General features: G+C 50.9%; 233 protein-coding genes and 4 tRNA genes (2 of these 237 only partly in view). 71 read left to right on the plus strand and 166 right to left on the minus strand.

Translation table 11 applies throughout. The annotated features are described in order from the left end of the window. Positions 1–441 carry the 5' portion of a hypothetical protein gene (locus AC8GE9_RS11495; protein ID WP_506677308.1) on the minus strand. Its footprint begins 156 nt before the window's first position, so only the first 441 of its 597 coding nucleotides appear in the window; it begins with the start codon at positions 439–441; its stop codon lies beyond the left edge, outside the window. Between the two features lie 10 nt (positions 442–451). Next, positions 452–1,432 (minus strand): glycosyltransferase, encoded by a 981-nt coding sequence (locus AC8GE9_RS11500; protein WP_506677309.1) that lies wholly within the window; start codon positions 1,430–1,432, stop codon positions 452–454. A 115-nt stretch (positions 1,433–1,547) separates the two neighbouring features. On the opposite strand from AC8GE9_RS11500, the gene AC8GE9_RS11505 reads away from it, so the two are divergent. The 5 genes from AC8GE9_RS11505 (at position 1,548) to AC8GE9_RS11525 (ending at position 4,855) form a co-directional block, all read left to right on the plus strand. After that, the gene (locus AC8GE9_RS11505; protein WP_506677310.1) at positions 1,548–2,423 is read left to right on the plus strand and encodes a DMT family transporter; all 876 of its coding nucleotides are present in this window, start codon (positions 1,548–1,550) and stop codon (positions 2,421–2,423) included. A 155-nt stretch (positions 2,424–2,578) separates the two neighbouring features. Then, a complete protein-coding gene (locus AC8GE9_RS11510; protein ID WP_506677311.1) occupies positions 2,579–2,884 on the plus strand; it encodes a hypothetical protein in 306 nt (101 codons plus the stop codon). Positions 2,885–2,890: 6 nt separating this feature from the next. Next, complete coding sequence (gene clsB, locus AC8GE9_RS11515; RefSeq protein WP_506677312.1) at positions 2,891–4,174, plus strand: cardiolipin synthase ClsB; 1,284 nt, start codon at positions 2,891–2,893, stop codon at positions 4,172–4,174. 89 nt (positions 4,175–4,263) lie between these two features. Continuing rightward, complete coding sequence (locus tag AC8GE9_RS11520) at positions 4,264–4,539, plus strand: BrnT family toxin (protein ID WP_506677313.1); 276 nt, start codon at positions 4,264–4,266, stop codon at positions 4,537–4,539. Beyond that, positions 4,520–4,855: a helix-turn-helix domain-containing protein gene (locus AC8GE9_RS11525; protein ID WP_506677314.1), complete on the plus strand. Its 336-nt coding sequence runs from the start codon at positions 4,520–4,522 to the stop codon at positions 4,853–4,855. The genes AC8GE9_RS11520 and AC8GE9_RS11525 overlap by 20 nt, the downstream gene beginning before the upstream one ends. Positions 4,856–4,865: 10 nt before the next feature. Here the strand turns inward: AC8GE9_RS11525 and AC8GE9_RS11530 are convergent, their stop codons facing one another. The 7 genes from AC8GE9_RS11530 to msrC form a co-directional block, all read right to left on the minus strand. Beyond that, positions 4,866–5,741 carry an endonuclease/exonuclease/phosphatase family protein gene (locus AC8GE9_RS11530; RefSeq protein ID WP_506677315.1) on the minus strand — a complete coding sequence of 292 codons (876 nt, stop codon included), beginning with the start codon at positions 5,739–5,741 and terminating at the stop codon, positions 4,866–4,868. Then, entirely contained in the window at positions 5,742–7,538 is a 1,797-nt protein-coding gene (gene aspS / locus AC8GE9_RS11535; RefSeq protein WP_506677316.1) for an aspartate--tRNA ligase, read from the minus strand. A gap of 86 nt (positions 7,539–7,624) precedes the next feature. Further along, the gene (locus AC8GE9_RS11540) at positions 7,625–8,257 is read right to left on the minus strand and encodes a DUF502 domain-containing protein (protein ID WP_506677317.1); all 633 of its coding nucleotides are present in this window, start codon (positions 8,255–8,257) and stop codon (positions 7,625–7,627) included. A 48-nt stretch (positions 8,258–8,305) separates the two neighbouring features. Then, on the minus strand, positions 8,306–8,749 hold the full coding sequence (locus AC8GE9_RS11545; RefSeq protein ID WP_506677318.1) for an FmdB family zinc ribbon protein: 444 nt from the start codon (positions 8,747–8,749) through the stop codon (positions 8,306–8,308). Positions 8,750–8,873: 124 nt separating this feature from the next. Beyond that, the gene (locus AC8GE9_RS11550) at positions 8,874–10,289 is read right to left on the minus strand and encodes an amidase (protein WP_506677319.1); all 1,416 of its coding nucleotides are present in this window, start codon (positions 10,287–10,289) and stop codon (positions 8,874–8,876) included. A 23-nt stretch (positions 10,290–10,312) separates the two neighbouring features. After that, the gene (locus tag AC8GE9_RS11555) at positions 10,313–11,944 is read right to left on the minus strand and encodes a GMC family oxidoreductase (protein WP_506677320.1); all 1,632 of its coding nucleotides are present in this window, start codon (positions 11,942–11,944) and stop codon (positions 10,313–10,315) included. Further along, entirely contained in the window at positions 11,941–12,435 is a 495-nt protein-coding gene (gene msrC, locus AC8GE9_RS11560) for a free L-methionine (R)-S-oxide reductase MsrC (RefSeq protein WP_506677321.1), read from the minus strand. Before msrC ends, AC8GE9_RS11555 begins: the two co-directional genes overlap by 4 nt. A gap of 125 nt (positions 12,436–12,560) precedes the next feature. Here msrC and AC8GE9_RS11565 point away from each other — a divergent pair, with 125 nt between their 5' ends. The 3 genes from AC8GE9_RS11565 (at position 12,561) to AC8GE9_RS11575 (ending at position 14,150) form a co-directional block, all read left to right on the plus strand. After that, the gene (locus AC8GE9_RS11565) at positions 12,561–13,358 is read left to right on the plus strand and encodes an IclR family transcriptional regulator (RefSeq protein WP_506677322.1); all 798 of its coding nucleotides are present in this window, start codon (positions 12,561–12,563) and stop codon (positions 13,356–13,358) included. A gap of 73 nt (positions 13,359–13,431) precedes the next feature. Next, complete coding sequence (locus AC8GE9_RS11570; protein WP_506677323.1) at positions 13,432–13,842, plus strand: nucleotidyltransferase substrate binding protein; 411 nt, start codon at positions 13,432–13,434, stop codon at positions 13,840–13,842. Beyond that, positions 13,839–14,150 carry a nucleotidyltransferase family protein gene (locus AC8GE9_RS11575; RefSeq protein ID WP_506677324.1) on the plus strand — a complete coding sequence of 104 codons (312 nt, stop codon included), beginning with the start codon at positions 13,839–13,841 and terminating at the stop codon, positions 14,148–14,150. The genes AC8GE9_RS11570 and AC8GE9_RS11575 overlap by 4 nt, the downstream gene beginning before the upstream one ends. Before the next feature lie 12 nt (positions 14,151–14,162). Here AC8GE9_RS11575 and AC8GE9_RS11580 read toward each other — a convergent pair whose 3' ends face one another. Beyond that, positions 14,163–15,395: a TIGR03862 family flavoprotein gene (locus AC8GE9_RS11580; RefSeq protein WP_506677325.1), complete on the minus strand. Its 1,233-nt coding sequence runs from the start codon at positions 15,393–15,395 to the stop codon at positions 14,163–14,165. Then, on the minus strand, positions 15,395–15,748 hold the full coding sequence (locus AC8GE9_RS11585) for a RidA family protein (RefSeq protein WP_028817105.1): 354 nt from the start codon (positions 15,746–15,748) through the stop codon (positions 15,395–15,397). The genes AC8GE9_RS11580 and AC8GE9_RS11585 overlap by 1 nt, the downstream gene beginning before the upstream one ends. Before the next feature lie 105 nt (positions 15,749–15,853). On the opposite strand from AC8GE9_RS11585, the gene AC8GE9_RS11590 reads away from it, so the two are divergent. After that, positions 15,854–17,956, plus strand: a complete 2,103-nt coding sequence (locus AC8GE9_RS11590) for an acetate--CoA ligase family protein (RefSeq protein ID WP_506677326.1) — start codon at positions 15,854–15,856, stop codon at positions 17,954–17,956. Positions 17,957–17,959: 3 nt separating this feature from the next. Here the strand turns inward: AC8GE9_RS11590 and AC8GE9_RS11595 are convergent, their stop codons facing one another. From AC8GE9_RS11595 to AC8GE9_RS11610, 4 genes are all read right to left on the minus strand, one after another. Further along, positions 17,960–19,726 (minus strand): IlvD/Edd family dehydratase, encoded by a 1,767-nt coding sequence (locus AC8GE9_RS11595; RefSeq protein ID WP_506677327.1) that lies wholly within the window; start codon positions 19,724–19,726, stop codon positions 17,960–17,962. A 79-nt stretch (positions 19,727–19,805) separates the two neighbouring features. Next, the gene (locus AC8GE9_RS11600; protein ID WP_028817108.1) at positions 19,806–20,585 is read right to left on the minus strand and encodes an SDR family oxidoreductase; all 780 of its coding nucleotides are present in this window, start codon (positions 20,583–20,585) and stop codon (positions 19,806–19,808) included. Between the two features lie 186 nt (positions 20,586–20,771). Then, positions 20,772–21,251 (minus strand): single-stranded DNA-binding protein, encoded by a 480-nt coding sequence (gene ssb / locus AC8GE9_RS11605; RefSeq protein ID WP_506677328.1) that lies wholly within the window; start codon positions 21,249–21,251, stop codon positions 20,772–20,774. A 120-nt stretch (positions 21,252–21,371) separates the two neighbouring features. Then, entirely contained in the window at positions 21,372–22,307 is a 936-nt protein-coding gene (locus tag AC8GE9_RS11610) for a LysR family transcriptional regulator (protein WP_506677329.1), read from the minus strand. 125 nt (positions 22,308–22,432) lie between these two features. Between AC8GE9_RS11610 and AC8GE9_RS11615 the strand changes: the two genes are divergently transcribed. Continuing rightward, positions 22,433–23,308, plus strand: coding sequence for a TauD/TfdA dioxygenase family protein (locus AC8GE9_RS11615; protein WP_506677330.1), 876 nt, complete (start codon positions 22,433–22,435; stop codon positions 23,306–23,308). A gap of 56 nt (positions 23,309–23,364) precedes the next feature. Further along, positions 23,365–24,342, plus strand: coding sequence for a Bug family tripartite tricarboxylate transporter substrate binding protein (locus AC8GE9_RS11620; protein WP_506677331.1), 978 nt, complete (start codon positions 23,365–23,367; stop codon positions 24,340–24,342). Positions 24,343–24,381: 39 nt separating this feature from the next. On the opposite strand, the gene AC8GE9_RS11625 is transcribed toward AC8GE9_RS11620, so the two are convergent. Next, positions 24,382–25,572: an MFS transporter gene (locus tag AC8GE9_RS11625; protein WP_506677332.1), complete on the minus strand. Its 1,191-nt coding sequence runs from the start codon at positions 25,570–25,572 to the stop codon at positions 24,382–24,384. Positions 25,573–25,657: 85 nt separating this feature from the next. Between AC8GE9_RS11625 and uvrA the strand changes: the two genes are divergently transcribed. Continuing rightward, complete coding sequence (uvrA, locus tag AC8GE9_RS11630) at positions 25,658–28,555, plus strand: excinuclease ABC subunit UvrA (RefSeq protein WP_506677333.1); 2,898 nt, start codon at positions 25,658–25,660, stop codon at positions 28,553–28,555. Here the strand turns inward: uvrA and AC8GE9_RS11635 are convergent. Genes AC8GE9_RS11635 through AC8GE9_RS11650 form a run of 4 tightly spaced genes read right to left on the minus strand, consistent with a single transcriptional unit; the run spans position 28,552 to position 32,350 of the window. Further along, entirely contained in the window at positions 28,552–29,385 is an 834-nt protein-coding gene (locus tag AC8GE9_RS11635) for a hypothetical protein (protein ID WP_506677334.1), read from the minus strand. The two genes, uvrA and AC8GE9_RS11635, sit on opposite strands and share 4 nt — an antisense overlap. A 16-nt stretch (positions 29,386–29,401) precedes the next feature. Next, positions 29,402–30,541, minus strand: coding sequence for a deoxyguanosinetriphosphate triphosphohydrolase (locus AC8GE9_RS11640; protein ID WP_506677335.1), 1,140 nt, complete (start codon positions 30,539–30,541; stop codon positions 29,402–29,404). 13 nt (positions 30,542–30,554) lie between these two features. After that, the gene (gene aroB / locus AC8GE9_RS11645) at positions 30,555–31,643 is read right to left on the minus strand and encodes a 3-dehydroquinate synthase (protein WP_506677336.1); all 1,089 of its coding nucleotides are present in this window, start codon (positions 31,641–31,643) and stop codon (positions 30,555–30,557) included. Further along, complete coding sequence (locus tag AC8GE9_RS11650; RefSeq protein ID WP_506677337.1) at positions 31,631–32,350, minus strand: shikimate kinase; 720 nt, start codon at positions 32,348–32,350, stop codon at positions 31,631–31,633. Before AC8GE9_RS11650 ends, aroB begins: the two co-directional genes overlap by 13 nt. A 79-nt stretch (positions 32,351–32,429) precedes the next feature. Between AC8GE9_RS11650 and AC8GE9_RS11655 the strand changes: the two genes are divergently transcribed. Continuing rightward, positions 32,430–34,847 carry a penicillin-binding protein 1A gene (locus AC8GE9_RS11655; protein WP_506677338.1) on the plus strand — a complete coding sequence of 806 codons (2,418 nt, stop codon included), beginning with the start codon at positions 32,430–32,432 and terminating at the stop codon, positions 34,845–34,847. A 15-nt stretch (positions 34,848–34,862) separates the two neighbouring features. On the opposite strand, the gene cyaY is transcribed toward AC8GE9_RS11655, so the two are convergent. Then, positions 34,863–35,192 (minus strand): iron donor protein CyaY, encoded by a 330-nt coding sequence (gene cyaY, locus AC8GE9_RS11660; RefSeq protein WP_506677339.1) that lies wholly within the window; start codon positions 35,190–35,192, stop codon positions 34,863–34,865. Between the two features lie 32 nt (positions 35,193–35,224). Here cyaY and lptM point away from each other — a divergent pair, with 32 nt between their 5' ends. Further along, positions 35,225–35,437 (plus strand): LPS translocon maturation chaperone LptM, encoded by a 213-nt coding sequence (lptM, locus tag AC8GE9_RS11665; protein ID WP_506677340.1) that lies wholly within the window; start codon positions 35,225–35,227, stop codon positions 35,435–35,437. A 58-nt stretch (positions 35,438–35,495) separates the two neighbouring features. Next, positions 35,496–36,797 carry a diaminopimelate decarboxylase gene (gene lysA, locus AC8GE9_RS11670; RefSeq protein ID WP_506677341.1) on the plus strand — a complete coding sequence of 434 codons (1,302 nt, stop codon included), beginning with the start codon at positions 35,496–35,498 and terminating at the stop codon, positions 36,795–36,797. A 9-nt stretch (positions 36,798–36,806) separates the two neighbouring features. Here lysA and AC8GE9_RS11675 read toward each other — a convergent pair whose 3' ends face one another. The 6 genes from AC8GE9_RS11675 to AC8GE9_RS11700 all read right to left on the minus strand — a co-directional run bounded on the left by AC8GE9_RS11675 (position 36,807) and on the right by AC8GE9_RS11700 (position 44,266). Beyond that, complete coding sequence (locus AC8GE9_RS11675; protein ID WP_506677342.1) at positions 36,807–37,832, minus strand: histone deacetylase family protein; 1,026 nt, start codon at positions 37,830–37,832, stop codon at positions 36,807–36,809. Positions 37,833–37,845: 13 nt separating this feature from the next. Beyond that, on the minus strand, positions 37,846–38,772 hold the full coding sequence (locus AC8GE9_RS11680) for a DMT family transporter (protein WP_506677343.1): 927 nt from the start codon (positions 38,770–38,772) through the stop codon (positions 37,846–37,848). Between the two features lie 14 nt (positions 38,773–38,786). Then, on the minus strand, positions 38,787–39,992 hold the full coding sequence (locus AC8GE9_RS11685; protein ID WP_506677344.1) for an MFS transporter: 1,206 nt from the start codon (positions 39,990–39,992) through the stop codon (positions 38,787–38,789). Next, entirely contained in the window at positions 39,989–41,320 is a 1,332-nt protein-coding gene (ccsB, locus tag AC8GE9_RS11690; protein WP_506677345.1) for a c-type cytochrome biogenesis protein CcsB, read from the minus strand. The genes AC8GE9_RS11685 and ccsB overlap by 4 nt, the downstream gene beginning before the upstream one ends. Before the next feature lie 22 nt (positions 41,321–41,342). Next, complete coding sequence (locus AC8GE9_RS11695; RefSeq protein ID WP_506677346.1) at positions 41,343–43,415, minus strand: cytochrome c biogenesis protein ResB; 2,073 nt, start codon at positions 43,413–43,415, stop codon at positions 41,343–41,345. 137 nt (positions 43,416–43,552) lie between these two features. Then, positions 43,553–44,266 carry a c-type cytochrome gene (locus tag AC8GE9_RS11700; protein ID WP_506677347.1) on the minus strand — a complete coding sequence of 238 codons (714 nt, stop codon included), beginning with the start codon at positions 44,264–44,266 and terminating at the stop codon, positions 43,553–43,555. A gap of 96 nt (positions 44,267–44,362) precedes the next feature. Between AC8GE9_RS11700 and yihA the strand changes: the two genes are divergently transcribed. Both yihA and hemB read left to right on the plus strand, forming a co-directional pair. Next, positions 44,363–44,986: a ribosome biogenesis GTP-binding protein YihA/YsxC gene (yihA, locus tag AC8GE9_RS11705; RefSeq protein WP_028816436.1), complete on the plus strand. Its 624-nt coding sequence runs from the start codon at positions 44,363–44,365 to the stop codon at positions 44,984–44,986. Continuing rightward, positions 44,983–46,002, plus strand: a complete 1,020-nt coding sequence (gene hemB, locus AC8GE9_RS11710; protein WP_506677348.1) for a porphobilinogen synthase — start codon at positions 44,983–44,985, stop codon at positions 46,000–46,002. Before yihA ends, hemB begins: the two co-directional genes overlap by 4 nt. On the opposite strand, the gene AC8GE9_RS11715 is transcribed toward hemB, so the two are convergent. The 21 genes from AC8GE9_RS11715 to rplN all read right to left on the minus strand — a co-directional run bounded on the left by AC8GE9_RS11715 (position 45,986) and on the right by rplN (position 58,650). Next, positions 45,986–47,230: an MFS transporter gene (locus tag AC8GE9_RS11715; RefSeq protein WP_506677349.1), complete on the minus strand. Its 1,245-nt coding sequence runs from the start codon at positions 47,228–47,230 to the stop codon at positions 45,986–45,988. The two genes, hemB and AC8GE9_RS11715, sit on opposite strands and share 17 nt — an antisense overlap. A gap of 34 nt (positions 47,231–47,264) precedes the next feature. Beyond that, positions 47,265–49,274: a protein-disulfide reductase DsbD gene (gene dsbD, locus AC8GE9_RS11720; RefSeq protein WP_506677350.1), complete on the minus strand. Its 2,010-nt coding sequence runs from the start codon at positions 49,272–49,274 to the stop codon at positions 47,265–47,267. After that, a complete protein-coding gene (gene cutA, locus AC8GE9_RS11725; protein ID WP_506677351.1) occupies positions 49,271–49,606 on the minus strand; it encodes a divalent-cation tolerance protein CutA in 336 nt (111 codons plus the stop codon). The genes dsbD and cutA overlap by 4 nt, the downstream gene beginning before the upstream one ends. A 142-nt stretch (positions 49,607–49,748) precedes the next feature. Then, complete coding sequence (gene rplQ, locus AC8GE9_RS11730) at positions 49,749–50,141, minus strand: 50S ribosomal protein L17 (protein ID WP_506677352.1); 393 nt, start codon at positions 50,139–50,141, stop codon at positions 49,749–49,751. A 162-nt stretch (positions 50,142–50,303) separates the two neighbouring features. After that, positions 50,304–51,287 (minus strand): DNA-directed RNA polymerase subunit alpha, encoded by a 984-nt coding sequence (locus AC8GE9_RS11735; RefSeq protein ID WP_506677353.1) that lies wholly within the window; start codon positions 51,285–51,287, stop codon positions 50,304–50,306. Positions 51,288–51,418: 131 nt separating this feature from the next. Next, positions 51,419–52,042, minus strand: coding sequence for a 30S ribosomal protein S4 (rpsD, locus tag AC8GE9_RS11740; protein WP_506677354.1), 624 nt, complete (start codon positions 52,040–52,042; stop codon positions 51,419–51,421). Positions 52,043–52,053: 11 nt separating this feature from the next. After that, positions 52,054–52,455, minus strand: coding sequence for a 30S ribosomal protein S11 (gene rpsK / locus AC8GE9_RS11745; RefSeq protein WP_028816443.1), 402 nt, complete (start codon positions 52,453–52,455; stop codon positions 52,054–52,056). Between the two features lie 13 nt (positions 52,456–52,468). After that, positions 52,469–52,834 (minus strand): 30S ribosomal protein S13, encoded by a 366-nt coding sequence (gene rpsM / locus AC8GE9_RS11750; RefSeq protein WP_028816444.1) that lies wholly within the window; start codon positions 52,832–52,834, stop codon positions 52,469–52,471. Positions 52,835–52,851: 17 nt separating this feature from the next. Next, positions 52,852–52,965, minus strand: coding sequence for a 50S ribosomal protein L36 (gene rpmJ, locus AC8GE9_RS11755; RefSeq protein WP_003805360.1), 114 nt, complete (start codon positions 52,963–52,965; stop codon positions 52,852–52,854). A gap of 34 nt (positions 52,966–52,999) precedes the next feature. Next, entirely contained in the window at positions 53,000–53,218 is a 219-nt protein-coding gene (gene infA, locus AC8GE9_RS11760) for a translation initiation factor IF-1 (protein ID WP_028816445.1), read from the minus strand. A gap of 9 nt (positions 53,219–53,227) precedes the next feature. Next, on the minus strand, positions 53,228–54,553 hold the full coding sequence (secY, locus tag AC8GE9_RS11765) for a preprotein translocase subunit SecY (RefSeq protein WP_506677355.1): 1,326 nt from the start codon (positions 54,551–54,553) through the stop codon (positions 53,228–53,230). 13 nt (positions 54,554–54,566) lie between these two features. Next, on the minus strand, positions 54,567–55,007 hold the full coding sequence (gene rplO / locus AC8GE9_RS11770; RefSeq protein WP_506677356.1) for a 50S ribosomal protein L15: 441 nt from the start codon (positions 55,005–55,007) through the stop codon (positions 54,567–54,569). Between the two features lie 11 nt (positions 55,008–55,018). Beyond that, a complete protein-coding gene (rpmD, locus tag AC8GE9_RS11775) occupies positions 55,019–55,204 on the minus strand; it encodes a 50S ribosomal protein L30 (protein ID WP_481934573.1) in 186 nt (61 codons plus the stop codon). A 3-nt stretch (positions 55,205–55,207) separates the two neighbouring features. Beyond that, on the minus strand, positions 55,208–55,726 hold the full coding sequence (rpsE, locus tag AC8GE9_RS11780; protein ID WP_481934575.1) for a 30S ribosomal protein S5: 519 nt from the start codon (positions 55,724–55,726) through the stop codon (positions 55,208–55,210). Positions 55,727–55,741: 15 nt separating this feature from the next. Beyond that, positions 55,742–56,107, minus strand: a complete 366-nt coding sequence (rplR, locus tag AC8GE9_RS11785) for a 50S ribosomal protein L18 (protein WP_506677357.1) — start codon at positions 56,105–56,107, stop codon at positions 55,742–55,744. A gap of 21 nt (positions 56,108–56,128) precedes the next feature. Further along, on the minus strand, positions 56,129–56,662 hold the full coding sequence (gene rplF, locus AC8GE9_RS11790) for a 50S ribosomal protein L6 (protein WP_506677358.1): 534 nt from the start codon (positions 56,660–56,662) through the stop codon (positions 56,129–56,131). 12 nt (positions 56,663–56,674) lie between these two features. Further along, positions 56,675–57,070, minus strand: coding sequence for a 30S ribosomal protein S8 (gene rpsH / locus AC8GE9_RS11795; RefSeq protein ID WP_506677359.1), 396 nt, complete (start codon positions 57,068–57,070; stop codon positions 56,675–56,677). 11 nt (positions 57,071–57,081) lie between these two features. Beyond that, a complete protein-coding gene (gene rpsN / locus AC8GE9_RS11800) occupies positions 57,082–57,387 on the minus strand; it encodes a 30S ribosomal protein S14 (RefSeq protein ID WP_481934585.1) in 306 nt (101 codons plus the stop codon). Positions 57,388–57,398: 11 nt separating this feature from the next. Beyond that, a complete protein-coding gene (gene rplE / locus AC8GE9_RS11805) occupies positions 57,399–57,938 on the minus strand; it encodes a 50S ribosomal protein L5 (protein ID WP_506677360.1) in 540 nt (179 codons plus the stop codon). 12 nt (positions 57,939–57,950) lie between these two features. After that, on the minus strand, positions 57,951–58,271 hold the full coding sequence (gene rplX, locus AC8GE9_RS11810) for a 50S ribosomal protein L24 (protein WP_506677361.1): 321 nt from the start codon (positions 58,269–58,271) through the stop codon (positions 57,951–57,953). Between the two features lie 10 nt (positions 58,272–58,281). Continuing rightward, on the minus strand, positions 58,282–58,650 hold the full coding sequence (gene rplN, locus AC8GE9_RS11815) for a 50S ribosomal protein L14 (protein ID WP_028816428.1): 369 nt from the start codon (positions 58,648–58,650) through the stop codon (positions 58,282–58,284). A gap of 287 nt (positions 58,651–58,937) precedes the next feature. Between rplN and AC8GE9_RS11820 the strand changes: the two genes are divergently transcribed. Next, positions 58,938–60,365 carry an NAD-dependent succinate-semialdehyde dehydrogenase gene (locus tag AC8GE9_RS11820; protein ID WP_506677362.1) on the plus strand — a complete coding sequence of 476 codons (1,428 nt, stop codon included), beginning with the start codon at positions 58,938–58,940 and terminating at the stop codon, positions 60,363–60,365. An 81-nt stretch (positions 60,366–60,446) separates the two neighbouring features. Here AC8GE9_RS11820 and rpsQ read toward each other — a convergent pair whose 3' ends face one another. The 21 genes from rpsQ to AC8GE9_RS11925 form a co-directional block, all read right to left on the minus strand. Further along, a complete protein-coding gene (gene rpsQ, locus AC8GE9_RS11825; protein ID WP_028816426.1) occupies positions 60,447–60,725 on the minus strand; it encodes a 30S ribosomal protein S17 in 279 nt (92 codons plus the stop codon). Between the two features lies 1 nt (position 60,726). After that, positions 60,727–60,918, minus strand: coding sequence for a 50S ribosomal protein L29 (gene rpmC / locus AC8GE9_RS11830; RefSeq protein WP_028816425.1), 192 nt, complete (start codon positions 60,916–60,918; stop codon positions 60,727–60,729). Positions 60,919–60,927: 9 nt separating this feature from the next. Next, on the minus strand, positions 60,928–61,344 hold the full coding sequence (rplP, locus tag AC8GE9_RS11835; protein WP_028816424.1) for a 50S ribosomal protein L16: 417 nt from the start codon (positions 61,342–61,344) through the stop codon (positions 60,928–60,930). Between the two features lie 2 nt (positions 61,345–61,346). Then, positions 61,347–62,144 carry a 30S ribosomal protein S3 gene (rpsC, locus tag AC8GE9_RS11840; RefSeq protein ID WP_506677363.1) on the minus strand — a complete coding sequence of 266 codons (798 nt, stop codon included), beginning with the start codon at positions 62,142–62,144 and terminating at the stop codon, positions 61,347–61,349. A 9-nt stretch (positions 62,145–62,153) separates the two neighbouring features. Continuing rightward, entirely contained in the window at positions 62,154–62,483 is a 330-nt protein-coding gene (rplV, locus tag AC8GE9_RS11845) for a 50S ribosomal protein L22 (RefSeq protein WP_028816422.1), read from the minus strand. A gap of 3 nt (positions 62,484–62,486) precedes the next feature. After that, entirely contained in the window at positions 62,487–62,762 is a 276-nt protein-coding gene (gene rpsS, locus AC8GE9_RS11850; RefSeq protein WP_028816421.1) for a 30S ribosomal protein S19, read from the minus strand. Between the two features lie 11 nt (positions 62,763–62,773). Continuing rightward, positions 62,774–63,601 carry a 50S ribosomal protein L2 gene (rplB, locus tag AC8GE9_RS11855; protein ID WP_028816420.1) on the minus strand — a complete coding sequence of 276 codons (828 nt, stop codon included), beginning with the start codon at positions 63,599–63,601 and terminating at the stop codon, positions 62,774–62,776. Further along, complete coding sequence (gene rplW / locus AC8GE9_RS11860) at positions 63,602–63,898, minus strand: 50S ribosomal protein L23 (RefSeq protein ID WP_028816419.1); 297 nt, start codon at positions 63,896–63,898, stop codon at positions 63,602–63,604. It abuts the gene before it with no gap. Beyond that, the gene (gene rplD / locus AC8GE9_RS11865) at positions 63,895–64,515 is read right to left on the minus strand and encodes a 50S ribosomal protein L4 (protein WP_506677364.1); all 621 of its coding nucleotides are present in this window, start codon (positions 64,513–64,515) and stop codon (positions 63,895–63,897) included. The genes rplW and rplD overlap by 4 nt, the downstream gene beginning before the upstream one ends. Before the next feature lie 3 nt (positions 64,516–64,518). Continuing rightward, positions 64,519–65,208 carry a 50S ribosomal protein L3 gene (gene rplC, locus AC8GE9_RS11870; protein WP_506677365.1) on the minus strand — a complete coding sequence of 230 codons (690 nt, stop codon included), beginning with the start codon at positions 65,206–65,208 and terminating at the stop codon, positions 64,519–64,521. Between the two features lie 193 nt (positions 65,209–65,401). Further along, positions 65,402–65,713, minus strand: coding sequence for a 30S ribosomal protein S10 (gene rpsJ, locus AC8GE9_RS11875; RefSeq protein ID WP_003806903.1), 312 nt, complete (start codon positions 65,711–65,713; stop codon positions 65,402–65,404). A gap of 54 nt (positions 65,714–65,767) precedes the next feature. Continuing rightward, the gene (tuf, locus tag AC8GE9_RS11880; RefSeq protein ID WP_506677366.1) at positions 65,768–66,958 is read right to left on the minus strand and encodes an elongation factor Tu; all 1,191 of its coding nucleotides are present in this window, start codon (positions 66,956–66,958) and stop codon (positions 65,768–65,770) included. Between the two features lie 53 nt (positions 66,959–67,011). Beyond that, positions 67,012–67,086: transfer RNA gene (locus AC8GE9_RS11885), tRNA-Thr, on the minus strand. 141 nt (positions 67,087–67,227) lie between these two features. Further along, positions 67,228–67,301: transfer RNA gene (locus AC8GE9_RS11890), tRNA-Gly, on the minus strand. A gap of 37 nt (positions 67,302–67,338) precedes the next feature. Further along, positions 67,339–67,425 (minus strand) — tRNA-Tyr (locus AC8GE9_RS11895). Positions 67,426–67,571: 146 nt separating this feature from the next. Next, positions 67,572–69,164: a rhodanese-like domain-containing protein gene (locus AC8GE9_RS11900; RefSeq protein ID WP_506677367.1), complete on the minus strand. Its 1,593-nt coding sequence runs from the start codon at positions 69,162–69,164 to the stop codon at positions 67,572–67,574. After that, on the minus strand, positions 69,161–70,066 hold the full coding sequence (locus tag AC8GE9_RS11905) for a ParB/RepB/Spo0J family partition protein (protein ID WP_506677368.1): 906 nt from the start codon (positions 70,064–70,066) through the stop codon (positions 69,161–69,163). Before AC8GE9_RS11905 ends, AC8GE9_RS11900 begins: the two co-directional genes overlap by 4 nt. Before the next feature lie 14 nt (positions 70,067–70,080). After that, on the minus strand, positions 70,081–70,878 hold the full coding sequence (locus AC8GE9_RS11910; protein WP_506677796.1) for a ParA family protein: 798 nt from the start codon (positions 70,876–70,878) through the stop codon (positions 70,081–70,083). Next, positions 70,875–71,558, minus strand: coding sequence for a 16S rRNA (guanine(527)-N(7))-methyltransferase RsmG (gene rsmG / locus AC8GE9_RS11915; protein ID WP_506677369.1), 684 nt, complete (start codon positions 71,556–71,558; stop codon positions 70,875–70,877). The genes AC8GE9_RS11910 and rsmG overlap by 4 nt, the downstream gene beginning before the upstream one ends. Continuing rightward, positions 71,558–73,471 carry a tRNA uridine-5-carboxymethylaminomethyl(34) synthesis enzyme MnmG gene (gene mnmG / locus AC8GE9_RS11920; RefSeq protein ID WP_506677797.1) on the minus strand — a complete coding sequence of 638 codons (1,914 nt, stop codon included), beginning with the start codon at positions 73,469–73,471 and terminating at the stop codon, positions 71,558–71,560. The genes rsmG and mnmG overlap by 1 nt, the downstream gene beginning before the upstream one ends. Positions 73,472–73,757: 286 nt before the next feature. Beyond that, on the minus strand, positions 73,758–74,849 hold the full coding sequence (locus tag AC8GE9_RS11925) for an AbrB family transcriptional regulator (RefSeq protein ID WP_506677370.1): 1,092 nt from the start codon (positions 74,847–74,849) through the stop codon (positions 73,758–73,760). Between the two features lie 26 nt (positions 74,850–74,875). On the opposite strand from AC8GE9_RS11925, the gene AC8GE9_RS11930 reads away from it, so the two are divergent. Next, on the plus strand, positions 74,876–76,045 hold the full coding sequence (locus AC8GE9_RS11930) for a methionine aminotransferase (protein WP_506677798.1): 1,170 nt from the start codon (positions 74,876–74,878) through the stop codon (positions 76,043–76,045). Positions 76,046–76,425: 380 nt separating this feature from the next. Here AC8GE9_RS11930 and mnmE read toward each other — a convergent pair whose 3' ends face one another. The 5 genes from mnmE to rpmH are packed head-to-tail and all read right to left on the minus strand — an operon-like array spanning position 76,426 to position 80,449. After that, a complete protein-coding gene (gene mnmE / locus AC8GE9_RS11935) occupies positions 76,426–77,778 on the minus strand; it encodes a tRNA uridine-5-carboxymethylaminomethyl(34) synthesis GTPase MnmE (protein WP_506677371.1) in 1,353 nt (450 codons plus the stop codon). Between the two features lie 41 nt (positions 77,779–77,819). Continuing rightward, positions 77,820–79,538, minus strand: a complete 1,719-nt coding sequence (gene yidC / locus AC8GE9_RS11940) for a membrane protein insertase YidC (protein ID WP_506677372.1) — start codon at positions 79,536–79,538, stop codon at positions 77,820–77,822. A 47-nt stretch (positions 79,539–79,585) separates the two neighbouring features. Then, the gene (gene yidD / locus AC8GE9_RS11945) at positions 79,586–79,873 is read right to left on the minus strand and encodes a membrane protein insertion efficiency factor YidD (RefSeq protein ID WP_506677799.1); all 288 of its coding nucleotides are present in this window, start codon (positions 79,871–79,873) and stop codon (positions 79,586–79,588) included. Beyond that, positions 79,873–80,256, minus strand: coding sequence for a ribonuclease P protein component (locus tag AC8GE9_RS11950; protein ID WP_506677373.1), 384 nt, complete (start codon positions 80,254–80,256; stop codon positions 79,873–79,875). Before AC8GE9_RS11950 ends, yidD begins: the two co-directional genes overlap by 1 nt. Positions 80,257–80,314: 58 nt before the next feature. Next, the gene (rpmH, locus tag AC8GE9_RS11955) at positions 80,315–80,449 is read right to left on the minus strand and encodes a 50S ribosomal protein L34 (protein ID WP_006578231.1); all 135 of its coding nucleotides are present in this window, start codon (positions 80,447–80,449) and stop codon (positions 80,315–80,317) included. 178 nt (positions 80,450–80,627) lie between these two features. Between rpmH and dnaA the strand changes: the two genes are divergently transcribed. The 4 genes from dnaA to AC8GE9_RS11975 are packed head-to-tail and all read left to right on the plus strand — an operon-like array spanning position 80,628 to position 86,810. Next, complete coding sequence (gene dnaA, locus AC8GE9_RS11960; protein ID WP_506677374.1) at positions 80,628–82,055, plus strand: chromosomal replication initiator protein DnaA; 1,428 nt, start codon at positions 80,628–80,630, stop codon at positions 82,053–82,055. Between the two features lie 3 nt (positions 82,056–82,058). After that, on the plus strand, positions 82,059–83,168 hold the full coding sequence (dnaN, locus tag AC8GE9_RS11965; RefSeq protein WP_506677375.1) for a DNA polymerase III subunit beta: 1,110 nt from the start codon (positions 82,059–82,061) through the stop codon (positions 83,166–83,168). A 2-nt stretch (positions 83,169–83,170) separates the two neighbouring features. Continuing rightward, positions 83,171–85,636, plus strand: coding sequence for a DNA topoisomerase (ATP-hydrolyzing) subunit B (gyrB, locus tag AC8GE9_RS11970; protein ID WP_506677376.1), 2,466 nt, complete (start codon positions 83,171–83,173; stop codon positions 85,634–85,636). Between the two features lie 19 nt (positions 85,637–85,655). Continuing rightward, the gene (locus AC8GE9_RS11975; protein ID WP_506677377.1) at positions 85,656–86,810 is read left to right on the plus strand and encodes an iron-containing alcohol dehydrogenase; all 1,155 of its coding nucleotides are present in this window, start codon (positions 85,656–85,658) and stop codon (positions 86,808–86,810) included. Positions 86,811–86,821: 11 nt separating this feature from the next. Here AC8GE9_RS11975 and AC8GE9_RS11980 read toward each other — a convergent pair whose 3' ends face one another. Next, a complete protein-coding gene (locus AC8GE9_RS11980; protein ID WP_506677378.1) occupies positions 86,822–87,169 on the minus strand; it encodes a DUF1840 domain-containing protein in 348 nt (115 codons plus the stop codon). A 156-nt stretch (positions 87,170–87,325) separates the two neighbouring features. Here AC8GE9_RS11980 and argS point away from each other — a divergent pair, with 156 nt between their 5' ends. Genes argS through AC8GE9_RS11995 form a run of 3 tightly spaced genes read left to right on the plus strand, consistent with a single transcriptional unit; the run spans position 87,326 to position 90,365 of the window. Then, complete coding sequence (gene argS / locus AC8GE9_RS11985; RefSeq protein WP_506677800.1) at positions 87,326–89,011, plus strand: arginine--tRNA ligase; 1,686 nt, start codon at positions 87,326–87,328, stop codon at positions 89,009–89,011. A 9-nt stretch (positions 89,012–89,020) separates the two neighbouring features. Continuing rightward, complete coding sequence (locus AC8GE9_RS11990) at positions 89,021–89,698, plus strand: SPOR domain-containing protein (RefSeq protein WP_506677379.1); 678 nt, start codon at positions 89,021–89,023, stop codon at positions 89,696–89,698. Between the two features lie 28 nt (positions 89,699–89,726). Continuing rightward, the gene (locus tag AC8GE9_RS11995; RefSeq protein ID WP_506677380.1) at positions 89,727–90,365 is read left to right on the plus strand and encodes a thiol:disulfide interchange protein DsbA/DsbL; all 639 of its coding nucleotides are present in this window, start codon (positions 89,727–89,729) and stop codon (positions 90,363–90,365) included. Between the two features lie 38 nt (positions 90,366–90,403). Here AC8GE9_RS11995 and metC read toward each other — a convergent pair whose 3' ends face one another. Both metC and AC8GE9_RS12005 read right to left on the minus strand, forming a co-directional pair. Next, positions 90,404–91,591 (minus strand): cystathionine beta-lyase, encoded by a 1,188-nt coding sequence (metC, locus tag AC8GE9_RS12000; RefSeq protein ID WP_506677381.1) that lies wholly within the window; start codon positions 91,589–91,591, stop codon positions 90,404–90,406. 10 nt (positions 91,592–91,601) lie between these two features. Beyond that, positions 91,602–92,660: an MBL fold metallo-hydrolase gene (locus tag AC8GE9_RS12005; RefSeq protein WP_506677382.1), complete on the minus strand. Its 1,059-nt coding sequence runs from the start codon at positions 92,658–92,660 to the stop codon at positions 91,602–91,604. Positions 92,661–92,757: 97 nt separating this feature from the next. On the opposite strand from AC8GE9_RS12005, the gene AC8GE9_RS12010 reads away from it, so the two are divergent. The 9 genes from AC8GE9_RS12010 (at position 92,758) to AC8GE9_RS12050 (ending at position 105,217) form a co-directional block, all read left to right on the plus strand. Continuing rightward, complete coding sequence (locus tag AC8GE9_RS12010; protein ID WP_506677383.1) at positions 92,758–94,365, plus strand: carboxyl transferase domain-containing protein; 1,608 nt, start codon at positions 92,758–92,760, stop codon at positions 94,363–94,365. A gap of 21 nt (positions 94,366–94,386) precedes the next feature. Next, positions 94,387–96,405, plus strand: coding sequence for an acetyl/propionyl/methylcrotonyl-CoA carboxylase subunit alpha (locus AC8GE9_RS12015; RefSeq protein ID WP_506677384.1), 2,019 nt, complete (start codon positions 94,387–94,389; stop codon positions 96,403–96,405). Positions 96,406–96,500: 95 nt separating this feature from the next. Then, positions 96,501–97,463, plus strand: a complete 963-nt coding sequence (locus tag AC8GE9_RS12020; RefSeq protein ID WP_506677385.1) for a TAXI family TRAP transporter solute-binding subunit — start codon at positions 96,501–96,503, stop codon at positions 97,461–97,463. 133 nt (positions 97,464–97,596) lie between these two features. Then, positions 97,597–99,615 (plus strand): TRAP transporter permease, encoded by a 2,019-nt coding sequence (locus AC8GE9_RS12025; protein WP_506677386.1) that lies wholly within the window; start codon positions 97,597–97,599, stop codon positions 99,613–99,615. Between the two features lie 108 nt (positions 99,616–99,723). Beyond that, positions 99,724–100,182 (plus strand): Smg family protein, encoded by a 459-nt coding sequence (locus tag AC8GE9_RS12030; RefSeq protein ID WP_506677387.1) that lies wholly within the window; start codon positions 99,724–99,726, stop codon positions 100,180–100,182. Next, positions 100,160–101,113, plus strand: a complete 954-nt coding sequence (gene gluQRS / locus AC8GE9_RS12035) for a tRNA glutamyl-Q(34) synthetase GluQRS (RefSeq protein ID WP_506677801.1) — start codon at positions 100,160–100,162, stop codon at positions 101,111–101,113. The genes AC8GE9_RS12030 and gluQRS overlap by 23 nt, the downstream gene beginning before the upstream one ends. Positions 101,114–101,175: 62 nt before the next feature. Beyond that, positions 101,176–103,857, plus strand: coding sequence for a DNA topoisomerase III (locus AC8GE9_RS12040; RefSeq protein WP_506677388.1), 2,682 nt, complete (start codon positions 101,176–101,178; stop codon positions 103,855–103,857). A gap of 13 nt (positions 103,858–103,870) precedes the next feature. Continuing rightward, complete coding sequence (gene panB / locus AC8GE9_RS12045) at positions 103,871–104,692, plus strand: 3-methyl-2-oxobutanoate hydroxymethyltransferase (protein ID WP_506677389.1); 822 nt, start codon at positions 103,871–103,873, stop codon at positions 104,690–104,692. An 18-nt stretch (positions 104,693–104,710) separates the two neighbouring features. Next, positions 104,711–105,217 (plus strand): SET domain-containing protein, encoded by a 507-nt coding sequence (locus AC8GE9_RS12050; protein ID WP_506677390.1) that lies wholly within the window; start codon positions 104,711–104,713, stop codon positions 105,215–105,217. A gap of 26 nt (positions 105,218–105,243) precedes the next feature. On the opposite strand, the gene AC8GE9_RS12055 is transcribed toward AC8GE9_RS12050, so the two are convergent. Next, positions 105,244–105,723, minus strand: coding sequence for a DUF3429 domain-containing protein (locus tag AC8GE9_RS12055; RefSeq protein ID WP_506677391.1), 480 nt, complete (start codon positions 105,721–105,723; stop codon positions 105,244–105,246). Positions 105,724–105,767: 44 nt separating this feature from the next. On the opposite strand from AC8GE9_RS12055, the gene AC8GE9_RS12060 reads away from it, so the two are divergent. Then, on the plus strand, positions 105,768–106,586 hold the full coding sequence (locus AC8GE9_RS12060; protein WP_506677392.1) for a ferritin-like domain-containing protein: 819 nt from the start codon (positions 105,768–105,770) through the stop codon (positions 106,584–106,586). A 5-nt stretch (positions 106,587–106,591) separates the two neighbouring features. Here the strand turns inward: AC8GE9_RS12060 and leuA are convergent, their stop codons facing one another. Next, positions 106,592–108,262, minus strand: a complete 1,671-nt coding sequence (gene leuA, locus AC8GE9_RS12065; RefSeq protein WP_506677393.1) for a 2-isopropylmalate synthase — start codon at positions 108,260–108,262, stop codon at positions 106,592–106,594. A gap of 380 nt (positions 108,263–108,642) precedes the next feature. After that, on the minus strand, positions 108,643–109,278 hold the full coding sequence (locus AC8GE9_RS12070) for a hypothetical protein (RefSeq protein WP_506677394.1): 636 nt from the start codon (positions 109,276–109,278) through the stop codon (positions 108,643–108,645). 16 nt (positions 109,279–109,294) lie between these two features. On the opposite strand from AC8GE9_RS12070, the gene rpoN reads away from it, so the two are divergent. Continuing rightward, entirely contained in the window at positions 109,295–110,788 is a 1,494-nt protein-coding gene (gene rpoN / locus AC8GE9_RS12075; RefSeq protein ID WP_506677802.1) for an RNA polymerase factor sigma-54, read from the plus strand. A gap of 1 nt (position 110,789) precedes the next feature. Here rpoN and AC8GE9_RS12080 read toward each other — a convergent pair whose 3' ends face one another. The 5 genes from AC8GE9_RS12080 to AC8GE9_RS12100 all read right to left on the minus strand — a co-directional run bounded on the left by AC8GE9_RS12080 (position 110,790) and on the right by AC8GE9_RS12100 (position 116,563). Next, the gene (locus AC8GE9_RS12080; protein ID WP_506677395.1) at positions 110,790–111,416 is read right to left on the minus strand and encodes a hypothetical protein; all 627 of its coding nucleotides are present in this window, start codon (positions 111,414–111,416) and stop codon (positions 110,790–110,792) included. A 23-nt stretch (positions 111,417–111,439) separates the two neighbouring features. Then, complete coding sequence (locus AC8GE9_RS12085; protein WP_506677396.1) at positions 111,440–113,050, minus strand: peptide chain release factor 3; 1,611 nt, start codon at positions 113,048–113,050, stop codon at positions 111,440–111,442. Between the two features lie 47 nt (positions 113,051–113,097). Beyond that, on the minus strand, positions 113,098–114,507 hold the full coding sequence (locus tag AC8GE9_RS12090) for a DEAD/DEAH box helicase (protein ID WP_506677803.1): 1,410 nt from the start codon (positions 114,505–114,507) through the stop codon (positions 113,098–113,100). 239 nt (positions 114,508–114,746) lie between these two features. Beyond that, positions 114,747–115,760, minus strand: a complete 1,014-nt coding sequence (locus tag AC8GE9_RS12095; protein ID WP_506677397.1) for a D-2-hydroxyacid dehydrogenase — start codon at positions 115,758–115,760, stop codon at positions 114,747–114,749. A 14-nt stretch (positions 115,761–115,774) separates the two neighbouring features. Beyond that, positions 115,775–116,563 (minus strand): class II aldolase/adducin family protein, encoded by a 789-nt coding sequence (locus AC8GE9_RS12100; RefSeq protein ID WP_506677398.1) that lies wholly within the window; start codon positions 116,561–116,563, stop codon positions 115,775–115,777. Between the two features lie 87 nt (positions 116,564–116,650). Between AC8GE9_RS12100 and AC8GE9_RS12105 the strand changes: the two genes are divergently transcribed. After that, positions 116,651–116,995, plus strand: a complete 345-nt coding sequence (locus tag AC8GE9_RS12105) for a hypothetical protein (protein WP_506677399.1) — start codon at positions 116,651–116,653, stop codon at positions 116,993–116,995. Positions 116,996–117,016: 21 nt separating this feature from the next. Here the strand turns inward: AC8GE9_RS12105 and AC8GE9_RS12110 are convergent, their stop codons facing one another. Genes AC8GE9_RS12110 through AC8GE9_RS12130 form a run of 5 tightly spaced genes read right to left on the minus strand, consistent with a single transcriptional unit; the run spans position 117,017 to position 122,232 of the window. Further along, positions 117,017–117,670 (minus strand): FMN-binding negative transcriptional regulator, encoded by a 654-nt coding sequence (locus tag AC8GE9_RS12110; protein WP_506677400.1) that lies wholly within the window; start codon positions 117,668–117,670, stop codon positions 117,017–117,019. A 2-nt stretch (positions 117,671–117,672) separates the two neighbouring features. Then, positions 117,673–119,247 (minus strand): gamma-glutamyltransferase family protein, encoded by a 1,575-nt coding sequence (locus AC8GE9_RS12115; RefSeq protein ID WP_506677401.1) that lies wholly within the window; start codon positions 119,245–119,247, stop codon positions 117,673–117,675. A 3-nt stretch (positions 119,248–119,250) separates the two neighbouring features. Beyond that, positions 119,251–120,144: a polysaccharide deacetylase family protein gene (locus AC8GE9_RS12120; RefSeq protein ID WP_506677402.1), complete on the minus strand. Its 894-nt coding sequence runs from the start codon at positions 120,142–120,144 to the stop codon at positions 119,251–119,253. Then, a complete protein-coding gene (locus AC8GE9_RS12125; RefSeq protein WP_506677403.1) occupies positions 120,141–121,190 on the minus strand; it encodes a tripartite tricarboxylate transporter substrate binding protein in 1,050 nt (349 codons plus the stop codon). Before AC8GE9_RS12125 ends, AC8GE9_RS12120 begins: the two co-directional genes overlap by 4 nt. A 34-nt stretch (positions 121,191–121,224) precedes the next feature. Beyond that, entirely contained in the window at positions 121,225–122,232 is a 1,008-nt protein-coding gene (locus AC8GE9_RS12130) for a Gfo/Idh/MocA family protein (RefSeq protein ID WP_506677404.1), read from the minus strand. 114 nt (positions 122,233–122,346) lie between these two features. On the opposite strand from AC8GE9_RS12130, the gene AC8GE9_RS12135 reads away from it, so the two are divergent. Both AC8GE9_RS12135 and AC8GE9_RS12140 read left to right on the plus strand, forming a co-directional pair. Further along, complete coding sequence (locus AC8GE9_RS12135; RefSeq protein ID WP_506677405.1) at positions 122,347–123,321, plus strand: tripartite tricarboxylate transporter substrate binding protein; 975 nt, start codon at positions 122,347–122,349, stop codon at positions 123,319–123,321. Positions 123,322–123,334: 13 nt separating this feature from the next. Then, a complete protein-coding gene (locus AC8GE9_RS12140; RefSeq protein ID WP_506677406.1) occupies positions 123,335–124,135 on the plus strand; it encodes an alpha/beta fold hydrolase in 801 nt (266 codons plus the stop codon). 7 nt (positions 124,136–124,142) lie between these two features. On the opposite strand, the gene AC8GE9_RS12145 is transcribed toward AC8GE9_RS12140, so the two are convergent. Continuing rightward, entirely contained in the window at positions 124,143–124,979 is an 837-nt protein-coding gene (locus tag AC8GE9_RS12145) for an alpha/beta fold hydrolase (RefSeq protein ID WP_506677407.1), read from the minus strand. A gap of 108 nt (positions 124,980–125,087) precedes the next feature. Between AC8GE9_RS12145 and AC8GE9_RS12150 the strand changes: the two genes are divergently transcribed. Continuing rightward, on the plus strand, positions 125,088–125,426 hold the full coding sequence (locus tag AC8GE9_RS12150; protein ID WP_506677408.1) for an ATPase with chaperone activity: 339 nt from the start codon (positions 125,088–125,090) through the stop codon (positions 125,424–125,426). Here AC8GE9_RS12150 and ppa read toward each other — a convergent pair. After that, on the minus strand, positions 125,423–125,962 hold the full coding sequence (gene ppa, locus AC8GE9_RS12155; protein ID WP_506677409.1) for an inorganic diphosphatase: 540 nt from the start codon (positions 125,960–125,962) through the stop codon (positions 125,423–125,425). The two genes, AC8GE9_RS12150 and ppa, sit on opposite strands and share 4 nt — an antisense overlap. A 205-nt stretch (positions 125,963–126,167) precedes the next feature. Between ppa and AC8GE9_RS12160 the strand changes: the two genes are divergently transcribed. Together AC8GE9_RS12160 and AC8GE9_RS12165 are read left to right on the plus strand one after the other, a co-directional pair. Next, positions 126,168–128,228 carry a sodium-translocating pyrophosphatase gene (locus tag AC8GE9_RS12160; protein ID WP_506677410.1) on the plus strand — a complete coding sequence of 687 codons (2,061 nt, stop codon included), beginning with the start codon at positions 126,168–126,170 and terminating at the stop codon, positions 128,226–128,228. Positions 128,229–128,408: 180 nt separating this feature from the next. After that, a complete protein-coding gene (locus AC8GE9_RS12165; RefSeq protein ID WP_506677411.1) occupies positions 128,409–128,906 on the plus strand; it encodes a TlpA family protein disulfide reductase in 498 nt (165 codons plus the stop codon). Between the two features lie 5 nt (positions 128,907–128,911). Here AC8GE9_RS12165 and AC8GE9_RS12170 read toward each other — a convergent pair whose 3' ends face one another. The 9 genes from AC8GE9_RS12170 to soxC all read right to left on the minus strand — a co-directional run bounded on the left by AC8GE9_RS12170 (position 128,912) and on the right by soxC (position 136,974). Then, positions 128,912–129,850, minus strand: a complete 939-nt coding sequence (locus AC8GE9_RS12170; RefSeq protein ID WP_506677412.1) for an MBL fold metallo-hydrolase — start codon at positions 129,848–129,850, stop codon at positions 128,912–128,914. A gap of 11 nt (positions 129,851–129,861) precedes the next feature. Beyond that, positions 129,862–130,308 carry a DsrE family protein gene (locus tag AC8GE9_RS12175; protein ID WP_506677413.1) on the minus strand — a complete coding sequence of 149 codons (447 nt, stop codon included), beginning with the start codon at positions 130,306–130,308 and terminating at the stop codon, positions 129,862–129,864. Positions 130,309–130,311: 3 nt separating this feature from the next. Then, positions 130,312–132,030 carry a thiosulfohydrolase SoxB gene (soxB, locus tag AC8GE9_RS12180; protein WP_506677804.1) on the minus strand — a complete coding sequence of 573 codons (1,719 nt, stop codon included), beginning with the start codon at positions 132,028–132,030 and terminating at the stop codon, positions 130,312–130,314. 46 nt (positions 132,031–132,076) lie between these two features. Beyond that, entirely contained in the window at positions 132,077–132,709 is a 633-nt protein-coding gene (gene soxX, locus AC8GE9_RS12185; protein ID WP_506677414.1) for a sulfur oxidation c-type cytochrome SoxX, read from the minus strand. A 16-nt stretch (positions 132,710–132,725) separates the two neighbouring features. Continuing rightward, positions 132,726–133,526: a sulfur oxidation c-type cytochrome SoxA gene (gene soxA / locus AC8GE9_RS12190; protein ID WP_506677415.1), complete on the minus strand. Its 801-nt coding sequence runs from the start codon at positions 133,524–133,526 to the stop codon at positions 132,726–132,728. Between the two features lie 68 nt (positions 133,527–133,594). After that, positions 133,595–133,909 (minus strand): thiosulfate oxidation carrier complex protein SoxZ, encoded by a 315-nt coding sequence (gene soxZ / locus AC8GE9_RS12195; RefSeq protein WP_506677416.1) that lies wholly within the window; start codon positions 133,907–133,909, stop codon positions 133,595–133,597. An 86-nt stretch (positions 133,910–133,995) separates the two neighbouring features. Next, complete coding sequence (soxY, locus tag AC8GE9_RS12200) at positions 133,996–134,448, minus strand: thiosulfate oxidation carrier protein SoxY (RefSeq protein ID WP_506677417.1); 453 nt, start codon at positions 134,446–134,448, stop codon at positions 133,996–133,998. A gap of 65 nt (positions 134,449–134,513) precedes the next feature. Next, positions 134,514–135,623 (minus strand): c-type cytochrome, encoded by a 1,110-nt coding sequence (locus AC8GE9_RS12205; protein WP_506677418.1) that lies wholly within the window; start codon positions 135,621–135,623, stop codon positions 134,514–134,516. After that, positions 135,607–136,974, minus strand: coding sequence for a sulfite dehydrogenase (gene soxC, locus AC8GE9_RS12210; protein ID WP_506677419.1), 1,368 nt, complete (start codon positions 136,972–136,974; stop codon positions 135,607–135,609). The genes AC8GE9_RS12205 and soxC overlap by 17 nt, the downstream gene beginning before the upstream one ends. A 219-nt stretch (positions 136,975–137,193) precedes the next feature. Here soxC and AC8GE9_RS12215 point away from each other — a divergent pair, with 219 nt between their 5' ends. From AC8GE9_RS12215 to AC8GE9_RS12225, 3 genes are read left to right on the plus strand one after another with little or no spacing between them, the layout of a single operon-like run. Beyond that, positions 137,194–138,093 (plus strand): dienelactone hydrolase family protein, encoded by a 900-nt coding sequence (locus AC8GE9_RS12215; RefSeq protein WP_506677420.1) that lies wholly within the window; start codon positions 137,194–137,196, stop codon positions 138,091–138,093. A gap of 54 nt (positions 138,094–138,147) precedes the next feature. Further along, the gene (locus AC8GE9_RS12220; RefSeq protein ID WP_506677421.1) at positions 138,148–138,477 is read left to right on the plus strand and encodes a c-type cytochrome; all 330 of its coding nucleotides are present in this window, start codon (positions 138,148–138,150) and stop codon (positions 138,475–138,477) included. Positions 138,478–138,489: 12 nt separating this feature from the next. After that, positions 138,490–139,767: an FCSD flavin-binding domain-containing protein gene (locus AC8GE9_RS12225; protein WP_506677422.1), complete on the plus strand. Its 1,278-nt coding sequence runs from the start codon at positions 138,490–138,492 to the stop codon at positions 139,765–139,767. A gap of 134 nt (positions 139,768–139,901) precedes the next feature. On the opposite strand, the gene AC8GE9_RS12230 is transcribed toward AC8GE9_RS12225, so the two are convergent. The 4 genes from AC8GE9_RS12230 to AC8GE9_RS12245 all read right to left on the minus strand — a co-directional run bounded on the left by AC8GE9_RS12230 (position 139,902) and on the right by AC8GE9_RS12245 (position 144,092). Next, positions 139,902–141,407: an amidohydrolase family protein gene (locus AC8GE9_RS12230; protein ID WP_506677423.1), complete on the minus strand. Its 1,506-nt coding sequence runs from the start codon at positions 141,405–141,407 to the stop codon at positions 139,902–139,904. 5 nt (positions 141,408–141,412) lie between these two features. Then, a complete protein-coding gene (locus AC8GE9_RS12235; protein WP_506677424.1) occupies positions 141,413–142,210 on the minus strand; it encodes an ABC transporter permease in 798 nt (265 codons plus the stop codon). Further along, positions 142,203–143,012 carry an ABC transporter ATP-binding protein gene (locus AC8GE9_RS12240; RefSeq protein ID WP_506677425.1) on the minus strand — a complete coding sequence of 270 codons (810 nt, stop codon included), beginning with the start codon at positions 143,010–143,012 and terminating at the stop codon, positions 142,203–142,205. Before AC8GE9_RS12240 ends, AC8GE9_RS12235 begins: the two co-directional genes overlap by 8 nt. A gap of 66 nt (positions 143,013–143,078) precedes the next feature. Further along, positions 143,079–144,092 carry an ABC transporter substrate-binding protein gene (locus tag AC8GE9_RS12245; RefSeq protein ID WP_506677426.1) on the minus strand — a complete coding sequence of 338 codons (1,014 nt, stop codon included), beginning with the start codon at positions 144,090–144,092 and terminating at the stop codon, positions 143,079–143,081. Between the two features lie 1,124 nt (positions 144,093–145,216). Here AC8GE9_RS12245 and AC8GE9_RS12250 point away from each other — a divergent pair. Further along, positions 145,217–145,795, plus strand: a complete 579-nt coding sequence (locus AC8GE9_RS12250) for a recombinase family protein (protein ID WP_506677427.1) — start codon at positions 145,217–145,219, stop codon at positions 145,793–145,795. Here AC8GE9_RS12250 and AC8GE9_RS12255 read toward each other — a convergent pair whose 3' ends face one another. Continuing rightward, on the minus strand, positions 145,796–146,203 hold the full coding sequence (locus AC8GE9_RS12255; RefSeq protein ID WP_506677428.1) for a hypothetical protein: 408 nt from the start codon (positions 146,201–146,203) through the stop codon (positions 145,796–145,798). It lies immediately after the preceding gene. Positions 146,204–146,452: 249 nt separating this feature from the next. On the opposite strand from AC8GE9_RS12255, the gene AC8GE9_RS12260 reads away from it, so the two are divergent. After that, the gene (locus AC8GE9_RS12260) at positions 146,453–146,677 is read left to right on the plus strand and encodes an HU family DNA-binding protein (RefSeq protein ID WP_506677429.1); all 225 of its coding nucleotides are present in this window, start codon (positions 146,453–146,455) and stop codon (positions 146,675–146,677) included. Between the two features lie 6 nt (positions 146,678–146,683). Beyond that, positions 146,684–148,093: a Druantia anti-phage system protein DruA gene (locus AC8GE9_RS12265; RefSeq protein ID WP_506677430.1), complete on the plus strand. Its 1,410-nt coding sequence runs from the start codon at positions 146,684–146,686 to the stop codon at positions 148,091–148,093. Between the two features lie 591 nt (positions 148,094–148,684). Here AC8GE9_RS12265 and AC8GE9_RS12270 read toward each other — a convergent pair. Next, positions 148,685–149,266 (minus strand): hypothetical protein, encoded by a 582-nt coding sequence (locus AC8GE9_RS12270; protein ID WP_506677431.1) that lies wholly within the window; start codon positions 149,264–149,266, stop codon positions 148,685–148,687. A gap of 1,294 nt (positions 149,267–150,560) precedes the next feature. Here AC8GE9_RS12270 and AC8GE9_RS12275 point away from each other — a divergent pair. Next, the gene (locus AC8GE9_RS12275; protein WP_506677432.1) at positions 150,561–150,875 is read left to right on the plus strand and encodes a hypothetical protein; all 315 of its coding nucleotides are present in this window, start codon (positions 150,561–150,563) and stop codon (positions 150,873–150,875) included. A 964-nt stretch (positions 150,876–151,839) separates the two neighbouring features. Here the strand turns inward: AC8GE9_RS12275 and AC8GE9_RS12280 are convergent. The 13 genes from AC8GE9_RS12280 to petA all read right to left on the minus strand — a co-directional run bounded on the left by AC8GE9_RS12280 (position 151,840) and on the right by petA (position 163,075). After that, on the minus strand, positions 151,840–153,393 hold the full coding sequence (locus AC8GE9_RS12280) for a DUF2147 domain-containing protein (RefSeq protein ID WP_506677433.1): 1,554 nt from the start codon (positions 153,391–153,393) through the stop codon (positions 151,840–151,842). A gap of 239 nt (positions 153,394–153,632) precedes the next feature. Further along, positions 153,633–154,019, minus strand: coding sequence for a hypothetical protein (locus AC8GE9_RS12285; protein WP_506677434.1), 387 nt, complete (start codon positions 154,017–154,019; stop codon positions 153,633–153,635). Positions 154,020–154,333: 314 nt separating this feature from the next. Next, positions 154,334–154,744 (minus strand): hypothetical protein, encoded by a 411-nt coding sequence (locus AC8GE9_RS12290; protein ID WP_506677435.1) that lies wholly within the window; start codon positions 154,742–154,744, stop codon positions 154,334–154,336. Next, positions 154,741–155,748 (minus strand): HIT family protein, encoded by a 1,008-nt coding sequence (locus AC8GE9_RS12295; protein WP_506677436.1) that lies wholly within the window; start codon positions 155,746–155,748, stop codon positions 154,741–154,743. Before AC8GE9_RS12295 ends, AC8GE9_RS12290 begins: the two co-directional genes overlap by 4 nt. Then, positions 155,745–156,311, minus strand: coding sequence for a hypothetical protein (locus AC8GE9_RS12300; RefSeq protein ID WP_506677437.1), 567 nt, complete (start codon positions 156,309–156,311; stop codon positions 155,745–155,747). Before AC8GE9_RS12300 ends, AC8GE9_RS12295 begins: the two co-directional genes overlap by 4 nt. Before the next feature lie 13 nt (positions 156,312–156,324). Further along, on the minus strand, positions 156,325–157,287 hold the full coding sequence (locus tag AC8GE9_RS12305) for an endonuclease NucS domain-containing protein (protein WP_506677438.1): 963 nt from the start codon (positions 157,285–157,287) through the stop codon (positions 156,325–156,327). Between the two features lie 153 nt (positions 157,288–157,440). Next, the gene (locus AC8GE9_RS12310) at positions 157,441–158,700 is read right to left on the minus strand and encodes a tyrosine-type recombinase/integrase (RefSeq protein WP_506677439.1); all 1,260 of its coding nucleotides are present in this window, start codon (positions 158,698–158,700) and stop codon (positions 157,441–157,443) included. Positions 158,701–158,816: 116 nt separating this feature from the next. After that, positions 158,817–158,892: transfer RNA gene (locus tag AC8GE9_RS12315), tRNA-Thr, on the minus strand. Positions 158,893–158,969: 77 nt separating this feature from the next. Beyond that, positions 158,970–159,407, minus strand: coding sequence for a ClpXP protease specificity-enhancing factor (locus AC8GE9_RS12320; RefSeq protein WP_506677440.1), 438 nt, complete (start codon positions 159,405–159,407; stop codon positions 158,970–158,972). An 11-nt stretch (positions 159,408–159,418) separates the two neighbouring features. Beyond that, positions 159,419–160,030, minus strand: a complete 612-nt coding sequence (locus AC8GE9_RS12325) for a glutathione S-transferase N-terminal domain-containing protein (protein WP_028817551.1) — start codon at positions 160,028–160,030, stop codon at positions 159,419–159,421. Positions 160,031–160,119: 89 nt separating this feature from the next. Next, positions 160,120–160,977 carry a cytochrome c1 gene (locus AC8GE9_RS12330; protein ID WP_506677805.1) on the minus strand — a complete coding sequence of 286 codons (858 nt, stop codon included), beginning with the start codon at positions 160,975–160,977 and terminating at the stop codon, positions 160,120–160,122. A gap of 19 nt (positions 160,978–160,996) precedes the next feature. After that, the gene (locus AC8GE9_RS12335) at positions 160,997–162,376 is read right to left on the minus strand and encodes a cytochrome b (RefSeq protein ID WP_506677441.1); all 1,380 of its coding nucleotides are present in this window, start codon (positions 162,374–162,376) and stop codon (positions 160,997–160,999) included. Between the two features lie 57 nt (positions 162,377–162,433). After that, positions 162,434–163,075 (minus strand): ubiquinol-cytochrome c reductase iron-sulfur subunit, encoded by a 642-nt coding sequence (gene petA, locus AC8GE9_RS12340; RefSeq protein ID WP_506677442.1) that lies wholly within the window; start codon positions 163,073–163,075, stop codon positions 162,434–162,436. Between the two features lie 133 nt (positions 163,076–163,208). Here petA and mscL point away from each other — a divergent pair, with 133 nt between their 5' ends. Then, positions 163,209–163,658 (plus strand): large conductance mechanosensitive channel protein MscL, encoded by a 450-nt coding sequence (gene mscL / locus AC8GE9_RS12345; protein ID WP_506677443.1) that lies wholly within the window; start codon positions 163,209–163,211, stop codon positions 163,656–163,658. A 24-nt stretch (positions 163,659–163,682) separates the two neighbouring features. Here the strand turns inward: mscL and AC8GE9_RS12350 are convergent, their stop codons facing one another. From AC8GE9_RS12350 to AC8GE9_RS12480, 27 genes are all read right to left on the minus strand, one after another. Continuing rightward, on the minus strand, positions 163,683–164,441 hold the full coding sequence (locus tag AC8GE9_RS12350; protein WP_506677444.1) for a Nif3-like dinuclear metal center hexameric protein: 759 nt from the start codon (positions 164,439–164,441) through the stop codon (positions 163,683–163,685). Continuing rightward, the gene (locus AC8GE9_RS12355; protein WP_506677445.1) at positions 164,438–164,797 is read right to left on the minus strand and encodes a helix-turn-helix domain-containing protein; all 360 of its coding nucleotides are present in this window, start codon (positions 164,795–164,797) and stop codon (positions 164,438–164,440) included. Before AC8GE9_RS12355 ends, AC8GE9_RS12350 begins: the two co-directional genes overlap by 4 nt. A 267-nt stretch (positions 164,798–165,064) precedes the next feature. Then, positions 165,065–165,802: a twin-arginine translocase subunit TatC gene (tatC, locus tag AC8GE9_RS12360; protein WP_506677806.1), complete on the minus strand. Its 738-nt coding sequence runs from the start codon at positions 165,800–165,802 to the stop codon at positions 165,065–165,067. 47 nt (positions 165,803–165,849) lie between these two features. After that, on the minus strand, positions 165,850–166,308 hold the full coding sequence (gene tatB, locus AC8GE9_RS12365; RefSeq protein ID WP_506677446.1) for a Sec-independent protein translocase protein TatB: 459 nt from the start codon (positions 166,306–166,308) through the stop codon (positions 165,850–165,852). Between the two features lie 63 nt (positions 166,309–166,371). Continuing rightward, the gene (gene tatA / locus AC8GE9_RS12370) at positions 166,372–166,623 is read right to left on the minus strand and encodes a Sec-independent protein translocase subunit TatA (RefSeq protein WP_506677447.1); all 252 of its coding nucleotides are present in this window, start codon (positions 166,621–166,623) and stop codon (positions 166,372–166,374) included. 14 nt (positions 166,624–166,637) lie between these two features. Further along, positions 166,638–167,006, minus strand: a complete 369-nt coding sequence (locus AC8GE9_RS12375; protein WP_506677448.1) for a histidine triad nucleotide-binding protein — start codon at positions 167,004–167,006, stop codon at positions 166,638–166,640. A 14-nt stretch (positions 167,007–167,020) separates the two neighbouring features. Beyond that, positions 167,021–167,383 carry a phosphoribosyl-ATP diphosphatase gene (locus AC8GE9_RS12380; protein WP_506677449.1) on the minus strand — a complete coding sequence of 121 codons (363 nt, stop codon included), beginning with the start codon at positions 167,381–167,383 and terminating at the stop codon, positions 167,021–167,023. Further along, entirely contained in the window at positions 167,380–167,805 is a 426-nt protein-coding gene (gene hisI / locus AC8GE9_RS12385; protein WP_506677450.1) for a phosphoribosyl-AMP cyclohydrolase, read from the minus strand. Before hisI ends, AC8GE9_RS12380 begins: the two co-directional genes overlap by 4 nt. Position 167,806: 1 nt before the next feature. After that, positions 167,807–168,610 carry an imidazole glycerol phosphate synthase subunit HisF gene (gene hisF / locus AC8GE9_RS12390; protein WP_506677451.1) on the minus strand — a complete coding sequence of 268 codons (804 nt, stop codon included), beginning with the start codon at positions 168,608–168,610 and terminating at the stop codon, positions 167,807–167,809. Further along, the gene (hisA, locus tag AC8GE9_RS12395) at positions 168,607–169,347 is read right to left on the minus strand and encodes a 1-(5-phosphoribosyl)-5-[(5-phosphoribosylamino)methylideneamino]imidazole-4-carboxamide isomerase (RefSeq protein ID WP_506677452.1); all 741 of its coding nucleotides are present in this window, start codon (positions 169,345–169,347) and stop codon (positions 168,607–168,609) included. Before hisA ends, hisF begins: the two co-directional genes overlap by 4 nt. Positions 169,348–169,376: 29 nt before the next feature. Continuing rightward, entirely contained in the window at positions 169,377–170,033 is a 657-nt protein-coding gene (hisH, locus tag AC8GE9_RS12400) for an imidazole glycerol phosphate synthase subunit HisH (RefSeq protein ID WP_506677453.1), read from the minus strand. Positions 170,034–170,036: 3 nt separating this feature from the next. Continuing rightward, positions 170,037–170,624 carry an imidazoleglycerol-phosphate dehydratase HisB gene (hisB, locus tag AC8GE9_RS12405; protein WP_506677454.1) on the minus strand — a complete coding sequence of 196 codons (588 nt, stop codon included), beginning with the start codon at positions 170,622–170,624 and terminating at the stop codon, positions 170,037–170,039. Positions 170,625–170,660: 36 nt separating this feature from the next. Further along, entirely contained in the window at positions 170,661–171,968 is a 1,308-nt protein-coding gene (gene hisD, locus AC8GE9_RS12410) for a histidinol dehydrogenase (RefSeq protein WP_506677455.1), read from the minus strand. A 50-nt stretch (positions 171,969–172,018) separates the two neighbouring features. After that, positions 172,019–172,699 (minus strand): ATP phosphoribosyltransferase, encoded by a 681-nt coding sequence (gene hisG / locus AC8GE9_RS12415; protein WP_506677456.1) that lies wholly within the window; start codon positions 172,697–172,699, stop codon positions 172,019–172,021. 10 nt (positions 172,700–172,709) lie between these two features. After that, complete coding sequence (gene murA, locus AC8GE9_RS12420) at positions 172,710–173,966, minus strand: UDP-N-acetylglucosamine 1-carboxyvinyltransferase (RefSeq protein ID WP_506677457.1); 1,257 nt, start codon at positions 173,964–173,966, stop codon at positions 172,710–172,712. Continuing rightward, complete coding sequence (locus tag AC8GE9_RS12425; protein WP_506677458.1) at positions 173,967–174,209, minus strand: BolA family protein; 243 nt, start codon at positions 174,207–174,209, stop codon at positions 173,967–173,969. A 40-nt stretch (positions 174,210–174,249) separates the two neighbouring features. Further along, positions 174,250–175,041, minus strand: coding sequence for an ABC transporter permease (locus tag AC8GE9_RS12430; protein WP_506677459.1), 792 nt, complete (start codon positions 175,039–175,041; stop codon positions 174,250–174,252). Then, the gene (locus AC8GE9_RS12435) at positions 175,038–175,829 is read right to left on the minus strand and encodes an ABC transporter ATP-binding protein (protein ID WP_506677460.1); all 792 of its coding nucleotides are present in this window, start codon (positions 175,827–175,829) and stop codon (positions 175,038–175,040) included. The genes AC8GE9_RS12430 and AC8GE9_RS12435 overlap by 4 nt, the downstream gene beginning before the upstream one ends. 5 nt (positions 175,830–175,834) lie before the next feature. Continuing rightward, complete coding sequence (locus tag AC8GE9_RS12440) at positions 175,835–176,461, minus strand: MlaC/ttg2D family ABC transporter substrate-binding protein (RefSeq protein ID WP_506677461.1); 627 nt, start codon at positions 176,459–176,461, stop codon at positions 175,835–175,837. 14 nt (positions 176,462–176,475) lie between these two features. Then, the gene (locus AC8GE9_RS12445) at positions 176,476–177,261 is read right to left on the minus strand and encodes an MlaA family lipoprotein (protein WP_506677462.1); all 786 of its coding nucleotides are present in this window, start codon (positions 177,259–177,261) and stop codon (positions 176,476–176,478) included. 14 nt (positions 177,262–177,275) lie between these two features. Next, positions 177,276–177,779, minus strand: coding sequence for an outer membrane lipid asymmetry maintenance protein MlaD (gene mlaD, locus AC8GE9_RS12450; RefSeq protein ID WP_506677463.1), 504 nt, complete (start codon positions 177,777–177,779; stop codon positions 177,276–177,278). A gap of 13 nt (positions 177,780–177,792) precedes the next feature. Continuing rightward, positions 177,793–178,572, minus strand: coding sequence for a lipid asymmetry maintenance ABC transporter permease subunit MlaE (gene mlaE, locus AC8GE9_RS12455; protein WP_506677464.1), 780 nt, complete (start codon positions 178,570–178,572; stop codon positions 177,793–177,795). A gap of 2 nt (positions 178,573–178,574) precedes the next feature. Then, positions 178,575–179,408: an ABC transporter ATP-binding protein gene (locus AC8GE9_RS12460; RefSeq protein ID WP_506677465.1), complete on the minus strand. Its 834-nt coding sequence runs from the start codon at positions 179,406–179,408 to the stop codon at positions 178,575–178,577. Between the two features lie 137 nt (positions 179,409–179,545). Next, entirely contained in the window at positions 179,546–181,012 is a 1,467-nt protein-coding gene (locus AC8GE9_RS12465) for a glutamate synthase subunit beta (protein WP_506677466.1), read from the minus strand. 9 nt (positions 181,013–181,021) lie between these two features. Beyond that, positions 181,022–185,758, minus strand: a complete 4,737-nt coding sequence (locus tag AC8GE9_RS12470; RefSeq protein WP_506677467.1) for a glutamate synthase-related protein — start codon at positions 185,756–185,758, stop codon at positions 181,022–181,024. A gap of 144 nt (positions 185,759–185,902) precedes the next feature. After that, positions 185,903–186,589 (minus strand): transposase, encoded by a 687-nt coding sequence (locus tag AC8GE9_RS12475; protein ID WP_506677468.1) that lies wholly within the window; start codon positions 186,587–186,589, stop codon positions 185,903–185,905. A gap of 19 nt (positions 186,590–186,608) precedes the next feature. Further along, positions 186,609–187,553: an SdiA-regulated domain-containing protein gene (locus AC8GE9_RS12480; RefSeq protein ID WP_506677469.1), complete on the minus strand. Its 945-nt coding sequence runs from the start codon at positions 187,551–187,553 to the stop codon at positions 186,609–186,611. Positions 187,554–187,737: 184 nt separating this feature from the next. Here AC8GE9_RS12480 and rpoH point away from each other — a divergent pair, with 184 nt between their 5' ends. Continuing rightward, positions 187,738–188,619, plus strand: coding sequence for an RNA polymerase sigma factor RpoH (gene rpoH, locus AC8GE9_RS12485; protein ID WP_506677470.1), 882 nt, complete (start codon positions 187,738–187,740; stop codon positions 188,617–188,619). A gap of 78 nt (positions 188,620–188,697) precedes the next feature. Continuing rightward, a complete protein-coding gene (locus AC8GE9_RS12490; RefSeq protein WP_506677471.1) occupies positions 188,698–191,226 on the plus strand; it encodes a cation:proton antiporter in 2,529 nt (842 codons plus the stop codon). Here AC8GE9_RS12490 and AC8GE9_RS12495 read toward each other — a convergent pair. Further along, positions 191,192–192,037, minus strand: a complete 846-nt coding sequence (locus tag AC8GE9_RS12495; protein ID WP_506677472.1) for an NUDIX hydrolase — start codon at positions 192,035–192,037, stop codon at positions 191,192–191,194. The genes AC8GE9_RS12490 and AC8GE9_RS12495 overlap by 35 nt on opposite strands. 220 nt (positions 192,038–192,257) lie before the next feature. Here AC8GE9_RS12495 and coxB point away from each other — a divergent pair, with 220 nt between their 5' ends. The 5 genes from coxB (at position 192,258) to AC8GE9_RS12520 (ending at position 196,426) form a co-directional block, all read left to right on the plus strand. Next, a complete protein-coding gene (gene coxB, locus AC8GE9_RS12500; RefSeq protein WP_506677473.1) occupies positions 192,258–193,412 on the plus strand; it encodes a cytochrome c oxidase subunit II in 1,155 nt (384 codons plus the stop codon). A 105-nt stretch (positions 193,413–193,517) separates the two neighbouring features. Then, entirely contained in the window at positions 193,518–195,146 is a 1,629-nt protein-coding gene (ctaD, locus tag AC8GE9_RS12505) for a cytochrome c oxidase subunit I (RefSeq protein ID WP_506677474.1), read from the plus strand. An 8-nt stretch (positions 195,147–195,154) separates the two neighbouring features. Then, a complete protein-coding gene (locus AC8GE9_RS12510) occupies positions 195,155–195,271 on the plus strand; it encodes a hypothetical protein (RefSeq protein ID WP_028817143.1) in 117 nt (38 codons plus the stop codon). A 21-nt stretch (positions 195,272–195,292) separates the two neighbouring features. Further along, complete coding sequence (locus AC8GE9_RS12515) at positions 195,293–195,517, plus strand: DUF2970 domain-containing protein (protein ID WP_506677475.1); 225 nt, start codon at positions 195,293–195,295, stop codon at positions 195,515–195,517. A gap of 33 nt (positions 195,518–195,550) precedes the next feature. Beyond that, positions 195,551–196,426, plus strand: a complete 876-nt coding sequence (locus AC8GE9_RS12520; protein ID WP_506677476.1) for a cytochrome c oxidase subunit 3 — start codon at positions 195,551–195,553, stop codon at positions 196,424–196,426. A gap of 84 nt (positions 196,427–196,510) precedes the next feature. Here AC8GE9_RS12520 and AC8GE9_RS12525 read toward each other — a convergent pair whose 3' ends face one another. Continuing rightward, a complete protein-coding gene (locus AC8GE9_RS12525; RefSeq protein WP_506677477.1) occupies positions 196,511–196,714 on the minus strand; it encodes a twin transmembrane helix small protein in 204 nt (67 codons plus the stop codon). A 35-nt stretch (positions 196,715–196,749) separates the two neighbouring features. On the opposite strand from AC8GE9_RS12525, the gene AC8GE9_RS12530 reads away from it, so the two are divergent. The 5 genes from AC8GE9_RS12530 (at position 196,750) to AC8GE9_RS12550 (ending at position 200,884) form a co-directional block, all read left to right on the plus strand. Then, positions 196,750–197,544, plus strand: a complete 795-nt coding sequence (locus AC8GE9_RS12530; RefSeq protein ID WP_506677478.1) for an SURF1 family protein — start codon at positions 196,750–196,752, stop codon at positions 197,542–197,544. Between the two features lie 175 nt (positions 197,545–197,719). Beyond that, positions 197,720–198,298 carry an SCO family protein gene (locus tag AC8GE9_RS12535; protein WP_506677807.1) on the plus strand — a complete coding sequence of 193 codons (579 nt, stop codon included), beginning with the start codon at positions 197,720–197,722 and terminating at the stop codon, positions 198,296–198,298. Further along, the gene (locus AC8GE9_RS12540; RefSeq protein ID WP_506677479.1) at positions 198,299–199,324 is read left to right on the plus strand and encodes a COX15/CtaA family protein; all 1,026 of its coding nucleotides are present in this window, start codon (positions 198,299–198,301) and stop codon (positions 199,322–199,324) included. 90 nt (positions 199,325–199,414) lie between these two features. Further along, positions 199,415–200,311, plus strand: coding sequence for a heme o synthase (cyoE, locus tag AC8GE9_RS12545; RefSeq protein ID WP_506677480.1), 897 nt, complete (start codon positions 199,415–199,417; stop codon positions 200,309–200,311). Further along, complete coding sequence (locus tag AC8GE9_RS12550; protein ID WP_506677481.1) at positions 200,312–200,884, plus strand: SCO family protein; 573 nt, start codon at positions 200,312–200,314, stop codon at positions 200,882–200,884. Here AC8GE9_RS12550 and AC8GE9_RS12555 read toward each other — a convergent pair. Next, a complete protein-coding gene (locus tag AC8GE9_RS12555; protein WP_506677482.1) occupies positions 200,881–201,120 on the minus strand; it encodes a DUF3717 domain-containing protein in 240 nt (79 codons plus the stop codon). The two genes, AC8GE9_RS12550 and AC8GE9_RS12555, sit on opposite strands and share 4 nt — an antisense overlap. 129 nt (positions 201,121–201,249) lie before the next feature. On the opposite strand from AC8GE9_RS12555, the gene AC8GE9_RS12560 reads away from it, so the two are divergent. From AC8GE9_RS12560 to AC8GE9_RS12580, 5 genes are all read left to right on the plus strand, one after another. Beyond that, the gene (locus AC8GE9_RS12560) at positions 201,250–201,843 is read left to right on the plus strand and encodes a PhaM family polyhydroxyalkanoate granule multifunctional regulatory protein (protein WP_506677483.1); all 594 of its coding nucleotides are present in this window, start codon (positions 201,250–201,252) and stop codon (positions 201,841–201,843) included. A gap of 57 nt (positions 201,844–201,900) precedes the next feature. Then, positions 201,901–203,277 carry a bifunctional UDP-N-acetylglucosamine diphosphorylase/glucosamine-1-phosphate N-acetyltransferase GlmU gene (gene glmU / locus AC8GE9_RS12565; RefSeq protein WP_506677484.1) on the plus strand — a complete coding sequence of 459 codons (1,377 nt, stop codon included), beginning with the start codon at positions 201,901–201,903 and terminating at the stop codon, positions 203,275–203,277. Continuing rightward, positions 203,274–204,662 (plus strand): MFS transporter, encoded by a 1,389-nt coding sequence (locus tag AC8GE9_RS12570; RefSeq protein WP_506677485.1) that lies wholly within the window; start codon positions 203,274–203,276, stop codon positions 204,660–204,662. Before glmU ends, AC8GE9_RS12570 begins: the two co-directional genes overlap by 4 nt. Positions 204,663–204,799: 137 nt before the next feature. Then, entirely contained in the window at positions 204,800–206,311 is a 1,512-nt protein-coding gene (tcuA, locus tag AC8GE9_RS12575; protein WP_506677486.1) for an FAD-dependent tricarballylate dehydrogenase TcuA, read from the plus strand. A gap of 18 nt (positions 206,312–206,329) precedes the next feature. Beyond that, complete coding sequence (locus AC8GE9_RS12580) at positions 206,330–207,820, plus strand: MmgE/PrpD family protein (protein ID WP_506677487.1); 1,491 nt, start codon at positions 206,330–206,332, stop codon at positions 207,818–207,820. A 104-nt stretch (positions 207,821–207,924) separates the two neighbouring features. On the opposite strand, the gene AC8GE9_RS12585 is transcribed toward AC8GE9_RS12580, so the two are convergent. The 11 genes from AC8GE9_RS12585 to AC8GE9_RS12635 form a co-directional block, all read right to left on the minus strand. Beyond that, positions 207,925–208,998 (minus strand): ABC transporter ATP-binding protein, encoded by a 1,074-nt coding sequence (locus AC8GE9_RS12585; RefSeq protein WP_506677488.1) that lies wholly within the window; start codon positions 208,996–208,998, stop codon positions 207,925–207,927. A gap of 26 nt (positions 208,999–209,024) precedes the next feature. Beyond that, positions 209,025–210,803: an ABC transporter permease gene (locus AC8GE9_RS12590; protein ID WP_506677489.1), complete on the minus strand. Its 1,779-nt coding sequence runs from the start codon at positions 210,801–210,803 to the stop codon at positions 209,025–209,027. A gap of 74 nt (positions 210,804–210,877) precedes the next feature. After that, a complete protein-coding gene (locus AC8GE9_RS12595) occupies positions 210,878–211,972 on the minus strand; it encodes an ABC transporter substrate-binding protein (protein ID WP_506677490.1) in 1,095 nt (364 codons plus the stop codon). 237 nt (positions 211,973–212,209) lie between these two features. After that, positions 212,210–213,625, minus strand: a complete 1,416-nt coding sequence (locus AC8GE9_RS12600; RefSeq protein ID WP_506677491.1) for an MmgE/PrpD family protein — start codon at positions 213,623–213,625, stop codon at positions 212,210–212,212. Further along, a complete protein-coding gene (locus AC8GE9_RS12605; protein WP_506677492.1) occupies positions 213,622–215,043 on the minus strand; it encodes an amidase in 1,422 nt (473 codons plus the stop codon). Before AC8GE9_RS12605 ends, AC8GE9_RS12600 begins: the two co-directional genes overlap by 4 nt. Next, positions 215,040–215,231 carry a hypothetical protein gene (locus AC8GE9_RS12610; RefSeq protein WP_506677493.1) on the minus strand — a complete coding sequence of 64 codons (192 nt, stop codon included), beginning with the start codon at positions 215,229–215,231 and terminating at the stop codon, positions 215,040–215,042. The genes AC8GE9_RS12605 and AC8GE9_RS12610 overlap by 4 nt, the downstream gene beginning before the upstream one ends. Before the next feature lie 46 nt (positions 215,232–215,277). Continuing rightward, positions 215,278–216,786, minus strand: coding sequence for a tripartite tricarboxylate transporter permease (locus tag AC8GE9_RS12615; protein WP_506677494.1), 1,509 nt, complete (start codon positions 216,784–216,786; stop codon positions 215,278–215,280). A gap of 15 nt (positions 216,787–216,801) precedes the next feature. After that, on the minus strand, positions 216,802–217,293 hold the full coding sequence (locus tag AC8GE9_RS12620) for a tripartite tricarboxylate transporter TctB family protein (protein WP_506677495.1): 492 nt from the start codon (positions 217,291–217,293) through the stop codon (positions 216,802–216,804). A 3-nt stretch (positions 217,294–217,296) separates the two neighbouring features. After that, positions 217,297–218,274, minus strand: a complete 978-nt coding sequence (locus AC8GE9_RS12625; RefSeq protein ID WP_506677496.1) for a Bug family tripartite tricarboxylate transporter substrate binding protein — start codon at positions 218,272–218,274, stop codon at positions 217,297–217,299. Between the two features lie 87 nt (positions 218,275–218,361). Beyond that, positions 218,362–219,726 (minus strand): amidase, encoded by a 1,365-nt coding sequence (locus tag AC8GE9_RS12630; RefSeq protein ID WP_506677497.1) that lies wholly within the window; start codon positions 219,724–219,726, stop codon positions 218,362–218,364. Beyond that, entirely contained in the window at positions 219,714–219,917 is a 204-nt protein-coding gene (locus AC8GE9_RS12635; RefSeq protein WP_506677498.1) for a hypothetical protein, read from the minus strand. Before AC8GE9_RS12635 ends, AC8GE9_RS12630 begins: the two co-directional genes overlap by 13 nt. A 118-nt stretch (positions 219,918–220,035) precedes the next feature. On the opposite strand from AC8GE9_RS12635, the gene AC8GE9_RS12640 reads away from it, so the two are divergent. The 3 genes from AC8GE9_RS12640 to AC8GE9_RS12650 all read left to right on the plus strand — a co-directional run bounded on the left by AC8GE9_RS12640 (position 220,036) and on the right by AC8GE9_RS12650 (position 223,208). After that, the gene (locus AC8GE9_RS12640) at positions 220,036–221,409 is read left to right on the plus strand and encodes an acyclic terpene utilization AtuA family protein (RefSeq protein WP_506677499.1); all 1,374 of its coding nucleotides are present in this window, start codon (positions 220,036–220,038) and stop codon (positions 221,407–221,409) included. Between the two features lie 2 nt (positions 221,410–221,411). Further along, on the plus strand, positions 221,412–221,717 hold the full coding sequence (locus AC8GE9_RS12645) for a DUF4387 domain-containing protein (RefSeq protein ID WP_506677500.1): 306 nt from the start codon (positions 221,412–221,414) through the stop codon (positions 221,715–221,717). A 72-nt stretch (positions 221,718–221,789) separates the two neighbouring features. After that, entirely contained in the window at positions 221,790–223,208 is a 1,419-nt protein-coding gene (locus AC8GE9_RS12650; protein ID WP_506677501.1) for an MmgE/PrpD family protein, read from the plus strand. A gap of 71 nt (positions 223,209–223,279) precedes the next feature. Here AC8GE9_RS12650 and AC8GE9_RS12655 read toward each other — a convergent pair whose 3' ends face one another. The 5 genes in view from AC8GE9_RS12655 to AC8GE9_RS12675 are tightly spaced (at most 56 nt apart) and all read right to left on the minus strand, a layout consistent with a single transcriptional unit that may run on beyond the window. Next, positions 223,280–223,975, minus strand: a complete 696-nt coding sequence (locus AC8GE9_RS12655; RefSeq protein ID WP_506677502.1) for a GntR family transcriptional regulator — start codon at positions 223,973–223,975, stop codon at positions 223,280–223,282. Positions 223,976–224,019: 44 nt separating this feature from the next. Then, positions 224,020–225,057, minus strand: a complete 1,038-nt coding sequence (locus AC8GE9_RS12660) for a D-2-hydroxyacid dehydrogenase family protein (protein WP_506677503.1) — start codon at positions 225,055–225,057, stop codon at positions 224,020–224,022. Positions 225,058–225,098: 41 nt separating this feature from the next. Further along, positions 225,099–226,091 carry a quinone oxidoreductase family protein gene (locus tag AC8GE9_RS12665; protein WP_506677504.1) on the minus strand — a complete coding sequence of 331 codons (993 nt, stop codon included), beginning with the start codon at positions 226,089–226,091 and terminating at the stop codon, positions 225,099–225,101. Positions 226,092–226,096: 5 nt separating this feature from the next. After that, a complete protein-coding gene (locus AC8GE9_RS12670) occupies positions 226,097–226,870 on the minus strand; it encodes an SDR family NAD(P)-dependent oxidoreductase (RefSeq protein ID WP_506677505.1) in 774 nt (257 codons plus the stop codon). Between the two features lie 56 nt (positions 226,871–226,926). Continuing rightward, positions 226,927–227,750: the 3' portion of an FAD-dependent oxidoreductase gene (locus tag AC8GE9_RS12675; RefSeq protein WP_506677506.1), read on the minus strand. Its footprint extends 616 nt past the window's final position; 824 of the gene's 1,440 nt are visible here — the last part of the coding sequence; its start codon lies beyond the right edge, outside the window; the stop codon is at positions 226,927–226,929.

A 227,750-nucleotide genomic window follows, 5' to 3' on the forward strand; every position in this document is an offset into this window, starting at 1 on the left:
GACACAACCCTTTTCAATCACGATCGTCCCTGACTGCTGTTGCTCGGTCAGGCGGATATCGACGAGGCGGTGTTCTTTCATGTACTCCTCTTTGAAAACCGTATCAAAGGCCGCAAGCTTGATACCACCCCCGCGTTGTTGGAGTTTTTCCAGAATGTACATGGACAGCGAGCGATCAATGACCGTCGGCACGGAAATGGCAAAACCATAGCCTAGGAGCAGACAGATCACAAAGGTCTGTAGCTTTTCAAAGCCGGTAAAGCTTTTGAAGCACTTGACCGTCAACGCCACGATGAGGGTCAACACTGCGGCCAGCACACCATCGGCAATCGCGCTGTAAAACACCACATCAACTTTGAAAAACCAGCTGTGTATAACGTAAATCGCCGATAGGGAGATCGCGAAGACCAGCATGAGGACTAAGAATTTTAGGTATTTCATGAGGCGTGCTTCACTTTGTATAACTAATCCGATCAATATAGTGACGATACTGCTGCGGTGACTCAGGCGACCCACGGGCCACGCCGCTCAGCATCAATGCGACAAGGGTCAACGCACCAGTTTGCAGAAAAACAATCATTAAAATCCCGAGCGTGACAGAAAACCATCCTGGTGTTGCAAAGCCAATGATTTTCAATATCGTTGCGATGAGTCCTGCCATGATCGAAAGTGCAGTCACCACCGAACACACAATCCCCACGCGCACCAACACATCCTCAGCAAAGATCATCACAGCTCTGAATCCGTGCAATGCCAGTCCGGTGAAATTCATCTTGCTCTTACCAGCGTAACGTCGGCCGCGATCAATCGGCTCGGCTTGAGTACGTAGTTTAGATAACAACACACAACCCGCGAGATGGGTCCAGAGCTCTTGCATCGAAGTGAGGCGTCGAACGGCTGCGGGCTTAAGCGCTACAAAATTACCAAAGTTGATCGTGCGACCAGTCAGCAGCCGAAAGAGAAACTTGTAAATCATATAAAACAATTTGAAATGTACGCTCTCCATCCGGCTCTTGCGCTGCGCGACGACGGCATCGATGTCCTCGGACTCGAGTGGCGCGATCAGCTGCGGAATCGTGGTCGGCATATCCTCGCCATCCGAATCCATCACAACGGTGCGCGGGGTATTGGGGAAGTTTTCTGCGACGTAATGCAGGCCGATTGCAATCGCGCGCTGATGTCCGACGTTGCGGCGCAGGTGAATAACCGCCCCCGGCAAACCGATCTCATCGAGGTGTTCGACATTGACAGGGTGCCTCAGTGATCCATCATCGACCGCGACCACAAACACTGCGGTGCCGTATTGCGCGTACAGCTCGCGAAACAGCTGACCAGAGGCCTCTCGATCCTCGTACACAGGCATGACGATGACGAGGTCATAGTTTGTTGTGGTTGGAACTAACGAGGGGGTTTGACGGATGGTGTTGGACATGAGGGTGTGGGGTGCTCGTTTAAGTGAGGTGCTTGTTTATTTACTCTATTAATCATTCCATCGCTCTAGTTTATAGTGTCTTAGTCGTATTAACCCCCTAAAGCCTCACCCTCCTATGCGTCGAATAGATGTCTACGACCTGCTGTTACTTGCCGCGATCTGGGGAGGCTCTTTTCTGTTTATCCGCCTATCGGTAGGCGATTTTGGACCGATTGCCCTTTCTGGGATGCGTACGCTCATTGCGGGCGCGGCTTTGCTGCCGGTGCTGCTCTGGCGCAACAAAATCGCCATGCTCCGCGACTATTGGCGCTCAATCATCTTTGTGGGGCTTTTTAACTCGGCCTTACCGTTTATCTTTTTTAACTTCGCCACGATGACCTTGCCTGCGGGCACGATGTCGATTATCAACGCTCTCACGCCTCTCTGGGGTGCGGTGATCGCCTGGGTCTGGATCAAGGACACACTGCCCCCGCTACGTATGCTTGGGCTCATGGTGGGCTTTTCCGGCATCCTGGTGCTGGTCTGGGACAAACTTTCTTTTCACGACACAGCTTCGATCTATGCGGTGATTGCCGGGGTCGCAGCACCGATCTTTTATGGAATTGCGGCGAGTTACACCAAAAAATACTTGATGAATACCGATCCAATCGCAACAGCGGCAAGCTCGCTAATCGCCGCTGGGATCGTGCTGCTGCCCTTCACGCTCTACACGTGGCCCACGACGCCCATCTCCATCACAGCCTGGGCGGCGTTAGTCGGTCTTGGCTTAGTCTGTACCGCGATTGCTTATATTCTGTATTACCGACTCTTGGTCCGGGTAGGGCCACCTCGCGCCATGACCGTGGCGTTTTTAATCCCAGTGTTTGGCGTGCTGTGGGGCTGGCTGTTTTTAGACGAGAGCATTACGTTGAGAATTGTGCTGGGTGGCGGGGTTATTTTGCTAGGGACGGCACTCGCGACGGGGTTTGTGGGTGGGCGAAAGAAAGCCTAAGTACTGTAGGTGTCAATAGGCTAGCAACATCTAGTTGCAAATCTTGTACTGTGGTGTTTACGTACGTAACTGTCCGAAGGTATTGAATCTGTGGTGCTATTGGCGCAGACTGAAGGGAGTCATTGTTTGTCCAACAATTTATGCCGCCCCTACACATGCCAATCATCAACACTCTTAAATATTCAGCTCAACTCGAAGAGGCAGGGATACCTAGCAAGCAAGCTGAGCTCCAAGCAATGGCATTAAGTGATGCGCTTGATCACTCAAGCGCTTGCTATGTGACTCAAACAGATCTTGCCAATGCGACTACAAAGTTAGAAAAAGCCATCCTTGAATCAACCATGGAGCTTAAATCTGACTATCGAATTTTTAAATGGTGTTTCAGCATTATGTTGCCGGCAATCATCACACTACTACTGCCTGTCCTGTATAGCGCTTATCAGCAGTTGCTAGGTCAATAGCCCATCATGCCGCGTGTGCACCCTCATCTGCGCTGGAAGACTGGCAACGATATTTCTCTTTTAGAAAACGGCGTTCAGCTTTTCCCTGCGCTCTGCGCAGCCTTTGACGCCGCAACGACCAACATCCATGTCGAAATGTATATTTTTCGTCTTGATCTTGCAGGAAAGCAGCTTATCCATCATTTGTCACTAGCCGCTCAACGCGGTCTCAAAGTCAGAGTGCTGATTGATGGTTATGGCAGTGCTGCCGAGGACGAGGCTATTGCGCGGATGCTTCACGATGCGGGTGCACACTGCAGAGTCTATCGACCTGAACCGAAACGTTTCACGCTGAAATCTTTTGACTTCATGCGCCTACGCAGATTGCACCGCAAGATTGTGGTGGTCGATGCTACGGTGGGTTTTGTGGGCGGCATCAATATTGAGGATGACTACTCGACCGCCGATCCCGATGTGCGCACGACGGACCCTCGCTTCGACTATGCGGTGCGTGTGGTGGGTCCGATCGTGTCAGATCTGGTCGAGGCTTTGGATCTGTTGTGGTTGCGCACGCGTCATTGGCGACAGACTCCTCTGAGAAATTTACGTTCTAGGCTCAGATACTTTAAACGCCACAGAGCATCCTCTCACATAGTTTCTACCTCTTCATCTCTCTCTTCATCTGTGTTTCCTTCTGCAACATCTCCTCCGGTTTTCTCTCCGACAACCGCCAACATGCGCGCGGCATTTATCCTGCGCGACAACTTACGCTATCGACGTACGATCGAAAAAGCCTATCTGTTTTATATCGCGTCGGCTAAAACTGAAATCTTCATCGCTAATGCCTATTTTCTACCTGGCGGACAACTACGCGGCGCGCTGATCGACGCGGCAAAGCGTGGCGTCAAGGTTCGCCTCCTCTTGCAAGGCAAAATCGAATACCAAATGCAGTATCACGCGACACGTTGGATCTACGACTTGTTCTTGCGTGAAGGCATTGAGATCTATGAGTACCTGCCGAGCTTTTTACACGCCAAGGTCGCTGTGATCGATGACATGTCGATTGTGGGCTCGTCCAATCTGGATCCTTTTAGTCTGCTGCTCGCGCGCGAGGCGAATGTGCTGGTTGATGATGCGGGCTTTACGGCTCAACTGCGCCAGTCCCTTGAAAACGCCGTGACGCGCGGCAGCCGTATTGTCGAACTCACCCTCTATGGTCATCGTCCCTTTCTTGGGCGCATTGCAGATGGGCTTTGTTATTTGCTGCTACGTATTGGCGTGACGCTATATGGCAAAAGTGATCAGTACTAGCTAAGTCGTCAGACGATCACATCTCATTATTTACACAGTAGTTCACTATTTTTTACGCCAAGGGTAGTCCAATGGACTATAATTAATTCATGTTGTTTGAGTGGGATGCATCTAAAAATGATGCTTGTTTTGTAACGCGTGGCTTTGACTTCGAGTTTGCTGGTCAAGTTCTTTTTGATCCAAAGCGATTGATGTCCCTAGACAATCGTCGAAGCTACGGTGAAGACAGATACCAAGTCATTGGAATGATCGACGGAAAGTTGTACGTTGTAGTGTTCACTCCTCGACGTGCATCACAAAGGATCATTTCAGCCCGAAAAGCGAATCAACGAGAGATTAAACGCTATGAAAACAGTAAAAATTAAAATTTCACCTCCTACCTCTAATTCAGGCAGGGTGGGCCGAATAGACATCGCTCGCGTTAACGCTACAACAGAGGCAGAAATTCAAGCTCACATAGCGGAAGACGAAAAAGAAGCCATGCTTGACGCAGCTAAATTTGCACGTCGCGTGCGCAAACGTCTAGGTCTCAGTCAAACCGAATTTTCCGCGCGAATCGAAGTTTCGGTTGAGACTATCAGAAACTGGGAACAGGGACGTCGTTACCCAACTGGCGCCGCGAAGACATTACTTAAAATTTTATATCGTGTTCCCGAAGCTTCACTTTCTGCATTGCACTGACCCGATACACTCAAGGCAACTCTAACTCAGCCAAAATAGGCGAATGATCCGAAAGCTGTGACCAAGGACGACCTCTGAGCACGCGCGCACTTCTGACCGCAAAGCCGCGCTGATAAATGCGATCCAGCCTCAGCATTGGAAACGCAGAAGGGAATGTCCTGGGAGGCGGCAACATACTTTGCTGACCTGGCATCATCAGTTGATTACGACGCTCGAGTTGTCGTCCCATCACTCCTGCTCTGAGTTCGTCGACACTTTCTCCGCGCCACACGCCCTTCAAATGATGCATGGACTCTTTGAGCCTAGGTGCGACCCCTTGCGTGCGCGGTGAGTTCGCAAACACCTCGTACACACCAAGCTGCTCGACAAAGAGCGGCGCAAGCGTGTCTTTCCAGTCGTTAAAGTCGCCGGCGATGAGGATCGGCGCGCCCTCAGGCACCATGCGGTTGATGCGCTCGGCCATCACTTCTATTTGCCGCTTGCGACCCCCCGCAAACAATCCAAGGTGCACGACAAAGCAATGCACCTCCCGACCTTGCACCTCAATCACGCCATGCAGCAGGCCGCGTTGCTCGAGGCGATGATCCGAAATGTCCTGGTTTTCGTAGGTAAGGATGGGATGGCGCGAGAGCAGCGCGTTACCATGATCTGATTTGCTACGGATGGCATTACAGCCATACGCGCATTCCATATGCAAAGCGGCCGCCAGCGACTCGTGCTGAGCATGCAGGCGCAAATGTTTATCATTGCGCCCCTGCACTTCTTGCAAAAACATCACGTCGGGTCGCAGTCCATGCAGGCCGAGTCGCAGCTCCCCCATCGAGTCGCGTCCCGCGAGGGAGCGACCTTTGTGGATGTTGTAGCTTACGACACGAAGCAGGGACATTTAACCCTGTTTGACTTCAGGCTGACGCAAACGGATGTGTAATTCGCGCAATTGCTTTTCATCCACAGGCGAGGGCGCTTGTGTGAGCAAGCACTGTGCACGCTGCGTCTTGGGAAAGGCAATCACATCACGGATCGACTCGGCACCGGTCATCATGGTGACAATACGATCTAGACCGAAGGCGATACCACCGTGCGGAGGCGCGCCATACTGCAACGCGTCGAGCAAGAAACCAAACTTAAGCTGCGCTTCTTCAGCGTCGATTTTGAGAGCACGGAACACCTTGCTCTGGACTTCTTCGCGGTGAATACGCACGGAGCCACCGCCGATCTCCCAGCCGTTGAGCACCATGTCGTAGGCTTTGGCGATTGCCTTGGACGGGTCAGTGGTGAGGAGATCTTCGTGACCGTCTTTTGGACTGGTAAAGGGATGGTGAGCGGCGACGTAGCGATCAGCTTCTTCGTCGTATTCAAACATTGGAAAGTCCACGACCCACAGTGGCTTCCAGACGCTTTCAAACAACCCGTTGGCTTTGCCAAACTCGCTGTGGCCAATTTTGACGCGCAAGGCGCCAATAGCATCGTTGACGACTTTGGCACGATCCGCGCCAAAGAAAATCAAATCACCATTTTGTGCGCCTGTGCGTTTGACCATCTCGGCCAAGGCTACATCGTGGATATTTTTGACAATCGGAGACTGCAAACCATCGCGGCCTGCGGTGATGTCGTTGACCTTGATCCAGGCCAAACCTTTTGCACCGTAGATGGCGACAAACTTAGTGTAGTTGTCAATTTCACTACGCGAAATTGCACCGCCACCAGGGATACGCAAAGCAACCACTCGGCTGCCTTCGGTGGTCGCGGCTAGTGCAAACACTTTAAAGTCCACGTCCTGCATCACGTCCGTCAGGTCGGTGAACTCAAGCTTGACGCGCAGGTCGGGCTTGTCCGAACCATAGAGACGCATGGCTTCGCTGTAGGCCATGATCGGGAAAGTCGCATCGAGCTCGACATTTTGTACAGCTTTAAAGACATGACGAATCATTTCTTCAAAAATCGCACGGATCTCGGTCTCATTCAAAAACGATGTTTCGCAATCGATCTGCGTAAATTCAGGCTGACGATCAGCACGCAGATCTTCGTCGCGGAAACACTTTGTAATCTGGTAGTAACGATCAAAACCGGACACCATCAACATCTGTTTAAAGAGCTGGGGCGACTGGGGCAAGGCAAAGAACTCGCCCGCGTTAACGCGCGAGGGCACGAGATAGTCACGTGCACCTTCGGGTGTGCTCTTGGTGAGCATCGGTGTTTCGATATCGATAAAACCCAGTTGATCGAGGAACTTGCGCACCTCGATCGAGACGCGATAGCGCAGCATCATGTTGCGTTGCATCTGACCGCGACGCAAATCCAACACACGATGCGTCAAACGCGTCGTCTCGGAGAGATTTTCATCGTCGAGCTGGAAAGGTGGCGTCACCGACGGATTGAGGATCTCGACTTCGCGGCACAGAATCTCGACTTCGCCAGAGGCAAGGTCAGAATTGGTTGTGCCTGCGGGACGCTCGCGCACCAAGCCGGTGATACGAATACAAAACTCGTTACGCAGGCGCTCGGCCGTGGCAAAGCCCTCGGCATTGTCAGGATCAAACACGATCTGGGCCAGACCCGCGCGGTCGCGCAGATCGATAAAAATCACGCCACCGTGATCGCGGCGACGATGCACCCAACCAAATAGGGTGACGGTTTGACCAAGGTGGTCACGACAAACCTGACCGGTGTAGCAGGTACGCATGCAAACTCCAAAAGATCGTACAAATAGATCTGACAAAAATTAATCGGTAAATTCGTTAAAACCGTGACAACATGACAACTTAGATATTACTCATTTGGCGGCGAAGGCTTTCTTTTTGCAGCCGCTGTGTTTGGTGCGGGCGCCACGACACCCATCGAAACAATATATTTCAAGGCGGCATCGACCGACATCTCCAAGGGCTGAACCTCGCTGCGCGGCATCATCAGAAAAAAGCCTGAGGTCGGGTTAGGCGTCGTAGGTATGTAAACACTCACATGCTCGCCGGGGAGCAAGCTTGCAACCTCTCCGCTCGGCGCCCCCGTCAACAAAGCAATAGTCCAGCTGCCCTGACGCGGATACTGCACCAGCACAGCTTGGCGGAAAGCCTGCCCGTTTGGCGCAAGCAGCGTATCGCTGACTTGCTTGACCGAGTTGTAGATCGAGCGCACGAGAGGAATACGACCGAGAATGTTTTCCCAGAGTTGAACAATCCCGCGACCTAGAAAATTAGCCGCTAGGAGGCCCGTGACGAGAACAACCGCGATCACAACGGCGACTCTAAAGCCCGGAATATCGCGCCCAAACAGGGACTGGGGTGACAAAAATGTCGGCACTACGCTCTCAAGCGTGCTGACCGCAAGGCCCAAAACCCAAACAGTGATGACCAACGGCACCCAAATGAGCAAACCTGTAATGAAGTACTTTTTAAAGGATCGCATGATGAGGGTGGGCTTTAAGTAAACGCTGACGTGTGGTTTTCAGCGGCCTCAAGCCCCTGAGCCACCTGCAGCAGGCTTGCTTGACGAGGGCGTCGAGCTTGCAGAGGTTGGGGAGCTTGAGGCGCCAGAAGTGCTGGTGGAGGTGTTTGAGGCTGTGGATGAAGCAGGTGCAGACGCAGAGCCATTGGAAGTGTTCGATGCGCCCGATGCGCTCTCCGAACCCGTCGAAGCAGATGACGCAGCACCATCGGTCGCCGTCTCAGCGGGTGCGGGCTCGCTTGTCTTTGCGCTGCCCTTGTCACCGCCCCCGTTATTACGAAAATCAGTGACATACCAGCCGGAGCCTTTAAGCTGAAAGCCCGCTGCGGTGACCTGTTTGGCATAGGTCTCCTGATGACATTCGGGGCAGACCGTTAAGGGCTTGTCTGAAATCTTTTGCAGCGCGTCTTGGGCATGACCACAAGCGGTGCATTTATAAGCGTAGATAGGCACGATGAAACTCTTGGACGCGAAAACGATGGAAAGCTTTGTATTTTAACGGCTTTTCAGCCGAAACCCTCAGTAAATACGTCGCTAACTCTGTTTTCACGCCCGCATCATCGTGCAATCCTGCCTTTTAGAGGCCGAGCGATGACAAATCAGGGCGTTTCAAGTGCCACTGCGTCGCCGCCTGGAAAGCCATCCCAATCGTCACCAAGGTGCCATCGTCAAATGGCTTGCCCAGCAACTGGGCGCCCAGCGGCATGCCGTTATCAGCAAAACCAGCCGGCAAGGACATCCCAGAGCAGCCCATGTAATTACCGGCACGAGTAAAGGCGGCCATCGGCGTCTTGGACTCGTCCACCTCGGTCAGCGGGCACGCACCAATAGGTGCGCTTGGTGACAACAGTGCGTCAACATTGCTCATCCAGTCGGTCCAGGCCGCAATCGTCTGGCGGTGATGCGTGATCGCGTCGATATAGTCAGCGCCGGAAATTTTCCGACCAGACTGCACGCGCTTGCGCACAAACTCACCGAACGGGCGCTCCACATCATCGATGTAGGCGCGGTGGATGGCATAGGCCTCGGAGGCAATAATCTGTCCGTTGCGCAGCATCATGTCGTTGAAATCAAACGGGAAGGGCTTTTCAATCACTTGAGCACCCAAGTCGACCAGCACGCGTCGGGTGTCGTCGAGCCTGTTGACCACATCCTGACCCAACACAATCGGATAGTGTTCGGGCGGAAACATCGCAATACGGAAACCCGCCAACGGCTTTGGACCCGCTGCAGGTGCTTTCCAGTGAAACATCGGACGGTTGCAGCTGGTGGGATCAAGCGGATCCTCGCCCGCCATCAAAGCAGTCAAGATCGCCGAGTCCTGCACATCGCGCGTCATCGGCCCAATCGAATCAAGGGTCCCGGACAAGGCCAGCGCACCATGCAAGCTAATCAGACCACGGGTGGTTTTCTGACCGGTGATACCGTTGAGTGCCGCGGGAATCCGGACCGAACCGCCCGTATCCGAACCTAGCGCAGCGGGTGCAAGAGCCGCTGCAACCGCCACGCCAGAACCGCTCGAAGATCCACCCGGCACGCGCTGTGTCTTGAGGTCCCAGGGGTTCCAAGGCGTGCCCATCACGGGGTTAGTGCCCCAGCCACCAAAGGCAAACTCGACCATGTGTACCTTACCCAAGGTCACCATGCCGGCGCGCATCAGGCGCTCGACAGCTGTACATGTGGTGGGGCTGCGACGATTAATCCAGTCCTGAGAACCCCCCGTCGTGATCTGCCCCTCGATTTCACATAAATCCTTGACCGCTAGGGGCAAACCATCGACTGGACTCAAGGTGTAGCCCGCAGCACGACGCAAGTCCGCAGCACGCGCTTGCTGTAGCGCGCTTTCTTCATTCACGCTCACGTAGGCATGAAGCTTGCCGTTGGCTTTTTGAATGCGGGTCAAGTACTCCCTTGTAATGTCTTCGGAGCTGTATTTTTTTTGCTGTAGGCCCTGGGCCAGCTGGGTGAGGGACGAAAAAGCGAGATCTGACATAGTGCGCTCCTAGAGATTTAAATTTAAGTGTTTTGCAAAAGAATAAGTCTGGCCGCTTTTTCCGCGATCATCATCGTGGGCGAATTGGTATTGCCAGAGGTGATGGTCGGCATGATCGAGGCGTCCGCCACACGAATCCCGGTTAATCCATGGACGCGCAACGCATCGTCCACAACCGCCATCGCATCGTGACCCATTTTGCACGTCCCAACGGGATGAAAAATCGTGGTGCCAATATCGCCCGCGGCTTGGGCAAGCGCCTCTTCTGTATCCTGCGCACCGTGCGTATCGATGGTGATGCCGGGTTTAATTTCCACAGGTTTAAACCGTGCCAATGCCGACTGTCCAACAATGCGACGTGTCAGCCTAATGCTATCCGCTGCGACATGTCGATCCTCCGCCGTTGATAAATAGTTACAAAGAATTTCAGGTGCCTGTGCGGTATCAGGCGACACAATATTGACATGGCCTCGACTGGTCGGACGCACGTTACAGATCGATGCGGTAAACGCAGGAAAATCATGCAGCGGCTCGCCGAAACGCTCGAGCGACAACGGCTGGACGTGGTACTCGACGTTGGCACGCGTCTGCTCAGGCCCAGACTTGGCAAATACACCTAGCTGAGAGGGTGCCATACTCATCGGACCGCGACGCGTCAACAGATACTCCAATCCTATCCGCGCCTTGCCGAGCCAAGAGTTGGCCAAGGTGTTGAGCGTACGCGCGCCCTCAATGCGATAAATCATGCGCAACTGAAGATGATCCTGCAAGTTTTGACCGATGCCAGGCAAGTCATGCACTAGCGGGACACCCAAAGGACCCAACACCTTTGCAGGACCAAGGCCCGAGGCTTGCAAAATTTGTGGCGTACCAATCGCACCGGCCGCCATCACGACCTCGCGACGCGCTTGGGCAACATGAACCTCGCCCTCACGGATGAATTCGACGCCCGTCACGCGCTTGCCTTGCATGGACAAACGTGTGGTGCGTGCGCCCGTCAGTACGGTCAAATTGCGACGGTGTTTGATCGGCCGCAAAAAAGCCTTGGACGTATTCCAGCGAAAACCGGCGCGCTGATTCACCTCGAAATAGCTACTGCCCTCGTTGTCACCGCGATTGAAATCTGGTGTCGGTGCGATCCCGGCCTGCGCCGCCGCATCCCGAAACGCATCGAGGATCTCCCAGGACAAGCGAGCGGGCTCCACCCGCCACTCGCCACCAGCGCCATGAAAAGGGCTCGCGCCGGCGTGATGGTCTTGCATGCCTTTAAACAAAGGCAAAACATCGTTCCAACCCCAACCCGTATTGCCCAGCGCAGCCCAACCGTCGTAGTCCGCGCTCTGACCACGCATATAAATCATGCCGTTAATCGATGAGCAACCGCCCAACACACGACCGCGTGGATAACCGAGCTCACGCCCATTGAGCCCAGGATCGGCTTTGGTGCGATAACACCAGTCCGTGCGGGGATTACCGATGCAGTACAAATACCCGACGGGGATATGAATCCAGTGCCAGTTGTCCGGCCCGCCCGCTTCGAGTAACAACACACGATTGTTTGGATCGGCAGAAAGACGATTAGCTAATAGACACCCAGCAGAACCTGCGCCAACGATGACGTAATCGAACTCAAGATGATGTGTTGTTGTGCTCATCGAATACCAAAAACCGAATCGAGATAAATATGGCACAGCGTCTCCATGCCGCTTTGATCTTTTACATCAAAGCGCGCTGCAATGGGGCTGTCAACGTCCCAAACTCCGATCAAACGACCTTGGTGGACCAGGGGCACTACGATTTCTGAGCGCGAAGCCGCATCGCAAGCGATATGCCCGGGAAATGCATGCACATCTGGTACTAGCTGCGTCTGACGCGTAGTCGCTGCGGCACCGCACACACCACGCTCGAGCTGGATACGTAAACAAGCCGGCTTTCCCTGAAACGGTCCAAGCACAAGCTCGGTGCCATCGAAAAAATAAAACCCTGCCCAATTGAGGTCTGGCAGGGCGTGCATGACTAACGCAGATAAATTTGCAGCATTGGCGATCCGGTCCGACTCCCCCTCCATCAACACCCGCGCCTGTTGGGCAAGCTGCTGATATTGCTCGTTTTTAGACAAATGCGTGAGTGAGGGGGCATCGAACATGGTCGTTTCGCTAAAAGGAGAATCGTGTACCGATTTTAGCCAGCTTGAATCTGTAGACAGGGGTGAGACCTCACGCCATAATGTGGAACACTAGCTCATATATTGAACTGTGATCATTACACCTTATGAATACCGCCTCACCCGCCAATAAATCAGGCACCCAAGTGGTCCAACGCGTCGCAGCCCTTATGCGTGGTGTGTCCGCACGCAATCGCGTTGGTGCCCGACTCATCGATCTCTGCACGGAAATCAACATCGAGCGCCCGACTGCGCACAGGATCTTGCAAGGCTTGGTGTCTGAAGGGCTGATCCGTCAGGACGAGTCCACTAAGCGGTATTTCCTGGGTAATGTGATCTACGAGATGGGCTTAGCCGCCAGTCCTCGCACCAATATGCGAGATCTTTGTCACTCGCATTTACAACAAATCGCGCAATCCACGGGCGATACCGTCTTTTTGACCATCCGCGCGGGGTTTGACGGCGTATGCATCGATCGCGCCGAGGGCGCGTTTCCAATCAAAGTCTTTGTCCTCGAGGTCGGCCGTCGTCGCCCCATTAATATTGGTGGCGGTGCCATTGCGATCCTGAGCTTTCTGGATGACAACGAGATCGAGCGCATTCTCAAAATCAACAAAGACCGTTGCGTGGAAAAGTTTGCCAATTATTCCGAGGCCGAGGTCCGCAAAAACATCGTGCGCGCGCGCGGCCGCGGCTACGTCGTCAGCGACGTCGTCGAGTTGCCCGGCGTACGCACCATCGCCGTCCCCATCTTCGACAAAAACAACCATCCCGTCGCCGCGATCAGTGTTTCAACATTGAGCACCCGCTTGGACAAAGATCGCACAGAACTTGTCCTTGATTGTCTCAACGAAGCCATCGCACAGATTCAACCAAACTTGTTAAATATTGAAACAGAGAATTGATACCAATTGGTGAGGCGCGCTGCCTCGCCTAAAATGTAAGGTTGATAACGATTTGACTTTAGGGCTGCAAAGAATGCCGATACCTCTTGATCTGTCTGCCTTAACGAACGCTGTCAATCGACTAGATGCGGGTTTGACCCGTCATTTTTCCGAGCCACTCGACTCGCAATTGCGAGACGGCCTCGTTCAGCGCTTTGAGTTCACCTACGAGATCAGTCACAAAATGCTCAAACGCTACCTCGAGATGCGGTCAGCCGACCCAAGTCAATTCGATGTTACGCCATTTGCAGATTTAATTCGTACGGCCAACGAACAAGGACTGCTTAAAGGCGACTGGAACGATTGGCGCGTTTACAGAGAAATGCGCAGTAAAGCAAGCCATACCTATGATGAAACGATCGCCGTCCAAGTCGTGAAAAGCATTCCAGGTTTTTTAGATGAAGCCAAAGCCCTGCTAAAGTCCCTTCAGGAGCGTATCGCATGATCTCCCACTCAGCCCTTGCGATGACCGCAGAGGAGCTAAGCCTTCTTCAAAGCATTTTGAAGAGATATGCCCCGGACTTTAAAGTGTGGGCTTTTGGCTCCAGAGTGACGGAAACTTACAAACCCTACTCAGACCTCGATCTGGCTTTAGTGGGAGATAAACCGATTTCTATCGAAATGCGTGCGGCGCTCAGTGAGGCGCTTTCAAACTCTGCGCTCCCTTATAAAGTTGATATCGTAGACTGGGCATCCACCTCAGAGGCATTTCAACAGCTTATTGAAAAACAAAAACTCGTCATTCAACTTTAATTCTGTTTAACCTTAGGGTCTGCTCTCAAGCCACGCCAATAGCCCTTTAGCCGTCACTTGCCCCGATGCCATGACGCCGTTTAACAAGTAACCCCCTGTCGGCGCTTCCCAGTCCAGCATCTCACCAGCACAAAACACGCCAGGCAGATTTTTCAACATGCCGTGCGCAGTCAGCCCCTCGAACTGGACACCCCCTGCTGTACTAATTGCTTCATCAATTGGACGACATGCACTCAACACAATCGGCAGATTTTTAATTCCGTACGCGAGCTTTTGCGGATCATTAAACACCTCTGCCGACAAACGCTCACGCAAGAGCGCCGCACGCACACCCTGCAAGCCAAGTCGTGTGCGTAAATGCGAAGACATTGAACGCGTGCCGCGTGCGCGCGACACTTCGTCCAATACGCGCTGAGGACTATGGTCTGGCAATAAATCTAACGACAAGGTTGCCTTGCCGCGCGTCAAAATCCTATCGCGTAGCGCGGCCGACAAGGCATAAATCGCGCCACCCTCAAGTCCGTGCTGCGTCACCATACATTCACCACGCAAAGGTGCAGCCTTGCTGCCCTCAATGCGAAACTGTGCAGGCTTAATCGGCTCGCCCGCACACTTTTCCAGAAAATGCGTGGACCACTTTGTCTCAAAACCACCATTGCTCGGCAACAAGGGGCTCAACGGTACGCCCCGCTCTTTGAGCCAGGGCCACCAAGCACCATCGGAGCCAAGCCTGGACCAGCTCCCACCCCCAAGCGCCAAGACCGTGGCATCAGGCGCGATCGTGATCTCGCCCTTGGGTGTATCGAATCGCAACTGCTGCGTATTGTCCCAACCCAGCCAACGATGACGCATCAAAAACTGCACACCCTCGATACGCAAGCGATGCATCCAGGCGCGCAATAAAGGCGCGGCCTTCATTTCGTCGGGAAACACTCGTCCCGACGAACCCACGAAAGTTTCAATGCCAAGTGCATGAACCCAGGAGCGCAAGGCCTCGGCATCAAACTGCTCAAGCATGCGTCCCATTTCAGGCGCACGGGCACCATAGCGGGTAACAAATTGATCGGAGGGTTCGGAGTGGGTGATGTTGAGCCCACCCCGTCCCGCCATCAGGAACTTGCGGCCTACTGAAGGCTTTGCCTCATAGACCCGCACTGTCATGCCCTCTCGAACCAGCGTTTCCGCAGCCATTAAACCTGCGGGACCTGCTCCGATGACGGCAATGACAAAACTCTTTTTTGACATTACTTTTTAGCCGCAGACACAATGACCTCGACCAGCAAGTCTGGTGCGGCCAGTTTGACTTCGCCTGTTGCGCGAGTCGGTAATGCGTTTTTAGGCGCCCACTCGGCCCACACTGAGTTCATGCCCTCAAAGTCCTTAGTGATGTCTTTTAACCAAATCTGAACAGTCAGCAGATGATGTTTGTCTGTCCCAGCACTCGCCAGATGACCATCAATTTTTGCGAATACGTCGCGCGTCTGCGCCACAACGTCACCTTTAACACTCGAGGTAATGCCTGCGACATACACGGTGTCACCATGCACTACAACACGGCTCAAACGCTCGTTAGAATCAATGCGAGTAATTGCACCCATGGTTATTCTCCTGATTAATTAAAAATAAAGACAAAGTAAAAGCTAAAAGTCAGTGTAGCTGTAATATTTACTCAAATATTTACGCACAGTTAAATCGAGACAACAATGCGCCCCAATGATCCTGCCCGGCTCGCCAAACTCCTCAATCCTCAATCCGTCGCCGTCATCGGCGCCTCCGACGATCCCTCACGGATTGGCGGCAGACCCATCGCCTTCATGCGCGGCCAGGGCTATCAGGGTAAGATTTTTCCCGTCAATCCCAACCGAACGACGGTGCAAGGCCTCACGGCCTACCCCAATGTCGCAGCGCTACCCGAAACGCCCGATGTCGCCATCGTGATCGTCCCGGCCTCGGCGGCACTCGAGTCAGTCATCGCACTCGCGGCGCGCGGTTGCGCAGCGGCCATTTTATTTACCGCTGGTTTTGCCGAAACCGGTCCAGAGGGCGCACTTGAACAGCAAAAATTAGTCGATGCCGCGCACAAGTACGGCATGCGCCTGATTGGTCCCAACTCGCTTGGTGTCATCAATCCGTGCAATCATTTTTATGGCACGTTTGCAACGGGCTGTGAGTTGGCCTTTCCTAAAGCGGGTAGCGTGGCAATCATTAGTCAATCTGGTGCGTATGGTGCCCATTTGATGGCCGTATCAACTGCCAACGATATCGGTCTCTCAGCCGTGATCTTGACCGGCAACGAAGCCGATCTGACAGTCGGCGATATGCTGCAAATGGTTGTCGAGGATCCCGCCACCAAAGTCATCATGCTTTACTCCGAAGGGATCAGAGAGCCTGCGGGCTTGCTCGCGGGCCTCGAGGCCGCACGTCGCGCACGCAAACCCGTGTTGATGATGAAAGTCGGTCGCAGCGCCGTGGGCAGTGCAGCTGCCCAGTCACATACTGCCTCGATCGCAGGGGACGATCGTGTCACAGACGCAGTGTTGAAGGAGTTTGGCGTTGTCCGGGTGCAAACGACCGAGCAAATGCTCGACATCGCCCGCCTCGCGACACGCGGCATTTACCCGGCCAACAATACACTCGGCGTCATTACCGTCAGCGGCGGTGCAGGGGTGATCATCTCGGATGCAGCAGATGCCATTGGCCTACCCATGCCTGAAATGCCTCAGGACTCCCAAGAGCGTTTACTCAAACTGCTTCCTTTTGCCGCCCCCCGCAACCCCGTCGATGTCACGGCACAATTTCTGAATGAAATGTCGTTGATCAGCACCTTTACCAATGCGCTGATCGCCGAAGGCAAGTACACCTCTATCCTTGGGTTCTTTACTTACACGGGCGGTGCAGCGAGTGTCGCACCGCGCCTGCGTGAACAACTCAAGATCGCACGCAGCAAACATCCCGACTGTATCTTTGTGTTGTCGCTGATGGCCTCTCGCGAACAGATTCGCGAATACGAAAGTGATGGCTTTATTGTGTTTGAAGACCCTTCGCGCGCCGTCGTGGCGATCGAAGCCATGGGACAGTTTGGTCGCGCTTTTGCTAAACAATCTGGTTTACCCTCACCCAAACTGACGCCTATCACTTTGCCATCTCACAATCCCTCGGAGGCGCAAGCCAAACAGCTACTCGCACATGCTGGCATCGCCTCCGCCCCCGAAGAGGTTTGCGTTGAAACCGAAGCTGCTGTGATTGCTGCAAAAAAGATCGGCTTTCCTGTTGTCATGAAAATCGTCTCGTCCGACATCCTGCACAAATCAGAAATCGGCGGTGTCCTGCTCAACATTAATGATGAAGCAGGTGTGCGTGAGGGTTTTGCACTGTTGATACAGCGTGGCAAAACCGCTGCGCCACACGCACGACTGGATGGTGTGCTTGTCGCCAAACAACTCAATGGCGGCGTCGAATGCATCCTGGGCATTCATCAAGACCCCGTATTCGGTCCGGTTGCGATGTTTGGGCTTGGTGGGATTTTTGTTGAAATCCTGCAAGACGTCGTGCTGCATCGCTGTCCTTTTGGACCCGATGTCGCCGAGAAAATGATTCGCTCGATCAAAGGCGCACCTTTACTGTTAGGTGCGCGCAGACTTCCCGTGGCAGATATCAAAGCACTCGCCGAGATGCTCTCCCAACTCTCGGCCTTTGCCATAGCCGCTGGCCCACGCCTGCAATCCATCGACCTCAACCCTGTCCTCGCGATGCCGCAAGGCCAGGGTGCCTATGCCGTTGATGCCGTGATTGAAGTAAAAGAATAAGGCTTACTTCGCCTTAGGCACTTTACCCGTCATCGGCGGCATCAAAAAGTCAAAGTCGACGCCTTTGTCCGCCTGGGTGACGGTCTCGAGGAACAGCTTGCGATAGCCACGCTGTGCGGTCGGGATCACGACAGGCTTGGCCGCGCGACGCTTGGCAAGCTCTTCGTCGCTGACCAGCAATGCCAGCTCACGATTTGCAACACTCAATCGGATACGGTCACCGTTTTGCACATAGGCCAACGGTCCGCCAATCGCAGACTCTGGCGTGACGTGCAACACGATCGTGCCAAAGGCTGTGCCGCTCATGCGACCATCGGAGATCCGCACGATATCCTTGACGCCTGCTTTAGCCAGCTTTTTAGGAATCGGCATATAACCGGCCTCGGGCATCGTGGCACCTTTGGGACCAATATGCTTGAGTACCAAAATATCCTCTGCGGTCACATCCAGATCCGGCAAGTCAATTCGGTTTGCCATGTCTTCGAGGTTTTCAAACACCACTGCACGACCCTCGTGCTCCATCAGTTTGGGATCTGCCGCCGACTGCTTGATAATCGCTCCGCCTGGCGCGAGATTGCCCTGCAACACCGCGATACCACCTTGTGGGTAGATGGGATTGCTCGCGGTACGCACCACGTCTTGTTTGAAACCAGGACCTGCGGCTTCGATTTCCTCACCAAGCGTGCGCCCGGTCACGGTCATCGCATCCAGGTGTAGCAACGGCTTGAGCTCACGCAACAATGTCGCCATGCCGCCCGCATGGTGGAAGTCTTCCATGTAGTGCTGACCCGAGGGTTTTAGATCCAGCAACACAGGCGTGTCACGACCCATACGATCGAGTGCCTTGAGATCCATTTCCAAGCCCATCCGACCCGCGATCGCGGTCAGATGGATGATGCCATTGGTTGAGCCACCAATCGCAAGCAACACGCGCATGGCGTTTTCAAAAGCTTTTTCTGTCAGGACCTTGTCGATCGTCAAACGCTTGCGTGCGATCTCAACGGCCAACGCTCCACTGCGCTCGGCCACACGAATACGATCTGCGGTGACCGCCGGTGGTGAAGCACCGCCCGGTACGGTCATACCAAGGGCCTCAGCGATACAAGCCATGGTGCTGGCCGTCCCCATCACTGAACACGTTCCTACGCTCGCCACGAGCTGGCTATTTACGTCCGCGATTTCTTCGGCGTCGATTTCCTCGGCGCGGAACTTACCCCAATAGCGACGGCAATCCGTACAGGCGCCCACGCGCTCGCCGCGATGCGAACCGGTCAGCATCGAACCCGTAATCAACTGCACCGCAGGCAAGCCTGCAGAGGCCGCACCCATCAATTGGGCAGGGACTGTTTTGTCACAGCCACCGATCAATACCACCGCATCCATCGGCTGGGCGCGCAACAACTCCTCTGTGTCCATCGACATCAGGTTGCGCAAATACATACTGGTGGGATTGGAAAAACTCTCGTGAATCGAGATCGTCGGAAAATCCATCGGCAAGCCACCGGCCAGCATCACACCGCGTTTGACGGCCTCAATTAGCTGAGGCGCGTTGCCATGACAGGGGTTGTACGCGCTCCCCGTGTTGGTGATGCCAACGACGGGACGCTCAAGTGCTGAGTCGGTATAGCCCGCACCCTTAATGAACGCTTTACGCAAAAACAAAGAAAAGCCACGGTCGCCATAGTTCGCCAGGCCTTTGGACATTCCTTCGCTACTCGCGGCGGGATTAAGCGAATGGCCTTTGTTTTCTTTGTTCTTGTCGTCTGACATAGATCACACCTGAAATGAAATGGATGAAATGATTAAATCAAAATAACCGCATTAAATTGACAGCACTCAGTGAATTAAATCAAAGTGTACCGGGATAAATACCACCGTCCAGCACAAGGTTTTGACCCGTCATAAAACCGGAACTCGCGCTACACAAAAACGCACAGGCCTGGCCAAACTCAGCCGTCGTGCCAAAGCGCTTAGCAGGAACCACCGCCATACGTGCTGTCAAAATCTCATCGACCGTCTGACCACTATCTTTGGCGCGTGCTGCCGCAGTTTGCAAAATACGATCCGTCGCAAAAGGACCTGGCAAGAGATTATTAATCGTCACGTTATGCGAAATAATCTGACGTGCCAGACCCGCCACAAAACCAGTCAACCCAGCACGTGCACCATTGGACATCCCAAGACTTTCGATCGGATGCTTGACCGAGGCCGAGGTGATGTTAACGATGCGACCAAACTTGCGCGCGATCATCTTGTCGACCGTCGCACGAATCAGCTCGATCGGGGTCAACATATTGGCGTCCACCGCGGCGATCCAGTCTTCACGGCTCCAGTCACGAAAATCGCCAGGCTTGGGTCCTCCAGCGTTGGTCACGAGAATATCGGGATCCGGACAGATCGCCAAGACTTTGGCACGACCCTCGGGTGTCGTAATGTCGGTGGCAACGGTTGTTACCTTGACGCCCGTCTCGGCACGAATCGCCGCAGCCGCAGCCTCAAGTGCCTCTTGACCTCTCGCGAGCATCACAAGCTCGACGCCCTCGCGCGCGAGTTGTTGAGCACAGCCCAAACCCAAACCCTTGCTTGATGCACATACGATTGCACGACGACCACGAATGCCTAAGTCCATTTTTTTCTCCTGGGATTTTATTTTGTGTGGGTGATACAGCAGCTTAATTCAAAAGAGGTGAGCGAGTTTGGTCATCGCGCTCATGATTGCAAGAATGACTGTGCATAAAAACGGCGATACAACCCTAAAGCTGCATCGCCGAACCCGTACTATCTATCACCCTAAAACAAGAACTAACAATACCCATTAAAAAGGAATGTCGTCATCCATATCCGTCAGATTAGCGCCACTCGCCGCAGGAGCCGCTGGGCGCTGCGCCTGAGCTGCACGAGCTGCTGGACGAGGCGCGCTTTCGCCACCACCGCCGCCCATTGAGCCGCCGTCGCCTCCATCGCGGCCGCCGAGCATTTGCATCTGATCTGCCACAACCTCAGTCGTGTACTGATCGACGCCTTCTTTGTTTTGCCACTTGCGTGTTTTCAGACGGCCCTCAATGTACATAGGGCGGCCTTTTTTCATGTACTCACCCACCACCTCGGCCAGACGGTTGTAGAACACCACGCGGTGCCATTCCGTTTCTTCGCGGCGCTCACCCGTCGCCTTATCTTTCCAGCTGCTGGTGGTTGCAACCGACACATTACAAATGGCGCCGCCATCCGGGCTATAGCGGACTTCGGGGTCACGCCCAAGGTTGCCAACGATTATTACTTTATTGACCGATGCCATGCCGATCTCCGTTTTAAAAAATGTATTGATTCATTAGTGCCCGGTGGGGCTCGTTCCAGACGTCATCATCGCCTAACTGATCATTCAGCGCTAGACGCAAAACTACGCATTTCAGACAGTTTACGGCACGTTTTGATAGGCATGCCAGTCTGCGGCGACAAACCATTGTCGTAAAAAGTCTAAAAATGTCCGTACGCGGACAGGCAGGTTTTTTCGGCTGGGGAAAACCGCATAAATATCAACCCCTACGGGGCGAAACTGCGGCAAAACACTGACCAAACGGCTCTCTTGGAGATCCTGCATCACCATATAAGTAGGGTGCATGGAAATCCCGTGGCCGAGCAAGGCGGCATGGCGCAACGGTTCGCCATAATTGGCCCGAATCGACCCATGCACGCGGACCGCCGTTTTTCCGATCGTCTCTTTTCCTTGTGCTTCGCCCATAAACGTCCAGATATTCGTGGGTGACTTCAGGGCATGCACCATGCATTCATGTTTGGCAAGATCCGCGATCGTCTGCGGCATCCCACGGCGGTTTAGATAATCAGGCGAAGCAACCAGCAGCTGTGGTACCACCGCAAGGCGCTGCGCCACCTGTGAGGTGTCCTTGAGCGAGGTCGCAATCCGCACCGACATATCCAGCCCTTCGGCAACCAGGTTGGTCCGTCCATCATCCAGATATAGCACCACCTGGATGTCGGGATGCACTGAGGAAAATGCCGTAATGATTGGGACTAAATGAAACGCACCGAACGAGGGCGGCGCCCCGAGCCTGAGCATGCCCTTGGGCTCTTTGACGGACTGGCGAACAGCGGCATCGATGTTTTCGACCCGGTCAAGCAGCTCACGACCGTTCTCAAGCAAGGATAGTCCGGACTCGGTCAGGCTCACGCTTTTGGTTGTTCGGGTCAGAAGCTGGACACCCAAGGACTGTTCGAGCCAGGCGATATGCTTGGTCACGTTGCCTTTGGCCATGCCAAGGCGCTGGGCTGCGCCCGAAAAGCTCAGGCCCTGTGCCACCTCGATAAAAACCTCGATCGCTCTGAGTTTATCCATAATCACTGAGATTGTACGATGATTGTTTCCATTCTGAGAACACTTATTTCACAATTCAACGCTATTGCGCGCAGCGCTAAACCGCTAGACTCATGTAAGTTAAATCATAAAAATGGGAATCCATCATGCAAGTGACACCTAGTGGACAAGGCCTCGGCGCGCGCGTTGAGGGGTTTGATATTTCCCAGCCTCTTTCGCACGAACATTACAAAAAAATCGAAGGTCTTTTAGGTCAATATGGTGTTTTGTGTTTCAAAAAGCAGAACCTGACAGGCCAACAGCTCAAAGAATTCAGCAGCAAGTTTGGCACCCTAGAGGTCAACGTCGCCAATATGTATCAGGAACCCGGTCATCCCGAGGTGATGATTCTGTCCAATAAAAAAGTCGACGGTAAGCCGATCGGACTCGGCGATGCGGGACAAGACTGGCACACGGATATGTCCTATAGCAAGATGATCGCCTTTACCAATGTGTTGTATGGCCTTGAAATCCCGCATCGCGATGGTCAGCCGCTAGGCGGTACTGAATTTTCAAATATGCGCGCGGCCTATCTCAACCTGCCCGAAGAGCTCAAGAAAAAGCTTGATGGCATGACGGTGCTGCATGATTTCAACAAGTTTTGGGAAAACATGCGCAAGCAACCAGGCTGCACCCGTCCTCCGTTGACGGAGGCGCAACTCAAAGCCAAACCGCCTGTCTCGCACCCGATCTTTTTGACGCATCCGATTACAGGCGAAAAGATTTTGTATGCCAACCCAGGTTATTCGATCCAGATTAATGAGTTGCCAAAACAAGAGAGCGACGAGATTCTGGAGTTTTTATTCGCGCATCAGTTGCAACCACAGTTTCGATATCAGCACCGCTGGACGGCGGGGGACGTGCTGATGTGGGACAACATGGGCACGATCCACAATGCTGTTGCCGATTATGGTCCTGATGAGTACCGCTTTATCAAGCGTTGCCAAGTCATGGCGGATCGGTATTTTCCCTTGGCAGCGTAGCGCGACGGCTGAGCGGACTGTTAAGCTCACCTCACTATTTCATATCAGGAAGACAAATGAAAAAATTAATCCTTGGCGCCTGCCTTGCGCTCACCACAGCATTGCCTCTGACAAGCGCGGCACAGGGCGCCACCTATCCCAATCAAACCGTCAAAATGCTGATCGGGTTTGCCGCAGGCGGCCCTACCGACGTGATCGGCCGCCTTTTGGCCCAACACATGACGACGGATCTGGGCCAGTCGGTTGTGGTGGAAAACCGCACCGGTGCCAACTCCCTGATCGCCACGCGCGAAGTCGCCAAGGCCAAGCCTGACGGGTATACCGTGTTGTTCGCTTCGCTCTCGCACAACGTCAACAAACTCTTGTTGGGTGACAAGTCTGATTACGATCCACTCAAAAGCTTTGCGCCTATTTCATTGGTCGCCAACTTGCCCTTGGTCATCGTGACCGCGTACGACTCGCCATACAAAAATCTCAAAGACTTGCTCGACAAGGCTAAAAGTGCTCCGGAGGCCATCAGCTACGGTTCTGCTGGCAATGGTGGCTCGGCTCACCTCGCAGGGGCAATGATGGGCACCATGGCAAATGTCAAAATGACCCATGTCCCGTTTCGTGGCAATGCACCTGCACTGACCGAGGTGATGTCAGGCCGCGTGTCCTTCATGTTCTACCCAATGGTCGGCATCGCAGGTCATGTTGAAAGCAAGCGGATCCGTGTTTTAGCGGTTGGCTCTTCACAGCCCATGCCTGAGTTCCCAGGCGTGCCCACCATGAACGCCTCTGGCTTTCCAGGCTTTGAACAAACAGCGCCTTGGATTGGCATGTTGGCGCCAGCCGGCACCCCACAGCCTATTGTCGACAAGCTGAACGCTTCGATCAAAAAAGCCATGGCCAACCCTGAAGTGATTAAGCGCATGAAAGACTTAGGCGCCCAACCCGTTGGTGACACGCCCGCTGAGTTCCGTCAGTTTCTGGTCAAGGACATGGAGCGCTGGGATCGTGTGATTAAGGCTTCTGGCATCAAAGCTGATTAAATGGTGATCAACTCCGCACAGCTGCCTGTGCGGAGCTATTTAGTGCTTCTGTCCCAGCGGCTTTAAACCCCAAGTCACCATAAGCCATAACGCCGCGAGTCCACAGGACGCCCAAAAAACGCTGCTTGTGCCGCTCAAAACGGCGAGTGCGCCGCCCAACATACCGCCTAAAAACAAACCTGCGGCCTGGGAGGTATTGTAGAGGCCAAGGGCCAAGCCCTTGAGCTCAGGGGGCGCGACGCGTGAAACGAGCGAAGGTTGTAGGGCCTCGAGCACGTTGAACATGACAAAAAATCCAGTGAGTCCGAAGGCCAACAAATAAAAATTGTGACTCGCCCAAGGCAAAAAGGCACAGACAACTACCAAGCCTGCAACGGCCATCCGCAACATAGCTCGATGGGCACGCCGCTTTTCTGCAACGAATATCGCGGGCACCATGAACACAAAGGAGCCAAAAATAACGGGTAAATACACCTTCCAAAGCTCTGCAGCGTCCAGATTTCCCAATTTGAGGAACAGCGGCGGAATCACCACAAACATCGCGATCTGGATCAGGTGAAGGCAAAACACACCAAAATTGAGTCTCAACAAATCTGTGTGAGTAAGCACTTGCATCGGACGGGCAGGATGCAAAGGTTTGGGTGTCGGTGCCACAACGGGTACGACAAAACGAGCGACCGCGAGGCAAACCACGCCCAACAGGGCGATTGTCCAGAACAAACCCGCCAATCCGGTCGCACCCACAATCAAGGGCGCGATCACCAAGGACAAGGCAAAGGACAAACCAATCGACCCGCCCACCATGGCCATAGCACGGGTACGGACCTCAGGTCGGGTCGCATCCGCGAGCCAAGCCGTCACGGCCGCAGAAATGGCGCCAGAACCCTGAATCGCCCGACCGATCGTGACCCAGAAAATATCGTCTGACAAGGCACAAACCACACTACCGGCGACAAACAGGCACAGCCCGGCTAGCACCACCGGACGACGCCCCCAACGGTCCGAGGCCAGACCAAAAGGGATTTGCATGAATGCCTGCGTCAAACCATACATCCCCAAGGCCACACCGATCCACAAGGGATCATGGCCCCCCTTAAGCCCCTGTGCCGCCACAGCAAACACGGGCAACAGCAGAAACAAGCCGAGCATCCGCGCGGCAAACAAGCTGGCTAAGGCCATGCTGGCACGGCGTTCGGTCGGGCTCAGAGATAAAGGCGTCGGTTCGGACATCAAAGACTTGAATCAGAGTGAAGGGCTATCCGGCGATTGTTGCGCCAGCACGGTATAGTACCAAGTTGGCTTTCAAAAACGTGTCATGGACGAAATTCGAATCCGGGGTGCACGCACCCACAATCTCAAAAACGTGTCTCTGGACCTGCCCAGGCACAAACTCGTGGTCGTCACGGGACTGTCCGGCTCGGGCAAATCCTCGCTCGCCTTCGATACTTTGTACGCCGAAGGACAGCGTCGCTACGTCGAAAGTCTCTCGGCGTACGCCAGGCAGTTTTTGCAGTTGATGGATAAACCGGATGTGGACCTGATTGAGGGCCTATCGCCGGCGATTTCAATCGAGCAAAAAGCTGCGGGCCATAATCCGCGCTCAACGGTTGGCACCATTACCGAGATTCATGACTACCTGCGTCTGTTGTATGCACGTGTCGGCACCCCCTATTGCCCTTCACATGGTTTACCGCTCGCCGCACAAAGCGTAAGCCAAATGGTTGATAGCGTGCTGAACTGGCCTGCCGAGCGCAGGCTGGCGATCCTAGCTCCAATCGCACGCACACGCAAAGGCAGTTTTGAGGATGAGTGCGCGAGTCTGCAGGCACAAGGCTTTGTCCGCGTGCGTGTAGATGGAGAAATGGTTGACCTCGACAGCATGCCCGAGCTCAATAAAAACGAAAAACATGACATTGACGTTGTCATTGATCGTCTGCGCATCAAACCAGAGAGCAAGCAACGTCTAGCCGAGAGCTTTGAAACCGCGCTGACCTTGGCGCAAGGCCGTGTCGTGGCTCTTGACATGGACACCAACGAGGAGCATCTTTTTTCCAGTCGCTACGCGTGTCCGGTTTGCAGCCATAGCCTGCCCGAACTTGAGCCACGACTATTCAGTTTTAATAACCCGGTCGGCGCTTGTCCAAGCTGCGACGGTCTCGGTCATGTGGGCTTTTTTGATCCCAAGCGTGTGGTGGCCTTTCCCGAGCTCAGTCTCGGTTCAGGCGCGATCCGCGGGTGGGATAAACGCAACGCCTTTACTTTCTCTATGTTGTCGAGTCTGTCGACACACTATGAATTCGATATCGAAGCCACCTGGGAAAGTCTTTCCGAAGACATCCGTCAGATCGTGCTGTCCGGCTCCGGCACGGTTGAGATTCCATTTTTTTACTTAAATGAAAACGGTCGTAGCACCGTCAAGCGCCACGCGTTCGAAGGCGTGATTCCCAATCTCGAGCGTCGCTGGAAAGAAACCGACTCCTCCGCCGTCCGCGAAGAGCTCGGCAAATATCGCGCTGTTCAAACCTGTCCGGTTTGTCATGGTTCGCGCCTGCGCGCCGAAGCTCGACATGTCAGGATTGGTGACGAACGCATTGCGCCTCCTCAACCATTGCTCGATACGCCTGAGGGTCGTAACTGGCAAGAGCAAGGCCTCGCCATTTACGAGGTTGAGGCTCAACCGCTCTCAGCCTGCCTGAAATGGTTTCAAGACCTCAAACTGACCGGTGCACGTGCAGAAATCGCACAGCGTATTGTCCGAGAGATCGAAGCGCGTTTAAGCTTTCTTAACAACGTTGGCCTGAACTATCTCTCTCTGGATCGCAGCGCCGACACGATCTCCGGTGGAGAAGCGCAGCGTATCCGTTTAGCCAGCCAGATTGGCTCTGGACTGACCGGCGTGATGTATGTCTTGGACGAACCCTCGATTGGTCTGCATCAACGTGACAATGACCGCCTGATCGCCACGCTGCATCATCTGCGCGACTTGGGTAATAGCGTCATCGTTGTCGAACACGATGAAGACATGATTCGCCAAGCTGACTGGGTTGTCGATATGGGGCCGGGCGCTGGCGAGCACGGCGGTCAAATTGTTGCACAAGGCACCCCCGCGCAGATCGAGCAAAATCCTAACTCGCTCACGGGCCAGTATATGAGCGGGGGACAAAAGATCGCCGTGCCTAAACGTCGCCCACTCGACCCAGAACAAAAGTGGCTTGAGCTAACGGGCTGCACTGGCAATAACCTCAATTCTGTTGATCTACGTATTCCTGCGGGCAAATTTGTCTGCATCTCCGGAGTTTCCGGCTCGGGAAAGTCCACTCTGATCAATGACACGCTTGCCATCGTAATGTCTCGTGCCTTGCATCATGCACAATCCGAACCAGCGCCCTACACAGGTCTAAATGGTCTAGAGCATTTCGACAAAATCATTAGTGTCGACCAGAGTCCCATCGGGCGCACGCCACGTAGTAACCCGGCAACCTATACCGGTATGTTCACACCGATTCGAGAGTTGTTCGCCGGCGTCCCCGAATCACGCACGCGCGGTTACGATCCTGGACGTTTTAGTTTTAACGTCAAGGGAGGTCGCTGTGAAGCCTGTCAGGGCGATGGCGTGGTCAAGGTGGAAATGCATTTCCTGCCCGACATGTATGTGCCCTGCGATGTTTGCATGGGCAAGCGCTACAACCGTGAAACACTTGAAATCCGCTATCGTGGCCGTAATATCCACGAGGTACTCGAACTCACCGTCGAACAAGCACTGGCGTATTTCGAAGCGGTCCCAGCCGTAGCGCGTAAATTACAAACCTTGATGGATGTGGGCCTTTCCTATTTGCGTCTAGGACAAAGTGCCACTACGCTTTCGGGTGGCGAGGCGCAACGCGTCAAGCTCTCTCTGGAACTCTCCAAACGCAGCACCGGTCAAACACTTTACATCTTGGACGAGCCCACTACGGGTCTGCATTTTCACGATATCGCCTTGCTCTTACGCGTACTGAATCAGCTGGTCGAGGCAGGCAACACCGTAGTGGTGATCGAACATAATCTTGATGTGATCAAAACTGCCGACTGGGTGGTCGATATGGGACCTGAGGGAGGCAATGGCGGTGGACATATTGTGGCGCAAGGCACGCCCGAAGCGATCGCTGCAAGTACAGCGAGTCACACCGGACGCTACCTCGGCAAGGTGTTGTCGCGAAATAAAACGGCTTAAGGTAAGCCGAGTAAACGCAACGGTACTGCGGCGCTAGACGGACATACCCCGGACTCTATGAGTGGTAGTGTCGATTCGCACATATGCGTGTCGGAAAAACGATCGACGGAATAAGGGCGTCCGATATCCGCCTCAGTACCAGGCGTGAGCTTGCCATCCCAGTAACCCCAGGCTACGTTGAGCGATGTAGACTGACGGCAACCGCCTTGCGTCTGCGCATCGCAGGCATTAAATAAGGCCGTCAGTGCCTGGCCTGGCGAGGGATGTCCACACACAGCGGCTTGTGTCTGCAAGACGCCGCCGCCCTGGACTGTACCTTGTGATGAAACAACCGTCGCGAGCCAGCCAGGGGAACAGTAGTTGTCAAAAGACACTTTAGGTGCAAGGCTCGCGCTGGTCGACAAGAAGTAGGACTGTACCTGGCTGGGCACCTCCCGGCCAGTTCGCGTATCTGCAAAACCCATCGCGCATTGGTCACGTACGCCCATGGCATTGGCCTGACACACTTGAACGAGTGCCAACTGATGCTCGCCTTCTTGCGCCTGTACACCCGCCACGACAGCACTCGCCGTGGTGGGTTCCTGTGCTGACGCGGTCGTCCATGAAGGCGCTTGCGACTGTGCTGCGGGCTGCGCCGATTGGGGTGTGGCAGCACCTGCACCGGTATCAAAGTTTGTCGTCGGGGGCGCTACTGGAATCGCAACAGGCGCGGCAGGTGCGCTATCGCGATCGACCGTTCGAATCGGTGCAGCAGCCTGTTGTGTGCAAGCGCTCAGCACGCCCATGCTCACGATACTCAATGCCAACACAAATTTGCGGATGGTTGTCATTACGTTCTCCCAGATACTAGTCAAACTGATTGCCCATCCGAAATAGCCGGTGGTGCTCGCGAATCGCATAACGATCCGTCATTCCTGCAATGTAATCGGCGATCGCGCGCGCCTGTGCGGCAGCATTTTCATGTCGATAGTCGGGTGGTAATAAACGAGGCTCATGCACGAAGGCGTCAAAAAGCTCTCGCACAATTCGTCGCGCCTTATTTGTCATCCTCATCACCTTGTAATGACGATAAAGATTTTCAAATAAAAATTTTTTCAAGGCATCGGCCTCTGCGCGCAGTGTAGGGGAAAATGCGACCACCGGTCCGCAACGTCGGGCTGCATCCGCATCCGCAGGAGCAGCCGCGACAAGCTTAGTCTGAGTGGTCTGTGTGACATCGACGATCAATGTATTGATCATACTGCGAATCGTTTCAGCCACCACACGACGCTCATTCAAAGCGGGCCATTTATGCACCATCGCTGCGTAGTGGCGCGCGAAAATAGGCACCGTCTGTAACTGCTCGATGGTCAACAATCCGGAGCGCAGGCCATCATCGATATCATGATTGTTGTAGGCGATTTCATCGGCCAGATTCGCGAGTTGCGCTTCAAGCGAAGGTTGTGTGCGATCGATAAAACGCTGACCCACATCCCCTAACAAGCGCGCGTGTATCAGGGAACAATGCTTGAGCACGCCTTCGCGCGTTTCAAAACACAGGTTTAAACCATTAAACGCTGCATAACGTTCCTCAAGCTCATCGATCACACGCAAGCTTTGGAGGTTGTGCTCAAAACCTCCGGCCTCTGGCGCAAATTCGCGCATGCACGCATTAAGTTCGTCCTGACCCGCATGACCAAAAGGCGTGTGCCCCAAATCGTGCGCGAGTGCGATGGCTTCGGTGAGGTCTTCGTTTAAACGCAAACTTCGCGCAAGCACCCGAGCAATCTGCGCGACCTCTAAGGAGTGCGTCAGCCGTGTGCGAAACAAATCGCCTTCGTGATTAATGAAGACCTGTGTTTTGTACTCAAGCCGTCTGAAGGCGCCGGCGTGGATAATCCGGTCACGATCGCGTTGAAACTCGCTTCGATTAGTAGGCGCAGGCTCTGCGTGCCGACGACCACGACTGGTCTCGGACCGCGAAGCGTAGATAGCGAGTTCGGACATCACGCACCCCTGTTCAAATGGTATTGCGCAAAATCACACGCTCCACCAGCTCAGCCGGTGCGCCGCGACGAACGGCCTCGCCAATTTTAGGCATCAAAACAAACGTAATTTCACCCGCGCGGGTTTTTTTATCACCCCGCATCAGGGACATCCACTGTTCGACACCACCCAGTCGAGGGCCTATCGTCGGACAACCAATCTCCTCGACCAGTTTGCGTACGCGATCGACACCCGCTGTGGGAAATCCTAGTAATTCCGCAGATAAGTCCGCCGCCATAATGAGACCCGTACCAACTGCCTCGCCGTGGAGCAGCGCGCCATAACCAGAACCCGCCTCGATCGCGTGGCCAAAGGTATGGCCCAGATTCAAGATCTCTCGCAAGCCGCTTTCACGCTCGTCTTGCGACACCACCCAGGCCTTGAACTCACACGAGCGACGGATAGCCGTCGCTAATAAATCAGGATCGCGCTCACGCAAACCGACCGCGTTTGTCTCACACCATTCAAAAAAGGGCGCGTCCAAAATTAATCCGTACTTAATCACCTCGGCCAGACCTGCAGACATTTCGCGGTCAGGCAACGTTTTGAGGACGTCAGTGTCAATCTCAACTGCGATCGGTTGATAAAACGCACCGATCATATTTTTCCCATGCGGATGATTGACTGCAGTCTTACCACCTACCGAGGAGTCTACCTGTGACAATAAAGTCGTGGGGACTTGCACAAAGCGCACGCCACGCATGTAAACCGCTGCGGCAAACCCCGCCATATCGCCAATGACGCCGCCTCCGAGCGCGACAATCACGGTGCGCCGATCCAATTGCGCCCCCAACAGAGCATCAAAAATCTGATTGAGTGTTTCCCAAGTTTTATGCGCCTCACCATCCGGCAAAATAACCGGTACGATCCGCTTGCCTGTTTGTCCGAGTACCCGCATCACCTCATCACCGAGCAAAGCATGAATGACAGGGTTAGTCACAAGAGCAATGGAGGTCGCATCCGAGGGGATGGCCGCCGCGAGCGTCGCCAGACGTCCGGGGGCGATATTGATCGAATAGTGACCACTCGGGGTCGCGACCTTTACGGTTTCTAAGGTGTGCATGGTTTGTTCTCTTCTTTATGACTGGCGGCGAAGTCGGCGCGCATACTAGCAGAAGAATTGCCGGGACGACTTTGAGCGCTGCGATCAATCGCCTTGTCGACCTGCCTGAGTCTCTCGACAATCTGAGCGACGAGGTGGTTGACGGAGGTCGTTCCCGTATCGACCACGATATCGGCCACGGATGCGTACAAAGGCTCCCGCATTTCAAGTAGCGCCCGTAAGGTCGCCTTAGGATCCGGGGTCGCAAGTAAAGGTCGATTACGGTCTCTGCTCGTGCGGCGATACAACTCCTCAATGCTCGCACGCAAATAAATCACAATGCCTCGGCTCTTTAGCGCTCGGCGGTTTTCCTCGGCCAACACAGCGCCGCCTCCGGTCGCCATCACCAAATTAGGCTGCACCGTGCAGTCATCAAGCACTTGGCATTCACGTTTACGGAACCCTTGCTCACCTTCGATCTCAAAGATCACAGGAATTCGAACGCCGCAACGCGCCTCAAGCTCGTGATCGAGATCGATAAACTCTCTGACCAACGCCCTGGCCAAGGCCCGACCGATAGTCGTCTTGCCAGCGCCCATCATTCCGACCAGAAAAATCGGGCTGTCATGGGTCAACGGACCTGCGCTTTGGGGCAGATCCTGCACCTCAGCAGAGGGATTCGTGTCGCCAGAGGAGGTTGGCTCGGGTCCAAGCGCTTCATTATTCATGCCTTCATTATCCCATTGACCGCCAATAGTCTCAAACTGATCGGGGCAAACCCTCATAAAACCTTTAAAATGTTTGGCAATGAGCAAATATAACCACCCCCACGACAACGAAGATCAGACCCCAGACAAGCCCAAAGGCTCGTTTATTGTCCGGTTTTTACTGAAACTCTCGATTCTCACAGCGGGTCTCGCGCTGTGTGGCGCCCTGCTTCTTGGGATGGCGCTTGCGCTGGCATGGCCCAACCTGCCAGACCTCAACGCGATGACCGACTATCGGCCGCGTGTTCCGCTGCGCGTATTTACTTCAGACAAAGTATTGATTGGTGAGTTTGGCGAAGAGCGTCGCAATGTCCTACGCTTTAACGAGATTCCGGATGTGATGAAATCGGCTGTTCTCTCAGCCGAGGATGATCGCTTTTATCAACATGGGGGAATTGACTGGATTGGCGTCGTGCGCGCAGGTCTGACCAACTTGATTTCGATGCAAAAAAGTCAGGGCGCCAGCACGATCACCATGCAAGTTGCGCGAAACTTTTATCTTTCCTCTGAAAAAACGTGGTCACGCAAGTTTTATGAGCTGTTGCTTACCTTCAAAATCGAGGCCAGTCTCTCCAAAGACCAGATTCTCGAGCTTTATCTCAATCAGATTTATTTGGGTCACAGGTCTTACGGCTTTGCAGCGGCCTCGCGCGTTTATTTAGGCAAAGAACTATCGGAAATCACACCGGCTGATGCCGCACTTTTAGCTGGCATCCCCAAGGCGCCTTCTCGCTTTAACCCGATCGCCAACAAGCCTCGCGCCGTCTTGCGTCAGCGCTATGTGCTCGGACGCATGCATTCTCTGGGCTACCTGACCGACGCCGAATACAAAGCAGCACTCGCTCAGCCCGTTATCATCAAGCCCTCGCAAGGCACCCCTGCGGGTGGTTACGCTGTGAACGGCGAATACGCAGCCGAGCTCGCTCGACAGCTGATGATCAGCATCTACCCAGACAACGTCTACACGCGCGGACTGAATGTTTACACGACCATTCATTCCAAGGATCAAAAATGGGCCTATGACTCGCTGCGTGAGGGTGTGTTGGACTACACCCGTCGGGCACCCTATCCAGGTCCCGAAGCTCAGGTGGTCCTGCCTGCCGGGCTTGAAGCCGACCCCGCCAAATTCGATGAGTTTCTAGATGGCGTCTTCGACAAACACCCAGATCGGACAGACATGCCGACGGGTGTGGTGCTTTCAGTCAAACCCAACGAAGTTCGCGTTGCCCGCAGCTCGACGGATATTGTCGTGGTTAACGATAAAAAAGCGCTAGCCATTATCGCGCGCGCGCTCAACCCCAAGGCACCCGCAGCCCTGCGCATACAGCGCGGCTCAGTGGTGTACCTGCACAAAACACCAGCCTATTGGGAAATCCTGAATATGCCCACGGTGCAGGCGGCCTTTGTGTCCATGATTCCACAAGACGGTTCGCTGCGCGCCATGGTCGGTGGCTTTGACTTTTTTCATGGTAATTTCAACCGGGTCACGCAAGCGTGGCGCCAGCCTGGCTCCGCCTTCAAGCCGTTTATCTATGCAGCCTCTCTTGAGCGCGGCCTGACGCCAGGGACGATGATTTCCGATCAGCCGTTTGAGCTAAGCGCTGAGCAAACCGGTTCGGGCAAAGCCTGGGCGCCCAAAAATTATGGTGACGAGTACGGCGAAATGATGTCCATGCGCGAAGCGATTGCCCGCTCAAAAAATATGGTCTCGATTCGTATTCTTCAGTCGATTGGTCCGAAATATGCACAGGACTTCGTGACCCGCTTTGGCTTTGACAAGGCAAAGCATCCCGCATTCTTGCCCATGGCTCTTGGCTCGGGCGCCGTCACACCCATGCAACTGGCCACGGGATTTTCGGTGTTTGCCAACGGCGGCTTTCGCGTCACGCCTTATCTGATCGATCATGTCACCGATGCGAGCGGTCAAGTACTCATGCGTGCCAAACCCATTATTGCGGGCGACTCAGCTGCGCGCGCGATTGATGCTCGCACCGCCTATGTGATGGATGATATGTTGCGCGGCGTGGCGACATCCGGTACTGCAGCCCGATCCAGACAGGTACTCAAACGCACCGACCTTGCCGGCAAGACAGGTACGACTAATGACTCTGTTGATGCCTGGTTTGCAGGCTACACCCCTCAGCTCGTCGGAGTGGCGTGGCTAGGTTTCGATCAGCCTAAATCGCTTGGCTCGCGCGAAACCGGTGGCGGTGCCTCTTTACCCGTCTGGTTGGGTTATATGACAAATGCCCTCAAAGAATTCCCAGAGCAAAAGCGTAGCCCCCCGCCCGAAGGACTCATCATCGAGGGGGGCAATATGTATTTCAAAGAGTTCCCCCCCAAAGAGGCGGTAAAGAGCCTAGGTGATCCGAAACAAGATTCGCTTGGCGACTTGCTCGATAGTCTTGGCGGTAGCGAAAGGAGTAGAAACAACCGCCGTGAGCCTATCGGCAACTAATGACTCACAATACCGTCAAAGTTTGACGGTGAGCGTTTGCCCAGTCTCGTCAGAACAGATTTTAGAAAGCAGGTCATGTAGGTCGCTGCCGCCTCGCGTGTCCTTCCAATGTTGACCGTCGTACTTGTAGTGAAACCCCCCCGAGCGCGCAGCCAACCACATCTCGTGGAGCGGCGCTTGACTATTAATCACCACTTGATGTCCGCTTTCAAAAATAAGGTTGAGTACATTGCCGTTGCGTTTGGTTTCAACATCAAGGTCCAATTGTTCAAACCAATGGTCGGCTTGGGCCTCTATTGCATCTAGAATGGCGGTTGCCCGTGTATGAAATTCAGTATCGTTCATAATCCTTATCCTCAATGTTGAGGGAGTGTGCAGTGACCCGCAAAATCCATCATCGCCGTTTTGCTCGCATTGTAGCGATGCTCGCCCTGACTGGCTGGTTGGCAGGTTGTGGCTTTAAAGGCCCTCTGTATTTACCGCCACCCAAACCTCAGGCGCCTAAACCAACCCCTGCCGCTGAGGCACCTGCCACATCCGTTTCGCCTGCTACCGCAGTTCAGACCATGCCTGTCCCAGAACCAAAATAGCCAGTACCATATTGTGCTTGAGCTTACTTATTAACGACCGAATACCCACAGCCACGACATGACCGCCTCAAACACTATGACTTCGACCGCCACACCAGCAGGATCGCCACATTTTCACTACCGCAACGGTGAGCTTTTCGCCGAAGGTGTTGCGCTCTCCACCCTTACCGAGCAACTCGGCACACCTTTGTATGTCTATTCACGCGCAGCCTTGTCTACAGCGTGGGCCTCTTACCAAGAAGCGATCGGTACCCACCGCGTCCTAGTCTGTTATGGCATGAAGGCCAACTCAAACCTAGCCGTACTCAAAGAATTTGCCCGTTTGGGCAGTGGTTTTGATATCGTTTCGGGCGGTGAGCTCGCACGTGTTTTAGCAGCCGGCGCCAATCCCGCTAAAGTTGTGTTTTCCGGCGTGGGAAAGCAGGACTGGGAAATGCGAGCAGCGCTTGATGCAGGCGTAAAGTGTTTTAACGTCGAGTCTCTGCCTGAACTCAAGCTCCTGTCGGAAGTCGCGACGCAGGTCGGCAAGGTAGCCTCTGTGTCTCTGCGCGTCAATCCCGATGTCGATGCGCAGACACACCCCTATATTTCGACCGGCCTCAAAGAAAATAAGTTCGGTATCGCGATCGAAGAAGCGCCCGTAGCCTATCAACTTGCCATGACCCTGCAAGGCATTCAGGTGGTCGGGGTAGATTGTCACATCGGCTCACAAATCACCGAAGTCAGCCCTTATCTTGACGCCCTCGACAAACTCCTCAAGCTGATTGAACAACTGGTCAGCCTAGGCATTACCCTCAAGCATTTGGACCTGGGCGGTGGTCTAGGTATTCGCTACGACGATGAGACGCCGCTCGCCCCCAAAGTCTTGCTCGACAAAGTATTCGCTGAGCTCAGTGCGCGAGGTTTTGATCACCTTGAGCTCGTGCTCGAGCCTGGTCGATCGCTGGTCGGAAATGCCGGCGTGCTATTGACCTCCGTGCAATACCTCAAGCACACCGAAGCGCGTAATTTTGCGATTGTGGATGCGGCGATGAATGACCTGATGCGTCCCGCGTTGTACGAAGCCTGGCACGGCGTTTTACCGCTCAAGCCGCGCTCAAGTGCTCCTACACTCTATGACGTAGTGGGTCCTGTCTGCGAAAGCGCCGATTGGCTTGCCCGCGCGCGCAAACTGGCTCTCAACCAAGGCGATGTATTGGCGATCGAATCAGCGGGAGCCTATGGCTTTGTGATGGCAGGCAATTACAACAGTCGCCCGCGTCCCGCCGAAGTCATGGTGGATGGCGAACATGTTTATGTCGTCCGCCAACGAGAAACCTTTGCCGACCTGATTCGCGGTGAAAGCTGCCTACCGGATTAACCGGCCGAATTAATTTTCTCGCGACAGAAAACCATTAAAAAAACTGACGGTGTTGGTGGCGAGTGTTTCCAGGTGGTAACCACCTTCTTGCACCACCAATGTAGGCAAACTCAGTGCAGCCACCTGTTTGCCCAGACGATTAAAGCCCTCGGTCGTCACTGCGACCTTGGTCTGCGGATCATCCTTATACACATCAAAGCCCAAACACAGTACCACCGCGTCGGGCTTGAATGCTTCGATCGCCTTGAATGCTTGGTGAACACGCTCAAAAAAGACCTCTTCACTTGAGCCATGCGGCATCGGCAGGTTTAGGTTATAGCCCGAACCAGTATCTGCGCCTGTTTCATCTTCAAAGCCTGCGGTCACAGGGTAAAAATTCGTCGGATCGCCATGCACCGATACGTACAGCACATCGTCACGTTCATAGAAAATTTCCTGAATACCTTGACCATGATGCACATCGGTATCCAGTATCACCACGCGTTGGTATTTTTCACGTAACAACTCAGCCGCAATCGCCGCATTATTAAGGTAACAAAATCCTCCTGCCGCGTCTTTACGGGTGTGATGCCCTGGGGGACGACACAAAGCATACGCCTTGTCATCGCCCGCCAAGAGGGCTTTAGCGCCTGCGATCGCAGACTGGGCACCCCAGTAGGCCGTCGTCCATGTGTGCTCGCCAACGGGACAACTCCCATCAGCAAGGTACTTGCCCGCTTTGGCCAAAATGCCACGCAACGCATTGGGTTCGCGCACGAAGACGTTAGGAATCACCTCGTCGCCCCAATCCGGTCCGACTTGCTTCCATTCAGCATGCGCAGTTTGTAAAAACGACAGGTAGGCCGCATCGTGGACGCGTAACAGTGGCGCCATGCCATAATCGTTTGGCTCGGTCACAGGAAGGTTGAGTGCCGCAAGTCCCTTCAAAATCTGTTCGGCACGCTCCGGGATCTCTTGAGGTACACGCATCTTTCCGCGAGACAGATAGGTTTGTGGATGATGCAGTTTTTGCTTAGAGTGAAAAAAGCTCTTCATCAAATCTCCTGTGTTAACGTGCACGCCGAAGTGAGCTGGCCTTCAAGGATGCAATCAGCAGGGGCAAGGTCAACGCCAAGCCTGCGGCGACGATCAGTGCGATCCCTGCAAAAGATTGTAAATTAGGCATTTGGCCAAAAAGGAGTTCGCCCCAAATGACGGCAAGCGCCAGCTGAAAATAATTGAGCGGGGCGAGCGTCGATGCAGGCACACGCTTAAAGGCGAGAATCAGTAAATACTGACCTGTACCACCGCATGCGCCCATCACAAGCATCTCAAGCAGATCACGACCCGTTGGCCAGACTTGCGGCCAAAAAACCATCATCACCGCTAGCCCCATAAACCAACACGTACTGGCTGCATAGACGAACATTTGTTCGCTCTCAACGTGATTGGCCAGCTTGCGTGTCAACAGTTGAACGACCGCATAAGCACACGCAGAGGTGAACATCAACGCGCTACCAATCAAGGAGAGATCGCCACCAGGATTGACGATGAGCAGCATCCCCGTCATGCCCACAAGCACCACAGCGTATTGTTTCCAGCCCACGCGTTCGCCCAATACAAGGGGCGCAAAGATGATCACTAGCAGCGGTGCGACAAAATAGATCGCCGTACCTTCGGCGAGCGGTAAGTATTGAAGCGCGGGAATAAAACAGATACCGACGATGCCAAGCATCGCGCCACGTAACACCAGCAAAAAGCGCTTGTCTTTACGCGCATGAATAGACACGCCTTTGGCGCGCATCACTGCAAAAGCAAGCACGACAATCACAGAGTAGCGCGCCATGTTGACAAGCGGTGCTGAGTAGCGATGCACGAGGTCTTTAGCCAGTGCGTCTAGGAGAGAAAAGCATGTCAAAGCACATAAAAAAATGCCGCAGCCCACCAACCATTGTCGCTGTTGAGACAGCGCAGTCGGCTCTGACGAGGTTTCCAAAACAACGCGGCGAATCAGGTTGAGCTCGCTGTAGGATGACGGTAGAGCGGTATCAACAACATCAAAATTAACATGCCAAGTACCGCCATTGCGCCATAACTTAAACCATAACTACCCAGGACGCTCGCTAACACACCAAACAAGGGGGGGCCGATCATAACGCCCAAAAAGGTAATGCAAAGCGTGCCGCCAGTTGCGACACCCGCCTGTCCCTTAGGTGCCTGTCGCGCGATCTCCGCCAAAAACACCCCGTTCCAACCAATCGCCGATGCGCCAAAAATCACCAAGACGGGAAATAAGAACCACGGCGAAGACTCAGGCCCGAGCAGGACGATTCCCAGCGACCCAATCACCAAGAGCACCGCGATCACGATCAACATCATGGTTGCACCTAGCCAGCGATCAGACACATAACCCCATAACATCCGGCCGGAGACTCCAGCGGCTTGGGCCACGGTCAGCGCGCCACCCGCCGCCACAAGACTCCACCCCAAGTCCTCATACAAAAATGTCACCAAATAACCCATGAGGGCCATCTGTGCGATCGAGAACATAAAGGACATATAAGACAGCTGACGCAGGGTGCGGTGGCTGAAAATCACCGTGAGGGGCAAAACAAAGCTTGTCACTAAAGACGGCCTGACCGTGGGATCCCGATCATCATCCAAGCCTTCGCGCAAAGGCTGCACAGCCCAAGCGCAAATGAGGCACGCAATGCCTGCGCAGATAAACGCCAACTGCCATCCAATCAAAATATCCAGAGAAGGCACGGTCGCGCCCGCAAGCATGCCCCCGAGCGGCACGCCTGTCTGTTTGATAGAAAAAACAAAAGATAGTTTTTCAGGGGGTGTTGATTTGATCAACAAATGTGAGCTTGCTGGAGTGATCGGTCCATAGCCAGCACCAATAAACAGCGCGCCCAAAGCGATCGTTTCAACATAGGGCATCGAACAGAGAAAGAGACCACTCGCCGCCAACACCAAGCCCGTCTGGCTCAAACGTATCGCACCCCAGCGTTTGACCGCGGCACCGCCCAATAAGGTGGCCACCATCGCGCCAAAATAAGCCAGCGCAACATAGGCTCCCAAATAGTTTGTAGAAATTCCGACATCTTTGGCCACTGCCGGCGCAACCACCGGCAGATTTAACATGGCCATCGCGACAAGAGACTGTACTGTAAGGGTCGCGAGCAACACGACCCAGGGTTTAGCAGGCGTCAAAGCGCACCATAAGAATGAAGACCTGAAAGGAACATGTTAACGCCCAAAAAGGCGAAACAAGTGACCAACAGACCCACAAGTGCCCAATATGCGGCCATCGTGCCACGCAAGCCTTTCATGAGGCGTAAATGCAACCATGCGGCGTAGTTCAACCAGACGATCAGTGCCCACGTTTCCTTGGGATCCCACTGCCAGTAGGCCCCCCAAGCATCCGCGGCCCACAAGGCGCCGAGAATCGTTGCCACGGTAAAAAAGGCAAAGCCGATGGCGATGGCCCGATACATGATGTCATCGAGCACTTCAAAGGAGGGTAAGCGCGCGCCGATCTGAGCACGAAACAACAAAATCGTACCCACAATCAAAGCACCGATTCCGAAATAAATCATCCAAGTTGCGGACAAACCTTCTGTACGAAACACCATCGGCTCGGCAGCCAACAAGACACCCAAAATAAACAGCGGCGCAAGCTTGAACCAGGATTTAGTTTGAGCGTGCTGCTTGACCAGATAAGCAAAGCCCACCATGGCCGCTAGCGAAAACGTGCCATAACCGATGAAGTTTGCGGGCACATGAATTTTCATCCACCAGCTTTTGAGTGCGGGTACTAGGGGCTGGATTTGATAAGCCTCGCGCGTGAACGAATACCAAAGCAAAAATATGACCGACGAGGTCACGACCAACATCACAAAACCACCCAGCGCGCGTGTGCCGTAGCGACGCTCGTAATAGAGATAAAAGAGAGATGTGACGAGCGCGAATAGCACAAACACTTCGTACAAATTGCTGACAGGAATATGGCCCAAGTCGGGACCCATCAAATGCCCTTCATGCCATCGCACCAGCATACCCGTCGAGCCTGCAAAAACGGCGCCCCAGGTCAACGCCGTACCAAGCCAGGCTGCCGTTGTGCTCACAAAGCCGGCCCAATAACAAAATGTCGCGATCACAAACAACACCGACATCCAGAGAATGGCCGACTGTGAAGAAAATAAATATTTCAAAAAGAATACTTGCTCAGCACGCGCCAAATCCCCTTGATACAACCAAATCGCAAACAATGAGGCCGCCCCCATTGCCATCATCAGGGTACGCAAGGGACGCCACAACCAGCCCAGCCAAACCAATAAAGGAACCGTGAGAACTAGGATTGTCTTCTCATAGACATCCATCGCATGGCTGTATTGCTTGAGAGCAAAAGCCGCTCCAAGCGCTAGCAATACAAAAAACAATAAATCGGTCCAATCGGGACGACCACGCTCGATGCGTCCGTCACCCGACTCTCTCAAATCATCCCAATCATTCGCAACAGCAGCAACTGGCTCATTCATAGCAATATCTCAATGGTCAGTGTTAGGGCTTGCCGGTCGGCTCGCCTTGATTCAGGCGTAGCAACGCCTGTTTGAAACGATCGAACTCCCGATTGAAATCGAGTGTCCGCTTTTGCGAAGTCATGGCTGCCATGACCTTCGCACCCCCAGTTTCAGCAGGGCGAAGCCAAACCCAAATTCGACGATCTCTGACATAAAACATCGTAAAAATACCGATGATTAAAAGCAGACAACCAATATAAACCGTGCTCTTGCCTGGCGTACGACTCACTTGGAAAACACTCGCCTGAACGTGCTCAAACGTCTTGAGCGTCATCATGATCGGCGAGGGATAAAGTGCGAGATCCGACAAAGCCGCGACCGCGAGCCTAGACCACTCAGCGGCGGCCTCCATGTTGCCCGGAGCATTAAGCATGGGCGCAAGGCCCGCACGCTCGCGACCAATGTCACGCAACTCGGCGATCGAAGATCCTAGTAGGCGGATAATGACATCAGCCGCACGGCGTTGCTCAGCCACTGGAACATTTTTTTCCAAAAAGTTTGAAATCGCGACCAAGCCACCGTTCGCAAAGGTATCAAGCGCTCGCTCAGTCGATATTTGAAGCGCCCTGCGTTCTTCGAAACCCCCACCATAGTTGCTCACCAAGCGCTCAGCTGCCAATTTTCTTGCTGCTGGATCGGCTAGCGCCGCTCTCAAACGAACAAAGTCGACCATCGAGCTATCGTCGTCAACAGGAAGACGCAAATAACGGAAACCGGAGGTGCCCGTTTCTTGAACACCGGCCAGCATGACACGGGAGCCATCTAGCTCAACGGGAACCATATAGTTGTGAAACAAGGTCGCTTGACCGCTCGCATCGATCACGCGGTACTCAACACTCGGTCCGATATTGCGCAAATTTTTATTTGTTTTCCCTGCGGCACTTCCCGTAACGGCTGCGACATGCTCACCGAAAGGCTTTGAAACAGAAGTAGGATCACCACCAGACAAGTCCTCGACATTAATCGGACGCAGCTTTGTCACCTCTACCTTGAACTCGACACCTGCGGATTTCATGGTGACATCATTGGATTGGCCGACACGCGCTTTGATTTCAAAAGGCTTATCACTCGGACCGGCAAGAGGGTAGCCCACCAACTCGACTAAACTGCCCCCATCGTCGAAGCTGGACTGATACACCGTCACACCCTTGAAATGCAAAGGCTCATTGACCTCAATGGTCGCATCAAACGTTTTGCCCGTGTCGGGGTCGGTCACTTTGACCAAGCTAGCAAAGCGACTTGGCATTCCCGTGGAGTAATAGTCAACGATAAATTTTTTCAGCTCGATACTAAAGGGCAAAGGCTGCACCAATGCACCATCGTCAATATTGACCACGGCCGAATCGCGCGCACTACCCTCTGGAATCAAAACATTCGCGCGAAAGCTCGGATTATTGATCGATAAACGTCCACGCTCTGGCACGTCTGCGATCAGCATATTTTCAACAATAGGGGTCTTGCCCATGAGCCATACCTGCATCCGCACGGGCAACTCACTATCAAGCAAACCTCCCACGCAAATAATCACAATAGAGGCATGCGCAAAAATATAGCCAAGCCGATTACCGCTGCCACGCTTTGCCGCCAGTAAGACCGCGTCGCCCTCATCGCGCTGCTTGACCGCATAACCCTCACGCTTGAGCCAGGCCTGAACCGAGGCAGTCGCGGCCGGTACACCCCGCCCCGTATCTAACGCAATCCGATGATGAAAAGACTGCAGACTTGAGGTGCGGATATTCTCACGGAAAGAGCGTGCCTCCTTGAGCATCTTTGGTGCATTGCGGATCAAACATAAGCTCGTCGAGGTCACGAGAAAAGCCATCGTGACCAAGAACCACCAGTTGTTATAGATGTGCCAAATGGAAAACCGATTGAATACATCAAACCAGAATGGCCCAAACTGATCGATGTAAGCGTTGACTGAACGACCTTGCGGGATCACTGTACCGATAATGCTGGCTAAACAAATAAAAACCAACAAACTGATCGCAAAGCGCATCGAGCTCAGGAGCTCGAGAAAATTTGCCAGCGGTCTAGTTGCGGTCTTTATCATGATTACGTGATTGCCCAGTGAGCGAAGTTGCTAGAGCGACTTACAAGGTGCGTAAAAAAGGAGGTCTTTAGACCTCCTTTTTTACTATATCTTTGGCGCCAAACGAGTTAAAACATTACAACTGTTATTTCGTTTTTTTAGCGCAAACCGGCTGCATAGTCAGAAACTGCCTTAATGTCTGAATCTGACATACGGTCAGCGATTTGGTTCATCATGGGCGAATTACCTCGATGACCTGAGCGAAAGAGCTTGAGCTGATCTTCGATGTACGAGGGGTATTGCCCACTGAGACGTGGGTATTGCGCCGGAATACCAGCACCATTGGCAGAGTGACACGCAGCACATGCAGGGACATTACGCTCAGGAATCCCTGCTCGCCAGATTTTTTGGCCTCGCTCCACCAACTTTTCGTTGGTTGCGGTCGCAGGCTGAGCCAAGGTTTGCAAGGACAAGAAATAGGCAAGATTATGCATATCCGCGTCGTTCAGCGGCGTCGCCAGCGCTTGCATCACAGAAGGCGCGCCCTCAGCGCCCTTGCGCAACGCGGTCTTAGCGCCTGCTTTGATACGGAACTCAACGAGCTGTTTGTATAAATACTCGTGTGACTGGGCGGAAAGATTGGGGTTGGCAGGGATTGTACTGTTGCCAGCCGCGCCGTGACAGGAGGCACAGGCCACGATGCCACGCGCTGCATCACCCTGTTCATAGAGCTGAGCACCCTTTGTGGCGTCAGGCTTTGCTGGCCCCTTGACAGGGCCTGCTGCCATACTGGTTGATACGGCAGACACCCCAAGCAGTAACCCGCTCACAAGCACTATCTTGGACACTACCTTGGACAGCACACGCTTCATTAAAGACCTCGACGCTTGTAATCTTTCTATAAATCAACAACTTCTAAACCCAAGATTATACAATAGCGCTTGAGCTTATTCTTAATGGCCCTCCTTGTGTCAATCCTGCATCGCGCTTCGTTTTTCACTTCAGCCGCTCGGCTGGATCAACTACCTTTTCCCGGAGCCCCTGAAGTCTGCTTCGTGGGTCGCTCCAATTCGGGCAAATCCACGGCGATTAACGTCCTGACCAACCAGAGAAGACTGGCGTTTTCAAGTAAAACACCCGGCAGAACAAGACTCATCAATATGTTTGGTTTACCCGATCCGCTCGACCCCGAAGGACAACTGGGATTTCTGGTTGATTTGCCTGGCTACGGCTATGCCTCGGTCGCGCAACGCGCCAAAGAGGAATGGGCTGATATTTTGGGTGGCTACCTCCAAAGCCGCGAGTCTCTCGCCGGCATCGTGCTGCTGATTGACATTCGTCGTGGTGTGACCGAGCTCGACCGGCGTCTCGCCAACTGGATCGCCCCAACCCGACGACCCGTAATGGCCTTGCTCACTAAAGCAGACAAGTTTCCGTACGGGCAGCGCATCAAAGCTGTCTTTGCCGTTAAAAAAGAACTCGAAGACATCGGAGCGCTCAATGCGGTCCCGTTCTCCGCCACTGCCCGCATCGGACTCGAAGAAGCCACCCTCCAAATCGAAAACTGGATTTCACCCAAGGTCGTACCATGACAACTCCACATCTCATCCTTGCCGACTTTCCTGCCAATCGTCCGCGTCGTCTGCGCCGCGATGACTTTTCTCGACGACTTGTTCGCGAGCACTCACTATCAGTTGATGACCTCATTTATCCTGTATTTATTGTTGAGGGTACGGGTGTGCGTCAACCTATCGCCTCTATGCCTGGCGTGTTGCGCTACTCTCCAGACACGATTCTGGAGGTTGCGCGCGAATGCGTCGAACTCGGCATTCCCGTGATGGCGCTGTTCCCGGTCGTTGATCCCTCACTCAAAGCGCTGGATGGCGCCGAAGCAATCAACCCCAAAGGGCTCATTCCACGTGTGGTCGCGAGCCTTAAAAAGCACTTTCCCGAGCTCGGCCTGCTGACAGACGTGGCGCTCGATCCCTACACCAGTCATGGCCAAGATGGCGTGATTGATGAAAACGGCTATGTCATGAATGACATTACCGTCAAAATCTTAACGCAACAGGCTTTAATCCAAGCCGAAGCAGGCGTGGATATCGTGGCACCTAGCGACATGATGGATGGTCGCATTGGTGCCATTCGCACGGCACTTGAAGCCAACAACTTCATCCACACTCGCATCATGGCCTATTCAGCGAAGTTTGCTAGTGCATTTTATGGTCCGTTTAGGGATGCTGTTGGCTCCGCCGCCAATTTGGGTAAGTCCAATAAGCTGGTCTATCAAATGGATCCAGGCAACATCGATGAAGCGCTACGCGAAGTCGCGGCCGACCTGCGCGAGGGCGCCGACATGGTAATGGTCAAGCCAGGCATGCCTTATCTGGATGTACTGCGCCGTGTTAAAGACGCCTTTCATGTGCCGACCTTTGCCTATCAAGTCAGCGGTGAATACGCGATGCTCAAAGCGGCAGCCGCCAATGGCTGGCTTGATCACGACAAGGTCATGATGGAGACGTTACTAGGCTTTAAACGCGCAGGAGCAGATGGAATTTTGACTTACTTTGCCCCCGCCGCTGCGAAACTCCTTAAGGACTCAACCTAGCTTGCTCAGCCTGGCGCAGTCGCAAGCGCCCGGCAAAAAACCAAGCAAGCAATGGCAAACCAATAATCCCTACAGGAAACACCGCAGACAAACCAAAGCTATCACCCAACCAGGCACAGGCCGCCACCCCGAGCGACTGGCCTAAAAACAAACAAGACGCAAATAATGACACTGCTGATCCACGGGCTGACGGTGCCATTTGCGTCGCATGCGTTTGCAACACGGCGTGCAAAAAGTAATAACCTAAACCAGACAAGACGCTCGCCAACACACCCCAATACCAAACTGTTGAAAGCATAAAGACGCCATAGGCAACTGCCATGGTGATCCCACCTATCAGCGCCAATCTGCGCTCACCCAACCACGTCACAAACTGGTTCGCACGAATCGCATAAATAAAAGCGCCAAGTGCGAAAAAACCACTAATCATGCCTGCCCACGAAACTGGGATGCCATGACGCTCATGCAAAAAAGCGGGCACAAAAGCAAGAGGGCCAAAGACAAAAATACCTTCGATACACACGATCACCAAGACCATAACGGCCCAGCGCGTAGACACCACTTGTTTCAGGGGGCCGAGAATACTCGAGCTTTGAGACGGTACATGAGGCGTTTCAGGCACACTGCCGCGTCGCGAAATCAACAAGCCGCCCACAATAAAATACACAACAGCCATCCAGACAAAGGCCCAACGCCAACCAATCGTATCAGCGAAAATTCCCCCGAGTAATTGACCGAGCGCAAGACCAGAAATCGAGCCGAGCAAAAATCGCGCAAGCGTTGCCTGCCTCTGCTCATAGGGGACATGGTCGCCAATCCAGGCCATCGAGAGAGGCACAATTGCAGCGGCGATTGCACCTGAAATCAACCGGCCAAGCTCAATCACCTCCAAACTGGGTGCGAATACAACAATCAAAGCGCCAATCGCGCAACCAAGCGTTGCCCAAGACACCACACGAAACTTGCCATAACGATCGCCAAGCGGTCCGTAAAAAAATTGCATAATTCCATAAGCAATCGCAAACCAAGTCACTGTGCCAGATGTCTGCGCCGTTCGAACACCAAACTCTTCTGCGAAAACAGGTAACAACGGATCACAAATCCGAAAAGAAGTGGTTGCCGCACAGGCTGCCAAGGCAAACAAAATAATGACCGAGGTTGTCGACTTTGGGTTTTCGTTCTTTGGTTGATCCGTATTGGCCAAATCGTGGTCCCGTGCTTGCGTCATGTTGTCTCTGATTTAAGTCTTTTATTTATTATTTTTACTTTAGTGCACGATCCAAGGTCGCGGTAAACCGTGTGGCATCCTGAAAACCTACCACTCTCACATCTTTTCTTTCGTGACCGCCAGGGCTAAAGAAAATAATACCCGGAGGTCCAAACAGACGAAATTTTTTCATCAAAGCACGATCATCCGCATTGTTTACGGTGACATCGACCTTTAACAACAGCATCTGATTCATGCGTTGCATGACGCGCGGATTAACAAATGTAAAGGCTTCCATTTCTTTGCATGAAACACACCAATCCGCATAAAAATCCAGCATCACGGGGCGCGTCGACAGTGCAAGTAATTGCTCAAGCTCCGCGACGGTTCTAACAAGTTGAAAACTTGGAGGGCCCGCTTTTAAAGCTCCAGGACTTTGCGCCGTTATTCCGCTGTTATTGACGCTGGGTGTGCCAAGAAGTTGCTGCTTGCCTGTTAAGCTCATGCCGGCGGGCATCGGTCCTTGCGCCGCCACGGGAGTCGCCGTAGGGATACCCGTCATCACGGGATTGCTCATCGACAACGACAAATGATTTAAAGGCTGAAGTAACGAACGTCCTCCGCTCGCAACACCTAGAATCCAGAGCGTGCTCAACACGATCAGCAACAAACCCAAGGTTTTACGGCATGCTCCACTCACACCAGACTCACTCGTGATGGGTTCGAAAGGTCGCAGCAATACGGCTGCAAACATTGCCAGCACAGCCCAGCCCAAAATTTGTACCCAGGTGGGCATCAATGGCGTCACCATCCACCATGCCGTTGCCAACAATAACAAACCAAAAAACTGCTTAACGCCTTCCATCCAGGAGCCTGCGCGCGGCATGAGCTTTCCAGCTGATGCGCCCATTAAGAGTAATGGCACCCCCATACCCCAGGCCATCGCAAATAATGCCGCACCTCCCAGAAAGACATCCCCTGTTTGGGAGATGTATAACAATGCGCCCGCCAAAGGTGCGGCGACACACGGTCCGACAATCAGCGCGGATAGCGCGCCCATCAAGATGGCCGCACTCATCTTTCCGCCAAGGATATGTGAGTTTTTAGCCATCAACCGTGTCTGAATGAACGAAGGCATTTGAAGCGTATATACATCGAACATCGCAAGCGCCAACACCGCGAGTAGTAAGGCAAACAATCCCAACACCCACGGAGTTTGTAACCAAGCGGCTAGTCCCGCACCACTCAAACCCGCTGCAATACCAAGCGTCGTATAAATCACTGACATGCCGGCTACGTAGCCAAGTGCCAAGGCGAATCCTCGCGCTTTAGAAACATGCTGTTGCTCACCGACCAATAGCACGGAAAGAATCGGCAGCATCGGCAACACACAAGGCGTCAGAGCAAGCAATAAACCCAACACAAAAAACAATAAAACAATCTCTACAGTCCCTGTCGAAGACAAAATATCTGCGAGACCGACGTCATTGCTCCCAAAAAAAAGTTCAGACCACTGCCCTTGCTGGATGCGATCAAAAAGTCCCAGCGCACTAGCGGGAGACGGCAACAAGTATCCAATCACTTCAGATGTTGCCTGCATAGGGACAATAAAGTCCATCGGCGGATAGCAAATACCTGCTTCAGCACAACCTTGCCCCGTCACCGTCAACACGAAAGGGGTTGTTGGGAGGTCTTTTGGCCAAGCTGTGATCGGCAACGTGATGACGGCTTCTTTGAAATACAGCTCCATCTTTCGATCAAACGTCGGATCGTGTTTAACCTGACCGACTGGAAATTTGCCCTCACCGAGTTTCACATTCTGCGTGTCGAGCTTGAACGCAAACTGTTCACGGTACATGTAGTAGCCCTTGGCGATCTTAAATTGGAGCTGAATGGCGCCAGGTCCAGCCATTTGAACGCGGAGGATAAAAGCCTTTTCCGGATCTAAAAAGTCTTGTTGCTGAGCCCGCACCATTGAAGTCAAAAAAATACTCGACAATACAAACAACATCGCCAGTATTGAATATGTTTTGGAACACTTACGTGTGTTTATTGCTGTGCTCATGGTGGCGCTCCTGCCGTCAAACTTCGCACCCAATCGAGATAGGGGCCATATCCACCAATAGCGGGTAGTACAACGACCTCTGGAATATCATGGGGATGGAGTTCAACCAGGCGCTCAATCAGCGCATGTTGTTTATTTGCGGTCGTTTTAATAATCATGGGGATTTCTTCGGCACCCTCGATCTCGCCCTTCCAGCTATAAACGGAAAGCATCGGCGTACCAATATTGACACACGCTGCGAGCTGTTCTTCGATGAGCAAATGCGCAATGCGTTTCGCCAACAAAAGATCTGGCGCATTGGTCATCACCATAACTACATCTTGCTCAGGCATGTTGATCCGTCTCAAATGACTATAGCTACAATTGTATCGACATACAGATTACTACGGACACAAAAAAGCCTCGGCGGTGCCGAGGCTTTTAAGTTTAAGCGCCAACATGAGCGCTTAGAACAGAATATTTTTGCAGTATTTATTATGCTTCTTCTGTACCTGCCGCTTCATCAACGATAGGACGGTCAACCAACTCCATAAAGGCCATTGGTGCATTGTCGCCCTGGCGATGACCCATCTTCAACACACGCGTATAACCACCGTTACGACCTACATAACGTGGGCCAATCTCAGCAAACAACTTAACAACGAGCTCACGGTCACGCAAACGCGCAAATGCCAGGCGCTTGTTTGCCAATGTTGGGCTCTTGCCCATTGTGATTAAAGGCTCAACGATGCGACGCAATTCTTTTGCTTTTGGCAACGTTGTCTTGATTGCTTCGTGGGTCAACAGCGCAACAGCCATGTTGCGAAACATCGCAAGACGGTGGCTGCTGGTGCGGTTAAGTTTACGTAATCCATTACCGTGACGCATGATACTTTCCTTATTGAATCTATTAAGAGCAAAATCGCTCAATGTATTCAGCTCTTCGATCAGCAAAAGATGCTGCGGGCCGATTTGTACTAAGACAACACTAAAATGCTACTCGACTTCATTAAGACTCAGAGGGCTTACAGACCTCTGAGTCTTATGGCTTTATGGACGCTCGAGGCCCATAGGTGGCCAGTTTTCCAATTTCATGCCCAGTGTCAAACCACGTGCGGCAAGCACTTCTTTAATCTCATTGAGTGACTTACGACCCAAGTTAGGTGTCTTAAGAAGCTCATTCTCAGTACGCTGAATCAAGTCACCGATATAGTAAATGTTTTCAGCCTTGAGGCAGTTAGCAGAACGAACGGTCAACTCAAGATCATCGACTGGACGGAGCAACACTGGATCGATTTGTGGCGCACCACGGCTTGGCGCTTCATAAGAATCACCAGCACCTTCGAGTGCTGCAAACACAGAGATCTGATCCATCAAAATGCGTGCCGATTGACGCACTGCTTCTTCTGGACTGATCACACCATTTGTTTCAACATCTAGTACGAGCTTGTCGAGGTCGGTACGCTGTTCGACACGTGCGTTTTCTACAGAGTAGCTGACGCGACGCACGGGGCTAAACGAAGCATCCAAAACGATGCGGCCAATGGTATGGGCACGATCATCGATTAGCGCACGAACGTTACCTGGAACGTAACCACGGCCTTTTTCCACCTTGATTTGCATTTCCAGTTTGCCTGAGTCTGTCAGAGTCGCGATCACTTGTGAGGGATTCACGATTTCTACATCATGCGGCAGTTCGATATCTGAGGCCAAGACTAGCCCTGCGCCTTGCTTACGAAGAGTCAGCGTCACTTCATCACGGCTATGCAGTTTAAACACCACGCCTTTCAAATTCAGCAAGATATCAACGATATCTTCGCGCACACCAGGAATTGTCGAATACTCATGAACAACGCCAGTAATCTGAACTTCGGTCGGCGCGTAACCTGACATCGAAGACAGCAGAATGCGGCGCAACGCGTTTCCAAGCGTGTGGCCGTAGCCGCGCTCGAAAGGTTCCATAATGACTTTGGCATGATTGGGACCGACGATTTCGACTTCGATCGAGCGAGGCTTGAGAAAACTTTGTGACATAGCGAAGGTCCTTTTTCAATACCCTCGGCTCGTTACGCCGATAAGGCTGATGGAGAAGACTAAAAAATACGTCTGACTAAAATACATATGGCGTATGCGGCAAAAGCTGCATACGCCATTAAGACTTTGAATTAGCGTGAATACAATTCCACAACCATCGATTCATTGATGTCGCGAGCTACATCCGCGCGATCAGGCACTTGTTTGAACGTACCCACCAACTTCGCGGTATCAACTTCACACCATTGGGGAATGCCATTGCCTGAAGCCAAGACCATCGATTCGCGAATGCGAGACTGAGATTTTGACTTTTCACGAATTGCGATCACGTCACCAGACTTGATCAACATCGAAGGAATATCTGCTTTATGACCATTCAACTCAATCGCACGATGTGTGACGAGCTGGCGTGCTTCTGCACGAGTCGAACCAAAACCCATACGATAAACAACGTTGTCAAGACGTGACTCAAGCAATTGGATCAACTGCTCGCCTGTGTTGCCTTTACGACGCTCGGCTTCTGCGAAATATTTACGGAACTGCTTTTCCATAATGCCGTACATACGCTTGAGCTTTTGCTTTTCGCGCAGCTGCAAGCCATAGTCAGAAGTACGTGCACCCGAGGTGCGACCATGCTGACCTGGCTTTGAGTCAAGCTTACACTTTGACTCAAGCGAGCGACGTGCGCTTTTTAGGAAGAGATCAATGCCCTCGCGACGCGAGAGTTTGCATTTGGGACCGGTATAACGTGCCATGTGGGTTCCCCTTAGATACGACGACGCTTAGGTGGACGGCAACCGTTGTGCGGGACGGGTGTGATATCGGCAATGCTCGAAATCTTAATACCCAACGCGTTCAACGCACGCACTGAAGATTCGCGACCTGGGCCTGGGCCCTTGATGCGAACTTCAAGTGTCTTAATGCCGTATTCAATTGCCACTTTTCCAGCTGTTTCTGCGGCAACCTGAGCTGCAAACGGCGTAGATTTACGTGAGCCTTTGAAGCCTGCACCACCAGACGTTGCCCATGACAAGGCATTGCCCTGACGGTCCGTAATAGTGATGATCGTATTGTTAAAAGATGCATGAACGTGCGCAATGCCGTCCGAAACATTCTTTTTGACCTTTTTGCGTACGCGATTCGCGACGCCGGCAGAAGCTTTAGCCATCTTCTAATCCTCTTTATTTCTTTAGGCTAGCAGCAGCGCGACGCGGTCCCTTGCGGGTGCGGGCGTTGGTGCGAGTGCGTTGACCACGTACGGGCAAACCGCGCTTATGACGCATGCCACGATAGGTTCCCAGATCGATCAATCGCTTGATCGAGAGCTGAACTTCACGTCGCAGATCTCCTTCGACCGAAAACACACCTACGTGTTCACGGATACGCTCGAGTTCTACGTCGGTAAGATCCTTGACCTTTTTGGTAAAGGGCACACCAGCAGCTTCACAAATTTTGCGAGAGCGAGTGCGACCGATGCCAAAAATGGCGGTCAGGCCGATCTCGGCGTGCTGATGTGGCGGAATGTTGATGCCAGCAATACGGGCCATGACTGTTCCTTGATGTATTAACCTTGACGCTGCTTGTGACGCGGGTCGGTGCAAATGACTCGCACCACTCCGTGACGTTTAATAATTTTGCAGTTGCGGCAAATCCGCTTAACCGATGCCATTACTTTCATGGTTGACTCCTGTTATCTTTCGAGACCCGGCCGCTCATTTGGAGCGGAATACGATTCTGGCGCGCGTTAGGTCATAGGGTGTGAGCTCCACTGTGACCTTATCGCCCGGCAAAATCCGGATGTAATGCATACGCATCTTGCCAGAAATATGACCTAATACAACGTGGCCATTTTCTAACTTGACACGGAATGTTGCGTTAGGGAGATTCTCAAGAATCTCACCTTGCATCTGAATGACGTCGTCCTTTGACATTGCTCTCGCTTATCTCATTGGTATATTCGCGCCCTTGAAGTTAGCCTTCTTGAGCAATGAATCGTACTGGTGAGACATCATGTAGGCCTGAACCTGTGCCATGAAGTCCATCGTAACTACAACAATAATCAGCAAAGAGGTGCCGCCAAAGTAAAACGGTACATTCCAACGCATGACTAAAAACTCTGGAACCAAACACACCACTGTGATGTACAAAGCACCAGCGAGCGTCAACCGCATCAAAATCTTGTCGATAAATCGTGCTGTTTGCTCACCAGGACGAATCCCTGGAACGAAGGCACCACTTTTCTTCAAGTTATCTGCTGTCTCTCGGCTATTAAAAACAAGCGCGGTGTAGAAAAAGCAGAAGAAAATAATTGCCGTTGCGTAAAGCGTAAGATAGAGCGGTTGACGTGGGGCCAAAGCAGCAGCCAAATCACCGAGCCATCGCATACTCTCCGCGCTGGAAAACCAGCTTGCTATCGTCGCTGGAAACAAAATGATCGATGAAGCAAAAATCGGTGGGATCACACCCGCCATATTCAACTTCAATGGCAGATGTGAAGTCTGACCGCCGTAAACCTTATTTCCCACTTGTCGCTTGGCGTAGTTCACAGTGATTTTACGTTGTCCACGCTCAACCAACACAACAAACGCTGTTACTAGCACAGCTAAAGTGATAATAAATAGGGCGGAAAAACCCGACATTGCATTTGTTCGAACCAAATCAAGCAGCCCTGCTACTGCGCTCGGTAAACCAGACACAATACCTGCAAAAATTAGAATCGAAATACCATTGCCCAAACCACGCTCAGTGATTTGCTCACCCAACCACATCACAAACATCGTACCTGTTACAAGAGTCACGATAGTTGTCAGGCGGAACATTACACCCGGCTCAATGACCAAGCCTGGCTGAGACTCCAAGGCAACTGATATACCAACCGCCTGAATCAAAGCCAATACAACCGTTCCGTAACGTGTGTATTGTGTAATCTTTCGACGGCCAGCTTCACCGTCCTTTTTAATCGCTTCGAGTGTTGGTACCACCACAGACATCAACTGCATAATGATGGATGCAGAAATGTAAGGCATGATACCTAAAGCAAAAATCGAGAAACGCTCGAGCGCACCACCTGAAAACATATTGAACAGGCCGAGAATTCCGCCCTGATTTTCACGAAACAAGTCTGCCAAGGAATCTGGGTTGATGCCTGGAACAGGAATATGCGTACCCAGGCGGAAAACCACCAGTGCGAGCACCAAGAACACTAGACGGCGCTTTAAATCGCCATAACGTGAACCTGATTTTCCTGCGGACTGTGCTGTTGCCATTCTTTAATCCGTCTTAAGCGATCGAGCCACCGGCGGCTTCAATTGAAGCACGCGCACCAGCTGAAGCACCAATACCCTTGAGGGACACTTTACGTGAAAGTTCGCCAGATTTAAAAACTTTGACGTAACGCACTTGCGTACCCACTACACCTGCCTGCTTAAGCACTTGCACGTCGACTTCTTCGACAGGCAATGACTGTAAGTCAGACAAACGAATCTGTGCATACAGATGACCGTCTAATGTAGAAAAGCCACGCTTTGGTAGGCGACGTTGCAAAGGCATTTGACCGCCTTCAAAACCGACTTTATGAAAACCACCCGTACGTGACTTCTGGCCTTTGTGGCCGCGACCGGATGTTTTACCTAAGCCTGAACCGATACCGCGACCGACACGACGTTTTGCGTGTGTTGAGCCTTCGGCTGGCTTGATTGTGTTTAATTGAGTAATCGACATCGTGATTCCTTTCAGACGTCCGAAGCAGTCACGAGATAATCAACTTTGTTGATCATTCCGCGAACTTCAGGAGTGTCTTTGAGCACTTTGCTGCTGTTGACACGACGCAAACCAAGGCCACGAACGGTGTCGCGATGGTCTTGCTTGGTACCGATGGTCGAACGGACCAGGGTGACTTTGACTTGTTTTTCAGCCATGACTTACCCCAAAATCTCTTCAACGGTCTTGCCGCGCTTGGCAGCAACATCCGACGGTGTGAGCGAATTGCGCAGGCCGTTAAGCGTGGCACGAACCATGTTGTAAGGGTTGCTTGAACCGAGGCTCTTTGCCACGACGTTACGCACACCCATCACATCAAAAATAGCGCGCATTGGGCCACCGGCAATCACGCCAGTACCTTCAGCTGCCGGCGAAATCAGTACTGTCGATGCGCCATGCTTTCCGACGACTGTATGGTGGAGCGTACCGTTCTTTAGGGCAACCTTGAACAGTTCGCGACGCGCCTGCTCCATTGCCTTTTGAACTGCCACGGGCACTTCACGTGCCTTGCCCTTACCCATACCGACTCGGCCGTCACCATCACCGACCACGGTCAGTGCAGCAAAACTCATGGTACGACCACCTTTAACGACTTTACTGACGCGGTTAACCGCGATCATTTTTTCGCGAAGGCCGTCATCACGCTCTTCAGGAGCGTTCTTGCGTTGTTCTTTAGCCATTTGACTGTTCCTCGCTTAAAACTTCAGACCGGCTTCACGCGCGGCATCGGCCAAGGCTTTTACACGGCCGTGGTAACGGAAACCTGAACGATCGAAAGCCACAAGCTCAATACCAGCAGCTTTAGCTTTCTCTGCAACACGTTTACCGATCAATGAAGCTGCAGCGGCATTACCACCTGCTCCTGATTGACCTGCGAGTTGCTGACGTACTTCTGGTTCAACAGTAGATGCTGAAACCAGAATACGATCGCCTTCGGGCGAAATAATGTTTGCATAGATGTGCGAGTTCGAGCGGAAAACCTGAAGGCGATTAACTCGCAACTCAGCGATTTTCTTACGCGTCGGCACTGCGCGACGCAAACGGGAAATTTTTTTGTCCATGATCTTTCCTTGTTTGCGCGATTATTTCTTCTTGGTTTCTTTGATGATGACATGCTCATCGACGTAACGCACACCCTTGCCCTTGTAAGGCTCTGGCGGACGATAAGCACGAATTTCAGCAGCCACCTGACCAACTACCTGCTTGTCCGAACCCTTCAGAACGATTTCAGTCTGGGTTGGGCATTCGGCTTTTACGCCTTCAGGCATGGGATGGACAACATCATGTGAAAAACCAAGTTGCAATTTAATCGCGTTACCCTGGATTGCGGCGCGGTAACCCACACCAACCAGAGTCAACTTACGCTCAAAGCCTTTGCTAACGCCTGTCACCATGTTCGCAACGAGTGCGCGCAGAGTTCCGGACATTGCTTTTGCTTCGCGGGAGTCATTCGCAACGATAAAAGAAAGCTTACCGCCGTCTTCGTTTACGATGACGTTGCCAATTAGTGTCTGGTTCAATGTGCCCAAAGGTCCTTTTACGGAAATTTGATTGGCAGTGATTGTCGCCTCTACACCTTTTGGCAACTCGACTGGATATTTAGCAATACGTGACATTTGGTTTTCTCCTTAAGCCACGTAGCAGAGGACTTCGCCGCCCACGCCATTGGCGCGTGCTTTACGATCAGTCATCACACCACGTGAAGTGGAGACAATTGCCACACCCAAGCCATTCATCACCTGAGGAATGCTTCCATTGCCTTTGTAAATACGCAAGCCAGGGCGCGAAACACGTTCGATGCGCTCAATAACTGGACGACCCGCGTAATACTTAAGCGTGATTTCAAGTTCAGGCTTTTGGACTGTACCTTTAATCGTAAATCCATCAACATAACCTTCGTCCTGAAGCACGGCAGCAATGGCTACCTTGAGCTTGGAGGAGGGCATGGTCACCGATGTTTTGTCTACCTGCTGCGCATTACGAATGCGTGTCAGCATATCGGCGATAGGGTCGCTCATGCTCATATTTTATTCTCCTACCAGCTAGCTTTGGTCATGCCGGGGATTTCACCCTTCATAGCCAATTCACGCAGTTTCATACGGCCAAGTCCGAACTTGCTGAACACGCCACGCGCACGTCCTGTAATCGCACAGCGATTACGCTGACGACATGGGCTCGAATTACGTGGAAGTTGCTGAAATTTCAGCCGCGCTTCGTAGCGCTCTTCGTCGGTCTTGGATGAATCATCGATAATCGCCTTGAGAGCAGCGCGCTTGGCAGCAAATTTCTCTGCTGTCATTTTGCGCTTGATATCGCGATTGATCATTGAAAGTTTAGCCACGTCTGCGCTCCTTAGTTGCGGAACGGGAAGCTAAAGGCTGTTAACAGCGCCTTGGCTTCTTCGTCTGTCTTAGCGGTTGTGGTGATGCTGATATTCATCCCACGCAACACGTCGATTTTGTCGTATTCAATTTCAGGGAAAATGATCTGCTCTTTAACCCCGATGTTGTAGTTGCCACGACCATCAAACGCACGACCTGAAATACCACGGAAGTCACGGACGCGAGGCAGTGCCACGGAAACTAGACGATCGAGGAATTCATACATACGCTGACCACGCAATGTCACCATACAACCAATTGGGTAATCTTCGCGGATTTTGAAACCTGCGATCGCCTTTTTAGTTTTGGTAATCACTGGCTTTTGGCCGGCAATCTTTGTCAGATCTGAAACCGCATGATCAATGACTTTTTTATCAGCAACGGCTTCGGAGACGCCCATGTTCAAGGTGACTTTCGTCACACGAGGAACCTGCATCACGCTCTTGTAGCCAAACTGCTCTGTCAGTGCTGGAGCAATCTTCTGCAAATAGAGTTCTTGGAAACGAGACATTTTATTCGCCCCTTAAGCTTTCACGCCAACGGTCTCGCCGCTGGAACGAAAAATACGCACGTTGCGACCGTCTACTTCTTTGAACCCAACGCGATCACCTTTTCCGGTGGCTGGATTGAAGAGCGCAATGTTCGAAATATGGATCGGCATTGTTTTTTCGATAATGCCGCCTGTTGTTCCCTGCATCGGATTGGGCTTGACGTGCTTTTTAACCATGTTGATGCCTTCAACCAATACATGGTCTTCATCAAGACGGGCCAACACAGTACCACGACGCTTTTTGTCACGTCCTGTCAGCACGACGACTTCGTCGCCTTTACGGATTTTGTTCATTTACGGCTCCTTACAGCACTTCGGGCGCCAAGGACACGATCTTCATGAACTTTTCGCCACGCAATTCGCGCGTAACGGGTCCAAAGATACGCGTGCCAATGGGCTCGAGTTTGGCGTTAAGCAAAACGGCAGCATTACCACCGAAGCGAATACGTGAACCGTCTTTACGACGAACACCATGTGCCGTACGAACGACAACAGCGTTATAAATCTCGCCTTTCTTGACACGACCACGTGGGGCCGCATCCTTGACGGTAACCTTGATAACATCGCCGATAGCAGCATAGCGGCGTTTTGAGCCACCTAGCACCTTGATACACATGACTGAACGTGCGCCAGTGTTATCGGCCACGTCTAACGTGGTCTGCATTTGGATCATGATTTTTCCTGTTCCAACTTAACCAAAAAAACTACTTGCCTCAGGCTTGTAGTTCAATCAGTCAGTTTTGGTCCCGTTAGGTGCCACATAGCACCCTAGGTTGAAATCTGCTAATTATTCCTTTGATCACACTCTGTATTCCAGCTGTTTGGCTTTAAATACCCAATGCGAATTGCGGGAGAGCTGTGCAGTATATCCTAGTATTTTTTTTTGTGCAAGTCTGCTTAAGATATGTCATATTATCTACCTACCTTTAATACCTTTTTTATTGTTGTATTGGAAACCTTATGTACCCAAAACAGTCTTTGTATATCAATGGTGAGTTTATCTCCGGCGAAGGCCGACAGACCCAGACCATCATCAATCCTGCTACTCAGGAAGTTCTTGGTCATCTCCCACATGCTAGCCAGGCCGATCTTGACATGGCACTTCAGTCAGCTGAATTGGCTTTTGCAAGCTGGAAAAAGTCCTCTCCCATGGATCGCTCAGCTATTTTGCGTAAGGTTGGTCAACTTACTCGCGATCGTGCGCAAGAAATTGCCCGCAATATGACGCTCGATCAAGGCAAACCCCTCGCCGAAGCTCTTGGAGAGGTTGTTGGCTGCGCGGATCATTGCGATTGGCATGCTGAGGAATGTCGTCGTATTTATGGACGCGTCGTTTTGCCTAGAAATCCTGATGTTCGTCAGCTTGTTTTGAAAGAACCGATTGGTGTTTGTGTCGCCTTCACTCCTTGGAACTTCCCCTATAACCAGGCTATTCGTAAAATTTGTGCCGCTGTTGGTGCTGGTTGTACAGTTATTCTAAAAGGCCCTGAAGACTCTCCTAGCGCTGTCATGGCGATTGCTCAAATGTTCCACGATGCTGGCCTTCCTCCTGGCGTGTTGAATCTTGTTTGGGGTGAGCCTGCCAAGGTTTCAGACTATTTGATTCGTTCGCCTATTAGTCGCAAGGTTTCGTTTACTGGCTCGGTTCCGGTTGGCAAGCAGCTTGCAGCCCTCGCTGGTGCCCATATGAAGCGCGTGACCATGGAGCTTGGTGGCCACTCGCCCGTCATCGTTTTTGATGATGCAGATATTGATCGCGCTGCAACCATGCTTGCGAAATTCAAAATTAGAAATGCTGGCCAAGTTTGTGTATCACCAACGCGCTTTTATGTTCAGAAAAAGTCCTACGATAAGTTTCTCGCCAAGTTTCTTGATGTTCTCAAGAGCGTCAAAGTTGGTAATGGTTTGGATGAGGGCGTTGAGATGGGCCCACTCGCCCATGAGCGTCGTGTGCCCGCGATCAGCAGATTTGTCGAGGATGCGCGCAAAAGAGGTGCAACAATCGAGCTTGGTGGTGATGCGATGAGTGGTAAAGGTTTCTTCTTTCCACCCACAGTTATTACTGGCCTGAAAGATGACGCTTTGTTGATGACCGAAGAACCTTTTGGTCCGATTGCACCTATCGTACCTTTTGACAATCTCGACGAGGTCATTACCCGTGCTAACAGCTTGCCATTTGGGCTGTCTTCTTACATCTTTACCAACTCTTTACAGACCGCAACAAAGATTTCAAATTCTATTGAAGCAGGTATGGTCAACATTAATCATTTTGGTAGTGCCTTGCCAGAAACACCCTTTGGGGGAATCAAGGATAGCGGCATTGGAAGTGAAGGCGGTTCAGAAACATTTGATGGATACCTCGTCACCAAGTTTGTCACACACATTTGATGACTTTGCCGTGCGCTCTTTATGAGCGCACAAAAAAAAAGCGACGATTAACTCGTCGCTTTTTTTCATACAGATCGGACTTTAGATTTCGCGAGCTGCTTCGATCAATTTCGTTGCTGTCCAAGATTTGGAGCGTGAAATGGGTCGGCCTTCTGCGATTTCTACCGTATCGCCTTCGTTGTACTGATTGGTTTCGTCATGCGCCTTGTATTTTGCAGAGCGCATGATGATCTTGCCAAGCATTGGATGCTTAACACGACGCTCGACCAGCACCACGATAGTTTTATCCATCTTGTTGCTAACGACCTTACCAACCAACGTACGCTGACGCTTTGGTTTTGTAGCTTGAGCTGTGGTCATATTATGATCCCGCCTTCTCAGTCATCAGTGTACGAACGCGGGCAATATCGCGACGCACTTTGCTGATCTGAGTGTGATTGGTGAGCTGCTGAGTAGCCCGCTGCATACGCAGACCGAACTGAGCCTTCAGCAGGCTTTCGAGCTCTTGTCCGAGCTCGGCGGTTGTTTTTGCACGAAGTTCGCTTGCTTTCATATCGATTCCTTAAGATCCGAGGTGCCGCGCGACGAACGTTGTGGAGATTGGAAGCTTAGCAGCCGCCAGGCGAAACGCCTCACGCGCAATTTCTTCACTCACACCTTCCATTTCGTACAACACTTTACCTGGCTGGATTTCAGCAACCCAATACTCTGGATTACCTTTACCGTTACCCATCCGCACTTCAGCCGGTTTCTGTGAAATAGGCTTATCAGGGAAGATACGGATCCAAATACGTCCACCACGTTTAATGTGGCGGTTAATCGCACGACGTGCAGATTCGATTTGACGGGCAGTTAAACGACCACGACCAGTGGCCTTTAAACCGAACTCGCCAAACGAAACGTCAGCGCCGCGCGTAGCGAGACCCGTATTACGGCCTTTTTGCTCTTTGCGATATTTCCTGCGTGCTGGTTGCAGCATGCTTATTCTCCTTCGGGCGCAGGCGCAGCGGCATCAGCCTTGCGCGGTGCGCGACCACGTCCAGCGGGACGAGCTGCCGGACGACCACCTTCGGGCTTGTCAGCACGAGGGGCACGACGCGGACGGCGCTCTTCTTCGCGGGGCGCAACGGTTTCAACAGGCATTTCGCCGTTAGGTAACATGTCGCCTTTATAGACCCAGACTTTGATGCCGATCACACCATAGGTGGTATGGGCTTCTGAAGTACCGTAGTCAATATTTGCACGCAACGTATGGAGTGGCACGCGACCTTCGCGATACCATTCTGTACGAGCAATCTCGATACCATTCAATCGGCCTGCGCTCATGATCTTGATGCCAAGGGCACCCAGACGCATTGCATTTTGCATGGCGCGCTTCATAGCGCGACGGAACATGATCCGCTTTTCTAGCTGTTGCGAAATAGAATCCGCAATCAGCTGAGCATCGGTTTCTGGTTTGCGAATTTCTTCGATGTTGACGTGAACGGGCACGCCCATCAAACGCTGCAAATCAGCCTTGAGGCCTTCGATGTCCTCGCCACGCTTTCCAATTACGACGCCCGGACGAGCCGAGTAAACCGTAATACGCGCGTTTTTAGCAGGACGCTCGATGACCACACGGCCAACGGATGCGCTTTTAAGTTTCTTTTTGAGGTATTCACGAACGCGGATATCAGAGACAAGCATGCCACCGAAATCTTTATCGTCTGCGTACCACTTCGAGCCCCAATTACGTGTAACCGCAAGGCGGAACCCAATCGGGTGAATTTTCTGACCCATCGTGACTCCTTAGGCTCCGACCTTCACAGTAATGTGGCAGGTCTGCTTTTCAATCTGGTTACCGCGCCCTTTGGCTCGTGCGGAAAAGCGCTTCATCGACTCGGCCTTATCCACAAAAATCGTGGTGACCTTAAGTTCGTCGATATCTGCACCGTCGTTGTGCTCGGCATTGGCGATTGCTGACTCAACAGCTTTCTTCAAGATGCCGGCGGCCTTCTTATTTGTGAAGGTCAGGATATTCAAAGCCTGAGCAACAGACTTGCCACGGATAAGATCCGCAACGAGTCGTGTTTTCTGGGCTGAGATATGCACCCCACGGATAATGGCTTGAGTTTCCATGAATTACCTCTTGGCCTTTTTGTCTGCTGCGTGACCTTTAAAGGTACGTGTCAACGCAAACTCACCGAGTTTATGTCCAACCATGTTCTCATTGATATAAACGGGAACGTGTTGGCGACCGTTATGAACAGCAATCGTCAGACCTATGAAGTCTGGCAAGATCGTTGAACGACGTGACCAAGTTTTGATCGGCTTCTTGCCCTTTTCGGCGATTGCAACCTCGACCTTTTTGATCAAGTGTGCATCGACGAATGGGCCTTTCTTGACTGAACGTGACATGATTCGCCCTCTTATTTACGCTTGCGGCGCTGGACGATCATATTGTCCGTCCGCTTGTTACTACGAGTCTTGTAACCCTTAGCTGGGGTACCCCATGGACTGCGTGGCTCGCCGCCTTCGCCGGTACGACCTTCACCACCGCCGTGTGGGTGATCAACCGGGTTCATTGCGACACCACGTACCGTGGGACGAATACCGCGCCAACGAACTGCACCGGCTTTGCCAATTTGACGCAAGCTGTGCTCTTCGTTGCCAACTTCACCGATCGTAGCTCGGCATTCAATGTGCACACGACGGACTTCACCTGAGCGCAGGCGAACCTGAGCGTAAGTACCTTCGCGAGCCAACAGAACTGCCGAGGCGCCAGCTGAACGTGCCATTTGGGCACCTTTACCAGGCAACATTTCGATACAGTGAATTGTTGTACCCACCGGAATATTGCGAATAGGCAGTGTATTGCCTGCGCGGATGGGGGCTTCGATACCCGACAACAGCGTAGCACCTACCTCAAGACCTCGAGGAGCAATAATGTAACGACGCTCACCATCTGCATAACAAAGCAAAGCGATGTGTGCCGTGCGGTTTGGGTCGTATTCTAAGCGTTCGACTTTTGCTGGAATGCCGTCTTTGTTGCGACGGAAATCCACAAGTCGGTAGTGCTGCTTATGACCACCGCCACGATGACGAATTGTGATGTGGCCGTTGTTGTTACGACCAGAACCACGAATCTGTTTTTCAAGCAACGAAGCAACCGGTTTGCCTTTGTGCAGCGTAGGTGTGACCACCTTTAGCATGCCTCGACGACCGGGCGAGGTTGGCTTAACTTTTAAGAGAGCCATTTAGTTGACCTCCGCCAGGTTGATTTCTTGACCTTCTTTGAGCGAAACATAGGCCTTGCGCTCGTTGCGACGGCGACCGACGAAACGACCGAAACGCTTTGCTTTACCTTTGCGGTTTAAAACCTGAACTGCGTCGACTTGCACTTTGAAGAGCAACTCAACAGCAGCTTTGATTTCAGGTTTAGTCGCATCGGCAATAACGCGAAAAGCGACCTGATTATTCTTCTCTGCTACAAACGTGGCTTTTTCCGTCACGATTGGTGCCAAGATGATTTGCATTAGACGATGATCGTTCATGCCAGCATCTCCTCGAGTTGAGCGATGGCCGACTTTGTGATCAGTACTTTTTTGTAGTGGATCAACGAGAGCGGATCGGCATTGCGCGGCTCGACGACAGCAACATGCGGCAAATTGCGCGTCGCGAGGTAAAGGTTTTCATCGACTGAATCGGTGATGATCAACACGGACTCCATTCCCAAGCTTTTGAGCTTTTCAGCTGCCAGCTTGGTCTTTGGCGACTCGAGCGTGAACGAATCAACAATTGAAATACGGTCTTCGCGAGCTAACTGGGAAAGAATCGAACGGATACCCGCACGATACATTTTCTTGTTCACTTTTTGACTGAAGTTTTCTTCAGGCGAATTTGGGAATGCTCGACCACCACCACGCCACAAGGGAGATGATGTCATACCAGCACGGGCGCGGCCTGTGCCTTTTTGATTAAATGGCTTTTTAGTCGAGTGACGAACTGCATCGCGACCTTTTTGAGCACGGTTACCTGAGCGCGCATTCGCCTGAAAGGCAATAACGATCTGGTGGACGAGTGCTTCGTTGAAATCACGACCAAAAACGGTGTCAGGGGCTGCAAATATTGCCGAAGACTGACCTTGGTCATTTAGGAGCTTGATATCCATATATTAGGCTCCCTTTTTAGCAGGTGCTTTGACTGCCGGATGCACGAGAATGTCTCCGCCAGCATAGCCAGGGACAGCGCCCTTGACCATCAGGAGACCACGCTCAGCGTCAACACGGACGACGTCAAGGTTTTGCACGGTACGGGTGTCATCACCAAGGTGGCCAGACATGCGCTTACCGGGGAAAATACGACCAGGATCTTGAGCTTGACCAATCGAACCAGGTACGCGGTGCGAACGGCTGTTACCGTGCGATGCGCGCTGTGATTTGAAGTGGTGACGCTTGATCGTGCCGGCGAAACCTTTACCAATCGTGGTGCCAGTGACGTCGACTTGCTGGCCGGCTTCGAACACGCTCTCAACAGCGACCACGCTACCAGGCGTGAATTCGGCTGCGCGAGCAGGATCGAGACGGAATTCTTTGAGGATACTACCGGCCTCTACACCAGCTTTGGCGTAATGACCTGTTTGTGGCTTGGCTACACGGGAAGCGCGACGAGCGCCGTAAGCGACTTGAATGGCGGCATAGCCGTCAGACTCAAGTGACTTTACCTGGGTGACGCGGTTGTTCGACACGTCCAGTACAGTTACAGGGATGGACTCGCCATCTTCCGTAAAAATACGGGTCATGCCGACCTTGCGGCCCACCAGCCCAAGCCGATGTGCGGCAGGCGTGGGTGTCGATTTCGACATCATTTTCTCCGGGGTAAAAACCCGATTCCCGACTTCGATTGGTCGGGGCTGATAAAACCCGAATATTTCGGGTGCTCATTTTTTTTCTTACCGAATTTCGGCAAGTCTTGCATTCTAGCACCAATCTTTGCTGCATTGCAAGCCAAACCGGCTTGTAATGCAGCACTCATGCGGCACTAAAGTCTAAATTTAATTATTGCAATGCGATTTCAACATCGACACCTGCAGGTAAATCAAGGCGCATCAGTGCGTCAACTGTTTTATCGGTTGGATCAACGATGTCCATCAAGCGCTGATGTGTACGGATCTCGAACTGATCACGAGATGTTTTGTTCACGTGTGGTGAACGTAACACGTCGTAACGACGAATACGTGTTGGAAGAGGAACCGGTCCTCGTACCACTGCACCGGTACGCTTGGCCGTATCAACGATCTCTGCAGCCGACTGATCGATAAGTTTGTAATCAAACGCTTTCAGACGGATTCGGATTTTTTGATTTTTCATGTCGATTCTCAAAGAGCGATATGCTGCGAGGGATTAAGCTCGCAGCGAAACAATTTACTTCAGGATTTTAGCAACAACTCCGGCGCCGACGGTACGGCCACCTTCGCGAATTGCAAAACGCAGACCTTCTTCCATCGCAATCGGTGCGAGCAGCTTAACTGTCATCCCAACGTTGTCACCTGGCAGCACCATTTCTTTGTCTGCTGGCAACTCGATCGTGCCCGTCACGTCCGTTGTACGGAAGTAGAACTGGGGACGATAGCCGTTAAAGAATGGCGTGTGACGGCCACCTTCGTCTTTCGACAGAATGTACACCTCGGCGGTAAAGTCCGTGTGTGGCTTGATCGAGCCGGGCTTGGCCAACACTTGACCGCGCTCGATTTCTTCACGCTTGGTGCCACGCAACAAGATGCCAACGTTATCGCCCGCCATACCCTGGTCAAGCAGCTTGCGGAACATCTCAACGCCTGTGCACGTTGTCTTCAGTGTGTCGTGGATACCGATAATTTCGATTTCCTCACCAACTTTGACAATCCCGCGCTCGATACGTCCCGTCACCACGGTGCCGCGACCCGAGATCGAGAACACGTCCTCGACTGGCATCAGGAACGTGCCGTCAACGGCGCGCTCTGGCGTAGGAATGTAGTTGTCCAGCGCATCAGCCAGCGCCATGATGGCCTGCTCACCGAGCTCGCCTGTGTCGCCTTCGAGGGCCAGCTTAGCTGAGCCTTTAATGATAGGTGTGTCGTCACCTGGGAAGTCGTATTTTGAAAGAAGCTCGCGCACCTCCATTTCAACCAACTCAAGCAACTCTTCATCATCAACCATGTCGGCCTTGTTCAGGAACACGATGATGTAAGGCACGCCCACCTGACGCGACAGCAAGATGTGCTCGCGTGTCTGTGGCATTGGGCCGTCAGCTGCGGACACCACCAAGACTGCGCCGTCCATCTGCGCAGCACCCGTGATCATGTTCTTGATGTAGTCGGCGTGGCCGGGGCAGTCAACGTGTGCGTAATGACGGTTAGCCGTCTCGTACTCCACGTGCGCTGTGTTAATCGTAATACCGCGTGCACGCTCTTCGGGAGCGGCATCAATCTGCGCGTAGCCTTTTGCTTCGCCACCAAACTTCTTGGACAGAACTGTTGTGATCGCTGCGGTCAACGTCGTTTTGCCGTGGTCAACGTGGCCGATTGTGCCGACGTTAACGTGTGGTTTGGTACGTTCAAACTTGCCTTTTGCCATGGCTGACTCCTGACCTGAGTTGAAGCTATTGTGAAATTAAAATGAAAATCTTCTGGTGCCCATGACGCGGATCGAACGCGTGACCTCTCCCTTACCAAGGGAGTGCTCTACCACTGAGCCACATGGGCGCATTCGCCGGGCACGCCCCACGAACCTAAAAAATCGGTATTACTAACTAGGCATTAACATCTTGGGCACTTTTTACTCAATACTTTTTACTTCTTTTGTCTAAGATCGCTTGCAAACTTTTAACCACCTGCACATTCCGCTGGAGCGGGTGAAGGGAATCGAACCCTCGTCGTAAGCTTGGAAGGCTTCTGCTCTACCATTGAGCTACACCCGCCCGTATCAAGTCTGCGTCCGTTTAAACAGTCGCCCCTTGGTGGAGAAGGTTGGATTCGAACCAACGTAGGCGCAAGGCCAACAGATTTACAGTCTGCCCCCTTTAACCACTCGGGCACCTCTCCACAAGAGAACCAACGATTATGAACGAACAATTCCCTATTGTCAAGAGCTTAGGCAATCTATATGACGCACTTTATATAGAGAATCGACTTCATAACGCAAGATTTTCAGCTAAAAATACCTTATCTCCTAAAAATTATTTTGTTTTTTAGTGTGGCAATTTAAAGCCCGCTTTTTCTTGCTCATCGATTTGAGCAAGCAGATTTATTTCCCAGGCTAAATACTGTCTAGCTGCGACTTTATTGCCATCGTGCCTATCGTGCACAAAGAACAAATAATCAATACATTTCTCGTCTGGCGGGTTGTTAGGAGTATTTTCAACGGGTAAATGTGCAGCTTCCCAATCGGTTGTCTTTTGCGCGTTGATATAAATTGTTTTTGCTCCCAGTTCTTTTAAATCAATCGCCGCGAGGCTTGCGATCGTTTTTTCCTCCGAAAACAAAATCACAGTTTGTTCTTTTATTTTTTCAGCCATTTGATGAAGTTGTGGCCTAATCGACCAGATCGCCGACTTAATATGTCCCGCGCGGTACTGCATGCTAGGTCTCAAATCGATTAATAATGCACCCGCTTTTAAATGCTTTTCTATTTCCTCTGCCAGCAAGTCTATTGAGTCAGGAGTTTGTGTTTCTATTTGCGCTTGGTTTTGCTGATGGTTTGTCGCCTCAAAAGCATCGTCCCACACTGAAACATCCCAACCTAACATGGCGAGCCAAGAGGCCATCGCTGGCGCACGAACTCCCTCATGATCAATGAGAACTAACCTTGCTCCTCTAATCCCAACATACTGATCCGTTGCTTGAACAAGCTGACCTCCCGGGCAGTGCTGTGCGCCGTGCACCGTACCTTGGGCATACTCTTCAGGGGTGCGTACGTCACAAATAAAAGTCGTGCGCTGCTCATCCTTTAGCCATTGCTTGACGACTGCGCAATCTACAAACTTAACGCCATGTTTTAGTGCCAGTGCGCGCGCGCGTGATTTACGCTGCGCAAGAGTGTTTTGCTCAATATTAAGTGCGTGTTTCTTCGTTTGACCATGGTCGAGTTTAAGATCTGCAAGATACCAACCTTGTGTACCATTTTCGAGTGCAAGAACTTTATTTGGTATGCCAAGATTAATCAGCGTTTGTGCACCGATAATACTTCGGGTGCGGCCTGCGCAATTGATGACAATCGTCGTGTTTGGATTTGACACAAGGTCATCAATACGCAAGGGCAACTCACCGTTTGGACAGCATATCGCTGTCGGAATACTCATTTTTTTAAACTCGGTAAAAGGCCTCCCGTCCAATACAACTAGATCTTCTTTATTCTGAATTTTTTGATCTAATTCTGTTGCAGAAATTCGAGGTGTCTTGAACGCATGCTCTGCAAGCTCACCGAAAGCTTTGCTTGGCAAGTTTACGCCAGCAAATACCTCATATCCTGCTTTTTTCCAAGCAGGCATGCCACCTTCTAAAATATGGAGCTTGTTGTAACCCATTGCTGATAGTCTTTTTATTGCCTTAAGACTCAACGCTTGAGCCTCATCTCCAATGACCACCATCCGCACTTGTTTACGGGGCACGAGTCTTTGGATTTCACTTTCTAATTTGCTATAAGGAACTGAAACAATATAAAACAAGTGCTCTTCACCATACTGTCCATGCTCTCGCACATCAATCGTTGCGATTTCATGACCATCGTGAAGCCATTGTTTTAGTGTGGCTGAATCAATAAGCGTTGGGTTTTGGTTTGTCATAGGAGCTCTTCTTTGAGTTGCATTTTTTCAATGAGAGCAGAACAGTGATCCCAGCCATGAAAATCAATCACCAACTGACCTCGTCCTTTTGTACCCACTTTTAGCGTAACTTTTGTCCCCAGCTGATCAGAGAGGATTTCTTCAAGACGGACAACATCTCTTAAATTGTTTTTTACCCTTTGTTTAACTTTTGGGCTCGCTTCTGTTGCGGCTCTTGCTACGAGTTTTTCTGCCTCTCTTACGGAGAGTCCTTTTGCGATAATTTGATTTGCTAACTGAATTTGTGTCGCGCTATCAACAGCAAGTAACGCGCGCGCATGACCCATATCAATATCGCCCGCCAACAACATCGTCTGAAGCGGTGTGGCTAAATTTAATAGTCTTAATAAATTACTCGTAGCAGATCTTGATCTACCAATCGCTGTTGCAGCTTGTTCGTGTGTCAGTCCGAACTCATCGAGTAGTCGTTTGACACCTTGAGCCTCTTCGAGTGGATTGAGATCTTCGCGCTGTATATTTTCAATCAACGCCATCGCTGCAGCATGCTCGTCCGCAACCTCTCGAACAAGGACGGGGACTTCCGTTAGGCCGGCCATTTGAGCGGCCCTAAAGCGTCTTTCGCCTGCAATAATTTCGTAACGACCTTTTGTTCCATCAAGAGGACGCACCAAAATTGGTTGCATAATGCCTTGGGCTCGAATGGAGTCAGCAAGCTCTGCCAATGCGCCTTCATCCATGCGCGTTCTGGGTTGATATTTTCCTGCTTGTAATTTTGTTACGGATAGTACATTTGGCGGGGATGTGGTGCTTTCATTTTTTCCTAGTTGACTTAATCCTGGTGCATCTGCACCAAGCAAGGCTTCGAGTCCGCGACCAAGGCCTTTAGGTTTTTTCGTCACCATATTTATTCCTGTATTTATTCTGTTGTCGATCTTAGGCGCTCGATGACTTCGGCACCAAATGCCATATAGGCTTGAGCGCCACGTGACGCAGGGTCATAGACTACGCCGGGCATGCCATGGCTGGGCGCTTCGGCAAGTCTGACATTACGAGGAACAACTGTTTTGAAGACCTTATCCCCAAAATGTGCCTCGAGCTGTGCTGATACTTGTTGTTGCAATGTGACTCGTGGATCGAACATGACTCGTAATAAACCTATTAGGCTTAATGCTGGATTGATATTCCTGTGAACACGTTTAATTGTATTAACGAGATCCGATAAACCCTCTAAGGCAAAATATTCGCATTGCATTGGAATGATGACGCCATGCGCTGCTGCGAGACCGTTTAATGTCAGCAATGATAATGTGGGAGGACAGTCAATTAAAACAAAATCATAATCTATTGCAACGTGATCAATAGCTTGTTTCAATTGCAACTCACGTTGATCCATTCCGACTAAATCGATCTCGGCGCCAGATAGCTCTCTATTCGCAGGGAGTACATCATAGCCACCTGTTTTAGAGAGTATCCTCGCCTCTTTGATTGTGGCTGTGCCGATTAAAACATCATATAAATTATGCGCAAGGGTGCTTTTATCTATACCGCTACCCATTGTTGCATTGCCTTGTGGGTCTAGATCGATCAGTAATACACGCTGCTTATGTTTTGCTAGCCCGGCAGCAAGGTTAATTGCCGTTGTTGTTTTTCCAACGCCGCCTTTTTGATTTGCTATACAAAATACGCGTGTCGTGCGCGGTATTTGAGCAGTCATTGTGTTCCTTTTTGTTTCATCCATACCAGACATCTCTGGGCACTTAATTGCGGTACTTTTAATGTTTCGATTCCCTCGACATACCAGTCGGCTTCTTCTTCTAGGGCCGCTATTTCATCATGGGGTATTTTTCCTTTCATCGCCAACAATATCCCATTTTTTTCGACACACTTTCCTGCTAGCGCTGCAAAGTCTTGCAGCGTTGCAAATGCTCTTGATATCACAACTTCGAATTTATAGTCTTGTATCAGCTCGACTCTTTGATGAAGTGCTTTCAAATTTTCCAATCCAACGACTCCACTTACATGCCGCACAAACGTCATTTTTTTTTCTACTGAGTCGACGCACGTTACCAACGTGTCTGGAATCATTGTCGCGATGATGACTCCTGGTAAGCCGGCACCTGAACCGACATCTAGCACCATTCTTTTATCTAGTTCTTTTCGCTGAAAGAAGTTATTTAAAGGTTTTATGATGGCCAAGCTGTCGAAAATATGTTGCACCAATGCTTGCTCGGGATCTCGTATTGCCGTCAAGTTATAGGTTTTATTCCATTTTAATAATTGACTTAAATATTCAAGCAGTCTTTCTTGTTGCTGTTTTGTTGGCTCAAGACTTAGTGTATGACAGGCTTTTTCTAACTGCCCTTCAAAAGATGCCAATAAAGTGTTCGTTGCCATTAAATAGTTTTGTTTGTTTGACTGTAATAGTGTCGCTTCAAATGAATCATTAATAGTGATATGGCGGCTGGTGTCATGCCTGAAATTCTCGATGCCTGCCCCACCGTTTCTGGTTTATGCGTTCTTAGTTTTTGACGCACCTCGAACGATAGGCTTGTCACTCCGTCAAAGTCTATTGACGCGGGAATGATTTGAGATTCATACGCGTGTTGACGATCTATTTCTTCTTGTTGCCTAGCAATATATCCTTCGTATTTGATCTGGATTTCTACTTGTTCCGCACACTCACCAGAGGGCAGTCCCAGTGGCATTTCGACCTGATCATTGAATTGCATGCCCATTAAATCTTGATATGAAACGTTTGGTCTCTTGAGTAAGTCTGACAGTAAGTACTCACGTGCAATTTCTTGTCCTAATGCGCTTTCAGCGGCATCCGCTGTCAACATTCTTGGATTGACCCAAGTACTGCGTAATCTTTGCAATTCTTTTTCAACAGATTCGCGTTTTTCATTGAATGCTTTCCATCGCAAATCATCGACTAAATTAAATTGGCGACCAAGCTCTGTCAGTCTCCAATCAGCATTGTCCTCTCTGAGGCTCAGGCGATACTCGGCTCTTGAGGTAAACATTCTATAGGGCTCTGTCACACCCTTTGTGACCAAATCATCGACTAACACGCCCATATACGCCTGACTACGTGTTATTAATAACGGGCCCTTTTCTCTTGAAAATTGCGCGGCATTAATTCCTGCAAGAAGTCCCTGCGCGGCAGCCTCTTCGTAACCTGTAGTTCCGTTTATTTGACCTGCAAAAAATAGACCTTGTATAGATTTTGTTTCCAAGGAAGACTTTAATTCTCTTGGATCAAAATAGTCATACTCAATGGCATAACCTGGACGAACGATATGTGCTTGCTCAAGGCCTTTGAGTGAACGTATTAGCTCTAGTTGAACATCAAAAGGTAATGATGTTGATACTCCATTTGGATACACCTCATGCGTATCCAACCCCTCTGGTTCCAAAAAAACCTGATGTGCGTTTTTATCTGCAAACCTGTGGACTTTGTCTTCGATTGAAGGGCAATAACGCGGTCCAACCCCCTCAATTACTCCGCTATACATCGGAGATCGATCAAGCCCTCCCCGAATAATGTCATGCGTTTTTTCATTCGTATGAGTAACCCAGCATGAGATTTGTTTAGGATGAAGCAAAGTGCTTCCAAGATAAGAAAACACGGGAACAGGGGCTAAGTCTCCTGGCTGTTCTTCAAGAATACTGTAATTGATAGATCGGCCGTCTATCCTAGGTGGGGTCCCGGTTTTGAGCCTACCTTGGGGCAACTTCATTTCCTTAAGTCGCCGACCTAAAGACGTCGCCGAAGGATCTCCCGCCCTGCCAGCGGCATAGTTTTCAAGCCCAACGTGCACTAAACCATTCAAAAATGTTCCCGCGGTTAAAACTACAGCCTTCGCTCGAAAAGAAACACCCGTTTGTGTAACAGCCCCAACTACTTTTTCTCCCTCTAAAAGTAAATCGTCTACAGACTGTTGAAATAACCACAGATTTTCTTGATTTTCTAACCGTGTTCTTATGGCCTTTCTATAAAGCACTCTGTCCGCTTGGGCTCGTGTGGCACGAACAGCAGGTCCTTTTGAGCTATTCAATATTTTGAACTGAATCCCAGCTTCATCGGTTGCAAGAGCCATTGCGCCACCAAAAGCATCAACCTCTTTAACTAAGTGTCCTTTTCCAATCCCACCAATTGAAGGATTGCAGGACATTTGTCCTAAGGTTTCGATGTTGTGCGTTAAAAGCAGCGTACTCGCCCCACTTCTGGCAGACGCCAGGGCAGCCTCTGTCCCAGCATGGCCGCCACCAACCACAATAACATCGAAGATTTTTGGATAGTTCATTTTCATCGTCCACCTAGTCGATAGCATTATAAGCTGCCATGTGTTTCACGTGGAACACCGTTCGCAATAACAAACTCAACCTATTAGACAAATTAAACAAACAAACCCTGTCAGGACGGTCACTATGTTCCACGTGGAACAGAATAAAAAATGAACGGCCAAAATAAAACGGCACTCACGTATGAACATGCGCTTGTAAACGTTGTGGATAAGTTTGTATAACTTAACAAACCTAAAGGGATAACACAGTGGATAAGCTGTAGGTTAAGTGTGTATAACAAAGAAATTATTGTGGCGAACGAATTTCGAACCGTTTTACAACATATAAGTAAAGGGGGCCCGTAAGCAAAACCACTCCGACCATTCTAGAAACTTGAAAAGCCGTAACAAGCGGAACCCCTAGTTGAAGGACCTTAGCAGTGATAGCCATTTCCGCAATGCCTCCAGGAGCAACACTGACCGCTAAAGAAGATAAGGGTACGTCTGTCATCAAAGACAACAACGCTGCATAGCCAAACGCTAAGGCTAGCGCTGTCAAGCTATAAATAACAACACACATGAGAAAGCGAGGAGCTTTATTAAAGAAGCCAGGTCGAAAACGATCACCCAAAGACCATCCTATACAAAGTTGAGCAACTAATGAAAGCTCGACAGGGACACGGGAAAAATGTATTTCGTTCATAGTAAAAAGCATAGCAACGAACATAGGCCCAAGAACCCAAGCGTTTGGTATCTTTAGAAAGTGTGCGATAACGCCGCCACCAAATGTTAAAAGCGCAATGACAAAGAGTCCAAATACATTGATCTCTTTTAGCTCAAAAACAGAACTGTCAAGACCTGATACCTGAAACAACTGACAAACAAAGGGAACCGCTAAAACAACAATAATAACGCGAATAGTGTGAGCGCTTGCTACCAGATCTTGCCTTACCCCATAACGTTCTGCCAAAATAGCCATTTCATTTGCGCCACCGATCGCCGAAGAAAACCATGCGGTTTTTATATCAACTTGGCCAGTTTTATGCAAAAGATATGTGCCATAAACTGCTAATAAAAGAGCAAAGAAAAAACCAGCGATCATTGCAAACCAATGACTAGAAACGACAGCTACAACTTGAGGAGTGAAAAAAAGACCAAGCGTTAAACCGATTACCCATTGTCCGAAATTACGCAGCGTTGAAGCACTACTAACGGGAATAGATAAAAGTCTGAGGCTTGCAATCACTAAAAGAGGTCCAAGCGTCCATGGCAGAGGAATACCAATCCATTGAGCAATCAAAGCACCACAAAGTGATGCAACCAAACCTATAAGCAACTTCCAAATCAGTTTCACAAACCCACAACCATAAAAAAAATGCGTATTATCGGAAAGATACATACATATAAGTCAAAGATTACAACATGCTGATCCAATCAAAACTGCCAAATGTAGGAGCTACAATTTTCACAACCATGAGCAAAATGGCTGTGGATTACAACGCCATTAACCTTGGGCAGGGTTTTCCAGACTTCAACACAGATGAACAGTTACTAAATCTAGTCAGTCAAGCAATGCGAGATGGACACAATCAATACCCTTTGATGACAGGAGTACCTGAACTTAGACAGGTCGTTAGCGATAAAGTAAGAGACTTATATGGAAAAACTTACGACCCGAATCATGAAATAACAATAACGAGCGGCGCAACTGAAGCCATCATGGCAGCTATTTTGGCAACAGTGAATCACGGGGATGAGGTCATTGTTATTGAACCAAGTTATGACTGTTATGTACCTGCAATTAAATTAGCTGGCGGTCAACCTGTCTTTGTTGAAATGATTCCACCAACAGAGACAAAACCATCATTCAATGTTAATTGGAACAAAGTTAAAAATTGCGTGACAAATAAAACAAGAATGTTAATTGTCAATTCACCACACAATCCAACAGGCTCAATTTTTAATACTGAAGATCTAGACGCCATTGAATCAATCGTAAGCAATACAAACATTATTGTTTTATCTGATGAGGTTTATGAACATATTGTTTTTGACGGTGAAAAACATCTCAGTTTGGCATCACGTCCATTACTTGCTGAACGAGCTTTTGTCATTTCTTCATTTGGTAAAACAACACATACAACAGGATGGAAGATTGGATATTGTTGTGCACCAAAAGCATTGACAACAGAATTAAGAAAAGTACATCAGTTTGTCGTATTTACTGTTCCGTCACCTTTTCAACATGGGTTGGCTACCTATACGAAAGACCCGAATACCTATCTAAATTTGTCTGATTTTTATCAGAAAAAAAGAAACAAATTAATGACAGGGTTGCAAGAAACAAAACTTAAACCCCTAACAACCCCTGGAACTTATTTTTTACTTGCAGATTACAGCCAAATATCAAGTAAAACAGAGTCAGCGTTCTCAATATGGCTTGCTCAAAACCATGGAGTCGTCGTTATACCTGTTTCAGCTTTTTATGCTAAACCAGATAGCATTTCAGCAAATCATCAACTCGTTCGTTTTTGCTTTGCAAAAAAAGACACCACCCTTGATGCAGCAATAGACCGATTGAAAAAAATTTCCTGATGAATGAATTTAAGCACGGAAATCAGACAATAAAAACAAGCTGGTATTTTAAAAAAAGTGTGCCACTCTTGATCTCTTTTTTTCTTTATATCTTTTGTTTTATATATAAAGACTAATGGATAAGACAGCCTGTGTATAAGAGGAACAAGTCAACTTAATATACTAATATCATGGACTTAAAGATGAAAAAATCTGTGCATAAACTCTGTTTGAATTTGTGGAGCAAGATGAACAACTTTTGAATATTCCCAACGTTTTGGTGTTGTTCAAGGTTCATACAAAAAGTATTCACAAGACGCGGCCCCTTGTTATCCACAACGAAAAAAAATAAAATTTTTTGTTAAAAGATGTAAGTAAGACAAAAAAACAACATCCTCGCACTATTTCCCAATACAGAAGCTTGAAAAAATCTTTCCTAAGAGATCATCTGCTGACATGTTTCCAACAATTGAACCTAGTTGTTCATGAGACAAACGTAACTCCTCTGCAAATAGATCCAAAATTCGATCGTCTTGGCTAGCATGAGATTGCGCAATTGCAAGATGTTTTGCCGCGGACTCTAGTGCATCAACGTGACGTTGTCTTGCAAGCCAAGGTGTTTCCTGACCTGGTTGCCAGCCAGCCAATTGAAGGAGTCGAACAGTTAATAAATCAAGACCAAGACCTGTTTTAGCAGATATAAAAATTGAATCAGTTTGAGTGAATGAAGAATCTACCAGGAGATCTGCCTTGTTAAAAACATTTAAAAGAACGCTTTTTGGTGAACGATGATGCGCAATTTTTTCATCAAGTCCAAGGTCATGAGAGCGCGCATCTTTTAAATTTAAAACAACATCTGCCTTTGCTATTTCAGACCAACTTCTTTCGATACCCATAGATTCGATTGTGTCATTGGTATCTCTTAAGCCCGCAGTATCAACGATCGTAATGGGTACGCCTTTAATATAAATAAGTTGAGAAACTTTATCGCGCGTGGTGCCAGCAATATCAGTAACAATCGCTAGATCCTCACCCGCGAGGGCATTTAATAAGCTTGATTTACCTACGTTTGGCTCACCCGCTAAAACAACATGGAGGCCCTCTCTAAGAACCATTCCTTGTTTGGATTGAGCGAGAACGGCTTGTAGCTGTTGTTGAATTTTAAGTAAGCGCTCATGAGCTTGAAATTTTTCTAAAAACTCAATTTCTTCTTCTGGAAAATCTAATGTGGCCTCAACTAATAAGCGTAATTGAACAATAGAGTTTGCAAGAGAATTAACCTGGTTTGAAAACACACCAGAAAAAGAAGACATCGCCGCGCGGGCCGCGGCTTCAGAAGAAGCATCAATGAGATCAGCAACGGCTTCGGCTTGTGCAAGGTCTATTTTATTGTTTAAAAAAGCACGTAACGTAAACTCTCCAGGATCCGCCATACGGACCCCGAAGCGTGTCCCTACATACAGGCATTGTTTCAGTAATGATTGCATGACAGCGGGGCCACCATGGCCTTGCAACTCAAGAACATCTTCACCGGTATAAGAATGGGGAGCAGAAAAATAAAGAGCAATGCCCTGATCAAGAGCAATACCATCGTGATTATTAAATACACAGTAGTGTGCATGTCTTGGCGTTAAGTGAAGGCCAAGCAAAGCAAAAATAAAAGGCCCCAGTTGGGGCCCTGAAACTCGAATGATGCCAATGCCGCCCCTACCCGGGGCGGTGGCAATGGCAACGATAGGGGCGTTATTTTGCATAGTGCCTATGCGAAATCGCACAAGAAAGATGTACGCAGAAATTAGCGATGTGCTGCCGCTGCAATGGCAGCAATCTGACGCATCACATACCATTGTTGAGCAATCGATAAGATGTTGTTGACGCACCAGTACAAAACAAGGCCTGATGGGAAAAAGAACATCATTGCACCAAACACCAAAGGCATAAACATCATAACCTTAGCTTGCATTGGATCAGGTGGCGTTGGATTCAGTCGCATTTGAATAAACATCGTACCCATCATGATGACCGGTAAGATGAAATAAGGATCCTGTACAGCCAAATCCTTAATCCACCAGATCCAAGGAGCGCCACGTAACTCTACGCTTGAGCCTAATACATAGTAGAGAGAGATAAAAACAGGGATTTGAATCAAGATAGGCAAACAACCACCAAGAGGATTAATTTTCTCGGTACGATACATCTCCATCATCGCTGTATTAAGTTTTTGACGGTCATCGCCAAACTTTTCTTTTAATGCTTGCAACCTTGGCGCAACTAACTTCATTTTTGCCATGGAGCGATAACTTGCGGCAGAGAGAGGATAAAAAGCAGCTTTTATCAATATCGTTAAAACGACGATCGTCCAACCCCAATTGCCAAGAAGTGTATAAAGCCATGTCATCAAGGCGAATACAGGCTTTGCAATGATCGTAAGCAAACCATAATCTACAACAAGGTCAAGACCGGGTGCGACCTTTTCCAGCCCTTCCTGATCTTGAGGACCTACCCAGAGCTTGGCAGGGATGTTGAGTAGACTGCCTGGAGCAATTGTGCCAACCGACTCGATGCTACGAATAGCAAAAAGATTTTTTTGCAGCTCCGTCATTTCGTAACTACGACTCTTTCCTTGAGGTGGAACCCAAGCTGTAACGAAATAATGCTGAACCATCGCAAACCAGCCATTATCGGCATCTTTAATATAGGTGGCTTTACGTTTTTCAATTTCAGAAAAGGAAACTTTTTGAAACTTCTCTTGTTCTGAATAAATAGCAGGACCTGTAAAACTGACAGGGCCAGACATAAAACTTGGTGTGGAGTTTTCGCTTGCCGGGTCTTTGCTATCGCGAGTGATTTGGAGATAAACAGAAGGAGAAATAGGTTGAGCCGTCGTGTTTTCGATTTGATGGTCAACTAAGATCTCGTAACTACCGCGCTTCAGTGTGAATGTTTTAGTGAGTTTCACACCACTTGATTCAGAGGCAAACTTAATGATAAGTTGATCACCGCTGAGCTCTCCCTGATCGGTGATTAGAGTGAAGGGAGCAAGGTGCGTGGGATACAAGCTACCAGCAGGCGCGCCTGTTAGGCCTGATTGGACAATATAGACTTGTCCGCCACGGTTGTTGAGCAAGACAAAAGGCTGGTCCTTTTCCTCGCGACTTGGAAAGGCAAGAAGATCTGCCCGAACAAGCTGAGCACCAATCAAGTCAAAACTGATGTTAAGGACATCTGTTTTAAAGTCCACCGTTTGAGCTTGAGTCGCTGCCGTGGTGGTAACCCCAGGAACATTACTTGCTGCAGAACTCAAAGCAGGCGCAACAGGCGCGCTCGGTATGCTTGCTGGAGGATTGCTTGTATCGGCTGTCGGGGCGCCCGGCGTAGGAGCTGGCGCAGGCGTTGACGAAGGCGGCGTCCCACCGAGTAAGGAAGGATTACCTTGGTGAGTTTGCCAGTTGTTCCATAGCATCAGCAGGGAAAACGAGAAAATCATGAGTAAGATGGTGCGTCGGATATCCATTCTTGCCTAAATAAAAAAGCTCGCCAGAGAAGGGTGGCAGTTTAGCGTTAATCAGAGCGGTTGCGGTGCTGACATGCCGAATCGGTTTGTTTGTGAGCAGGATGATGTGCCGTTGACTTGGGTACTGGGTCGAGCCCCCCTTGACACCAAGGATGACAACGGGAAATACGTTTAAAAGCTAAAAACAGACCGGTAAAAGGACCTCTCACCTCAATTGCCTCGATGGCATAGTTGGAGCAACTCGGCGTAAAACGACACGAATACCCAAGCCACGGGCTAAGTAAAAATTGATACGCCTTGATTGGAGTAATCAAGATTTTTTTGAGCCAATGCATCATTGTTGCGCTCGCAAAAAGTGCGCATCTACCTCTTTGCGCGCCGCAAGCTTGATTTCGGTGAGCGTCATCGAAGCGATGCGTTTGTGTAGACGAACAACGAAGTCATTGGGCGGTAAATCTAAACGCTTGACACGAAACGCCTCCCTAACAACGCGTTTTAAAGCGTTTCGCGTGCTGGCGTGATGGGCAAAACGTTTGGCCATAATGAGACCAAGACGGGCGCACAAAAGTTTGGAGGGGGCGTCTGACGAGGTGTTTGCGCGCAAGTGAGCGGTTACTACAAAAAAAGGCCCACGGGCAATACGGCGGCCTGAAAGGGCCGCAGCAAATTCGGAGGGGCGGTGCAAGCGCGCCGCCGCGGGATACGTGGCGCGAGACATCACAGAGCGAAGAAGCGAGGGTGAGGCCGGTGTAACCGTACCCTCGCAACAAGCCGTATTAGACGGCTAAACGCTTGCGGCCTTTGGCGCGGCGAGCGTTGATGACAGCGCGGCCACCACGAGTTTTCATCCGAACACGAAAACCGTGCGTGCGCTTGCGGCGGGTGACGGAGGGTTGGTAGGTACGTTTCATGATTAAGGGCCCAACAAAGAGCGAAAAAGTTTAGGAATATCTTAAAAAGCCCTCCATTTCATCAAAAAACTCGAGATAAGTCAAATGTTTACAGAAACCAATCCATAAAAATACGGAATGACCCTGTGGATAACTTGTGCCCCGACAGGGTAGAATCGAGGTTTGAACAGTGAGTCACATGAACGAGTTTTGGCAATCCTGCATCTCTCATTTAGAGCAGGACTTTCCCCCACAGCAAATCAGCGCATGGATTCGTCCGCTGGTACCCCTCGCCTTTGATAAAACAAAGGCGCAGTTGCGTGTGTCTGCGCCAAACCGATTTAAATTGGATTGGGTAAAGAAAAATTTCTCACAGCAAATAGAGGCGTTTGCTTCGACTTGGTTTGCTCAGCCTGTACAAGTCCTGTTTGAATTACCCGCATCGCCAACTGAACGACCACGGGCGCCATTAAGTAGCAGCGTTATTAGTACTGCATACGGGAATGAAGCGGACGCGTCCAAAATAGCAAGCTTCAGACAAGCGGAAACAAATGTTGTTCAGGAAGTTACGCGGGTCGCGGCGACCGTCACCCCGGTAGATGATAAATCAAGGCTTAACGTTGATTTAACGTTTGATAACTTTGTAACAGGAAAGGCAAATCAGCTCGCACGAGCTGCCGCGCTTCAGGTTGCTGAAAATCCTGGTACGTCATACAACCCACTTTTTTTATACGGCGGCGTAGGTCTCGGAAAAACACATCTTATCCATGCGATAGGCAATGCAATGGTTGCTGCCGGGCACAGCGTAAGAGTGCGTTATGTTCATGCTGATCAATACGTATCTGATGTCGTGAAAGCGTATCAACGCAAAGCCTTTGATGACTTTAAGCGTTATTACCATTCTTTAGACCTCCTGTTGATTGACGACATTCAATTCTTTTCAGGTAAAAACAGAACACAAGAAGAGTTCTTTTACGCTTTTGAAGCAATGGTCGCACAGCGCAAGCAAATTATTATTACAAGCGACACATACCCTAAAGAGCTGGCAGGCATTGATAGTCGGTTGATCTCAAGATTTGATTCTGGCTTGACCGTCGCCATCGAGCCGCCCGAGCTCGAAATGCGCGTTGCAATTTTGTTGCGAAAAGCAGAGCAAGAGGGCCTCACGATGCCTGAAGAGGTCGCATTTTTCATAGCGAAGCATTTGCGCAGCAACGTCCGAGAGCTTGAGGGTGCCCTAAAAAAGGTCGTAGCATACGCAAGATTTCATGGCAGAGATGTAGCCAATGTCGACATTTGTAAGGATGCGCTGAAAGACTTGCTTTCTGTATCAAGCGGACAAGTCACAGTTGAAAACATACAAAAAACAGTTGCTGATTTTTATAAAATTAAAGTCGCTGATATGTACTCAAAGCGACGGCCTGCCAACATCGCAATGCCGCGACAGGTTGCGATGTACTTAGCAAAAGAACTGACGCAAAAAAGCTTGCCTGACATTGGAGATATGTTTGGTGGGCGAGATCACACAACAGTTTTACACGCGGTGAGGAAAATTACCGATTTGCGTGCGAAACAAGCAGACCTTAACCATACGCTGCATGTGCTCGAACAAACTCTAAAGGGATAATTCATGCAACTTGTACAAACCCCCCGTGATGCGCTTATAAAGCCGTTATCGATCGTCGCCGGAATCGTTGAACGCAGACATACTTTGCCAATTTTGGCGAATATATTGTTGCGCAAAGAGGCAGATCGGGTTTCATTTATCGCGACGGATCTTGAGGTTCAGATTACGACACATGCGAACTTCGGCGTCGGGCAAGATACCGAGTCTCTAACTGTTGCGGCGCGCAAGTTTGTGGATATTTTGCGCGCGCTGCCCGACACGGGAGACGTAAAGCTATCAACGGCAAGTGGAAAACTTGCAATACAGTCGGGTAAAAGTCGTTTTTCTTTACAGACACTTGCCGCGACCGAGTTTCCGACAATGACTCAGCCAGATCGCTGGGACGTGTCAATCACGATGACACGTAAAACGCTGAAGCATCTTTTTAATATGGTGCATTTTGCGATGGCGCAACAAGATATTCGCTATTATCTGAACGGGATGTTGATGGTCTTCGAGCCCGGACTCTTGCGTGCAGTCGCGACTGACGGACATCGATTGGCGCACAGCTCCACGGCGGTCGAAGGCGTCACGCTCAAGCATGAGGTCATTATTCCGCGCAAAACAGTGTTGGAAATGCAGCGCCTTCTTGATGATAGTGAAGAACCAGTCACAATCGATGTCGCGCCTGGCCAAATACGCTTTTCATTCGGACATGTCGAACTGGTATCAAAATTGGTTGAAGGCAAGTTTCCCGATTTCAATCGTGTCATTCCAACAAATTACACCCGCCACTTCGATGTCTCTCGCGAGATACTCCAAGGCAGTCTTCAGCGCGCAGCGATTTTGACAACGGATAAGTTTAGAAGTGTCCGACTTCAACTAAATCAGCATGTGCTAAAAATTTCCTCGACCAATGCCGAGCAAGAAGAAGCACAAGAAGAAATTGATATTGATTATGGTCACGAAGCTCTGGACGTTGGTTTCAACGTGAGCTATTTGCTGGACTTTCTGGCCAACGTCAAAGCCGAAACGATTCGCTGGTCAATCATGCCCGATGCGAACGCTTCAGCCCTTATTACTTTGCTCGATGACGAATCGTTTAAATACGTCGTCATGCCAATGCGGATCTAAATATGTCAGATATTAATCAAGTACCAGATCAAACTCCCGAAGATCTTGATGCCTATGGCGCAGACTCGATCAAGATGCTCAAAGGTCTGGAGGCTGTGCGCAAGCGTCCGGGCATGTATATCGGTGATACGTCTGACGGCACAGGTCTTCATCACATGGTGTTTGAGGTTGTTGATAACGCGATCGATGAAGCATTGGCCGGTCATTGTGACGACATCGTGGTCACAATCCATGGCGATAACTCTATTTCGGTGACAGATAATGGCCGAGGTATTCCGACGGACATTCACAAGGAGGATGAGTTTGGTCGCAGTGCTGCAGAAATTGTACTGACAGAGTTGCATGCAGGCGGAAAGTTTGACCAAAACTCCTATAAGGTTTCAGGCGGTCTTCATGGCGTCGGTGTCTCTTGCGTAAACGCGCTGTCTTCTTGGCTGCGCTTAACAATTCGTCGCAATGGTCAGGTTCATGAAATGGAGTTTCGCCAAGGCGAGCGCGTTCAGCCCTTAACGGTAACGGGCAAAACAGAAAAGCGCGGAACTGAGGTTCATTTTCTGGCGGATACGACGATTTTTAATAACGTCGAGTATCACTACGAGATTCTGTCTAAGCGTCTACGCGAACTTTCGTTTTTAAATAATGGCGTCAAAATCAGACTGGTTGATCAGCGCCAAGGCAAAGAAGAAAATTTCGCATTTTTGGGTGGTGTAAAGGGCTTTGTCGAGTACATCAATCGTTCCAAGACGGTGTTGCATCCAAATGTATTTTCTGTCGCTACAGAATCCAATGCGGGCGGGACACTCGTCGGTGTTGAGGTCGCGATGCAGTGGAACGATGGTTACAACGAGCAGGTGCTGTGCTTTACTAATAACATTCCACAACGCGATGGTGGTACGCACTTGACCGGTTTGCGCGCAGCAATGACGCGAATCTTGAACAAATACATTTCGGATAACGAACTCGCTAAGCGCGCCAAAGTTGAAACAACGGGCGATGACATGCGTGAAGGTTTAACGTGCGTGCTGTCCGTCAAGGTGCCCGAGCCTAAATTCAGTAGCCAGACGAAAGACAAACTGGTTTCAAGTGAAGTGCGACCGGCGGTAGAAGAGGCTGTAGCACGTACGCTTGAGTCGTGGCTGTTGGAAAACCCGATCGATGCAAAAGCCTTGTGCGCAAAAATTGTAGAGGCTGCGCGCGCGCGCGAAGCTGCGCGCAAAGCACGCGAAATGACGCGTCGTAAAAGCGTGCTCGAAGGTGCGGGCTTGCCAGGTAAGCTTGCGGATTGCCAAGAAAAAGATCCCGCACTGTGTGAGCTTTATATCGTCGAGGGTGACTCTGCGGGAGGCTCCGCCAAACAAGGGCGAGATCGAAAATTTCAGGCGATTTTGCCTTTGCGCGGCAAGGTGTTGAACGTTGAAAAAGCACGATTCGACAAACTGATCGCAAGTGAGCAAATCACGACACTTATTACAGCATTGGGAACGAGCATAGGTCCTGATTTTAATGTGGACAAATTACGCTATCACCGCATCATTATCATGACCGACGCGGACGTTGACGGAGCGCACATTCGAACTTTGCTCTTGACGTTGTTGTATCGTCAAATGCCCGAGCTGGTTCAGCGCGGATATATCTATATTGCTCAGCCGCCTCTATACAAAGTGAAGTCAGGCAAAGATGAGCGCTACCTGAAAGACGAGGTAGAAGAAGCTAGTTATATGTTGCAAGTGTCGTTAAAGGAGGCATCGCTTGTTCCTCTAGCAGGTGCAGAGGCCATTAAGGGCGATGCGCTTGCTGAGTTGGCGAAGCAGTATGTGATGGCGGATGGTGTGATTGCGAGACTGAGCCGATTTATGGATGAGTCGACGTTGTCAGCGATCGTTGGTGGTGCGACCGTTGAGCTGGACACAACCGAAAACGCGGCGGCTTCTGCCACGCGTTTGCAGGCGGCGCTCGAAGATCCCTTGCTGCCAAATCAGGTGGATGTTGTTTCCGAATATCACCAAGGCTCAGAAAGATTCCGTTTGATTGTTCGTCGCAAGCATCATGGCAATGTGCGCGTGACCGTGTTGGATTCAGATTTTGTGAATGGAGCGGATTACGGAGTGTTGGCTCGCGCGGCGGCGACCTTTCAGGGCTTGGTTGGCAAGGGTGCTGTCGTAGCACGCGGTGAGGGTGAGAAACGCAAAGAATCGATGGTGGCTGATTTCCGCGAAGCGATGCAATGGTTGCGTAGCGAAGCGGATCGCAATGTCAGCAAGCAGCGCTACAAGGGCTTGGGTGAGATGAATCCAGAGCAATTGTGGGAAACCACGATGGATCCTAAAGTGCGTCGCTTGTTGCGCGTGCAGATCGAGGATGCGCTTGCCGCAGATGAGATTTTCACCACACTCATGGGCGACAATGTTGAGCCTCGCCGTGCTTTTATTGAAACGCATGCATTGCAAGCGGCGAATCTGGACGTGTAACAAATAAGGCTAGCGCGCGATGACGATTTCAAGTTTTTTGTGTCCGACGACCCTCTACATGGGCGAGGGGTCTTATAAAAAAATCTCTGAAATCGTCCGCAAGCTTCAATGCCAGCGTTTGTTTATCGCCCTGGATGGTGCGTTGATTGCAAGCGACTTTTTTATGCATATTAAAAAGTTGCTGATCGCCGAGGGTGTCGAGATCGTCACCTTTACGGAAATCGAACCCGATCCGAGTGCGCAGACAGTAGAAAAAGCGTATGCCGTTTGCCAAGGGCACAAGGCAACTGCTCTGTTAGCAATCGGTGGAGGAAGCACCATAGATGTCGCCAAGGCGGTTGGAATTTTGGCGACAAATGGCGGTCGAATCCACGACTATGAAGGTATTGAAAAATTTGCTCTCGCGCCTCTTCCTTTAATAGCCATTCCCACGACAGCTGGAACGGGCTCGGAGGTTTCGGGTTCTTGTGTGATTTCGGATAACGAAAAGAATCTCAAGATGTCGATACGACATGCTTCACTGAATCCCGCCGCGTTCGCTATTTTGGATCCTCTGGCTCTGCGAACAGTTCCAGGATCTGTGGCTGCGCATTCAGGTATTGACGCCTTTGTGCATGCTTTCGAATCGTATGTTTCCCGTCAAGCCAACCTCATGACCGATGCGATTAATTTGCAGTCGATCGCATTGCTTTCGGCAAACATCAGGCAGTTTGTCGCAAATCGTGAAAACCTAGAAGCGGGACTCAATATGTTGGTGGGTTCGGCGCTGGCAGGCATAACATTTGGGCAGACGGGCTTAGGTAATGTGCATTGCATGGCCCGGTTCGTTGGCGCACGCTTTCATTTGTCTCATGGCTTGTCTAACGCAGTATGTTTGCCTCACGTCGCACAGTTCAATATGCTTGCGAGCCCTGAAAAGTTCGCACGCGTAGCGGTCGCGATGGGCCGACCGGCCGAGCGCTTGCCTACTCTGGATGCCGCACAAGCGGCCGTTGAGGCTATTCGCCAACTCTGTACGGATCTGGGGATACCTGCTCGCTTGCGAGATGTGGGTGCTACGCCCGACACTTTTGCTGAAATGTCTGAGCAATGTTTGGCCGCCAATTACAACCGATGGAACCCACGCCACACGACGGTTGCAGACTTTAATGCGTTGTTCGAGCGCGCCTATTAGCACTAAGGGATTTACCAGCCAGAGCCTGCTTCCCATATGACCGGCACTTGTAGAGCACGTGCGCGCTTGAGCAAGTCTAAAAGAGGGAAAGAGCGTTGTTTCAGGCCAACGGGCAGCGCCAACGCATCTTTGGGTAAATCGCCGTCTTCATCTTCATCTTTGTCTTGATGAAGGTTGGGCTCTGCTGCAATGGCGTGTTCAAGACTAAAAATAGCGGCCTCGAGTTGCTCAGGCATAAAAACACCACGGGTAAGCAAGTCGTTGTCATCGGTTTTTCCAATGATCGTCAGTAAAGGTTTGGCATGTTGCGCCAACATCAAGATATCCGCGCCGGCTTTACTACTAAAGGTAACAAGCATAAAGGCCTCCCTTATTGACCGCTGAATCTATGGCTTATGTCCATAGTACTACCCCTTAAGTGATAAGGGACGCGGGGTGCTCAAGGTCGTGAGACCGCAGGTCTACACATAATTCAGGCTATGATTTGACTCTTCTCATTGCTACAGTCCACGCCCATGCTCCTCGAGCAACAAAACACGCTTATTTCCCGTATCCAGGCTGCGGTGACCGCAGTGTTGCCCGATGCAACGCCCGCCATTTTGCTCGAACGCCCCAAGGTTGCTGCACATGGTGACTTAGCGACGAATGTCGCCATGCAATTGGCAAAACCGGCCAAACGTAATCCACGCGAGCTTGCTGAGGCAATTCTAGCAGTGTTGATGGAAGACCCTCAAGCGCGCAGTTTGATTGACCAGGCCGAGCTTGCCGGACCAGGATTTATAAACTTTCGGTTGACACACTCCGCTCGTACCGCAGTCATGGAATTGATTGCGCAACAAGGCCAAGCATTTGGTCGCGCGCCACGTAAAGCACAAAAAGTGTTGGTGGAGTTTGTCTCGGCCAATCCTACGGGGCCTTTGCATGTGGGTCACGCGCGTCAAGCGGCTTTAGGTGACGCATTGTGTCGCTTGTTTGATGCTAGTGGTTTTGAGGTGAGCAGAGAGTTTTATTACAACGATGCTGGGAATCAGATCCAAAATCTGGCGATCAGTGTGCAGGCACGAGGTCAGGGCATCGAGCCGAGTTCTTCGCAGTACCCCGCAGATGGTTATCGCGGAGATTACATCGCGGATGTCGCGCGAGACTTTTCAGCCAAAGCGACTGTGAGCGCGAGTGACGGCAAGCCCGTATTGGCCAACGGTGACTTGAGCGATCTCGACAATATTCGCCGTTTTGCTGTGACATATTTGCGTCGAGAGCAGGATTTGGACTTGCAGGCCTTTGGCCTTGCTTTTGATCATTATTACCTAGAGAGTTCCCTCTATACCTCGGGTCGAGTGGAGGATACGGTTAATCAGTTGATCGCGAGCGGCCATACCTATGAAAGCGAAGGCGCGTTATGGTTGCGCACGACGGAGCTTGGCACGGGCGATGATAAAGACCGTGTGATGTGCAAATCCGAAGGTGGCTATACATACTTTGTCCCGGATGTGGCCTACCACGTCACGAAATGGCAGCGTGGTTTTACGTGTGCGATCAATATTCAGGGCAGCGATCATCATGGAACAGTCGCGCGCGTTCGGGCTGGTTTGCAAGCCTTGTCGCTGGGGATTCCTGCAGAGTACCCCTCCTACATTTTGCACAAAATGGTCAAAGTGGTGCGCGGTGGTGAAGAGGTAAAAATTTCAAAGCGCGCGGGAAGTTACGTCACTTTGAGGGACCTAATTGAATGGGTTGGACGTGACGCTGTTCGTTTCTTTTTGATTCAACGTCGCGCTGATACCGAGTTTGTGTTTGACGTGGACTTGGCGCGCTCACAGAGTGAAGAGAATCCGGTTTATTACATCCAGTATGCGCATGCAAGGATTTGCTCGATGCTGGCGACAGCAGGCTTAAATACTTCTGAATTGCTTGCGGCATCAACGGCGTTGTTAGTGGCGCCCTCAGAACTTGCCTTAATGCAGCGCTTGGCGGAGTTTCCAGCACTGGTGACGCAGGCGGCCGCTGAACTATCCCCGCATTTGGTCGCCTTTTGGTTGCGTGACTGTGCTTCTGACTTTCATGCTTGGTACAACGCAGAGCGCGTGCTGGTCGACGATATTGCCCTCAAACATGCGCGTTTGCGTTTGGCTGATGCGACTCGTCAAGTGATCGCGAATGGTCTCGAGCTTTTGGGTGTTTCGGCGCCAGAACGGATGTAAGATCCCAATATGGCAAAACGCAAATCATCCGGTGGTAGCACGATCTACGGTGTGCTCGCAGGCCTATTAATTGGCTTGGGATTGGCTGCGGGTGTCGCGTACTACGTGATCAAGGCGCCAATGCCTTTTATGGATAAGGCCAGTCGTTCGCCTGACGCGCCAGGCTCGCCTGATCCAAGAAATGCACCCGATCCTAATGCTGCTCTAGGGAGTCGAGAGATCGGACCTGTCACAGCACCGAGCTCCCCCGACCAGCCGACCGGTCAAGTGAGCGTGACCGGCACAGGTCAAGGTGTGCCGTCTGCAGCAGGGGTAACGAATAAAGGTGGGGATGCTTTGGGCTCGCTGATTGCGACCTTGACGCCAGCGCCGAATGCCACCTCTCGACCATCGCAATCTGCCCCAGCCGTTTCGTCGCCTCCCGCAAATGACGCCTCTTCAACGCCGCAAAAGGCGAGTGGACCTTATTTTCTGCAGGTGGGTTCTTTTAGGGTACTAGAGGATGCCGAAGCCTTGCGCGCCAAAATAATTTTGATGGGTATGCCCGTTGAAATTCAGCGTGCTGAAGTGAATGGTTTACAGGTCAATCGCGTGCGTGTAGGACCGTTTGCACGCATTGATGATATGAATCAAACCCGCATCCGACTCGGTCAGGAAAAAATTCCAACCGCCGTAGTCCGGCAGTAAAGTATTTGCTCACTTAGGACGAATTGCTATGACACAAAAGATCTTTTCACGTTTCGCTTTAATGTTGTTTGCAGTGTCGAGCTTGATGTTTTCGGCGGGTAGCGTTGCACAAGGCGCAGCCGTCGCAAAGGGAAAATTTATTGAGGTGACCCCTGCCCAAGCAACGGAGCCAAGTAAAGTTGAAGTGCTCGAATTCTTTTCTTATGGCTGCGGGCACTGTGCGGCGATAGAGCCATTGATTGAAAAATGGATCAAAGCACAATCTGCCGATGTGGTGGTGCGTGGCGTACCGGTTGCTTTCAATGCAGGCATGAAGCCTCTGCAGCGGTTGTATTATGCACTCGAAGCCTTAAATCGTAACGATTTGCATCCCAACGTTTTCAAAGCGATCCACCAGGAAAAAAAGCGCTTATTCACAAAAGCTGAAATCAAGAGCTGGATAACGACGCAAGGCGTGGACGCCGAGAAATTTGAGGCTGCATATGAGTCTTTTGGTGTTTCATCCAAAGCGAATCGGGCAGATCAGCTTGTAACGGCGTATCGTATTCAAGGAACACCCTCGGTCGCGGTGGGCGGACGTTTTGTGACCTCGCCTTCAGAGGCCGGAGGGTATCAGCAGACGTTGGACGTGGCGAGCGATTTGATTCGTCAGGTCAGGGGTAAATAAAGAGATAGCCTTTGTCTTTAGTCATACCAGGCCTCTCGTTACTTTTTGATTTTCGCCAAGGCTTGTTTCAAATCGGCAGTTAAATCATCGACGGACTCAAGACCGATATGCAAACGAATGAGTGCATGCTCGTGGTGTTTCCAGTATTGATGCGAAGATAGGCTGCCTGGTTCGACCCATTGCACAAGGCTTTCATAGCCGCCCCAGGAAAAACCGATGCCAAAAAGTTCAAGGGCGTCGACGAAAGGTTTGGCGGCTTCTGGAGCGCAATTGAGCTCGATGGAAAGCATGCCGTTTGAGCCTGAGCAGTCCCGTTGCCATAGCGCATGGCCTGCGTCCTTGTGCCAGGCGGGATGGTAGATGTTTAAAACCTCTGGTTGTGCGGACAGAAACTTGCAGACCTCAAGTGCGTTGCGCGCGTGCTGAGGCATGCGCACAGCCATGGTCTTTACCCCACGCAAGGCAAGCCATGCATCATCTGCACTCACTGAATTACCCATTGCATATTGAGCTGAGTGGATACGTGCGGCAAGCTTTTGATCCTTGACCACGACGGCGCCAAGCATGACGTCAGAGTGTCCCGCAATGTATTTGGTGCCGGCTACGACGGAGACATCAGCGCCAAGCATAAGAGGTCGATAGATATAGCCAGAGCCCCAAGTGTTGTCGGTGGCGAGGATGAGGCCGTGCGCCTTGGCTTGAGAGGCAAGCGCGGGCATATCGAGCATTTCGTAGAGCAACGAGCCGGGGGACTCGACATAAATCATTTTTGTATTGGGTTGAACGAGTTGAGCAATATCGTCTCGTTCGGCGGAAAAGTAGGTCACTGATATCCCGAAGCCTTTAAGCAGGGCACGGTCAAGATTTCGTACGGGACCGTATACACAATCGGCTACCAGCACATGGTCGCCTGTTTGAAGTAAGCCCAGAAAAGCGATATTAATGGCGGCCATGCCGGAGGGTGCGAGCACGCAATAGCTTCCGCCTTCGAGCTGCATAAACACATCTTCGAGTGCCCGGTGTGTGTCCATCCCGGATCGACCATAGGTAATGGCGCGCTCACCGGCCAACCGGCGCGTCATTGCTCGATCAAGCGCGGCCAGGTTTTCAAAACGGACCGTACTGGTGCGCATGGAAGGTAGACTGACTGGAGCGGTGCCTGTCTCGGGGTCAAAGGGGGCGCTACCGGTATGGAGTAGTCGGGTATCTAGGTGATGAGTGGTCAAGGCACGTCCTTTAGGTTCTGACGAAACGAATAATGCTATCTGCGCAAAGTTCACGCGAGAGCTTGCCCTCAAAATATAGGGCATGCAAGTGTGCGATGGCCTCGCCCATTGCGAAGGTAGTTTGGTGTAAGTCTAACTTACGCTTAAAAAGGATGGGCAGGATATCGGTGGCCGATTGCGGTGTGACACAGGCTTCGAGCACCTCCGCGAGTCGGTCGGCATGGTGTTCGTGTTGTTGAGTGATGCGCTCGTGTAGGCCTTTAAAGGGCTTGCCATGGGAGGGCAAGATCAGTGTGTCTGCGGGAAGATGTTGGAAGTGATTCAGAGAGTTTAAATAGAGCGGCAGTGGATTGCCAAGGGGCTCATAGTCAAATACGCTGACATTAGTTGAAATACGCGGGAGCACCATGTCGCCTGAGATGAGGACATTTTTATCCGGACAGAATAGGGAGATGTGTTCGGGTGCGTGACCGTATCCCACGATTGCTTGCCAAGCGAATCCGCCAATATTGATGGATTGACCATCTAAAATTCGCGCATAGGAGGCGGGCATATTTGGGACGAGATTGGGATAGTAGGAGGCACGGGCGCGGATCTGAGCGAGCGACTCAGGGTCGGTCATGCCATGGCTGCCCAGATGCCGCGCGGCGCTTTCGCCACCGGTAGCACCCGTGCTTTGCCCGACTGTCCAAAGCTTGGCGGTCATGTAGTCTGTCATGCTCATATGAAGAGGTGCATGCCAGCGTTCACATAGCCAGCTTGCCAGACCGACATGGTCAGGATGCATATGAGTGACGATAATCCGAAGAACGGGAAGTCCCTCAAGCTGTGTGGCGAAAATGTCCTCCCAGAGGACTTTGACCTCGTCGCGGCTAATGCCGCAGTCGATAATCGTCCAGCCTTCTTTGCCGTCGATCTTGTCACGTAAGAGCCAGAGGTTGATGTGGTCAAGCGCGAAAGGCAGCGGCATGCGAATCCAGCGCACGCCTGGCGCGAGCTCCATGGTTTTGCCTGGTTCGGGCAAGGTGTCTGCAAAGGGATATTGCAGTTGATGCTCGAGTGGGTTCATGTTTTGTTGTCTCCAAGCTTGACGGTTTGTTCGGACCATCATAATTTACGTTAAGGTTAGCCTAAATGTGAACGTGTATTTTTTTGAGAGCTTCGCCATGCCGATTATCGAGTCGAAAATAAATGGTCGTTCGACCGAGTTTGCAGCCAATGGGAGTGCAATGCGGGAAAAAACCACCGAACTTAAGGCCGCATTGGAAAAAGTCACTCAGGGGGGGCCTGAGGCGGCGCGTCAGAAACATATTGCGCGAGGTAAGTTGCTGCCAAGAGACCGCGTCGAGCAATTGCTCGATCCTGGAACGCCCTTTCTGGAGTTTTCGCCGCTCGCGGCGTATGGCATGTACAACGATGAGGCGCCTGGTGCAGGGATTATCACTGGCGTGGGACGAGTCGCGGGCATCGAGTGTGTCATCGTCTGTAATGATGCGACCGTCAAGGGCGGAACGTACTACCCTATGACCGTCAAGAAACATTTGCGCGCGCAGGAAATCGCCTCGCAAAACTATCTGCCCTGCATCTATTTGGTTGATTCTGGTGGCGCAAATTTGCCACAACAAGAAGACGTGTTCGCGGATAGGGAGCACTTTGGGCGCATATTTTTTAATCAGGCGAATATGTCGGCGCAAGGGATCGCGCAAATTGCCGTTGTGATGGGCTCCTGCACAGCAGGTGGTGCTTATGTACCTGCGATGAGTGATGAGTCCATCATCGTGCGAGCTCAAGGCACAATCTTTCTGGGTGGGCCCCCGTTAGTCAAAGCCGCAACGGGTGAACAAGTCAGTGCCGAAGATCTGGGTGGAGGCGATGTCCATACAAGATTGTCAGGCGTCGCAGATCATCTCGCCGCGAATGATCATCATGCGTTACAACTCGCGCGCAAAGCAGTGCAACATCTCAATCGACAAAAGCCTAGACAGTTGCAGCTACGTGAGACTCGCGAACCTTTATATGAGGCTGAGGAGCTTAACGGCATCATCCCGGCGGACACGCGTAAATCTTACGATGTGAGGGAGATTATTGCGCGCTTGGTGGATGGTTCAGAGTTTGAGGAATTTAAAGCCCGATATGGAACAACCCTGGTTACGGGCTTTGCGCATTTGCACGGCATGCCTGTCGGGATCATCGCGAATAATGGCATTTTGTTTTCAGAATCAGCGCAAAAAGGCGCGCATTTCATCGAGTTGTGCGCACAAAGAAAAATTCCACTTATATTTTTACAAAACATCACTGGATTCATGGTGGGCCGTAAATATGAAAATGAAGGCATCGCGCGCCACGGAGCAAAGCTGGTCACAGCAGTCGCAACTGCGGCGGTACCGAAATTGACGGTGATCATTGGAGGCTCGTTTGGAGCAGGTAACTATGGGATGTGTGGCAGAGCGTATTCACCCAGGTTTCTTTTTATGTGGCCAAATGCCCGCATTTCTGTGATGGGAGGTGAGCAGGCTGCGAGTGTGTTGGCGACGATTCGCAGAGAGGGACTCGAAGCCAAAGGTCAAGCGTGGTCGATGGAGCAAGAGCAGGCTTTCAAAGCACCGATTTTGGAACAGTTCGAGAGAGAAGGACATCCCTTTTATGCCAGCGCGAGGCTGTGGGACGATGGTGTGATCAAACCTGCGGACACACGTAGGATCTTGGGATTGGCGTTGTCCGCGGCGTTGAATGCCGAAATACCAGAGACGCGCTTTGGCGTATTTCGTATGTAATGATATACACAGGAACAAAACGTGTTTACAACAATACTCATCGCTAATCGTGGCGAAATCGCATGTCGTGTCGCGGCAACGGCGCGCAAGCTTGGCATAAAAACAATCGCGGTCTACTCGGATGCGGACGCACAAGCCAAGCATGTTGCGAGTTGTGATGTCGCAGTACGGATTGGAAACGCGCCAGCGAATGAAAGCTATTTAAAAAGCAGATCGATTTTGGATGTTGCACGTGAGCATGGAGCGCAGGCAATTCATCCTGGATATGGATTTTTGTCAGAGAATGAAGACTTTGCAAAAGCGTGTGCACATGAGGGGGTGACGTTTGTAGGACCTCCTCCAGGGGCCATTGCGGCGATGGGAAGCAAGTCAGCAGCAAAAAATTTAATGGCAAAAGCGGGTGTGCCTCTTGTTCCGGGATATCACGGGGAAAATCAAGAGGTACAGTTTTTACGTCAGCAGGCTGATGGTATCGGCTATCCCGTATTGATCAAAGCGAGTGCGGGCGGTGGTGGCAAGGGCATGCGAGTGGTGGAGTCGAGTGCGGATTTCGATGCCGCGCTTGCCTCGTGTCAGCGAGAGTCGAGGGCGAGCTTTGGTGATGACCGTGTGCTGATTGAACGGTATTTGCAGAAGCCGCGACATATCGAGATACAGGTGTTTGCCGATACGTTCGGCCAATGTATTTATCTGTTTGAAAGGGATTGCTCTATACAGAGACGACACCAGAAAGTGATCGAGGAGGCGCCTGCGCCGAATATGTCAGAAGACATGCGGCGTGAAATGGGTGGGGCAGCGGTGGCCGCCGCGCGCGCAGTGAACTATGTCGGCGCGGGAACGGTGGAGTTTATTGTCGAGCCCAATGGAACGTTTTACTTTATGGAGATGAATACGCGTCTGCAGGTTGAGCATCCTGTGACTGAAATGATCACAGGTCTTGATTTGGTCGAGTGGCAGTTACGCGTGGCTGCCGGCGAACCCCTGCCGTTGACACAAGAGCAGATTCAACAGGTGGGCCATGCCATCGAGGTGCGTATTTATGCTGAAAATACAGAGAAAGGATTTTTGCCTTCTGTCGGTCGTTTGACGCATCTTCAGCTACCCGAGCATGTTGCCTTTACGAATGGCGTGGTGCGCGTAGATGGTGGTGTGCGTTGTGGAGACGACATCTCGCCCTACTACGATCCAATGATCGCGAAGCTCATTGTTTGGGGTGCAACGCGCGAGTTGGCCCTTGCCCTGATGCGGCAGACGCTTGCCGAGACGCAAATAGTCGGTGTGCACACGAACGTAAACTTTCTTTCTAGACTGATTGCAGATGATTCGTTTGCACACGCGGATCTCGATACAGGGCTGATTGAGCGCAGGCGCGAAACATTATTGCCGCCGTCAAAAGAAAGCACAGATGATGTCTTGGCTTGTGCAGTCGCGGCGGTATTGTCTGAGGAGTCTGCTGAGATGGCATCCCAGGCGTTACGGAAGCCAATCCCGACCGATCCTTGGTCGATTCAGGATGGGTGGAGGCTGAATGGAGCATACAGACGTCGATTTGTGTGGTTGGATGGACAGACGCCCAGAACGGTCGATCTCTTGGGTATTGGGGGTGATAAGCGTCTTGATATCGATGGGCGGACTAGCGATTTTTGCTGGTCAGCTCAGCGCATGCCAAGCGGCGCGTTTGTGTTGGCACTGCGGTTAAGCGGCGTGCGTCGATCGGCGACGGTTCAAAAGCAGGGTGAACGCGTTGATGTGTTTGTCGAGGGAATGCATACGATGTTGTGTCTGCAAGATCCGCTTAGCCAGGCTTTGCATAAAGAAGCGGGTCAGACGGGAGGTTTGACGGCGCCCATGCCAGGAAAAATTATTGCGGTGCATGTCATAGAGGGTCAGGCTGTTAGACAAGGCGATGCGCTGTTAGTCATGGAAGCCATGAAAATGGAGCATGCGGTCATCGCGCCTCTAGATGGCGTTGTGAAAGAAATATTTTATGGTGTTGGCGAGCAGGTTAGCGAAGGGGCTACCCTCGTCGGGTTGTCATAAGCGATGCGGTTGTTGCAGTTCATTACATTTCATTCGCAAAACTACTAGTAAAATAGTAACGTTTTCGTCCGATTATTTAATCAGGGAGTAACTTTATGTTTTTAAAATCTCTAGCTAAATTTTTAGGTGCTGCCGCGCTCATTGCTACTGTCGCAGCCCCCGCGCAGGCTCAGCAGTTTTTCCGAATTGGTACAGGCGGCACGGCAGGGACGTACTACCCAGTCGGTGGCATGATCGCTAACCTCGTCACTCAGCCAGGAAAGCTTATCGCTTCTGCGGTCGCTAGCAATGGTTCGGTGGCAAACGTCAACGGCATCGTGGGCGGCTCGCTTGAGTCTGGTTTTAGCCAGTCGGATGTCGCGTACTGGGCCTATTCAGGCACGGGTACATTTGCGGGCAGGACCAAGGCGACAGACCTGAGACTGATCGCAACGCTTTATCCTGAAAGCATCCATTTGGTTGTGCGTAAAGGTTCGGGGATTAAATCCGTCGCCGATTTGCGCGGCAAGCGTGTTTCCATGGACGAGCCTGGTTCCGGCACCTTGGTCGATGTGCGTTTGATCATGGGTGCTTATGGCATGACGGACAAGGACGTCAAGGCCGAATACATGAAGCCCAACCAGGCCGGTGACAAAATGAAGGATGGTGGCTTGGATGCCTTCTTTATCGTCGCGGGTGCACCCGTTGCGGCAGTTGCTGAGCTTGTTTCAAGCGGCGCAGGCGTAGAGTTGGTTTCAATCGCAGGTCCTGAAATCGACAAGTTGCGTTCGACACAGCGCTTTTTTACACCCGATGTGATTCCTGCGGGTACATATCAAGGCGTTGGCGAAGTCAAAACCATCGCAGTGAATGCGCAGTGGATCACGTCTGCGAAGCAAACGGAAGCGGTTGTTTATGAAATCGTGAAGGCGGTTTACTCTGATCCTGCTCAAAAGGCTTTAGCCGCTGGTCATTCCAAAGGCAAACTGATTACTTTGCCTAATGCCGTGATGGGCGCTGGCATCCCCTTTCATCCTGGCGCAGAGAAGTTTTACAAAGAAAAAGGCCTATTGAAATAAGGGGCTGAGGGGTCATGAGCTTGACGCATGTGACACCTGATGAGATTGTTAAGTGCCTAAGGCGGTGAGCGCACATGCGAAACACCGCCTTTTATTTTGATCGTCACGATCATCCGTTTATCACGAGTCCGTTATGCAATTAGATGAAAAGAAAGCCCAGGCACTAACAGAACAATTTGATCCCGAAATACGGTTTCGTCCGCTCGCCGCGAGCGCGACCTGGATTGTTTCCATCCTGTTGGTATCGCTGTCAATCTTTCACTATTACACGGCGGGTTTTGGTTTGTTGCGAGAGTCGACACATCGTGGGGTTCACCTCGCTTTTGTATTGAGTCTTATTTTTTTGGTGTTTGGTTTTAACAAGCGGGCGTATAAGCGTGAGCCCAAATCGACGTGGCTGTCACCGGGTGGCATCCCCTTGTTTGATTGGTTGATCGCGCTAGCGTTGGCGCTCACGGTTTTGTACATCCCCTATATTTTTGAAGAACTGGCCTTCAAGGTGGGCAATCCAGACAAAATCGATGTCTTTATGGGCACGATCTTATTAGTGGGCTTGCTCGAAGGCACGCGTCGCGCAATGGGTTGGCCGCTGCCTATCATTGCGATTGTTTTCATGATTTACGCCATGTTTGGTCAGGAGTTTCCGGGTTTGCTCAAGCACGCGGGAAATAGCTGGTCACAAATAGTGAATCACCTGTATCTCACTAGCCAAGGTGTCTACGGTGTCGCAATCGGCGTCGTGGCCACGTATGTTTTTCATTTTGTGTTGTTTGGCGTGTTAGCTACGCGTATCGGTCTGGGTCAATTATTTCTTGATGTGGCCTCCGCGATTGCAGGGCGCTATGCAGGTGGGCCTGCAAAGGTCTCCGTATTCGGTTCGGCGATGTTTGGTATGTTGTCAGGCTCGTCGATTGCCAATGCCGTCACGGTGGGCTCACTGACGATTCCCGCGATGATTCGCGTGGGTTATCCACGGCATTTTGCCGCGGGTGTTGAGGCCGCTTCGAGCACCGGAGGGCAGATTACGCCACCGATCATGGGTGCTGCGGCATTTTTGATGATCGAATTTTTAAATATTCCTTATCGCGATATTGCGTTGGCTGCGACCTTCCCCGCTTTTTTGTATTTCTTTGGCATGTTCATGCAGGTGCATTTCGAGGCTAAGCGTCAAAATTTGCGTGGCTTGACCGAAGAGGAAATGCCAAAGTTAAAAGAGTCATTTCGCAAGCGCTGGCCAACACTGATCCCGTTGGTGGTTTTGATTGGTGTGCTCGTGAGTGGCCGAACGCCTTATCTTGCCGCGTTCGCCGGCATCACGGCGTGTATCGTGGTGGGGTTGCTCAACCCTGTACAGCGTCTGCGATGGCGTGATCTTTACGACGCCTTTGAAACGGGTGCCAAGTATGCATTGGCGGTAGGTGCCGCCGCAGGTACGGTAGGGATCGTGATTGGTGTGGTGACGTTGACGGGCGTTGGTTTTAAAGTGTCTTTCATTGTGATCGCCGCTTCACAGGCGATCGCGGGCGCAGCGGCAGCGGTTTTGCCAGATTTTCTGGTGAATATGCAGACCTTGACGTTGATTGCGGCACTCATGATTACGGGTCTGGTATGTATTTTGATGGGATGTGGGATCCCGACGACGGCGAACTACATCATCATGGTCGCGGTCGCGGCGCCTACGCTTGTGCAGCTGGGTGTTCAGCCATTAGCGGCACATATGTTTGTGTTTTATTTTGGTATTTTGGCGGATCTTACGCCCCCGGTTGCCTTGGCAGCCTATGCGGCGGCGGGCATGGCGGGCAGTGATCCGTTTAAAACAGGGAATACGGCGTTTATGTTGGGAATTAGCAAACTGTTAGTGCCATTTGTGTTTATCTTTTCACCCTCTTTATTGCTGGTCCTCAATGGGTTCACGTGGGAGGAGTTTTTCATCACGCTGAGCGGAGCCATGATCGGGTTGGTGTTTTTGTCCGCCGCCTTTTCAGGTTATTTTTTGACGCACATGAAGGCCTGGGAGCGCTGGACCTTTGCTTTGGCTGCGTTGTTATTTATTGCGCCTGGATGGCAAAGCGGCTTGGCAGGCCTCGTGTTGGCCTTGCCCGCAGTGTTGGCACAGTTTGTCAGGCGTTCGGCGCCTGTAGCTGCTGCATGATTTTTAAGGTCATTAAAGATAGCGTTTGTTGTTTTCTATATTTAAGGGTAAAGTTATTTCACACGTGGGGTCTGACAGACCCCGGTTAAAACAGGAGCCGTAGCTGCCATGTTCGATATCCTGGTTTACCTGTTTGAGAACTATTACACCCCCGAGGCCTGTCCGTCGGCCGATGTGCTAGCTAAACGGCTCGCCGCCGCTGGCTTTGAGCATACTGATATAGATGAGGCGTTGGGTTGGCTGGTTGGTTTGGCCGAAACGACTGAGCAGTGTGTGGGTCTAGCCCAGACGCCTGGCGATGGTTTCCGTGCTTACGCTGATTACGAGTTGCAACACCTTGGCTCTCAAGCAATAGGTTTCATTACCTTTCTTGAGACCACAGAGGCGCTTTCTCCTGCTCTGCGTGAAATCGTCATTGACCGCGCCATGGCGACGACAGACGGTCCCGTATCGCTCCAAAAGATCAAAATCATCGCGTTGATGGTGTTGTGGAGTCAGGAGTCTGAGGTCGACCATTTGATTCTGGAAGAGCTCCTGCGTGACGATGGTGACCGGCTGTTGCACTGACTTGCCCCAGGTTCAGCCGGCCTACATTGGTCGCTTCGCGCCGAGTCCAAGTGGTCCGCTGCATGCGGGTTCTGCGGTTGCGGCGTTAGCGAGCTATCTCGATGCCAAGGCACATGATGGTGTTTGGCGCGTCAGAATGGAGGATTTGGACTCCCCTCGCAATGTACCGGGGGCAGATCGTGTCATTTTGCAACAGCTTAAGGCTCTTGGAATGCGGTGGGATGGTGAGGTTTTGTATCAATCTCGTCGATTAAGTCGTTATCAGCACGCATTTGACACTCTTTTGTCGCTAAATCTAGTTTATTCCTGTGGATGCACTCGGCGTGAAATCGCTGATTCGGTGTTGCGAATACAAGGACATTTTCCTGAAGGGGAGCGCCCTTATCCTGGAACATGTCGCTCAGGGCTGCCAAAAGGCCGTCTGGCGCTCTCGTGGAGGTTGCGCGTAGCAGAGGGGCAGGTTGTCTTTCACGATCGCTGGGTGGGGCCAATGACGCAAAGGGTGAACCAAATGGTGGGAGATTTTGTCTTACGACGAGCAGATGGGATCTGGGCCTATCAATTAGCGGTTGTGGTTGACGACGCGGAACAAGGCGTCACGCACGTGGTTCGTGGCGAAGATTTATTAAGTAGTACAGCGAGACAAGTGATGTTGGGCGAGATGTTGGGGTTGGTTCGGCCAGAGTACATGCACGTTCCTCTTGTGACGGATAATGCAGGGAAGAAGTTGTCTAAACAAAATGGCGCCGCAGCCCTCGATTTAAGCGACCCACTCGGTGTTTTGAAGGGCGCTTGGGCTGCTTTGGGCTTTGGCCCCTTGCCTGTTGAGGATGTTAGGAGCTTTTGGGCCGAGGCGATCCCCGTTTGGGTGCAAGGCCTGAGTCGTGCTAACTTGCACGGCATTAATCACCGCTTTTATGATCCGCACTAGACTGAAGCCATATCTTGGTTCAGATTTTGCGTGTTGTGTACAAGAGCTGTATTTGGAAAAGAATGACTAAGACATTAATTATTGCTGAGAAACCTTCTGTTGCCCTTGATATATCACGGGCATTAGGGGGCTTTACGCGTGAAGGCGACTATTTTGAAAGTGACTCATTCGTCTTGTCTTCAAGCGTCGGTCACCTGCTGAGTCTGATCGCGCCCAACGATCCGGTCAAGGGAAAATGGAGCTTCACACATCTGCCTGTTATTCCGCCACAGTTTGAGCTGAACCCGAGCGACAAAAAGTCAGCAGAGCGCCTGAAAATGTTGGTGCGACTCATTAAACGCAAGGATGTCAGCGCACTTATCAATGCGTGTGATGCGGGGCGCGAGGGCGAACTGATTTTCCGCTACATTGAACAATATGCGGGCCAGAAAAAACCGGTACAACGCCTCTGGTTGCAGTCGATGACGCAGGACGCGATTCGAGACGCCTTTAAAAATTTGCGTGAAGACGCCACGATGAAGCCTCTCGAAGCGGCTGCGCGCTCGCGTGCTGAAGCAGATTGGCTGGTGGGCATTAATGGCACGCGTGCCATGACCGCCTTTAATAGTAAGGATGGTGGATTTTTTAAAACGCCAGTAGGGCGGGTACAAACACCAACCTTGGCGATCGTGTTTGAGCGCGAAGAAAAAATTCGACGCTTTGAGCCACGCAACTATTGGGAAGTCAGAGCGACCTTCGTCGCAGCGGCAGGTTTGTATGAAGGTCGTTGGTTTGACCCTCAGTTTAAGAAAGATGCCGAAGACCCTTCTAAGCACGAGTCGAGGCTTTGGGTTGAGGCGGCGGCCAAGAGTGTGGTGGCGGCATGTCGCGCGCAACCTGGGGTGGTCACAGAGGTTGCCAAACCCAAAACCGAGGCCGCACCTGCGCTGTTTGACTTAACGTCCTTGCAGAGAGAGGCGAACGGACGATTCGGCTTTTCCGCCAAGGCAACGCTTTCCTTGGCCCAGAGCCTGTATGAGCGCCACAAGGCGTTGACGTACCCAAGAACGGACTCCAAGCATTTGCCTGAAGACTATATCAATACGGTGCGTGCCACGATTGAAGGGATTGCCGAGGGCGAGGGTGTCACGCGACACTTGGCACCCCACGCTAAAACGATTGGCAAGAATGGCTGGGTCAAAGCCAACAAACGAATCTTTGATAACAAGAAAGTGTCAGATCACTTTGCGATTATTCCGACACTGCAAATTCCTAAAGAATTGAGTGAAGCCGAGGCGAAGTTATATGACTTGGTAGTCAAGCGCTTCTTGGCGATTTTCTTTCCGTCAGCAGAATACCGTATGACGACACGGACCACGACGGTGCAGGCGCATCAGTTTAAAACTGAAGGTAAAGTGCTAGTTTCACCAGGTTGGCTGGCTGTCTATGGCCGCGAGGTACAGGAAGAAGACGCCACGCTGGTGGCAGTCGTTGAAGGCGAGGCCGTGCGCACTGAAGATATAGACGCGATCGCATTGGTCACTAAACCACCCGCGCGCTACAACGAAGGTACATTGCTGTCCGCGATGGAGAATGCCGGCAAGCTGGTCGACGATGACGACTTTGCGCAGGCGATGGCCGCTCGGGGTCTTGGTACGCCCGCGACGCGCGCCTCAATCATCGAAGGCTTACTAAACGAAACGTATCTGCGGCGTGAAGGCCGTGATTTGGTCCCCACCGCGAAAGCGCGTCAGCTGATGACGTTGTTAAACGGACTAGATGTTAAAGAACTGACGTCGCCAGAACTGACGGGAGAGTGGGAGCATAAACTCCAGCAGATCGAACAAGGCGAGCTTGAGCGTGACGCTTTTATGCGTGAAATTGCGCAAATGACGCAAGTCATCGTCAAACGCGCGAAAGAATACGATCGCGATACCGTTCCAGGTGACTATGTCACATTGTCCACACCGTGCCCGAAGTGTGGTGCGGTCGTCAAAGAAAACTATCGCCGCTACGCGTGCATAAGTTGTGACTTTTCAATCGGTAAACATCCGGGTGGACGAACGTTTGAGCCAGCTGAAGTCGAAACGCTCATTACGGATAAGCGTATCGGTCCCATGCAGGGTTTTATTAGCAAAATGGGCCGACCGTTTGCCGCGATCTTAAAGCTTGATCCTGAGTCAAAGCTAGAGTTTGATTTTGGTCAACGCGATGAGGAGTCAAATGAACCGGTTGATTTTTCCGGGCATGCACCCTTGGGCGCATGTCCCAAATGCTCAGCGCAGGTGTTTGAGTATGGCATGAGCTATATATGCGAAAAATCTGTGGGTCCTGAACGTAATTGTGACTTCCGCTCAGGCAAGGTGATCTTGCAACAAGAGATTGGTGCGGAGCAAATGTCCAAGTTGTTGAGTACAGGCAAAACAGACCTAATAGAAGGATTTGTTTCAAGTCGTACAAATCGCAAGTTCAAGGCGTATCTCGCGCGAGGCGAAAGCGGAAAGGTCAGCTTTGAGTTTGAAGCCCGCCCTGAAAAACCGGGTCGCAAAACAGCATCAAAAACAACGAGCAAAACCGCTACAAAAACGGCCACTAAAACAGCAACTAAATCAGCGGCTAAAACGGTCGTGAAAAAAGCGGCTAAGAAAGCAACAAAAACGACCGTGACGAAAACCGTTGCCAAAAAAGCGGTTAAAAAAGCGGTTAAAAAAGTCGCAAAAAAAGCGACTAAGAAGGTAGCGACGAAAGTTGCACTTGATGAATAAATAGGGAATCAAGATGAACGCGCAGACAGAAGTAAAACGGATGACAGTCCCGCAATTGTTAGCCTGCAAAGGTCAACGCAAAATTGTCGCGTTGACCGCATATAGTGTGCCGACGGCAAGAGTGATCGATGATTATGTCGACTTTATTTTGATTGGTGATTCGACGGCGATGGTGGCGTACGGCTTACCCAATACCCTGTCGATTTCGCTCGAACAGATTGGTCATCACACGGCGGCGGTTGTGCGGGGCACTAAACGCGCGTGTATTGTGGCTGACTTGCCTTTTGGTAGTTATCAAGAGTCTTTAGCTCAGGCATTTCGCAGCGCAGGATACTTGTTGAGTCAGGGTGCCGACGCAGTCAAGCTTGAAGGCGGCGAGGTGATGGCTGAGACGGTGGAGTATTTGGTGAGTCGAGGCATTCCTGTTCTGGCGCACGTTGGTCTGATGCCACAGTATGTCAATACGATGGGTGGTTATTTGTCTCAGGGAAAAACACCTGATTCAGCCGCGCGGATTTTGGCGGATGCTCAAGCGCTGGAAAAAGCAGGCGCGTTCGGTGTCGTCCTTGAAGGGGTCGCTGAGGCGCTGGGTGCTGAGATCACGTCAAAACTATCCATCCCTACGATTGGGATTGGAGCGTCGCCTTCTTGCGATGGCCAGATTTTGGTCACCGATGATATGCTCGGGCTGAGTGGTAATCGTGTGCCTAAGTTCGTCAAGCGCTATGCGGACTTGGATACGATCATGCGCAACGCCGTTCAGCAATATGCCGATGAGGTGCGGGGCGGTAAGTTTCCCGAAGCACAACATTGTTTTGGTGTTAAACGCACCTGATTTTTTGACGCTCGATTTATGACAACAACAGAAAAGCCCTGGCATATCGTCAGGCGTTCCAAGGTCCACGGCAACGGCGTGTTCGCTGCGCGCAATATTCCCGAAGGCACGCGTATTATCGAGTACGGTGGCAAGACGATCAGCGCCAAAGAAGCGGATCGCCGCCACCCAACAAATCCTGATGATCCCTTTCATACGTTCTTTTTTTCCTTGAGTTCCGGCAAAGTGATTGACGGGAATGACGAGGGTAATGAGGCGCGCTGGATCAATCATTCATGCGAGCCTAATTGCGAGAGCACCGAGGGCAAGGGTGGCAAACGCGTTCATATCGTCGCCAAGCGGGATATCAAGCGCGGTGAGGAATTAAACTATGACTACGGTCTGGTGATTGATGATGAAAAGCTAACTAAAAAGCTTAAGGCGCAGTATGAGTGCAGGTGTGGCGCAACCGCTTGCCGTTTTACGATGCTGGGGGTACCAGAGAAAAAAAGCCGTAAAAAGAAGGTTGTGACACACACGGCCTAAGACGCGAGGCGCGCTCTGCTGGACGATTAGCTTAGTTGCCACCAAGCGAAGCCAAGCGCACTTGTCGCACCAAGTGTGAGCATCGTGCGTAGTCTGAAGACCCAGCGCGGCATGAGAGTGGGCATATTGCGCATTAATAGGCCATCCAGAACCCACTGAAGTGCCAGGCCGCCAATCAGTATGCGTAAGCCGAGGGTGGGCTCGGTCATGATTGCAGCCCACCCAATCAGGGCAGGCACAACACTCCAGACAAACATCGCAGATCGAAGTATCGAGGGTGCGGCATGGACAGCCATCCCCCACCAGAGCGCACCAACAAAGCTAAGAATAATCGCAGCGTACATGATCAATGCCATCAAGGTGAGCAATGGATCGAGACCGCTCGAAAGCTCCGTCGCGAGGGCAAGTCCCCAAAAGGGCAACAAGCCCAATAAGCCAGGCAAAAGGGCTGCGGCGGGGATGCGAGCAGGCGATGTGGTGTGGGTGGAATTGAGAAGATCAGACATAATTGCAATATTACCAATTGAGTTAAAAAATGGTTGAGTGAAACGTGACTGAGCTTCGGGAACTTGCGCTACGGGCGTTAGGTAAAACAACGTGGTCAGACAAGGCTGCCCTTTTGGAGGAGGTCGGGACAGATGTCCCGGTCGACACAGCCCGTATTCTTCAGACGCATGAGCCTATTCCGGGGCGACCTTCCGTGGAGCTAGTCCCGCCTGCGGGTTTGCGCCTTCGCAGTGTCCATACGCTCGAAGGGCGCGCAATTTTGCTGCATGCCCTAGCGCATATTGAATTTAATGCGATTAATTTAGCGCTGGATGTGGTGTGGCGATTTCCCGCTATGCCTGAGACTTTTTATCGGCAATGGCTAGGCGTCGCGATCGAGGAGTCTAAGCACTTTCAAATGCTGGAGTCACACCTAAATACGTTGGGGTATCGCTATGGTGATTTTCCCGCACATGACGGACTTTGGGAGATGGCGCAGCGTACGCAAGACGATGTGTTGGCCCGTTTGGCTCTTGTGCCTCGGACGCTGGAGGCGCGAGGATTGGATGCGTCGCCAGCTGTTCGTCATAAGCTCGCGAGCGGGGGTGACGCCAAGGGAGCAGGCATCATCGATGTGATCTTGCGCGATGAGATTGGGCACGTGGCGATCGGTAATTATTGGTATCGCTGGTTGTGCACGGAACGCGGGCGTGAGCCGATTCAAACCTATGCCGAGCTTGCAAGACAATATCGGGCGCCAACACTCAAGGGACCTTTTAATATCGAGGCGCGTTTGGCCGCTGGGTTTGAGCCTGAGGAAATTGTCGCACTACAAAAAGAAAACGAGCGCCCGCAAGAAGGCGCTCGTGGGCGAACAGAATAGCGCGTTTAGCTGGCTTTGATATGCCGATTCAATGCGCTCAGAACGGCTTTGAAAGATGCTGTGACGATATCGCGATCGATGCCGACACCGAACCCCGTCACACCCTCTTCGATACGCGCTTCGACATAACAGGCCGCACGGGTGTCTGTACCCATACCGATGGCATGTTCGTGATAATCCATAATGCGTACAGGAATACCGAGACAGTCGACAAACGCCGAGATCGCGCCATCGCCTGAGCCGGTCAAGGTGCGTCGCTCACCACCGACATCAAACTCCGCCTCGATCGTGAACAGCTTACCTTCGGCGGCACTTGGATCGCCTGTGATGCGATGCTTAATCAGCTTCCATGGTTCGGTTTGAGTCAAATATTCGCTGTTGAAAATGCTGTAAACATCGGTGGCAGTGACTTCGCGACCCGTCTGGTCCGTCACGCGTTGAATCGCGCGGCTGAACTCGATTTGTAAGCGACGTGGCAGTGCCAAGCCATGCTCTTGCTCGAGCAAGTAGGACACGCCACCTTTGCCGGATTGGCTATTCACGCGGATAACCGCATCGTAGCTACGACCGAGGTCGGCAGGATCGATGGGTAAATAAGGCACTTCCCAAATTGCATCTGCTTTTTGAACCGCGAACCCTTTTTTGATTGCGTCCTGATGCGAGCCCGAGAAGGCCGTAAACACGAGGTCTCCCGCATAGGGATGGCGGGGGTGCACGGGTAATTGATTACAAAATTCCACGCAGCGGCGCACTTCGTCGATGTCAGAAAAATCCAAGCCCGGATGGATACCTTGGGTGTAGAGGTTTAAGGCCAGGGTGACGAGATCAACGTTACCGGTGCGCTCGCCATTACCAAACAAACACCCCTCGACGCGATCCGCACCGGCCATTAAGCCGAGTTCGGCGGCAGCCACAGCGGTGCCGCGATCATTATGCGGGTGCAAGCTGATGAGGATGCTATCGCGCTTATTCAGGTTGTTGTGCATGTATTCGATTTGATCGGCATACATGTTGGGCGTGGTCGCCTCAATGGTTGCGGGCAAGTTGAAAATGATTTTGCGCTGAGGTGTGGGTTTCCACATGTCGGTCACAGCATTGCAGACCTCGAGCGCGAAGTCGGGTTCGGTGGTGCTAAAAACTTCTGGGGAGTATTCGTACAACCATTCTGTTTGCGGGTATTTGTCCATGCAGGCCATCACGCATTTGGTGCCCTCTACAGCGACTTGCTTGACCTCTTCACGATTCATATTAAAGACGATGCGGCGAAAACCGGGTGCGCAAGCGTTATACAAGTGAATCATGGCGCGCTTGGCGCCCGCAGCAGCCTCGACCGTACGTTCGATGAGTTCGGGGCGAGCTTGTGTCAAGGCGATGATTGTGACGTCATCGGGGATGAGTTTGTCGTCGACAAGTTTACGCACAAAGTCAAAGTCGGTTTGCGATGCGGAGGGAAATCCCACTTCGATTTCTTTGAAACCAATTTTGATGAGCATGTCGAAAAACCGCAGTTTGCGTTCGACGCTCATAGGTTCGATCAATGACTGATTGCCATCGCGCAGGTCCGTGCTCATCCAGATCGGCGGATGGGTAATCCGCTTGGTGGGCCAGGTGCGTTCAGAAAAATCACGTTCGAAGGGTTTGAACGGAATATATTTTGTGGCGGGATTCGAAAGCATGTTTAACCTCAAGTCTGTTTTACAGATGCCGTGTGTAGGGAGCATCGCAATAATCTGTTGCTGGCTTTTGATCAGCGTCCGTTTGTGCCGGACTTAATACAGGAGTTTGTTGGAGTAATTCGAGTGGCCAAGGGCTGCCGGACTGCCACGGGACGCTAGGTCCGGCAACCGATCGCTAGTAGTAGCGGCTGTAGGCTGAGTGTGGATACGCGCGCTAACAAGCCATCCCCTTGTGAGGCGATGCTGGTTAAACGAGGACAGGCAAAGCCTGAAATGTATGCATACATAGCCATAAGATGAACATAAATACAAGTTAAATGCAAGCCTTAAACGTTTTGAAGCGCGTGCATTTGCTCTTTAAAGCAACAGTTTGCTTGGGCTTAGGCGAGGAGGGTTGGCTCGCGATGACCACTGCGATCCAAGGGTGCTGTCTCAGAGGGTGTGGGCAGTGGGGACCCTTTTGGGGTGAGAGCCAACTCTAGCTCAAGTTTTTGCGCGCGTGCTAAGTCGAGTTTGCGCGGCCGTCCAGTGCGGAGTTGGTTAAGAGAAGTTTGGAGATTGCCCACGGTAATGGGTGTCGACTTGTCACGCCAGACCCAATCGAGAACATCGAGGGCTTCGGAACTGAGGCCGGCGAAGAGCTTGCGGACCTCGCTCAAAGGAACCAAGGCCGCACGACCGCGTTTGACGCTGCCGCGCAACCAGCTCATCAGTGCACTGATGACAAAGAGCGCCAACAATGCCGCAATTAGCCACCAAAAGAAGTGTTGGTATAGCATGACAAAATCGATCACGGTTTTGCCAAGTATTTCGTTGAGACCAGAAATACGCAGGCCAAATTCAAGCCAACCCTTACCCCGTGCAAGAATGCCTTGAACGAAATAAAGGAGTAGGGCCAGCACACTAAGGGTCACAACCAGGCGAATAATCAGCCGTGGAAGACCTAGGCGCAACAACGTATTGCCCAGAAGATAGACATCTTTTCGGATATTTGCGGTGTTTGGTGTGTTCATCATGCAAAATATTGTACCTATGACTCGCAATTTTCTCGAACTTCGTCTTGGTCAGAGCCTGACACTGACCCCGGCACTGCAACAGTCCATCCGACTCTTGCAGCTGTCGACCCTCGATCTAGAGGCTGAGGTGGCGAAGGCGCTCGCGGAAAACCCCTTGCTGGAGCAGGAGGGAGAGGGCCTACAGGATCCAGGAGCCTTGGGCTCTACTGCAGGGGTGGGCGAGGCTTTCGAACGCGCTGAGACCCCTTCTGGTGAGGCGCAAGGGGATCTTGAGGCACAAACGGGATCTTTTTCAGAAGAGGATGCCCCCCGCATACGGGACCGTCTGGAGTTTTCAACGGAATCGCGTCATTCGAGGGATGACGAGCTGACTGAGCGCCCGGAGGCCGCCCGCGAGAGTAATTTACGGGAGTATTTGCTCGGCCAATTGGGGACAACGCGACTGAGTGAGCGGGATGCAGCGATCGTAGGCTTGCTCATTGAAGAGCTCAATGAGGATGGATTTCTGGCCTCTCCGCTTGAGGATATTGTCGCGTGGATGAATCCAGATTTGGACTTGGAAGTGGATGACTTTCGAATGGCGCTCAAGTTTTTGCAGTCTTTTGACCCGCCCGGAATTGGGGCGCGAGACTTGGCGGAATGTCTGGATTTGCAATTGCAATTTGCCGACTCTGAGCGCCTACCAGAGGTCCTGGATACCGAACTTCTGGCTCTGGCGCGTCGTCTGTGTCAGCACCACCTCAATATTTTGGCAACGGGCAACATGACAAAGCTTCGAGAAGCGATGCATTGCGAGGCGGATCAATTGCGACGCGCCCATGCACTGATTGTGAGACTGAATCCGCGTCCCGGTAGCCCATGGAATAAGCCTGCTGCTGACTTTGCCGTGCCGGATGTGATTGTTCGCAAAACACGCAAGGGCTGGGAGGCTCAGCTTAACGACGCCGTGATGCCAAAATTGCGCGTGAACGCTTTGTATGCCGAGGCGCTGGGGAGTCCGCGTGGCGGAGCAAATAGTGCTTTGCATGGACAGTTACAAGAAGCGCGCTGGATGATACGTAATGTTGCACAACGCTTTGAGACGATTTTGCGAGTCTCTCAAGTCATCGTGGCGCACCAACAAGGATTTTTTACTAAAGGGTGGGAGGCGGTCAGGCCTCTTACACTTAAGGATGTGGCGCTAGAACTAGGCATGCACGAATCAACCATCTCTCGTGCGACAACGCAAAAATATATGGTGACGCCTTACGGAACGTTGGAGTTAAAGCGATTTTTCAGCACGGGCTTGTCCACCGAGGGAGGGGAGGCGACGTCTTCAACGGCTGTTCAGACGCGCATTCAGGCGTTGATCCGTCAAGAAGACCGGACGCGGCCCTTTTCGGATAGTCAATTGGCGACTTTGCTGGACAAGGATGGCATTTCGATTGCCCGGCGAACAGTAGCAAAATACCGCGAACAGATGAGAATACCGACTGCGCCGTTGCGGAAATCCCAGGCGGGGGCGGGCTAGGCTAGCCGCCCGTGATGTTGGTCGGACTGCGATCCGGGCATTCAGCGACTTTGCCCCAGGCCTTGTTAGGTCCGCAGTATTTCGTTTGTGCAGCGTCGATGCAGCCAGGCCGTCTGAAAAATCCCACACTGCTGCATTGCGTCAGTTCTTTTTTAAGGGCGTCTCGCCAGCTGTAAAGTGGTGCAGGTGTTGTCACAGGGCGAGTCGAAGGCGAACGAGAGGCGGGAGCACTGACATCGACAGTGCGAACACTGTCAGGATCTCTGGCGCGATCGCGGCGCTCATCATCGTTTTCTTGTGATGCGTCACCCTCGTCTTCGTCGTCATCGCCCTCTTTTTTGTAAGAGTTTGCATCTTCACGCGAGGCAATCACGGCTTCGATCGTCCATTCGACCGGTGCCATTTCTCGAGGCACACCGAGTGTGCCGTCTATCCGAGGCTGAGGAGGTTGGGGCGCCAAGGGTTTGCCATCCGCATCGAGGACTTGCCCCCGAGCTTGCGTCGCGTTGGTAGGCGAGGCGATCGACTCGGGCGCCTGCTCCACGAGCCATAGGCCGAGTTGTCGACCGCCTTGCCAAGAGGCAACAAGTGCAAGCAACAGGAAGAAGATGAGAGCGCGCCAGGTCATAAGGATCTATGGGTTGCGTGGAGTCAGACTTTGTCGGAGAACACTTGGCCACCGTGCTCACGCATTGCATGAAAACGAATCGCCGGATGGCGTTCTTCGGCTACCCGAAGTTGCGCCGTCGACGAGACAAGGAAAGCCGGTGCTTCGATAACATCATAGGCGATATGGGAGGCGTTCGCATCGATGAATTTACGTAGTTCTTTTGGGTCCTCGGCGGTAATCCAGCGTGCCATGTTGTAGCGAGAGGGCATCAGACGGGCCTCAGCACCATATTCAGCCTGCAGCCGGTGAGCCACAACCTCGAATTGGAGTTGTCCGACTGCGCCAAGCAGCATCGCTCCACCTGCGGCAATAGGTTTAAAGACCTGGATGGCGCCTTCTTCGCCAAGCTGCAGGAGCCCAGTCCGGAGTTGTTTGATGCGAAGAGGGTCTTTGGTTTCAACGGCCTGGAAAAGCTCGGGAGCAAAAAACGGCAGACCGGTGAAGTGCAAGGCCTCACCTTCGGTCAAGACGTCACCTAAGTGGAGAATGCCGTGGTTCGGAATACCAATGACATCACCGGCATAGGCTTCATCGACAAGTTCACGGCGTTGTGACAGAAAAGACACAACGTTGTTGGGACGGATTTCTTTGCTGTTGCGAGAGACCTTGAGGCGCATACCGCGCTCAAATTTACCTGAACTCACTCGAACAAAAGCAACACGGTCGCGGTGCGCGGGGTCCATGTTGGCCTGGACTTTGAATACCACACCTGTAAATTTGGGTTCTTCGGGATGAACGACGCGCTCAAGGGCTTGGCGTGAGCCGGGGGGAGGCGCTTGATCAACCAAGGCATCCAAGACTTCTTGAACGCCGAAATTATTAATGGCGGAGCCGAAAAAGACAGGGGTTTGTTTACCAGCTAAAAAAGCACCGTGGTCGAAGGTTGGGGCCGCAGCTTGAATGAGCTCGATCTCACCCTTGGCTTGTTCAAAGGCTGAACCGAATCTGTTGGCGATTTCAGGGTTGTCTAGCCCGTCAATAAAGTCATCGGCGCTGTCATTGCGGCGCTCTTGGCCAGGTCGAAAAAGTCGCATGCGGTCGCGCTGAATATCGAACACGCCACCGAAGGCTTTGCCCATTCCGACGGGCCAGGAAAAAGGCACCGCATCCATGCCGATGTGTTGTTCGATTTCAGAGAGCAGCTCGAGCGGATCGCGAACCTCTCGGTCCATCTTGTTTATAAAGGTGATGATGGGTGTATTGCGTGCCCGACAAACTTGAAGCAGACGTATCGTTTGTGGTTCGACACCGTTTGCGGCATCAATCACCATTAGTGCGGCGTCCACGGCGGTGAGCACCCGGTAGGTGTCTTCGGAGAAGTCCTGGTGTCCCGGTGTGTCGAGTAAATTGATGACGCAATCGCGGTACTCCATTTGCATGACGGAGGAGGCAACGGAAATTCCGCGTTGTTTTTCAATCTCCATCCAGTCCGAGGACGCATGTCGGGAGGCCTTGCGCGCCTTGACACTGCCGGCGATCTGGATCGCACCCGCGAAAAGCAAAAGCTTTTCGGTGAGTGTCGTTTTACCGGCGTCAGGGTGGGAAATAATGGCGAACGTTCTGCGTCGCGCAACTTCAGCTTGAATACTCATGGTGACACATTTTACAGGCTGGACGGACCAGCCTGTGAGTGGGCAAATTACTTGTTAAAGAGCGCGGGGCGGCGAGGGCGGTTAGCTTGACCTGGGCCGCTAGGACCCGAGCCTGTGCGAACGGGACCGCCAGAGCCTGAGCGGGCTGGGGCGTGACCCGTTGGCGCGCTTCGGCCACTACCCTGCCCTTCGCGACGGGGTGCTTGTCCGGCGTTTTGGCCAGGACGCGCGGGACGCGGCGCGCCAGAGCCTGACGAACCGGCCGGACGTGAGGAACGCTGTGGGGGGCGGCGCGGACCGTCGCGACGACCCTCGGCACGTGCATCATCGTCTGCGCCATGCGAGGAGACAGGCGACGCTGTCCAGCCAGTTGGGGCGGGAAGCTGGGGAATCTGCTTTTTAATGATGCGTTCGATCGCTTTGAGGTATTTGATCTCGCTCGAATCCACCAAAGAGACGGCTGAGCCGGCGGCACCTGCGCGACCAGTCCGGCCGATGCGATGCACGTAGTCTTCGGGCACGTTGGGCAATTCGAAATTCACGACTTGAGGCAGTTGGTCGATGTCAAGGCCGCGTGCTGCAATGTCAGTCGCGACGAGAACGGCGACTTTGCCCTTTTTGAAGTCATCCAGCGCACGCGTGCGCGCGGCCTGGCTCTTGTTGCCATGAATAGCCGAGGCGGATAAGCCGTCTTTGACAAGTTTTTCTGCTAAGCGGTTCGCGCCGTGCTTGGTGCGGGTAAAGACGAGCACTTGGTGCCAGCCACTTTCGCGAATGATGTGGCTGAGGATGTCACGCTTGTGGGCCTGATCCACCATGTGAACGGTTTGATCGACACGTTCGGCGGTCGTATTACGTGCCGCAACCGAAACCTCGGAGGCATTGTTTAGGACGCCTTTTGAGAGTTCGCGGATTTCGTCCGAGAACGTGGCTGAGAACAGGAGATTTTGCCGCTGACGTGGTAACAAAGCAAGGATTTTGCGAATGTCGCGAATAAAGCCCATATCGAGCATGCGATCGGCCTCGTCCAGAACGAGAATCTCGACACCGGATAAGTCAACGTTGCGCTGCTGGCAATGATCCAGCAGGCGTCCGGGAGTCGCCACCAGGATGTCGATAGGCTTGCGCAGCGCGGAGGTCTGGGGATTGATATTGACACCACCAAAAATCACCATAGAGGAAATTTTGGTATGGACACCGTAGGTTTTGACGGACTCTTCGACCTGGGCGGTCAATTCGCGGGTCGGAGTGAGAATCAGCACACGTGGGCGGCCAGGCTTGCGCAACTCAAGGGGCTTGGCAAGCAGCATGTGCAGAATGGGCAAGGTGAAACCAGCGGTTTTACCCGTGCCGGTTTGTGCGGCAGCCAGTAAGTCTCCACCCGCTAGAACACGAGGAATGGCTTGCGCTTGGATTGGGGTGGGTACGGTATAGCCGGCATCAGCAATCGCACGCATAAGAGGATCAGCCAACCCGAGGTCAGCGAAAGTAGTCGTAGTAGACAAGAGAACAGCTCCATCGTCATGCCGGTCCGCAAAATATGTGGACTCCAATCGGGGCAGACGAACAGGGAGTAAAAACGCCTTGGAGGCGAGCGCCCACAGAGTTGGGGCTTAGCGAGGTACGAGGACTGGAACGTTGTACCGTAAACGCATTGTACGCTAAGCCGGATTAAAAATAGACGTCAAACGAATGATTAGCTTAAGCGCGCGACGTTGATAAAAGGCTCGCCTCGTGAATAGTGTCCAAGATTTTCAAGGAATTTGTCAGCCATCCGCTGAAGAATCGCGTCCGAAAAGCCTGAGGTATGCGGGGTCGCGATGACGTTAGGCATATCCCACAGCGGTGAGTCGGTGGGCAAGGGCTCTTGCGCAAATACGTCTAGGTAAGCACCGGCCAAGCGGTCATTTTTAAGCGCCTCAATCATCGCAGGCTCGTCGATGACGGCGCCACGTGAAATATTGACGATGTGTGCAGAGTGTTTCATCAGACTGAGCGCGTTGGCACTGACGAGATTGGTCGTTTGCGCGGTCAGTGGACAGGCTAAAACTAACCAATCAGTTTCTGGAAGAATACTGTTGAACTGATCAAACGACACGACGCGTGTGTCGTGAATCGTCGATGAAGCGAACTGGCGCACAACGATAATGTTCAGGCCGATCGCTTTGAGCCACCCTGCCAGTTTTTGACCAATCGGTCCCCAGCCTACGATGGTGGCGGTTTGGCCTTCGAGATCTGGAGGAAGCCCGACCTTGAAGAAGGGTGCCCAAACGTGAGCCCGTTGCGCAGCAGCAAGTTGAGGAAAGCGACGCGACAGCGAGAGTAATCCAGTCAAGGCCGTTTGCGCCACGAGACTCGCACTCGCCCCGGAGGAGCTCGTGACGGTGAGGCCTTTGGCCATCAGATCTAGAAAAATTTGGCGATCCACGCCGGCTGAGTGAATGTGCACCCACTTGAGCGCTTTAGAGCCCATGAGCGCATCATAGACATATTGTGTCGAGGGGATGATTTTCTGTTTGGTGGAGGATGACGTGATATCGCGCGAGACAAAACAAAAATCGGCGTCCGCAGTACCTTCGTGCATTTGCTGGGCGGTCACGCGAACGTAACCACCAGTGCCTAAAATCGCGGTGAGTTTAGGGGCAAGCTCCTCGGCGGTTTTATCTGAGAGCAGGATGCGCGGAGGATGATTGAGTTTTTGAATGGACACGGTGATGACCTTGTTTAGTTGCGATAGGAGGTGTCGGTGCGATCAAGCTTGCGCAGCAAAGCCGGCCACTCCATCACACCATAGGGACGACGCGTACCGGGCTGATAGTTGTTCCACGTTTCATCCAATACTTTTTGGGAAACCTTGGACATAGGAGAGTTGCAAGACATCGCGCCGATTTGGGCTCGGCAGGAAAGTTCGAGCCGATGCATCCAGTTGAACGCTTCGCCAATAGTACGTCCTACAGTCAAAGCGCCGTGGTTACGCAAAATCATGGCTTCGCTATTGCCCAAGTCTCTACACAAAGACTCTTGTTCGGCTTCGTCCAATACGACGCCTTCATAATTGTGATAACTGATTTTAAGAAAACGCATCGCGGTCTGCGTCAAGGGCAACAGTCCGCACTCAAGCGAGGATACGGCCATGGAGGCCCAGCTGTGAGTATGGATCACACAACCTACCTCTGGACGTGCGTGGTGGACGGCACTGTGAATAACAGCTCCGGCTTTATTGATGCCGTAATTGAGATCACCGAAATCTGGTTTGGTAATGATGTTGCCGTGGTGGTCAACTTTTAGAAGGCTTGAGGCGGTGATTTCCTCATACATCAAGCCATAAGCATTGATGAGGTAGGTTCCTTCCTCGCCAGGTACGCGAGCGGAGATGTGATTGGCGATCATATCCGCCATGCCGTACATTTCCACTAGGCGATAACAGGCTGCAAGATCAACGCGGGTTTGCCACTCAGCATCCGAGACCTTGCCTTTGAGAGAGGGAATCTGAAGTACGCCTTCTTTTGACATGAAATGTGCCTCTAAAGTTTTCGATTAAAAAATAGCGTTATGCTTAATATCAAAGCAGTTAATTTGTGTCGATACCAGAGAATATAGATGAAAACGTTTCCCTTTGTCGCCCTAGTGGCTGTTGTCGGGACGCTCGCTGGTTGTCAGGGGAGTGCCGTGTACTACCATCGTGATCCAACGCGTCAGATTGTCGTACTCGACAAGCGGGAGATCAGCATCATTTCTTTGGGTCAAGACAAGTGGGAGGCCTTTGGCGGGGAACAAGGGGGACGAATCGGCACTGACGAGGACAAGCAAAAAGCCCGTCAAATCGAAGCGATCGAAAAAGTGACGGGTTGTCGCGTGGTCTCGACAGAATTTCCTGAAAAAAATAACGACAATAAACTGTTAATTCATGCGACGGTAGATTGCACGAAACAGCTTGGTCGCTAAACTCCCTCCACGAGGCGAGACTTATGAGTCCAAGCCAATTCCTTTTCCGCTCAGGACGACTCCACGCATACGGTTGTCTCTTTCTGTTGAACCTGCTCCGCTTAAACCGCGCGCCACACCCTCGCGATCCGCAGCATCCCGATTTTGGCTCACTTTCCATTTGGCCTGAATGCGCGTGATCGTAAGCTCAATACCGACGATCGCATTAAGCATTTTTTCAATGTACTCCGCGGGTGCATCAGAGATCTGCCAAGAGCTATTGCGCATTTTTTCCATCGAGGCAGTGAGGTCCCCGACGATTCTTCGCTTGACCGCCTCGTCGTGCGTGATGGAGAGTTGGCCATAAACATGCACAACAGCGTAGTTGTACGTGGGTACGACCTGATGATGGACTTGCTTGGATGGATACCAGTTCGGGGTGATGTAGGACTCAGGCCCCTGAAAAATCACCAAGGTCTCCTGCGTGGCGACCTTGTGCTTCCAAACGGGGTTTCCTTTGGCGACATGGCCGATGAGTTTGCCGCCTGCGGCAAGTGGGCCTTCAATTAAAAATGGAATGTGGTTCGCTTCGAGTACGCCTTCGTGTTGCGTCACAAGTGCGCCGAGTGGATAAGCCTTGAGTAAAGACGTTAAAGACTCAAGATCTTGTTGTTCAAAGTGTTTGGGTAAATACATGTTTAGCCGCCTGCGATCGCATCACCATAAGGCGACATGATTTCTGTGCAACCCATATTCATGTCTCCACTGCGCATGACGCCTGCCGGGCAAGCAAAGGAATAAGGATAAATGTTACGACGTGTTTGAATGACTGGCATTTCTTTTTCGAGTGCGGAAATCACGTCGGCGGGCAGTGTTTGATCAGCAGTGATTTTCCCGCTGCCACTGACATCGATACGCGGGGTATGGAAGGCCTCCTCAAGGTCGAGACCATGATCCATCATGAACGAGCTCAACTGCATGACGGCACCAAGAATTTTACGACCTCCTGAAGCACCTATCGCAAAACGGCGACCTTGCGCATCCTCGCCAATGACAGGAGAGTAGTTTGCCAAGCAACGCTTGTTAGGTCCGAGTGAGTTGGGCTTGCCGGGTTCGGGATCGAACCACATGATGCCGTTATTAAGCAACATCCCTGTGGAGGGTGACACGACACGCGAACCGAAAATAGAGAGCAAGGTTTGGGTCACGGCACACATGTTGCCCTCACGGTCGACCACGCTAAAGTGGGTTGTCGATCCGGGTGCTTTCGGCGACTCGTGGTCGCCCATATTTTCAAAACGTAGTTTGAAGGCGGCATCGAGTGCGCGGGCAAAGCCGGCGTAGGTTGCCGCATCGGGTTTGCCTTTTGTCGGTGACAACTCCCGCGCGAGTATTTCCAAGGCTTTTCCAAAAGTTGGACCGCCTGTCAGGCCAGGCGTTGCATACACGCGACCGCCGCGATAGTTGATCGTCAGTGGCTCGACAATCGATGCTTGATAGTCGTGCAAGTCTTGTACGCTCAGACAGCCACCTTTAGCCCGTACATCTTTTGCAAGTTGTGCTGCGATGTCACCTTTATAAAAAGCGTCCGCACCGCCTTCGGCGATTTGCAAGAGTGTTTGCGCGAAAGCTTTTTGATTCAAATGCTTTTCGGTCAGCGAGGTCCATTCGCCGGCGATTGGCCAGTGCCCATCATCTAGGAACATCTTGGCGGTGTCAGGATCTTTGCTGAGCACGCGCGCATTGGCCGCGGTCACAAGCGTTGTGTACCAGTCAACCAATAAGCCCGCATCGGCGAGTTTGGCGGCAGGAGTGACGAGGTCTTTCCAAGGCATACGTCCAAAATGTGTGTGGGCGAGATCCATGCCGGCGACCGCGCCTGGCACAGCGACTGCGGTTGCACCCATGACGTTGCGATCTTCGACAACAGAAGGCCAGGGAAATAAATCGGAGGACTTGCCTGCCCCACTCAGCGGGTAGTCCGCTGGATTGAGCTCACGCGGTGATTTACAGCCAAAATCAATGACGTACGCTTTGCCTTCCTTGGCGCGCCACAACACCATGGTGCCGCCCGCGGCAGGGCCGCTCATCCAGGGCTCAACAACGCCAATCGCAAAGGAGGTTGCGATGGCGGCATCGACCGCATCACCGCCCGCATCGAGGATCGCGGCGCCGACTTCGGCCGCTCGCCGGTGCTGTGCAGCGACAACGCCCGCCTTGGTAGCGACAACAGTTTTACGCACAGTTTGCGAGCTGGAAAAATTTTCAAGCATGATTTAGCCGTTTTGTTTGACGTAGCGGACAATGTCAGCGTGGGTAGCGAACCAAATATCTGGCAGGCTTCGCATATAGCGTGCAAGTTCCTCTAGGATCCAAATGCGCGATCTGTAACCAATCACATGAGGATGCATGGTGAGTTGAAATAAACCACCCTCTTCGTAAGCGACATCGAACTCTTTTTTGAAAATATCAAAAACGTCTGAAGGCGGAGTATAGGGTCTAAGTCCAGAAAATCGGTTCATGCCAAAATACACTGCATCATCACGAATCCACTCAACAGGTAACTCTACAACGCCGGTTTCTTTGCCGTCGAGGAGTAGTTCGTAGCAGTCCACATCTGCCATGAGTGATGAGTCATAGATCAAACCCATATCGCGAGTCAGCACTAAAGTGTTCGGGCTGAAATCCCAAGACGGTGTGCGCATACCAACAGGTCGGACACCAGAAATTTTTTCCAACACATCTGCGCTGCGTAGCATCAAATCTTTTTCGGCTTCATAGGGCAGAACAGAGTTGCGTTCGTGAATCCACCCGTGAATACCGATTTCGTGTCCTTGCTCAGCTAAGTCACGTTGTTCGTTTGGATAAAGGAGAGCGGTGACGGCAGGCACATAAAAACTGGCTTTTATGTCATATCGCTGAAGAATATTGACAATCCTAGGGACGCCTTGACGATTGCCGTACTGACCTTGTGAAAGTTTTCCAATTGACTCTCCCCCTTCTCTTAATTCGTTCGTCTCGTGATCCGAGTCAAAGGAAAGTGCAACGGCGCAGCGTGCGCCATTGGGCCAAACTTTCGGTCGCAGCGTACGTCCTGCGCGAACGCGCTCAACAATTGCACGCCAATGGGGTTCTGGCCATTGCCAGGGTTCTAGTTGTTGTGAAGTCATTTCTTTGCACCCGCATTCACGTTGCGCGCGATTTGCTGTGCTGAGATGGCTTCTTTTGCAACAAAATTAGCGAAATCAGCAGGTTTCATCCCAACGCCCTCAAGCCCGAGAGTATCGAATTGTTTCATGACATCAGGGTCTGCCAATGTTTTTCCAATGCTTTCATACACACGCGCGACGATGGGAGAGGGAACACCTGCGGGCATCCAAAGACCAAACCAGTTGACGACGTCATATCCATTGAGCCCTTGTTCTTGAAGTGTTGGTACGTCGGGCATGCCTTTCCATCGCTTGGAGCCTGTGATGGCAAGCGCTCGCAGCTTTCCACTTTTAACGTGTTGCAACGCAATCTGAGTGCCCACAAAGAACATGTCGACACGTCCTGCCATCAAGTCATTGGTCGCCTCTGCAACGCCTTTATACGGAACTGGCAAGATGTCTGTTCCCGTCATGGTTTTCATGACCTCGGCCGGAATGTGACTCGCTGTTCCAAGGCCTGCATGCGCATAAGTCAGTTTGCCAGGGTCTTTTTTGGCAAGTGCAACTAACTCTTTTAGATTCTTGGCAGGAAAGTCTGCGGGAACAACCAACACTTGACCAAAGTTTTGCGTAACTAAGGAAACGTGAGTGAAATCTTTCACCACATCGTAGGTCACGTTCTCGTTAAAAGGAGGAATATTCGTGTGCGATGCGGTTGTAAACAGCCACGTATAACCATCCGGAGGAAGTTTCGCGACATAAGCGGTTCCAACCAGACCACCTGCACCAAGTCGGTTTTCAACAATGATTGACTGACCAAGAGAAGCTGATAATTTTGGTGCGAGCATTCGCATAATTAAATCTGGTGGTCCTCCCGGTGGTGATGGAACCACAACCCGAATCGGTTTGGTTGGGTAAGCTGAGGCCGCACTAGCGGAGGACGTGTTCTGAGAGATGGCGGGTGTCGATACTGTCAAAAACAATCCAATCGCTGTTGCGCGAAGAATGTTTTTAAATGACGTTGAAATGCGTGCGTCAACATCGACCATATTCTTTAACATTTTCATGATAGTGTCCTGTCGGAAGATTCGGTGCGATTTATTAAAGTGCAATGGTGGTGTTTGTCGCAGATGACTTGATGATGGCTTCGAGTACAGCAGCATTCAAAACAGCGTCACCTTCTGGCGTCACGAGGGAAGTTTTGTTTTTGATACAAGCAGCAAAGTGCTCGAGCTCGGCCCGCTCAGTGCTCGTAACCGGAAAACTTGTTGTGACGGGCTTTTGTTTATTGGTCACATTATTGCGATCAATCATACAGACCGTAAGATCCCAGGTGTGTAGATGTTCAATATCGCCGACTTGAACCCAGCCATTCGAGCCAAAGATCTGCATTCTCCAGGTCTCTGCTGTCGCGATGACAGTTCCGAGATAACCTGTGGTGCCTCCAGCAAAATGAAGCAACATTGACGTCGTGTCATCTGATCCGAAGTCTTGCGCAATTCGATAGCTTTGGGCCGTCACGCGATCGATTGGCCCGGCAAGATACATCATGGCATCAATCACATGCACACCGCGTCCTGTCATGCCCCCAGCGGGAGACTCGTCACCTTCATGGCGCCAGTGGCCACGAGGAAATCTGTATGCGCTTGGTCCGCAGAAATTGCCTTCAATATGCAAGAGCTTTCCAAGTCGTCCATCGTCAAGCATGCGACGAATTTCTTGAAGAGCGGGTTGAAAGCGCCAGTTATAACCGACACCTAAAACAATATTATTTTTAGCCGCTGCATCGGCCGCCCGCTTAGTACTTGCATGATCTAAACCAAGTGGTTTTTCGCAAAATACATGTTTGCCAGCGTTTGCTGCTGCAACAATTTGCTCGGTGTGCATCGAATGCGGCGTTGCGAGAACGACAGCATCAATGGTCGGATCGGCCAAGATTGCTTCATAGCTATCAGTCATCCGAATATGATGTTTTGTTGCAAACTCTTGGGCTTTAGCTGGCGTGCGCGTAGATCCGGCAACAAACTTAATGTCCTGACTCAGACCCTGTACGCTTTTTACAAGATTCTGTCCCCAAGTACCCATGCCGATGATTGCTGCGTTGATCATTTATTCTTTCTCCAACATATGGAATGTTATTGCCAAAAAAAGCGGATAGGTGACAATAAAGAATAAATGTGGTTTGATCAAGCGCAATGAATCATACAACCTTAGAGGACTGTCATGCGCTTGCGAAACTTTTTTAGTCGTGTGTTGCCACTAATAACAATTGCGCTGCTGAGTTTCGCGGCTAACGCTCAAAATTGGCCAACTAAATCCATTCGGTTAGTGATTCCATTTGCACCAGGTGGTGGAACGGACATTTTGGCTCGCGTCATTGCACCCAGGCTGTCAGAAATCTTAGGGCAGTCAATTGTTGTGGATAACAAGCCCGGGGCTTCAAGCATCATTGGTTCTCAAATAGTGGCTCAAGCCCCCGCAGATGGCTACACCTTGATGATGGTGGATTCTTCAATTTTGGTGAATCCAGGTTTGCGTAACAATCTTCCCTACGACACGTTAAAGGCCTTTACCCCCATTAGTCACTTGGCAGAGGGGCCCGTTATTCTTGTTGTTCATCCTGCTGTGCCCGCACAAACAATATCTGAGCTCGTCGCATTAGCAAAGGCTAAGCCGGGCGAGTTGTTTTATGGGTCAGGAGGAAATGGGGCCTCCACCCACCTCGCGGGCGAGCTTTTTAAAATGGCGGCTGGTGTCAATATTGGTCACGCGCCCTTTAAAGGAACTGGCGAAGCAATGGCCGCAGTGATGGCGGGACAAGTGCCGATGACGTTTACGGGTATTAGTTCAGCTAAACAACCTGTGGATGCGGGAAGGTTGCGTGCACTGGCTTTAACGGGAGACCGTCGTCACCCAGCCATGCCAGAGGTGCCAACGTTTGCAGAGGCCGGAATCAAGGGCGTGGATGCGAGTAGTCATTGGGGGCTGTTGGGTCCTGCAGGCATGCCGGCGGATATTGTTGAAAAGTTAAGTAGTGCGGTGAATAAAGTGCTCGCAGAAACGGCTGTGCAGTCACGCGTTGCGGGATTGGGCTTTGATGTCAAAGGTGGAAAGCCAAGTGATTATGCAGCGCTTATGCAAGTCGAGATCGAAAAGTGGCGCAAAGTCATTCAGACCGCGGGCATTAACATCAATTAAATAAGGAAGACTGATGCAGCATGCGATGACGCGGGATGGATTAAAGCTCGCCTATTACGTGGATGACTTTACTGATCCATGGACCAAGCCTGAGACCGTATTTTTACTGCATGCCGCGATGGGTAATTCGCAGCGTTGGTTTAGTTGGGTGCCAAAGCTCGCGCGTCACTATCGAGTCATTCGCATGGATTTGCGCGGGCATGGACAGTCCTCGATTCCTGGCCCAGAGCAAGACTTTTCGCTTCAACAGCTTGTCGATGATGCAGCCGCTTTGATGGATCAACTCGGTATCGACAAGGCACATATTGTTGGCAATTCAGCGGGAGGTTATGTTGCGCAACAGCTGACATTGCAGCATCCTAAGCGAGTAAAAACTTTATCGCTTTATGGGGCAACGCCAGGACTTAAACACAGTCATGCTCCAACATGGATTCCTAAAATTAAAGAAATTGGATTGAAAAAGTTTTTATCGGATACGATTTATGAGCGCTTCGACGATACTGCTGATCCGGCGCTAGTCTCTTGGTTCATTGAGCAAGCCGGCTCGAACGATCCGACTTTTATTGCTCGCTTTGTTCTTCATATGTGCACGCATGATTTTATGGAAGAGCTTACTGGCATTCAATGTCCGACATTGATTGTTGCTGCCGGGAAAGAATCCATCGGTCATGCAGACGCATATGAAGAAATGCACAAGCGGATAAAAGACTCAGAGCTTGTGTATGTTGATACTGCGGGACACAATATCTGCGATGGTTATGCCGCACACTGTTCAGAGCTATTGTTAAGTTTTTTAGCGCGTCATACTGAATGATTGAGCGTTAATGACTGAGTGTTAATGACTGAGCGGTCAGCCATGTCAACAATTTCGCTGTAAAAATATTTGTTCGGGTAACGGGGAAAAAATGTCCGCCATGCTCAAACAAATGCAGATCTGCATGATTGAGCATGGTGGCTAGCTCTTCTTGTAAAAACGAAGGAACGATTAAGTCGTCTCGTGCACCCACGACAAGCTTTGGGACAGTGATTCGATGCACCTCAGCGCTCCGATCAAAGGCCATCAGCGCATCCAATCGTTCAGAAATAATGTGTTGTGCCTCGTGGGTGACGGGCGCGTTTGCACGCGCGTTTTCTAATACGCTCCAGTTGTGGTTGAGCCAATCTGCATCGTGCCCCATAAAGACTGACGAACAGGCATAACCGACAGGATCTTTAAAGAGCATCTCACGACGCGTCGCAAAGAGCTCCTGTCTGTGACGATTGGGTTTGCCCCAGGTCGCGCTAAAGATACAGGCACGCACGCGCGCGGGTGCGAGTAGGGCCATCGTTTGCGCGATACAGCCTCCGGTGGAGTGTCCCACGACGATTGCTTGAGCCACTCCGCAATGATCCAGCACGGCAATACAGTCTTGGGCGAGTTGATCAATGGTACACGGTGCTGTGCCGCGAGAGCTTTTGGCGATCCCGCGCTGGTCAAGCCGAATGACGCGGTAGTGTGCCGCTAGTGCAGGCACACAAGGATTCCAAAAATTTGCTGTGCCACCTAAGCCGCTGATGAGTAAAAGCGCGGGCCCAGTTCCGTCATCAAGAACATTTAAACAAGCAGCATCGGAAAGTGCCACTGTTCGGCTTCGAGTAGAGCTCATTGGAGTTGACATGGTGTGCGCTTTAAAAATCACCTATGCTGCGTAGTATCGTGTAAACACTCGCACTTGCCAACTCAGGATTGAACATGACACAGAAATATCTACTGTTGCAGCGCAGCGATGAGTGACGGCAACCAGATTATTATCCCACCCTCGTTTGTCGCGCTCTTCGTTGAACCAGGACGCAGCAAACCGAGTGCCACGCGAGAGCACATCTATGAACGATACGATTTATGTGAGGATTTGGCCAATCTGTTGACGGAGCAGGCGACGAACAAGCTGTGGGAGCTTGGTATCACCGAAGCCGACGTTCTAGAAAGAATCCACCAAGGGCTTGGGGATGTGGATATTGGTTTGTCAGCGGCTCAAGCGCAGTGGGTGATCTCGCGGCTTGCGGAGATCCTTGGCTGGCAGGAGATGTACCCGCCGAGCCAAGGCGAAGTTCGTCAAAAACCTTAAGCGTTGTTTTCTTCTTGGTAACGTTTGATGCCTCTCAAGATTTCTTGATGAGCTCCATCTATGCCGCCCCAGCCTTTGACCTTGACCCACTTACCATTTTCAAGATCTTTGTAATGCTCAAAAAAGTGCTGAATGGCGTTCAGGCGCATGGGATGGATGTCTGACGCTTGTTTCCAGTGGCTGTATATCGGGAGGATCTTGTCTTCGGGAACGGCTAGGAGCTTAGCGTCTTCACCGCCTTCGTCTTCCATATTGAGGATGCCCAAGGCGCGGCAACGCACGATTACACCAGGGATAACGGGAAAGGGAGTGATGACTAAAACGTCTACCGGATCACCATCACCTGCGATGGTTTTGGGGATATAACCATAGTTGCAGGGGTAGTGCATCGATGTGCCCATAAAGCGATCGACAAATAACTCACCAGACTCCTTGTCCACCTCGTACTTAATCGGGTCAGCATTCATTGAGATTTCAATGATGACGTTAAATGACTCGGGAATGTTCTTGCCCGAGCTGACTTTGTCGAGACTCATTATGACTCCGTAGAAACAAGGTGAATTAGTAAATACCCTAATCTTAACAAAAATAGATAAAATCACCCTTGTTCGTCGTATTCTGATGAATGTTAGACATACTTGCTTTATGTTTATGACGACTTGGTGCGCAAGTCTCCCGTGGAGGAGCGCTCTATATCAATAAAAAGAGACAAATCCTTAATGCCTTAATGGAGTTCATCGAATGAGTAACGTCACACTGGGCCTTTACTTTGCCCTCGGCTGCGGAGTGCTAGCAGTTTTATATGGTTTTTTTGTTCGTTCCTGGATCCTACAGCAAGCCACAGGAAATGCACGCATGGTCGAAATCGCGGAGGCGATTCAGCAAGGGGCAAGCGCGTATCTCTCAAGGCAATACAAAACGATCGCGATCGTTGGAGTGGTACTAACAATCCTAATCGCAATCTTTATCGATAACCTGACCGCTGTAGGGTTTGTGATCGGAGCTGTGTTGTCAGGGGCCTGCGGTTTTATAGGGATGAATGTCTCCGTTCGGGCGAATGTACGAACAGCCGAGGCGGCGACGAAGGGCATGAACGAGGCGCTCAATGTTGCTTTTAAGGGCGGTGCGATTACCGGCATGCTAGTTGTGGGACTTGGAATGTTGGGTGTCGGTTTGTTTTATCTCTATTTGCATACAACCGGCAAAGAACAAAGCATGTCTGCCATTCTCCACCCTCTGATCGGGCTTGCGTTTGGCTCTTCATTGATTTCGATTTTCGCTCGGCTAGGTGGGGGTATTTTCACCAAAGGCGCAGACGTGGGTGCTGATCTGGTCGGAAAAGTCGAGGCAGGCATTCCCGAGGACGACCCTCGAAATCCTGCGGTGATCGCAGATAACGTTGGTGATAATGTTGGTGATTGCGCGGGTATGGCTGCCGATCTCTTTGAAACCTATGCGGTGACCTTAATCGCGACGATGGTGCTAGGCGCCATGATGATCAAGGTTGCCACTGTAGAGGCCGTAGTGTATCCCCTGGTGTTGGGTGGGATATCCATCATCGCATCGATTATCGGCTGCTCTTTTGTTAAAGCCACTCCGGGCATGAAAAATGTGATGCCGGCGCTCTACAAGGGTCTAGTCATTGCAGGTGTCATTTCACTGGTCGCGTTTTATTTCGCAACCAACTGGATGTTGCCCGACAATATCCTGATGGATGTTGGTTTTGCCACGGGTGGAAAACTACGGCTTTTTGGTGCGACCGTTGTGGGCCTCGCGCTGACAGCGTTGCTAGTGTGGATCACGGAGTATTACACCGGAACTGACTATGCGCCGGTCAAGCATATCGCTAAAGCATCAACTCAGGGTCACGGCACGAACATGATCGCTGGTCTCGGCGTTTCGATGCGTTCGACCGCTTGGCCTGTTTTGTTTGTCTGTGGGGCCATCTACTCGGCCTATTGGCTGGGAGGCATATATGGCATCGCGATCGCAGCGACGTCTATGCTCTCGATGGCTGGCATTGTGGTGGCACTTGATGCTTATGGTCCGATTACGGATAACGCAGGTGGTATCGCGGAGATGGCGGGACTTCCACAGTCAGTGCGCGACATTACAGATCCGTTGGATGCTGTAGGCAATACGACAAAGGCGGTGACAAAAGGCTATGCCATCGGTTCTGCAGGGTTAGCGGCGCTTGTCTTGTTCGCTGACTATACACACGCACTTGAGGCCAAAGGTCTGAATGTGACGTTTGATTTGTCAGACCATCGTGTGATCATCGGCCTATTCATCGGCGGATTGATTCCGTATTTGTTCGGAGCGATGGCGATGGAGGCGGTCGGACGTTGCGCAGGTTCAGTTGTTGACGAGGTGCGCCGTCAGTTTCGCGATATCAAAGGCATTATGGAAGGCACTGCCAAGCCAGAGTACGACAAGGCGGTTGATATGCTGACGACAGCAGCAATTAAAGAAATGATCATCCCCTCTTTATTGCCGGTTGTCGCGCCGATTGCGGTTGGTTTGATACTTGGGCCAGAAGCCTTGGGCGGATTGTTGATGGGCACGATCGTCACAGGTCTGTTTGTCGCAATATCAATGTGTACTGGCGGAGGCGCTTGGGATAACGCCAAAAAGTACATCGAAGAAGGTCACTATGGAGGTAAAGGCTCGGAGACGCACAAGGCCGCGATTACTGGTGACACGGTTGGAGATCCATACAAAGACACTGCAGGACCAGCGATTAATCCTCTTATTAAAATCATCAATATCGTTGCTTTGTTGATTGTTCCGTTAATGATTTAAATCTGTTTGTATTAGAACTAAATCTTTAGTGTGGCTTTGTAGATTTAATCGGGGTGGGCTTGTCGAACAAGACGCCTCGATAAAGAAAATGTCCACGTTAAAACAGACGCGCATATTTCGCGTCTGTTTTTATTTATGGCCATCTAAAAAATTACAACTCAATACAGGTTGAAATCTCGCATGAGAAGTTTCAATAGTACGCGGACATTTATTTTCTTTATCATTTCTCTTTTTATTTCAATCCCAAGCGCATGGGGGTTGAGTGTTGGTGAGCATCTCAATGTTGACAAGCTCCTGACCGTGGAGGGACGGCTACTTGCTGCGTCCGACCTCAAAGGGAAATATTTAGTCGTACAAGTCTGGGCGACCTGGTGCCCGTATTGTCACCGTCAAAATGCCAATCTAAAAGAACTTGTACGACGCACACAGGGTGGCAATCTACTGGTCATTGGTCTGTCGGTCGACAAGAAGGAAGAGACTGTCCAGAACTATGTGAAAAAAAACGAGATTAATTTTCCTGTCGCGATGATGACGCCCGAGCTGGATCAGGCGATCGGCAAGCGCCGTGGCATCCCTGAGCTTTATGTGATTGATCCCTCAGGTCGTGTCTTGCAGAAAGATTTCGGTCAGATGGTGGATCTCGATGTATTTGAGCTCGCGCGCTTTAACCGTCGCTGAGCGTATTACTCGTTCTGAATAGAAAGATAAATGTTGTAGGCATTCATACGATTTGCAGCTTTGAATAGAGGGATCTTTTCATAGTGTGACCAATCGGTCGTGGCATACGCTTCGTCAAAAGGCTCAAGGTCTCGGGCGGCTTGCTCCATGGCCTTTCGGACAAAACTCAGATAGTCCCGGATGAATTGCAAGTCTTCTTTTGTCGACGTCGAAGAGGGTCCATGTCCAGGCACAATCACGTGGGCTTGACGCGCTAATAATTTGTCCAAAGATTTGATCCAGCCCAGACTATCCGCATTACCAACATAAGGGATGCGACCTCGAAAAACCAGGTCACCTGCGAAAAGGACGCCCTCGGAAGGGAAATATATCGCTAGATCATCGGGCGTATGCGCAGGACCCATTTTGATCAACTCTACGTCAAGTCCACTAAGTGACAGGCGTGTATCTTTGTGAATCCACTTTGAAGCGGGCACCAGGCGTGTGTCAGCGTTGACCCAAGGGGCAAGCTCAGTGCGAGAGGCTTGAAGACGGAGTTGAGCTGTATCTGAACTTAAGTATTCTTTCGCGCTTTCTTGTGCGATGATGGTCGCGCCAATATCGATGAAGCTTTGTAAGCCGTAAATATGGTCAGCGTGATAGTGTGTCACGATGACAAACTGAATGGGCTTCTCAGTGAGCTTGCGAATTTCATCGATCAATTGTTTGCCAAGAGCGGGTGAGCCTAAGGCATCAATCACGATGACGCCCGTCGGCCCAATCACGACCCCGGCATTTGAAATAAAATTTTTGTTTAGAGGTGAACCAAGCGCTGAAGTCCCTTCGGCGTAATAAGCATTTTTGCTGACGGGAGTAAGCGTCAGCACGCGCTCAGTCGCGTGACCGCCCACACTCAGCAGCATCAAGCTGAGAATCAGCGTGATGCTACGCAAAGACTTAAGCAAGGCGCTCAACGTTATGGTTTGATGTAAGCAAACTTTTGTTGCGCTTGAAGATCAGCTAGTCGAGCGACCCCCGAGGGCGTGAATGTTGCCTCAAGTACAAACTGATCTTTTTTAAGGTTTCTATTTTTGAGTGTGATCTCGCACACCTCAAACACCACACCGCGAGAAACGAGTGCGGAGACGAGTGGCGCGTATTCTGCTTTAGATTTTTTGTCTTGTGCGCCATCCATGACGAGATCTACACCATTGGCGTGCATCACGACCGTAATTTTGGTGTTGGGGGCGACATCAAGGTGATTGCGAATATTTCTGAGGCCTTTGAGTCCTTGTGTTTCGGCATCATCGACGTGGTAGACAACTTTGTTGCCTTGTTGAGGAGCCGCTTGCTGAGCTGCAACGGGTAAAGATGCAACACCTAAACTCAGGCTGAGGCATAAGGCCGAAATGAATGATTTCATGATTTATCCTGCCATTCCCGGGTTGTTGGTTGCGCCTTTAATAACAGGCATATTAGGTGCTTTTGCTCCGACTTTTTTAATTTGTCGGAGATATGTCGCCATGACATCCCAGATGGGTTCACCGCCAGCGTCACGTGCGGCCTCAGAAACGGGCGCCCAGCCGGCGACCTTGTATGATTTTGAGGCCTCGATGGGCTTGTCACCGATGCGCATGTTTGAAATCCGGTTGCCAGCAGAGGCGGTGGGATCAATGGTGTATTGCATGCCACCCACGCGCACCATGTCTCCGCCTTGCTGATAGTAGGGGTCGGGATTAAAGAGGTTGTCAGCGACATCTTCGAGCACCGTCTTGATCATCTCTCCGCTCATGGGTGCCATCGTTGTGTAGGGATAGGTGATGGCAGTCTGATCAAGCAAGTGCTCCATCGTGATGTCCTGACCGGGCAACAGCGATGTGCCCCATCTGAAGCCAGGCGAGAAAGCGATCTCCGCGCCTTTCATCTGGATCAAACCATCCACAATTAATTGATCGAAGGTACCGTTGAAATTGCCGCGACGATATAGGGTGCCCTCAGTAGTCGCAAGTTTTTCGTTGAGCTTGGCTTCGTAAGGTGCGCGGATTTTGGTAATGAGTGCATCCATCGACTTATCCGCAGGGATGAGATCTGCGAATACAGGTAAGAGGCGATATCTGAAGTCAGAGACTTTGCCGTTTTTGACATCGAAATCGAGCACGCCCAAAAACTTGCTGTTCGAGCCCGCGTTGGTGACGAGCGTGACGCCACCTGGATTAGTGACCTTAACGGGGGCAGGTACGCCATCATGTGTGTGACCTCCCATAATGGCGTCAATCCCGCGCACGCGACTGGCCATCTTGAGGTCGACGTCCATGCCATTGTGAGACAACACCACCACAACTTGCGCCCCTTTGGAGCGCGCAAGGTTGACGTTCTTTTGCATGTTCTCTTCGTCGATGCCAAAGGACCAGTTTTCCATCAGATAACGAGGATTAGCAATCGGCGTGTAGGGGAAAGCTTGTCCGATGATTGCGACAGAAACTCCATTCATTTCACGCATGACAAAGGCATCAAAGACGGGATCTTCAAAATCCGTTGTCTTGATGTTTTGTGCGACAAAATTGACTTTGCCGGCGAAGTCTTTTTCGATGATTTCTTTGACACGCTCTTCGCCGAGTGTCATTTCCCAGTGAGCGGTCATGATGTCAACACCAAGAACCAGACAGGCGTCCACCATGTCTTGACCTTTGGTCCAGAGGGCAGTGCCAGACCCTTGCCAAGTATCGCCGCCATCCAATAGAAGAGCGCCGGGACGACTTGCGCGCACTTGTTTGACTAGCGTCGCCAAATGCGCAAAACCACCAACTTTGCCGTATTGCAACGCGGCTTTGTCAAAGTCGAGATAGGTCAAGGCATGGGCCTCACGCGTACCAGGCGCAATGCCATAGAACTTGAGGAAAGCATCGCCCACCAAATGTGGAGACTTACCAAACTGCGAGCCAAAACCTAAATTGACGTTGGGTTCGCGAAAGTAAATGGGTTTGAGTTGAGCATGACAGTCCGTAAAGTGCATCAAATGCACATTGCCGAATGTTGGCAAGTCATACAAAGACGATGCCGCCTGTGCACGACTTGCGCCTGATCCGAGCGAGAGACCCGCAGCAGATGCGATGGCCATTAGTTGGACAAATTCACGACGACTCATACCCATGTTGTGCTTCCTTACAGCTTGATGCTTTGATTCAAAGAATTTATTTGTTAACAGGAGAGGCTGGGTCCAACAACAAGGCCATCACGTCTTTCATTTGTTGTTCCGTCAACAGATCAAAGTGCGCCATGCGGGGCATATTGCTGCAAGCGTTGTAGGCTTTGGAGTTACTGATACGGTTCCAGGTATAAACCAAGATAGGTTCGCTGTTACCGCGCATTTTTCCGTAGTTCAGCAAGGAAGGACCGATCGTGCCGTAGGAAATTTCTTCTTTGGTGATTTGGTGGCAGTTGTAGCAACCTCCGCCGTTCACGGTTTTGAGCGTGTCGCTCCAGGTTGCGCCTCGACCACTTTGTGCGACGATTTCACCTGCCTTCCAGTCCCCCAGATACTTTCCATCCGAAGGCGGCTTGATGGCGGCAAGTGCCGCTTTTTGAAGTGCTTCGGCTTTCTTTTGACCCTCGGCGCTGGCGCGGAATTTTTCGTTCGAGCACAAGATTTGGAAGTCATCTTGTTTAATGCGATCTAATTTTGCGATTCCCTGCTCGCGGAAACTGCGCTCCATCATCGCTTGCACAGCAGGATCCACTTGCTGTGCAAAACTTGCTTGTCCTGCAGCTAGCATTAGTAGAGTTGTCGAGAGGCAAAGCCCGATTTTTTTCAGTGTTGTTTTCATGTGTGTGCTCCCTCGATTAGCGCTTCAAACCAGGTGTCTGGATGGTTCCGCCATTGGCTTTGTTTGCCATGAAGACAGACAACGCGACGGTGACGTCGGAGCCATAGATCGGAAACGGCATACGCTGCTGACGATAGCAGTCGTTGAGGCGTCGCTGCATGGTCCAAAATGTTCCGCTAGAAACACGGTAAGCAGGCCATGAACCCCAACCCTCTGCTGCGCCCTTTTGAGTTGTTAGATTTGGTAAGTCTTGCATACGAATACGCTTGTTATCGACTGCATGGCAAGAGGCGCAAGAAAAGTCCAGCGGTCCGCCTTGGAGATAAAAAATCTTTTCACCTAAAGCCAACATTTCTTTTTCTTTCGGATGCGTCGCAGACACGTTGACTTTCATGTCTTTAGACTGCGTGACAATGTAAGCAACGACGGCTTCTAGATCTTTTCGGATGCCTTTTTCAAAAGAGCCTTTCACGATATCTGCCTCGAGGATGCCTTGCAGCGTGCTCATGCAAGTCATCAAACGAGACTCTAAGTCCTGAACACGGTCGGTATCTTTAAAGTAGCGAGGTAGTTGAGCAGATGCACCCTTCACCACACCAGACCCAAGGCCTAAGTCGCACTTTTCGAGACTGGCTTTTTTAGGTCCGGCGGGTTTGGTCCAAAGCTCTTCTCCCTCAGCTTCATAGAGCTCGGAGGGGTTGCCGTCTGCAAGCATGCGGCGATACTCTGCGAGCTGATCTGATGCGGATTGAGCGGATGCGATCGATGTAGTCCCGATCAGGCCAGCGAGTAGCCCTGCAAAAATGTACCGTTTCATGGAATGTCTCCTGATAGTCAGTTCAAATAGGTTCGCTGTACGCGAGCCATTCGATGCAGACTTAATTATTATTTGATGTCGGTTTTATCGGTGCGCGTTTCACCCTTGTTATCGACCCAAGTGACAGTCATCGAGTCGCCTTTTTTGGCTGATCCTTTGAGCTTGAAGTGCAAGAAAGGATCTTTTGAGACTGCAGGGCCAAACTGAGCAGCATAGACAATTTTGTCGTCAACCTTGGCTTCAATGGTTGAGATAAACCAAGCGGGAACGAGTTGACCCTCGGGCGTTTTACGTTGTCCTGTTTCCATATCGTGTTTCATCAAAACACGAACGTCGATGATGCCGTCTTTCTCTGTTGCGCGAATGCGCATTGGGCTTGCCATGATTGTTTCTCCTAGACTCTCTGAGCCCTCATACGGGGCGATATCGTTTCAATGAAATGGGGTCGTTCAGGTACGCGTGCGTTGGATTAACCGCCGCATCCACCGAGCGTGACTTTGACTTCTTTTGAAGACATCAACCATTTACCATCAACCTTCGCCAAAGCGTAAACATTCGATGTTTGGCCCATTTTGACGCGTGTTGAAGCAAAGGCATCGGCGCCGGCTGGCACGATAAACATGGCGGCCAAGGCACTTGGATTCTTTTCAACCAAGATCGCCATTTCAGTTGCTTTCAGGTTTGTTTCCACACCGACAGGAACCACAGCGCCGTTTTCGGCGATATCGGGTGCGCGCAGGGTCACGGCATCGGATTGTTGAGGAGCTCCGCCACCAAGTACTTTCACTACATCATCAATGGATTTTGCTTCAAAGGCAGCTTTATTCCATGTGGCTGCTTCTGCTTCAGTCATTAGTCCAGCGCTGGCCATCAAGCCAATCAGAGCGGTCATTTGCAGAAGTCTGCGTCGTTGTACGTTCATAATTTTCCTTTGCGGATAGAAATTTGTAAAAATTATTTTGATTAAGGGCGAATATGTTGAGGCGCTTAAGAGCCTGTCAGCATCCATTGCACTAGACGGTTGATTTCAGCATCTGGAACTTGAGGGTGGGGCGGCATGGGAATCATGCCCCAGGCGCCAGAGCCCCCATTTTTAACTTTAGCACTCAGCTTGGCAAGGACATCTTGGTCTTTATATTTTTTGGCTATATCTGTATTGGATGGACCAACGCCTTTTGCTGCAGGGGCGTGGCAGGCGGCACAGTTGTTCTTTGTAAAAGACTGTTGTATGGCTGCTGTGTCTGCATTCGCGGCAGCAGGCTTAGCTGGGGCTGCCTGATTGGCCGCGGCAGCAGTTTTCACTGTCGTGACGCTCGCGACATAGTTAGCACCTGGAAGTGCTTTGAGAGGCGGTTTCGTCGAGTCTGAGCCGCGATAAGGTCCGAACGTACGATCTTGTTCTGCCAAGTTATTGTGTGCATTGCGTGCGAAATCAGGAAGGGCCGAAGTGATTTTTACTTCGGTCACGCAATTTGTCATGCATGCCGTTGCCTTAACATCAGGTGTGCCGCCGATTGTCCACATGCCGTGTTTGTCTGTCATGCCGTTACGGTTGGGCAACCGTTTTTGTACTTCGGCGATGTTTTTGTCACTGAGAGTAAAGTCTTCCGGTACGATTTCTCCTAGCGCCAACATATAGGCGACCAACGCGTAGGTATCATCTGCAGATAAAGATCGCGGCGCATTCCAAGGCATCGCACGATAGATATAGTCATACAGTGTGGAGACTGTCGGGACTTTCATCATTGTGGTGCGCTGAGGTTGATTCGGTGACGTGAGTGAGGCAACGCGGCCCGTTTCGATGTCTTTGGCGGATGTTCCACCTACGAGAGGCGTGAATACTTCATTGGACTCGCCAAAAGTGCCATGGCAACTGGCACATTGCGCATCCCAAAGCTGTTGGCCTTGGTCTGCCGTGCCCGAGCCTTTAGGTAAACCCTTGAAGTCAGGTCTGACATCAATATCCCAGGCTTTGACTTCCGCAGGTGTTGCCACGCGGCCAATGCCTGCGAATTCAGTCACATTTTGCGCTTGAACCAAGCTGCTTGCTAACACGAGGGCAGCAAGGCTGGTCATCGTTTTAACCAACTTGAACATTGCTGACCTCTCCATTTGTGTCGACTTTCCAAGATTGAATGGCATTGTTGTGATAGATGGATCGCGTGCCGCGCACTTCTCTGAGCATGCGAATCGGGGGTTGTACATAGCCGGTGTCATCAATGGCGCGCGATTGCAAGATTGCCGGCCTGCCATCCCACACCCAGTTGATGTTAAAGCGAGTCAGGGCTTTACTCAGGATAGGGGACTCCATGCGTGCTTCACGCCAGTTGCGACCACCGTCGACAGACACATCGACACGTTTAATTTTTCCGCGTCCCGACCAGGCGATGCCGCTGATGTTGTAAAAACCTGTGGTGAGGAGCTGTTGCCCTCCCGAGGGGGTCGTGATGACAGATTTACACTCTTGAATCGTGGTGTATTGCCGATGCATTCCGTCAGGCATCAGATCAACGTAGTGAATCGCCTCGTCCTTGGCGCCGTAGGGCATATCGCCGACCTCTAAACGACGAAGCCATTTGACAGAGCTCACGCCCTGAACACCCGGAACCACCAGACGCAAGGGATAGCCGTTTTCAGGACGCAACATCTCTCCGTTCATTGCCCAGGCGACGATGACGTCGTCGCGCGCGAGCTCCATTGGAATCGTGCGTGTCATGCCTGAGCCATCACCGCCTTCCGCCAATACATACTTACCTTTGGTGAAGTCTGCCCCGACCATGTCGAGTAAAAGAGACAAGGGGATGCCTGTGAACTCACAACAGGAAATCATGCCATGTGTGTACTGAACGGTGGGAACCGCCACGTTGCCCCACTCCATGCCCGTGTTAGCACCGCACTCAATAAAGTGAATACGCGACACGGAAGGCAGGCGCATCAGATCTTCCATCGTGAAAACCATGTCTTTTTTCACAAGACCATTGATCATCAAACGGTGCAGCGCTGGGTCAATGTCAACCCAACCCTGATGGTGGCGCTCAAAGTGCAAGCCGCTTGGCGTAATCATGCCAAAGAGGCCTTGGAGTGGTGTAAATGAAACAGAGGCCGCAGAAACGCGGGTCAAACCAGGCGACTCCCTGCGCTGCAGATTGGCTTCATATCTTGACGGCATACCGTAGGGTTTGGCGGCGACTGGCTGACCCAGGGTGGTTTGCCAGGGTTGTTTTTGCAAAATGGCTGGATCACCCTCTGAGGCGCGAGCGTGTGTTGCAAGGCTAGTGGTCGCAACACCTGCCGCCATTGCAGCAAAAAAACTATTTCGCAAAAATCCTCGGCGTGTATCGTCCATGCCCTGCTCTGTGAGCGCAGAGGTAAAGTCCCGTGATAAAAAATTTTCGGGTGCTTTTTGGAGCTTTCCGGGTTGGAGCGCTAGGTTTTTCGTATTCGGCATCGTACGTGTTCGCCTGAAACTTTGGTTGGAATATAGGTGTTACCCATAAGCGACATTCTTATATTACTTTGTTATAAACAAAGATCATAAAGTAATAACAGAATACTGAATTTTTACAATTAAATACACTGAGGCATACCCTAATATAGATAGCAAAGATGAGAAGCCGGTATGAACAGTCAATAAGCATATAATCTTAGTTACTCTTAGGAGAGTGGGATGAATTTTGATCATATTCGTGACGCCGAGGCGTTGAGTGCTGTTTCACTACGCACCCGCAGAGAGTTTTTACGCAACACTTCGGCCATTGGAGTGGGCCTCGGCTTTGCTTCAGTTGCACAACCAAGCTTTGCTCAGGTGATACAAACCGATTTCACGGGTATCAAAGCAGGTGAAGAAACAATTAAAGACGGCGACACTGAGCTTTTTGCCTATGTAGCCAGACCAACAGGCAATACTGAGAAATTGCCTATCGTCATCATTGCAAGTGAAATTTTTGGCGTTCACGAGCATATTGCAGATGTGGCAAGACGTTTCGCGAAGCTGGGTTACCTTGCAATTGCACCCGAGTTCTTTACGCGAGCGGGCGACCCCACTGCACTGGGCACCATGGCAGAAATCATGTCTCAAATTATTTCAAAAACACCAGATAAACAAGTCATGGGCGATATTGAAATAGCGCTCAAGTGGGCGGGTCAGCACGGCGGCAACTTGGATCGAGTGGGTATCACAGGATTCTGTTGGGGTGGACGCATCACATGGCTTGCGTGTGCAAATCTTCCACAAATCCGTGCGGGCGTTGCGTGGTATGGACGCCTAGTGGGTGAAAAAAGTGAAAACTTTCCAGCCCATCCCGTTGATTTAGCCTTACAAATGAAGTCTCCCGTCTTAGGCTTATACGGTGGAAAGGATACGGGGATCAGTTTGGAAACAGTAGAGCAAATGAAAGTCGCTTTGGCTGCAGCAACAGGTAACAAAGCCGCTGCAGCAAGCAAATTTGAAGTTTACCCAGATGCACCGCACGCCTTTCACGCAGACTACCGCACGACGTACCAACCCGGACCGGCAAAGGATGGGTGGGGGAAATGTATAGAATGGTTAAAACTAAATGGTATTTAGAAAAATCAAATAACGATGTTAAAACGTTAAAAATAAAATTTCAGGAGTCAAACAATGCGAAAAAAACTTTCATATTCCCTTTTTCTGACTGGCTTGATGGGGATTGCCACAAGTGGGGTCACATACGCTCAGGACATTCAAGCCCAGCGTTTATATAACCAGAGTCTTGCTGCGACCTGTGCGAATTGTCATGGAACAAATGGCGTGAGCGTGCCTGGCGTCACAGTGCCAATGATTAATCAACTGACTGAATCAGTCATGTATGAGCGTTTAATGGAATACAAGTCTGGCAAACGGACAGGCACCATCATGCACCAACTCGCTAAAGGCTATACCGACGAACAACTGAAAACAATTGCTAGCGTTCTTGGCAAGAAAAACTAAAGGGGCAATATTATGAATCGTCGTCATTTTCTTGGACAAAGCGCTGCAGTCGCTGGCTTGGCATTTGGGATAAATGGTCAAGCTCGCGCCAGCTCACTGAAGTCAGCACAGATCGTCGTTGTGGGCGCAGGTTATGGTGGAGCGACCGCCGCTAAATATTTGCGCATGTTTTCAAACAATACGGCTCAGGTCACGCTAATCGAACCAAATCCTGAGTTTATTTCATGCCCACTCTCTAATCTGGTTGTGGGCGGCTCGCAAAAACTCAGTGCACTTTCAGTTCCATACTCAGGCCTTGAAAAAAATCATGGCGTGAAAATGGTGAAAGATATGGTCGCGAGTATCGATCGTGAAAAGAAAACGGTCCAGTTGGCATCTGGTCAAACCATTAAGTATGACAAGCTCGTGTTGTCTCCAGGTATCGGCCTGATGATGGATCGTGTGGAGGGTCTCGAGGCGGCAAACAAAGCGGGTGTGACGCTCCAGGCATGGAAAGCGGGCGCCGAGACGACAGCCCTGCACAAGCAGATTGCAGAGATGCGTGATGGTGGTGTGTATGCCTTGAGTATCCCACTGGCGCCTTATCGCTGCCCTCCAGGACCTTACGAGCGCGTATGCCAGGTCGCAAGCTACCTGCAAAAAAACAAGCCTAAATCAAAGGTTTTAGTGTTTGATGCAAACCAGGATGTGACATCTAAGGGTAAGTTGTTCAAGGAAGCCTGGGCAAAGCTTTACCCCGGTATCATTCAATATATGCCTGAGCACAATGTGACGGCTGTTGATGCTAAGACGCGCACGATCAAGTTTGAAGTACAAGAAGAAGTCAAGGCAGATGTATTGAATATCTTGCCACCCATGCGTGCGGGCGATCTGATTGTCAAAGCGGGCCTGGCTGACGCTAACGCAAGATGGTCGAATGTGAACTTCTTGAATTTCGAATCAGTGGCTGCAAAAGATATTCATATTATTGGCGACTCGATACAGGTTGCGCCTGCAATGCCCAAGTCTGGTCATATGGCGAATCAACATGCGAAGGTCACTGCGGCAGCGATCGTTGCTGAGTTGAGTGGGTTTGCCGTTAATCCACAGCCGGTGTTGACGAATACTTGTTATAGCTTTGTGAATGCAACGGACGTGGTTCACGTCGCCAGTGTGCATCAATACGTGCCAGCAGAAAAGACCTTTAAGACAGTTGCGGGCTCAGGCGGTTTGTCGCCAGAACCTACAGCGCTTGAAGGAACATATGCATGGGGTTGGGCCAAAAATATCTGGGCGGATAGTTTGGTTTAAAACAGATGCTATAAAACTGCAGCGCACAATAAAAAAGCTGTCAGGCGAAAACCTGATAGCTTTTTTAATCTATAGTGCCCGAAGAGTGGCTATTACGCTGGTTCTAGCCAACTAGCCAACAGCGCAGCCTATTATCATTTTGTTTTCGTAAACACAGATCCAAAACGTTCAACCCTATAGGGCTGATGCATCAACGCAGGGCAGAAGCACGTAACGATGGGTGCAAGACGTTTGTAGAGATCGCTGTTGCCGTTTTCAACAGCAAGCGCTAGTAGACGGGCAATGGTTTCTTGTGAATGGTTTCGTAAAGACTTAGGTTGCATATTGACGACCTCACGATTGCGTACGACCCACTTGCCGTCGATCATCACGCTATGCACGGCATTGCCATCTTCGCTTTGCACCAGCTGGACCAGTACGTCATTCGTTGGAATCCAGTTGATGTGCGACAGATCGATCATGACGAGATCGGCTTTAAATCCGACCGCGATACGTCCGATATCTGACATGCCCGCTGCGCGCGCACCGCCTTCTGTGGCGGCGTAAAAAATTTCTTGAGCAGAGATCCATTCAGATATTTCTGGTGTGCGCACATGCGACACGCGTGCCGCCATACGCATACTTTCGTACATGTTGAGGTTATCAGAGCAGTTTGCGCCATCGGTGCCGATTGCGACATTCACACCGTGGTTGAGCATGCCCCGCATATCCGCGAGACCGCTTCCCAAAATTGTATTGCTGCCGGGATTGTGGCACACGCTTGCGCCAGCGCGCCCCAGCCTTGCCATATCGTCGTCATCTAACCAAACACCATGCGAGGCAACAAAGTTAGGTCCCAGAAGGCCTAGGTCGTCAATGTGTGCCGTCAAGGTTTTTCCGTAGCGAGTTAGGCCGGCTAACGCTTGTACTTTACTTTCTTGTAGGTGGCATTGCATGCCTACGCCAAAGTCATCGGCTTGTTTTTTGCAAGCAATGAGAAAATCGTCTGAACAGTGCAGAGGGATAGTGGGTGCAAGCGCTAATTTTATTTTGTCAGATGGGTAGCTCCACTCTTTGAGAATGGTGCTCATCGCTGCGAGAGAGCGTTCAAACGGAAGAGGTCGTCTCAGACTTAAGGCCTGTTGAATTTCTTTAGGCATCGCCTCAAGCAACCCGGGCGTGGCATCAAAGAAGTTGATGTCTGAAACCATGGGGGCGATCACTGCGCGCATGCCAATGTCTGAGTAGGCTTTGGCCACGGCGCCGATACCTTCGGGTGAAGGAAGTGGTGCCTGAAGACACATGTCATAGACGGTCGTGCAGCCCTTTCCTACAAGTTCGATTGCCCCGATCGCCGCAGAGGCATACAGATCCTCTGACGACATAGCGCCATAGATACCCATACCAGCGGCGAGTAATATCTCAAGGGACCATCTGTCTGCCATTCCCTTGGTTAAGGTCGTGTGCGCGTGCATGTGACCATTGACCAGACCGGGGTGGATCAGCATATCTGTTGCATCCATGACTTGCGCGTCTGCTACCTCCGTACCCGGTGGTAACAGGCTTACGAATCGACCGTCTTTGATTAATAGGCTGCAGTATTGTGGTTTGCTGGAAGAATCCGTGAGAACGAGTCCGTTCTCGATAAGCATTGCACTCATGTGAATTACTCTCCTGCCATTGGATTGGGGTTCGCCCAAGGAAAAAATACTTTTTCAATTAACGCGATGAGTCCGAAGAACCCCATACCCATGAAAGCGAGAATAATGACAGCACCCCAGGCTGCGGGTGTTTGAAAAAATGCCATTGAGGTAGTGATGAGATAGCCTAGTCCTTGATTGGCTGCGACAAACTCGGCGACGACGGCACCGACCACTGATAGAGCACTCGCGACTTTGAGGCCACTAAAGATAAACGGAATCGCGAAAGGCAATCGAATTCTGATGAGTTCTTTTAATTTTGAAGCGCGATAAGATCGTCCGAGTTCAATGAGTTCTGGCGGTGCGGCGAGCAGGCCTGCGGCAGTCGATACGACTAAGGGGAAAAATGCAACTAGGAAACTAACAAGCACTCTTGGCAAGGCATTGGTGCCAAGCATAATGATCAAAATCGGCGCTAATGCCACTTTTGGAATAGATTGCGTCAGAATTAAAAGGGGGTAAATGACGCGCGAAATAGCGGGTGAGGCGGTGATGGCAATCGCCAGCGGTAAGCTGACAAGCACAGATAACGAAAACCCCAGTAAGACCGTGGTGAGTGTGGCGCCAATGTGCCCAAGTAGGCTTGCCATACCTAACTCTGCAAGGCCGCGCCATATTGCCGAGGGTGCCGGTAAGATGTACCCAGGGATGGACAGGGCATAGACGGCCAACTCCCAGAGTAAAAACAAACCGGCAATAGATATCAGCGGTTGAATGATGATTGTGAGGTTTTTAACTAAGGCCATCGGGAGTGGTTTAGTCATGCGCAGACCCACTTGAAAGTTTGTCGGCATAGATCAATTGCCTGATTTGACGCATGGCCTCCTGCGCGACTGCGCTGGCAAGATCATCGAAGCTACGAGGACGTGGCAAGTTAATTGAAATAATTTGTGAGATTCTGCCGGGTCTCGGAGACATCACCACGACACGGTCAGCAAGCAAGACCGCTTCAGAGATCGAATGGGTCACGAACAATACGGTTTTGGGTTGACTCGACCATATTCTTAAAAGCTCAACTGCCATTTCTTCTCGGGTTAAGGCATCCAGAGCGCCGAAGGGTTCATCCATCAAAAGTAACGAGGGCTGTTGAACAAGACCGCGGCATATAGCGGCGCGCTGCTGCATGCCACCTGAGAGTTCTCGAGGAAACTTATTTTCGAAGCCCTCTAAACCCACTAGCTTGAGCAAGGCCTTGGCTTGCTCTTCGCTTTGCGAATTCATTGTCTGCAGCATTTTAAGTGGAAACAGGACGTTATCTAAAATAGTTGCCCACGGCAGTAGCGTAGGTGCCTGAAACACCATAGCGGTATCGTTGCGAGGCTCGGTAATGTTGACTCCTCCCAGCTTAATGGTGCCTTGACTTGGGGCCAGCAAACCGCAGACCATTCTGAGCAAGGTTGATTTGCCGCACCCAGACGCACCGACAAGTGCGATGAATTCGCCGTCTTGAATCTGTAGGGAAATGCGATCGAGCGCTAAGGTTTTTGTTCCGTCTCTTGAACGAAACTCTTTGCTGACCGACTCAATGTTTAATTCCGCTAGCGACGAGGTAGCTGGCGCAATCATAAATTTAAATACACGCGGGTAAGGCGTGTTTTTTTTATGATTGCGAAAGATTCCATCGTGCTGACTTTATTTTTCTACGGCAGGTAATAAGGTCATATTAAAAACTTTTTTATAGTCAAAGGCCGGATCAAGCTGTTGAGCCTTGACGACTTCCTTCCAAGTCGATTCAAGACGTGCCTCTTCAAATTTTCCAAGCCCAATTTTTTGCGAAAATTCATTAAATATATAGCTATTCACCGCAGTTAAACTGCCGACACAATCATCCTGTTTGACCTCGGGATTTTGTTTAACGTGGAGGGAGCAGGCTTCTTCTGGATTCTCGCGCGCCCAACGAACTGATTTCCAGGCGGCTGTCAAAAAGCGTCTCACCAGGTCAGGATTGCTCTTGATGGTGTTTTCATTGGAGAACAGTACGGAAGAATAGATTGTGAAGCCTGTTTCAACAAAGGGAAGCGCAACAATTTTCTGACCCTGCGCGACGGCGGCTTTATTGACGTAGTAGTAATGAATGGCGAAAAATGGTGCTGCGTCGAGTTTTTTCGAAATTAACAGGGTCGCCATTGAGGCACCATCTACGTTTACCCATTGAACCTTAGACTCGTCGATCCCAACGCGTTTGGCAACTTCAGGGAAATAAAGCTTATGGCTGTTACCTGGGGTAATGCCGATTCGTTTGCCGGTTAAGTCTTTTAAGCTCTTGATGTTTGAACTTTCGAGCACAAACATCGAGTGCGGAGAAAATACATACATTGAACTGAGAATCTTGACTGGCATGCCGCCTTTGGCGGAGCCTGCTAAGGTGGCTGAGATGTCTGCAATGCCGAAAGGTGCTGCACCTGCGGCCACTTTTGCCACGGTATCTCCGCCGCCGTAGCCCCGACTAATTGTCAAGTCGATTTGTTGTTCTTTAAAAAAGCCTTTAGCCACGCCGCCATAATAAGCCGCGAACTCGCCGCTCGGTAGGAAGTCTAGTAAGAATTGCACTTTGTCTTGGGCTAAGGTGCTTAAGGAGGTGGCGGCGAGCGTCAGTCCAAGGCATAAGTTTCTTAGTAAACGCAAGGGGGATGAGAGTGATGACATATGAGACTCCTAGTTAGGCGCGCGAACAGGATCGGTAGTAGAAACTATGATCTAGGTGTCCATTAAAAGCACCAAACATCGGTACATTCAAAAGTATCACACAATGATTTACCCAATTTAACAGCGTTTAGTGAATTAGCGTTGAATTTGTTTTCATTTAAGAACCACCTTAATCCTACATCTCTGTAGCGCCCTCATTCTTTTATTCCATGTTCGGCACTCCACAGTCTGTAGTACCCTCGGACAGTCGAGCAATATCTCTGCACTCAGATAACGCTTCCCATACCTCACCCTCGGTAGGAGCTCAGCACATGAAAACACCCCCACAACCACCCCCCTGCCCCCCAAAGCCCCTTGTATCCCCCTCTAATTCCCCAGCTGCATTGACAGCAGCCACTCACCACTTAGGCAAATCGAAGTTACCCTACATCTCCCCCTTTGTAGTCCAGTTAAATACCGCCCCATGCACCAGCGGTCGCAAGAGCGCAGTCTTCCCAGGCGAGGGCATGACGCACAACAGCAAAAATTATAGTGCCTCATAGATCCAAAAAACCCCATCCGCGCAGGTCAGAGTAAAAGATGTTTTTAATGCCAATTCCATCTGTGAGACCTCATTGACGCCATGTATAGCGTGAGTCATTTCGTTTTTTGCTTAAACGGAAATTCGTCCCCCTAAGGTACGTCATCACACGTGCTGCATGAACCTATAACCCACGTTTGTCTTGGGTTGCTGCCGCGTTTAAGGTGACAGAGATGTAATCGCATTAGTCAGAATCAGTACCATGAAAGTCGTGAGGCAAAAAATCTAGAAGTGAAATACCTCTGAAAGCTGCACGAATAAAAGGCTATCTAATCAAGACCCACAAAAAAAGGTCTCAGGGCATTTACGCCTAGAGACCTTTTAAATTATTGGTGCCGGAGAAAGGAATCGAACCCTCGACCTTCTCATTACAAGTGATGGAATTTACTATCTAAACTATTGATTAATAACAACTAATTACATATGTAGTATAGTTTGTAGTATACACACTACAGACTATAAATTAAAGAAGTGTGGTGCTTGCATTCCAATCCACTCCTGATACCTTCCACCTTACCGAACCAAGTTTCTGAAGGTGGCAAAAATGAAGAAAATCGCAATCTACGCTCGTGTCTCAACTGACAAACAGTCGTGCGAGAATCAACTCATTGAACTTCGTGCAGTCGCAGAACGCATGGGTTACGAAATCGTCTCTGAGTATCTTGACGAAGGCATCTCGGGGGCGAAATCTCGTCAGGATCGTCCCGCACTCAACGCAATGATGAAGGCAGCAACACAACGCAAATTTGACTTGGTCATGTGTTGGTCAATCGATAGACTCGGTCGTTCATTGCAAAATCTCGTTGAAATACTGAACGAACTGCAATCACTCAAAGTTGATTTAATGTTTCTTCAACAGGGTCTGGATACAAGTTCTGCATCGGGACGAATGATGTTCTCTGTATTCGGTGCGTTAGCAGAGTTTGAACGCAATCTGATTCGTGAACGTGTGATGGCAGGTCAACAACGTGCCAAGGCAGCAGGAGTGAAACTCGGTCGTCCGTCAAAGATGAATGACGGTATGCGTAACGCAATCAAGATTCTTCGTGAGAAGGGTATGGGCATCAAACAGATTGCGAAACAACTCGGTGTGGGTATCGGGACTGTTTACTCGGTTCTTTAATTATATTGGAGAGCATTTTCCAATAGTCATCGCAGGATTATCCTCACCATCAATTCCAATTACTCCTGCGGTCACATAACCAACATTATAGATAAGTAAAAAACGTAGATTGTTTTTATTGAATCTCAAAGTCTCGATACCAGAACAGTATAGATAACCATTTCCATCAAATTCACCGCATTTAATCATTGAAATCTCCTCTCCAAGTTGTTTCCACTCCCACTTGTTATCTTTACTGGACAATACATACTTTGAGTCTTTAACATCAAAATGGGTTGGAAACCATTTTTTAGTCGTCTTGTTGAAAGCAAAACCCGTGGATGAATCAGCAATACAAATGTAAGATTGCTGGGCAAGTACGTTGAAACTGAACAAAAAAGAAATCATCAATACAAAAATTCGTTGCATACCATCACCTCTTCGGTAACCGACCGCCTGCTTTTAGGCAGTCGTCAAGTGATTTAAATGTCGTGAACTTCTTCGTCTGGTCATAGTAAGTCGTTCCGGGGGCGTGACAGATGCCCGATGATGACATTTTCACTGGCAAAGACTGTGCAAATACTGATGCACAGAAAAGACTAATTGCTACTATCGCAAGACGCATGGTAGATTTCATCTAACTACGATACCAAAATTCAAAGCAAACGTCAGATAAAAATGAATAAATCCGATATCGTCCGACAAGTCTACGAAAGACTCGACAAGAAAACTTCAATGAAAGAATTGGATTCAATCATTGATACGTTGTTAGATGTGATGTCCGAATCACTCAAAAGAGGCGAAGAGGTTCAACTGTCTGATTTCGGCACGTACTCAATTGCAAAAAATTCAATCAAACCAGTGATGACAAACGCATCACCAAAGAAAACCATCAAGACATAATGCATCGTGAGCAAAAAACGTAATTTCTCTCAAGACGGTGGTTACAAAGATTGGTTTGAATCCCAGTCTTTTCCTTTGACTGAGTCATCGTTAAAAAGAATTGAGACTCAAATACGTCAAGAAGTACGTCTGTTGAAACCGTTGTCTGTGAATCAACGTCTGCTGTACCTCAAACGAGAAGAGGTCGCCACTTGGATTGATGACAAGGTAAGACATAAGACTATTGGTCATATGCATTTTGTGAAACGAATGATATGGCGTCCGAAGGGCAAGTCCGATTTTCGACGCATTGAACCGCAACTGATAAAAGTCAACAATGAATTCGAGGTCGACTCTTACAATATTTGGGGCGAGTCGCAGAAGATTCGATTTCCTACAACCGAACCTTTAGATATTCACTGGGATACTTTATGTACGTTAGTCTCGTCGGCACCAAACGATGGAACAGTTGGCAGACGAATGTCATTTCTTGTGATTGATAGACCGACTAAACAATATCTTGGCGTCATCTGTATAAGTTCCGCAATGTATCGAATACCCGCAATCCATGACGAAATCGGTTGGGATAAAGAAAAAATAAAGAAACAACGAGGTTCAAAACTTAACTGTCTTGCAAACGGTCAAACTATTGTCCCGACGCAACCTTTTGGAAGTGCATTTCTTGGCGGCAAACTTTTATCACTACTTTGTTTATCAAAAGAAGTTGCAGATGCATGGGAAGCAGAACACGGCGATAAGTTGGTCGGCGTGCATACTACGTCTCTCTTCGGTACTGAGACGGGTACGCAGTACGATAATTTAAATCCGTACTGGAAAAACTTGAAAAAACAAACCTCAACTGAGGGTCCTATCAAACTCACGAAGAACACATACGACTCGATGCGTGAGTGGTTAAGACACCGTTATCCAGAGAAGTTTTATCAATTCTTCGTTGAGAAGAACCCTGAGACGGGAATGTTGAATACGAGAGAGAGTAAGACCGTGACTCTCAAATTTTGTTATCAAAAACTAGGTTTGCGTGCCGACGAGTACAAGTCATTTGAACCGAGAGGAGTATATTCATCTTTCCTCTATAAAAACTCGACCGAGTATCTACGTGATGAAATACCTGTTGAAGAGTTAGTGCCTGCATTCGATAACTCAATTGCGACGTTAACTGAGTTCTGGCGATACGGTTCTATGGGTGACACTACTCAACCGACCGACGAAATGATTAAGAAAGAAAAGAAACCAGAACGGATTCGAAAAAAGATACGCATGAAAGGTCTAACTAAAGGACGAATCGACAGCGTGACTGCTTCTATTCCGACAGAGATTGACTGGTATTCGAACCTTCCCCAAATGTCGTGGGATGAAATACAAACGAAATATCCTGAGAAATCCGTGCCGAGTGAAATACCGTCATCGGTTCTATGACCTGTTGATTGCGATAGTAATAAGTTGAATCGTCATCGCCTTTGACAGGTGTTATCGCACAGATATCATTCGCACTGACTCGAACATTGCAGTCTTTCGCAGGTAGTTTAGAAAATGATGATGCGAGTAGTGTGAAACTGAACTCGTCAATCACTCGAATGCTCAGGTCAAGATGTTCAATCAATAACGTTTTCTTTCTTTGCAGACGATTCTTAGCAGAGAACTTGCGATAGTCAAAGATTGCGATTCGTAGATTACCGTCATGGATATACAAACGAATGTGAGTTGCAGACAATTTTTTGATTGTCTGTTTTATCAATTTGATTTGCACTTCAGAGATTGAGAACAACGCAAGAGCATCTGCATACCCCAACAATAGAATTTTTTTCATCAGTTCATTGCACTCATTTTCTGCAATTTCTTGATTGACGTTTCTGTCGAATAACTCGGACTTGGACTTGTCTTTGAAACGTTTTATAAAGACTAGGTCATTATTCGGCAAGTCACCGAATATTGCGACATGACCATTGGAAAACAAGACATTTGACCCGATGCCTTTACAGTCTTTGATTGTTGAATTTTGCAAAGAGTTCATTTTTCGTAGAAGGTGACTTCAGAATCGATTTTTTCTAATTTCTTTCTGAAGATATTTAACGCATCGTTGACCTGCGACTGGACGACACGCTTCTTACTAATTTTAAATTTAACTGTGTATGTAATTGTGTCTTGAGTCGCCGACTTAGTCTTATTTGAAGAGGGTGCAGACTCGGCGTATTCAACCTTTAACCGATTCGCCTCTTCGACGGTCAACCCGATATGAACGTCACCTTTGTCTATGAGTTTTACTAGGGTGTCGTTTTGAATTTGAGTCAGAGGGTAAAGATGGTTGTACCCGAAAGGTAATTGTTCTCTATGTTTTTTGTCAGTCAGAATCTTATTTTGACCGATTGGCACTAATTTCTTCAGAACTGAGTCAGAAAAAGTGTTGCTGTTAACTAATTCTTCTCGAATGAAATGCCATTCTTTTTTGAGACTGTATTTGTAAAGAACCTCTGCCAAATCAAGAATTGCATTGGCAGTCTTTTGTACCGATTGTTTGATTTCTACAAGTGCGTTCGCAATGACTGCTTTAGCGTCCGCAGTAAGTGCGGGTAATGTATTCGTCTCTGCCAAGATAGTCTCCTCGGTTCTAAGTTAGAACTTTACTCTGAGTAAATATTACAGTTAGAGTACTGAAATGCAAAGAGAGAAATCGTAAATATGCCAAATCCTGCCAAAATCCCGTACAACAAGACAAATCGCAGACGAGTCATTGCATCAATCAAACGCAACTTAACATCTGACTTATTGCCGAAGAAATGGGTTGTATTGAACGGGAAGAATCCGATGTTTGGTTATTGTCATACGGCATCGGGATATCTTTACAAAATATTCGGTGCTAATCATATGCACTTGTATCGTTCAAAAGATGATAGTTGCAAACTAGTGGACGAGGAGATGTATCAATGGTGGTCAATCGATACAGACGGCAATTTGATAGATATCACAGCAAGTCAGTACTCAAAGTATCCACAGTTACTCAAGTCACTCTATCGTGTTGGCACTAAGTCTGGGATTCTCGGGTTTGCCTATAAAGAAAGAGTCAATACACTTCTGAGTCGATTGACTAAGGATCTTGGTATCTAGTAACTCACTTTAGTGATTGAGCATCAAATCTTGCGGTGTCAAATTAAAACTATTTCTCTAAAACCGAACACCGCCATTATGTCACTTGTCAATCATCAGATGAGGCAATGGTGGGTGTTCTGTCATCACTATTGCCGATAAGTTCTAAGTTAGAACTTTGCCAAAACGCACCCGCATTGTTGCCTGAACTCCTGTCACCTTTGCCTCATTAAAGCAGTGGGTAATGAGAGGATGGACACATCATCAATTGTGATGAGAGATTGTCTGATTCGTCAGAATTACAGAACATCGCAATGCTACTAAGAGAGAAATATCATGAGAAAATCTATAGAAATAAACTGCATCAGAATGATTGATATAAATCAATTAAATGCCCGAGAACTTAAGTCTTTATCAACAATCCCAGTAGGACACAGTATTTTATTTGTGACGCAATATACAGAAAAACTTGCTATACAAATCCAGACAATCCTCCTAGAGCAAGTTTTTTAATGATTCATATAGATGACTATAAAAAGTTTCAGAAATCATCACTTTTCTGAATGGTTACCGAACTGTATTTCGGTAACCATTTTTACTAGTGAGCGACTTTCAGTCCGCCACTAGACTTACCGAACCTCGGCAATAATAAAAAAAAGATGTAAATAATTTGTCAAAATTCATCAAACGAGATGAGACAAAGCATATATAGATGTATGAGCAGTAACTTGAGACAAGTCCCGAGAGATTGTAGTGAATCACGCAGAGAGTGCGGTAGGATCAGCGGACAAAATTTATCGTAATGAAGAGCACCAAAGACGAAGTAGGGGTGCTGAAAATAAAAATTATCGTTCGATGGGTGCGCTGTGAAGAAGATACAACACCCGATAGACCAGATGTAGTTCATGTTGCACTGGTTTGTTTCCGTTGGGGAGCAGATATGAGGGAAAAGATTTGGTTCTCTCAAGGAAAACGACTAACCGTCCTGCCGATAGAAATCGGTTATCTACATGAAATCGTTCTGAGTGTCCTAGACGCAGAATTTGAACTTTGCCAGATTGGCAGAGTTCGTCTGAAGATCCTGCCGCAGAGTACTTGGTTACATCCTAACCAATGATTCGCTTTGCTCATCATGTCGCTACGCTCCTGTTGCTGTAATTGATCCTTATCTCACCAGTAACCCATGAGCGAAGCGAATGGTGCGAAGCACTAGTCCAGAACTGATCCGAATCTGATCCAAAGTAGATCCAAAGTAGATCCGAATCTGATCCGATACAGATCCGATACAGATCCGAAGTAGATCCTAATCAGATTTGAATCCTTTGCTGTTCTGCAGCAGATTGGATGGGTACTAAATACAGAGTCAACACAAAGTGACCCGCCCCCAAAACCGTTTCATTAACTACCTATACGCTTTCGTTAACATTAATCATAAGAACCACCAGGAGACTTACCCCTATGACACCAAAACATCCACCACTCACTAGAGACATCCACATCCGTCTTGATGAGGAGACTGAGAAACTTATTACGCAGATTGCTCGAGAGAATAACTTGCGTGACTCTACTTTGTGCAGAGTGATATTGCAGAGAACATTGCCACAGTACACACGCAATCGTTTCTATGCTTAGTCGTTGTCTTGTTCATCAATCACACGCTGAGACCAAAGTTCTTCGTTTTCCAAGGACTCAATGCTGTCAATGATTGCCTGAAACAGTTCGTCATCAGTATCCATGTACCAACCATAACAGAGAGAAGATTCAAATGAAATTGAACCCGAGCAGTAAACATGAAAATAAGTTGTTATCACTAAGACAGTTCATTGAACACCTACGTGAACAGTATGTCTTTGCGATTGAGATTGTGAGTTCTGACAAAGATCAGATCACGATTCAGTTATTGCGTGAAGATTTATGAACAGAGAACTTGAAGTACTCAGAAAGAAATCGTTACTGACACTTGAGATTGACCCTGATACAAAACCTCAAGTCACGAATTCAGAGTTGACTAAGTTTGTGCAAGATGTAAAAAAAATCACCACCCGAAAGAGAGTGATGATTCTGGTAGTGGTCGAGGGAAGTTAATCCACGATGTTAAATAGCAATGGGTCAGGTATCATCTTCGTTACTTCACAAGTTTGGCGATTTACTACTGGTGCCATACCAACCACTAGTATTTGCTGATGATCACTCGTAATGCTTCCCGTAACAGAATAAGTAAGTATTCCGCATTTTTGCGCAAAAATGCGTGCCGTCCCTGTAACAATATCACCTGTAACCTTGCCATTCAGCAACAACGTATTCATTCGAGCGCCAGCATCCATCATTGCCTTCCTTGGTTCAATGTAGTGTATGTTCAGAACGTCGTTAATGATGGTTACTGACATTTTTGAACCGTTATGATCCCAAGGCGGAGGGGTCAACGGTAAGTCCGGATCAATTGGATTTCCAGTTTCTCGATCCATGTACCAAGACACATTTCCTTCACCTTGTACTAGTAGTCGATTTTGGGAAATCAATTTCATCCGCACTGAATAGAATTTCCCATTCTGGTAAATTTGTTGTCCTTGAAATGAATTGTTTCCCGTTGATGTTAATTCAATGATCTTGTCCCCTATATTGAATTTGGAACTATTTGTATGAGTGGCAACACCCACACCATTAGTTAAAAGATACCCATAATTTGCTATTTGACTAAACCATTTCCCATTTAACTTTGATAGTTCATCTGAAATTTGCGTGGATGAGGTCTGTGATATCGCAGTTCTGGCGGTTGTTTGCGAATCAGCAAAAATGACTTCGATAAAGTTCTTGCCATTAAAGATGAAAAATTTTCCGCTTTGACTGATAAGATTTTTTTTGATTTTGGCGCTTAAATTCATTGTCACTATTTTTGGTTCGCCACGTCCATCTTTTAGAAAATGATATTCATACTGTTGACTGAATCGTGATGCATCGGTTGTGGTCGACATAACTATTCCGATGCCAGTCGCCTCGCCCGTCTGCGACTCATCAAAGAACAAATAGTCATTGACTCCGTCATCATTGAGGTCACCTTGACTGGAATATGTAAAAAAATATGGAAAATTTTCAAGTTTTGAAATATTTGCTAATACATCCTTTGAAATCTGTGTCTCAAGAGACTTCAGATAACTATTTTTGGCACGATTTAAAATAGCACTATTGTCCGGAGATGTTGGTACAGTGGGTTCATTTACGGTGATAGGTGCAGTTCTATTTGAGTTATTAGTAGATGCTTTAATTACAGCGTATAAACAGTCCTCGATCTCTAAAGTCTCAGCAGTGACATCATCTATTACGCCTGCGAATCTTATTCTTTCGCCTTTATCTAGCGACGCTGCGGCGTTTTTATTCGTAGTGATACACAAAACCTTCCGTCGTTCAACATTGAGTTTGATTGAGAACTTTGAACCCGTTCCAAACATATCTGTTTCGATACTCTCTACCACTCCTTCTGCATTAAATTGGCGACCACGATAGGTAGTGTGAAATCTCGCTTGATTTGCATTGTAGGTAGAAAGTATTTGTTCAAGGTTTGGATTGCTGGGTATTGGACTTTGCCCAAATGCCGCAGAACTAATCGAAAGTAAAAAAAACATCAGTAGTTGTTTCATCATCATCTCGTATCTTTTCTAGACTAAACAAGTCAGTTTGAATACTACTTAAACCGACCGCTCCCAACCCTATGTCTGCCAATCTATTTCTAAAATCACGAAATCATCCTAACTCGGGAAATGTTTACGAAGTGCTTGCATTGCTGCACTCTCTGTATCTCCGTAGACTTGTACTGTGACTGAATTATGTACACGATTTGACTGACCCTTTGGAGAGTACTGAAACTTGATGTGTGTTATTAGTTTGCACACATTACTTTTAGTGCTCTACATATTTTTTCATTTCCACTGAATCCGCAAATGCTTCCACTTGTAAATTCATTCATTGTTAATCGACCATAAAACTTGCCATTTTTGTCTACAAGCACAGGTCCATTTGATGTGAACTCATTGCAGGCAGAGTAACTAGAGAAAGGATTCTTATACGGTCCAAATGGATTCCACTTGCCAAACCCATTATTCCATCCGTACTGAGACATCTCATTCCAAACGGAGTTGCCCGCCATTTCATTACACGAAAGACATCCTAGAAAATCTTTGTTGTTGTCACCACCAAATATAAGAATCTCTTGTGCGCTGGCGACGGTTGTAATGAGCATTAAAAGTGAAAGTATTATTTTTTTCATCGCTCAAATCCTCGGGTATAGATCCGTTACATGTACTTCTTTCTTGCAATACTTGCCGTCCAGTCTTCGCCTTACTCTCTGCCAAACTGTGGGATATTCAGGGTAAGTGTCAATCGTAACTGAAGTACTAGTTCGCCCAATCTCTGCGTACTCTTGAACTTCTTGTGTTTGTCCGCATCGTTTACAGGTCTTTAGGTCAGTTGGATTTAATACAATATCAACGGGTACAAAGGAACTGACTGAACCGTATTCAGGTTTGACATGAATCTGTCCACACAGTTTGCATTGATACTGAGTGTAGGAGGAGATTCGGGTCATCTTGCACAACTAAAAAATAAGTATCTCTCTCTGTATGGATTTAAAAAAATATTACGTTGAGAGGAATAATAAATCCCATTCGCCATTTTAAATTCAGTAATGGCACTTCCGTGAGTTTCAGAACAATCCCAATTTTTAGAATCAAAAATATTACAGTTTTTAAAAGTTGCGTTATGAAATATCTTTCCATTATCATAACCACGAACCATAACCGCTTTGTCTTCTTTATTAGTTAAGAAATCCATTGTTAATGATGAATCTTTAACGCAATTTTTGTCGCAAGACAAAATATCTTCTGGATTTTTACAACTGTACGATGTTAATTTTTTATTAAAAACTTGAGCATACGTATTTACATACATACTATTAAAAAAAATAAAGAAAAGTACTATAAAAAACTTCATCATTCCTTCTCCTCATAATGTCCTTTCCAAGGGATCACGTGACGAACGCCCCCTTTGGGAAATTCGACATCTCCTTTACGTCTTGGTATCAAATGAGCATGACAGTGCCAGACCGATTGACCTGCAATCTCACCACAATTCCAACCTAAGTTATACCCTTCAATCGTTGGGTCTAACGCATCCAATACTTTCTTCTGTGAATGTATCAGAGCATGAATCGCATTGAGTTCTGCTTGAGTTAGACCGAAATAGTCGATTACATGACGTTTTGGAATGAAAAGAGTGTGATGTTCAGTCACGGGAAATGCATCTCTCGTTGCGTATGCAAGAGCATTTTCTTCAACGATCCGGTTGTGTTCGGATGATTGAAACTGACAGAAGATGCAGTCTAACTCTCTATGCTCATATTGAGTCTTAAATCCACGAAAGTCTGTGTCGTCAGTATTTCGTTTAGATGCATTGCAGGTATAGCAGAGTGCTTGATAGTTTGATATGTCATCCTTGCCGCCAAGACTTTTTGGATGAATATGGTCCACCTCGAGATTCTTGTTATCAGCAGAGATGCCGCAGAGTTCGCAACGAAATGCTGCTCGCTTTAACACTTCAAATCTAACTGATCCAGAGATTGGACGATGACCTCTACGACGATGATCCCAATGTGCTCCGTCTCTCTTTTGTTCGTACTCAGAAATCTTATCGTTACAAAGTTCAATCAACTCGTTTATCTGTTCATTCGATAACTCAGACGCACCGTCAAGTTTGTATGTTGAACCTTCTTTGATGGTGATGCCACGACTGTTAGTTAGAACACGACCAACCATGTTTTTAACAACTTGTGAGTAGTATTCAATTTGACTCGGATCTTTGTTCAGAATCGCCTGCGCAATTTGAGTGACTGATGCTTGACCGTTGTTCTTCAATAATTCAATCAACATTACTGGTTGATAGACATGAGACATACTCATATCTTGGGTGATGAACTGTTTCAGATGGTTGAAGGTGGTCATTTTGTTTGGAACAGAGTCCAATCATTTCTGTACTGTTCCAACCAACCCATCGAATGATTTTCGATGAATTTGATTTCGTCTTCTGTTAGATATTGATCTGGTCGTTCAACTTTTTTTATCAATTGACTGGTGTCTATCATTAGATTACGAATCTCTGAGTCTTTATGCGGTCCACCATCTTTGTTTGGTAACTTCAACCATATTTGATGTGATATTGAAGTAACTTCAGACACTTTTTTCGATGTCATCATAAACATCTCAGATTCCATTAGATCTGATGAAAATCGGATGAAGATGTAGATGAGGTTCTTAATCGGTGATTCGTGTTTCTTGCTTAACATCCAGTTCTTCTTCGTGGACGTTTTTACTTGCACTGGAAATAACGTTGTCCCGTTCTTCGACATAACCACAATATCGAAGTCTTCCGTATTTTGTGGTGCCAGTCCTGCAATCATGTTCTTTCGTAAAAGATAGGAGATTGCGAGATGTTCACCAGCATTGCCTATAATTGCTGATTGAATTTTCGAAGATTTTTCGTCTGACATGTTTTGATTGTTACTCATTCGAAATACGATCTTAAACTTTGTTCAATTTAAAACTCACTTCATATCGATAGAAATCAATTAGTGGATTTACTTTGAGTGCGTGTTTTATACGTATATCATCATCGAGAGCAACGATACATCCACGGACAGATTGATTTTCTTCTGCTACCTCGCTCATTATGTAACCCATGTAACGTTGAATTTGACCTACAACAGAATCGCTTGCTCGTCCTCGTTTGAGTTCGACCACCAACAATTCTTTGCGATCTTTGCTTACTGCAAGAATATCTATAGGACCTGTATCAGTTGGATATTGTTGTCCAAGGATTTCACCATCTTCAGAGAAAATATCGTGCGTTCGTCCTAGAGCAGTTGACGACCAATTAAGTACTAGAAAATCTTCTAGATGTTTTTCCATCGCAAAGACAGATGGATCTTCAACTGTGGTGTCGTTAGAAGTAATAATTGGGGCAGCGTTACCGTTAATTAGTTTTTCTATTTCACTTACATACTTTGTGATGTTTGATACAGTTCCAATGGATCCAGTTGATCTTTGCAACTTTTCACTCATTTCACTTCTTGATATTGTGCGATCGTTCCACTTGACTCGTCTACGATGCGGCAGAATGTCACCCGCTACAAAATAGTAATTGCTATTAATTTCGCCGTAATGGTAATCACCACTTCCATCGGGACACAATACAAGATCCCCAATTAATATTCCTTTGCAAATCGTATGCAACATACCACATGCAAGTCCTGCTGCTACTTTTGATTTGTCAGGATTTGCCTGCAAAAATGTAGGTATTAGTTTTTTATTAAAAACTCGCCAATCTTCGCCAAGATCACTTGACAGATCGGTACTAAAACCCCAACTGCCACCGATAAATCCACCGGTCAGACATTCTTTGGCATAAACACTTCTGGCACCCAACATCAAACGATAATAATTTTTATTCGCTACCGACATGGATAAACCTTTTGCTAGTGGCATGACTTGTTACAAAAATACTTGTTTCAACGAATTATTGCTGCTGACACTATGACTTACTTTACTACCAATACCGAACCGTTTTAGAACCAATCCTAGTGCGAATTTGAACATTTCCCTGTTGCATCACATGAGTTAGTCGTGCGAATACTGTGTTTACGATGACTTTTTGCGGGTGGAGGTCTTAGTGGGGGCGGGTTTTGATTTACGCATAGATTGAATCTTATCGACATTCATTTCTGCCTGTAGGGGGCGGGCGTAAAACCGTTCAATCATGTCAACGGAGGTTCTAGCGTTCCTTGCTAGTGTCAACAAATCGATATCGCCACCCTTGGTTAATCTGAACATGATTGCAGAGTGTCGTAACGAGTAAAGAGTGCGTGGTTCGCCAGTGCTTGCAGTTTTCAGTTCACAAGACTCAAGAATGGCGTCAAATTGCCGTCGCATCGTTTGAAGTGCGAAATCACGGTTTGGCAGATGCGGAAAAAAAACGAAATCGTTTTTGCTGTAGGGGCGATTATTCTTCTTTTGAAACTCGATTAAGTCTTTGTATATCTCGACTGCGACCTCCATTGAAATGATTGCAGAGTTGATTGTCTTTGATTGGTCTGTTTGTATCCTCAGATATTTTTGCGCACCGTCAACGATTTGAATATTTCGATTGCGTAGATTTTTTACATCACTTGGTCTTAGAAATGTGTTTACAACGAAGGTAATCAAAAATCTCATCTCATCTGTTACCTGATGGGCACGGATGACAGTCTTTTCTTTTATGAGAGTCTGCGTAGTTTTTCTAAGTTTGTCGTATTCCTGTTCGTTAAACCATCCTCGAGGGGAGTCTGATATTTTCACCTTTGGCATTGGGGGTAATCGGTCTATAAGATTCTCACGCAATGCTAAGTTGAATATTTTGTGAATGACATTTAGATGTACTTTAATTGATGTAGGTTTTAGACCTCGTGCAGATAACTGTGTCACAAAATCATTGAGATGCTTGTATCCAATGTCTTTAAGTGAATGGTCTTTGAAGTAAGGCAAAATGTCTTTTTCAAGTTTTTGCCTATCATTCAGATTCAACTTCGGATTGCGTTCACCTCTTGCAATCAGTTGATCCTGTTCTCGCAACAATTCTCGAGCACATCGTTCAAACGAATTACTAACGGCAAGAGGTAACTGATTTCTTTCACGCAACAGAATATCTTCATAGAATCGTTTAGCGAACTCGGTTGCAATTCGTTTGTCTTGAGTTTTTGTAGATTTTTTGAGTATGCGTTTCTGCGTGTAATAACGACACCACCAAAATGGCGACGCAGCAATTTTGAAAATGACTAGTTTGTCTGGGTACCCACGACCAATCCCTGTGATTGTTTCCCGTAGAGGAACAGTTCTGTGCATGATGGGTTTTGTTGAATTCATTGCGACTGAAAGTTTGCTGAATTACAGCAATCCTAGTAGCAATTTGTAGTATAGGTCAATCTATACTACAAAATATAAATCAAATATGCATAAGTGATTGATTTATAAGTAATTATTGGTGCCGGAGAAAGGAATCGAACCCTCGACCTTCTCATTACAAGTGAGCTGCTCTACCAACTGAGCTACTCCGGCAAGCGGGCTTTAGACCCAAAACTTAAACAACGGACGGAATTATAAATGATTTGTTAAAAACGTTCTTGAGTCTTCAATTATTTGACGATAGAAAGTTTTGGGCGTGTCTTATCAGTAGGTGATTGAGTATCCGGCTCGGGCAAAAGATCTGCGCCTGACACAGCTTGCGAATCAATGTTCGTGGTGGATTCAGAAGGCTTCGTAGGCTCGACTTCAAACCCCATGCCAGCCCCAGTTTCACGAGCAAAGATCGCGCTGACTACCGCGATCGGTACATATAAATTCTCGGTCACGCCATTGAAGCGTGCTTGAAACTCAATGGCTTCGTTACCAATGACAAGTCGATTCGTGGCCAACGCGCCAATATTGAGCGTGATTTGACCATCCCGAACATGAGCGAGTGGCACCAGAGTGTTGGCATCAACCTGCACAACAATCTGGGGGGTGTAGCCATTGTCCGTACACCATTCGTGCAAAGCACGAAGCATGTACGGTTTCGTCGAGGTTTCAGCCATACGTGAGGCGCTTAACGGCGCATGACCTTTTCTGAAGGGGTCAATGCTTCGATATAAGCAGGGCGTGAAAAAATGCGCTCGCCGTATTTTTGGATAGGTGCTGCCGTTTTGGGTAGCTCGATACCGTAGTGGTCAAGACGCCAAAGGAGGGGGGCCATCGCGACATCGAGCATAGAAAACTCTTCGCCTAGCATGTACTTATTTTTGAGCAGTAACGGCGCAAGTTGGGACAAACGGTCACGTACAGCAGCTCTTGAAATGTTTAGACGCTTTTCGTCACCGCGGATGGCACGGTCTTCGAGGGCTGCGACGTGAATAAACAGCTCTTTTTCGAAGTTATACAAAAACAGACGCGTGCGCGCACGCATCACAGGATCAGCTGGCATCAACTGGGGATGAGGAAAACGCTCATCAATATATTCGTTGATGATGTTGGACTCATACAAAATCAAATCGCGTTCAACCAAGATAGGAACTTGGCCGTAGGGATTCATGACAGAGATATCTTCGGGCTTGTTGAACAAGTCGATGTCACGGATTTCAAAATCCATGCCCTTTTCGAACAACACAAAGCGGCAGCGATGTGAGAAAGGGCAGGTGGTGCCGGAGTAAAGGACCATCATGATGGATTTCCGTCCTAAAAATTAATACAGATAATAAAAGCAAAAAGCCAACGTCTACGTCGAGCAGACGCTGGCCCCAATAAAACCAATTACTTGACGTGCTTCCAAAACGAAGCGTTCAGGCGCCAGGCAATAACAAAAAAGACTCCGAGGAACAACAATACCCAAACTCCGATCTGTTTACGTTTTTGTTGAATAGGCTCGGACATCCAAGTCATAAAGCCTGTTAGGTCAGCCATATCGCGGTCGTAAGCGGCAGCGCGTTGTGGGTCAAGGGGCTTGAATTTATGCTCAACCTTAGGCTTCCCCGTATAGTTTGCAAGGGTCTCAACTTTGTTGGTCACGTAGCCGGCCGAGTCATAGGTCGTTTCGATCCGCTCCCAACCAGCAGGCTTGCTTGCTTGAGCAACAGTTTTATGGGTAGTAATGACGGACATTTCGCGAGGACCCTGACGCTCCCACAGAACATGTGGCATACCAGCGCTTGGAAAGGCGAGGTTGTCCCAGCCAGTGATTTTGCTCGTATCGCGATAGAACGTACGCATGTACGTGTAGATATAGTCTGAGCCGGTAGGACCTGCGTTGATGGATTTGGCGCGTGCCATCAAGGATAGATCTGGAGGGGCAGCACCAAACCAGACTTTACCGTCCTTGACAGAGACGGAACCCATCATCAGGTCGCCGACTTTTTCACCCGTGAACAGCAAGCTTTCACGGATTTGTTGGTCGGTCAGGCCGATGTCCTTGAGTTTGTTGTAGCGCATAGCGGAGGCGCTATGACAGCTCAGGCAGTAATTCACAAACAACTTCGCACCATTTTGGAGAGAAGCAAGGTCGTTGATGCGATCGGGTGCGCGCTCAAGCGGAAAGTTTCCGCCTGCAGCGTTAGCGCCGGTGCATGTGATCATTAGGGCAAGAGCACAAAGCAGCTTCTTGATCATGGTCATTCCGTAAATAAAGTTAAGCTCAATGTGCGTGAAACGTGACACGGTCGGGGACCGGCTTGAACGTTCCAAGGCGACTCCAGACAGGCATCAACAAGAAGAACGCCAAATAAATCAGTGTTCCGATCTGAGACATCAGGTTAAAGATGTCCGTTGGAGCCTGCGTACCCAAGTAGCCAAGCACGATAAAGTTTACAAAGAAAATACCGTACAAGACTTTATGCCAGTCTGGGCGATAACGAATCGACTTTACAGGGCTGTAATCAAGCCAAGGCAGAAAAAACAATAAGACCACAGAGCCGCCCATGGCGACCACACCCCAGAACTTTGCGTCGATCGCGCGCAGCAGGACGGCAACAACGATCAGCACAACTGGAACGATTAGTTTAGCGAGACCTTTGGTCTTGAAGAACATGACAATTGCGGCCAGCGCTGACGCGCCAGCCAACACCCACGTAAAGTCGTCGGTTGTTGCACGCAGCATTGAGTAGAACGGCGTGAAATACCAGACAGGGGCAATATGTAGTGGTGTCTTGAGCGGATCGGCGGGTAGGAAGTTATTGAATTCCAGGAAGTATCCACCCATCTCCGGGGCAAAGAAGATAATCGCCATGAAGATGATGAAAAAGCCTGTGACACCAAGAATGTCGTGAACGGTGTAGTAAGGATGGAAAGGAATGCCATCCAATGGGCGACCGAACTTATCCTTCTTTGCTTTGATGTCCACACCGTCAGGATTGTTTGAGCCGACTTCGTGCAAAGCAATCACGTGGGCAGCGACTAATCCCAAAAGCACCAAAGGAATGGCGACGACATGGAAAGCAAAAAAGCGATTGAGCGTTGCATCGGACACCACGTAGTCGCCCCGAATCCAGATAGACAACTCAGGTCCAATAAACGGAATGGCGGAGAACAGATTTACGATGACCTGCGCACCCCAGAAGGACATTTGGCCCCAGGGCAGGAGGTAGCCGAAAAAGGCTTCGGCCATCAGGCACAAGAAAATACCGACGCCAAAAATCCAGACGAGTTCGCGTGGTTTGCGGTAGGAGCCGTAAATCAGCGCACGAGTCATGTGAAGGTAGACAACGACAAAAAACATCGATGCGCCTGTCGAGTGCATGTAGCGGATGAACCATCCGCCCGGGACTTCGCGCATGATGTATTCGACCGACTGGAATGCGTACTGGGCGTCGGGCTTGTAGTGCATGACAAGGAAAATTCCCGTCACGATTTGCAGCACTAGGACCAACAGTGATAGCGCACCAAAAAAATACCAAAAGTTAAAATTTTTGGGTGCGTAATACTCGGACAAATGTGCTTTATAGGTCGACGTCAACGGAAAGCGACGGTCTATCCATCCTAGCAGTCCGGTCGTTTCGACGGATTTTTCGTCAGCCATGAAACGGCTCCTTTACTTTATTCAGTGTCGCGATATGCGGTGTTAATCAAAGACCAATTAGGCCTTGTTGTCTTCGTCAACACCGATAATGATTCGGGTGTCGCTCAGGTATTGATAAGGTGGGACTTCGAGGTTGTCAGGCGCAGGTTTATTTTTATAAACGCGACCGGCGATATCGAATGTCGATCCATGACAAGGGCATAAAAACCCGCCGTCCCAGTTATCGGGCAAGCTAGGCTGAGGGCCTGTTTGAAATTTTGGCGTTGGTGCGCAACCCAGGTGTGAGCAGATACCGACAGCCACAAACATTTCGGGCTTACGCGAGCGCCATTCGTTTTTTGCATAAGCCGGCGTAAAGCCAGGGCGAGTGGAGTTGGGGTCTGCGAGAAACGGGTCATTTTGCTTGAGCGTACCGAGCTGCTCTTTGGTGCGATGAAGCACCCAGACAGGTTTGCCACGCCACTCAACCGTGCGCATTTCACCTGGAGGGATGGTGCTGATGTCGATTTCGACAGGCGCACCCGCAGCGCGAGCTTTTTCAGACGGCGCAAACGTACTTATGAAGGGAACAGCTAAAGCAGCTCCGGCGACACCACCAACGGCACAGGTTGTGCCGATCCAGAAGCGGCGCGAAGGGTCGGAGGGCAGGGTTGGGGGAACCGCGCCATCGTCGTCATGCACAATCGAATCCTGACTCATCTTCCTATCCTTATTGCAGCTAACGCGGCTGAGCGCACGCGTTGCAGACTGGTTTACACCTAACTTGTTACAAATTTTCTAACCTCTTATTATAGCCCCACCAACTACACACTTCCATCAGGGGAATCAAGAAATGAGTCAAGCGCGTGGGTTTTTAAAAGAATTTCGAGCATTTGCCGTCCGGGGTAACGTTGTCGACCTTGCGATTGGCGTGATCGTGGGCGCCGCATTTAGCAAAATCGTTGATTCTTTGGTCAAGGATATTGTGATGCCGCTCGTGAACTTCATGGTCGGTGGCGCGATGGATTTCAGTAACAAATTCTTTGTTTTATCCCGCCCAGCCAATTATGTGGGACCTGAAACCTATGCCGACTTGACCAAGGCGGGTGCGACGGTGTTCGCGTGGGGCAACTTTGTCACCATCGTGATTAACTTTATTTTGTTGGCTTTCGTAATTTTTTGGATGGTCAAGGTGATTAACAAAGCGCGGAGCAAAATGGAACTTGAGGCTGAAGCAGTAACGCCTCCGATACCTGAAGATGTGTTGCTTTTGCGTGAAATTCGCGACTCTTTAAAGAAATAAATCGAAAGGCGCCTTGCCGCGGGATCAGACCGGATTGTCGATGTCGACGAAATCCACCCGAATGCCAAACTCCTTTTCGATCGCGGAGCCGAGCGCTTGGACGCCATAGCGCTCGGTGGCATGATGCCCCGCACAGATAAAGCCAACAGCCGACTCTCGAGCGAGATGGACGGTTTGTTCGGAAATCTCGCCAGTGATGAACACTTGGGCACCTGCGTCAATGGCGTGTTCCAGCATGCTTTGAGCGGCGCCTGTGCACCATGCTAAGCGTTTGGCGGGCATGCTAGCGTCTCCGATCACCTGAGGCGAACGTCCGAGCGCCAGTTCAACTTTTGCGGCAACCTCACCGAGTGTCGTTTTTCCGGGCATTTCACCTAGCCAGACGAGTCCGTTGGGACCTGAGGTACAGGGTTCAGGTGTCAGCCCGAGGACGCGGGCGAGTTGTGCGTTGTTACCGAGTTGCGGGTGCGCGTCCAAAGGCAAATGGTAGGCAATAAGATTGATGTCTTTTGCTAGCAAAGTGGCAAGTCTTTTTTTGCGTGTGCCACGGACCCGAGGATCCTCACCTTTCCAAAACCATCCGTGATGCACAAGAACCGCGTCGGCGCCGCGGGCGCTGGCAACGTCGAGGAGCGCCTGACTCGCTGTCACGCCCGTAATGAGGTGAGAGACCGATGATTTGCCTTCAACCTGTAATCCGTTTGGGCAGTAGTCATTGAAAGACGCTGCATCAAGCGTGGTATCAAGCCATGCACACAGATCACGGGTTGCGATGGATTTCAATTAGTGGGTGAAGAGGTTTCGACTGTGCCAGTCTGTTCTTCGTTCGCGCCAGGTGGGTGTGCAATAAACAGGTTTTCCGCTTGCGTCAGGAGTGGACGGCGAACGTGAGGGCTCAGGTGGTAAAAAACTTCCTGAAGACGCGCTAGGTCCTCGTCCGCTGTGTAAAACCAGCTGACGGGCATTTTTAGAATGTCGGCGACGCGACACATGAGCTCGTAGTCTGGGGAGTGTTTGCCCCGCTCATACTGGTTCATTCGGGCGCTTGCGGACATGGGGTCAATCCCGGCAAGTTTGCCAAGTTTTTCTTGCGACAGGCCGGCACGAAGGCGGGCTTGTTTGAGACGGTGAGCGAGCACAATGGTCCCTTTGGAGTTCTTGCAGCTTGAATATAAGAATAATACGGTGAATGCACAAGAGGCAAAGCCTGAAACAAACACCAAAAAATTAAACTTTAAAACGCCAAAAGATATACCTTTCTGCAGACAATCACAACTAATTTATTGGAAGATGATCTCCCCTTTGTTCGTACATCGGGGCGGAATGATTGAATGATCTCAGCAAGATACGTACGCTTTTTAGCCTATAAAGTACTTTTTAGCAGAAAATCGAGTAAAGACACATTTTCAACTTGTGGAATCGGTTGCGTCTGTTTTTGGTTCTGCAGGGCGGGCTTTGATGGCTCTCGCCAACAAAATGCCGACTTCATACAGTACACACAAAGGTACGGCGAGTAAGAATTGACTGACGACATCGGGTGGCGTGACCACGGCCGCGATAATAAATGCGCCGACAATGACATAACCACGCGCTTGTTGAAGTTGTGCAATCGTGACAATGCCCGTACGAACCAAAAGAATCACGGCAACGGGCACTTCAAACGTGATACCAAAGGCCAAGAACATGGTCATGACAAAGCCGAGGTAGGCTTCGATATCAGGAGCGGGCGTAATTGACTGTGGCGCAAAGGTTGCGATAAAGCTGAAGATAGTTTTGAAGACAACGAAATAACAAAAGGCCATGCCTGCTAAAAATAGCAGCGAACTCGACACAATCAAAGGCAAAGCCAGGCGTTGTTCGTGTCTGTAAAGGCCGGGCGCAACAAAGGCCCAAACTTGATAAAGCACGACAGGCAGTGACACGACAAACGCCGCCATCATCGTAACCTTGACGGGGACCATAAAGGGTGTAATCACGCCGGTGGCAATCATGCGTGTGCCTTCGGGCAGAGAGGCAAGCATCGGGGCCGCAAGCAAATCATAAATAAAGGAGGCACCGGGGTAAATGAAGAGCGCAATAAAAACAACGAGCATCGTACCGACCGCGCGCAACAGGCGTGAACGCAACTCGACGAGGTGAGACATAAAGCTGTCACCGGTTTGCTCGGCTTCTTGGGGTTTTTCTTCAGTACTCAAGATTTTGATCCGGGCGAAGACTCTGGGATGGCTGCGACCTGGGCAGGCTGCATTTGTGCAGGCGCATCAGGGGTGGGCAAGGCCGCAACTGGGCTAGAGGCTGGAGGCGTCGACCCCGCGGCCGTATCGAGGTTGGCTAGGGGAGACTTCAGTTCGTTGAGCGTGGACATGGTCGACTGCTCGAAGGACTCAAGTGGCTGGCGAAGGGCAGTCTCGGTGTTTTGCAAACTCGACTGAACGCTTTGCGCAGCATCTTGCATTTGATCTTTAAGTTTGCGCAAATCATCGAGCTCGACCTCGCGCTGGATGTCGGTTTTGACATCGCTGACATAGCGCTGGGCGCGACCAACAAGGTGGCCAATGGTGCGAGCAACTTTAGGCAAGCGCTCGGGGCCTATGACCACCAACGCAATCACACCGATCACGAGTAGTTCTGTAAAGCTGATATCAAACATAGTGATCGTGGGGCGGGGTAAGCTCAGCTAAGGCAATGACAAGCAAGGGGACAAGCAAAGCACTCAATGTGTGCTGGTCTTTTCTTTGGCTTGGACATCGATCGTTTCGTTTGAAGCGACACGTTGTGCGGGAGCAGCTTCGGCAGCAGCCGTCGTTGCCTCGGCTTCTTTAGCGTTTGGGTCCTTCATGCCTTCTTTGAAACCTTTGATCGCGCCACCAAGATCAGCGCCAATGTTGCGAATCTTTTTGGTGCCAAACACCAGTGCCACGATAACTAGGACAATTAACCAATGCCAGATACTAAATGCGCCCATGACGGTTCTCCGATTCAGGCTACGGTGGGTGCAGGCCCTTTCCAGGGACGGCTTCCACCATAAATATGAAAGTGTAGGTGCAAAACCTCTTGACCACCCTCGACACCGGAGTTGGTCATCAGACGAAAACCGCCGGATGGTCCGGGATTGCAACCGTTGTCGAGTGCGATTTGAGGCACCTTGGTTAGCATTCTACCTAACCAAACGGCATCTTCGGAATTAATCTCTTGCATTGAGACAATATGTCGCTTGGGAATCATTAATAAATGCACCGACGCGGCGGGATTGATGTCATGGAAAACTAGACAATCGTCGTCTTCATAGGCAATTTTGGCAGGTAATTCGCCACGTACGATTTTGCAAAATATGCAGTGTTCACTCATGGAATCTTAAGATCCTAAGGGTTTTTCAAACGCGAAGCTTTTTCCTGTAAGCCAGAAACACCTTCGCGACGTGCCAATTCTGCCACGACTTGCTCAGGACGAAGCCCGTTTTCAGTGAGTACCACCAAGCAATGAAACCAAAGGTCCGCCATTTCGGACACGATACGCTCAGGCTGTTTGTCTTTGGCCGCCATCACAAGCTCTGTGGCCTCTTCACCTATTTTTTTGAGGGCCGCATCAGGCCCTTTGGAAAACAGTTTGGCGACATAGGAAGCGGTCGGATCGCCTCCCCGGCTAGGTAAACGTGTTTCCAGCAGATCGGCAATCCGCGCGAGTACCAACTCAGAGGCGTCTGGCGTGGTGTGTTCTTTATTCATTTGTAGATGAGCTCCGGGTCTTTGAGGACGGGATCAACAATCACCCATTCTGAGCCTGAGTTTGTTTCTTGGCTGGCGCTCTTGTCTAGTCGTCGGTAAAAGCAACTCGCGCGTCCCGTATGACAGGCGATGGCGCCGAGCTGTTCAACCTTGAGGAGCAAAACATCGCCATCGCAATCTAAGCGCAGCTCTAGCAGGCGTTGAATGTGTCCTGATTCCTCGCCTTTGTGCCACAGACGATTTCGAGAGCGCGACCAAAATACGGCACGCCCTGTGGCCACGGTCTCGGCAAGCGACTCCGCGTTCATCCAGGCGACCATTAAAATTTGTCCGGTCTGCGCATCTTGTGAAATCGCGGGGATGAGACCTTGCGCATCAAAACGTACCTCTTCTAGCCAGGCAGGTCGCTGTGGTGTCGTCATGTCAGCCAATCCTGACCGGGATGCCCTGACGCGCCATGAATGCTTTGGCTTGTCCGACGGTATATTCACCGTAATGGAAAATACTCGCGGCGAGCACCGCACTGGCACCCCCTAGGGTGACACCATCTGCAAGATGTTGCAGGTTACCAACGCCGCCTGAAGCAATCACTGGCACAGAAACGGCATTTGAAACTTGGCGCGTCAACTCGAGATCAAAGCCTGACTTGGTGCCATCGCGATCCATGCTGGTTAATAGAATTTCGCCAGCGCCATACTCGGCCATTTGGCGAGCCCAGGCCACCGCGTCGATCCCTGTACCGCGACGACCACCATGCGTGAACACTTCCCAGCGAGGCGTTTCGCTATCAGTCACGCGGCGCGCATCGATGGCAACCACGATACATTGTGAGCCGTGATAATCAGAGGCTGCACGCACTAGATCAGGATTGGCAACAGCGGCGCTGTTCATGGAAACTTTGTCAGCACCCGCATTTAATAGGCGTTGGATATCACTGACCTGGCGCACTCCGCCGCCGACTGTCAAGGGGATAAAAACCTGCGAAGCGACTTGTTCGATGATGGGTAGGATTAAATCGCGGCCATCACTTGTCGCGGTGATATCCAGAAAAGTCAGCTCATCTGCGCCTTGTTCGTTGTAACGATGTGCAATCTCGACGGGATCGCCAGCATCCATCAACTGGACAAAATTGACGCCCTTTACCACGCGACCCGCAGTCACATCGAGACAAGGAATGATTCGACGTGTCAGTTCGCTCAGTGTGTTGGGCGCGAGGAGGGTTGTCATGGCGCAAGTTCGTCAGCGCGTTTTTGCGCAGCTTCGAAATCGAGCGTACCTTCGTAGATACTACGTCCAAGAATGGCACCTTCGACGCCTTCTTCTTCGACTGCGCAGAGCGCATCGATATCACGCATGTCCGTCACACCACCTGAAGCGATGACGGGTATACGCACATGCTGGGCCAGGCGAACGGTGGCTTCGATATTGACACCCGAGAGCATGCCATCGCGACCAATATCGGTATAGATGATGGCTTCGCAGCCATAGTCTTCAAATTTTTTAGCGAGATCGATGACGTCATGTTTGGTGAGTTTGCTCCAACCGTCTGTCGCAACTTTGCCATCGCGCGCATCGAGGCCAACAATGATATTGCCCGGAAAAGCACCGCAAGCATCATGTAGAAAGCCAGGATTTTTGACGGCGGCCGTACCGATGATCACGTAGGAAATACCGAAGTCCAAATAGCGTTCGATGGTGTCGAGATCGCGAATACCACCGCCGATTTGGACAGGGATATCGCTACCTACTGCGCCTACGATCGCTTTGATGAGGGCTTCGTTTTTGGGCTTGCCGGCGACAGCGCCATTGAGATCCACCAAGTGCAAGCGACGCGCGCCTCGATCCAGCCAATGCGTGGCCATGGCGGTAGGGTCTTCGGAAAAGATCGTTGCGTCATCGAGGTCGCCTTGGCGAAGTCTGACACATTGTCCGTCTTTGAGATCAATTGCGGGGATCAGCAGCATATCTTTTGTGATCTGTCATTTTCAGGTGGTTAAGGTTGCCAGTCTACAAAATTCCGATACAGACGCAAACCATAATCGGCACTTTTCTCTGGGTGAAACTGTACGGCAAAGATATTGTCTTGGGCGATTGCGCAAGTAAATGGACCGCCATAATTGCTTTCTCCGACAGTCAGGGCGTTGTCGGCCGGAACAGCATAATAGCTGTGGACAAAATAAAAGGGCGTGGCATCGGGAATACCCGACCAAAGCGTGTGTGCACGCACCTGATACACAGGATTCCACCCCATATGCGGGACTTTAAGTCGATCTGCGTGATCGTTCGCCTCAGTTGTGGGCGCGTCAAATGCGGCCCCCTTGAAACGACGAACTTCGCCTTTGAACAGGCCAAGGCTTGTTGTGTTGCCTTCTTCGCTGCGCTCAAACAGCATTTGTTCGCCAACGCATACGCCTAGCAGAGGCTTGGTTGCCGCTGCGCGTAATACCGCCTCTCGCAGACCCGCTTCGTCTAGCGTGCGAATGCAGTCCGCCATCGCACCTTGTCCTGGAAAAACGACACGATCTGCGGCCTCTATCTCAGCCGCGAGCTTGCACAAACGAATATCCGCCTCAGGCGCTGCGTGCCGCAGCGCACGCTCGACAGAGTGATAGTTTCCCATGCCGTAATCGACAATGGCAATCGCAGTCATGACTTACAGCACGCCTTTGGTGGATGGCACGACACCCGCGCTGCGCGGATCGAGCTCGAGAGCCATGCGAAGCGCACGGCCCGTTGCTTTGAAGATAGTTTCGCACTGGTGGTGTGCATTGACACCGCGCAAGTTGTCGATGTGTAACGTCATGAGGGCATGGTTGACCAAGCCTTGAAAGAACTCAATGGTCAAATCGACATCAAAATCACCGACACGCGCGCGCGTGAACGGGACATGGAATTGCAAACCCGGACGGCCTGAAAAGTCCACCACCACGCGGGAAAGCGCCTCGTCGAGAGGAACATAGGCATGTCCATAGCGACGAATACCTGCCTTGTCACCTACGGCTTTGGCGATGGCCATGCCGAGCGTGATGCCGACATCTTCGACAGTGTGGTGTGCATCGATGTCGAGATCGCCTTCGGCGTGTATCTCAAGGTCGATCAGACCATGGCGCGCGATCTGGTCCAGCATGTGGTCCAAAAAGGGCACCCCAGTGTTGAGGACCTGTTTGCCAGTGCCGTCTAGATTGACCGCGACGCGGATGCGCGTTTCATTGGTATTGCGGATAATTTCTGCGGTACGCATGATATGTACTCTGATGTACTAAGATCTTAGGAACGTCTATTGTATGTTGGTCAGGCGATAACGGGCGCTCGCGGCATGGGCTTGGAGACCTTCGCCAAGTGCCAGTTCATTTGCCACTTTACCTAGAGTTTGCGCGCCTGCGGCTGAGACATGAATCAAACTAGAGCGTTTTTGAAAATCATACACGCCTAAGGGTGAGGAAAAGCGCGCGGTACGGGAAGTCGGCAGAACGTGATTGGGTCCTGCGCAATAGTCTCCAAGCGCTTCGGAACTATGGCGCCCCATGAAAATGGCACCCGCGTGCCGTAACAAAGGTAACCATTTATCAGGGTTTTCGCATGACACTTCGAGGTGCTCGGGTGCAATGTTGTTACTGATTTCGCAGGCCTCCTGGAGGTCGCGCACCAAAATCAAGGCGCCGCGATCACGTAAGCTTGTGCGGATAATGTCCGCGCGCGGCATGGTAGGTAGCAGCTTTTCAATCGAGGCTTGAACCTCGTCGAGGTATTTTGCGTCTGGGCATAGCAGAATCGCTTGGGCCAGCTCATCGTGCTCGGCTTGCGAAAACAAATCCATCGCAATCCAATCCGCTGGCGTTTGGCCGTCACAAATGACCAAAATCTCGCTCGGCCCGGCGATCATGTCGATTCCGACCGTTCCAAAAACGCGCCTTTTGGCAGCGGCGACATAGGCATTGCCAGGCCCGACGATTTTATCGACGGCAGGGATGGTCGCCGTGCCGTAGGCGAGCGCCCCGACAGCCTGCGCGCCACCAATGGCAAAGCAGCGATCCACACCCGCGATGGCCGCAGCAGCCAGTACCATGGCATTGCGCTGTCCACCAGGAGTAGGCGTCACCATGATGACTTCGCTCACGCCTGCGACTTTTGCAGGGATCGCGTTCATCAGGACAGAGGAGGGGTAGGATGCTTTCCCGCCAGGCACGTATAGACCGACTCTGTCTAGAGGAGTGATTTGCTGACCTAGACGGGTGCCATCTGCTTCGGTATAGGACCAGCTTTCTTGACGTTGATGCAAGTGATAAGCCCGCACGCGTTGGGCTGCGATTTCAAGCGCTTGTCGTTGAGCGGCGGGCAGGTTGGCGAGTGCCGTCTCCCAGTCGCAACGAGGTATTTCAAGCGCGGCAACCGTCTCAACGTCGACTTTGTCGAATTGGCGTGTGTAGCCAAGCAGAGCCTTGTCGCCCTCAAGGCGCACCTGTTGAAGGATGCTGGCGGCGGCCGCATCGATCGCATCATCTTGCTCGGCATCAAAAGCCAGCAGCTTGGAGAGTGTTATTTGAAACTCAGGATCGCGTGAGTCCAGACGTGTGATTGTGCGCATTATCAAAGAGCCCCTTTTTTGAAGGGGTCATCCAAAAAAATAGATCTCTATCATGCCACAGAGCTTGCGCTTGCACGCTCAAAGGCATCCAGCAGAGGCTGTAATTCGGCGTGGCGGGTTTTAAGGGCCGCACGGTTGACTACCAATCTAGAGGAAATGGGCATGATGTCCTCAACGGCGACCAGGTCGTTGGCTTTCAAGGTATTGCCAGTGGATACCAGATCGACGATCGCATCGGCCAAGCCTACGAGAGGCGCGAGCTCCATTGAGCCGTATAACTTGATCAGGTCTACGTAAACGCCCTTGGCAGCGAAGTGTTCGCGAGCCGCAGCCGTATACTTGGTCGCGACACGTAAGCGTGCACCCTGTTTGACTGCGGCAGCGTAGTCAAAGCCATTGCGAACAGCAACGGCTAGACGACATTTGGCGATATTCAGGTCAATCGGCTGGTACAGGCCGCCAGGGTGCTGAGCCGTGTGTTCAATCAGCACGTCTTTACCGGCAATTCCAAGGTCCGCAGCACCGTATTCAACATAAGTGGGGACGTCAGAGGCGCGAACAATAATGAGCCGCAATCCCGGATTACTGGTCCCAATGATGAGTTTGCGAGATTTTTCTGGATCTTCGCTGACCGTAATGCCGGCTGCCTCTAAAAGAGGCAGGGTTTCTTCGAAAATGCGTCCCTTGGACAATGCCAAGGTCAGAGGGCGCGCGAGTGCGTCTATGCTCATGAGGGTTCCTTTAGCTGGATATTCTTTCGATATGAGCACCGAGAGCTCTGAGTTTGTGTTCCATGCGTTCGTAGCCCCGGTCGAGATGATAAATCCGCTCGACCAAGGTTTCGCCCTCGGCGGCAAGTCCTGCAATGACCAAACTAGCCGAAGCCCTCAGGTCGGTTGCCATGACGGTTGCACCGGAAAGGCGATTTACGCCGCGAACGACGGCAGTGTGCCCATCGATATCAATATTGGCACCCAAGCGTAATAGTTCTTGTACGTGCATAAAACGATTTTCAAAAATCGTTTCCGCAATCACCGAGGTTCCCTCGGCAATGGTGTTTAGCGCCATGAGTTGCGCTTGCATGTCAGTCGCAAAGCCAGGGTATTCGTGAGTGCGAAAGTCGACCGCTTTGGGGCGCTTGCGCATGCTAGCTTGGATCCAGTCATTGCCTGACTCAATCGTGAGGCCCGCCTCTTGAAGCTTTGATATCGTGGCACCCATTGTTTCGGGTGCGGCACGGCGCAGCACAATCTCACCGCCTGCCGCACCTACAGCACATAAAAAGCTACCAGCTTCGATGCGATCCGGGATCACATCATGGGTGGCACCGTGCAAAGTTGATACACCGTCGATGATGATCCTGTCTGTACCATGTCCCTTGATACGCGCACCCATTTTGATCAATAACTCGGCGAGATCGACCACTTCGGGTTCACGCGCGGCATTTTCCAAAATGGTTTGGCCGTCGGCCAGTACGGCCGCCATCATCAGGTTTTCTGTGCCTGTGACGGTGACCATGTCAGTGCGTACGACTGCACCCTTGAGTTTTTTGGCCTTGGCGACGACAAAGCCGTGTTCGATTTTGATGTCCGCACCTAGCGCGGCAAGACCCTGAATATGTTGGTCTACAGGTCGCTGACCGATCGCACAGCCGCCAGGCAGACTGACACGTGCTTCGCCGAAGCGCGCCAAGAGTGGGCCGAGCACCAGAATCGAAGCGCGCATAGTTTTAACGAGTTCATAGGGTGCTTCAAGTGCCGTCAGTTGATCGGCAGTGATGCTGACGATATCGTCACTCGCTCTCTCGCAACGCACACCTAATTGCCCTAGGAGCTTGAGTGTCGTCGCAATATCATTAAGCTTTGGAACGTTTGAGAGTGTGACGGTATCCGCGGTCAATAGTCCAGCGCATAAAATCGGCAGGGCGGCGTTTTTGGCGCCCGAAATATTGATTTCGCCCTTGAGCGCATACCCGCCTTGAATGCGAAGCTTGTCCATTTAGCGCTTTCCGTTGAACTCTTCGGGCGTCAAAGTACGCATTGAAAGAGCATGAATTTCTTGTTTCATCCGATCACCGAGGACGCCGTAGACAAGTTGATGGCGCGCAATCGGACGCTTACCCGCAAAGGCGGTGCTGACGATCAGGGCTTCGAAGTGTGAGCCATCACCTGTAACCTCGAGGTGTTCGCAAGGCAACCCAGCAGCAATGTAGGTGCGGATGTCTTCTGGAGTGGGCAACATGTTTAGGTCTGTCCTTGGTCTAAGTATGTATTCATTTAAATCAGGTTCTAAGTTTGTAACCGGTGCTAAGCAGGCGTAGGGCAAAAAATGTCAGTGCAATGAAAACCCCGCCAACGACCGCCAGGCTTTGCCAGGGCGATACATCTGCGATACCGAAAAATCCATAGCGAAAGCCGTCGATCGTATAGAAAAGGGGGTTCCAGTGAGAAATATGCTGCCAGAATGGTGGCAAAGTGTGGACCGAGTAAAAAACGCCAGACAAAAAAGTCGCAGGCATGATGAGAAAGTTTTGAAATGCCGCGAGTTGGTCAAATTTTTCAGAGGTCAGGCCCGCAATGAGGCCGAGAATAGCCATGATGCCGCATGACAGCACGGCGAAGACAAAGGCCCAAAGAGGCTCCTTGATACCGAGCGGCACAAAATACAAAGAGACTAACCATACGCAGCCGCCAACAGCGATGCCGCGCAAAATGCCCGCAATCATGTAGGCACTGAAGAACTCGCGATGCGAAATCGGTGGGAGCAGCACAAACACTAAGTTACCCGTCACCCGACTTTGAATCAAGGAAGAGGAGGGGTTGGCAAAGGCGTTTTGCAACATGCTCATCATCATCAGGCCGGGGATGAGAAAAGCGGTATAAGGCACGGTTCCGTAGACTTGAATACGATCTTGCAGAACCTGGGCGAAAATCACGAGATACAAGAGCGCCGTAATGACGGGTGCCGCGATTGTTTGGAATCCAACCTTCCAAAAGCGCAGGAGCTCCTTGCCTAATAAGGTAGGAAAGCCAGAGCCAGCGCCTGCGCGTGCGGTGAGTAATGCGCGTGTCATGCTTGCGCCTCTAGTGAATGATGGTCTGGTGTATTCATGATGTGCACGAAGGCTTCTTCTAGGCTTCCGCCTGTGCGTGCGAGTAGCGCTTGAGTCGATTCGAGCGCAACGATACGTCCGCGTTTGAGCATTGCGATTCGACCGCAAAGCGCTTCGGCTTCTTCGAGGTAGTGGGTCGTGAGCATGATGGTATGCCCTTCGCGATTGAGTCGGGAAATAAACTCCCACAAGCTGCGGCGCAGGTCGACATCCACACCCGCAGTCGGTTCGTCAAGCACGATGACGGGTGGACGATGCACAAGTGCTTGCGCGACGAGGACTCGACGCTTCATGCCGCCCGAGAGGGCACGCATATTTTCATCGGCTTTATCCGAGAGGCCGAGGTGAGCGAGAATTTCGTCTATCCAATCGTCGTTGTTACGGAAACCAAAATAACCAGACTGAATACGTAACGTTTCACGGACCGTGAAAAAAGGATCGTAAACGAGCTCTTGAGGTACGACGCCTAGAGAGCGTCGCGCAGCCTGATAGTCAGTGACAACGTCGTGACCACAGACGCTTGCTTGTCCGGAAGTGGCGCGACAGAGCCCGGCTAAAACCGAAATCAGCGTCGTTTTGCCTGCGCCATTCGGTCCAAGCAAACCAAAAATTTCACCGTGCTCAATATTAAGCGAGACGTCGTTCAGAGCTTGAAACCCCGGACCCTGCGGCTTTTTAAAAAGCCCGCCCCAGCCTGTGGCACGAGGAGGGAATATTTTTGAAATGTGTTGGAGCGATACGGCGGACATGGTGATTATTGAGCTCGCTGGTTAAGCGCGGCAATCAGTCCATCAATGCCGTTTTGATTAATCTGTTGGGTGAATTGGTTACGATAATTTTCAATTAACCAGACATTTTCGACATTAATGTCGTAAATTTTCCAGCCTTGAGGTGTTTTTTCAAGCCGGTAGTCAAGCGCAAAGGGTTGGGAGTTAGCGCGCTGAAGAACCTGGACCTTGACGACAACGTCATTGGCATTGGCATCGCCACGAAACGGCAGCGTTTTGATGCTGGTGTCATCGCTTACACGTGTGAACGCACCGCTGTAGGTTCGAGCGAGGGTTCCACGAAAGGCAAGGCTAAGTGCCTTTTTTTGCTCAGGCGAGGCTTCGCGCCAATTGCGTCCCGCGGCCAAGCGCGTGGTTTTTTCAAAGTTAACGTAGGGCAAAATCATTTCGTCCACGATTTGATTAATGCGCTTGACATCCCCGCCGCGCGCGGAGGTGTCAGCTTTGAGTGCGTTCAGCACTTGATCCGCAACCTGTTGAACGAACTCGTTCGGCGAAGCCATTGGATCGGGTTTTTGTTGTGCATGAACACCTGCGACTAGACTAAGGCTCAGCAGTAAAAAGAGATTAAATCGTGCGATGAATGAGAGCATGAGGAGGAGTCTCTTTAGTTTTTAGATGGAATACCAAGCGCTTTGCGATCTGCCGGCGCGGCTTCTTCATCTTCGTAATTGGGGAGATTTTCAGCTTCGGCCGAGGGGCCGTTGACTTGAACCGAACGTCGCTTTAAGTAGGCATCGCGAATAAAACTGTAACGATCCAAGGCTGTACGATCAAGGGTGTCGGTGACGTCAAGAAGCGCTTCACGACGCTGGACAATTTCGAGTCCATAGAGCGAGTTGCGCACAGAGATATCACTGATCATGTGACCCCAACCTACTTGGTTGACGTATGCGTCTGCGATGAGGCCTGTGCCATCACGTACAGTGCTTGGGCCAATCAAGGGCAACACGATGTAAGGACCTGAACTGATACCCCATACGCCCAAGGTGACGCCAAAATCGTTGGGGATACGTTTAGCTCCCGTCGTGCTGGCAAGATCCAGGCAGCCACCTAAACCTAATGTAGAGTTCAGCATGACACGACCAAACATGTTGATGGCATCGATATGTCGACCTTGCAGTGAACTGTTCATGCCCGCCCAAACATCCCCGAGATTTAAGTAAATGTTGCGTATGCAAGTTCGCACGGGCTGCGGGGTGACATAGGCGTACGCTTGTGCAACGGGCTTGAAGATGGCTTTGTCAATCGTGTCGTTGAATTGAAATACCGCACGATTGGAGCGCTCCCAGGGATCAGCTGCGATAGGAGTGGTCACCGGCTGAGTCGCACAGCCTCCCAGAACAAGTAAAAGCCCGATCAGTAGAGTTTTAGAAAAAGAGAGCGTGTTCATGGTTGTAACCGAGTTCAGTTTTTGGGTTTGTCCGACGCGCTTGGAGGCGTTTTCTGGCTTCCTTGCTTTTCTGCAGTGTTAAAGAGAAACTGACTAATCAGGCTCTCAAGAACAATGGCGCTTTGGGTATATTGAATCATGCCATTGTCGGTAAGGTTCGTTTCGTCGCCTCCCGCCTCGAGGCCGATGTATTGCTCACCCAACAAGCCGGAGGTCAAAATTTTGGCTGATGAGTCGAGGGGAAATAGAAAACCTTTTTCCATATCGATGCGCACGACGGCCTGGTAAGTTTTGGTGTCCAAGGAGATGGAAGAAACGCGTCCAACAACAACACCTGCGCTCTTGACAGGTGCTCTGACCTTGAGCCCGCCGATATTGTCGAACTTGGCCGAGAGGGTATAGCTTGGCGAGAAGGAAAAGCTGCTTAAATTTGCGGCTCGCAAAGCTAAAAACGCGAGAGCGACACCACCAAGCAGTACGAATAGTCCTACCCACCAGTCAGTTTTTTCAGTAGACATTTTTATTCCAAAGTCAGTTGCTGAACATTAATGCGGTCAGCAAAAAATCAAGACCCAATACGGCCAGCGAACCGGCGACAACGGTACGGGTGGTTGCGCGTGCGACTCCTTCGGGGGTTGGACGACACTGCCAGCCCTCATAAAGAGCGATCAAGGTCACTGCCACACCAAACACGATACTTTTAATCACGCCATTCATGATGTCTTTCCAGACGTCGACGCCGCTTTGCATCTGGGACCAGAACGCACCTGTATCGATGCCGATCATCAGCACACCGACGACCCAGCCACCTAGAATGCCCACCATGGAAAAAACAGCCGCTAGAATCGGCATGGCGATCACGCCACCCCAAAAACGCGGAGCCAATACGCGGCGCACAGGGTCGACTGCCATGACCTCCATCGCGGCCAGTTGCTCGCCTGCCTTCATGAGGCCGATTTCGGCGGTCAACGAGGTCCCCGCACGCCCAGCAAACAAAAGGGCTGTGACAACGGGTCCTAGTTCGCGGGTCAGGGAAAGTGCTACGAGTAAGCCGAGCGCTTCTTCGGAACCGTAGCGGTTCAGAGTGTAGTAGCCCTGCAGCCCAAGGACGAAGCCAACAAAGAGCCCGGATACAGCGATGATCAGCAGGGAGTAATTGCCGATAAAGTGTATTTGTTGCGATACCAAGCGAGGACGTGAAAATACGATGCCGCTGCGCTGAAGGAGTAGCCAGAAAAAACGCGCAAACGTTCCGAGACCGCTGACACGCGTTCGTATCCCGCGACCGATGGAGGTCAGAGAGGTACTCAAGCTCATCTCTTGGCCTCTTGGTTGACTAGCCACGCTTCGAACTTGGGGGTGCTGGGATAGTCAAAGGGGACGGGTCCGTCGGGCTGGCCTTTGAGGAACTGTTGAACGTAGGGGTCAGTCGAGGTGCCAAGGGTTTTGGGAGTGCCATGTGCCTTAATGACACCCTGACCAACGAGATAGACATGGTCTGCGATCGCAAATGACTCTGTGATGTCGTGGGTAATCACTACAGAAGCACAGCCTAGTCTATCTGAGAGGTTGCGGATGAGGCGGGCCGTAATGCCCAGAGAGATCGGGTCAAGTCCGGCAAAAGGTTCGTCATATAAAACGAGCTCTGGCTCAAGAACAACCGCGCGCGCGAGTGCGACGCGTCGCGCCATGCCGCCAGAAATTTCAGAAACGCGTAGATGCGCCGCAGCACGCAAACCAACGGCTTCGAGCGTGTCGAGAACGCGAGCGAGAAGCTCGGTAGGCGAGAGTTTCGCGTGTTCTCGCAAAGGAAAGGCCACGTTTTCAAAGACATTGAGGTCGGTAAAAAGAGCGCCTTGTTGAAACAACACGCCCATTTTTTGCCTCAGTCCCTGTAGCGCTGGGCCATTTACCTTGCTTAGATCTTGGTCAAACAAGGTGACGCATCCAGCTTGTGCTTTGATTTGTCCAGTTGCGGCGCGGAGCAGCGTCGTTTTGCCCGACCCTGAGCCACCCATCAAGGCGACGACTTGCCCTCGTCGAACGTCCAGAGAGATGTCGCGCAGGATAGTGACATCTCCATACCCCAGCGCCACGCCTGACAGGCGTAGCACTAAGTCATCTGGAGCGGTGGAAAGCGAGGGCATCGAAAACCGTTTAGGTCATGGCTAACAGGCCAAGGCAGGCAAGGGTATGCCCGGATGCGTCATTGTAGCGCCCTGCGTCCTAAATCGTGCCTGAATGAGCAGGACTTTATCCAGCCGGATAAAGTCCTTTGACAAACTTAGCGCGGAAGTTCGCTCGAGCCCATCAGAAACTCATCGACAGAGCGCGCGCATTGACGGCCTTCGCGAATCGCCCACACGACGAGGGACTGACCGCGACGCATATCTCCGGCGGCAAAAACCTTGTCGACATTGCTTTTATAGTCATCTGTATTGGCCCGTGCGTTTCCGCGAGGATCTTGATCAATGCCAAAGGCTGTCAGCACATTATTGACCGGGGCAACAAAACCCATCGCCAACAACACTAGGTCGGCTTGAATGTCGAACTCAGAGCCCTTGACCTCTTGCATGCGCATTTGACCCGTGGTTTCGTCTTTGATCCATTCGACCCGCGCGGCGACGAGTTTTTCAAGCTTGCCGTTTTTACCTGCGAGCGATTTGCTAGTGATGGCCCAGTCGCGCTCAGCGCCCTCTTCGTGTGAAGAGGAGGTGCGCAGCTTAGCGGGCCAATAGGGCCAGGTCATCGCTTTGTTTTCGTTTTCAGGCGGACGGGGCATCAGCTCAATTTGGGTGACGGATTTGGCGCCGTGGCGGTTGCTAGTGCCCACACAGTCCGAACCAGTATCACCACCACCGATGACCACGACATGCTTGCCTTTTGCCAGGACTTGAGTGCTCAGTTTGTCGCCAGCAACCACTTTGTTTTGGGGACGTAAAAAGTCCATGGCATACATCACGCCATCAAGCTCACGGCCAGGGATAGGCAAATCACGTGGCGTCTCACATCCGCCTGTCAGCACGATCGCATCAAATTCTTTTTTGAGTGCATCGGGTGTTTTGACTGTGAGGCCTTTTTCAGGCGCATCGCCAGCTTGACCCACGTAATGCGAGGCCTTGAAGGTCACGCCTTCAGCTTCCATTTGTGCAATGCGCTGATCAATGAGCTGCTTTTCTAGTTTGAAGTCAGGAATGCCATAGCGCAACAGGCCGCCGATTCGGTCGTTCTTTTCGAAAACGGTCACGTCGTGTCCGACGCGCGCCAATTGTTGAGCACAGGCAAGACCTGCGGGTCCCGAACCGATCACTGCGACTTTTTTACCTGTTTTCTGTGCGGGAATTTGTGGGGTGACCCAGCCTTGTTCCCAGCCCTTATCGATGATGGCGTGCTCAATTGATTTGATACCAACGGCATCGTCGTTGATGTTGAGGGTGCAGGCGGCTTCGCAAGGCGCGGGACAAATTCGACCTGTGAACTCAGGAAAGTTGTTGGTCGAATGCAAAACATCCAAGGCACCACGCCAGTTTTGGCGGTAGACCAAATCATTCCAATCGGGAATGATGTTATTGACAGGGCAGCCGCTATTACAAAAAGGAATGCCGCAGTCCATGCAACGCGCAGCTTGTTTTCCGGCTTGCTCGTCACTCAGATGCAACACAAATTCTTTCCAATGCTTGAGTCGGTTCGCGGGCGGCTCGGAAGCCTCTTGTAAGCGTTTGACTTCGAGAAATCCAGTAATTTTTCCCATGATGATTCCTTAAGCTGCTTTGGGCTGAGGGTTGGCGGCGCGCCACATTTCGCCGAGGGCGCGCTTGTAGTCGACAGGCATGACTTTGATGAATTTCCCGCGGGCACCGTCCCAGTTGCTGACGAGATCGCGCGCACGGAAACTGCCGGTATAGCGAAAATGATTTTCTACCAGGCGTTTCAAAATCATCTCGTCGGTCTCGCGCTGGCCGCCGCGAGTCATGCTGTGCCAAATATCAATGCCCTGCTCCTTCGATTGCGCGGCGGTGGAAAGCACGGGCTCAAGCGCAACCATTGACATATTGCAACGCTCGGCGAAAGTGCCCTCAGGATCCCAGAGGTAAGCGACTCCACCAGACATTCCTGCAGCAAAGTTACGACCGGTCTCGCCCAGTACGACAACAGTGCCGCCAGTCATGTATTCACAACCATGGTCTCCGGTGCCCTCGACGACTGCGGCAGCGCCTGAGTTGCGAACAGCGAAGCGTTCTCCGCCAACGCCGTTAAAGTAGGCCTCGCCCCCGGTCGCGCCATATAAAACGGTATTGCCGACAATAATATGATCTGGACCAAAGCCTCTAAAGTCATTAGGTGAACGAACAATAATGCGACCACCCGATAGGCCCTTGCCGACGTAGTCGTTGCCTTCGCCAACAAGGTCTAGCGTGATACCGCGTGCCAAGAAGGCACCAAAGCTTTGGCCGGCAGTGCCGTTGCACTGAATGTGAATCGTATCGTCGGGCAAGCCTTCATCGCCATAACGCGTAGCAACTCGGCCAGACAGCATGGCGCCAATCGTACGGTTGCGGTTACGAACCGGCACAATAAAGGAGACTTTTTCACCGCGCTCAAGCGCCGGCAGGCTGCGCTCAATGAGCTGATGATCGAGCGCGACATCGAGGCCGTGATCTTGGCCTTCGGTGTGTCTGCGCGGGCTGTCCGTCGTGGGTTGATAAAACACGCGTGCGAAATCCAAACCATTGGCTTTCCAATGTTCGATGCCCGAACGGGTGTCGAGCAAGTCAGCGCGACCAACTAACTCGTCAAAGCTGCTGATGCCAAGCTGAGCCATAATTTCACGCACTTCTTCGGCAACAAAGAAGAAGTAGTTCACAACGTGTTCCGGTTTGCCTTGGAATTTTTGGCGCAAAACGGGGTCTTGCGTCGCAACGCCCACTGGGCAGGTATTGAGGTGGCATTTACGCATCATGATGCAACCCTCAACAACTAGAGGCGCAGTTGCAAAGCCAAATTCATCCGCACCAAGCAGTGCACCAATGACGACGTCGCGACCTGTTTTCATTTGACCATCGGCTTGCACGCGAATGCGGCTGCGCAATTGGTTGAGCATCAGGGTTTGTTGTGTCTCGGCAAGGCCGAGCTCCCAAGGGGTGCCCGCGTGCTTGATCGATGATACGGGTGACGCGCCTGTTCCACCATCATGGCCGGAGATCGTGACATGATCGGCTTTGGCTTTTGCAACACCGGCAGCAACAGTACCTACGCCAACCTCTGATACAAGTTTGACAGAAATCGAGGCGCGAGCATTGACGTTTTTGAGATCATGAATGAGTTGTGCCAAATCCTCGATCGAATAAATGTCATGGTGAGGCGGGGGCGAGATCAGGCCTACACCCGGAACCGAACAGCGGAGTTTGGCAATGTACTCGGAGACCTTGTGACCCGGTAGCTGACCGCCTTCGCCGGGCTTGGCACCCTGTGCCATTTTGATTTGGATCTGGTCTGCACTGGAGAGGTATTCGGCACTGACACCGAAGCGACCTGAAGCGACCTGCTTAATCTTAGAGCGCATGGAGTCGCCCTCTTGCAAGTGAACATTGGCAGCAATACGATCCGCACCGAGTTCGCTTGCCAGCGTTGCACCTGCTTTGATCCCGCTCTTGCCAGTGCGAAGCTCGTTGCGATAGCGTAATTCGTCTTCGCCACCTTCGCCGGTATTCGATTTGCCACCAATACGATTCATGGCAACAGCCAACACGGAATGTGCCTCTGTCGAGATCGAACCAAGAGACATCGCGCCAGTCGCAAAGCGCTTGACGATTTCTTTTGCGGGTTCAACTTGCTCAAGAGGAATGGCGCGTGCTGGATCAACCTTGAACTCGAAGAGGCCACGCAAGGTCATATGACGTCGACTCTGGTCATTGATGAGTTGTGCGTACTCTTTGTAGGTACGGTAGTTGTTGTCGCGGGTCGCGTGTTGTAGTTTGGCGATAGAGTCAGGCGTCCACATATGTTCTTCGCCGCGCACGCGGAAGGCATACTCGCCGCCTGTTTCAAGCGCATTAGCCAAGACGGGGTCGTTACTAAAGGCCGCGCGATGCGTACGAAGAGCTTCTTCGGCGACTTCGAAAATACCGATGCCTTCGATTGTGCTGGTTGTGCCTGAAAAATATTTATTCACAAGGACTGTGCGCAAGCCAACGGCTTCGAAAATCTGCGCACCACAGTAAGACATGTAGGTAGAAATGCCCATTTTGGACATCACTTTGTTCAAGCCCTTGCCGATAGCTTTGACGTAATTTTTGATGGCTTTCTCGGCGTCCTTGCTGATGGCAGCAATGCTTTCGATGGCGAGAAACGGGTGTATGGCTTCGGCACCATAGCCGCCAAGCAGAGCGAAGTGGTGAACCTCGCGAGCAGAACCTGTTTCAACGACGAGACCCGTATTGGTGCGAAGGCCTTCTCTGATTAAGTGCTGATGGATCGCCGAGGTTGCGAGCAATGCCGGAATAGCGACATGATAGCTATCGACATTTCGGTCAGTCAAAATCAGCACGGTATAGCCGCTTTTAACGGCATCGACCGCCCGCGCACAAAGTGCCGCGAGACGTGCTTCGATGCCATCCGGACCCCAAGCGGCGGGATAGCTGATGTTGAGTTCGAAGCTGCGGAATTTGTTACCCGTCAACTCGGAGATGCCGCGAATCCTAGCCATCTCTTTGTCGTCGAGAACGGGCTGATTGACTTCGAGGCGAAGCGGCGGGTTGACGTTGTTGATATCTAATAGGTTTGGCTTGGGTCCGATGAAAGAGACCAGCGACATGACCATTTGTTCGCGGATTGGATCAATCGGCGGATTGGTCACCTGCGCAAAGAGTTGGCGAAAATAGTTGTAAAAAGGTTTGGCGCGGCTTGACAAGACAGCGAGTGGTGCATCGTTGCCCATCGAGCCGATGGCTTCTTCGCCTGTTTCAGCCATCACTTCAAGAATAAATTTGAAGTCTTCTTGCGTCCAGCCAAAGGCTTGCTGGCGATCAAGCAAGCTTGTCGTCATGGCAGGTAAGTGTTGAGTCGCAGGCGAGGGCAAGGACTCGAGCTTGACGCGCAGACGATCGATCCACTGGCGGTAGGGGCGAGAGTTGGCGAGTTGAGACTTGATTTCAGCGTCGTCGATGATGCGGCCTTGCTCAAGGTCAATCAAGAACATCTTTCCTGGTTGCAAGCGCCACTTTTTGACGATTTTGTTTTCAGGAATGGGCAGGGTGCCGGCTTCGGACGCCATGATGACCATGTCATCATCGGTAATGAGATAGCGTGCGGGGCGAAGGCCGTTACGATCCAAGGTCGCACCAATTTGGCGACCGTCGGTAAAGGCCACTGCGGCAGGGCCGTCCCATGGCTCCATCATTGCTGCGTGGTACTCGTAGAACGCACGGCGGCTTGGATCCATGTGGGTGTGCTGCTCCCACGCCTCGGGAATCATCATCATCATGGCGTGGGCGAGGGAATAACCCGAATTCACCAACAGTTCCAGACAGTTGTCGAAGGTGGCCGTGTCAGATTGACCTTCGTAAACGATGGGATAAAGTTTTTTGAGATCGTCACCCAACACGGCGGATTGCATCATGCCTTCGCGGGCGCGGAGCCAGTTGAAGTTACCTTTTACAGTGTTGATTTCGCCATTGTGGGCGATCATGCGGTATGGGTGGGCGAGTGGCCAAGCAGGAAACGTATTTGTGGAAAAGCGTTGGTGCACGAGGGCAACCGCGGAAACAGTGAGGGGATCTGCTAAATCACGGTAGTAACACCCCACTTGGTCTGCTAAGAGCAGGCCTTTGTAGACGATCGTGCGTACCGAGGCGGAAGGCACGAAATACTCTTTGCCATGCGCTAAGCCCATGGCTTGAATGGCATGGCTAGCGGTCTTGCGAATCACATAGAGCTTGCGTTCTAGCGCATCTGGAACCATGACGTCAGCGCCGCGGCCGATAAAGAGCTGGCGAATAACGGGCTCGCAGGCTCGAACAGCCGGCGACATGGGCATTTCCGCATCGACCGGGACGTCGCGCCAGCCGAGGACAACCTGGCCTTCGGCCCGCACAGAGCGTTCGAGCTCTTGTTCACAGGCAAGACGGGAAGCGATTTCTTTGGGTAAAAACACCATCGCAACGCCGTATTCGCCTGGCGCGGGAAGCATAATCCCTTGTTTGGCCAAATCTTGACGATAGAAAGCATCGGGAATCTGAATCAGAATTCCTGCACCATCTCCCATGAGCTTGTCGGCGCCAACGGCACCGCGGTGATCGAGATTTTCAAGGATTTTGAGGCCTTGCTCAATAATGGCGTGACTTTTTTGTCCCTTGATATGTGCAACAAAGCCAACACCACAAGCGTCATGCTCGTGTGCTGGATTATAGAGCCCCTGGGCTTTTGGGAGGCCTACCGTCGGCCTAGAGGAGGCCTTAGTGGCAGTTGAAGGATGAAAACTAAGAGGGAAAGTCGACATATCGTGCTCCAGGGACTGGTCTGCGATGTTGCAGCGCAAGAGCAAAACAATACCCGCGAATATCGTCCTGTGCAAGAGAATAAATTAGGGTGCGTCCCCATTTATTAAGGAACAAAAAGTATCTCAAAAATAAATGGGGACGGATCAACTCTTTTTTGGTCGGCCTCGGTTGCCGGGGTTCACGCGCCGCGTGGCGATTTTTTGTAATTCAGCGATAAAGGACTCGTCCCCAAGCGCCCATTGTCCGTTCAAGCAAAAGGAAATGCGTTTGTCCGCGACGGGAGGTAAACCTTCGAAAAGGCGCAACCGGTAATTGGCTTGCCGGTCAAAAGGCGTGTTGCCACATAGCCAGTAATCAGGATGGGGCTGTAACCACGATATTGCTTGTGAGACAGTGCCCGTATGGACGCGAGCAGAAGACCAAGGCCATGATTCCGCATCTTCAACCAGGTTTTCGCGAACAGGCTGTCGCTCAAGCCAAATGAGAGCGGGCAGGACCCACAAGCCTGGTTGGGGAATGGTCGCGTGATAGCGACCTGAAAACACGCCGCCGAGTTTGAGTTGTGCAGCGAGCTTGCGACCGAGGGCCTGAACCAGGGAAGGCAAACTTTTATCGTCGGTGGGTGTTGCGAGAAGGTACAGGACGCGAGGCGTGATTGACCAACCATGAATCGAAGCATTGCAAAGGGGGGCCGCCTCAGCCAACCAGGCCGTCATGTTTTTGTAGCGCTGATCAAGGAGAGTCTGATCGAGTTGTTGCGCAGAATCAGAAAACTGGATCGAAACCAGCTGGGCGTAACCCGCAGCATAAAGACGGGGCTGTCGGGCCATGGTGAGAAAAAGCCCGAAACTAGGGCTTTTTTAACCTATAAAAAAGATTAGGCTCGCTCACGATATACAGATTGCCGGCATCATCCGTAGCGATACCCTCTGGTCGTGGCATTGGTTTTGCGCCTTTTGGGGAAAGCGAAAGCATGCCTCTTCCCTCACCGGAGTCTCCATCAAGCTGGACGATCATTTGCGATTCTTCGCTTAGCAAAAAAACACGTCCGTTGGTCGGGTCGGCTTCGACAGAGGAAAGGTCTGTCGCAAAAGGAACCTCGTCTAGCCAGAAGCTAATGTTTTCGATGCGCAAGCCGCGTGAGTCGGGCGCCTGCAAGTAATTGAGTCCACTGACGCGATAAAGGGTACGCGGGCTGTGTTCTTTGGAAATATAAAGACGATCGCGCTTGAGATCGTAGCCTAAACCATTAAAACCTTGATTGGCATCCTCGCCCTCGCCAAAGCGCAAAAGTAGAGAAAAAGCGCGAGTAACATCGAGGGATTGTGGCGACGAAGGAATCTCGGTCAACACGACACGGTTGCGCTTGCCGTTGACCAGTGCCACGCGGTTACCGCCCATCCAGGCAATGCCATTGATGTCAGACATCCCTTTGACGGGGTAGGTCGCTAAAAGTTGACCGTCAGTAGAGAGCGCGACGATGGCCGTAGGTCGATTGACCACACCCCAAAGCCGCTTTTGTAAAGGGTCGTAGGTCAGTCCCGCAAACTTGCCCTCTAGTCCTTGAACAGGGCGGGGTTGGTCAGGCGGCGCGAAACCCGTGAGGGTGTTTCCACCTTGAGCTGTAATTTTCTTTTCCCACTCGGCTTGCTTGGCTGCCAAACCGGAAATCCAACGATAAGCCACTTGCTCAGCGTGGTAATAGCGCACGCCGATATAAGTCGCCCAGCCCACAGCGATGATCAGTAGGCAGGCAAGCAATATTTTGGAAAGAAACTTGACTAAGTCGGACATACCCGAATCCAGGGACAAACAAAACCGCCTCAGACTAAAAAAGGGCGTCTGAAATACGCTCTCAGATTAACACTCTGAAGGGTATTAAGGAACTTTCGTTGCCGAAATCCGTCATATTGGCACTCAGGGCGTTCGAGTGCTAAAATTAAGCATTGGATGACGCCTCAAAAAGGAGTCTTTCTTCATGACAAATACGGCAGCTTTAACCTTGCAACCTAGTCAACTCGCAATGGCCATTTCGAACCCAGGCTCGCTTGGAACGATTGAGGCCTATATTTCAACAGTCAATCGCCTGCCTGTGCTGACGCCGGAGCAGGAGAGTGGTCTTGCCCGAAGGCTTCGTGACGATCAGGACATCGCTGCTGCGCGTGAGCTTGTGCTCTCCCATTTACGCTTGGTGGTGTCCGTCGCTCGGCAGTATCTGGGCTACGGCTTGCCGCACGCGGATCTGATCCAAGAAGGCAACGTAGGCCTGATGAAGGCCGTCAAGCGCTTCGACCCGGAACGTGGTGTCAGGCTCGTTTCCTTCGCCGTGCATTGGATCAAGGCAGAAATTCACGAATATATCGTGCGCAACTGGCGGATGGTCAAGGTCGCCACCACGAAGGCGCAACGAAAGTTATTTTTTAATTTGCGCAGTATGCGTCCTGATGGGCAGACACTGGATTCCAAACAGGTCGATGAGATCGCGGCGCATTTAAATGTGCGTACTGAAGACGTGCGCGAAATGGAGGTTCGCCTCTCAGGTCGCGAAATGTCACTTGAAAATCAAGACGACGATGAAGATGCGTACGCACCGATTGCGTATTTGTCCGATGAGGGTCATGACGATCCGACACAGGTGCTTGCGCGCAGGGACGAAGACCTGATGCGCGGAGCCGGATTGGATCGCGCCTTGGAGGCGCTGGATCCTCGATCGCGTCGCATTGTTCAGGCGCGCTGGTTACAGGACGATAGTGGCGCTACGCTGCACGAGTTGGCAGAGGAGTTTGGCGTTTCGGCCGAGCGCATTCGTCAAATCGAAGTAGCAGCCATGAAAAAAATGCGTTTGGCCTTGACGAACTAAAGTCAAAAACCGGCAACATCACTTACCATAGGGTTCTGTTGGCAGGCCATGCCTGCCAAGCATTCGGAATCAATGGGTATGGACATCAACTCCTTTGTGTTCGGACTCACGGGCCTTTTGGCGCTCGTGTGTTTCATGCCGCCACTTGCCGGGCGCGTCAAGCTCCCATATTCGGTTTTTCTAGCGATCGCAGGCTGTTTGTTGGGTTATGTGTCCCATGAACACCAATGGGCGCCGCCCCTACTGGGCGAGTTTCTGAAGATTCTGAGTGCTTTTGAAATATCGTCAGAAACATTTCTGGTTGTATTTTTACCGATCTTGCTCTTTGAAGCAGCACTCGCGATGAATGTGCGCAGATTGCTGGATGACTTAGGGCCCATTTTAATGATGGCTGTGGTGGCAGTACTCATCAGCACGGTATTGGTTGGTGTGGTTTTATCCAGCATCTCCGGATTTAGCCTGGTGGTTTGTTTGTTACTGGGTTCGATTGTCGCCATGACAGACCCTGCCGCAGTGATCGGGATTTTCAAAGAGGTTGGTGCGCCTGCGAGACTCAACACGCTGGTCGAAGGCGAAAGTTTGTTGAACGATGCAGCGGCCATCGCGTTGTACGCAGCGCTGATGGGTGTCTTGTCTCATACAGCAGAGCTGAGCTTTGGCGCACTCTCACAAAACTTCTTTTATCTCTTTATTGGCGGGGGTCTGACGGGATTCGTGCTGGCGCGACTAGCCTGTTTATCGTTCCCTCTGTTGCGGGGCTGGCCCGCCGCAGAGATTTCTTTGACGATCTCTGTCGCCTATTTATCCTATTTTGTTTCTGAACATTATTTTCATGTTTCTGGTGTCGTTGCGACAGTGGTGGCAGGCTTGGTGGTGGGTTCGACCGGCCGCACGAGAATGGCACCAACCACGTTCGTGACCCTCTCACAGTCTTGGCATCAGTTCGGCTTTTGGGCGAATTCGCTGATCTTTTTGTTTGCGGCGATGCTAATCCCCAAGGTCATGCAGAATGCGACATGGATACATTTTTTTTATGTTTTCCTCGTGTTTGGCGCGACACTTTTGGCGCGCGCGATCGTTGTGTTTGGTCTTGTGCCCATCCTCTCTTTTTCAGGCATCGGTGCGCGCATTGGCACGAGATTTAGAGTGGTGCTGTGGTGGGGCGGACTGCGCGGCGCATTGTCTCTCGCGCTTGCGCTGGCCGTCACCGAACGTACAAGCTTACCAGCGGAGGCGCGAGAATTTATCGCGATTACGGTCACAGGCTTTGTGTTGGCAACCCTCTTTATTAACGGGTTGACCTTACAGCCTTTGATTAAGATGTTGGGCCTGAATTTACTGACCAAAAAAGAGCGCGCATTAAGGAATCAAGCTGTCATGGTCGCGACAGCGATGATTCAACAAGAGACCGATGAAATTGCCCGAGCCGAGCATGTCTCTGGCGCAGCGCGTGATCATGTTTATACGGCCTTTAACAAAAACATCGAAGAAGGCAGTGAGCTGCATATCGAGCATTTTTCGATTAAAGAACGTGTTGATCTTGGTCTCACGATTCTGGCAAGACAAGAGTACGAACGGTATTTTGATGTGCTGAAGCATCAGATTATTGATCGCAACATGGCGGAGCGATTACTGGGTCGAGCAGAGCGTCTAGAGGAGTCCGTTCGCTTAAGGGGCGTGCGGGGGTTTGAATTGAGTACCGCACGATCAATGCGTTATCCCCGCCGCTTTCGGCAGGCGATGCGTATTTATGAAATATTTGGTGTGCAACGCTGGTTGGCGTACGAATTAAGTCAGCGTTTTGTCGCCTTGATGTGCATGCGCTCCATTTCCCAACAGCTGTTGGACTTTATTGCAAAAAAACTGCCTGAAATTCTAGGTCCAGAGGCCTGTGAAAAAATCACTGCGTTGCATACTCAGCGCCTGTCCATGATTTGTGAAGCACTGCATGCGTTGGAGCTTCAGTACCCAACTTATTCGCTGTGGATGCAAGAGCACTATTTGGGGCGCATCGCGCGCCGCCTTGAGCGCGAGCGTTATGGCGAGATGTTTGACCAATCGCTTATTAGCGGCGAGGTCTTTGAAAGTCTGTCGCAACAAGTGACAAAGCGCTGGGCGTTTCTTGATAAAGATGCGTCTCTTGATATAGAAATGGGCTCGGCGGAGCTTGTTGCGCGTGTGCCTTTGTTGATGGGTTTATCCGAGGAGGCGCAGCGCGCAGTCAGCCGTATGCTAAAGCCTCGCCTGTTTTTACCTGATCAGCTGATTTGGGGAAAAAAAGCCCCTCCTTTTGGTCTGTATATCGTCGCCTCCGGCGCCGTAACGATTTTATTGCCGGATGGTACGCACGTTGAGTTGGGTTCGGGAGAGTTTTTCGGGGAAATGTACCTACTGGATCATGACGTGCCAGAAGATTTTGAGGTGCGCTCATTAGGCTACACCAAGGTGCTATGTTTGCCTGCGAGAGACTTTGATGAGTTGCTCAGGCAGGACCCTGCCATTAAGGCCGCGATTGAGTTGGTGGCCAAGCAGCGCATGCGCGCACTCGAAGTTTGGCGCGCCCATCACACGACTAGTCCGCCGACCGACGCCATAGATCCTCAGTAATCACAATCGATGCCTCAAGGGTAAAAGCGTCTTCTTTTAGCATTTGAGAGAGAGTCTCTATCTCGAGGAGTTGGATTTCCATCACCTCGCCGTCGCGGTTTTTTGGGGTGACATGATCGGCCAGAACACATTCGCAGGTGAGTACGGCCTCGGTTTGAAAACCTTCGGGCAGTTGACGCCGCATATGTGCGATGGTTCTTAGGGGCGTGCGCGCCACAATGTCGGGCGCATCTAGACCGGCTTCTTCGTCAGACTCGCGGACGAGCGCGAAGTCGGGGTCCTCGAGATTGCCGACAAGTCCGCCAACAAGCGTATCCCACATCCCAGGGTCTGTGGCCTTGGTCAGAGACCTTCGGGCAACCCAGAGCCGGTTGTCTGTAGACCAACCGCTGAGGTGCACCGCGCGGGTTGTGAGCCCGAGTGGACGCATTACGCCACGCTCAATAGCACCGACCCGGTTACCGGGGGTGTTGTCCTGTTCGTTTACCAGAGACCAGACGTCCAGCAACTCGTTGCGCCAGCCGGGTGTGCAGCCTGCGGTTTTTAGGGCAAAGGCGATTTCGGCAAGACAGTCGTCAAGCGGGGCACCCGGCGGTAGTTTTTCCCCAAAATAGGCTGCAGTTGCAGTGAGTCTCACGGATTTAACGTTCGAGAGAGCCTGTGCCGCACCCGGAAAAAGCCAGCCACAGCGTTGGCCCCCGATCACTAAGAGGAGAGAGCCCGCGATGGGCTCTTGGGTAGCGCGCTCTATAAAAACATTCAAAAGAGTTTTGAGGCTATTTCGGTTGGGGAAAAAGGCTGACTTTTGCATGTTGAGCATATGCCTGATGATGAAAAGGGATTGTAGTGCAGCATTCAAGTCGAGCCTGCGCTACAATCAAAAATGTTTCTTTGCGATACGTGCTAATCCTTGGCGGTAAATATTGTCCATAGTTAGCCATACAATAATTCTGCGCAAGGTGGTCTTACATATTAGGCACTGCCTAGTACCGTTTTAATCCACCTACGTGCGTTGTGTTTTAGAGGTCAGCATGAAGAAGTTGAGAGGGTTACTGGGTGCCTGTGCCATGTTTTTCTTTGGCAGTGCAAGTGCGCAGGTACAAGACATGCCCGGCGGACCGCGCGTCAATCAGCTCAATCTCCCCGAGGGAGTGAGCCAGATCGCGCGTGATGTGGTTTGGCTGCACTGGTTTATGTTGATTGTCTGTTTGGTGATCTTCGTTGCAGTATTCGGCGTCATGTTTTACTCGATCTGGGCGCACCGTAAATCCCGCGGCTTCAAGCCCGCGACATTTCATGAACACATGGGCATTGAAGTTGCCTGGACAGTCGTGCCTTTCATTATTGTGATCGCCATGGCTTTGCCTGCGACCCGAACCGTTGTGGAGATGAAGGACACGAGTGGTGCGGACTTGACCGTGAAGGTCACGGGCTACCAGTGGAAGTGGGGCTATGAGTACATCGACGGTCCTGCTGCGGGGGTTAAGATCCTCTCTAATCTGGCCACGCCTCGTGCGCAGATTGAAAACAAAGAGCCTAAAGGCCCCTTTTACCTGATGGAAGTGGATAACCCGCTTGTGGTGCCTGTCGGTAAAAAGATTCGTGTGGCTGTAACGGCCGCAGACGTGATCCACTCCTGGATGGTGCCGGATCTGGCTGTCAAACAGGATGCGATTCCCGGCTTTGTGCGCAACACCTGGTTCCGTGCCGATAAAGTTGGTGAATACCGTGGTCAGTGTACCGAGCTGTGCGGGAAAGACCATGCTTTCATGCCAATCGTCGTGAAGGTTGTTTCCGAGGAAGATTACGCAAAATGGTCGGCTGAGCAGAAAAAACTGTTGCTTGCCGCAGCGGATGATCCTAAAAAAGAGTGGACGGCACCTGAGCTGATTTCGCGTGGCGAAAAGGTCTATGCCTCTAACTGCGTGGCTTGTCACCAAGGTAGCGGTAAAGGTGTCGTGGGCGCTTTCCCAGCCTTGGATGCAAGCGTGGTCGTCATGGGCCCCAAGGCCGCCAACATCGACATTTTGTTGAAAGGCAAGCCTGGTACGGCGATGGCCTCTTTTGCACAACTTAGTGATGTTGAAATTGCAGCAGTGATTACGTACACACGTGCTTCTTGGACGAATGCAGGCAAGGGTAAAGACCCTGTTGTTTCGCCTGCCAATGTCAAGGCGGCACGCTAGGTTGCATGTTGTGGGTAGTACTGGTTCAGTCTAAGAGATCAATTCGTATAGATCGCTGCTCTCTCCTATAAAGAGAGGGTGGCTTAAGCAGGATAGGAGTTCGCCATGAGTAGCATTCCAGCAGATCAGATTGGTGGCCACGGCCACGGTCATGACCACGATCATGCGCACGACCATGACCATCATCATGGTCCTTCGTTGCATGGGTGGCGTCGTTGGTTGTTCGCGACCAACCACAAAGACATCGGGACGATGTATTTGATTTTTTCTTTCGTCATGCTGCTTGAGGGCGGTACGTTAGCGCTGCTTCTGCGCACGGAGCTTTTCGAACCTGGCCTGCAGTTCTTCCGTCCGGAGCTTTTTAACCAGTTCACGACGATGCATGGCCTGATTATGGTGTTCGGCGCGATCATGCCGGCTTTTGTAGGCTTTGCCAACTGGATGGTGCCTCTGCAAATTGGCGCCTCCGACATGGCGTTCGCACGCATGAACAACTTTAGTTTCTGGTTGTTGCCGGTTGCGGCGACTCTCTTGACGGCTTCCTTCTTTGTGCCTGGCGGGGCAACGGCTGCGGGATGGACGCTATACGCGCCACTGACTGCCCAGATGGGGCCAGGCATGGATCTCGCAATTTTTGCGATCCACCTCATGGGTGCTTCATCGATCATGGGCGCAATCAACATTGTCGTCACGATTCTGAACATGCGCGCGCCTGGCATGACATTGATGAAGATGCCTTTGTTTTGCTGGACATGGTTGATTACCGCGTACCTGCTGATCGCCGTGATGCCTGTTTTGGCGGCTGCGATCACCATGGTGCTGACTGATCGTCATTTCGGCACGGGTTTCTTTAATGCGGCAGTGGGTGGTGATCCAGTGCTGTACCAGCACATTTTCTGGTTCTTCGGTCACCCCGAGGTGTACATCATGATTCTGCCGGCCTTCGGCATTGTCTCTGCCATTATTCCTGCTTTTGCTCGCAAGCAACTGTTTGGCTATGCCTCAATGGTGTATGCCACAGCTTCGATCGCCATCTTGTCGTTCATCGTTTGGGCGCACCACATGTTTGCCACGGGCATGCCTGTGACGGCGCAGTTGTACTTCATGTATGCCACGATGTTGATTTCGATCCCAACGGGTGTCAAAGTATTTAACTGGGTGGCCACGATGTGGCGCGGTTCCATGACGTTCGAAACGCCCATGTTGTTTGCGATTGGCTTTATCTTTGTGTTTACGATTGGTGGCTTTACGGGTTTGATCTTGTCTATGGCGCCGATCGATATTCAGGTGCATGACACGTATTACGTGGTGGCCCACTTCCATTATGTGTTGGTGGCAGGATCCTTGTTCGCCTTATTTGCGGGCACGTATTACTGGTTACCTAAATGGTCGGGCTACATGTATGACGAGCGCCTGGGTAAGTGGCATTTCTGGATGAGCATGATTTCGTTCAACATCACCTTCTTCCCGATGCACTTTATGGGTCTCGCAGGGATGCCGCGTCGCTATGCGGATTATGCTGCGCAGTTCACAGACTTCCACCAGATTGCTACCCTTGGCGCATTTTGGTTCGGCTTTTCACAGCTGCTGTTCCTCTACATCATCTTGAAAGCCTATGCGGGTAAGGGTGAGCGCGCACCGGCCAAGCCATGGGAAGGCGCTGAGGGACTCGAGTGGACGGTTCCTTCACCTGCTCCGTTCCATACGTTTGAGACCCCACCACAGGTCAAATAGGATTTTTGATGACCCCAGAACAACGTCGCAAGAATAAGCGGGCCGGACTCATTTTTCTGGTGCTTGTGCTTGTGATGTTTGGATGGACCATTGGCAGACAGTTTTATACGCATTACTTTTCCTGAATCAGGTGAGGCGGTAGACACGTGAGTCAGGATCTAAAAGAGTTATCACAGCGCAAGCTGAACTTTCTACAGACGCTCAAGGCCATTTCATGGGCGATGTTCGGAGTCAGAAAAGGCAAGGGGTATGAAGAAGATATCGCCAAGCTCAACCCAGTACATCTCATTGTGGCTGGATTGTTGTTTGGAGTGATATTTGTGGTGAGTCTTGTGTTGATTGTCCAATTGGCCGTCGCAAGTCTCAGCTAGAAAAATTTGATTATTTGTAGTCTGGAGAACAATATGAGTGCATCCCACTCTGCTCACGTTAAAGAGGCACCTTATTATTACGTGCCAGCTGATTCGTCTCACCCTGTTAGCGCCAGCATTTCTTTGCTGGTCGTTATGTTGGGCGCTTCGGCTTGGGTCAATGGTGTAGAAGCTGGCAAATGGGCTGTTTTTGCTGGTTTGCTTAGTCTGTTCGTGGTGCTCTACAAATGGTTTGGCGATGCAATCAGAGAGTCTGAAGCTGGCTTAAATAGCAAGCGCATCGATGCCTCTTATCGCTGGAGCATGAGCTGGTTTATTTTCTCTGAAGTCATGTTCTTTGCGGCATTTTTTGGCGCGCTTTGGTATACGCGTGTTGTCACGATGCCATGGCTTGGGGACTTGGATCATAAGCAATTATTGTGGCCAGAGTTTAATGCAGTCTGGCCAAATCTCGGACCTGCTGGCGTGGTTGAGGCGTTCGAAACCATGGGCCCTTTCTGGTTGCCGACGATCAATACGGCGTTGTTGTTATCCTCAGGTGTCACGCTGACGATTTCTCACCACGCTTTGCGTGAAAATCATCGTGGCAAGTCAATGTTTTGGTTGTTTGCAACCATCGTACTTGGCTTTGTCTTTGTGGGTTGTCAAGCTTTTGAGTACATTCACGCTTACTCCGACTTGAATTTGCGCTTTGATTCAGGTGCTTACGGCTCACTGTTTTACATGCTAACGGGCTTTCATGGATTTCACGTGTTGCTCGGCGCCACCATGTTGACTGTGATTCTGCTCCGCATGCTCAAGGGACACTTTACGGCTGATAGCCATTTTGGGTTTGAAGGTGCGGCATGGTACTGGCACTTTGTTGACGTTGTCTGGCTTGGACTGTACATCTTCGTGTATTGGTTCTAAGGCATTCCTTTCGCGGCATGAAAGATGTCGCTTAGTAAAAAAAGGGCCAGCATGAAGCTGGCCCGATTTTTTTAATGAAGGGTCTTAGCGTTTGAAGCCTGTTGTTTCAATCCAGCCCATCCAATGGGAAAATAACAGGAAAAGAAAAAGTGCAACGGAAAGTCCAATGCGGACGGTCAAGGCATTGACGGTTTTATTTGATGTTCCTTTGTCGCGCATGAGATAGAACAGCGCAGAGCCTAAGCTGCCTAAAATGCCAACAAATGCCAGAATCACTAAATAACGCATGACAGCCCTCATTGAAAGTCGAGATTATCGCAGACATGAAGCATGCTACCTCTAATAGACTGACCTGGTTGGCCTTAATACTTCTAGGGGTAGTGGCCGTGGTCTGTGTCATGCTGGGCCGATGGCAGCTTGAGCGTGCGGAGCAACGCCGAGAGGTGGCCGCTACTCTCGAGGCGGGCAGGCGTGCGCCTCCCGTTAGCTTAGTGCCTGAAATCGCCGATTCTGAATTACGCGCTTGGAGACCCGCTCAAGCAGAAGGTCGCTGGCGCAGCGAATGGAGCGTTTTGCTCGAAAATCGAAATCTTGAGGGCAGGCCTGGCCTATGGCTAGCGATGCCGTTGATGTTGGATAAGGATACGGCAGTCCTTGTGTTGAGAGGATGGTTTGAAAGACCTCTTGCAAATCGCCCAGTCACGAATATCCCAACGACAAACTTGCCCGTTAAAATCGAGGGTGAGCTGGCTGTTCGGGTGCCTAGACTTTTTGAGCTCTGGACGAGTGAAGCAAATGCCGCAGTGAATCTACCGAAAGGGTGGACAGGGACCATTCAGCCGCAATCGAGCGAAGTAGACCCTAAGCTGCTGCCTCGATTGCAAAATCTCGATTTAGCAACATACGCGCAGATAACGGGGATTAAGTTTTTGCCGACGGTACTGATGCAGACCAGAGGCGGGGACTCGGATGGTTTAAAGCGAATTTGGCCAGAGCCTTCGGTTGACGCAGATAAAAACGTGGGCTATGCAATGCAGTGGTTTGGCTTTGCGGGCATTGTGCTCATCGCATTTTTGGTGGTGGTTTGGAGGCGTCTAAGGCGTCAGCAATCACCGTAATCTTGTGCTGATATTCTTGGCCTCCTCAGGATTCGCTGTAAAGTGCTACCTAAATAACCGAAGATGACTGAAAGATGGAATTGCTGTGACTGAATCGTCCACCAACATAAAAACAGGCATCCAACAGGGGGCTGAACAAAAGAAGCTTCGTTCCAAGACGCCTCTCATTATCATCATGCTGATGAGCTTAGCGCCAGTGATTGCAGCTCTTCTTGTTTATTTCAATCCGGAATTGCGGCCAGAAGGGAGCGCGGCTTATGGCGAGCTTGTGCAACCTCAGCGGCCCATGCCGACCGCAAAGGATTTGCCCTTAACGACGCTGGATGGCAAGCCCTTTGATTTAAGTTCTCTTAAGGGTAAGTGGATCATGATGGCTGCCGATGGCGCCGCGTGTCCTGACGCATGTGCGCGAAAGCTCTACATCATAAGAAATACCCATGCGAGTCAAGGCAAGCATGTCGAGCGTCTGGCACGCGTCTGGTTTATCACCGATGACGCACCCGTTCCGGAAAAAGTGCTCGAGGCCTACAAGGGCGCAGTCATGGTTCGCGTGAACCCAGCCGTACTCCAACAATTCTTGTTGGGTGGCACGCCAGGATTGGTCACTCCGGAGCAGGCCCGTCAAGGCCTCTCGACACCGATATGGGTGATCGATCCCTTGGGTAATTTGATGTTGCAATACCCTGCTGTAGCGGATCCAGAAATGTTCCGTAAGGATATTCGTAAGCTCATCCAGAACTCGAGGATTGGGTAAATGAAGCAGGTCGCAGTACCCAGAAGCCGATATCGAAAGCTCGTTTTTTTGACATGGTTTTTGACACTGGACCTCATCATGTTTGGCGCGTTTGTGCGCTTGACTGACTCAGGTCTAGGATGTCCAGACTGGCCCGGCTGTTATGGCAGTGTGACGCCGATTGGTGCGATTGAGTCCATCAGGCAGGCGGTGCAAGTCATGCCTGACGGTCCCGTGACCTTGCCGAAGGCGTGGATTGAAATGATCCATCGCTATGTGGGTGCGTTGCTGGGTTTTCTGATTATTATGATTTCTTGGATGGCTTGGCGTCACCGAGAAAAATTTGAATACTCTCCAAAGCTGGCTATTTTTACCTTGGCTGCGGTGTGTTTGCAGGGTGCGTTCGGTGCATGGACTGTGACGATGAAGCTCATGCCCCTGATTGTGACAGTGCACCTCTTGGGAGGCATGGCGCTCTTGGCGCTGATGACCTGGCTGGCAGCGCGTGAGCGTCCGTACCCAGCCGTCAAGCCAATATCGCTGCGCTATAAGCGCTGGGTTGCTTTGGGTCTTGCGTTATTGTTCGTGCAGATTGCCCTTGGTGGTTGGGTGAGTACTAACTACGCAGCATTAGCTTGTATGGACTTCCCTAAATGTAATGGCAGCTGGTATCCGCCCATGGATCTAGAGAGTGGATTTTCCCTTGTACGTGGCTTGGGAGAAATGCCCGGTGGTGAAATGATTTCGCAAACGGCACTGACGGGCATTCATTGGGTACACCGTAACTTTGCTTTTGTGATTTTTGCGTTTATGGGTCTGTTGAGCTGGAGGCTCATGTCGGATCCCGGCCTCAGGGGTCCAGCACACCTTGTTTTGGCTTTGCTGGTCGCGCAGTTGTTTACCGGACTGACAACGATTTTCTTCCAATGGCCCTTGTTGATTGCTGTTTTACATAACGGTGGTGCGGCAGGGTTGGTCTTGGCGACAGTGACACTGCTGTTTCGCCTTGGTCATACCGCCAGGGCCTCTTCGGCACATCAGGTTTAGTTGAGGACGCAAGCGATTGGGGTCCACTGATGCCCGCCGCTCAGGCGAGCTTGCCATTACAATGGTGTACGTTTTAATTAAATAGTCATCATGTCTAGTTTGACTGCTACATCCCCGAGTCTTTTACGACAGTATCTCGTGCTGACGAAACCGCGCGTGACGCAGCTTGCTGTGTTTTGCGCTGTGATCGGCATGTTTCTGGCTACACCCACATTGCCTGATATGCAAAAGGTCATCGCCGGCACCCTTGGTATCTGGTTGTTGGCGGCTGCAGCTTTTGCAGTCAATTGTCTGATTGAGCAGCGGGTTGATGCACGTATGTTGCGCACCGCTCGCCGCGCGACGGCGACGGGGTCGATTTCGTCTGCGCAGGTAATACTTTTTTCGGGTGCACTAGGCGGGATCGGGATGTTTGTGCTGTATCGCTGGGTCAATCCACTTACGATGTGGCTGACCTTTGCGACGTTTGTCGGGTATGCCGTCATTTACACCGTCATTCTCAAGCCGCGTACGCCGCAGAACATTGTGATCGGTGGTTTGTCGGGCGCAATGCCTCCCGCGCTAGGCTGGGCGGCCGTCGCGGATGCTGTACCTGCCGAAGCCTGGTTGCTCGTGTTGATTATTTTTATCTGGACGCCTCCGCACTTTTGGGCGCTCGCGTTATACAGGACGCGCGATTACGAAAACTCCGGTCTACCCATGTTGCCCGTGACGCATGGTCAGCAGTTTACGCGACTGCATATTTTGCTCTATAGCATTGCATTGATGGCGACGACGGCTTTGCCTTTTGTTATCGGGATGAGCGGCTGGCTTTATTTTTTATGTGCCATGGTGCTCGGCGCAGTGTTTGTTTGGTATGCATGGAAACTCTATCGTCAATATAGCGATGAGCTGTCGCGTAAGCTCTTTCGGTTTTCGATTTTGTATCTTTCCCTGTTGTTTGCTGCCTTGCTGGTCGATCATTGGCTCATCGTGGTTGCGCGCTAAATGAGAGCCACTCTATTTGCCTTGTGCTTGTGGTTGCTCACGGCGTGCAGTGATGGCGCTGGGGTCAAATTTAAAGGCAGCGATATCGCAGGAACCAAACTTGGTCAGAACTGGACGTTGGTCGGCATGGATGGTAAGACCTACACGCCCACCAATTTCCAAGGCAAAGTCACCTTGGTGTTTTTTGGTTTTGCGCAGTGTCCTGACGTTTGTCCAACGGCTTTGGCTGAGCTGACCCAGGTGATGAAGCTGTTGGGCGATCGTGCCTCACAGGTTCAGGTATTGATGATTTCTGTGGATCCCGAGCGGGATACGACGGATGTCTTGCGCGCCTACATCTCCGGTTTTGACCCACGATTTCTTGGGTTAACAGGATCCCCCGAACAGATCAAGGCTGCAGCGGGGTCATTTAAAGCCTATTACGCTAAATCCGCTGGCCCCAAAGGGTCTTACTCGATGGATCACAGCTCGTCGTTTTACTTGCTGGATAAAAAAGGTGACGCGCGCGTTATGTTAAGCAGCACGGTCGGCGCAGCGGCGGTGGCGCATGACATCGAGCTGCTCTTGCGCTAAGTCTTTTTTGACTGTTCAGAGAGGGATGCTTGCCAGCCGAGCAGTGCGGTTTGGGCTTTTTCAGAGAGCTGCGAGACCTCGAGTTGAGACCGTCTCTCGATAATCATCAAGGCGTAGGGCGTCGCGAGGCTCGAAGCCTCTTGGCATAGCCGCAGCTCTTCACCTACAGAAGGACTGCGTTGTCGCCAAAAGTTGATGGCGGCTTCTATTTCGGGGAGGGAGATGAAACGTTGCATCCTTGTATTGTCCCAGAATATCGATTGGACTTCTAAAAAAAACCTAAAATTAATACGACTGCGCCGAGTCCGCCCGATGTGTCAGGATGCGAGTAATATGTCAGGGTTCTCCCTCGTAATGGGCTCCTGATGACAACGAATCCAAACAATCCTTTTGTGCTGCCTGGTCTGGGTCAGACTGGGGAGATGGGGTCTAATCCGTTGTTCGCCAGTCTTGAAATGATGCGTCAGACTTTTAGCGCATTGTCAGGGACGAATGGATTGGCTAAAGGGCTTGCGATGCAAGCGACACTTGATCCAGCCGAGCTTGAAAAGAAAATTAATGAACTCAAGTCCGTTGAGAGTTGGCTCAAGCTGAACTTATCGATGTTGAGCAGCACGATCCAAGGAATGGAAGTCCAACTCGCAACCATCACGACCTTGCAGCAGTTTATGTCTGCCAATCGCGACAACGCTCAGTCGAGCTGGCAGCATGTCCCGTCCACGGCGCCAGCGCAGACCTCCACACCAGAGCCTCAGATTCCACCCGCAGCAAAATTAAAGACACCTGACGTTTCGAATACCGAGGGTGCGCAAGCGTGGTGGAATATGCTGACGCAACAGTTTGGTCAGCTAGCTGCGGCTACGACAGCAAGTATGCCTGCCGCGCTAGGGGCCAAAACGGCGGCTCGCCCACGCAGCAATACAAAAAAAACTGTGACCCGTTCTCCAGCAAAGAAATAAAGAACCCATTTTGATATTTCGATTCATTGATACCGCATTCGCATCAAATATAAAAATATGCTCAACATCGTGATTCTCGCAGCCGGTCAAGGCAAGCGCATGCAGTCCAACCTTCCTAAAGTGCTTCACCCGATTGCTGGTCGTGCAATGTTGTCGCACGTATTGGATGCAGCCGAGTCGCTTTGTGCCCAAGGGATCGCTGTCGTTGTGGGGCATGGCGCAGAACAAGTGCAGAAAGCATATGCGGAACATCCTGGATTGCAGTTTGCCTTGCAGCAGCCCCAACTGGGGACGGGACATGCTGTATTACAAGCCGTCCCACTTCTGAAGGAGGATGGCGATCACGATGTGACCATCGTTCTTTATGGCGATGTGCCACTGGTCCAGCCAGAAACCTTGCGGGCTCTGTTGACTGCGCGCGGAGAAGGCTTGGCCGTTTTGACGGAAATCCTCACGGATCCAACAGGCTATGGTCGCATTGTGCGTGATGCGCAGGGGCAGGTTTTTGCCATCGTTGAGCACAAAGATGCGAATGCAGAACAGAGAGCAATCAATGAGGTCAATACGGGAATTGTGGCGGCGCCGACACGTATGCTTAAAGCATGGCTTTCTCGGCTGACCAATCAAAACGCGCAAGGCGAGTACTACCTGACAGATATTATTGGCATGGCGGTTGCGGATGGCTTGTCTGTCAATGTCGCGCACCCTGCGGCTGCGTTTGAAACGCTGGGTGTCAATAGTCGCGCCCAACAAGCGCAGCTCGAGCGACTCTGGCAAATGGAGTTGGCGAGACGTCAGCTTGAGGCAGGTGTGACCTTGGCCGATCCCGCGCGCATGGATGTCCGTGGGACGCTGACGTGTGGACCAGATGTATTCATTGATGTGGGCTGTGTATTTGAAGGGATCGTGACCTTGGGAGAGGGAGTAAGGATTGGCCCGCATTGCGTACTTCGGAATGTGACCCTCGGCGCGCGCACGCGCATCGAAGCCTTTAGTCATTTAGATCAGACGCAGGTCGGGGCGGAGGCACAGATTGGTCCCTACGCGCGCTTGCGACCCGGTGCAGTATTGTCAGACCAAACGCATGTCGGTAACTTTGTGGAAATTAAAAACTCCGTGATTGGTAAAGAAAGCAAAGCCAATCATTTGGCCTATATTGGTGATGCGGATGTGGGTGAACGGGTCAATATTGGTGCGGGAACCATTACGTGTAATTACGATGGGGCCAATAAGCATCGCACTACGATTGAAGACGACGCTTTTATTGGTTCTGATACCCAATTGGTGGCGCCTGTTCGAGTGGGGCGTGGTGCAACGGTTGGGGCGGGCACGACGCTGACGCGTGATGCACCCGCACATCAGCTGACGGTGACGCGCACGAAGCAGACCTCGATTGAGGGTTGGAAGCGCCCCGTTAAAAAAGTCAAAGCATGAGCGAAGTCAAAGTAGACAAGCCAGGCGAGGCCATTGAGGGTTTGCCGCCTAGAAGGCGTGCCCTGGCAGCGTTGGCGCTAGCACTCGGACTCATGTTGGCGGTGTTGGATGCCACCATGATTAATGTGGGCTTGCCTTCTATTGCAGAGAGTCTCAACGAATCTGCCTCGAATATTGTGTGGGTGGTCAATGCCTACAGCCTCACTGTTGCAATGACCTTGTTGCCGATGGCAGCGATTGGTGAGCGGATCGGTTTTAAGCGCTTGTTTTACTACGGGTTGGTGACCTTTATTTTGGCGGCACTTGCGAGTGCGCTCGCACCGAATTTACCTGCTTTGCTGATCAGTCGAATTTTTCAAGGGCTCGGTGGCTCCGCGATCATGTGTTTATTTGGCGCACTCGTGCGTCATATTTATCCACCTCATTTGATCGGTCGCGGCATTGGACTCAATGCGTTGACTGTTGCAGTGTCCTCCGTACTGGGACCTACCATCGGGTCATTTATTTTGTCACTGGCGACATGGCATTGGATCTTTTTCTTTAGTGTGCCGATGGGGCTACTGACCTTGTTAGGCGTTCGCTACTTGCCTGATGTTGCACCAATCCAGTCGCGCTTTGATTGGCAAGCGGCCATGCTGAGCATGACCACAATTGGTTTGTTTATTCTTGGCATCGATTATTTGCTTGAAGCGACTTGGCACGGCATCGCACTGATTGCGATTTCCATTCTAATTGGAACGGCCTTAGTCCGTCGTTCGAGCAAGCAAGCGGCACCGCTGGTACCGGTAGATTTGTTTCGGATCCCTGCGTTGCGTTATGCACTTGCGGCATCGGCCAGCACCTTTGCGGGTCAGATGGCGACCTTGGTGTCGTTACCCTTTTATTTGCAAATTACGCTTGAGCGCTCGCAATTGTCCGTAGGATTGTTAATGGCAGGTTGGCCTGCTGGCGCTGGGGTCATTGCATTGATTGCTGGCCGTTTGTCTGATCGTTATTCGGTGGCCTTGCTAAGTGGTTTGGGTGCGGGAACGATGGCATTTGGTTTGCTATGCGTGGTCTTGATGCCTGTATCGATTGCGGATGGGTGGTTATTCACCGCGATGCTCATTTCAGGGGTGGGGTTTGGATTTTTTCAGACACCCAATAATCGTGTGTTGATTGGTTCTGCTCCACGTCATAGAGCGGGCGCACTGGGCGGTTTGCAGGCGACAACAAGGGTCTTTAGCCAAAGCTTTGGTGCGGCGGTTGTGTCGTTAGTCTTTAGCTTGGGTTTAATTTGGGGGCCGATGCTTGGGCTCTTAGTCGCGATTTTCTTTTCGCTGGTCGCTGTGACAGTGAATATCGTTCGTCATTACTCGGTACCCAACAGTAAATTGGGGATTTAAAAGCGCGCTTTACACCCGCGTTACACCCACTTTACTCCCGTGTATTTATACAATAAAATACAGTTGTATGCATATCAACGAATATATTCGGCGTTGGCAGAGGTCAGGCCAGCCATTAACATGCGTGGAGACAAATAATGAGTGAATATGACGTGATCGTAGTTGGCGCAGGAAACGCCGCTCTTGCCTCAGCCGTATCTGCAAAAGAAAACGGTGCCCAGCGCGTTCTAGTGCTGGAAAAAGCACCTCGTGAAATGCGCGGCGGCAACACGCACTGGAGCGGTGGTGTGTTACGTTTCGCTTTTGATGATCCCCGGGAAATTGGTCCTCTACTACCAGGCGTTGAGGAAGAATACGAAGATTTTTATTCAGGCATTCAGCCATACACCAAAGACGATTTCCACGGGGATCTGATGCGCGTAACCTCTGGGCAGACCGATCCAGAGTTGTCGCGACTTCTAGTTAATAATTCCAAGGACACCGTTTTCTGGATGAGTACGGTCGGTAAGATCCCAATGGAGCCGTCCATCACGTTGACGGGTGTTCGAAAGGGTAATCGTATTGTTTGGGCGCGTGGTTTAGTTGTGCGTGCTGAGCATGAAGGTGTTGGACTTTCGCGCAGCTGGTTTGCGACCTGCGAGCGTATGGGCATTGAAGTTCGTTATGGTGCCGCAGTCGTCGGCCTTCTTCAAAACGCACAGGGTGCGGTTGATGGTGTGAGAGTGCGAGAGGAAAGTGGCATCTCTGAGCTGCACGCAAAAGCAGTCGTGCTAGGTTGTGGTGGCTTTGAGGCAAACGTGCAGATGCGTACGCAGCACATTGGACCCTTGGTCGGTGCAGCAAAGGTTCGTGGCACACCGCATAATCAGGGCGATGGACTCCGTATGGCGATGGGTCTTGGTGCGATGCCGTGGGGGCAGTGGAGTGGCTGTCATGCCACGCCGATCTCCGCGGACTGGGGTAATTTTGCACCAAGGGAGATGACCGATAAAAGTAACCGTTTGAGTTACTTGTACGGCGTCATGATTAATCGAACGGGTCGCCGTTTTGTAGACGAAGGTGCCGATGGCGCTATGTTTACGTATGCGAAGTATGGTCGCGCTATTCTGGCCGAACCCGGCGCCAAGGCATATCAGTTGTTTGACTCCCAAGTCGTCCATCTGCTTGAGCCAAGATATTCAACGAGTGATCCAATCACCTCAGACACCATCGAGGGACTGATTGAGCAGCTTGACATTGATGACAAGAAGCAAGCACTGAAGACGGTGCTCGAATACAACGCTGCAGCTAAACATGCTTCTGAGGGCTTCGATCCCTCACAAAAGGATGGGCTGTCGACCAGTGGTTTAGCTTTAGAGAAAACCAATTGGGCAACCAAGCTGGAAAAAGGTCCGTTTTATGCCTATAGCGCAACAGGTGGTATCACCTTTACTTTTGGTGGGCTACGTGTCGATGAACAAACGCGCGTGATCGGCACAGACTGGCGTCCAATAACGGGTCTCTACGCTTGTGGTGAAATGATCGGCGGCCTTTTTTATGATAACTATCCTGCTGGAACGGGACTCGTTTCCGGCGCGACCTTTGGTCGAATTGCGGGTCGAATGGCGGCTTCCTTGAGCAGCAGTCAGGTAAAAGTAAAAGCAGCCTAAGGGTGCAAAAGGGGATTCATGATGGGAAAGTCTGAGCAAGGCCTGACGTTAATCAATCGGCTGGCTGCCTTAATTTGTAATTTTGATACCGGTCTGATCAACGAGCAGGCAATCAGTCTGTCCCGTGCAGCCATTATTGACACGCTTGGTGTGACGCTTGCGGGTGTTGGGGAGCCGTGCGTCGCAAACCTGCTCAAGACGCCTGGCATTGCCACTGCACCTGGTCAATCGACAGTATTTGGTACTGACAAAAAGACGTCGGCACTGGATGCTGCGTTCATCAATGGTGTGGGCTCCCATGCACATGACTACGATGACTTTAGCCAGCCGATGGGGGGGCATCAGTCTGCACCCCTGGTCGCACCGTTGTTTGCGTTAGCCGAAGAGCGTGGAAAGTCTGGGTTGCAGTTGATCCAGTCTTACGTGGTCGGGATTGAAACTGAAATTCGAATTGCACGCGCCGTGAATTTTTACCACTATGACCTAGGTTGGCATCCAACAGCCACGCTTGGGATCTTTGGTGCGGTCGCTGCGTGCGGTCACCTCATCGGACTGAGCGAGGAAAAAATGTCGGTGGCGCTTGCGATCGCGGCGTCATTCTCTTCCGGACTGAAATCGAACTTTGGGACGATGGTCAAACCACTGCATGTCGGACAAACAGGGCGTAACGGCCTCTTGGCAGTTTTGCTTGCCGAGTCTGGTTACGACGCAAATCCTGAAACCTTTGAGCACAAGCAGGGTTTTTTGAATGTGTTTAACGGCACTGGTAATTACAATGCAGAACTGATGTTTGAGGATTGGGCGAATCCTCTTGAGGTGCTGAGCACCGAGATGGGCTTGAAGCAGTTTCCCTGCTGCGGCAGCACCCATCCCGCCATCACCATGATGCTTCAGTTACGCAAAGAACATACGATTGATCTTGAAAAGATTAAGAGCGTTGAGATTCTGGTGCACAAGAGAAGACTTCCTCACACATATAACCCGAACCCAATGACTCCGCTCGAGGCGAAGTTTTCTGTGCAGTACGCCGTGTCTCGTGCGCTTGTGTCTGGAGCGGTACGTCTGGGTGATTTTGAGGGCGAGGCACATTTCGATAAAAAAGTGCGCGAGATTATGGCTAAAACGACGGCCGCGCCACATCCAGATATGGCAGACGACTCGCCAGAACAGTTTGGGGCCGAGGTGAGCATCACGATGCAAGACGGTCAGGTCCTGATGCGTAAAATTAGTAATCTTGTGGGTCGTGGTATTTCTTACCCAATGACAAATGAAGAAATATGGGAAAAGTTTAACGACTGCGCAGAAACGGGTGGTATGCCACGTGCAGATATTCCTCCCCTGTTTGAGCGGCTCGAAACGCTTGAAAAAGCGCCAGATATTCGAGCGGTAGCGCGTCTGATGCTCAAGAGAGCATTGCCTGGTCAGGGTGCGCCCGCAAAGGGTGATATCGATACCGCTGGAGAAAAAGGTCACCCCAACGTGTTGCAAGAGACCTCATGGGTGCCCTAAAGCACTTTGCAGAGATGCACCTCTTAGCGATGCACCTAGTAGAGATCTCCTGAGAGGGTTAAACCCGATCGCAAGCTTCTGCTCGAGTTCCCCCCGTCAGTGTTTTATTGCTGTCGGGGAAGCAGATGGATATCTGCCGGTCCGAACGTCACCATGATGTCAGTGCCTGTTCCGAATTCAGTCTGATGTGTCACGTTCATTGGCACGCCATGCACGCTGATGGCATATTCAATATGTGGACCCATATATTGCACATGATCGATCGTTCCACGTAAGGCGTTGACGTGGCCACGTGAGGCAGTTCCATCAGGCAACTGGATATCGAGGTGCTCCGAGCGCAAGACGGCGATCCGTTCTTCCCCCTCTTGACCGGTGACGGACTCCTCAAGCGTGAGCGCCGAGCCATCAGGTGCAAACCAGTGTTGACCTTTGTATGTCACTGTGAGAAAGTTCGCAGCGCCAATAAATTCAGCAGTAAATCGTTTGTTAGGTCGCCGATAAAGTTTACGCGGTTCGCCCTCTTCGATGATATGACCACTATCCATGACGATGATCCGGTCCGACATGGAAAGCGCCTCGGCCTGATCGTGCGTCACATAAACCGCGGGGATGGCCAGCTCCTTTTGAATTCTGCTGATCTCGGCTCGCGTACGATCGCGTAGGCGTGCATCTAAATTAGAGAGGGGTTCGTCAAACAAAAGAACTTTGGGCTTTCCCACAATCGCCCGTGCAAGGGCAACGCGCTGCTGCTGGCCACCAGAGAGCTCTGAGGGCTGACGATCGCCCATGCCCGTGAGGCCAACAATATCGAGTGCCCATATGACCGCTTGTTTTGTCTCTGCTTCTGAACCACCACGCGCGACCAGGGGGAAAGCGATATTTTCAGCGACCGACATATGCGGCCAAATAGCGTAAGACTGAAAAACCATCCCAAGATTGCGTTCATGGGGTGGAGCAAAAATATCCTTTTCTGGCTGCGACACGACTTGACCGTCGATTTCAATGATGCCACCATTGGTCCGCTCTAGACCTGCGATGCAGCGCAGCGTGGTTGTCTTACCGCAGCCACTTGGGCCAAGCAAGGTCACGAACTCGCCATCTGCGACGTCGAACGAAATGCCATGAACAATCGTTGTTTTATCGAATGCCTTGATGAGATTACTAACCCGAATTCCCATAATGAATCTTTCCTAGCGATGAGGTGTTATGTTGCTTTAGGTGTCTTGTTGCGTTCGAGAAGCTTGAGCGAGGGTCGGCGTTTGGTCAGTAACATGAGCAGATACATGGAGAGGAAAACCACGATCATTCCTACCAGCGAGAGTGAGCTGGCGAGCCCCCAGTTTGCTTGTTCAAAGAAGGACCAAATAGACGTGGACAATACGCTTGTCGAGGCTGTGTAAAGTAGAACAGCTGAGGCTATTTCTCGGAAAAACGCCATAAATAAGAGAAAGTAAGCACCCTGAAGCGAAGGCATGGCAAGTGGCACCAGGATTTTCTTGATGCCCTGCAGTCGTGTCGCGCCTGAGGTCCACGCAGCCTCCTCAAGGCTCTTGTCGATCTGTACCATCCGTCCGCCAACTGTTTCGGTTGCGTAAGACAAAAAGCGTGTAATGAAAGAAATGATTAGTATGGAAAGCGTGCCGTAGATCGGCAAGGGCAGATACGCATAGGCCCACAACAAACCCAGACCGATGACGACGCCAGGTACACCAAAAGGCAGACTGGCGATGAAGTCAAGGGCGCGATATCCTGGCGGGCGGTGGCGTAGCGTGAAATAGCTCACGAACGATGCCAAACCGACACCGATCATTGCGCCAAGGCCTGAAACAATCAAGGTATTCCAAAAGGAACGAAGCGTGGAGCTTGATTCGAACAGAAAGACGTAATTGCGCAGCGTATACGCCCCTTCGAAAGGGTTAGCGCTGAAGTATTTCAGTACCGACACGTACGCGAGGATAATCACAGGCAGAATCAAGGCAAAGAGGATATAGCCCCAGCATAAGGTATTGGCAGCCCACTTCCATTTGCCCAGAGAGATGAGCGTGAGTCGACCCGCTTTTCCGGTGGTGACTGTGAGTCGGCTACCGCGTGCGATGCGTCGTTGCAGCCAGATGGCAAAGCCAGTCAACGCACTCAGCGTCAGGCCGATGGCCGCGGCCAGACCATAGTCGGGTGGTGGAAAGCTGACCAGCAAGTACAGCTGGGTGGCCAACACGGTAATGCGGCCAGGGATACCCATCAAGGCCGGAATTGCAAACTGCTCGATGGAGAGAATAAAGGTCAAGACAAGGCTTGAGGTGATGGAGAAACTCAACAGAGGAAGAGTGATTCTTCGCAAAACATTAAAAGGCGTGGCACCAGCGGCTCTTGCCGCCTCTTCAAAGGTAGCGTCGATTCCTAAAATCGGTCCGCGCATCATCAAATAGACAAAAGGAATCTGATGAAGGACGGTCACGAAAATCATGCCAGATTTTGTATAGGCGTCAACCTTTAGACTGACAATCCCGATGCTTTCGAGGACCCCGTTAATCAGGCCTCCTGGCGAACCAATAATGATCCACGCCATTGCAAGAATAAAAGAGGGAAGAAAAAAACTAAGGCTCACTAATGCTGTAACGATCGTGCCCCCCCGAAAGTCTGTGCGATGCACGACAATGGCAATCGCCGTACCAATGATTGAAGCGATGATTGCTGACGCGAGGCCGATAAATAATGTAGTGTAAAAAGTTCCGATGACACCGCTAGAAAAAAGAGCGATCCAATTATCAAGCGTCCAGTGTCCTGCAAGCCCTGGAGCCGCGTTGCGCAAACTGCCATAAATTAATGCGCCCAAAGGAATGGCGACAAGTAACGCGACAACCATAAAGGTGATCAGGTAAATGGCACCAAGTATTCGTCCACCGTCAAAGATACTGGCATTGCGAAATATCGGAACCACAGGCGTGCGTGCCATCGGCTCCGACACACTATTCATATTATTCATTTCAACCATCCGAGCAGGGTGACGTCAGCCCTGCAAGCCGCGGTGCGGACTTGCAGAACCTGTACAAGCAGCGTTTATTGAATACCGAAGGTGGTGCGCCAGTGATCAACGATTTCTTTTTGCTTTGCTGCTGGCAAGAGCTCAAGGCCATCGATGGTGTTTGGCAAGGAGGCGGTGGCGGGGAGGTGAGACATCGGAGGCGCTCCGTTGCGAGTCACAGGTAAACCCGCAAAGTCTTGGAGATAGCGTTGACCTTTATCACTCATCAGCCAATTTGCGAGAACTTTACCTGCATTGATGTTCGGTGCTTTTTCGGCAACAAACATGTATCCCAGCGAGAGTGTTGTGCCTGACTTTGGATAAACGATACCAATGGGCGCACCATCCGCAAGCGCGACGTTGACGGGTAAGTCGGTGATTTCGGCTACGTGCACATCGCCTCGGATGACTGCCTGGAGAATGCCACCAGAGCCTTCGAAGAAGCGCACATTATTTGCTTTAAGCTTTGCAGCGGTATCTCCGAGGCCGATCTTTTCCCAATACGCAACGATGCCTTGAATTGAAACGGAACGCCAAGGTGGATTCATTCCAATCTTGTCCTTCCATTTGGGATCAAATAAGTCTACCCATTCTTTTGGGGCGTCTGCCGGTTTGACACGCTGCTTATTCCAAATAATTGCCTCGCGCGCAGTTTGGACGTTGAACAACATATCCTTGCCTTCGTAATTGACCGCGGGAGGAAAGAATTTGAGTTCGGGAGGCGCCCATTTAGCCATCCAGCCAGCTTTCATTCCATCAAAAATACGTTGATCAGGAAAAGTGATCAACACATCAGCGATATTTCTTCCAGAGGAAAACTCCGTGCTGAAACGCTGAATCAGTGGGGCGCTGCCTAAACGGGTCATCTCTATTTTGATCGCGGGATGAGCTTTACGAAATTCGTTTGCCAAGCGCTCTGCACCGGCGGGATTCAGGTTGTGATATAGCATCACCTTGCCCTCTTTGCGCGCGGCGGCTTCAATGGCGGGCCAGTCGTTCGACTGCGCCATGGAAGTGACGGGTAAGAGTAATAGTGCGCCACAGAGACTTAACGCCAATCTTCTAAACCGTGACTTAAGAGTTTGGTTACCTGAGCTCTTTTCAGGATCGGGGCAATAGTGGCTTGTCATTTCGTTGTCTCCAGAAGTCAATTAGCCTGGTTAAGCTGCGTACCAGTTTTAGTTGTTATATGATTTTGTAAAGCATAGCGTAATACGTTGCTGAGACGCATAGGATTTTTATAAACCCTTCTCTTTACAAACAGGAGCATCTTTGCGAATACGGAGACGGTTGTCAAGGAATACCCGTCATAATCGTAAGTTCTTTACGTCTAGCGGACCATATTTTTGTTTCGCTGAGTTTTTTACTTAAGGCAGATGGTTTTTTTCGTTATTACCCTTGGCTAGGCAGCGCAATAGCGTTGAAATTTGAATGTGTTCGGCGGGTTGTGCCAGCATATCCCAAAAAGCTTGGTTATCTTCGGAAGACAACTGTGCGTCCAATAAGCCGCGTGATTTATCCTCGATGTCTTTGGGCAAAATAGGCCGTGACCAGCTGCCCAGTGGCGCAGCGCAGCGCTGAAAGACTTGAGAGCCGTCCTTGAGTGTGACGGTCACATCTACATACATTGAGTCAAAACGACCAGAAATTTCGGAAGTCTGTGTCAGATGGGTATTGACTAACAGACTCACGACATCCGCCGAGAATCTCCTTGCGTCCGTAAAGGAAGCAAGGTTGACTTTGTGATCTAAGAGCGCGACGACTGCGCAGTATTGCAGTGAGAACTTTCCATCAAGGCCTGAATTCGGAGTTGAACGATCAATATACGGCATGACAGGCGTGACAATTTCGACCGTTTTAATTGTTGAGGGATCGGCGATACGGCTGCGACAGTCAAGCGCTGCGGTGATGACGAAATGCGTTGCGTACTGCGAGGGAAATAGTTTCCAGGCGGGACCAGGGTTGAGCGCCCGACCGATTAAAAGCGGCGCATGTAAATGGCTGGCATCAAAGCGCTCGCCGAAATACGCTTGTCCATATCCTCGCGGTCCGGCAAGGGGGTCTAAATCAGCCGTAAAGCCTTTTTCAGCCAGTAGCGCTGCCTCAAGACCACTGCGACTGGCATCACCACAATGCAACGCTTTAGTCATTGAGCCAACATTGGCGAGAATCCCGCTGGCGCGTGAAGACGCAATCCCTACGGCAGCAACCAACTGATTCTCATCCAGCCCTAAAAAATCACCACAGGCGATGGCGGAGGCGAGTGGGCCAACCACCCCGGGCGGATGCAGGCTAAGCTCTCGAGGTTCAATTTGTCCGGAGGACAAGCGCAAGCGTCCTTGTGCTTCGATGCCTTTAAGCAGCGAGCGCATTAAACGCGCGCCTTGAGGCCCAGCGCCTTGTGACTCACGAAACTCGGCCAGTGCGAGCAAACCTGGCAGGACGCAGGAGAGCGCGTGATTAGGTGGGTTCCACATCGGCTCGTAGTCGAGTACATGCATCGACATGCCATTGATCTGCGCAGCTTGGGAAAGAGAGGTCGTGAAGCCCTGACCAATGACGGTCGCCATCGAACTGTTGCCCTGCTCCCGCGCAAGCTCACCGGCAAAACGCGGGCCCGGCTCGTGTGCGCCGGCAAATGTTACCGACAGACCATCCATCAGAAATAGACGAGCAGCCCCAAGAAGCTCGGGACTGTCTGGTTTCCAGTCGTGGATCAGAGAAACAAATTTGCGGGTCATGTTGGCATTAGGCGTGCTGTCTAAAAAACTCGAAGTCCTCACAGTCTTGGCTCGTGCAAGTGGAAGTCTGTGAGCTGTTGATAAGCATGCGCGACATTTAATAGATTGGCTTCGGAGAAGGGAAAACCTACGAGTTGAAAGGACAATGGCAGACCCAGTGGATCAAAGCCACAGGGAATACTGAGGGAAGGCAGCCCGAAGAGATTGATCGGCCGGGTGAGTGTGGTGAGCCTGCCAATCAGTGCGCGTACCTTATCCCCGCTGCCATCAATGTCAGTCTCGGCAATTGACGGCACTCGACCACACATGACAGGCATTTGCAGCACATCAATATTGGCCATCGTCGTGAATAAAAATTGTTCGGTGAGTTGTTTGCGTAAACGCATCGCATCAAGATAATACGTGGCAGGAATAGTGAGGCCAGCCTCGATACGGCTACGGACTTGTGGTGAATAGTCCTGAGGTCTATTCTTGAGCCATTCTCGATGCATGGTTGCCGCTTCACACTTGACGATTGTTTCGGCAACAAAGAAAACAGCTCTCATATCGGGCATTTGGACGGGTACGATCACTGCACCCAGTTCACACAAAACAGCGAGGCTCGTTTCTAAGCCCGTGACGACCTCAGACTCGATTGGATAAACAAGAGAGTCGAGGGAGGGCACACCAACTCGCAAACCTTTGATGGATTGACCTAGGGTGGCGAGATAATCAGGCACGTGATGAGCGCTTGCCGTCGAGTCATTTTGATCCGCACCGGCAATCGCATTCATCATGACCGCGCAGTCCGAGGCTGTTCGTGCCAGGACGCCTACGTGATCGAGACTCCAGGAGCGCGGCATGGCTCCGTAGCGACTCACACGGCCGTAGGTGGGCTTGAGGCCCAGAATGCCATTGGCGGCAGCAGGCAGTCTCACAGAGCCGCCTGTGTCTGAGCCTAGCGCGCCGTAGACGAGCCGAGCTGAAACGGCAACACCTGAACCGCTAGAAGAGCCGCCGGAGATGTGATCACGATTGTAGGCATTACGACAATGCCCGTAGTGAATGTTGTGGCCTGTAGGACCCGCTGCGAATTCGGACATGCCGAGGCGACCGACTTGAATAGCACCTTCCTGATCCAGGCGACTGAGTACGGTTGCCGTTGTTGAGGCGACCCAGTCACGGCGAATTTCAGTGCCTCCAGTGGCGCCCACGCCTGGTCGATAAAACATGTCTTTGTGGGCCAGAGGTACGCCATACATGGACCCTTGGGCCTTGCCACCTGCTGCGAGATGGCGGTCGCAGGCGCGAGCGTGTTCAAGCGCGGCATTGCCGTTGATTTCTACGAAACAATTTCGAGACGGCTGCCATAGCGCAATACGGTCAAGGCAAGCTTGAACGGCTGATTCAGAGGTGACTTCACGCTTGGCGATAGCAGAGGCCAGGGTAGTGAGACTGAGATTGAGAATGTCCTGACTCATTTTGCGGCCTTTTCCAACAAAGTAATAAAGCCAGAAGGTTCGTCATCGAAGGACAGTGCCACACTAGCGCGACGGATTTCTTCACGCAGTTGACCGACCTCAGCCGCGAGCTCTTCTGCTCTTTTTAAGGTGAAGTCAAAGTCTTGCGTGTGTTTTGCAAATTTTTGTACGAGCTCGCCATCATCCATGTTGTTCTCCATTGTGTGACTTTTCCGTTATCTGTTTTGAAACTGTTTATTCAAGCCCTTTACGACCAATAAAAAGCTTGCGAAGTATTGAGTCTTTTATCTGAGGCACCATCACCAAAATAACAAGAATCCAGATGACTGCCGCGATGGGGCTGGAAATGTAGACGAGTAGATCGCCTCGGCTCATAAACAGGGCTTCTCTCATGTGCTTTTCAATTAAAGGACCAAGCACCAATCCGACAACGAGTGGCGCGAGCTGAAAATCAAGCTTTCTAAATACATAGCCGATCAGACCAATAAACAGCAGCACATAGACATCAAGCATACTGTTGCGAACGCTATATGAACCAATCACTGCGACAAGCAAGATCATTGTGAGCAGGATGTGGGAGGGAATCCGCAGAAGGCTTACCCAAACGCTAATCATCGGAATATTTAAAGCCAGTAGCATCACATTACCAATTAGCATGGACGCGATTACACCCCAGAAAATTTCAGGATGATCTGTCATGAGCAGAGGCCCGGGTTGTACGCCATACACCATCATGGCGGCCATCATGAGTGCAGTGATCGCACCGAAGGGCATACCAAGCGACAGAAGCGGCACCATCGAAGAAGTCGCTGCGGCATTATTCGCAGTTTCCGGCCCAGCAACACCCTCAATTGCGCCTTCGCCAATTTCATCACGATATTTTGAAACTCCCTTTTCAAGTCGATAGGAAGCAAAACTCGATAGGGTCGCTGAAGGGCCAGGCAATAAGCCAAAAATAAAACCGACGATCGTGCCGCGACCAAAGGGTGCCCAAGAGCGCCGAAGCTCCTCCCTGGTGGGTAACATGTCACGCAAACCAACGGCCACTGGTAAGGGCTGACTTTTAATACGCTCCACTAAAAACATAATCTCAGTGATGCCGTACAAACCAACGACGAGAGGGACAAGATCGACCCCTTGACTGAGGTCGTTAAAACCGAAGGTGAAGCGGTTCATTGCCGTGACGGCTTCTTCACCAACTGTGCTTAATACCATGCCCAAGCCCATTGGTAAAATACCTGCGGCAAACGATCCGCCAGAGATTCTGGAGAGAAGGAGTAAGCCACCCGCTGTGAGAGCAAAAAATTCAGCCGGTCCAAACATGATGCCAAGCTGTGCGAGAGCAGGAGAGAACAGCATGACACCGATGACGGAGACAGTGCCGCCGATAAAAGAGCCAATCGCGACGATCGACAGAACCCCACCCGCTCGGCCCCGTTGGGTGAGCTTGTAGCCATCGATACAGGTGACGACAGAGGAAGACTCGCCCGGCATGTTGACAAGAATGGCCGTTGTAGAACCACCATATTGAGCGCCGTAATAAATGCCTGCCATCATAATCAGTCCCGCAGTGGGCGGGAACGTGAAGGTAATCGGTAGCAAGATGGCGACGCCTGCGACAGGACCGAGTCCTGGCAGGACGCCCAAAGCCGTACCTGCGAGTGCACCAAAGAGTGCTGCAAGCAGGTTTTGAAAAGTGAAGACAACGCCAAGGCCATGCAGTAAGCCGGAGATCGGATCCATCGGTGCGGTCCTCTTTTAAAATGCGAAGATGCCAACTGGCATAGGTAACATTAAAAAGCGCACAAACAGAAGATATGCAGCACCTGCCATGAGTAACGCGTATAGAGCGACCCGCCAAATACTGAGGCTCGACAGTGCTCTAATCAGTACAAAGCAAAAAAGAGTGCTGCTCACGAGCTGCCCGAGTATTGGAAGAAAAATTAAGTAGGCGAACATGCCACCCAGCACCACTAAGAGCCGCTTCAAATCGCTTCCAGTAGGCAGTTCCACGCTCTCGCTTTTACGGATTTTGAAGCCTTCCCACAATGCCGACACACTGCCCAGTAGTAAAAAAAAACCAGAGATCACAGGAAATACGCCAGCACCGGGCTGACGTATTCTTCCCATTGGCATTTGGAAGGAAAGGGCGAGGTAAAAGGCGGATAGACAAATGCCGATCGCGCCTACTACGATATAACCCTTGCTACGACTCCATTGCGTTGATTGCATGGCGTGGCCTTTGGTCATCGATTATTTTTTATCCATCCAGCTAAGCAGCTCGGTGAACATTTTTGCTAAATCGGTCAGGTATTGACTCGTGCCAGCAGAGTCTTTTGTGTCGATGACGAAGCCACTTCTGTTGGCGAACTCGATAAACTCTGGTGACTTAACAGCCTTAAGTGATGCGTCAACAAGCTTGGCTTGGACATCCTTTGGTAAGCCCTTCGGAGCAATAATACTGTAGCTTGCAGGCAATGTTGCATCGTAACCTGCATCGAAAGTCGATGTGGCTTCAGGTGCCAAGATATACTTTCCTTTTGTAAATACCGCCAGCACACGCAGCTTGCCGGCGCGAACTTGAGCCGCAGTATTCGGGCCGTAGCCCATCGCGCCTTCAATGCGACCACCTAACAAGGCTACGAGCGCTTCGCCTCCACCGCCAGTGAAAGGAATGGTGTCGAGTTTGATATTTGCTGCTCGGTTGAGTTGTTGTGCAGCCAGATCGGCGATGGACCGCACACCTGAGACGCCGATCCTGAGTTTATCTGGATTTTTCTTGGCATCCGCGAGAAAATCTTCAAACGTTTTCCAGGGGGCGTCGGCTCTGACCACCAACATGGCAGGCACGAAAGCAAGATTCATAATGGTGGTGTAGTCTTGTGTCGACTTATAGGCGAGGCCTTTGTTGACAATTGGCTGATAGGCAAGCGCGGCACTATCGCCGAGTCCGATGGTGTAGCCATCGGGCGCTGCGCGAACGATCGCATTGGTGCCGATCGTCGCAGAGCCACCAGCCCGATTGATGATGTTCACTGTTCCAGGAAGCACCTTGGCCAGTTCTGCGGCAAACGCCCGGGACAATGGATCGGCTGAACCACCTGGATTAAAGGGAACAATAAATGAAATATCTTTATTGGGATATGTTTGAGCGTTTACTGAAAATGCCACTACCAGCAAAGCTGTCGCGACAGAAACACCCCGGAGTATCGTGTTCAAAATTTGATTCATGTCAGCACCTTCAAGTTTGTGTAAGCGTTGAGCTGTTAGCGAAATACTAAATAGAAGAAAGGACTCGTCACATCAAAATCAGAAGCTTTAATCTAACTGCGGATGCATGCGATGCCAATTGGTCGCGCTTTCAAAAGCGGCTCCTGCGCGCAATACAGTACGTTCGTCAAAATAGCGACCCACCAACTGCATGGAAAGCGGAAGCCCAGACTTGCTGAGCCCACTCATGAGCGCAAGTGCGGGGTGTCCAGTCAGATTAAAAATAGTGCGAGCATGACGAGAATAGGTTCTCAAAAGCTCTGGCGCATCATCTATGCGGCAGGCCGGCTCCATCGAGTTGGCGCAAAGTAAAACATCGTAGTCGCGCAACATATCATCGACGTCTCGTATGAACTGGCTCCGACGCTGCATTGCATGCACATAATCGGCAGCTGAAAAAAACGCACCAGCAAGAAGCTTGCGACGAGAGGTTTGCGCATAACTTTCAGCGCGGGAAGAGAGCCACTTGGCATGCACGCCCCAGCCTTCGGACATTTGAATGACTTTTTGAACGGCCGCCATCTCGTTAAACTGGGGAAACTCTACCTCTCGGACTGTTGCGCCTAATTCTTTAAAGGTGTTTGCGGCTGCATTCAAGGCCATGATGACTTCAGGGTCAGCGATCATGTCGCGCTCGTGAATGTTTCTGATAAATCCAATGCGCAGTCCAGTGACGCCTCGCTTAAGGTCGACCGCAAAGGATTCTTGAGGATTTGACTGCGGAGTGACCAGCGTATCGAGCAACAACGCTGCGTCTTCTACGGAGCGGCACATCGGACCCACGTGATCTAAAGAGAACGAGAGTGGGAATACCCCCTGACGAGAAACCAACTCGTAGGTCGCTTTCAGGCCAACGATACCGCATGCTGCCGCTGGATTCCGTATCGAACCGCCCGTGTCGGTTCCTAAAGCCAAAGGCAAGAAACCTGCAGCGACAGCCGTGCCAGAGCCGGAGGATGAGCCGCCAGGGTGATGATTGAGATTCCAGGGGTTGCGGGCGGGGGGGAAAGGCAGATCAAAGGAGGGGCCTCCTATGGCGAATTCGTGTAGAGCTAATTTCCCAAAAATGATTGCACCGGCCGCCCTCAGGTTGCGGATCACTGCAGCATCTGTTTTAGCGACATGATCAAGCATTAGTGCAGAATGACAGGTCGTCACCTCCCCTGCTACGTCAATAATATCTTTGATTCCAATCGGCACGCCGTGTAAAGGGCTCTTTTGTTTGCCGGCACGGATATCTTTTTCTGCCTGTTGTGCCGCATCGATTGCGCCTGTGCGATCAATACTAATAAACGCATTGCAATCTGGGTCTAGCTTATCAATCCTAGCGAAGAGATGTTTGATGAGCTCTGTCGGTGAAAAGAGCCCCTCTCTGTAGCCATTTGCAATTTGTGCCGCAGTTAGCCAGTGCATGGCGTTCCCCTCACGCGCATTGGAGGCCAAGGTTCTTGCGTATTGTCTGCAGGCGCAGGCAATGTTGCTCGTATGCGATTGGCTGCATGAACGGCAGCTAAAACATCTTCGGGAAATTGATCAGCGGTCTTTAGCAGTCCCGCAGCATGCAGGATGGGTTCAATCTTTGACAAATCATCAGTTGAGCGCATATAAAAATTTCCCAGCAGGTGTAGAGCTTTGTATACTGAGGGATACAAATATAAATGTCAACCTTGAGTTGAACAGAAAAGATGAGCGATTCATCTGACTAAATAGGAGGCGAAAGAGATGAAAGAGGTCCGCGTTTTATCCGCTACCGGGATGCTTGGCTCCGGCTTTAAGGAGGACACTATTCGGCGAGCCATGGCGCTCAATCCCCACTTCATTGGTGCGGACTCGGGGTCAACAGACCCAGGTCCGCATTACTTAGGATCTGGGGATAGTATGTTCTCGAGCGCAGCATATAAGCGCGATCTCAGACTGATGCTGCTAGCTGGTCGTAGCGCAGGTATACCGGTGATTGTGGGATCGGCGTGCACCTCGGGATCCGATATCCATCTTGAGCGGTTGCTAGGGATTACCCGCGAGATTGCGCGGGAGGAAAAACTGTCTTTCCGCTTAGGTGCGATACACAGTGAACAAAGTAAAGATTACTTAAAACAAAAATTACGTGACGGAAAAATCAGGCCGTTAGAAAATGCGCCCCATTTAGATGAGGAGGTGATTAACCGTAGCACACATATTGTTGGAATGGCCGGCGCGGAGCCATTTATTGAGGCGCTCGACAACGGTTGTGATGTCATTATCGCGGGACGATCAAGCGACACGTCGATTTTTGCTGCAGTCCCAGTCATGCATGGCATCAATCCCGCCTCAGCCTGGCACGCGGCCAAAATTATGGAGTGTGGTGCGGCCTGCATGGTTCAGAGAAAATATCCTGACTGCAACTTTGCCATTGTGCGCGATGATCATTTTATTATTGAAGCGCCGAACCCTGATTTTTACTGTGATCCTGAAAGCGTCGCTTCGCATAATTTATACGAGAACGCATCGCCTTATGCGTTGATCGAACCTTCGGGCGTTCTTGATACACGTCAAGCACGTTATGAGGCCATCTCGGATCGCGCAGTCCGTGTGTCGGGCAGCACCTTTCGAAAGTCAGATCAGTACACCATTAAGCTAGAGGGCGCCGAGCTTGCTGGGTATCAGTCGATCATTATTGGAACGGTCCGAGACCCCCTGATCCTCAGACAACTAGACCCATGGCTTGAGCAGTTGCTCATCACTGCAAAACAGCGCATCGAAGGCATCTATGGCGCAGGCATTGAAAAAAAATACAGGTTGGATCTGCGCGTCATCGGAAAGAATGCAACGATGGGGAGCATGGAGCCGGTGCATACGATTGGGCACGAAGTGGGCTTGCTATTTCAAGTGACGGCAGAGACTCAGGAATTAGCGACTTCGTTGATGAAATCCGTCAGTCATATCGCTGTGCACTTTCCGATTCCGGAGTGGAGTGGCTTGATTACCTCGATCGCCTATCCCTATTCACCAGCCGAAATTCAACGCGGCGCAATGTATCGCTTCAATATGAATCACGTAGTAATTCCGGAAAATCCGCTTGAAATGTTTCCAATTGAATACTCTGAGGTGAGGTTCTAAAAATGAAACTTTGGGAAATGACGCGGCTCATACGTAGTAAAAATGCAGGCCCCTTTGAGCTAACGTTTGATATTATTTTTAAAAATACAGCGGGCTACGAAAAAGTGCGCGATGCAAAAGTTATTTCTGCACGCTGGGTCGCCAACACGTATGGCGTCCAGGAGTCTTTGGTGAACGTGATTGAATACCCTGCGGCGAATGCCATTAAAGTCACCATTCCGCGGCCTGTGATTTCTGGCGACATCATGGACTCCGATGTGTATGGAGGTCAACAGCACGGCCCCTTTGTAGAGCTTGAAATTGTTTGATATCAACTGGTTGAGCATCAAACGTACGCATCAATTTGTTAAATATTCACTTTGTGAAATCTGGAAGCCAACATGACCACATCAAATTTGACAACAGGAACACCCAAGACCCATACGTCCGTCACGAATCCAGCGGAAAGTCTTGCTCACTTTGCCTATGCGGCTCAGTTTAAACATTTGCCGGCGGATGTCATCGAACGTGCGCGCCTACATATTCTGGATGGGGTAGGTTTGGCGTTGGCTTCGCATACGCAAGAGTACGCTCCGGTTGCGTTAGCAGGTATCGAAGCGATGAGTGGGCCTGGCGTCAGCACAGTGATTGGTACACGCACACAGTATTCGGCAAGAGATGCCGCTTTAGCAAATGGCTTGTTGGTTCATGGTTTGGATTATGACGATACGCACCCGATGAGTATTGTACATCCCACTGTCGCAAGCTTGCCGACGGCATTTGCGATTGGTGAGCAAGTGAATGCGAGCTGGGAAGAGGTGCTGTGTGCTTATGTGGTGGGAGTGGAGGCTGCAATTCGTTTAGGTGCCGCCGTCAAAGGCGGTTTCCACCATGTGGGTTTTCATGCAACGGGAATCGTGTCTCACTTTAGCTCCGCCCTCGTCGCGGCCAAGCTGATGGGAATGAATGCTCAGGCGATGTGGAGCGCGCAGGGCATTACCGCTAGCACCGCTTCTGGCGTTCAGGTGTTTTTGGAGGAGGGGGCTTGGACTAAACGATTTCATCCTGGCTGGGGGGCTGTGGCTGGCATTACTGCAGCGCATTTGGCAGGCAAAGGGTTTGTTGCGCCTTCTCGACCGTATGAGGGCCGTTTCGGTCTGTTTGACACGCATTTGCATGGTGCGCCTACGGACATCGAATTGATCAGTAAAGGTTTGGGTACTGACTGGCAGATGCTTGGAACCGTGATCAAACCTTACCCTATTTGCCATTTCATCCATGGCTGTGCTGATGCAGCGATAGACATGTTTGAAGAGGTCAAAGACCGTATCGAAGAGATCGAGCAGATTGTGGCGTTATTGCCGGAGCCTACGATGCATATTGTGGCAGAGCCGATCGAAGAAAAACAGAATGCTACGACGGATTACGAGGCCAAATTCAGTACGCCGTATGTTGTGGCGGTGTGTCTGCTGAGAGGCTACTTTGGTTTGCCTGAGTTAGATACGCAGACGCTTCAATCTAAACAAGTGCAGCAGCTTGCTAAAAAAGTGGTGTGTGAATCGGATCCAAAGTCAGAGTTCCCTCGGTATTTTTCAGGGGGCGTTACGGTCAAATTTAAAGATGGCAGTTCAGTGACACGCTATGTGCCAGTCAATAAGGGCGCGGGCTCTCGGGCACTGACACGGGAGGACATCTCTGAGAAATTTATGTCTAACGCAATGATGCATCTGACCAAGGATCAGGCGCTGACTGCACAGGCGTTGATCTTAGATGGCACCACACTCAAAGTGAGTCAGGTGCTTCAGGCTTTACAAAAATAAGCTCATCAGCGGGCTCCGCCCTAAGACGTCATGAGATAGGGCACATGAGGCACATGGAGCACGCAGCACGACTATTTGGACACGATCAGACGGCGGATCCGCATTTTCTGTGAAGCGTAAATATGTTCTCGTAACACCTTTTCTGCCGTTTCAGGATCATGTTTCTTGATGGCACTCACGACAGCTCCGTGCTCTTTGACTGTATCCTTGACTCGTTTTTGGTCCGTCAGCGTCGTGTTGCCCAAAAGAGTCAGCGTGTCGTGAAGGGTCTTGAGCATCTTGATCAAGTAGCGATTGTGGCTGCAGTTGTAGAGGAGTTCGTGAAATTGGCGATTACTGCGCGCGAGCTGTTGATCATTCCCCACGGAGTCGGCATATTGTTCGCACATATCCTCGAGCAGAGAGATTTCAACATCGGAGGCATGTTGCGCCGCGAGTCGTGCTGCAGTCCCCTCAAGGACTTCTCGCATGAAGTACAGCTCGGTAATCATGTTGTAGTCGAGTTCGGCCACCATGATGCCAAGTGTCGCGTCATGCACGACCAGACCTTCGGCCTCTAGGCGAGCCAGCGCTTCGCGTATAGGCGTGCGACTCAGGCCTATCATGTCGGCGAGATCTACTTCACGCAAACGATCCCCCGGCATCAGCTTTTGTGCTGCTAACGCTTGTCGGATATAACGATAGGCTCGTTCGCCGCGCGGTAAGTCTTCGCCATCGTTGGCTTGCGCGTGCGTCATTTTGGTACGGGTGGCTTTGGACTTATTCATCTGGCCATTGTATCAATGCTAGATTGAGTGACGGGTAGTTTTCTCTATAGTTTATGAAGGGGGCTCTTATGCATCTGTTTTGCGACTTGTGAGTCCGGGAGAAAAGGATGCTCAGCATTAATTACATTTTCGGGCCGGCCAGCTAAAAAAGCTTTTAGATTTGCCAGTGATTTGGTGTAGAACTCCTCCATATTTTCTTGAGTCACAAAGCCGATATGCGGGGTGGCGATCACATTTGGCAAGTAACGGAAAGGGTGCCCTTGAGGTAGAGGCTCAATAGAGAAGACATCTAGCCCAGCACCACCGATGCGTTGTTCCGTCAGCCCTTTTATTAGGGCTTCTTCGTCCACGATCTGGGCGCGCGATGTGTTGATCAAGAATGCGCCGGGCTTCATGTGTTCGATTTCTTGCGTGCCAATCAGTCCTAGGCTTCCATCTGTCAGCGGGTGGTGGATCGTGATGACATCCGAACGCGCGACAAGCATTTCTTTTGTGACGCATTGCACACCGTGTGCCGTCGCACGCTCTTGTGTGAGGTTGCGGCTCCAGGCGATGACTTTCATGCCAAAGAGTTGGCCGATGCGCGCGACAGGAATCCCCATATTTCCCAAGCCAATAATCCCGAGTGTTTTGCCCGCCAGTCCGACGCCGACGGTTGTCTGCCAGCCTCCCGCGCGAAGCGACCCTGTTTCCTGAGGAATTGCGCGAAACAAAGCCAGAATGAGCGCCCAAGTGACCTCAACCGTTGTTTGATGTTGCGCATCAGTTGTGCTCACAACAATCCCCAGCTCATCGGTCGCCTTGAGGTCGAGCGATCGGGCATTGCGCATGCCGGTCGCAAGGATGAGTTTGAGGCGCGGGAGCCGAGTTAATACAGAGCGGGGGAACTCGGTACGCTCTCGAATGCGCATGACGCAGTCAAAGCCATAGAGACGCTCGACAAGCTCATCTTCGTCATAGACGTGATCCTTAAAGGCGACGACAGAAAGTCCTGGGATCTGACTCCAGTCGACAATTTTGTGTGCGACGCCTTGGTAGTCATCCAGGATTGCGAGACGTATTTCGCGAGTCTGATCGGTCACTTTCAAGCTCCGTAATGATATAGAAATTTTCGGGTCAGGGATTACTGTGTCATCTGCAAGATAGATTTGCCGATCGATTTTCTGGATTCTAGTGCATGGTGCGCGGCACAGACATCGCTCAGATCGTAAACATATTGAGGTGAAACGCAGAGTTGTTCAGTTGCCCAAAGATCGAACAGCTTTTGAGAGCGCTCGATGAGTTCGGCGCGTGTGCCGATGTGATCGTTTAATCGCGGTCTGACAAAGTAGAGGGAGCCTGCGTTGGCGAGTCGCATAGGATCGATTAAGCCCAGCGCGCCAGAATTCGCTCCGTAATGAATAAACAGGCCCTTTCTTTTTAGAGTTTTTAGGCTCGTATCAAAAAGCGCAGGCCCCACTGAATCAAACAATACATCGACCCCTTGACCATTTGTATATTCAGCGACGGAGTTGAGTATGTTTTGAGGATCATCAAGTGAAACATAGTCCGCGCCTGCAGCTCTGGCACGAGCGCATTTTTCAGTGGAGTTCGCAGTCGCGATCATCCGAATTTTTTGAAGTTTTAGCATTTGAATCAGGTTCTGCGCGACCCCACCAGACCCAGAGTAGATGAGACAGGTATTGCCTGGTTCCAATCGACTGGTGTCATAGGCGAGGTAGTGTGCAGTTAAGCCCTGAAAATAAGCGGTCGCCGCCAGCTCAAGACCTATTGCGTCCGGTAACACAACAAGCTTGCTCGCAGGAACGACAGCAAAATCCGCATAGCTGCCGCGTGACAAGCAAAAAACAACGCGATCGCCTAATGTAAAGCCATCGACGTCCTCGCCTAGTGCCTCAACCCAACCAGAACCCTCCATCCCTAGCGTCAAGGGTAATTCTGAGGCGTAGGGTGAGTTGCCTGCATAAGCGCCCCTTCGGGTGTACACATCCATAAAGTTGACGCCAGCATAGGCAATTTTTACTAATACTTCACCGTGTCCTGGTTTTGGCATTGCAACAGAATTGAGTGATAGCTGTTCAGTACCGCCATATTGGGTAATCTGAACCGCTCGCATTTGTATCATTTCCAGCCACCGCCGCCGCTCACATACACCGTATCAGCTGTCATATATTCGCAAGCGTTTGAACACATAAACAGTGCGAGTTCTGCGATTTCTTCCGGTTGCCCAATACGGCCTAAAGGAATGTCGGCAGCAAATTTATCAGACATTTCCTTGGTTGTGTTTGAGGCGGCTTGAAAGGCGGTTTCTATGGGGCCTGGAGATATCGATAGGCATCGGATCCCCCGACTGGCGAACTCTCGTGCAACCCCAAGTGTGAGTGTATTGACGGCACCTTTGGCAGACGCGTAGTGGACGGACGTCCCAGGACCGCCGCGTTTTTGCGCCATGCTCGCCATGTTGATGATGACGCCATGCTTATTTTCCAGCATGTTCGGTAGCACTTCCTGAATCGCGTAAAACGTGCCTTTGAAATTTAAGTTAAAGGTTTTATCCAGCAACGCGTCATCAATATCAAGAAAGCTACAGCGATTGATCGCAGAGCCTGCCGAATTCAGCAGAAAGCTTATTTTTCCAAAAGCCTCGATGCCTTGTTTGACAAGTGCGCGAACTTCTAGCCTGGAGGTCACATCGGTATGAACATAGACTCCCTTGGCACCCGCTTGTTGTACTAATGCCAGTGTTTCAAGGCCAAGTTTGTCGTCGACATCGCTACAGACAACATTTGCTCCCTGCTTGGCAAAGAGCACCGCTGTAGCACGACCAATACCGCTTGCGGCACCGGTAATGAGGATTGTCTTTTTCTCAAAATAATCATCAAATCTTCTGCTCATCTGAGATCTCCAAAATTCGCATTGTTTATGGGTCGTGAGCGGCTGTTAGCACAAGTCTATTTTTGAGCGGCGTGTTGTCCAGCTAAACGGCCAAATACTAAGCCCCTCATCACGGAAGTTGCGCCGGTGTATTTACCGTAGTACAGGCCCATCGTTTCTCCCGCCGCATAAAGACCTGCGATAGGCCGTCCGTCGGTGTCCAGTACTTGCGCGTTGGTGTTGCAGCGCAAGCCTCCGAAGGTAAAGCAATTGGCCGAGCTGATCGGCCAAGCACGGTAGGGCCCTTGATCGATAGGGAGTGCCCAGTTTGATTTTGGAGGTGTGAGACCCTCTGTGGCAAGTCCATCTAACTCGAGTGGTTTGAAGGTTCCTTTTTTAGTGGCCTTGTTGTATTGAGAGACGGTCTCAACCAGTTGTGCAGAGGGGATACCCAATTTTTCGGCAAGCTCTTCGATGGTGTCCGCGGTGATGGGTTTTTGATCGCTTCGTACGGTACGCTGCCAGTTCGGAACGAGATCAAGTTTCTGGTCACAAATAACGTAGGACACACCACCTGGTAATTCATTAATGAGTCTGGCGATATTTTCGTAGATTGCATCGACCGTGTTGGATGCCTCATCTATAAAACGTTTTCCAGCTGTGGTGACCAGGATGCCATAGGGGAAGACGAACACGATGGGCTCTGGCTGACCTGAGCGGGGGTCGATTGGCTCGGCATGATATTCGGAGAAATCACCACAAGGTGCGGCACCGATTCCGAGCGCCATCTTGATGCCTTCACCCTTGTTGTAATAGCCGCCACGAGCGATCGGGCGGATGTAGCGACTTTTCGCACCGTAATAAAGCGCTTGCATCTCTTGATTGCCCTCGAAGCCGCCGC

Source organism: Zwartia lucis (assembly GCF_965234455.1).
Lineage (GTDB): Bacteria > Pseudomonadota > Gammaproteobacteria > Burkholderiales > Burkholderiaceae_B > Zwartia > Zwartia lucis.

Excerpts from the sequence above, each read along its gene's own strand:
- AC8GE9_RS11500 (WP_506677309.1), bottom strand. The coding sequence starts at position 1,432 with ATGTCCAACACCATCCGTCAAACCCCCTCGTTAGTTCCAACCACAACA.
- AC8GE9_RS11505 (WP_506677310.1), top strand. The coding sequence starts at position 1,548 with ATGCGTCGAATAGATGTCTACGACCTGCTGTTACTTGCCGCGATCTGG.
- AC8GE9_RS11510 (WP_506677311.1), top strand. The coding sequence starts at position 2,579 with ATGCCAATCATCAACACTCTTAAATATTCAGCTCAACTCGAAGAGGCA.
- clsB (WP_506677312.1), top strand. The coding sequence starts at position 2,891 with ATGCCGCGTGTGCACCCTCATCTGCGCTGGAAGACTGGCAACGATATT.
- AC8GE9_RS11520 (WP_506677313.1), top strand. The coding sequence starts at position 4,264 with ATGTTGTTTGAGTGGGATGCATCTAAAAATGATGCTTGTTTTGTAACG.
- AC8GE9_RS11525 (WP_506677314.1), top strand. The coding sequence starts at position 4,520 with ATGAAAACAGTAAAAATTAAAATTTCACCTCCTACCTCTAATTCAGGC.
- AC8GE9_RS11530 (WP_506677315.1), bottom strand. The coding sequence starts at position 5,741 with ATGTCCCTGCTTCGTGTCGTAAGCTACAACATCCACAAAGGTCGCTCC.
- aspS (WP_506677316.1), bottom strand. The coding sequence starts at position 7,538 with ATGCGTACCTGCTACACCGGTCAGGTTTGTCGTGACCACCTTGGTCAA.
- AC8GE9_RS11540 (WP_506677317.1), bottom strand. The coding sequence starts at position 8,257 with ATGCGATCCTTTAAAAAGTACTTCATTACAGGTTTGCTCATTTGGGTG.
- AC8GE9_RS11550 (WP_506677319.1), bottom strand. The coding sequence starts at position 10,289 with ATGTCAGATCTCGCTTTTTCGTCCCTCACCCAGCTGGCCCAGGGCCTA.
- AC8GE9_RS11555 (WP_506677320.1), bottom strand. The coding sequence starts at position 11,944 with ATGAGCACAACAACACATCATCTTGAGTTCGATTACGTCATCGTTGGC.
- msrC (WP_506677321.1), bottom strand. The coding sequence starts at position 12,435 with ATGTTCGATGCCCCCTCACTCACGCATTTGTCTAAAAACGAGCAATAT.
- AC8GE9_RS11565 (WP_506677322.1), top strand. The coding sequence starts at position 12,561 with ATGAATACCGCCTCACCCGCCAATAAATCAGGCACCCAAGTGGTCCAA.
- AC8GE9_RS11570 (WP_506677323.1), top strand. The coding sequence starts at position 13,432 with ATGCCGATACCTCTTGATCTGTCTGCCTTAACGAACGCTGTCAATCGA.
- AC8GE9_RS11575 (WP_506677324.1), top strand. The coding sequence starts at position 13,839 with ATGATCTCCCACTCAGCCCTTGCGATGACCGCAGAGGAGCTAAGCCTT.
- AC8GE9_RS11580 (WP_506677325.1), bottom strand. The coding sequence starts at position 15,395 with ATGTCAAAAAAGAGTTTTGTCATTGCCGTCATCGGAGCAGGTCCCGCA.
- AC8GE9_RS11585 (WP_028817105.1), bottom strand. The coding sequence starts at position 15,748 with ATGGGTGCAATTACTCGCATTGATTCTAACGAGCGTTTGAGCCGTGTT.
- AC8GE9_RS11590 (WP_506677326.1), top strand. The coding sequence starts at position 15,854 with ATGCGCCCCAATGATCCTGCCCGGCTCGCCAAACTCCTCAATCCTCAA.
- AC8GE9_RS11595 (WP_506677327.1), bottom strand. The coding sequence starts at position 19,726 with ATGTCAGACGACAAGAACAAAGAAAACAAAGGCCATTCGCTTAATCCC.
- AC8GE9_RS11600 (WP_028817108.1), bottom strand. The coding sequence starts at position 20,585 with ATGGACTTAGGCATTCGTGGTCGTCGTGCAATCGTATGTGCATCAAGC.
- ssb (WP_506677328.1), bottom strand. The coding sequence starts at position 21,251 with ATGGCATCGGTCAATAAAGTAATAATCGTTGGCAACCTTGGGCGTGAC.
- AC8GE9_RS11610 (WP_506677329.1), bottom strand. The coding sequence starts at position 22,307 with ATGGATAAACTCAGAGCGATCGAGGTTTTTATCGAGGTGGCACAGGGC.
- AC8GE9_RS11615 (WP_506677330.1), top strand. The coding sequence starts at position 22,433 with ATGCAAGTGACACCTAGTGGACAAGGCCTCGGCGCGCGCGTTGAGGGG.
- AC8GE9_RS11620 (WP_506677331.1), top strand. The coding sequence starts at position 23,365 with ATGAAAAAATTAATCCTTGGCGCCTGCCTTGCGCTCACCACAGCATTG.
- AC8GE9_RS11625 (WP_506677332.1), bottom strand. The coding sequence starts at position 25,572 with ATGTCCGAACCGACGCCTTTATCTCTGAGCCCGACCGAACGCCGTGCC.
- uvrA (WP_506677333.1), top strand. The coding sequence starts at position 25,658 with ATGGACGAAATTCGAATCCGGGGTGCACGCACCCACAATCTCAAAAAC.
- AC8GE9_RS11635 (WP_506677334.1), bottom strand. The coding sequence starts at position 29,385 with ATGACAACCATCCGCAAATTTGTGTTGGCATTGAGTATCGTGAGCATG.
- AC8GE9_RS11640 (WP_506677335.1), bottom strand. The coding sequence starts at position 30,541 with ATGTCCGAACTCGCTATCTACGCTTCGCGGTCCGAGACCAGTCGTGGT.
- aroB (WP_506677336.1), bottom strand. The coding sequence starts at position 31,643 with ATGCACACCTTAGAAACCGTAAAGGTCGCGACCCCGAGTGGTCACTAT.
- AC8GE9_RS11650 (WP_506677337.1), bottom strand. The coding sequence starts at position 32,350 with ATGAATAATGAAGCGCTTGGACCCGAGCCAACCTCCTCTGGCGACACG.
- AC8GE9_RS11655 (WP_506677338.1), top strand. The coding sequence starts at position 32,430 with ATGAGCAAATATAACCACCCCCACGACAACGAAGATCAGACCCCAGAC.
- cyaY (WP_506677339.1), bottom strand. The coding sequence starts at position 35,192 with ATGAACGATACTGAATTTCATACACGGGCAACCGCCATTCTAGATGCA.
- lysA (WP_506677341.1), top strand. The coding sequence starts at position 35,496 with ATGACCGCCTCAAACACTATGACTTCGACCGCCACACCAGCAGGATCG.
- AC8GE9_RS11675 (WP_506677342.1), bottom strand. The coding sequence starts at position 37,832 with ATGAAGAGCTTTTTTCACTCTAAGCAAAAACTGCATCATCCACAAACC.
- ccsB (WP_506677345.1), bottom strand. The coding sequence starts at position 41,320 with ATGAATGAGCCAGTTGCTGCTGTTGCGAATGATTGGGATGATTTGAGA.
- AC8GE9_RS11695 (WP_506677346.1), bottom strand. The coding sequence starts at position 43,415 with ATGATAAAGACCGCAACTAGACCGCTGGCAAATTTTCTCGAGCTCCTG.
- AC8GE9_RS11700 (WP_506677347.1), bottom strand. The coding sequence starts at position 44,266 with ATGAAGCGTGTGCTGTCCAAGGTAGTGTCCAAGATAGTGCTTGTGAGC.
- hemB (WP_506677348.1), top strand. The coding sequence starts at position 44,983 with ATGACAACTCCACATCTCATCCTTGCCGACTTTCCTGCCAATCGTCCG.
- AC8GE9_RS11715 (WP_506677349.1), bottom strand. The coding sequence starts at position 47,230 with ATGACGCAAGCACGGGACCACGATTTGGCCAATACGGATCAACCAAAG.
- dsbD (WP_506677350.1), bottom strand. The coding sequence starts at position 49,274 with ATGAGCACAGCAATAAACACACGTAAGTGTTCCAAAACATATTCAATA.
- cutA (WP_506677351.1), bottom strand. The coding sequence starts at position 49,606 with ATGCCTGAGCAAGATGTAGTTATGGTGATGACCAATGCGCCAGATCTT.
- rplQ (WP_506677352.1), bottom strand. The coding sequence starts at position 50,141 with ATGCGTCACGGTAATGGATTACGTAAACTTAACCGCACCAGCAGCCAC.
- AC8GE9_RS11735 (WP_506677353.1), bottom strand. The coding sequence starts at position 51,287 with ATGTCACAAAGTTTTCTCAAGCCTCGCTCGATCGAAGTCGAAATCGTC.
- rpsD (WP_506677354.1), bottom strand. The coding sequence starts at position 52,042 with ATGGCACGTTATACCGGTCCCAAATGCAAACTCTCGCGTCGCGAGGGC.
- rpsK (WP_028816443.1), bottom strand. The coding sequence starts at position 52,455 with ATGGCTAAAGCTTCTGCCGGCGTCGCGAATCGCGTACGCAAAAAGGTC.
- rpsM (WP_028816444.1), bottom strand. The coding sequence starts at position 52,834 with ATGGCCCGTATTGCTGGCATCAACATTCCGCCACATCAGCACGCCGAG.
- rpmJ (WP_003805360.1), bottom strand. The coding sequence starts at position 52,965 with ATGAAAGTAATGGCATCGGTTAAGCGGATTTGCCGCAACTGCAAAATT.
- infA (WP_028816445.1), bottom strand. The coding sequence starts at position 53,218 with ATGTCAAAGGACGACGTCATTCAGATGCAAGGTGAGATTCTTGAGAAT.
- secY (WP_506677355.1), bottom strand. The coding sequence starts at position 54,553 with ATGGCAACAGCACAGTCCGCAGGAAAATCAGGTTCACGTTATGGCGAT.
- rplO (WP_506677356.1), bottom strand. The coding sequence starts at position 55,007 with ATGTCGATTACTCAATTAAACACAATCAAGCCAGCCGAAGGCTCAACA.
- rpmD (WP_481934573.1), bottom strand. The coding sequence starts at position 55,204 with ATGGCTGAAAAACAAGTCAAAGTCACCCTGGTCCGTTCGACCATCGGT.
- rpsE (WP_481934575.1), bottom strand. The coding sequence starts at position 55,726 with ATGGCTAAAGAACAACGCAAGAACGCTCCTGAAGAGCGTGATGACGGC.
- rplR (WP_506677357.1), bottom strand. The coding sequence starts at position 56,107 with ATGGACAAAAAAATTTCCCGTTTGCGTCGCGCAGTGCCGACGCGTAAG.
- rplF (WP_506677358.1), bottom strand. The coding sequence starts at position 56,662 with ATGTCACGTATTGCTAAATATCCAGTCGAGTTGCCAAAAGGTGTAGAG.
- rpsH (WP_506677359.1), bottom strand. The coding sequence starts at position 57,070 with ATGAGCATGAGCGACCCTATCGCCGATATGCTGACACGCATTCGTAAT.
- rplE (WP_506677360.1), bottom strand. The coding sequence starts at position 57,938 with ATGTCTCGTTTCCAAGAACTCTATTTGCAGAAGATTGCTCCAGCACTG.
- rplX (WP_506677361.1), bottom strand. The coding sequence starts at position 58,271 with ATGAACAAAATCCGTAAAGGCGACGAAGTCGTCGTGCTGACAGGACGT.
- rplN (WP_028816428.1), bottom strand. The coding sequence starts at position 58,650 with ATGATCCAAATGCAGACCACGTTAGACGTGGCCGATAACACTGGCGCA.
- AC8GE9_RS11820 (WP_506677362.1), top strand. The coding sequence starts at position 58,938 with ATGTACCCAAAACAGTCTTTGTATATCAATGGTGAGTTTATCTCCGGC.
- rpsQ (WP_028816426.1), bottom strand. The coding sequence starts at position 60,725 with ATGACCACAGCTCAAGCTACAAAACCAAAGCGTCAGCGTACGTTGGTT.
- rpmC (WP_028816425.1), bottom strand. The coding sequence starts at position 60,918 with ATGAAAGCAAGCGAACTTCGTGCAAAAACAACCGCCGAGCTCGGACAA.
- rplP (WP_028816424.1), bottom strand. The coding sequence starts at position 61,344 with ATGCTGCAACCAGCACGCAGGAAATATCGCAAAGAGCAAAAAGGCCGT.
- rpsC (WP_506677363.1), bottom strand. The coding sequence starts at position 62,144 with ATGGGTCAGAAAATTCACCCGATTGGGTTCCGCCTTGCGGTTACACGT.
- rplV (WP_028816422.1), bottom strand. The coding sequence starts at position 62,483 with ATGGAAACTCAAGCCATTATCCGTGGGGTGCATATCTCAGCCCAGAAA.
- rpsS (WP_028816421.1), bottom strand. The coding sequence starts at position 62,762 with ATGTCACGTTCAGTCAAGAAAGGCCCATTCGTCGATGCACACTTGATC.
- rplB (WP_028816420.1), bottom strand. The coding sequence starts at position 63,601 with ATGGCTCTCTTAAAAGTTAAGCCAACCTCGCCCGGTCGTCGAGGCATG.
- rplW (WP_028816419.1), bottom strand. The coding sequence starts at position 63,898 with ATGAACGATCATCGTCTAATGCAAATCATCTTGGCACCAATCGTGACG.
- rplD (WP_506677364.1), bottom strand. The coding sequence starts at position 64,515 with ATGGATATCAAGCTCCTAAATGACCAAGGTCAGTCTTCGGCAATATTT.
- rplC (WP_506677365.1), bottom strand. The coding sequence starts at position 65,208 with ATGTCGAAATCGACACCCACGCCTGCCGCACATCGGCTTGGGCTGGTG.
- rpsJ (WP_003806903.1), bottom strand. The coding sequence starts at position 65,713 with ATGAAAAATCAAAAAATCCGAATCCGTCTGAAAGCGTTTGATTACAAA.
- tuf (WP_506677366.1), bottom strand. The coding sequence starts at position 66,958 with ATGGCAAAAGGCAAGTTTGAACGTACCAAACCACACGTTAACGTCGGC.
- AC8GE9_RS11900 (WP_506677367.1), bottom strand. The coding sequence starts at position 69,164 with ATGACAAACCAAAACCCAACGCTTATTGATTCAGCCACACTAAAACAA.
- AC8GE9_RS11905 (WP_506677368.1), bottom strand. The coding sequence starts at position 70,066 with ATGGTGACGAAAAAACCTAAAGGCCTTGGTCGCGGACTCGAAGCCTTG.
- AC8GE9_RS11910 (WP_506677796.1), bottom strand. The coding sequence starts at position 70,878 with ATGACTGCTCAAATACCGCGCACGACACGCGTATTTTGTATAGCAAAT.
- rsmG (WP_506677369.1), bottom strand. The coding sequence starts at position 71,558 with ATGGCAACGAACACTTTATTGGCATCTTTTGAAGGGCAGTTAGAAAAA.
- mnmG (WP_506677797.1), bottom strand. The coding sequence starts at position 73,471 with ATGAACTATCCAAAAATCTTCGATGTTATTGTGGTTGGTGGCGGCCAT.
- AC8GE9_RS11925 (WP_506677370.1), bottom strand. The coding sequence starts at position 74,849 with ATGTATCTTTCCGATAATACGCATTTTTTTTATGGTTGTGGGTTTGTG.
- mnmE (WP_506677371.1), bottom strand. The coding sequence starts at position 77,778 with ATGCAAAATAACGCCCCTATCGTTGCCATTGCCACCGCCCCGGGTAGG.
- yidC (WP_506677372.1), bottom strand. The coding sequence starts at position 79,538 with ATGGATATCCGACGCACCATCTTACTCATGATTTTCTCGTTTTCCCTG.
- yidD (WP_506677799.1), bottom strand. The coding sequence starts at position 79,873 with ATGCATTGGCTCAAAAAAATCTTGATTACTCCAATCAAGGCGTATCAA.
- AC8GE9_RS11950 (WP_506677373.1), bottom strand. The coding sequence starts at position 80,256 with ATGTCTCGCGCCACGTATCCCGCGGCGGCGCGCTTGCACCGCCCCTCC.
- rpmH (WP_006578231.1), bottom strand. The coding sequence starts at position 80,449 with ATGAAACGTACCTACCAACCCTCCGTCACCCGCCGCAAGCGCACGCAC.
- dnaA (WP_506677374.1), top strand. The coding sequence starts at position 80,628 with ATGAACGAGTTTTGGCAATCCTGCATCTCTCATTTAGAGCAGGACTTT.
- dnaN (WP_506677375.1), top strand. The coding sequence starts at position 82,059 with ATGCAACTTGTACAAACCCCCCGTGATGCGCTTATAAAGCCGTTATCG.
- gyrB (WP_506677376.1), top strand. The coding sequence starts at position 83,171 with ATGTCAGATATTAATCAAGTACCAGATCAAACTCCCGAAGATCTTGAT.
- AC8GE9_RS11975 (WP_506677377.1), top strand. The coding sequence starts at position 85,656 with ATGACGATTTCAAGTTTTTTGTGTCCGACGACCCTCTACATGGGCGAG.
- AC8GE9_RS11980 (WP_506677378.1), bottom strand. The coding sequence starts at position 87,169 with ATGCTTGTTACCTTTAGTAGTAAAGCCGGCGCGGATATCTTGATGTTG.
- argS (WP_506677800.1), top strand. The coding sequence starts at position 87,326 with ATGCTCCTCGAGCAACAAAACACGCTTATTTCCCGTATCCAGGCTGCG.
- AC8GE9_RS11990 (WP_506677379.1), top strand. The coding sequence starts at position 89,021 with ATGGCAAAACGCAAATCATCCGGTGGTAGCACGATCTACGGTGTGCTC.
- AC8GE9_RS11995 (WP_506677380.1), top strand. The coding sequence starts at position 89,727 with ATGACACAAAAGATCTTTTCACGTTTCGCTTTAATGTTGTTTGCAGTG.
- AC8GE9_RS12005 (WP_506677382.1), bottom strand. The coding sequence starts at position 92,660 with ATGAACCCACTCGAGCATCAACTGCAATATCCCTTTGCAGACACCTTG.
- AC8GE9_RS12010 (WP_506677383.1), top strand. The coding sequence starts at position 92,758 with ATGCCGATTATCGAGTCGAAAATAAATGGTCGTTCGACCGAGTTTGCA.
- AC8GE9_RS12020 (WP_506677385.1), top strand. The coding sequence starts at position 96,501 with ATGTTTTTAAAATCTCTAGCTAAATTTTTAGGTGCTGCCGCGCTCATT.
- AC8GE9_RS12025 (WP_506677386.1), top strand. The coding sequence starts at position 97,597 with ATGCAATTAGATGAAAAGAAAGCCCAGGCACTAACAGAACAATTTGAT.
- AC8GE9_RS12030 (WP_506677387.1), top strand. The coding sequence starts at position 99,724 with ATGTTCGATATCCTGGTTTACCTGTTTGAGAACTATTACACCCCCGAG.
- gluQRS (WP_506677801.1), top strand. The coding sequence starts at position 100,160 with ATGGTGACCGGCTGTTGCACTGACTTGCCCCAGGTTCAGCCGGCCTAC.
- AC8GE9_RS12040 (WP_506677388.1), top strand. The coding sequence starts at position 101,176 with ATGACTAAGACATTAATTATTGCTGAGAAACCTTCTGTTGCCCTTGAT.
- panB (WP_506677389.1), top strand. The coding sequence starts at position 103,871 with ATGAACGCGCAGACAGAAGTAAAACGGATGACAGTCCCGCAATTGTTA.
- AC8GE9_RS12050 (WP_506677390.1), top strand. The coding sequence starts at position 104,711 with ATGACAACAACAGAAAAGCCCTGGCATATCGTCAGGCGTTCCAAGGTC.
- AC8GE9_RS12055 (WP_506677391.1), bottom strand. The coding sequence starts at position 105,723 with ATGTCTGATCTTCTCAATTCCACCCACACCACATCGCCTGCTCGCATC.
- leuA (WP_506677393.1), bottom strand. The coding sequence starts at position 108,262 with ATGCTTTCGAATCCCGCCACAAAATATATTCCGTTCAAACCCTTCGAA.
- AC8GE9_RS12070 (WP_506677394.1), bottom strand. The coding sequence starts at position 109,278 with ATGATGAACACACCAAACACCGCAAATATCCGAAAAGATGTCTATCTT.
- rpoN (WP_506677802.1), top strand. The coding sequence starts at position 109,295 with ATGACTCGCAATTTTCTCGAACTTCGTCTTGGTCAGAGCCTGACACTG.
- AC8GE9_RS12080 (WP_506677395.1), bottom strand. The coding sequence starts at position 111,416 with ATGACCTGGCGCGCTCTCATCTTCTTCCTGTTGCTTGCACTTGTTGCC.
- AC8GE9_RS12085 (WP_506677396.1), bottom strand. The coding sequence starts at position 113,050 with ATGAGTATTCAAGCTGAAGTTGCGCGACGCAGAACGTTCGCCATTATT.
- AC8GE9_RS12090 (WP_506677803.1), bottom strand. The coding sequence starts at position 114,507 with ATGCGTGCGATTGCTGATGCCGGCTATACCGTACCCACCCCAATCCAA.
- AC8GE9_RS12100 (WP_506677398.1), bottom strand. The coding sequence starts at position 116,563 with ATGTCAAAAGAAGGCGTACTTCAGATTCCCTCTCTCAAAGGCAAGGTC.
- AC8GE9_RS12105 (WP_506677399.1), top strand. The coding sequence starts at position 116,651 with ATGAAAACGTTTCCCTTTGTCGCCCTAGTGGCTGTTGTCGGGACGCTC.
- AC8GE9_RS12110 (WP_506677400.1), bottom strand. The coding sequence starts at position 117,670 with ATGTATTTACCCAAACACTTTGAACAACAAGATCTTGAGTCTTTAACG.
- AC8GE9_RS12115 (WP_506677401.1), bottom strand. The coding sequence starts at position 119,247 with ATGCTTGAAAATTTTTCCAGCTCGCAAACTGTGCGTAAAACTGTTGTC.
- AC8GE9_RS12120 (WP_506677402.1), bottom strand. The coding sequence starts at position 120,144 with ATGACTTCACAACAACTAGAACCCTGGCAATGGCCAGAACCCCATTGG.
- AC8GE9_RS12125 (WP_506677403.1), bottom strand. The coding sequence starts at position 121,190 with ATGAAAATGTTAAAGAATATGGTCGATGTTGACGCACGCATTTCAACG.
- AC8GE9_RS12130 (WP_506677404.1), bottom strand. The coding sequence starts at position 122,232 with ATGATCAACGCAGCAATCATCGGCATGGGTACTTGGGGACAGAATCTT.
- AC8GE9_RS12135 (WP_506677405.1), top strand. The coding sequence starts at position 122,347 with ATGCGCTTGCGAAACTTTTTTAGTCGTGTGTTGCCACTAATAACAATT.
- AC8GE9_RS12140 (WP_506677406.1), top strand. The coding sequence starts at position 123,335 with ATGCAGCATGCGATGACGCGGGATGGATTAAAGCTCGCCTATTACGTG.
- AC8GE9_RS12145 (WP_506677407.1), bottom strand. The coding sequence starts at position 124,979 with ATGTCAACTCCAATGAGCTCTACTCGAAGCCGAACAGTGGCACTTTCC.
- AC8GE9_RS12150 (WP_506677408.1), top strand. The coding sequence starts at position 125,088 with ATGAGTGACGGCAACCAGATTATTATCCCACCCTCGTTTGTCGCGCTC.
- ppa (WP_506677409.1), bottom strand. The coding sequence starts at position 125,962 with ATGAGTCTCGACAAAGTCAGCTCGGGCAAGAACATTCCCGAGTCATTT.
- AC8GE9_RS12160 (WP_506677410.1), top strand. The coding sequence starts at position 126,168 with ATGAGTAACGTCACACTGGGCCTTTACTTTGCCCTCGGCTGCGGAGTG.
- AC8GE9_RS12165 (WP_506677411.1), top strand. The coding sequence starts at position 128,409 with ATGAGAAGTTTCAATAGTACGCGGACATTTATTTTCTTTATCATTTCT.
- AC8GE9_RS12175 (WP_506677413.1), bottom strand. The coding sequence starts at position 130,308 with ATGAAATCATTCATTTCGGCCTTATGCCTCAGCCTGAGTTTAGGTGTT.
- soxB (WP_506677804.1), bottom strand. The coding sequence starts at position 132,030 with ATGAGTCGTCGTGAATTTGTCCAACTAATGGCCATCGCATCTGCTGCG.
- soxX (WP_506677414.1), bottom strand. The coding sequence starts at position 132,709 with ATGAAAACAACACTGAAAAAAATCGGGCTTTGCCTCTCGACAACTCTA.
- soxA (WP_506677415.1), bottom strand. The coding sequence starts at position 133,526 with ATGAAACGGTACATTTTTGCAGGGCTACTCGCTGGCCTGATCGGGACT.
- soxZ (WP_506677416.1), bottom strand. The coding sequence starts at position 133,909 with ATGGCAAGCCCAATGCGCATTCGCGCAACAGAGAAAGACGGCATCATC.
- soxY (WP_506677417.1), bottom strand. The coding sequence starts at position 134,448 with ATGAACGTACAACGACGCAGACTTCTGCAAATGACCGCTCTGATTGGC.
- AC8GE9_RS12205 (WP_506677418.1), bottom strand. The coding sequence starts at position 135,623 with ATGTTCAAGTTGGTTAAAACGATGACCAGCCTTGCTGCCCTCGTGTTA.
- soxC (WP_506677419.1), bottom strand. The coding sequence starts at position 136,974 with ATGCCGAATACGAAAAACCTAGCGCTCCAACCCGGAAAGCTCCAAAAA.
- AC8GE9_RS12215 (WP_506677420.1), top strand. The coding sequence starts at position 137,194 with ATGAATTTTGATCATATTCGTGACGCCGAGGCGTTGAGTGCTGTTTCA.
- AC8GE9_RS12220 (WP_506677421.1), top strand. The coding sequence starts at position 138,148 with ATGCGAAAAAAACTTTCATATTCCCTTTTTCTGACTGGCTTGATGGGG.
- AC8GE9_RS12225 (WP_506677422.1), top strand. The coding sequence starts at position 138,490 with ATGAATCGTCGTCATTTTCTTGGACAAAGCGCTGCAGTCGCTGGCTTG.
- AC8GE9_RS12230 (WP_506677423.1), bottom strand. The coding sequence starts at position 141,407 with ATGAGTGCAATGCTTATCGAGAACGGACTCGTTCTCACGGATTCTTCC.
- AC8GE9_RS12235 (WP_506677424.1), bottom strand. The coding sequence starts at position 142,210 with ATGACTAAACCACTCCCGATGGCCTTAGTTAAAAACCTCACAATCATC.
- AC8GE9_RS12240 (WP_506677425.1), bottom strand. The coding sequence starts at position 143,012 with ATGATTGCGCCAGCTACCTCGTCGCTAGCGGAATTAAACATTGAGTCG.
- AC8GE9_RS12245 (WP_506677426.1), bottom strand. The coding sequence starts at position 144,092 with ATGTCATCACTCTCATCCCCCTTGCGTTTACTAAGAAACTTATGCCTT.
- AC8GE9_RS12250 (WP_506677427.1), top strand. The coding sequence starts at position 145,217 with ATGAAGAAAATCGCAATCTACGCTCGTGTCTCAACTGACAAACAGTCG.
- AC8GE9_RS12255 (WP_506677428.1), bottom strand. The coding sequence starts at position 146,203 with ATGCAACGAATTTTTGTATTGATGATTTCTTTTTTGTTCAGTTTCAAC.
- AC8GE9_RS12260 (WP_506677429.1), top strand. The coding sequence starts at position 146,453 with ATGAATAAATCCGATATCGTCCGACAAGTCTACGAAAGACTCGACAAG.
- AC8GE9_RS12275 (WP_506677432.1), top strand. The coding sequence starts at position 150,561 with ATGAAGAGCACCAAAGACGAAGTAGGGGTGCTGAAAATAAAAATTATC.
- AC8GE9_RS12280 (WP_506677433.1), bottom strand. The coding sequence starts at position 153,393 with ATGAAACAACTACTGATGTTTTTTTTACTTTCGATTAGTTCTGCGGCA.
- AC8GE9_RS12285 (WP_506677434.1), bottom strand. The coding sequence starts at position 154,019 with ATGAAAAAAATAATACTTTCACTTTTAATGCTCATTACAACCGTCGCC.
- AC8GE9_RS12290 (WP_506677435.1), bottom strand. The coding sequence starts at position 154,744 with ATGATGAAGTTTTTTATAGTACTTTTCTTTATTTTTTTTAATAGTATG.
- AC8GE9_RS12295 (WP_506677436.1), bottom strand. The coding sequence starts at position 155,748 with ATGACCACCTTCAACCATCTGAAACAGTTCATCACCCAAGATATGAGT.
- AC8GE9_RS12300 (WP_506677437.1), bottom strand. The coding sequence starts at position 156,311 with ATGAGTAACAATCAAAACATGTCAGACGAAAAATCTTCGAAAATTCAA.
- AC8GE9_RS12305 (WP_506677438.1), bottom strand. The coding sequence starts at position 157,287 with ATGCCACTAGCAAAAGGTTTATCCATGTCGGTAGCGAATAAAAATTAT.
- AC8GE9_RS12310 (WP_506677439.1), bottom strand. The coding sequence starts at position 158,700 with ATGAATTCAACAAAACCCATCATGCACAGAACTGTTCCTCTACGGGAA.
- AC8GE9_RS12320 (WP_506677440.1), bottom strand. The coding sequence starts at position 159,407 with ATGGCTGAAACCTCGACGAAACCGTACATGCTTCGTGCTTTGCACGAA.
- AC8GE9_RS12325 (WP_028817551.1), bottom strand. The coding sequence starts at position 160,030 with ATGATGGTCCTTTACTCCGGCACCACCTGCCCTTTCTCACATCGCTGC.
- AC8GE9_RS12330 (WP_506677805.1), bottom strand. The coding sequence starts at position 160,977 with ATGACCATGATCAAGAAGCTGCTTTGTGCTCTTGCCCTAATGATCACA.
- AC8GE9_RS12335 (WP_506677441.1), bottom strand. The coding sequence starts at position 162,376 with ATGGCTGACGAAAAATCCGTCGAAACGACCGGACTGCTAGGATGGATA.
- petA (WP_506677442.1), bottom strand. The coding sequence starts at position 163,075 with ATGAGTCAGGATTCGATTGTGCATGACGACGATGGCGCGGTTCCCCCA.
- mscL (WP_506677443.1), top strand. The coding sequence starts at position 163,209 with ATGAGTCAAGCGCGTGGGTTTTTAAAAGAATTTCGAGCATTTGCCGTC.
- tatC (WP_506677806.1), bottom strand. The coding sequence starts at position 165,802 with ATGTCTCACCTCGTCGAGTTGCGTTCACGCCTGTTGCGCGCGGTCGGT.
- tatB (WP_506677446.1), bottom strand. The coding sequence starts at position 166,308 with ATGTTTGATATCAGCTTTACAGAACTACTCGTGATCGGTGTGATTGCG.
- tatA (WP_506677447.1), bottom strand. The coding sequence starts at position 166,623 with ATGGGCGCATTTAGTATCTGGCATTGGTTAATTGTCCTAGTTATCGTG.
- AC8GE9_RS12375 (WP_506677448.1), bottom strand. The coding sequence starts at position 167,006 with ATGAGTGAACACTGCATATTTTGCAAAATCGTACGTGGCGAATTACCT.
- AC8GE9_RS12380 (WP_506677449.1), bottom strand. The coding sequence starts at position 167,383 with ATGAATAAAGAACACACCACGCCAGACGCCTCTGAGTTGGTACTCGCG.
- hisI (WP_506677450.1), bottom strand. The coding sequence starts at position 167,805 with ATGACGACACCACAGCGACCTGCCTGGCTAGAAGAGGTACGTTTTGAT.
- hisF (WP_506677451.1), bottom strand. The coding sequence starts at position 168,610 with ATGACAACCCTCCTCGCGCCCAACACACTGAGCGAACTGACACGTCGA.
- hisA (WP_506677452.1), bottom strand. The coding sequence starts at position 169,347 with ATGCTGCTGATCCCCGCAATTGATCTCAAAGACGGACAATGTGTCAGA.
- hisH (WP_506677453.1), bottom strand. The coding sequence starts at position 170,033 with ATGACTGCGATTGCCATTGTCGATTACGGCATGGGAAACTATCACTCT.
- hisB (WP_506677454.1), bottom strand. The coding sequence starts at position 170,624 with ATGCGTACCGCAGAAATTATCCGCAATACCAATGAAACGCGCATCCGC.
- hisD (WP_506677455.1), bottom strand. The coding sequence starts at position 171,968 with ATGCGCACAATCACACGTCTGGACTCACGCGATCCTGAGTTTCAAATA.
- hisG (WP_506677456.1), bottom strand. The coding sequence starts at position 172,699 with ATGAGCATAGACGCACTCGCGCGCCCTCTGACCTTGGCATTGTCCAAG.
- murA (WP_506677457.1), bottom strand. The coding sequence starts at position 173,966 with ATGGACAAGCTTCGCATTCAAGGCGGGTATGCGCTCAAGGGCGAAATC.
- AC8GE9_RS12425 (WP_506677458.1), bottom strand. The coding sequence starts at position 174,209 with ATGTTGCCCACTCCAGAAGACATCCGCACCTACATTGCTGCTGGGTTG.
- AC8GE9_RS12430 (WP_506677459.1), bottom strand. The coding sequence starts at position 175,041 with ATGACACGCGCATTACTCACCGCACGCGCAGGCGCTGGCTCTGGCTTT.
- AC8GE9_RS12435 (WP_506677460.1), bottom strand. The coding sequence starts at position 175,829 with ATGTCCGCCGTATCGCTCCAACACATTTCAAAAATATTCCCTCCTCGT.
- AC8GE9_RS12440 (WP_506677461.1), bottom strand. The coding sequence starts at position 176,461 with ATGCTCTCATTCATCGCACGATTTAATCTCTTTTTACTGCTGAGCCTT.
- AC8GE9_RS12445 (WP_506677462.1), bottom strand. The coding sequence starts at position 177,261 with ATGAACACGCTCTCTTTTTCTAAAACTCTACTGATCGGGCTTTTACTT.
- mlaD (WP_506677463.1), bottom strand. The coding sequence starts at position 177,779 with ATGTCTACTGAAAAAACTGACTGGTGGGTAGGACTATTCGTACTGCTT.
- AC8GE9_RS12460 (WP_506677465.1), bottom strand. The coding sequence starts at position 179,408 with ATGCCCTCGCTTTCCACCGCTCCAGATGACTTAGTGCTACGCCTGTCA.
- AC8GE9_RS12465 (WP_506677466.1), bottom strand. The coding sequence starts at position 181,012 with ATGGGAAAAATTACTGGATTTCTCGAAGTCAAACGCTTACAAGAGGCT.
- AC8GE9_RS12470 (WP_506677467.1), bottom strand. The coding sequence starts at position 185,758 with ATGTCGACTTTCCCTCTTAGTTTTCATCCTTCAACTGCCACTAAGGCC.
- AC8GE9_RS12475 (WP_506677468.1), bottom strand. The coding sequence starts at position 186,589 with ATGGCCCGACAGCCCCGTCTTTATGCTGCGGGTTACGCCCAGCTGGTT.
- AC8GE9_RS12480 (WP_506677469.1), bottom strand. The coding sequence starts at position 187,553 with ATGTCCGACTTAGTCAAGTTTCTTTCCAAAATATTGCTTGCCTGCCTA.
- rpoH (WP_506677470.1), top strand. The coding sequence starts at position 187,738 with ATGACAAATACGGCAGCTTTAACCTTGCAACCTAGTCAACTCGCAATG.
- AC8GE9_RS12490 (WP_506677471.1), top strand. The coding sequence starts at position 188,698 with ATGGACATCAACTCCTTTGTGTTCGGACTCACGGGCCTTTTGGCGCTC.
- AC8GE9_RS12495 (WP_506677472.1), bottom strand. The coding sequence starts at position 192,037 with ATGCAAAAGTCAGCCTTTTTCCCCAACCGAAATAGCCTCAAAACTCTT.
- coxB (WP_506677473.1), top strand. The coding sequence starts at position 192,258 with ATGAAGAAGTTGAGAGGGTTACTGGGTGCCTGTGCCATGTTTTTCTTT.
- ctaD (WP_506677474.1), top strand. The coding sequence starts at position 193,518 with ATGAGTAGCATTCCAGCAGATCAGATTGGTGGCCACGGCCACGGTCAT.
- AC8GE9_RS12510 (WP_028817143.1), top strand. The coding sequence starts at position 195,155 with ATGACCCCAGAACAACGTCGCAAGAATAAGCGGGCCGGACTCATTTTT.
- AC8GE9_RS12520 (WP_506677476.1), top strand. The coding sequence starts at position 195,551 with ATGAGTGCATCCCACTCTGCTCACGTTAAAGAGGCACCTTATTATTAC.
- AC8GE9_RS12525 (WP_506677477.1), bottom strand. The coding sequence starts at position 196,714 with ATGCGTTATTTAGTGATTCTGGCATTTGTTGGCATTTTAGGCAGCTTA.
- AC8GE9_RS12530 (WP_506677478.1), top strand. The coding sequence starts at position 196,750 with ATGAAGCATGCTACCTCTAATAGACTGACCTGGTTGGCCTTAATACTT.
- AC8GE9_RS12535 (WP_506677807.1), top strand. The coding sequence starts at position 197,720 with ATGCTGATGAGCTTAGCGCCAGTGATTGCAGCTCTTCTTGTTTATTTC.
- AC8GE9_RS12540 (WP_506677479.1), top strand. The coding sequence starts at position 198,299 with ATGAAGCAGGTCGCAGTACCCAGAAGCCGATATCGAAAGCTCGTTTTT.
- cyoE (WP_506677480.1), top strand. The coding sequence starts at position 199,415 with ATGTCTAGTTTGACTGCTACATCCCCGAGTCTTTTACGACAGTATCTC.
- AC8GE9_RS12550 (WP_506677481.1), top strand. The coding sequence starts at position 200,312 with ATGAGAGCCACTCTATTTGCCTTGTGCTTGTGGTTGCTCACGGCGTGC.
- AC8GE9_RS12555 (WP_506677482.1), bottom strand. The coding sequence starts at position 201,120 with ATGCAACGTTTCATCTCCCTCCCCGAAATAGAAGCCGCCATCAACTTT.
- AC8GE9_RS12560 (WP_506677483.1), top strand. The coding sequence starts at position 201,250 with ATGACAACGAATCCAAACAATCCTTTTGTGCTGCCTGGTCTGGGTCAG.
- glmU (WP_506677484.1), top strand. The coding sequence starts at position 201,901 with ATGCTCAACATCGTGATTCTCGCAGCCGGTCAAGGCAAGCGCATGCAG.
- AC8GE9_RS12570 (WP_506677485.1), top strand. The coding sequence starts at position 203,274 with ATGAGCGAAGTCAAAGTAGACAAGCCAGGCGAGGCCATTGAGGGTTTG.
- tcuA (WP_506677486.1), top strand. The coding sequence starts at position 204,800 with ATGAGTGAATATGACGTGATCGTAGTTGGCGCAGGAAACGCCGCTCTT.
- AC8GE9_RS12580 (WP_506677487.1), top strand. The coding sequence starts at position 206,330 with ATGATGGGAAAGTCTGAGCAAGGCCTGACGTTAATCAATCGGCTGGCT.
- AC8GE9_RS12585 (WP_506677488.1), bottom strand. The coding sequence starts at position 208,998 with ATGGGAATTCGGGTTAGTAATCTCATCAAGGCATTCGATAAAACAACG.
- AC8GE9_RS12590 (WP_506677489.1), bottom strand. The coding sequence starts at position 210,803 with ATGAATAATATGAATAGTGTGTCGGAGCCGATGGCACGCACGCCTGTG.
- AC8GE9_RS12595 (WP_506677490.1), bottom strand. The coding sequence starts at position 211,972 with ATGACAAGCCACTATTGCCCCGATCCTGAAAAGAGCTCAGGTAACCAA.
- AC8GE9_RS12605 (WP_506677492.1), bottom strand. The coding sequence starts at position 215,043 with ATGAGTCAGGACATTCTCAATCTCAGTCTCACTACCCTGGCCTCTGCT.
- AC8GE9_RS12610 (WP_506677493.1), bottom strand. The coding sequence starts at position 215,231 with ATGGATGATGGCGAGCTCGTACAAAAATTTGCAAAACACACGCAAGAC.
- AC8GE9_RS12615 (WP_506677494.1), bottom strand. The coding sequence starts at position 216,786 with ATGGATCCGATCTCCGGCTTACTGCATGGCCTTGGCGTTGTCTTCACT.
- AC8GE9_RS12620 (WP_506677495.1), bottom strand. The coding sequence starts at position 217,293 with ATGACCAAAGGCCACGCCATGCAATCAACGCAATGGAGTCGTAGCAAG.
- AC8GE9_RS12625 (WP_506677496.1), bottom strand. The coding sequence starts at position 218,274 with ATGAATCAAATTTTGAACACGATACTCCGGGGTGTTTCTGTCGCGACA.
- AC8GE9_RS12630 (WP_506677497.1), bottom strand. The coding sequence starts at position 219,726 with ATGCACTGGCTAACTGCGGCACAAATTGCAAATGGCTACAGAGAGGGG.
- AC8GE9_RS12635 (WP_506677498.1), bottom strand. The coding sequence starts at position 219,917 with ATGCGCTCAACTGATGATTTGTCAAAGATTGAACCCATCCTGCATGCT.
- AC8GE9_RS12640 (WP_506677499.1), top strand. The coding sequence starts at position 220,036 with ATGAAAGAGGTCCGCGTTTTATCCGCTACCGGGATGCTTGGCTCCGGC.
- AC8GE9_RS12645 (WP_506677500.1), top strand. The coding sequence starts at position 221,412 with ATGAAACTTTGGGAAATGACGCGGCTCATACGTAGTAAAAATGCAGGC.
- AC8GE9_RS12650 (WP_506677501.1), top strand. The coding sequence starts at position 221,790 with ATGACCACATCAAATTTGACAACAGGAACACCCAAGACCCATACGTCC.
- AC8GE9_RS12655 (WP_506677502.1), bottom strand. The coding sequence starts at position 223,975 with ATGAATAAGTCCAAAGCCACCCGTACCAAAATGACGCACGCGCAAGCC.
- AC8GE9_RS12665 (WP_506677504.1), bottom strand. The coding sequence starts at position 226,091 with ATGCGAGCGGTTCAGATTACCCAATATGGCGGTACTGAACAGCTATCA.
- AC8GE9_RS12670 (WP_506677505.1), bottom strand. The coding sequence starts at position 226,870 with ATGAGCAGAAGATTTGATGATTATTTTGAGAAAAAGACAATCCTCATT.